This is a genomic window from Candidatus Poriferisodalis sp., from assembly GCF_965208895.1.
Lineage (GTDB): Bacteria > Actinomycetota > Acidimicrobiia > Acidimicrobiales > Poriferisodalaceae > Poriferisodalis.
This window is the reverse complement of sequence record NZ_OZ242363.1, coordinates 3,318,670-3,549,355: the sequence shown is the minus strand read 5'-3', so window position 1 is coordinate 3,549,355 and position 230,686 is coordinate 3,318,670. Positions and strand designations below refer to the sequence as shown.

199 protein-coding genes and 3 pseudogenes are annotated in these 230,686 nt (G+C 66.3%); 83 read left to right on the top strand and 119 right to left on the bottom strand.

Annotated elements, in window-relative coordinates; all coding sequences use genetic code 11:
• Nucleotides 1–29 precede the first annotated feature (29 nt).
• Both ACOGJB_RS15895 and ACOGJB_RS15890 read right to left on the bottom strand, forming a co-directional pair.
• Complete coding sequence (locus tag ACOGJB_RS15895; protein WP_419838069.1) at nucleotides 30–452, bottom strand: type II toxin-antitoxin system VapC family toxin; 423 nt, start codon at nucleotides 450–452, stop codon at nucleotides 30–32.
• The gene (locus tag ACOGJB_RS15890) at nucleotides 442–858 is read right to left on the bottom strand and encodes a type II toxin-antitoxin system VapB family antitoxin (RefSeq protein WP_419838068.1); all 417 of its coding nucleotides are present in this window, start codon (nucleotides 856–858) and stop codon (nucleotides 442–444) included. Before ACOGJB_RS15890 ends, ACOGJB_RS15895 begins: the two co-directional genes overlap by 11 nt.
• A gap of 156 nt (nucleotides 859–1,014) precedes the next feature.
• On the opposite strand from ACOGJB_RS15890, the gene ACOGJB_RS15885 reads away from it, so the two are divergent.
• The 3 genes from ACOGJB_RS15885 (at nucleotide 1,015) to ACOGJB_RS15875 (ending at nucleotide 2,657) form a co-directional block, all read left to right on the top strand.
• Nucleotides 1,015–1,314, top strand: coding sequence for a hypothetical protein (locus tag ACOGJB_RS15885; protein ID WP_419838067.1), 300 nt, complete (start codon nucleotides 1,015–1,017; stop codon nucleotides 1,312–1,314).
• A gap of 73 nt (nucleotides 1,315–1,387) precedes the next feature.
• Nucleotides 1,388–1,549, top strand: a complete 162-nt coding sequence (locus ACOGJB_RS15880; protein WP_419838066.1) for a hypothetical protein — start codon at nucleotides 1,388–1,390, stop codon at nucleotides 1,547–1,549.
• A 91-nt stretch (nucleotides 1,550–1,640) separates the two neighbouring features.
• Nucleotides 1,641–2,657, top strand: a complete 1,017-nt coding sequence (locus tag ACOGJB_RS15875) for a molybdopterin-dependent oxidoreductase (RefSeq protein WP_419838065.1) — start codon at nucleotides 1,641–1,643, stop codon at nucleotides 2,655–2,657.
• Between the two features lie 121 nt (nucleotides 2,658–2,778).
• On the opposite strand, the gene ACOGJB_RS15870 is transcribed toward ACOGJB_RS15875, so the two are convergent.
• Both ACOGJB_RS15870 and ACOGJB_RS15865 read right to left on the bottom strand, forming a co-directional pair.
• Nucleotides 2,779–3,201, bottom strand: a complete 423-nt coding sequence (locus tag ACOGJB_RS15870; RefSeq protein WP_419838064.1) for a PIN domain-containing protein — start codon at nucleotides 3,199–3,201, stop codon at nucleotides 2,779–2,781.
• Between the two features lie 5 nt (nucleotides 3,202–3,206).
• A complete protein-coding gene (locus tag ACOGJB_RS15865) occupies nucleotides 3,207–3,449 on the bottom strand; it encodes a FitA-like ribbon-helix-helix domain-containing protein (protein ID WP_419838063.1) in 243 nt (80 codons plus the stop codon).
• A gap of 242 nt (nucleotides 3,450–3,691) precedes the next feature.
• Between ACOGJB_RS15865 and ACOGJB_RS15860 the strand changes: the two genes are divergently transcribed.
• A complete protein-coding gene (locus ACOGJB_RS15860) occupies nucleotides 3,692–4,657 on the top strand; it encodes a crotonase/enoyl-CoA hydratase family protein (protein WP_419838062.1) in 966 nt (321 codons plus the stop codon).
• Between the two features lie 69 nt (nucleotides 4,658–4,726).
• Nucleotides 4,727–5,530: an alpha/beta fold hydrolase gene (locus ACOGJB_RS15855; protein WP_419838061.1), complete on the top strand. Its 804-nt coding sequence runs from the start codon at nucleotides 4,727–4,729 to the stop codon at nucleotides 5,528–5,530.
• 80 nt (nucleotides 5,531–5,610) lie between these two features.
• Here the strand turns inward: ACOGJB_RS15855 and ACOGJB_RS15850 are convergent, their stop codons facing one another.
• The 3 genes from ACOGJB_RS15850 to ACOGJB_RS15840 form a co-directional block, all read right to left on the bottom strand.
• Nucleotides 5,611–6,381: an SDR family oxidoreductase gene (locus ACOGJB_RS15850; protein WP_419838060.1), complete on the bottom strand. Its 771-nt coding sequence runs from the start codon at nucleotides 6,379–6,381 to the stop codon at nucleotides 5,611–5,613.
• Nucleotides 6,382–6,576: 195 nt separating this feature from the next.
• On the bottom strand, nucleotides 6,577–7,827 hold the full coding sequence (locus ACOGJB_RS15845) for an acyl-CoA dehydrogenase family protein (RefSeq protein WP_419838059.1): 1,251 nt from the start codon (nucleotides 7,825–7,827) through the stop codon (nucleotides 6,577–6,579).
• A 103-nt stretch (nucleotides 7,828–7,930) separates the two neighbouring features.
• Nucleotides 7,931–9,481 carry an acyl-CoA carboxylase subunit beta gene (locus ACOGJB_RS15840; protein WP_419838058.1) on the bottom strand — a complete coding sequence of 517 codons (1,551 nt, stop codon included), beginning with the start codon at nucleotides 9,479–9,481 and terminating at the stop codon, nucleotides 7,931–7,933.
• 327 nt (nucleotides 9,482–9,808) lie between these two features.
• Between ACOGJB_RS15840 and ACOGJB_RS15835 the strand changes: the two genes are divergently transcribed.
• Both ACOGJB_RS15835 and ACOGJB_RS15830 read left to right on the top strand, forming a co-directional pair.
• Entirely contained in the window at nucleotides 9,809–10,024 is a 216-nt protein-coding gene (locus tag ACOGJB_RS15835) for a hypothetical protein (RefSeq protein WP_419838057.1), read from the top strand.
• Nucleotides 10,017–10,361, top strand: a complete 345-nt coding sequence (locus ACOGJB_RS15830) for a hypothetical protein (protein WP_419838056.1) — start codon at nucleotides 10,017–10,019, stop codon at nucleotides 10,359–10,361. Before ACOGJB_RS15835 ends, ACOGJB_RS15830 begins: the two co-directional genes overlap by 8 nt.
• Before the next feature lie 95 nt (nucleotides 10,362–10,456).
• Here the strand turns inward: ACOGJB_RS15830 and ACOGJB_RS15825 are convergent, their stop codons facing one another.
• The gene (locus ACOGJB_RS15825) at nucleotides 10,457–11,488 is read right to left on the bottom strand and encodes a zinc-dependent alcohol dehydrogenase (protein ID WP_419838055.1); all 1,032 of its coding nucleotides are present in this window, start codon (nucleotides 11,486–11,488) and stop codon (nucleotides 10,457–10,459) included.
• 205 nt (nucleotides 11,489–11,693) lie between these two features.
• On the opposite strand from ACOGJB_RS15825, the gene ACOGJB_RS15820 reads away from it, so the two are divergent.
• Entirely contained in the window at nucleotides 11,694–12,479 is a 786-nt protein-coding gene (locus tag ACOGJB_RS15820; RefSeq protein WP_419838054.1) for an SDR family NAD(P)-dependent oxidoreductase, read from the top strand.
• Between the two features lie 141 nt (nucleotides 12,480–12,620).
• Here the strand turns inward: ACOGJB_RS15820 and ACOGJB_RS15815 are convergent, their stop codons facing one another.
• Complete coding sequence (locus tag ACOGJB_RS15815) at nucleotides 12,621–13,031, bottom strand: acyl-CoA thioesterase (RefSeq protein ID WP_419838053.1); 411 nt, start codon at nucleotides 13,029–13,031, stop codon at nucleotides 12,621–12,623.
• A gap of 198 nt (nucleotides 13,032–13,229) precedes the next feature.
• On the opposite strand from ACOGJB_RS15815, the gene ACOGJB_RS15810 reads away from it, so the two are divergent.
• Both ACOGJB_RS15810 and ACOGJB_RS15805 read left to right on the top strand, forming a co-directional pair.
• On the top strand, nucleotides 13,230–14,873 hold the full coding sequence (locus tag ACOGJB_RS15810) for a Ppx/GppA phosphatase family protein (protein WP_419838052.1): 1,644 nt from the start codon (nucleotides 13,230–13,232) through the stop codon (nucleotides 14,871–14,873).
• 178 nt (nucleotides 14,874–15,051) lie between these two features.
• Nucleotides 15,052–17,424: an MMPL family transporter gene (locus ACOGJB_RS15805; RefSeq protein WP_419838051.1), complete on the top strand. Its 2,373-nt coding sequence runs from the start codon at nucleotides 15,052–15,054 to the stop codon at nucleotides 17,422–17,424.
• Between the two features lie 185 nt (nucleotides 17,425–17,609).
• Here the strand turns inward: ACOGJB_RS15805 and ACOGJB_RS15800 are convergent, their stop codons facing one another.
• Together ACOGJB_RS15800 and ACOGJB_RS15795 are read right to left on the bottom strand one after the other, a co-directional pair.
• Nucleotides 17,610–18,095, bottom strand: coding sequence for a YbaK/EbsC family protein (locus tag ACOGJB_RS15800; protein ID WP_419838050.1), 486 nt, complete (start codon nucleotides 18,093–18,095; stop codon nucleotides 17,610–17,612).
• A gap of 91 nt (nucleotides 18,096–18,186) precedes the next feature.
• The gene (locus tag ACOGJB_RS15795; RefSeq protein ID WP_419838049.1) at nucleotides 18,187–19,656 is read right to left on the bottom strand and encodes a DNA methyltransferase; all 1,470 of its coding nucleotides are present in this window, start codon (nucleotides 19,654–19,656) and stop codon (nucleotides 18,187–18,189) included.
• 83 nt (nucleotides 19,657–19,739) lie between these two features.
• On the opposite strand from ACOGJB_RS15795, the gene ACOGJB_RS15790 reads away from it, so the two are divergent.
• Nucleotides 19,740–19,946: a hypothetical protein gene (locus ACOGJB_RS15790; protein ID WP_419838048.1), complete on the top strand. Its 207-nt coding sequence runs from the start codon at nucleotides 19,740–19,742 to the stop codon at nucleotides 19,944–19,946.
• A gap of 69 nt (nucleotides 19,947–20,015) precedes the next feature.
• Here the strand turns inward: ACOGJB_RS15790 and ACOGJB_RS15785 are convergent, their stop codons facing one another.
• Complete coding sequence (locus ACOGJB_RS15785; protein WP_419838047.1) at nucleotides 20,016–21,059, bottom strand: LLM class F420-dependent oxidoreductase; 1,044 nt, start codon at nucleotides 21,057–21,059, stop codon at nucleotides 20,016–20,018.
• A 103-nt stretch (nucleotides 21,060–21,162) separates the two neighbouring features.
• Between ACOGJB_RS15785 and ACOGJB_RS15780 the strand changes: the two genes are divergently transcribed.
• On the top strand, nucleotides 21,163–22,392 hold the full coding sequence (locus ACOGJB_RS15780; protein ID WP_419840754.1) for an acyl-CoA dehydrogenase family protein: 1,230 nt from the start codon (nucleotides 21,163–21,165) through the stop codon (nucleotides 22,390–22,392).
• A 51-nt stretch (nucleotides 22,393–22,443) separates the two neighbouring features.
• Here the strand turns inward: ACOGJB_RS15780 and ACOGJB_RS15775 are convergent, their stop codons facing one another.
• The gene (locus ACOGJB_RS15775) at nucleotides 22,444–22,683 is read right to left on the bottom strand and encodes a hypothetical protein (RefSeq protein ID WP_419838046.1); all 240 of its coding nucleotides are present in this window, start codon (nucleotides 22,681–22,683) and stop codon (nucleotides 22,444–22,446) included.
• 236 nt (nucleotides 22,684–22,919) lie between these two features.
• On the opposite strand from ACOGJB_RS15775, the gene ACOGJB_RS15770 reads away from it, so the two are divergent.
• Complete coding sequence (locus ACOGJB_RS15770) at nucleotides 22,920–24,521, top strand: FAD-binding oxidoreductase (RefSeq protein ID WP_419838045.1); 1,602 nt, start codon at nucleotides 22,920–22,922, stop codon at nucleotides 24,519–24,521.
• Between the two features lie 74 nt (nucleotides 24,522–24,595).
• Here the strand turns inward: ACOGJB_RS15770 and ACOGJB_RS15765 are convergent, their stop codons facing one another.
• From ACOGJB_RS15765 to ACOGJB_RS15750, 4 genes are all read right to left on the bottom strand, one after another.
• A complete protein-coding gene (locus ACOGJB_RS15765) occupies nucleotides 24,596–26,302 on the bottom strand; it encodes an ABC transporter substrate-binding protein (protein WP_419838044.1) in 1,707 nt (568 codons plus the stop codon).
• Between the two features lie 227 nt (nucleotides 26,303–26,529).
• Nucleotides 26,530–26,754, bottom strand: coding sequence for a hypothetical protein (locus ACOGJB_RS15760; protein WP_419838043.1), 225 nt, complete (start codon nucleotides 26,752–26,754; stop codon nucleotides 26,530–26,532).
• A gap of 23 nt (nucleotides 26,755–26,777) precedes the next feature.
• The gene (locus ACOGJB_RS15755; RefSeq protein ID WP_419838042.1) at nucleotides 26,778–27,182 is read right to left on the bottom strand and encodes a hypothetical protein; all 405 of its coding nucleotides are present in this window, start codon (nucleotides 27,180–27,182) and stop codon (nucleotides 26,778–26,780) included.
• Nucleotides 27,183–28,731: 1,549 nt separating this feature from the next.
• Complete coding sequence (locus tag ACOGJB_RS15750; protein ID WP_419838041.1) at nucleotides 28,732–30,027, bottom strand: hypothetical protein; 1,296 nt, start codon at nucleotides 30,025–30,027, stop codon at nucleotides 28,732–28,734.
• A 312-nt stretch (nucleotides 30,028–30,339) separates the two neighbouring features.
• On the opposite strand from ACOGJB_RS15750, the gene ACOGJB_RS15745 reads away from it, so the two are divergent.
• Nucleotides 30,340–31,080, top strand: coding sequence for a recombinase family protein (locus ACOGJB_RS15745; RefSeq protein WP_419838040.1), 741 nt, complete (start codon nucleotides 30,340–30,342; stop codon nucleotides 31,078–31,080).
• Nucleotides 31,081–31,223: 143 nt separating this feature from the next.
• On the opposite strand, the gene ACOGJB_RS15740 is transcribed toward ACOGJB_RS15745, so the two are convergent.
• Nucleotides 31,224–32,906, bottom strand: coding sequence for an ABC transporter substrate-binding protein (locus ACOGJB_RS15740; RefSeq protein ID WP_419838039.1), 1,683 nt, complete (start codon nucleotides 32,904–32,906; stop codon nucleotides 31,224–31,226).
• Between the two features lie 218 nt (nucleotides 32,907–33,124).
• On the opposite strand from ACOGJB_RS15740, the gene ACOGJB_RS15735 reads away from it, so the two are divergent.
• Nucleotides 33,125–34,042: an LLM class F420-dependent oxidoreductase gene (locus ACOGJB_RS15735; protein ID WP_419838038.1), complete on the top strand. Its 918-nt coding sequence runs from the start codon at nucleotides 33,125–33,127 to the stop codon at nucleotides 34,040–34,042.
• 65 nt (nucleotides 34,043–34,107) lie between these two features.
• Nucleotides 34,108–36,135: an ABC-F family ATP-binding cassette domain-containing protein gene (locus tag ACOGJB_RS15730; RefSeq protein WP_419838037.1), complete on the top strand. Its 2,028-nt coding sequence runs from the start codon at nucleotides 34,108–34,110 to the stop codon at nucleotides 36,133–36,135.
• A 46-nt stretch (nucleotides 36,136–36,181) separates the two neighbouring features.
• Here ACOGJB_RS15730 and ACOGJB_RS15725 read toward each other — a convergent pair whose 3' ends face one another.
• Entirely contained in the window at nucleotides 36,182–36,988 is an 807-nt protein-coding gene (locus tag ACOGJB_RS15725; RefSeq protein WP_419838036.1) for a metallophosphoesterase family protein, read from the bottom strand.
• A 162-nt stretch (nucleotides 36,989–37,150) separates the two neighbouring features.
• Between ACOGJB_RS15725 and surE the strand changes: the two genes are divergently transcribed.
• Nucleotides 37,151–37,966 (top strand): 5'/3'-nucleotidase SurE, encoded by an 816-nt coding sequence (surE, locus tag ACOGJB_RS15720; protein WP_419838035.1) that lies wholly within the window; start codon nucleotides 37,151–37,153, stop codon nucleotides 37,964–37,966.
• A gap of 40 nt (nucleotides 37,967–38,006) precedes the next feature.
• Here surE and ACOGJB_RS15715 read toward each other — a convergent pair whose 3' ends face one another.
• Nucleotides 38,007–39,305 carry an MFS transporter gene (locus ACOGJB_RS15715; protein ID WP_419838034.1) on the bottom strand — a complete coding sequence of 433 codons (1,299 nt, stop codon included), beginning with the start codon at nucleotides 39,303–39,305 and terminating at the stop codon, nucleotides 38,007–38,009.
• Nucleotides 39,306–39,424: 119 nt separating this feature from the next.
• Between ACOGJB_RS15715 and ACOGJB_RS15710 the strand changes: the two genes are divergently transcribed.
• The gene (locus ACOGJB_RS15710; protein WP_419838033.1) at nucleotides 39,425–40,201 is read left to right on the top strand and encodes an SDR family NAD(P)-dependent oxidoreductase; all 777 of its coding nucleotides are present in this window, start codon (nucleotides 39,425–39,427) and stop codon (nucleotides 40,199–40,201) included.
• Nucleotides 40,202–40,392: 191 nt separating this feature from the next.
• Here the strand turns inward: ACOGJB_RS15710 and ACOGJB_RS15705 are convergent, their stop codons facing one another.
• The gene (locus tag ACOGJB_RS15705) at nucleotides 40,393–40,578 is read right to left on the bottom strand and encodes a hypothetical protein (protein ID WP_419838032.1); all 186 of its coding nucleotides are present in this window, start codon (nucleotides 40,576–40,578) and stop codon (nucleotides 40,393–40,395) included.
• 64 nt (nucleotides 40,579–40,642) lie between these two features.
• Between ACOGJB_RS15705 and ACOGJB_RS15700 the strand changes: the two genes are divergently transcribed.
• The 3 genes from ACOGJB_RS15700 to ACOGJB_RS15690 all read left to right on the top strand — a co-directional run bounded on the left by ACOGJB_RS15700 (nucleotide 40,643) and on the right by ACOGJB_RS15690 (nucleotide 43,495).
• Entirely contained in the window at nucleotides 40,643–41,260 is a 618-nt protein-coding gene (locus ACOGJB_RS15700) for a 5-formyltetrahydrofolate cyclo-ligase (protein ID WP_419838031.1), read from the top strand.
• Nucleotides 41,261–41,322: 62 nt separating this feature from the next.
• Complete coding sequence (locus ACOGJB_RS15695; protein WP_419838030.1) at nucleotides 41,323–41,622, top strand: hypothetical protein; 300 nt, start codon at nucleotides 41,323–41,325, stop codon at nucleotides 41,620–41,622.
• A 466-nt stretch (nucleotides 41,623–42,088) separates the two neighbouring features.
• Nucleotides 42,089–43,495, top strand: a complete 1,407-nt coding sequence (locus tag ACOGJB_RS15690; protein WP_419838029.1) for a hypothetical protein — start codon at nucleotides 42,089–42,091, stop codon at nucleotides 43,493–43,495.
• Between the two features lie 158 nt (nucleotides 43,496–43,653).
• On the opposite strand, the gene ACOGJB_RS15685 is transcribed toward ACOGJB_RS15690, so the two are convergent.
• From ACOGJB_RS15685 to ACOGJB_RS15670, 4 genes are all read right to left on the bottom strand, one after another.
• The gene (locus tag ACOGJB_RS15685; protein ID WP_419838028.1) at nucleotides 43,654–44,313 is read right to left on the bottom strand and encodes a DNA-3-methyladenine glycosylase I; all 660 of its coding nucleotides are present in this window, start codon (nucleotides 44,311–44,313) and stop codon (nucleotides 43,654–43,656) included.
• A gap of 72 nt (nucleotides 44,314–44,385) precedes the next feature.
• Nucleotides 44,386–44,541 carry a hypothetical protein gene (locus ACOGJB_RS15680; protein WP_419838027.1) on the bottom strand — a complete coding sequence of 52 codons (156 nt, stop codon included), beginning with the start codon at nucleotides 44,539–44,541 and terminating at the stop codon, nucleotides 44,386–44,388.
• Between the two features lie 133 nt (nucleotides 44,542–44,674).
• The gene (locus ACOGJB_RS15675; protein WP_419838026.1) at nucleotides 44,675–46,216 is read right to left on the bottom strand and encodes a hypothetical protein; all 1,542 of its coding nucleotides are present in this window, start codon (nucleotides 46,214–46,216) and stop codon (nucleotides 44,675–44,677) included.
• Between the two features lie 68 nt (nucleotides 46,217–46,284).
• On the bottom strand, nucleotides 46,285–47,316 hold the full coding sequence (locus ACOGJB_RS15670; RefSeq protein WP_419838025.1) for a TIGR03617 family F420-dependent LLM class oxidoreductase: 1,032 nt from the start codon (nucleotides 47,314–47,316) through the stop codon (nucleotides 46,285–46,287).
• Nucleotides 47,317–47,385: 69 nt separating this feature from the next.
• Between ACOGJB_RS15670 and ACOGJB_RS15665 the strand changes: the two genes are divergently transcribed.
• Nucleotides 47,386–47,577, top strand: coding sequence for a hypothetical protein (locus ACOGJB_RS15665; protein ID WP_419838024.1), 192 nt, complete (start codon nucleotides 47,386–47,388; stop codon nucleotides 47,575–47,577).
• Nucleotides 47,578–47,627: 50 nt separating this feature from the next.
• Here ACOGJB_RS15665 and ACOGJB_RS15660 read toward each other — a convergent pair whose 3' ends face one another.
• The 3 genes from ACOGJB_RS15660 to ACOGJB_RS15650 form a co-directional block, all read right to left on the bottom strand.
• Complete coding sequence (locus ACOGJB_RS15660) at nucleotides 47,628–49,406, bottom strand: UvrD-helicase domain-containing protein (RefSeq protein WP_419838023.1); 1,779 nt, start codon at nucleotides 49,404–49,406, stop codon at nucleotides 47,628–47,630.
• 67 nt (nucleotides 49,407–49,473) lie between these two features.
• Nucleotides 49,474–54,846 carry a RecQ family ATP-dependent DNA helicase gene (locus tag ACOGJB_RS15655; RefSeq protein ID WP_419838022.1) on the bottom strand — a complete coding sequence of 1,791 codons (5,373 nt, stop codon included), beginning with the start codon at nucleotides 54,844–54,846 and terminating at the stop codon, nucleotides 49,474–49,476.
• Nucleotides 54,847–54,882: 36 nt separating this feature from the next.
• Nucleotides 54,883–55,110, bottom strand: coding sequence for a CopG family transcriptional regulator (locus ACOGJB_RS15650; protein ID WP_419838021.1), 228 nt, complete (start codon nucleotides 55,108–55,110; stop codon nucleotides 54,883–54,885).
• A 126-nt stretch (nucleotides 55,111–55,236) separates the two neighbouring features.
• Between ACOGJB_RS15650 and ACOGJB_RS15645 the strand changes: the two genes are divergently transcribed.
• Nucleotides 55,237–56,691 carry a hypothetical protein gene (locus ACOGJB_RS15645; RefSeq protein ID WP_419838020.1) on the top strand — a complete coding sequence of 485 codons (1,455 nt, stop codon included), beginning with the start codon at nucleotides 55,237–55,239 and terminating at the stop codon, nucleotides 56,689–56,691.
• Nucleotides 56,692–56,789: 98 nt separating this feature from the next.
• Here the strand turns inward: ACOGJB_RS15645 and ACOGJB_RS15640 are convergent, their stop codons facing one another.
• The 7 genes from ACOGJB_RS15640 to ACOGJB_RS15610 form a co-directional block, all read right to left on the bottom strand.
• Nucleotides 56,790–57,257 carry a VOC family protein gene (locus ACOGJB_RS15640; RefSeq protein WP_419838019.1) on the bottom strand — a complete coding sequence of 156 codons (468 nt, stop codon included), beginning with the start codon at nucleotides 57,255–57,257 and terminating at the stop codon, nucleotides 56,790–56,792.
• A gap of 169 nt (nucleotides 57,258–57,426) precedes the next feature.
• Nucleotides 57,427–57,942 carry a UGSC family (seleno)protein gene (locus tag ACOGJB_RS15635; protein WP_419838018.1) on the bottom strand — a complete coding sequence of 172 codons (516 nt, stop codon included), beginning with the start codon at nucleotides 57,940–57,942 and terminating at the stop codon, nucleotides 57,427–57,429.
• A gap of 250 nt (nucleotides 57,943–58,192) precedes the next feature.
• On the bottom strand, nucleotides 58,193–58,984 hold the full coding sequence (locus tag ACOGJB_RS15630) for a hypothetical protein (RefSeq protein ID WP_419838017.1): 792 nt from the start codon (nucleotides 58,982–58,984) through the stop codon (nucleotides 58,193–58,195).
• Nucleotides 58,985–59,125: 141 nt separating this feature from the next.
• Complete coding sequence (locus ACOGJB_RS15625; RefSeq protein ID WP_419838016.1) at nucleotides 59,126–60,193, bottom strand: hypothetical protein; 1,068 nt, start codon at nucleotides 60,191–60,193, stop codon at nucleotides 59,126–59,128.
• Nucleotides 60,194–60,298: 105 nt separating this feature from the next.
• On the bottom strand, nucleotides 60,299–61,324 hold the full coding sequence (locus ACOGJB_RS15620; RefSeq protein WP_419838015.1) for a TIGR00266 family protein: 1,026 nt from the start codon (nucleotides 61,322–61,324) through the stop codon (nucleotides 60,299–60,301).
• A gap of 19 nt (nucleotides 61,325–61,343) precedes the next feature.
• On the bottom strand, nucleotides 61,344–62,489 hold the full coding sequence (locus tag ACOGJB_RS15615; protein ID WP_419838014.1) for an amidohydrolase family protein: 1,146 nt from the start codon (nucleotides 62,487–62,489) through the stop codon (nucleotides 61,344–61,346).
• Between the two features lie 117 nt (nucleotides 62,490–62,606).
• Nucleotides 62,607–63,431 carry a vWA domain-containing protein gene (locus tag ACOGJB_RS15610; RefSeq protein ID WP_419838013.1) on the bottom strand — a complete coding sequence of 275 codons (825 nt, stop codon included), beginning with the start codon at nucleotides 63,429–63,431 and terminating at the stop codon, nucleotides 62,607–62,609.
• Between the two features lie 281 nt (nucleotides 63,432–63,712).
• On the opposite strand from ACOGJB_RS15610, the gene ACOGJB_RS15605 reads away from it, so the two are divergent.
• Entirely contained in the window at nucleotides 63,713–65,173 is a 1,461-nt protein-coding gene (locus tag ACOGJB_RS15605; protein WP_419838012.1) for a hypothetical protein, read from the top strand.
• A gap of 166 nt (nucleotides 65,174–65,339) precedes the next feature.
• On the opposite strand, the gene ACOGJB_RS15600 is transcribed toward ACOGJB_RS15605, so the two are convergent.
• From ACOGJB_RS15600 to ACOGJB_RS15565, 8 genes and pseudogenes are all read right to left on the bottom strand, one after another.
• Nucleotides 65,340–68,471 carry a choice-of-anchor R domain-containing protein gene (locus ACOGJB_RS15600; protein ID WP_419838011.1) on the bottom strand — a complete coding sequence of 1,044 codons (3,132 nt, stop codon included), beginning with the start codon at nucleotides 68,469–68,471 and terminating at the stop codon, nucleotides 65,340–65,342.
• Between the two features lie 283 nt (nucleotides 68,472–68,754).
• A pseudogene (locus tag ACOGJB_RS15595) lies at nucleotides 68,755–69,228 on the bottom strand (aldolase/citrate lyase family protein); the annotation flags it as partial.
• A 94-nt stretch (nucleotides 69,229–69,322) separates the two neighbouring features.
• On the bottom strand, nucleotides 69,323–69,679 hold the full coding sequence (locus tag ACOGJB_RS15590) for a type II toxin-antitoxin system PemK/MazF family toxin (protein ID WP_419838010.1): 357 nt from the start codon (nucleotides 69,677–69,679) through the stop codon (nucleotides 69,323–69,325).
• A complete protein-coding gene (locus ACOGJB_RS15585) occupies nucleotides 69,669–69,920 on the bottom strand; it encodes a hypothetical protein (protein ID WP_419838009.1) in 252 nt (83 codons plus the stop codon). The genes ACOGJB_RS15590 and ACOGJB_RS15585 overlap by 11 nt, the downstream gene beginning before the upstream one ends.
• 83 nt (nucleotides 69,921–70,003) lie before the next feature.
• Entirely contained in the window at nucleotides 70,004–70,189 is a 186-nt protein-coding gene (locus ACOGJB_RS15580) for a hypothetical protein (RefSeq protein WP_419838008.1), read from the bottom strand.
• A gap of 77 nt (nucleotides 70,190–70,266) precedes the next feature.
• Nucleotides 70,267–73,371 (bottom strand): choice-of-anchor R domain-containing protein, encoded by a 3,105-nt coding sequence (locus ACOGJB_RS15575; protein ID WP_419838007.1) that lies wholly within the window; start codon nucleotides 73,369–73,371, stop codon nucleotides 70,267–70,269.
• 283 nt (nucleotides 73,372–73,654) lie between these two features.
• A complete protein-coding gene (locus ACOGJB_RS15570) occupies nucleotides 73,655–74,458 on the bottom strand; it encodes an HpcH/HpaI aldolase family protein (protein ID WP_419838006.1) in 804 nt (267 codons plus the stop codon).
• Nucleotides 74,459–74,677: 219 nt separating this feature from the next.
• Complete coding sequence (locus ACOGJB_RS15565) at nucleotides 74,678–74,986, bottom strand: NIPSNAP family protein (protein ID WP_419838005.1); 309 nt, start codon at nucleotides 74,984–74,986, stop codon at nucleotides 74,678–74,680.
• Between the two features lie 389 nt (nucleotides 74,987–75,375).
• Between ACOGJB_RS15565 and ACOGJB_RS15560 the strand changes: the two genes are divergently transcribed.
• The gene (locus ACOGJB_RS15560; protein ID WP_419838004.1) at nucleotides 75,376–76,542 is read left to right on the top strand and encodes a Fic family protein; all 1,167 of its coding nucleotides are present in this window, start codon (nucleotides 75,376–75,378) and stop codon (nucleotides 76,540–76,542) included.
• 78 nt (nucleotides 76,543–76,620) lie between these two features.
• On the opposite strand, the gene paaK is transcribed toward ACOGJB_RS15560, so the two are convergent.
• Entirely contained in the window at nucleotides 76,621–77,919 is a 1,299-nt protein-coding gene (gene paaK / locus ACOGJB_RS15555) for a phenylacetate--CoA ligase PaaK (RefSeq protein WP_419838003.1), read from the bottom strand.
• Nucleotides 77,920–78,095: 176 nt separating this feature from the next.
• On the opposite strand from paaK, the gene ACOGJB_RS15550 reads away from it, so the two are divergent.
• The 4 genes from ACOGJB_RS15550 to ACOGJB_RS15535 all read left to right on the top strand — a co-directional run bounded on the left by ACOGJB_RS15550 (nucleotide 78,096) and on the right by ACOGJB_RS15535 (nucleotide 80,537).
• Nucleotides 78,096–79,238: an LLM class flavin-dependent oxidoreductase gene (locus ACOGJB_RS15550; protein WP_419838002.1), complete on the top strand. Its 1,143-nt coding sequence runs from the start codon at nucleotides 78,096–78,098 to the stop codon at nucleotides 79,236–79,238.
• Between the two features lie 16 nt (nucleotides 79,239–79,254).
• Entirely contained in the window at nucleotides 79,255–79,899 is a 645-nt protein-coding gene (locus ACOGJB_RS15545; protein ID WP_419838001.1) for a hypothetical protein, read from the top strand.
• A 117-nt stretch (nucleotides 79,900–80,016) separates the two neighbouring features.
• Nucleotides 80,017–80,259, top strand: a complete 243-nt coding sequence (locus ACOGJB_RS15540; protein ID WP_419838000.1) for a hypothetical protein — start codon at nucleotides 80,017–80,019, stop codon at nucleotides 80,257–80,259.
• On the top strand, nucleotides 80,256–80,537 hold the full coding sequence (locus ACOGJB_RS15535; RefSeq protein WP_419837999.1) for a hypothetical protein: 282 nt from the start codon (nucleotides 80,256–80,258) through the stop codon (nucleotides 80,535–80,537). The genes ACOGJB_RS15540 and ACOGJB_RS15535 overlap by 4 nt, the downstream gene beginning before the upstream one ends.
• Nucleotides 80,538–80,634: 97 nt before the next feature.
• On the opposite strand, the gene ACOGJB_RS15530 is transcribed toward ACOGJB_RS15535, so the two are convergent.
• A complete protein-coding gene (locus ACOGJB_RS15530; protein WP_419837998.1) occupies nucleotides 80,635–81,795 on the bottom strand; it encodes a pyridoxal phosphate-dependent aminotransferase in 1,161 nt (386 codons plus the stop codon).
• A 97-nt stretch (nucleotides 81,796–81,892) separates the two neighbouring features.
• Entirely contained in the window at nucleotides 81,893–83,458 is a 1,566-nt protein-coding gene (locus ACOGJB_RS15525; RefSeq protein WP_419837997.1) for a hypothetical protein, read from the bottom strand.
• 203 nt (nucleotides 83,459–83,661) lie between these two features.
• Between ACOGJB_RS15525 and ACOGJB_RS15520 the strand changes: the two genes are divergently transcribed.
• Nucleotides 83,662–84,873: a nitroreductase family protein gene (locus ACOGJB_RS15520; RefSeq protein WP_419837996.1), complete on the top strand. Its 1,212-nt coding sequence runs from the start codon at nucleotides 83,662–83,664 to the stop codon at nucleotides 84,871–84,873.
• Nucleotides 84,874–84,918: 45 nt separating this feature from the next.
• Nucleotides 84,919–85,947 (top strand): tRNA glutamyl-Q(34) synthetase GluQRS, encoded by a 1,029-nt coding sequence (gene gluQRS, locus ACOGJB_RS15515; RefSeq protein ID WP_419837995.1) that lies wholly within the window; start codon nucleotides 84,919–84,921, stop codon nucleotides 85,945–85,947.
• A gap of 21 nt (nucleotides 85,948–85,968) precedes the next feature.
• Here gluQRS and ACOGJB_RS15510 read toward each other — a convergent pair whose 3' ends face one another.
• The 4 genes from ACOGJB_RS15510 to ACOGJB_RS15495 form a co-directional block, all read right to left on the bottom strand.
• Nucleotides 85,969–88,413: an ABC transporter permease gene (locus tag ACOGJB_RS15510; RefSeq protein ID WP_419840753.1), complete on the bottom strand. Its 2,445-nt coding sequence runs from the start codon at nucleotides 88,411–88,413 to the stop codon at nucleotides 85,969–85,971.
• A 15-nt stretch (nucleotides 88,414–88,428) separates the two neighbouring features.
• Nucleotides 88,429–89,130: an ABC transporter ATP-binding protein gene (locus tag ACOGJB_RS15505; RefSeq protein WP_419837994.1), complete on the bottom strand. Its 702-nt coding sequence runs from the start codon at nucleotides 89,128–89,130 to the stop codon at nucleotides 88,429–88,431.
• A gap of 166 nt (nucleotides 89,131–89,296) precedes the next feature.
• Nucleotides 89,297–90,877: an acyl-CoA carboxylase subunit beta gene (locus ACOGJB_RS15500; RefSeq protein ID WP_419837993.1), complete on the bottom strand. Its 1,581-nt coding sequence runs from the start codon at nucleotides 90,875–90,877 to the stop codon at nucleotides 89,297–89,299.
• A 111-nt stretch (nucleotides 90,878–90,988) separates the two neighbouring features.
• On the bottom strand, nucleotides 90,989–91,840 hold the full coding sequence (locus ACOGJB_RS15495) for an LLM class F420-dependent oxidoreductase (protein ID WP_419837992.1): 852 nt from the start codon (nucleotides 91,838–91,840) through the stop codon (nucleotides 90,989–90,991).
• A gap of 218 nt (nucleotides 91,841–92,058) precedes the next feature.
• Between ACOGJB_RS15495 and ACOGJB_RS15490 the strand changes: the two genes are divergently transcribed.
• Nucleotides 92,059–92,286, top strand: coding sequence for a DUF433 domain-containing protein (locus ACOGJB_RS15490; RefSeq protein ID WP_419837991.1), 228 nt, complete (start codon nucleotides 92,059–92,061; stop codon nucleotides 92,284–92,286).
• A gap of 63 nt (nucleotides 92,287–92,349) precedes the next feature.
• Here ACOGJB_RS15490 and ACOGJB_RS15485 read toward each other — a convergent pair whose 3' ends face one another.
• On the bottom strand, nucleotides 92,350–92,757 hold the full coding sequence (locus tag ACOGJB_RS15485; protein WP_419837990.1) for a PPOX class F420-dependent oxidoreductase: 408 nt from the start codon (nucleotides 92,755–92,757) through the stop codon (nucleotides 92,350–92,352).
• 82 nt (nucleotides 92,758–92,839) lie between these two features.
• Here ACOGJB_RS15485 and ACOGJB_RS15480 point away from each other — a divergent pair, with 82 nt between their 5' ends.
• Nucleotides 92,840–93,826, top strand: coding sequence for an LLM class flavin-dependent oxidoreductase (locus ACOGJB_RS15480; RefSeq protein ID WP_419837989.1), 987 nt, complete (start codon nucleotides 92,840–92,842; stop codon nucleotides 93,824–93,826).
• Between the two features lie 72 nt (nucleotides 93,827–93,898).
• A complete protein-coding gene (locus tag ACOGJB_RS15475; RefSeq protein WP_419837988.1) occupies nucleotides 93,899–94,609 on the top strand; it encodes a helix-turn-helix domain-containing protein in 711 nt (236 codons plus the stop codon).
• A 262-nt stretch (nucleotides 94,610–94,871) separates the two neighbouring features.
• On the opposite strand, the gene ACOGJB_RS15470 is transcribed toward ACOGJB_RS15475, so the two are convergent.
• The 3 genes from ACOGJB_RS15470 to ACOGJB_RS15460 are packed head-to-tail and all read right to left on the bottom strand — an operon-like array spanning nucleotide 94,872 to nucleotide 98,580.
• Nucleotides 94,872–97,049 (bottom strand): xanthine dehydrogenase family protein molybdopterin-binding subunit, encoded by a 2,178-nt coding sequence (locus ACOGJB_RS15470; RefSeq protein ID WP_419837987.1) that lies wholly within the window; start codon nucleotides 97,047–97,049, stop codon nucleotides 94,872–94,874.
• On the bottom strand, nucleotides 97,046–98,041 hold the full coding sequence (locus tag ACOGJB_RS15465; RefSeq protein WP_419837986.1) for an FAD binding domain-containing protein: 996 nt from the start codon (nucleotides 98,039–98,041) through the stop codon (nucleotides 97,046–97,048). The genes ACOGJB_RS15470 and ACOGJB_RS15465 overlap by 4 nt, the downstream gene beginning before the upstream one ends.
• The gene (locus ACOGJB_RS15460; protein WP_419837985.1) at nucleotides 98,038–98,580 is read right to left on the bottom strand and encodes a 2Fe-2S iron-sulfur cluster-binding protein; all 543 of its coding nucleotides are present in this window, start codon (nucleotides 98,578–98,580) and stop codon (nucleotides 98,038–98,040) included. The genes ACOGJB_RS15465 and ACOGJB_RS15460 overlap by 4 nt, the downstream gene beginning before the upstream one ends.
• A gap of 349 nt (nucleotides 98,581–98,929) precedes the next feature.
• Between ACOGJB_RS15460 and ACOGJB_RS15455 the strand changes: the two genes are divergently transcribed.
• Entirely contained in the window at nucleotides 98,930–102,763 is a 3,834-nt protein-coding gene (locus ACOGJB_RS15455; protein WP_419837984.1) for a hypothetical protein, read from the top strand.
• Between the two features lie 67 nt (nucleotides 102,764–102,830).
• On the opposite strand, the pseudogene ACOGJB_RS15450 reads toward ACOGJB_RS15455, so the two are convergent.
• Nucleotides 102,831–103,352: pseudogene (locus ACOGJB_RS15450) on the bottom strand (phytanoyl-CoA dioxygenase family protein); the annotation flags it as partial.
• A gap of 33 nt (nucleotides 103,353–103,385) precedes the next feature.
• Nucleotides 103,386–104,906 carry an FMN-binding glutamate synthase family protein gene (locus tag ACOGJB_RS15445; protein ID WP_419837983.1) on the bottom strand — a complete coding sequence of 507 codons (1,521 nt, stop codon included), beginning with the start codon at nucleotides 104,904–104,906 and terminating at the stop codon, nucleotides 103,386–103,388.
• Between the two features lie 258 nt (nucleotides 104,907–105,164).
• Here ACOGJB_RS15445 and ACOGJB_RS15440 point away from each other — a divergent pair, with 258 nt between their 5' ends.
• Together ACOGJB_RS15440 and ACOGJB_RS15435 are read left to right on the top strand one after the other, a co-directional pair.
• Entirely contained in the window at nucleotides 105,165–106,247 is a 1,083-nt protein-coding gene (locus ACOGJB_RS15440; protein WP_419837982.1) for a sucrase ferredoxin, read from the top strand.
• A gap of 113 nt (nucleotides 106,248–106,360) precedes the next feature.
• Nucleotides 106,361–107,584: a CaiB/BaiF CoA transferase family protein gene (locus ACOGJB_RS15435; protein WP_419837981.1), complete on the top strand. Its 1,224-nt coding sequence runs from the start codon at nucleotides 106,361–106,363 to the stop codon at nucleotides 107,582–107,584.
• A gap of 28 nt (nucleotides 107,585–107,612) precedes the next feature.
• On the opposite strand, the gene ACOGJB_RS15430 is transcribed toward ACOGJB_RS15435, so the two are convergent.
• From ACOGJB_RS15430 to ACOGJB_RS15410, 5 genes are all read right to left on the bottom strand, one after another.
• A complete protein-coding gene (locus ACOGJB_RS15430) occupies nucleotides 107,613–108,134 on the bottom strand; it encodes a shikimate kinase (RefSeq protein WP_419837980.1) in 522 nt (173 codons plus the stop codon).
• 157 nt (nucleotides 108,135–108,291) lie between these two features.
• Entirely contained in the window at nucleotides 108,292–109,890 is a 1,599-nt protein-coding gene (locus ACOGJB_RS15425; RefSeq protein WP_419837979.1) for a trimethylamine methyltransferase family protein, read from the bottom strand.
• 95 nt (nucleotides 109,891–109,985) lie between these two features.
• Entirely contained in the window at nucleotides 109,986–112,484 is a 2,499-nt protein-coding gene (locus ACOGJB_RS15420; protein WP_419837978.1) for a GcvT family protein, read from the bottom strand.
• A gap of 149 nt (nucleotides 112,485–112,633) precedes the next feature.
• A complete protein-coding gene (locus tag ACOGJB_RS15415; protein ID WP_419837977.1) occupies nucleotides 112,634–114,322 on the bottom strand; it encodes an ATP-binding protein in 1,689 nt (562 codons plus the stop codon).
• A 119-nt stretch (nucleotides 114,323–114,441) separates the two neighbouring features.
• Complete coding sequence (locus tag ACOGJB_RS15410; protein ID WP_419837976.1) at nucleotides 114,442–115,446, bottom strand: nucleotidyltransferase domain-containing protein; 1,005 nt, start codon at nucleotides 115,444–115,446, stop codon at nucleotides 114,442–114,444.
• 365 nt (nucleotides 115,447–115,811) lie between these two features.
• On the opposite strand from ACOGJB_RS15410, the gene ACOGJB_RS15405 reads away from it, so the two are divergent.
• Nucleotides 115,812–119,204, top strand: a complete 3,393-nt coding sequence (locus ACOGJB_RS15405) for an Eco57I restriction-modification methylase domain-containing protein (RefSeq protein ID WP_419837975.1) — start codon at nucleotides 115,812–115,814, stop codon at nucleotides 119,202–119,204.
• Nucleotides 119,205–119,208: 4 nt separating this feature from the next.
• Nucleotides 119,209–122,595, top strand: a complete 3,387-nt coding sequence (locus ACOGJB_RS15400) for a helicase-related protein (protein WP_419837974.1) — start codon at nucleotides 119,209–119,211, stop codon at nucleotides 122,593–122,595.
• Between the two features lie 64 nt (nucleotides 122,596–122,659).
• Here ACOGJB_RS15400 and ACOGJB_RS15395 read toward each other — a convergent pair whose 3' ends face one another.
• The 6 genes and pseudogenes from ACOGJB_RS15395 to ACOGJB_RS15370 all read right to left on the bottom strand — a co-directional run bounded on the left by ACOGJB_RS15395 (nucleotide 122,660) and on the right by ACOGJB_RS15370 (nucleotide 128,894).
• Nucleotides 122,660–123,475, bottom strand: coding sequence for a nucleotidyl transferase AbiEii/AbiGii toxin family protein (locus tag ACOGJB_RS15395; protein ID WP_419837973.1), 816 nt, complete (start codon nucleotides 123,473–123,475; stop codon nucleotides 122,660–122,662).
• A complete protein-coding gene (locus ACOGJB_RS15390; RefSeq protein ID WP_419837972.1) occupies nucleotides 123,472–124,281 on the bottom strand; it encodes a type IV toxin-antitoxin system AbiEi family antitoxin in 810 nt (269 codons plus the stop codon). Before ACOGJB_RS15390 ends, ACOGJB_RS15395 begins: the two co-directional genes overlap by 4 nt.
• Nucleotides 124,282–124,321: 40 nt before the next feature.
• On the bottom strand, nucleotides 124,322–125,524 hold the full coding sequence (locus ACOGJB_RS15385) for an ATP-binding protein (protein WP_419837971.1): 1,203 nt from the start codon (nucleotides 125,522–125,524) through the stop codon (nucleotides 124,322–124,324).
• An 880-nt stretch (nucleotides 125,525–126,404) separates the two neighbouring features.
• Nucleotides 126,405–126,650 (bottom strand): hypothetical protein, encoded by a 246-nt coding sequence (locus ACOGJB_RS15380; RefSeq protein ID WP_419837970.1) that lies wholly within the window; start codon nucleotides 126,648–126,650, stop codon nucleotides 126,405–126,407.
• 624 nt (nucleotides 126,651–127,274) lie between these two features.
• Entirely contained in the window at nucleotides 127,275–127,616 is a 342-nt protein-coding gene (locus ACOGJB_RS15375; RefSeq protein WP_419837969.1) for a hypothetical protein, read from the bottom strand.
• Nucleotides 127,613–128,894, bottom strand: a pseudogene (locus ACOGJB_RS15370) (IS256 family transposase). Before ACOGJB_RS15370 ends, ACOGJB_RS15375 begins: the two are co-directional and overlap by 4 nt.
• 304 nt (nucleotides 128,895–129,198) lie before the next feature.
• Between ACOGJB_RS15370 and ACOGJB_RS15365 the strand changes: the two are divergent.
• On the top strand, nucleotides 129,199–130,284 hold the full coding sequence (locus ACOGJB_RS15365; protein WP_419837968.1) for an IS110 family transposase: 1,086 nt from the start codon (nucleotides 129,199–129,201) through the stop codon (nucleotides 130,282–130,284).
• 44 nt (nucleotides 130,285–130,328) lie between these two features.
• On the opposite strand, the gene ACOGJB_RS15360 is transcribed toward ACOGJB_RS15365, so the two are convergent.
• Complete coding sequence (locus tag ACOGJB_RS15360; RefSeq protein WP_419837967.1) at nucleotides 130,329–130,568, bottom strand: hypothetical protein; 240 nt, start codon at nucleotides 130,566–130,568, stop codon at nucleotides 130,329–130,331.
• A gap of 54 nt (nucleotides 130,569–130,622) precedes the next feature.
• Entirely contained in the window at nucleotides 130,623–130,814 is a 192-nt protein-coding gene (locus ACOGJB_RS15355) for a hypothetical protein (protein ID WP_419837966.1), read from the bottom strand.
• Here ACOGJB_RS15355 and ACOGJB_RS15350 point away from each other — a divergent pair, their 5' ends adjacent.
• On the top strand, nucleotides 130,815–131,081 hold the full coding sequence (locus tag ACOGJB_RS15350) for a hypothetical protein (protein WP_419837965.1): 267 nt from the start codon (nucleotides 130,815–130,817) through the stop codon (nucleotides 131,079–131,081).
• Here ACOGJB_RS15350 and ACOGJB_RS15345 read toward each other — a convergent pair.
• Genes ACOGJB_RS15345 through ACOGJB_RS15335 form a run of 3 tightly spaced genes read right to left on the bottom strand, consistent with a single transcriptional unit; the run spans nucleotide 131,078 to nucleotide 132,156 of the window.
• Entirely contained in the window at nucleotides 131,078–131,311 is a 234-nt protein-coding gene (locus ACOGJB_RS15345; RefSeq protein WP_419837964.1) for a hypothetical protein, read from the bottom strand. The two genes, ACOGJB_RS15350 and ACOGJB_RS15345, sit on opposite strands and share 4 nt — an antisense overlap.
• 54 nt (nucleotides 131,312–131,365) lie before the next feature.
• A complete protein-coding gene (locus tag ACOGJB_RS15340; protein ID WP_419837963.1) occupies nucleotides 131,366–131,737 on the bottom strand; it encodes a hypothetical protein in 372 nt (123 codons plus the stop codon).
• On the bottom strand, nucleotides 131,719–132,156 hold the full coding sequence (locus tag ACOGJB_RS15335; RefSeq protein WP_419837962.1) for a hypothetical protein: 438 nt from the start codon (nucleotides 132,154–132,156) through the stop codon (nucleotides 131,719–131,721). Before ACOGJB_RS15335 ends, ACOGJB_RS15340 begins: the two co-directional genes overlap by 19 nt.
• A gap of 120 nt (nucleotides 132,157–132,276) precedes the next feature.
• Here ACOGJB_RS15335 and ACOGJB_RS15330 point away from each other — a divergent pair, with 120 nt between their 5' ends.
• Nucleotides 132,277–132,477 carry a hypothetical protein gene (locus tag ACOGJB_RS15330; RefSeq protein ID WP_419837961.1) on the top strand — a complete coding sequence of 67 codons (201 nt, stop codon included), beginning with the start codon at nucleotides 132,277–132,279 and terminating at the stop codon, nucleotides 132,475–132,477.
• Nucleotides 132,478–133,067: 590 nt separating this feature from the next.
• Here ACOGJB_RS15330 and ACOGJB_RS15325 read toward each other — a convergent pair.
• The 8 genes from ACOGJB_RS15325 to ACOGJB_RS15290 all read right to left on the bottom strand — a co-directional run bounded on the left by ACOGJB_RS15325 (nucleotide 133,068) and on the right by ACOGJB_RS15290 (nucleotide 142,360).
• Nucleotides 133,068–133,304 carry a hypothetical protein gene (locus ACOGJB_RS15325; protein ID WP_419837960.1) on the bottom strand — a complete coding sequence of 79 codons (237 nt, stop codon included), beginning with the start codon at nucleotides 133,302–133,304 and terminating at the stop codon, nucleotides 133,068–133,070.
• A gap of 53 nt (nucleotides 133,305–133,357) precedes the next feature.
• Nucleotides 133,358–134,818: a hypothetical protein gene (locus ACOGJB_RS15320; protein WP_419837959.1), complete on the bottom strand. Its 1,461-nt coding sequence runs from the start codon at nucleotides 134,816–134,818 to the stop codon at nucleotides 133,358–133,360.
• Nucleotides 134,819–135,221: 403 nt separating this feature from the next.
• Nucleotides 135,222–136,172, bottom strand: coding sequence for a tyrosine-type recombinase/integrase (locus ACOGJB_RS15315; RefSeq protein ID WP_419837958.1), 951 nt, complete (start codon nucleotides 136,170–136,172; stop codon nucleotides 135,222–135,224).
• Nucleotides 136,173–136,326: 154 nt separating this feature from the next.
• Nucleotides 136,327–136,482: a hypothetical protein gene (locus ACOGJB_RS15310; protein WP_419837957.1), complete on the bottom strand. Its 156-nt coding sequence runs from the start codon at nucleotides 136,480–136,482 to the stop codon at nucleotides 136,327–136,329.
• A gap of 112 nt (nucleotides 136,483–136,594) precedes the next feature.
• Entirely contained in the window at nucleotides 136,595–137,908 is a 1,314-nt protein-coding gene (locus ACOGJB_RS15305) for a HipA domain-containing protein (protein ID WP_419837956.1), read from the bottom strand.
• On the bottom strand, nucleotides 137,905–138,114 hold the full coding sequence (locus tag ACOGJB_RS15300; RefSeq protein WP_419840752.1) for a helix-turn-helix domain-containing protein: 210 nt from the start codon (nucleotides 138,112–138,114) through the stop codon (nucleotides 137,905–137,907). The genes ACOGJB_RS15305 and ACOGJB_RS15300 overlap by 4 nt, the downstream gene beginning before the upstream one ends.
• Before the next feature lie 232 nt (nucleotides 138,115–138,346).
• Nucleotides 138,347–140,983, bottom strand: coding sequence for a GcvT family protein (locus ACOGJB_RS15295; protein ID WP_419837955.1), 2,637 nt, complete (start codon nucleotides 140,981–140,983; stop codon nucleotides 138,347–138,349).
• A 138-nt stretch (nucleotides 140,984–141,121) separates the two neighbouring features.
• Nucleotides 141,122–142,360 carry an alpha-hydroxy acid oxidase gene (locus ACOGJB_RS15290; protein WP_419837954.1) on the bottom strand — a complete coding sequence of 413 codons (1,239 nt, stop codon included), beginning with the start codon at nucleotides 142,358–142,360 and terminating at the stop codon, nucleotides 141,122–141,124.
• Between the two features lie 108 nt (nucleotides 142,361–142,468).
• Between ACOGJB_RS15290 and ACOGJB_RS15285 the strand changes: the two genes are divergently transcribed.
• The gene (locus ACOGJB_RS15285) at nucleotides 142,469–143,758 is read left to right on the top strand and encodes an aspartate aminotransferase family protein (RefSeq protein ID WP_419837953.1); all 1,290 of its coding nucleotides are present in this window, start codon (nucleotides 142,469–142,471) and stop codon (nucleotides 143,756–143,758) included.
• A gap of 12 nt (nucleotides 143,759–143,770) precedes the next feature.
• Here the strand turns inward: ACOGJB_RS15285 and ACOGJB_RS15280 are convergent, their stop codons facing one another.
• Both ACOGJB_RS15280 and ACOGJB_RS15275 read right to left on the bottom strand, forming a co-directional pair.
• Nucleotides 143,771–144,835, bottom strand: a complete 1,065-nt coding sequence (locus tag ACOGJB_RS15280) for a zinc-dependent alcohol dehydrogenase (protein WP_419837952.1) — start codon at nucleotides 144,833–144,835, stop codon at nucleotides 143,771–143,773.
• Nucleotides 144,836–144,878: 43 nt separating this feature from the next.
• Nucleotides 144,879–146,006, bottom strand: a complete 1,128-nt coding sequence (locus ACOGJB_RS15275; RefSeq protein ID WP_419837951.1) for an alpha/beta hydrolase family esterase — start codon at nucleotides 146,004–146,006, stop codon at nucleotides 144,879–144,881.
• 31 nt (nucleotides 146,007–146,037) lie between these two features.
• Between ACOGJB_RS15275 and ACOGJB_RS15270 the strand changes: the two genes are divergently transcribed.
• Nucleotides 146,038–147,516 carry an MFS transporter gene (locus tag ACOGJB_RS15270; protein WP_419837950.1) on the top strand — a complete coding sequence of 493 codons (1,479 nt, stop codon included), beginning with the start codon at nucleotides 146,038–146,040 and terminating at the stop codon, nucleotides 147,514–147,516.
• A gap of 66 nt (nucleotides 147,517–147,582) precedes the next feature.
• Here the strand turns inward: ACOGJB_RS15270 and ACOGJB_RS15265 are convergent, their stop codons facing one another.
• Nucleotides 147,583–151,068, bottom strand: coding sequence for a carboxyl transferase domain-containing protein (locus ACOGJB_RS15265; protein ID WP_419837949.1), 3,486 nt, complete (start codon nucleotides 151,066–151,068; stop codon nucleotides 147,583–147,585).
• Between the two features lie 101 nt (nucleotides 151,069–151,169).
• Here ACOGJB_RS15265 and ACOGJB_RS15260 point away from each other — a divergent pair, with 101 nt between their 5' ends.
• From ACOGJB_RS15260 to ACOGJB_RS15240, 5 genes are all read left to right on the top strand, one after another.
• On the top strand, nucleotides 151,170–151,844 hold the full coding sequence (locus ACOGJB_RS15260) for a nitroreductase family protein (RefSeq protein ID WP_419837948.1): 675 nt from the start codon (nucleotides 151,170–151,172) through the stop codon (nucleotides 151,842–151,844).
• A gap of 34 nt (nucleotides 151,845–151,878) precedes the next feature.
• Nucleotides 151,879–153,129 (top strand): acyl-CoA dehydrogenase family protein, encoded by a 1,251-nt coding sequence (locus ACOGJB_RS15255; RefSeq protein ID WP_419837947.1) that lies wholly within the window; start codon nucleotides 151,879–151,881, stop codon nucleotides 153,127–153,129.
• 250 nt (nucleotides 153,130–153,379) lie between these two features.
• The gene (locus ACOGJB_RS15250; RefSeq protein ID WP_419837946.1) at nucleotides 153,380–154,102 is read left to right on the top strand and encodes a TSUP family transporter; all 723 of its coding nucleotides are present in this window, start codon (nucleotides 153,380–153,382) and stop codon (nucleotides 154,100–154,102) included.
• A gap of 190 nt (nucleotides 154,103–154,292) precedes the next feature.
• Nucleotides 154,293–154,511: a hypothetical protein gene (locus ACOGJB_RS15245; protein WP_419837945.1), complete on the top strand. Its 219-nt coding sequence runs from the start codon at nucleotides 154,293–154,295 to the stop codon at nucleotides 154,509–154,511.
• Nucleotides 154,508–155,059 (top strand): hypothetical protein, encoded by a 552-nt coding sequence (locus ACOGJB_RS15240; protein ID WP_419837944.1) that lies wholly within the window; start codon nucleotides 154,508–154,510, stop codon nucleotides 155,057–155,059. The genes ACOGJB_RS15245 and ACOGJB_RS15240 overlap by 4 nt, the downstream gene beginning before the upstream one ends.
• 77 nt (nucleotides 155,060–155,136) lie before the next feature.
• Here ACOGJB_RS15240 and ACOGJB_RS15235 read toward each other — a convergent pair whose 3' ends face one another.
• The 4 genes from ACOGJB_RS15235 to ACOGJB_RS15220 all read right to left on the bottom strand — a co-directional run bounded on the left by ACOGJB_RS15235 (nucleotide 155,137) and on the right by ACOGJB_RS15220 (nucleotide 164,437).
• On the bottom strand, nucleotides 155,137–158,058 hold the full coding sequence (locus tag ACOGJB_RS15235; protein ID WP_419837943.1) for a DUF499 domain-containing protein: 2,922 nt from the start codon (nucleotides 158,056–158,058) through the stop codon (nucleotides 155,137–155,139).
• A gap of 148 nt (nucleotides 158,059–158,206) precedes the next feature.
• On the bottom strand, nucleotides 158,207–161,035 hold the full coding sequence (locus tag ACOGJB_RS15230) for a DUF1156 domain-containing protein (protein ID WP_419837942.1): 2,829 nt from the start codon (nucleotides 161,033–161,035) through the stop codon (nucleotides 158,207–158,209).
• Nucleotides 161,032–161,595: a DUF3883 domain-containing protein gene (locus ACOGJB_RS15225; protein ID WP_419837941.1), complete on the bottom strand. Its 564-nt coding sequence runs from the start codon at nucleotides 161,593–161,595 to the stop codon at nucleotides 161,032–161,034. The genes ACOGJB_RS15230 and ACOGJB_RS15225 overlap by 4 nt, the downstream gene beginning before the upstream one ends.
• A 250-nt stretch (nucleotides 161,596–161,845) precedes the next feature.
• The gene (locus tag ACOGJB_RS15220; RefSeq protein WP_419837940.1) at nucleotides 161,846–164,437 is read right to left on the bottom strand and encodes a DEAD/DEAH box helicase; all 2,592 of its coding nucleotides are present in this window, start codon (nucleotides 164,435–164,437) and stop codon (nucleotides 161,846–161,848) included.
• Between the two features lie 220 nt (nucleotides 164,438–164,657).
• On the opposite strand from ACOGJB_RS15220, the gene ACOGJB_RS15215 reads away from it, so the two are divergent.
• A complete protein-coding gene (locus ACOGJB_RS15215) occupies nucleotides 164,658–165,206 on the top strand; it encodes a hypothetical protein (RefSeq protein ID WP_419837939.1) in 549 nt (182 codons plus the stop codon).
• 231 nt (nucleotides 165,207–165,437) lie between these two features.
• Nucleotides 165,438–166,805, top strand: a complete 1,368-nt coding sequence (locus ACOGJB_RS15210; RefSeq protein ID WP_419837938.1) for an ATP-binding protein — start codon at nucleotides 165,438–165,440, stop codon at nucleotides 166,803–166,805.
• 149 nt (nucleotides 166,806–166,954) lie between these two features.
• On the opposite strand, the gene ACOGJB_RS15205 is transcribed toward ACOGJB_RS15210, so the two are convergent.
• Entirely contained in the window at nucleotides 166,955–168,181 is a 1,227-nt protein-coding gene (locus ACOGJB_RS15205; RefSeq protein WP_419837937.1) for a pyridoxal-phosphate-dependent aminotransferase family protein, read from the bottom strand.
• A gap of 220 nt (nucleotides 168,182–168,401) precedes the next feature.
• Here ACOGJB_RS15205 and ACOGJB_RS15200 point away from each other — a divergent pair, with 220 nt between their 5' ends.
• The 9 genes from ACOGJB_RS15200 to ACOGJB_RS15160 all read left to right on the top strand — a co-directional run bounded on the left by ACOGJB_RS15200 (nucleotide 168,402) and on the right by ACOGJB_RS15160 (nucleotide 175,446).
• Nucleotides 168,402–169,622, top strand: coding sequence for an aspartate aminotransferase family protein (locus tag ACOGJB_RS15200; protein ID WP_419837936.1), 1,221 nt, complete (start codon nucleotides 168,402–168,404; stop codon nucleotides 169,620–169,622).
• A 28-nt stretch (nucleotides 169,623–169,650) separates the two neighbouring features.
• Nucleotides 169,651–170,082: a nuclear transport factor 2 family protein gene (locus ACOGJB_RS15195; protein WP_419837935.1), complete on the top strand. Its 432-nt coding sequence runs from the start codon at nucleotides 169,651–169,653 to the stop codon at nucleotides 170,080–170,082.
• A gap of 110 nt (nucleotides 170,083–170,192) precedes the next feature.
• The gene (locus ACOGJB_RS15190) at nucleotides 170,193–171,890 is read left to right on the top strand and encodes an N-acyl-D-amino-acid deacylase family protein (RefSeq protein WP_419837934.1); all 1,698 of its coding nucleotides are present in this window, start codon (nucleotides 170,193–170,195) and stop codon (nucleotides 171,888–171,890) included.
• A gap of 2 nt (nucleotides 171,891–171,892) precedes the next feature.
• A complete protein-coding gene (locus ACOGJB_RS15185) occupies nucleotides 171,893–172,120 on the top strand; it encodes a hypothetical protein (RefSeq protein ID WP_419837933.1) in 228 nt (75 codons plus the stop codon).
• A gap of 26 nt (nucleotides 172,121–172,146) precedes the next feature.
• On the top strand, nucleotides 172,147–172,743 hold the full coding sequence (locus tag ACOGJB_RS15180) for a hypothetical protein (protein ID WP_419837932.1): 597 nt from the start codon (nucleotides 172,147–172,149) through the stop codon (nucleotides 172,741–172,743).
• Between the two features lie 120 nt (nucleotides 172,744–172,863).
• On the top strand, nucleotides 172,864–173,091 hold the full coding sequence (locus tag ACOGJB_RS15175; RefSeq protein ID WP_419837931.1) for a type II toxin-antitoxin system CcdA family antitoxin: 228 nt from the start codon (nucleotides 172,864–172,866) through the stop codon (nucleotides 173,089–173,091).
• Entirely contained in the window at nucleotides 173,084–173,494 is a 411-nt protein-coding gene (locus tag ACOGJB_RS15170; protein ID WP_419837930.1) for a type II toxin-antitoxin system VapC family toxin, read from the top strand. The genes ACOGJB_RS15175 and ACOGJB_RS15170 overlap by 8 nt, the downstream gene beginning before the upstream one ends.
• Before the next feature lie 88 nt (nucleotides 173,495–173,582).
• The gene (locus ACOGJB_RS15165) at nucleotides 173,583–174,743 is read left to right on the top strand and encodes an amidohydrolase family protein (protein WP_419837929.1); all 1,161 of its coding nucleotides are present in this window, start codon (nucleotides 173,583–173,585) and stop codon (nucleotides 174,741–174,743) included.
• A 94-nt stretch (nucleotides 174,744–174,837) separates the two neighbouring features.
• On the top strand, nucleotides 174,838–175,446 hold the full coding sequence (locus ACOGJB_RS15160; RefSeq protein WP_419837928.1) for an isochorismatase family protein: 609 nt from the start codon (nucleotides 174,838–174,840) through the stop codon (nucleotides 175,444–175,446).
• A gap of 34 nt (nucleotides 175,447–175,480) precedes the next feature.
• Here ACOGJB_RS15160 and ACOGJB_RS15155 read toward each other — a convergent pair whose 3' ends face one another.
• Nucleotides 175,481–175,795, bottom strand: coding sequence for a chorismate mutase (locus ACOGJB_RS15155; protein WP_419837927.1), 315 nt, complete (start codon nucleotides 175,793–175,795; stop codon nucleotides 175,481–175,483).
• Nucleotides 175,796–175,914: 119 nt separating this feature from the next.
• Here ACOGJB_RS15155 and ACOGJB_RS15150 point away from each other — a divergent pair, with 119 nt between their 5' ends.
• The 4 genes from ACOGJB_RS15150 (at nucleotide 175,915) to ACOGJB_RS15135 (ending at nucleotide 179,283) form a co-directional block, all read left to right on the top strand.
• Nucleotides 175,915–177,105 carry a thiolase C-terminal domain-containing protein gene (locus ACOGJB_RS15150; RefSeq protein ID WP_419837926.1) on the top strand — a complete coding sequence of 397 codons (1,191 nt, stop codon included), beginning with the start codon at nucleotides 175,915–175,917 and terminating at the stop codon, nucleotides 177,103–177,105.
• Nucleotides 177,102–177,563 carry a Zn-ribbon domain-containing OB-fold protein gene (locus ACOGJB_RS15145; protein ID WP_419837925.1) on the top strand — a complete coding sequence of 154 codons (462 nt, stop codon included), beginning with the start codon at nucleotides 177,102–177,104 and terminating at the stop codon, nucleotides 177,561–177,563. The genes ACOGJB_RS15150 and ACOGJB_RS15145 overlap by 4 nt, the downstream gene beginning before the upstream one ends.
• Before the next feature lie 883 nt (nucleotides 177,564–178,446).
• Nucleotides 178,447–179,073 carry a hypothetical protein gene (locus ACOGJB_RS15140; RefSeq protein ID WP_419837924.1) on the top strand — a complete coding sequence of 209 codons (627 nt, stop codon included), beginning with the start codon at nucleotides 178,447–178,449 and terminating at the stop codon, nucleotides 179,071–179,073.
• Nucleotides 179,074–179,082: 9 nt separating this feature from the next.
• Nucleotides 179,083–179,283, top strand: coding sequence for a hypothetical protein (locus ACOGJB_RS15135; RefSeq protein ID WP_419837923.1), 201 nt, complete (start codon nucleotides 179,083–179,085; stop codon nucleotides 179,281–179,283).
• A 101-nt stretch (nucleotides 179,284–179,384) separates the two neighbouring features.
• Here the strand turns inward: ACOGJB_RS15135 and ACOGJB_RS15130 are convergent, their stop codons facing one another.
• Both ACOGJB_RS15130 and ACOGJB_RS15125 read right to left on the bottom strand, forming a co-directional pair.
• Entirely contained in the window at nucleotides 179,385–179,594 is a 210-nt protein-coding gene (locus tag ACOGJB_RS15130; protein ID WP_419837922.1) for a type II toxin-antitoxin system VapB family antitoxin, read from the bottom strand.
• Between the two features lie 111 nt (nucleotides 179,595–179,705).
• A complete protein-coding gene (locus tag ACOGJB_RS15125) occupies nucleotides 179,706–180,239 on the bottom strand; it encodes a plasmid pRiA4b ORF-3 family protein (RefSeq protein WP_419837921.1) in 534 nt (177 codons plus the stop codon).
• Between the two features lie 216 nt (nucleotides 180,240–180,455).
• Between ACOGJB_RS15125 and ACOGJB_RS15120 the strand changes: the two genes are divergently transcribed.
• Nucleotides 180,456–180,662, top strand: a complete 207-nt coding sequence (locus ACOGJB_RS15120; RefSeq protein ID WP_419837920.1) for a type II toxin-antitoxin system HicA family toxin — start codon at nucleotides 180,456–180,458, stop codon at nucleotides 180,660–180,662.
• 3 nt (nucleotides 180,663–180,665) lie between these two features.
• On the top strand, nucleotides 180,666–181,154 hold the full coding sequence (locus tag ACOGJB_RS15115; protein WP_419837919.1) for a type II toxin-antitoxin system HicB family antitoxin: 489 nt from the start codon (nucleotides 180,666–180,668) through the stop codon (nucleotides 181,152–181,154).
• Between the two features lie 72 nt (nucleotides 181,155–181,226).
• Here ACOGJB_RS15115 and ACOGJB_RS15110 read toward each other — a convergent pair whose 3' ends face one another.
• From ACOGJB_RS15110 to ACOGJB_RS15095, 4 genes are all read right to left on the bottom strand, one after another.
• Complete coding sequence (locus ACOGJB_RS15110; protein ID WP_419837918.1) at nucleotides 181,227–182,102, bottom strand: hypothetical protein; 876 nt, start codon at nucleotides 182,100–182,102, stop codon at nucleotides 181,227–181,229.
• 35 nt (nucleotides 182,103–182,137) lie between these two features.
• Entirely contained in the window at nucleotides 182,138–182,722 is a 585-nt protein-coding gene (locus ACOGJB_RS15105) for a hypothetical protein (RefSeq protein ID WP_419837917.1), read from the bottom strand.
• A 65-nt stretch (nucleotides 182,723–182,787) separates the two neighbouring features.
• Entirely contained in the window at nucleotides 182,788–184,080 is a 1,293-nt protein-coding gene (locus ACOGJB_RS15100) for an ISL3 family transposase (RefSeq protein WP_419837916.1), read from the bottom strand.
• A gap of 421 nt (nucleotides 184,081–184,501) precedes the next feature.
• On the bottom strand, nucleotides 184,502–185,614 hold the full coding sequence (locus tag ACOGJB_RS15095) for an LLM class flavin-dependent oxidoreductase (RefSeq protein WP_419837915.1): 1,113 nt from the start codon (nucleotides 185,612–185,614) through the stop codon (nucleotides 184,502–184,504).
• A gap of 191 nt (nucleotides 185,615–185,805) precedes the next feature.
• Here ACOGJB_RS15095 and ACOGJB_RS15090 point away from each other — a divergent pair, with 191 nt between their 5' ends.
• Complete coding sequence (locus ACOGJB_RS15090) at nucleotides 185,806–186,549, top strand: helix-turn-helix domain-containing protein (protein WP_419837914.1); 744 nt, start codon at nucleotides 185,806–185,808, stop codon at nucleotides 186,547–186,549.
• Nucleotides 186,550–186,560: 11 nt separating this feature from the next.
• Here the strand turns inward: ACOGJB_RS15090 and ACOGJB_RS15085 are convergent, their stop codons facing one another.
• From ACOGJB_RS15085 to ACOGJB_RS15075, 3 genes are read right to left on the bottom strand one after another with little or no spacing between them, the layout of a single operon-like run.
• Complete coding sequence (locus tag ACOGJB_RS15085; RefSeq protein WP_419837913.1) at nucleotides 186,561–187,931, bottom strand: CoA transferase; 1,371 nt, start codon at nucleotides 187,929–187,931, stop codon at nucleotides 186,561–186,563.
• Nucleotides 187,931–189,181, bottom strand: a complete 1,251-nt coding sequence (locus ACOGJB_RS15080; protein ID WP_419837912.1) for a CaiB/BaiF CoA transferase family protein — start codon at nucleotides 189,179–189,181, stop codon at nucleotides 187,931–187,933. The genes ACOGJB_RS15085 and ACOGJB_RS15080 overlap by 1 nt, the downstream gene beginning before the upstream one ends.
• 23 nt (nucleotides 189,182–189,204) lie before the next feature.
• Complete coding sequence (locus tag ACOGJB_RS15075; RefSeq protein WP_419837911.1) at nucleotides 189,205–189,951, bottom strand: lysophospholipid acyltransferase family protein; 747 nt, start codon at nucleotides 189,949–189,951, stop codon at nucleotides 189,205–189,207.
• Nucleotides 189,952–190,077: 126 nt separating this feature from the next.
• On the opposite strand from ACOGJB_RS15075, the gene ACOGJB_RS15070 reads away from it, so the two are divergent.
• Complete coding sequence (locus ACOGJB_RS15070) at nucleotides 190,078–190,971, top strand: MaoC/PaaZ C-terminal domain-containing protein (protein ID WP_419837910.1); 894 nt, start codon at nucleotides 190,078–190,080, stop codon at nucleotides 190,969–190,971.
• Here ACOGJB_RS15070 and ACOGJB_RS15065 read toward each other — a convergent pair.
• The 3 genes from ACOGJB_RS15065 to ACOGJB_RS15055 form a co-directional block, all read right to left on the bottom strand.
• Nucleotides 190,952–192,553 carry a M1 family metallopeptidase gene (locus ACOGJB_RS15065; protein ID WP_419837909.1) on the bottom strand — a complete coding sequence of 534 codons (1,602 nt, stop codon included), beginning with the start codon at nucleotides 192,551–192,553 and terminating at the stop codon, nucleotides 190,952–190,954. The two genes, ACOGJB_RS15070 and ACOGJB_RS15065, sit on opposite strands and share 20 nt — an antisense overlap.
• A gap of 183 nt (nucleotides 192,554–192,736) precedes the next feature.
• The gene (locus tag ACOGJB_RS15060) at nucleotides 192,737–193,417 is read right to left on the bottom strand and encodes a dienelactone hydrolase family protein (protein WP_419837908.1); all 681 of its coding nucleotides are present in this window, start codon (nucleotides 193,415–193,417) and stop codon (nucleotides 192,737–192,739) included.
• 138 nt (nucleotides 193,418–193,555) lie between these two features.
• Nucleotides 193,556–193,798 carry a hypothetical protein gene (locus ACOGJB_RS15055; protein ID WP_419837907.1) on the bottom strand — a complete coding sequence of 81 codons (243 nt, stop codon included), beginning with the start codon at nucleotides 193,796–193,798 and terminating at the stop codon, nucleotides 193,556–193,558.
• Between the two features lie 141 nt (nucleotides 193,799–193,939).
• On the opposite strand from ACOGJB_RS15055, the gene ACOGJB_RS15050 reads away from it, so the two are divergent.
• Together ACOGJB_RS15050 and ACOGJB_RS15045 are read left to right on the top strand one after the other, a co-directional pair.
• Nucleotides 193,940–194,212 carry a hypothetical protein gene (locus ACOGJB_RS15050; protein ID WP_419837906.1) on the top strand — a complete coding sequence of 91 codons (273 nt, stop codon included), beginning with the start codon at nucleotides 193,940–193,942 and terminating at the stop codon, nucleotides 194,210–194,212.
• Entirely contained in the window at nucleotides 194,203–194,625 is a 423-nt protein-coding gene (locus tag ACOGJB_RS15045) for a PIN domain nuclease (RefSeq protein WP_419837905.1), read from the top strand. The genes ACOGJB_RS15050 and ACOGJB_RS15045 overlap by 10 nt, the downstream gene beginning before the upstream one ends.
• 2 nt (nucleotides 194,626–194,627) lie before the next feature.
• Here ACOGJB_RS15045 and ACOGJB_RS15040 read toward each other — a convergent pair whose 3' ends face one another.
• From ACOGJB_RS15040 to ACOGJB_RS15015, 6 genes are all read right to left on the bottom strand, one after another.
• On the bottom strand, nucleotides 194,628–195,698 hold the full coding sequence (locus ACOGJB_RS15040; protein ID WP_419837904.1) for a hypothetical protein: 1,071 nt from the start codon (nucleotides 195,696–195,698) through the stop codon (nucleotides 194,628–194,630).
• Between the two features lie 523 nt (nucleotides 195,699–196,221).
• On the bottom strand, nucleotides 196,222–197,373 hold the full coding sequence (locus tag ACOGJB_RS15035) for an amidohydrolase family protein (protein WP_419837903.1): 1,152 nt from the start codon (nucleotides 197,371–197,373) through the stop codon (nucleotides 196,222–196,224).
• Between the two features lie 119 nt (nucleotides 197,374–197,492).
• Complete coding sequence (locus ACOGJB_RS15030) at nucleotides 197,493–198,275, bottom strand: alpha/beta hydrolase (RefSeq protein WP_419837902.1); 783 nt, start codon at nucleotides 198,273–198,275, stop codon at nucleotides 197,493–197,495.
• Between the two features lie 92 nt (nucleotides 198,276–198,367).
• Nucleotides 198,368–199,156, bottom strand: coding sequence for a hypothetical protein (locus tag ACOGJB_RS15025; protein WP_419837901.1), 789 nt, complete (start codon nucleotides 199,154–199,156; stop codon nucleotides 198,368–198,370).
• 15 nt (nucleotides 199,157–199,171) lie between these two features.
• The gene (locus ACOGJB_RS15020) at nucleotides 199,172–199,882 is read right to left on the bottom strand and encodes a hypothetical protein (protein WP_419837900.1); all 711 of its coding nucleotides are present in this window, start codon (nucleotides 199,880–199,882) and stop codon (nucleotides 199,172–199,174) included.
• A 114-nt stretch (nucleotides 199,883–199,996) separates the two neighbouring features.
• A complete protein-coding gene (locus ACOGJB_RS15015; protein ID WP_419837899.1) occupies nucleotides 199,997–200,653 on the bottom strand; it encodes an O-methyltransferase in 657 nt (218 codons plus the stop codon).
• Nucleotides 200,654–200,676: 23 nt separating this feature from the next.
• Between ACOGJB_RS15015 and ACOGJB_RS15010 the strand changes: the two genes are divergently transcribed.
• Entirely contained in the window at nucleotides 200,677–200,898 is a 222-nt protein-coding gene (locus ACOGJB_RS15010) for a hypothetical protein (RefSeq protein ID WP_419837898.1), read from the top strand.
• A gap of 55 nt (nucleotides 200,899–200,953) precedes the next feature.
• Nucleotides 200,954–201,193 carry a hypothetical protein gene (locus tag ACOGJB_RS15005; RefSeq protein WP_419837897.1) on the top strand — a complete coding sequence of 80 codons (240 nt, stop codon included), beginning with the start codon at nucleotides 200,954–200,956 and terminating at the stop codon, nucleotides 201,191–201,193.
• A gap of 197 nt (nucleotides 201,194–201,390) precedes the next feature.
• On the opposite strand, the gene ACOGJB_RS15000 is transcribed toward ACOGJB_RS15005, so the two are convergent.
• Nucleotides 201,391–206,613, bottom strand: coding sequence for a RecQ family ATP-dependent DNA helicase (locus ACOGJB_RS15000; RefSeq protein WP_419837896.1), 5,223 nt, complete (start codon nucleotides 206,611–206,613; stop codon nucleotides 201,391–201,393).
• A 203-nt stretch (nucleotides 206,614–206,816) separates the two neighbouring features.
• Here ACOGJB_RS15000 and ACOGJB_RS14995 point away from each other — a divergent pair, with 203 nt between their 5' ends.
• The 5 genes from ACOGJB_RS14995 (at nucleotide 206,817) to ACOGJB_RS14975 (ending at nucleotide 214,541) form a co-directional block, all read left to right on the top strand.
• On the top strand, nucleotides 206,817–208,442 hold the full coding sequence (locus ACOGJB_RS14995; protein WP_419837895.1) for an acyl-CoA carboxylase subunit beta: 1,626 nt from the start codon (nucleotides 206,817–206,819) through the stop codon (nucleotides 208,440–208,442).
• A 78-nt stretch (nucleotides 208,443–208,520) separates the two neighbouring features.
• Entirely contained in the window at nucleotides 208,521–210,776 is a 2,256-nt protein-coding gene (locus ACOGJB_RS14990; RefSeq protein WP_419837894.1) for an acetyl/propionyl/methylcrotonyl-CoA carboxylase subunit alpha, read from the top strand.
• Between the two features lie 72 nt (nucleotides 210,777–210,848).
• On the top strand, nucleotides 210,849–212,162 hold the full coding sequence (locus ACOGJB_RS14985) for a SulP family inorganic anion transporter (RefSeq protein ID WP_419837893.1): 1,314 nt from the start codon (nucleotides 210,849–210,851) through the stop codon (nucleotides 212,160–212,162).
• Between the two features lie 187 nt (nucleotides 212,163–212,349).
• A complete protein-coding gene (locus tag ACOGJB_RS14980) occupies nucleotides 212,350–213,171 on the top strand; it encodes an SRPBCC family protein (RefSeq protein ID WP_419837892.1) in 822 nt (273 codons plus the stop codon).
• A gap of 296 nt (nucleotides 213,172–213,467) precedes the next feature.
• Nucleotides 213,468–214,541: an alpha/beta hydrolase fold domain-containing protein gene (locus tag ACOGJB_RS14975; protein WP_419837891.1), complete on the top strand. Its 1,074-nt coding sequence runs from the start codon at nucleotides 213,468–213,470 to the stop codon at nucleotides 214,539–214,541.
• 267 nt (nucleotides 214,542–214,808) lie between these two features.
• On the opposite strand, the gene ACOGJB_RS14970 is transcribed toward ACOGJB_RS14975, so the two are convergent.
• The 7 genes from ACOGJB_RS14970 to ACOGJB_RS14940 all read right to left on the bottom strand — a co-directional run bounded on the left by ACOGJB_RS14970 (nucleotide 214,809) and on the right by ACOGJB_RS14940 (nucleotide 219,685).
• Nucleotides 214,809–215,381 (bottom strand): zeta toxin family protein, encoded by a 573-nt coding sequence (locus tag ACOGJB_RS14970; protein ID WP_419837890.1) that lies wholly within the window; start codon nucleotides 215,379–215,381, stop codon nucleotides 214,809–214,811.
• A 6-nt stretch (nucleotides 215,382–215,387) separates the two neighbouring features.
• A complete protein-coding gene (locus ACOGJB_RS14965; RefSeq protein WP_419837889.1) occupies nucleotides 215,388–215,768 on the bottom strand; it encodes a TA system antitoxin ParD family protein in 381 nt (126 codons plus the stop codon).
• A 26-nt stretch (nucleotides 215,769–215,794) separates the two neighbouring features.
• Nucleotides 215,795–216,328, bottom strand: coding sequence for a DUF6036 family nucleotidyltransferase (locus ACOGJB_RS14960; RefSeq protein ID WP_419837888.1), 534 nt, complete (start codon nucleotides 216,326–216,328; stop codon nucleotides 215,795–215,797).
• A 2-nt stretch (nucleotides 216,329–216,330) separates the two neighbouring features.
• On the bottom strand, nucleotides 216,331–216,777 hold the full coding sequence (locus ACOGJB_RS14955) for a hypothetical protein (RefSeq protein WP_419837887.1): 447 nt from the start codon (nucleotides 216,775–216,777) through the stop codon (nucleotides 216,331–216,333).
• Nucleotides 216,778–216,896: 119 nt separating this feature from the next.
• The gene (locus ACOGJB_RS14950; RefSeq protein WP_419837886.1) at nucleotides 216,897–217,778 is read right to left on the bottom strand and encodes an amidohydrolase family protein; all 882 of its coding nucleotides are present in this window, start codon (nucleotides 217,776–217,778) and stop codon (nucleotides 216,897–216,899) included.
• A gap of 11 nt (nucleotides 217,779–217,789) precedes the next feature.
• Nucleotides 217,790–218,809, bottom strand: a complete 1,020-nt coding sequence (locus ACOGJB_RS14945; RefSeq protein ID WP_419837885.1) for a zinc-binding dehydrogenase — start codon at nucleotides 218,807–218,809, stop codon at nucleotides 217,790–217,792.
• Nucleotides 218,810–218,950: 141 nt separating this feature from the next.
• Nucleotides 218,951–219,685, bottom strand: a complete 735-nt coding sequence (locus tag ACOGJB_RS14940) for a crotonase/enoyl-CoA hydratase family protein (protein ID WP_419837884.1) — start codon at nucleotides 219,683–219,685, stop codon at nucleotides 218,951–218,953.
• A 187-nt stretch (nucleotides 219,686–219,872) separates the two neighbouring features.
• Between ACOGJB_RS14940 and ACOGJB_RS14935 the strand changes: the two genes are divergently transcribed.
• Together ACOGJB_RS14935 and ACOGJB_RS14930 are read left to right on the top strand one after the other, a co-directional pair.
• A complete protein-coding gene (locus ACOGJB_RS14935) occupies nucleotides 219,873–221,090 on the top strand; it encodes a cytochrome P450 (RefSeq protein ID WP_419837883.1) in 1,218 nt (405 codons plus the stop codon).
• Nucleotides 221,021–222,412: an MFS transporter gene (locus ACOGJB_RS14930; RefSeq protein ID WP_419837882.1), complete on the top strand. Its 1,392-nt coding sequence runs from the start codon at nucleotides 221,021–221,023 to the stop codon at nucleotides 222,410–222,412. Before ACOGJB_RS14935 ends, ACOGJB_RS14930 begins: the two co-directional genes overlap by 70 nt.
• Before the next feature lie 8 nt (nucleotides 222,413–222,420).
• Here the strand turns inward: ACOGJB_RS14930 and ACOGJB_RS14925 are convergent, their stop codons facing one another.
• The 4 genes from ACOGJB_RS14925 to ACOGJB_RS14910 form a co-directional block, all read right to left on the bottom strand.
• Complete coding sequence (locus ACOGJB_RS14925) at nucleotides 222,421–222,699, bottom strand: HU family DNA-binding protein (RefSeq protein WP_419837881.1); 279 nt, start codon at nucleotides 222,697–222,699, stop codon at nucleotides 222,421–222,423.
• 82 nt (nucleotides 222,700–222,781) lie between these two features.
• Nucleotides 222,782–223,708, bottom strand: a complete 927-nt coding sequence (locus ACOGJB_RS14920; protein ID WP_419837880.1) for an ABC transporter permease — start codon at nucleotides 223,706–223,708, stop codon at nucleotides 222,782–222,784.
• Nucleotides 223,695–224,681, bottom strand: a complete 987-nt coding sequence (locus tag ACOGJB_RS14915) for an ABC transporter permease (protein WP_419837879.1) — start codon at nucleotides 224,679–224,681, stop codon at nucleotides 223,695–223,697. The genes ACOGJB_RS14920 and ACOGJB_RS14915 overlap by 14 nt, the downstream gene beginning before the upstream one ends.
• 67 nt (nucleotides 224,682–224,748) lie before the next feature.
• A complete protein-coding gene (locus tag ACOGJB_RS14910) occupies nucleotides 224,749–226,539 on the bottom strand; it encodes an ABC transporter substrate-binding protein (protein ID WP_419837878.1) in 1,791 nt (596 codons plus the stop codon).
• Nucleotides 226,540–226,840: 301 nt separating this feature from the next.
• Here ACOGJB_RS14910 and ACOGJB_RS14905 point away from each other — a divergent pair, with 301 nt between their 5' ends.
• The 4 genes from ACOGJB_RS14905 to ACOGJB_RS14890 all read left to right on the top strand — a co-directional run bounded on the left by ACOGJB_RS14905 (nucleotide 226,841) and on the right by ACOGJB_RS14890 (nucleotide 230,560).
• A complete protein-coding gene (locus ACOGJB_RS14905) occupies nucleotides 226,841–229,318 on the top strand; it encodes a CaiB/BaiF CoA transferase family protein (RefSeq protein WP_419837877.1) in 2,478 nt (825 codons plus the stop codon).
• Between the two features lie 51 nt (nucleotides 229,319–229,369).
• The gene (locus ACOGJB_RS14900; RefSeq protein WP_419837876.1) at nucleotides 229,370–229,780 is read left to right on the top strand and encodes a RidA family protein; all 411 of its coding nucleotides are present in this window, start codon (nucleotides 229,370–229,372) and stop codon (nucleotides 229,778–229,780) included.
• A 33-nt stretch (nucleotides 229,781–229,813) separates the two neighbouring features.
• Complete coding sequence (gene dtd, locus ACOGJB_RS14895; protein ID WP_419837875.1) at nucleotides 229,814–230,251, top strand: D-aminoacyl-tRNA deacylase; 438 nt, start codon at nucleotides 229,814–229,816, stop codon at nucleotides 230,249–230,251.
• Between the two features lie 147 nt (nucleotides 230,252–230,398).
• Nucleotides 230,399–230,560 carry a DUF3800 domain-containing protein gene (locus ACOGJB_RS14890; RefSeq protein ID WP_419837874.1) on the top strand — a complete coding sequence of 54 codons (162 nt, stop codon included), beginning with the start codon at nucleotides 230,399–230,401 and terminating at the stop codon, nucleotides 230,558–230,560.
• Nucleotides 230,561–230,686 lie beyond the last annotated feature (126 nt).

Below are 230,686 nucleotides of genomic sequence, written 5' to 3'. Positions count from 1 at the left end.
GGACTGGTCGAAGCGGTCCCGAGCGGACGTCACGGACTCCTGAATGCTGGGAGCAGGTTGTCGAACGGCTCGGCGGTGCCCCAGCGATAGATGCCGAAGTCGCGCTCGTCGGTCGAGAGAATGCGGCCGTCTCTCAGCTCGGACGCTGCGACGACCAACGAGGCATCGGCGAGATCCATCGGGAGGTCCCGGTACTTGGCGATCAATTCGCTGATCGACGACAGATGGCCGATGCCCTGCGCACGGATCTCCACACTGTCACGCAGCAGGTCGAGGAAGACCGTCTGCGCGTTCGTCCCGCCGTAACGACCGAGGAGGTGGCAGGTCTCGGTGACGACCGGCCATGTCACCACCAGCGGCTCGGCGAGCTGGCGCGTGGCGGCCACCGCAGCGCGGTGCCAATCATCACGCGGATTGGCCAAGGCGAGCCAGTAGCCGGTGTCAGCCAGCATCGCCCGGTGCGCCGAACGAAGCCTCCAAGTACCGGCGGTGGCTCTGGGCGAGATCGGACGGGGCCGCATTCAGGCTGCCGACGAACCCGCTCGCGAGGACAGCGTCGAGTCGTTCCCGGCAATGCTCGGCGTGCCACCGCTCCACCATCTCGATGCCCCATCCGATGATCTCGCTCGCGGTCATCCTCGCCGTGGTCTGGAGCCTCTCCAGCTTGGCGACGCATTCGTCGCCGAGATCGAGGTGCTCGCCGGCGTCCTGTGCCAAGTGAGTCTCGTTGAGGCACATCGGCTCGATGTCGAGGTTGCGCAGCGCCAGGTTCACCGCCTCGCGCTTGGTCCGAAGACCGTATCGACGCATCACCCGACCGCAGGCCTCGTCGTCGATGTCGATGTTCGTCCTCGCCATACACCAATCGTACACCAACAGCCGATGGCCCGGCACGGGCGACTTGCTGGCCAGACCGCACCGCGGCAATTCGCTTGGGCTGTACCGCTTGTTCGCGTACGTTCGTAGCCCCGGCGCTCAGTGCTGCCTGCCTTCGGCGGCCGTCAGAAGCGGCCCATGGACCACATCTACACTGCGCAGGAACACTCGATGGCAATCGACGAGATCGAACGGACCGAGATGGTGCAGAAGCTCATCGACACACTCGGCGAAACACCGGCCGCCACCCTCATGAAGTGCGTCTACCCCGACGGCACCGACTTCTTGGCCACCAAGGACGACCTGGCCGCCTCCGAGGCGCGAATGCGCAGTTACGTCGACTCCGCGCTGGCGCGCCAAACTCGGATGCTCATGGTCACCATGGCCGGCTTCATGCTGACGATCTGGGTACCGCTCACCATCACAGCGCTCACCTGAACTGCCGGCTTGGCGAAGGACGGCCGTCTGTTCGCTTCATCCACGGCAGAGTGTCTGATTCACCGACGGCAGAATGAACGACAACGAGTCGGCAGAAGGCAAATTTCGCTGGCTCGAGTGGAGGCTGTGGGGGGTCGGCATGGCTGCGGATCTGCCATGTGTCGAACGTCATGCCCGTCAGGCCGTCCTGAACGCGCTCGACACCTCCCGTGCGGTGATGCTCCACGGAGCGTGACAGTCCGGCAAGCCGACGCTCGCCAAGCAGGTCGCAGCCGATCGGCAGGGTTCCTGTGTGTCGCTCGACGACAACGTGCTCTGATGGCGTTGTGCCCGCAGTTCGCCCAGAGTTGAGAATCGGCACATGGCTCACTGCTCGGCGCGTGGACCTGCTGCTGGGCATCGCGGCGACGGTGGCCGCGGGGACCGGGCTGGCATCGTGGGCAGTGGGCACCGACTGGGGGCGCTGGTTGACGATCGCCCACGCCCTCGCCGGCCTCAGCCTGCTGGCACTGGCACCGGCCAAGCTCCGGGGCTCGGTGCGCACCGGATTGAAGCGCCGCCGAGCGACCCGGTGGCTGTCGATGTTGCTCGGCGCTTTGGTCACCGCCACGGTCGTCCTCGGCGTGCTGCACGCGACCGGGCTGTGGCACGGGGTGGGCTACTGGTCGGCGCTGTGGACCCACGTTCTGCTGGTCGCGTTCGTGGCTCCGCTGCTGGTGTGGCACATCGTCAGCCGACCGGGTCGCCCCACCGTCGCCGACCTCGACCGCAGGGCGTTCGTCGGCGGAGGCATTGCATTGGCAGCCGCAGGCGCTGCCTACTGGATCCAGCAGTTCGCGGTAGGCGATAACCGGCGCTTCACCGGCTCACACGAGGTCGCTTCGTTCAAGCCCGCTGAGATGCCGACGACCATGTGGCTCAACGATTCATCGCCCCGGGTGGTCGCGTCGGACTGGGAGCTGACGGTTGCAGGCGAACCGGTGGCGATCGAGAGCCTGCGTGACCGAGCCGCGCCGGTGACGGCCGACCTCGACTGCACCGGCGGGTGGTGGAGCCGACAGGCGTGGGACGCAGTACCGCTGGCCGAACTGCTGCCACCGTCAGATGAGCCCACGCTGGAAGTCACATCACTGACCGGCTACAGCCGCCTGTTCCCCGCTCGCGACGCGGCCAACCTGTACTTGGCCGTCGGCTACGGCGGCGAACCGTTGCGCCGCGGTCACGGTGCCCCGGTGCGGTTGGTGGCACCTGGCCGGCGGGGCTTCTGGTGGGTCAAGTGGGTGAGCAGCATCCAAGCCGTCAACCGTCCATGGTGGCTCCAGCTCCCCTTCCCGGCGGAATGACAGGCGTCACTCAATGAATGGCGGATACTGAGGATCGGTACACCATGGCAATTGACGAGATCGAACGGACCGAGATGGTGCAGAAGCGCATCGACACGCTCGGCGCGTCACCGGGACCGTCTTAGCCAGCTGGCCAAGGATTCACGATGTCGACGCCCGTTTCCACGAAGTCGGCTGTGTTCCGCGTGACGACAGCCATGGCGTTGACTGCCGCGATCGCAGCGATCTGGGCGTCTGCCTGGGCGACGGGACGACCAGCGGCCCGACGTCTCGCAGCAAGCGTGGCGTAGGCAACTGCAGCGTCGCTGTCGAAGGGAAGAATCCGACCAGCGAAGTCCTCTCGCAGCAGCGCGTCTATCGCCGCGCTCACTGCTTCGCGGCGCGCACCCGTCGTCATGATGGCGACACCGAAACGAAGCTCCGCCTCGTTCACGGCGGTCAGGAACAGCGAAGACGCCGCTTGGCCTGCCACCCAGGCTGTCACCGACGGTTCTGGCGTGGGGCGAATCAGCTCTGAGACGACGTTGGTGTCCAGGACGAACATGCCGCCTAGCCGAGCCGGGGAGGTTCGCGCACCGGCTCACGTGATGGCAACGTCAGCTCCACGCCACCGAACGGCTCGACACGTGCCCGAATCGACGCGACGAGATCCGCCGGCGCGGCGTCATCCTCCACCGCGACGCGGAGAATCCGCCGGACTTCCTCCTCCATCGAGCAGCCGTGCACCGCCGCTCGCACGCGCAGTCCGGTCTTGACTCGCTCGTCGAGGTTCCGAATCGTGATGCTCGCCAATGGTCCAACCCCAAGTTCTTGTGCAGCTCTCGCGGGTGATTGCATCGCAATCATACTGAGTTCGGCAGCAGGGCGGAATAGAGACGCACACACGAGCGAGCCGCGCCATTTCTGGTCGAGCCGAGGCGTCCAGGAAGGCGGGAAGATCGGCGAGGAATCTGGCGCCGCCAGACCGAACTCAGGCAGCATCCGACGCACCCCGCTGGAGTAGGTGGAGCACGTGCGCAGCTAGCGTCCGCGCGATGAATTCCGACACGGGAGCGGCTGGGGGCGCCGGGGGCACCAACGAGCCAGAGCCGGTGGTGCTGTACGACGAGATCGACACGGTGGCGTTCATCACGCTGAATCGGCCCGAGCGCATGAACACGCTGACCGAGAGCGTCATCGCCGGCGTTGCAGACGGCATCGATCGGGCGACAGCATCGAGGCAGGTTCGCTCGATCGTGCTCCGCGGCAACGGTCCCACGCTCACCGCCGGCTACGACCTCAACCCCGGCGGGGGCACCACCCGTGGCGGCAGCCACGGCAATGCCACAGGCAGCTCGCAGGACCTGTACGACTCGTGGGGCAGCCCCTACAGCGCGCCCGGCCCCAAGCCCCGTGAAGGCGCGTGGGACCCGGTGCGCGACTGGCAGTTCATGGGCCACAACGTGAAGCGGTTCATGAAGATCTGGGAGTGCCCCAAGCCCGTGCTCGGGCAGATTCACGGCTGGGCAATCGGCGGTGCCACCGACATGGTCTTGTGCTGCGACCTGCTGTTCATGGCCTCTGACGCGCACATCGGCTACGCCCCGTCCCGCATATACGGCACGCCCACGACGATGATGTGGGTGTACCGGCTGGGCCTCGAGCACGCCAAGCAGTTCCTGCTGTCGGGTGACGCCATCGATGCCGATACCGCCCATCGCATCGGACTGGTCGCCTACGTACACCCGCCCGACGAACTCAGCGATCAGGTGGCAGCGTTTGCCCGCCGGCTCGCGCACATCCCAGCAAACCAGCTCGCTCTCAACAAGCTGCTCGTCAACCAGGCATTCGAGAACATGGGCCTGCGCACGAGCCAGCTGCTCGGCACATTCTTTGACGGCGTCACCCGGCACACCGAGGAGGCCTACCGCTGGGTGGAGGACTTCGAGACGAAAGGCTTCCGCCAAGTCATCGCCGAGCGCGACGCACCCCACAGCGACTACGGGGAGCGGCCCCGATGAGCGCCCGGGGCCGGCACGGCACTGCCCGCAGCGGCCGCCCGCAGCGCCGGCCGGACCGGAGGTGCACCGATGACTGAACCGCCTGTCGTGGTCCTGCTGCACGGCCTCGGCGCCAATCGCCATGTGTGGGACGTCGTGGCCGAGCTGCTCAGCGCTCGGGGCATTTCAGTGCTGGCGCCAGACTTCCGAGGGCACGGGCGAGCCCCGTGGACCGGCCACTACTCGTTCGGGGCCATGGCTGCCGACGTCGCAGAGGTGCTGCACCGTGACTACAACGGGGCGCCCTACGCCGTTGCCGGGCACTCCATGGGTGGCGCCGTTGCGCTCGCACTGGCGTCAGGCTGGTTCGGTCCGGTCCCGGCGTCGGTCGCCGCGATCGGCGTCAAGATCCGCTGGTCCGACGAAGAGCTGGCTCGCATCGACGGTCTCGCTGCCCGGCCGCCGCGAAGATTCGATGACCGCCAAGCAGCCGCTGAGTGGTTCTTGAAGCTGTCGGGCCTGTTCGGCGTCATCCCGGCCGACGATCCGCGCCTGGAGGCGGCCATCGACGCCGGCGTGGCCAGCGACTCGGGCCAGGAACTGCCCTGGCGCACCGCTCAGGACCCGGCCACCGTGGGAGTCGGCCCGCCCGACCTTGCTGCATTGCTGCCCGCGGCGAAATGCGCCGTCGTGATGGCGCTCGGCGAACACGATCCGCTGGTGGCGCCAGCGCATCACATGGATCTGTCCTCAGCCGCAGCAACCAATCCTCACGCAGCAGCAGTCACAGCGCCTCACGTCTTCGTCGGGCTCGGCCACAACGCCATGACCGAAAACCCCCGAGCCGTCGCCGACTGGCTGACAACCCTGCCTGGATTCGCCGGAACCAGATGAGGCCCAAGCTGAGCCGAGCATCGGCAAAGTCGTGGACGGCATCTGACTGGCGGCCTGAGGCTGGGTCAAGGCAGGCCGGCTCAGCCGTCTTCGAGCGGCAGCTCTCCGGCGATCTTGACGCATTCGCCGCCGTCGATGTCCATGACGTGGCCGGTCAGCCAGGTCGCGGCCGCCGACAGGAACAGTGCTGCCTCGCCGATGTCAGACGGCTCGCCGAGACGCTTCATCGGCAGCTGGTCGGCGATCATCTTGCCGCGCGGCCCATCCCAGAGCACCCGCGCAAAGTCGGTGCGGATCAGCCCCGGAGCGATGCAATTGACGCGAACCTTCGGCCCCAGCTCGGCCGCGAGCTGGCGGGTCATGTGCATGAGCGCGTCTTTGAACATGCAGTACACGCCGAGCGCCTCAGAGGTGTGATGGCCGCCCACCGAGGCGATGTTGATGACAGAGCCGCCGTGCTCGGCCATCCACATCTGCCACGCCGTCTGGGTCCACTGCAGCGGCGCTCGCAGGTTCACCTCGTAGGTCTTGTCGAGCCGCGGCACGTCGCAGTCGATCATGGGGCCAGCCCACGGGTTGGTTGCCGCGTTGTTCACCAGGATGTCCAGCGAGCCGTAGCGCTCGATGGTCCCGCCCAGCACCCGCTCGGCCTGGTCGAGATGGCCGATGTGCGCAGCGATGAAGTCGCACTCGCCGCCGATGTCGGCAACGGCGGCCTCGCACTTGTCGGCCTTGCGGCTCGTGATCATCACGTTCGCGCCCGCATCGGCGAACGCCTTCGCAATGCCCTTGCCGATGCCGGCCGAGCCGCCGGTCACCAGCGCAGTCTTGCCATCCAGTCGCAGTTCCATGCCCAGACCCCTTCAGTCGTAGGTGTGTGCGCGTGCGCGCCTCGCTCGTGCAGGTCAAATTCTGACCCATCGGCGCTAGCTCAGCCTGTCAAACCTTCTCGCTGCCGAACCCATTGTTCTCCGCTCTTGTTCCCCGTGCTCATGCGATTGGGCTCACGGGCCGCTCGGGCCACGGCTTCGCCTGCCGGCTCAGCCTCAGTTCTTGCCGATCTCGTTCCACGGACCGCCGTCGGCGCGTGGCTCGCGCGGCAGCCCGAGCACCCGGTCGCCGACAATGTTGCGCTGCACCTCCGAGGTGCCCGCATAGATCGTCCCGGGCCGCGCGCCCATGAACGTCTGCACCCACGACAGCGAGGAGAACTCCGCCCCCACCGCGTCGGTGTTGATGCCATTCACGGAAGGATGGCCGCTGGGCGCCGTCGCCTCCATGCCCAGCAGGTCCATCGAGAACTCGGTGATCCAGTGGTGGTACTCGCTCCACAGCAGCTTGTGCAACGACGACTCCGGACCGGGGGGTTCGCCGGCCAGCACGTTGGTCACGTTGCGCTGGCCCATCCACTTCATGATCTCGACCTTGGCGTGCGCCCGGGCGAGGTCCTGACGCACGAGCGGATCGGCGGTGGCGCCTCGCTCGACAGCGACGGCGGTGATGCGGTTGAGCTCGTCGCGGAAGCGGAGTGCGTCGGTGGTGGCACCGTGGCCACGCTCGAAGCCGAGCAGCACATTCGCCACCCGCCAGCCGTCGTTCACATCGCCGACCACGTTCTCCTTGGCCGTCTTGGCATCGGTGAAGAACACTTCATTGAAGTCGTGGCGATTGTTGATATTGATGATCGGGCGCATCTCGACGCCGGGCTGATCGACGGGAACCAGCAGGAATGAGATGCCGCGGTGCTTGGCCTCGCCGGGGTTGGTGCGGCACAGCACGAAAATCCAGTTGGCAGTGTGGCCGCTGGACGTCCAGATCTTCTGGCCGTTGATCACCCACTCGTCGCCGTCGAGGACGGCACGGGTGCCCAAGTTGGCGAGATCCGAGCCGCTGTCGGGCTCGCTGTAGCCCTGGCACCAGCGGTGCTCGCCCGAGATGATCTTGGGCAGGAAGTGGCGCTTCTGCTCCTCGGTGCCGCACTCGATGATGGCGTTGCCGACCATCGTGATGCTGAAGCCGTCGTTGTCGCCGCCGACCGGAACGCCTGCCTTCGCGAACTCCTCGGCCATGACGATGCGCTCGACTTCGCTGAGCCCGGCGCCGCCGTATTCGACCGGCCACGACACGGCCAGCAGCTGATTCTCCGACAGCAGGGCTCGCCATTCGGTCACGAACTGGTCGCGGGCGTCTTCGTCGAGAGATCCCATGCCGCCCCAGTTGGCCGGCAGGTGCTCGGCGAGGAACGCCTCGATCTTCTCGCGGTAGTCCTCGGCCTCTTCGGTGTAGGTGGGATCCATCGTTGCGCTCCCCTGCTTGAGATACGGCTCAGCTCGCTGCTGAGTCTGCCACGCGACCGGTGGGAAGGCTCAGGGCCGGTAGCCGCCGCGCCCAATGGTTCGGCTACGGCCGGTAGCCGAACGTACTGGGGCCGGGCTTCAGGGAACGGCGGGCCAGGTCGACCCACTCGCACAGCACCGGACGGGTATCGCGGGGGTCGATGATCTCCTCGATCTCGAAGAACTCCGCTGAGCGGTGCGGCGAGCGGACGCTGTTGAGCCGATCTCTGATCTCCGACAGCAATTCGTCGGGGGTGTCGCTGTCCGCAAGATCCTGCTTGTAGGCCACCTCGAGGCCACCCTCGATGGGCAGCGAACCCCAGTCACCCGACGGCCAGGCAACCCGGTAGCTGCGGGCGCCCGGCTTGTTGTTGGCGGCGCCCGCGACCCCGAAGGCCTTGCGGATGACCACACAGGCGAACGGCGCGGTGAGCTGCCCGAGCGCAGCCAGCGCGGCAGATCCGAACCGGATCGTCCCGCTCTCCTCGGATTCCTTGCCGATCAAGAAGCCCGGGCAGTCGGCAAGGTGCACCACAGGCAGGTGAAACGTGGAAGCCGTGTCGAGCAGGCGGATCAGCTTGCGGCAGCTGTCAGCAGTCCAGCCGCCGCCGTATACGTAGGGATCTTCGCCGAAGATCGCCACCGGCCACCCGTCGAGGCGCGCCAGCCCGGTGATGACCGAACGTCCCCAGCGGCTGCCGATCTCGAAGAAGCTGCCCTGGTCGCACACCGATTCGATGATCGAGCGCATCTTGTAGACCCGGCGCGGCTCGCGGGGCACGATCGAGATCAGCTCGTCGTCGCGGCGCTGCGGGCTGTCGCCGCTGCGCACCCGCTCAGGCAGCTCGTCGATGTTCGAAGGGAGGTACGACAGGAACTGCCGTGCGCGTTCGAAAGCCTCGGCTTCGCTGTCGACCACGTCGTCGATGGCGCCGTTGGCCGTGTGAATGTCGGCGTGGCCCAGTTCTTCCTTGCCGTGATCGCCCAGCGATGCCTGCTCGACGAGCGCCGGCCCGGCAATCATCATCTGCGCGGTGTCGCGCACGATGACCGAGTAGTGCGCCGTGGCCACTCGGGCGGCGCCGATGCCGGCCACCGAGCCCAGCGCCAGCGACACCGACGGCGCTACCGAGAGGTGGTTCACAATGACGTCCCAGCCGCGCAGCTCGGGGATGTAGGTGCGGCCTGCCATCTCGATGGACTTGACCGACCCGCCGCCGCCCATGCCGTCCACCAGCCGGATGTGCGGCAGGCGCATCTCGTAGGCCATGGATTCGGCAGCGTTGCGCTTCTCGGGAATAGTGGCGTCCGACGAGCCGCCTCGCACGGTGAAGTCGTCACCCGACAAGATGACGGGGCGGTCGTCGATGCGGGCGAGGCCGAAGATGAAGTTCGACGGCGTCAGATTGACGAGCTTGCCGTGGTCGTCGTACTCGGCGACGCCGGCGGTCTTGCCGATCTCGTGGAACGAACCCTTGTCGGCCACGGCGTCGACGCGCTCGCGCACGGTCATCTTGCCGAAGAAGTGCTGCCGCTCGACCTTGTCGGGCCCGCCGAGCGCTTCGGCGAATGCCTCGCGACGCCTCAGCTCGGCAATCTCAGGCTCCCAGCTCATCTCAACCCCCGCCGCCACCCGATTCGGCCCGATGGCGGTCGTTCGCCTTCATAACGCCGACCGCCGAAGAGCGTACGTGCCCAGTTCCAACACTGCCTCAGGGCGCCGGGCAGCACGCCTGGGAGTGCTGCGAATGGCTATGCGCGACCCGCTGCGCCACTCGTTCAGCCAGCGGTGGGATCTACCAGCAACTTGATCTCCGTATTGCGCCGAGCGGCGAAATCGTCGATCGCCTGAGGCAGGTTGTCGGGCGCAACTGTGCCCTGCGCCCGTTGCACCCTCATAATCCATTTCATTCAATCGTACATTTCAGTATATTTCAATCTCATGATTCCGCCGGGTACTCTCGCAGTCCTTCCCGAAGGCATCTGGCTGACGCGTCACGAGACGAAATGGGTGCTCGAGGCGTTGGACATCGCTGCGGACGCAGCTCAGGGCAGGAATCAGCAAGCTCTCGTCGAGCGGGCGATCACCCTGGTCACGCGTAAGCTCTGGGAAGAGCTCGCCGACATATTGGAGATGAACGGGGATCAGCATGGCTAGGCCGCCCACGATGCGCCATCTGACGGGCGATGACCGCCCGATCCGTGCTCGGCAAGCCGCGGATCGACTCGGGGTCGAACTGTTCGACATCTACTGCATGATCGAGTGGGGAGAGATCGTGGGCGGTCCCGATCCCGACGGCCGCGTCGCCGTTCCCGCTGCTGAGATCGACCGGGTGCTCGCCGCGGGGGGCGCGCCGAACTATGCCGAGGTCTACGGCAAGTACGACAGGAACAAGGACATTCCTGAACACGAGCGGCGACGGTTGACGACATTGCACGAGACGCTGGCGGCCTGCGCTCCGACCACGCCATCGCGCGAGCAGACGTCGAGCTGACTGTCTCGACGGGCCGCTCGGGCCGCTGCTCCGCCCTGTGCTTCCCACTCTGACTCGCTTCGCTTGCGGGCCGCTCGGGCCCGGGGCTCAACCTGCTAGCCGGCGGTGGGGTTCACCAGCAGCTTGATGGCCGTATTGCGCCGAGCGGCGAGATCGTCGATCGTCTGAGGCAGGTCGTCGAGGGTGAGCGTGCCGTTCACGAGCGGCGCCACGCTGATCCGGCCGTCAGCGATGAAGCCGGCCGCTGCGCGCATCTCGTCGATGGTGAATGCCAGCGAGGTGTCCACCGAGACCTCCTTGAACAGCCAGCGGTTCGGCCGGATCGTGGCGTCGCTGCCCGTGACGCCGACGATGCAGACCGAGCCGCCGTACCGCACCATGTCCACCGACTGCTGGATGGTCTGCGGGATGCCGGCGCAGTCGAAGGCGATGTCGGCACGCAGACCGGCCGTGGCTTCGTTCACTGCCTCTCGCATCGGCGCGCCCGGTTCGACCGCGATGTCGGCACCGAGGCTGAGCGCGAGGTCACGCCGCTGAGCGTCTGGCTCTATCGCGATCACCGTCCCTGCGCCTGCAAGGCGAGCACACTGCGCGACCAGCAGGCCGATCGGGCCGCAGCCGACGATGCACGCCACGTCACCGGCCCGCAAGCGGCTGCGACGCACTGCGTGCAAGGCCACTGAGGCGGGCTCGATCACCGCCGCGTCGTCGTCGGTGAGCTCGTCGGGCACACGCACCAGCCGATCTGCGCTTGCCGCCATGAACGGCGCGAAGCCGCCCGAAACCGGCGCTTTGTCGCCGATGTAGTACGAGCGCGCCGTCGCGCAGTAGGCAGGGTGATCGGCCCGGCACTCGGGGCACCGACCGCAGCCCGGCGCCAGCCCGCCCGTGACGCGGTCGCCGACGTCCACCACCCGAACGTCGGCATCGGTGGCGACGATGTTGCCGACCCATTCGTGGCCGCAGATGCCGGGCGCGTACTGCCAGCCCTCGGCATAGGCATGCACATCGCTGCCGCAGATCCCGCAGAGCGAGATCTCGATCAATGCCTCGCCCGGCCCGGGCGTCGGCTCATCGACCTCCCGCAGCTCGAATTGTTCCTTGCCGGTCACCAATCCCGTCCGCATGGGCACATCGTCGCGCACGACTGGTCCAATTGCGCCGGGCCACCGTGGTCGGCAATTCTCCACACAGCGCCAGACAGCGCCCGCAAATGTGGGCTCGGACCAGTAGGCACAGATGCCACAGCGGGCACACCCACCCGCGCGGCTCCTCAGCGCGACACCGCGCACCGACACAGCGCAGGGCAGCGCCCGCAAATATGGTGCGCGTATGGAATTGAGACTTGATGGCCGCACAGCACTCATCACCGGCGGCAGCCGCGGCTTGGGCCGCGCCATGGCCGAGACGTTTGCAACCGCTGGGGCTTCGGTGGCCGTGGTTGCCCGCGACAGATCCGCGCTGGGCGAGACCCTGTCCGCCATGCAGGCGGCGAACCCTGACGCTCCGCACGCAGCCATCTCCGCCGACGTGAGGGACGCCGGCGAGATCGCTCGGGCTCACGGCGAGGCAGTCGCCGAATGCGGACCCATCGACGTGCTCGTCAACAACTCCGGCACCTCCAACGCACAACCGTTCCTGGAGATCACCGATGAGAGCTGGCAGGACGATTTCGACCTGAAGCTGTTCTCGGCGATCCGGCTGTGCCGGTTGTGCCTGCCCCACATGCGCGACCAACGCTGGGGCCGCATCCTCAACACGCTCAACGCCGAAGCGAAGGCGCCCAGCGCACGCTCATGCCCCACATCGGTCAGCCGTGCAGCGGGCATGGCCATGACCAAGGCCCTGGCATCGGAGTACGCCGGCGACGGCGTGCTGGTGAACGCGCTCAACACCGGCCTGCTGGTCAGCCACCAGTGGTTCACTCGCTGGCAGCGCGACGTTCGCGACAAGACCTTCGAGGAATTCACGAGAGCCGTCGGCGATCGCATCCCCGCAGGGCGCATGGGCGACGCCCAGGAATTCGCCAACCTGGCCCTGTTCCTCGCCAGCGACGCCGCCAGCTACGTCACCGGCACCGCGATCAACATCGACGGCGGCCTGTCGCCGGTGGTCTGAAACCCTTGGGACTCGAACTTCTCGACACAGATGCCATAGCTGCGGAGGCGGCAGGAAACTCTGCGACGTTGCGACCTGCTGGATCGCTGGAGCAGAGGGGCCTGCCGCCTCCGTAGCGGGCGCACCAAACCGCGCTGCTCGTCAGCCGGGGGTCAGCGCGCCGAGCTTGTCCATCAGATCAGGAGGCGGGCGGCGAGGCTTGCCGTCGTTGTCGCAGATGGCCGCCTTCAAGAAGCCCTCCACCAGCACTGCATCGTCGGATTCGCGGATGATCCGCTGCTGCCAGCGGGTGCTCGCGCGGCGACGCTCCGCCAACTCGGTCTCCACCCGCAGCGTGTCCCTCGCCGTGGCGGGTTCCCGGAACCTGACCTCCAGGTTGGTCACCACGATCTGGACGTTCTGATCCGACAGGTCCGGCAGAGCCAGGTCGGCAGATTCCAGGGCCAGGCAGCGGGCCGCTTCGAAATACGCCACATAGACCGCGTGGTTCACATGGTTGTAGGGGTCCAGTTCGCCGAAGCGCGGCACGATCATGGTCGTGTGGGTCGCCATCGTCGGAACGCTACGGCACGATGGCCGCCGCCGATGTCAACGCAGAACCGCACGACGAGCCCTGACCGCCTCCGGTGCCACGCACTGGCCTCGCCGGCGTTCGTTCTTGGCACAATAATGTTCGCATAGCGACGAAATTTGTGCCAAGAACGGACGCAACAGCAGAGGCGCCGAGGCTCAGGGCTAGCGTTGCCATACGTGAGCGTCATCGCAGCGATCGACGTGGGAACGAATTCGTTCCACCTCGTCGTCGCATCGGTCGACCCCGATGGCCGCTTCGAGGTCCTGACCCGCGAGCGCGAGCCAGTGCGGCTCGGCTCGGGCGGCGAGGACATGAAGCGCCTCACCTCCGATGCCATGGACCGGGGCATTGCGGCACTCGACCGCATGCGGCGCATCGCCGATCACACCGGCGCAGCATCCGTCACGGCGGTCGCTACAAGCGCGGTACGCGAGGCCGACAACCGGGGCGAGTTCGTGGCGAGGGCTGTTGCCGAGGCCGGCGTCGACATCGAGGTCGTCTCGGGTGTCGAGGAGGCCAGGCTGATCCACCTTGGTGTGCTGGGGGCCATCCCGCTGCTCGACAAGCGCCACCTGGTCATCGACATCGGCGGCGGGTCCACCGAGTTCATCCTCGGCGACGGCGCAGAACCGCTGCTGCTGCGCAGCCTCAAGCTGGGTTCGATCCGGCTGACCGACCGGTTCTTCCCCGAAGGCCGTACGCGCAAGCGCACAGTGCGGGAGTGCCGCGGCTATATCGACTCGTTCCTCGGTCACCTCCCCGCGGAAATCGCCAGGCTCGGGTACGAGACCGCAGTCGGCTCGTCAGGAACCATCACCGCCCTCGCGCGTATATGCGCGATCCGGCGCGGCGACCGCGACAGCCGCACCGGCCGGCTGTCGTTCACCGCAAAGGAACTCAAGGCGCTGACAGCCGATCTTGTGGCTGCGTCCACGCCGGACCGCCGCATGGACATCGAGGGCCTCGAGGAGCGTCGGGCCGACATCATCGTGGGCGGCGCCCTGCTCCTGTCCGAGACATTCGAGCTGCTGGGCATCGAGCGCATGGAGGTATCCGACTTCGCATTGCGCGAGGGCATCTTGTTCGAACAGATCCGGCGCGCTGCGACACCCGAGCTCGACCCGTTCCACCGGCTTGAGGACCTGCGGCGGTCGAGCGTGATGTACGTGGCGAACAGCTACCACGAGGACCTGCGCCACGCCGAGCACATCACCGACCTGGCACTCGAGTTGTTCGACGGGCTGGGTCCGCGCCATGGGCTCGGCCCCGAGGATCGAGAGCTCTTCGAAGCAGCCTCGCTGCTGCACAACGTGGGAATCTTCATCTCGCACAGCGCCCACCACCGCCACAGCTACTACATCATCCGCAACAGCGAGCATCTGACCGGCTTCACAGAGCGCGAGATCGAGATCATCGCCCAAGTGGCCCGGTACCACCGCAAGAGCGCACCCAAGTCCAAGCACGCCGACTTCGCCTCGCTCAGCTCCGCTGACAAGAACAAGGTGCGATGGATGGCGGCAATGCTGCGCGTCGCCATCGGCCTGGACCGCTCCAACCGACAAGTCGTGACACGGGTACGCGTCGCAAGCAATCCCGGTCTGTCCGGCGGTCAGCTCAATGGCGAACTGCGGTTGGTTGCTCGCGTCGCGCCCGACGTCGACACCTCGGTCGAACTCTTCACCGCCGGCGCCCGCAGCGAACTGCTCGAAGCAGTCGCCGGGCGCTCGGTGGTGATCGACGTCGAAGTGGCCGAGTCTGGCAGGGCAACTCACCCGACGAATGGTGCGACCGGAACCGCAGACACGATGATTCGGCTGTAGCCATCCGCGAGGGCGGTAGCTTGCCCGGCTGACCCCTTCGAGCGCTGGAATCAGACGTTCGGCCGACAGGGCCGGTCAGTTGCCGCACAGACCCGTCGCCGAGTCGGCCTCGGGCCGCGCGGACCTCGACAAACCCACTCAGCACGCGCAGCACTCCCCCTACGCAAGGACATGACTCATGTACAAGGCACTCGGCAAGTGGTGCTTCGGACATCCGTGGCGCGTCCTGTCGGCCTGGCTGCTGACCGCCGTCGCCGTCGGCATCGTCGCCGGCGGACTGGGCCCGTCGTTCGGCGCCGAGCTGTCGACCCCCGACTCCGAGAGCGGTCGGGCCGCGGACATCCTCGGAGAGCACTTCGGCAACGTGGGCTCGCGCGTCAGCGGCACGATCGTCCTCGATGCCACGGGCGCCGACGCCGGTGTCGACGACCCCGAGATACGTGTCGCGATGACGTCGCTGCTCGCCGAGGTGGACGCGATCGCCGACGTCTCCGTCGGGTCGCCCTACGAGCCCGGGGGCGCGCATCGCATCGCCCCGGCCGGGCCGGCAGCGGGGCGCATCGCCTACGCCGACGTCGAGACCGCGCCCGGATTCAACGTCGACGAATCACTCGCACTGCGCGCCGACATCGACCACGTCATCGATTCCAGCGGGCTGCGGGATCTGCCCGGCGTAAACGTGCACATCGGCGGAGCGTGGCTCTCCGAGCAGGAGCCCCCCGAGACAGAAGCGATTGGCCTCGCCTTTGCCATCTTCGTGCTGATAGCGGCAGTCGGCTCGGTGGTTGCGATGGGCGTGACCGTCGGCACCGCGCTGCTCGGCGTGGGCATCGGCGCGATGGGCATCGTCATCATCAGCAACATCGCAACGGTTCCCGACTTCGCATCGACGATCGGCGTCATGATCGGCATCGGCGTCGGCATCGACTACGCGCTGTTCATCATCAACCGCTTCCGCGAGTGGGTGCGAGACGGGCTTGACCTTGCCGATGCCGCCGCAGCGGCGCTGGACTCGGCCGGACGCTCGGTGGTGTTCGCCGGCGCCACGGTGGTGCTGTCGCTGCTGGGCCTGCTGCTGGTGGGCCTGCCGTTCGTGTCCGGCCTAGGCATCTCCGCAGCGGTGACGGTCGCCATCGTGATGGCGGGGTCGATCACGCTGCTGCCTGCGGTGCTGGGGCTCGTCGGCGGGCGCTTAGGCACCATCAAGGTGCGCGGCATTGCCGCGTCGGCGCTGGTCGCGCTAGCCCTGCTGGGGTTCGGCCTCGGCATCATGCCGCTGCTGGCCGGCATCCCTGCTGCGGTGGCAGTGATCATCGCCGGATCGTTCGTCAAGAACCGCAATCCGCTGCGCCGGGTCATACAGCAGCGGCCCCCCAAGGCACTACGCGAGACCTCGTGGTACCGGCTCAGCCGCATGGTGCAGGCACGGCCGTGGACAGGCGCTCTCGGCGGCGTCGCCCTGCTGTTGCTGCTGGCGGCGCCAGTTCTGGGCCTGCGCCTAGGGTTCTCCGACGAGGGCAATTTTCCGCCCGAGAGCTCGACACGGCAGGCCTACGACCTGCTCGCGGAGGGCTTCGGCCCCGGCGCCAACGGCCCGCTGCTCATCGTCGCCGAGACACCGCAGCCGGACGACACAGCGTCGATGGGAGCGCTCGCCGATGCCGTGCGCGGCACCGACGGAGTGGCCATGGTGTCGCCGCCGATTCCGAGTCCAGACGGCGGTGCCGTGTTGATCCGGGTGCAGCCGACCACCGGCCCGCAGGACGTCGCCACCGAAGATCTCGTCGAGCGGCTGCGCGGCGACGTGCTCCCGACTGCGCTCGCCGGGACGACTGTCTCAGCGAATGTCGGCGGCGGCGTGGCATTCGGGATCGACTTCAGCGACTACTTGGCGCAGCGGATGCTGATCTTCTTTGCCGCGGTGCTCGGTGCCTCGTTCCTGCTGCTGATGGCGGTGTTCAGGTCGCTGGTGGTGCCGCTCAAGGCCGTCGTGATGAACATGCTGTCGATCGGTGCTGCCTATGGCGTCGTCGTCGCCATCTTCCAGTGGGGATGGCTGGGCAGCCTGTTCGGCATCGAAGGGGCGCCCATCGAGCCCTTCATCCCGATGATGCTGTTCGCAATCCTGTTCGGCCTTTCGATGGATTACGAGGTCTTCCTGCTGTCGCGCATGAAAGAGGAATACGAGCGCACCGGCGACCCGGTCAACTCGGTTGCCGACGGGCTGGCTGCGACCGCCCGGGTCATCACCGCCGCGGCCGCCATCATGGTCGTGGTGTTCGGCAGCTTCGTGCTGGAGGACAACCGGGTCATCAAGCTCTTCGGCTTCGGACTGGCAGCCGCCATCGCGTTTGACGCAACCGTGGTGCGCATGCTGATCGTGCCCTCCACCATGGAGCTGCTCGGCACCCGCAACTGGTGGCTACCCGCTTGGCTCGACCGCATCATCCCCAACCTGCGCGTCGAGGGCGAGCTGCCCGAGCGAGCGTCCGAACCGGCGACGAGCGGCGACCCGGACCGGGCTGGCGCATCGCTCGGCAAGGGGGCCTGAGCGACCACGGACAGCACGAGGAGCACTGTGACCGGCAGCGCCGATACACCGGCAATGAAGCGCCAGAAGCGACCGCGCAGCGGCCAACGGGTCGCCAACCGCGCGATGCGACCCTCCCCCCTAGTGATCGCAGCCCGTGTTGCAGGGTCGCCTTCGCCGAACGGTCCCAGATTCTCACCGAATGTTCAGCCAGCGGCGAAGTCGCCGACCTCGGCGCCGCTGGCGCGCACTAGCTCGTCGGGCGCCAGCTCGAACACGGTGTCCGGCGTGCCGGCCGCCGCCCACACGGTCTCGAAGGCCAGCAGCGCAGGGTCCACCACGGCCCGCATCTGTCGCGCATGGCCGAACGGTGGCGTGCCGCCGATCGCATAACCCGTGGCTTCCCGCACACCGTCAGCGTCAGCGCGGCTGATGGTGCCGCCGAGCAGCTCTCCGAGCCGCTTGGTGTCGACTCGGTTGGCACCCGAGGTCAACGCCAAAACCGCATCGCCGTCGCACAGAAACACGAGCGATTTGACGATCTGCCCGAGTTCGCAGCCGACCGCAGCAGCCGCCTGCTCGGCGGTACGGGTGCCCTCGGGAAATCGCAGGATCTCCGGTGCCATTCCCGCTTCCTCCGCGCCCGCAAGGAACCGCTCACGAGCGCCCATTCTGCGCCCGGCCTCAGTCATGCGCCGCAAGATATCGGGGCACGTTTCGATTTCAAGCTGACGCCGACAACGGCACCGTTACCGGCTGCGACACCGATCCCGTGTCCATCCGCTATGCCAGCCCCCATGAGGCGCGCAACTCGCTCATCGTGAGCCGGTTGCCCTTGCGGCCATTGCATGCCCCACACAGCAGATGCAGGTTCTCGTCTGTGTCGGGACCGTTCTTGCTTCGAGGAACGATGTGATCAAGATGGAAATCGTCGTAATACTTGGCTCGGTCGCAGCCGGGACAGGCACGGCGGTCGCCGGTGCCGAGACGCTGCCAGCAGATCGCCCGTATGTTGCGCGACCGGCGTGGGGCATCGGGGTCTGTGCGCTGCGGCGGGTTCTTGGGAAGATTGACAGTCTGTGTGGACAGGTCCAAGAACGCTGTCCCGTCGGAATGCTGCTGCAGCCGCTTGAGGGTGATGCCGGTCGCGACTTCATCGACGTCAACCCCGGCCCAGCGCCGACCGAGTCGTTCGGCGGCCACCATCGTCGTAGCGCATCCAGCGAACGGATCAAACACCAGATCGTCAGGGTCGGACGACGCAGCGATGAAGTGCTCATAGAGCGCAAGCGGCTTCTGCGTCGGCCACCCTGTCGCCTCATTGCCGGAGACAGCGGGTATGTGGGCGATGATGTCGCTGGCAGGGATTCCCTGCTTCGTCGACAAGTAGCTCTTGTAGCGGGGAACGCCGTTCCTGGTCCAATACAGCAGCCCAGCGTCGTCCAGAGCGGCACACTTCGCGAGGACGTCGAGGTCCTCATAATTGTCAGGCAGCTTGTCGGCGGCCTCTGATGGGAACTTGTCTCGGCGCGGCGGCGCCCATGCACGCCCCTTCGACGGCAGGGCACCCTTGAACGCTTCGTACGCCAGCGCCCCGCCGGCCTTCCCGCCAGTCAGTTGCTCTGTGGCATAGGCGCCGAGTCCGTCGCCGTCGTTGTGACGGTAATTTCCCTCCACGTAGTCAGGATCGTGAGGTCGGTACTGCTGGTTCCAAGTGAATGTCGAAGACTTCGAGTAGAAGAGGATCCGGTCGCTGTCTCGTGCATATCGCCTGGTTCCCAGCGACTTGGTGCTGGTGCGCTTCCAAACGATCTCATTGAGGTAACGCGAGCCGAAGATGCAATCGAGGAGCTGCTTGAGGTAGTGGCTGGCGTGCGCGTCGCAGTGCAGATAGAGACTGCCAGCCGGCTTGAGAATGCGGTGAAGCTCAATGAGCCGAGGCGCTATGAACGACAAATAGGCCTGCATTGGCTCACCGGCTGACAGCCCAGCTCCAACGACAGTATGGAAGAGAGCCGGATCCGCCGCCTCTTGGAGGTCGGCCCAATCATCTTTCTGGCTGTCCATCGTCCATGTGTCGTCGAACTGGGCACCGGCGGCCTCCGAACCCAAGGGTGCGTTGTAGAAACGCTTGGAGTTGAACGGCGGGTCGGTCACGATCAGGTCGATGCACGCGCTGTTGATGCCGCGCAGCACCCGGAGGTTGTCATCGATCCACAGGGTGCGATTGGCAAAGTTCGGATCGGGCATCATGCTTGCGGACTGGGGCAACGGAGAGGTTGCGGAGCTCCCCAGGGGTCAGGGGAGATGCAGTCGCCCGTGAGTGCTGTGTTGACATGACTCCCCAAGAGAGTCGGGGCGGCAACAAGCAAGTTCTCAAGCTCGAGACTGGCCATTCGGCCCGAGAGGAGCACGTTGCGCCCTTGGCCAAGGTGGTCGCGCCCAAGGACGTGCTGCATGGCCGTCAGTATGACAGCCGGGTGTCACAGGCAACCCCCGACCTGGTCTTCGAGTGGCTGCGAGATGGCGTCACAAGCCCATGAGCGTGCGGACCCAAGACCGGCCCGCCGCCCCGCGAGAACCAGCTCGCTATCTACCGTCACGGGCGGCGGCTACTCGGCCCAGGCCTTGACCTGGGAGATGACCTCGAGGGGGTTCTCGGTCTCGGGCGGAACGGTGATGTCCAGGTAGTCCACGCCGACCGAGCGGTACACCTCGACGCGCTCGCGCACCCGCTCGGGATCGCCGGTCAGGCTGGCCCGGTCGACATAGTCGTCAGGCACTGCGGCGAAGGCCTCGTCGCGCTTGCCGGTCAGGAAGAGGTCCTGGATCTTCTCGGCCTCGTCCACGTAGCCGTACCGCTTGAACAGGTCGTTGTAGAAGTTCTTGTCGCGGGCACCCATGCCGCCGACGTAGAAGCCCACGTTGTCGCGCACGCCCTTGCGGACCGCATCGACCATCGGGCCCGAGCCGAGCGCGACGGTGCCGCCGGCCACAATCTGCAGATCGCCCAAGCCGTCGGCCCGGCGGGCGCCGCCCGCTGCCAGCGAATCGCCCCACACATCATTGAACTTCTCGGGCAGGAAGTGGATCGGCTGCCACACGTTGGCCAGCTCGGCGGTCAGCTCGACATTGCGCGGCCCGATTGAGGCCACTGCAATCGGGATGTCGGTGCGATATGGCTTGCCCATCCGCTTGAGCGGCTTGCCCAGGCCAGTTCCGCCGTCGTAGGGAAGGCTGATGGCACTGCCGTCGTGGACGACCCGGTCGCCCGACCACACCTTGCGGCAGATCTCGATGACGTCGCGGGTGCGGCCGAGCGGCTTCGAGAACGGCACGCCGTGCCAGCCCTCGATCACCTGCGGCCCCGAGGTGCCCAGGCCCAAGATGAAGCGGCCCTCCGACAGCGTGTCGATGGTCATGCCGGTCTGGGCCAAGATCGTTGGGCTGCGGGAGTAGATCGGCAGGATTCCCGTCATGATCTCCATGCGCTCGGTCTTGCCGGCCACGAATGCCAGGGTCGACACCAAGTCGAAGCCGTACACCTCTCCGCCCCACACCATGTCGACACCGGCCGCTTCGAGGTCGGCAACATGCTGGCTGAGCCGCTTGGGGTCCAAGCTCGCACCGGCGCCGATTGCCATGGATATCTTCATCGTCTAACTCCGTCTGCTTCGAGGTCGGTTGCATGGTAATAGCAAGGCCACAACATCGTGAGGCCCAGGTGTGAGTGACAATCCACCCGCGGATGCGGGAGCTATGTCCGATGCCGGATCCGTCGGCGAGGCCAACGAGGTCGCTGACGAGATCATCAACACGCTGCGGCGCTGGGTGGACGAGGTGGTCGTGCCCGGGTCGTCAGCGCTGGAACTGGCCGACGAATACCCGACCGAGATGGCCGCCCAGATGGAGGCGTTCGGTCTGTTCGGCGCGACGATCCCCGAATCGCACGGCGGGCTCGATCTCGACCATGTGACCTACGCCCGGGTGATCGAGGAGCTGTCGCGAGGGTGGATGTCGCTGGCGGGCATCGTCAACAGCCATCTCATCTGCGCCAAGCTCATCGAGCGCTTCGGCACCCAGGCCCAACAAGACCGATCCCTCCCCCAGATGGCCACCGGCAAGCTGCGGGGCTGCTTCTCGCTGTCGGAGCCCGACAGCGGTTCTGATGCCGGCGCGCTGCGGTGCCGTGCGGTACGCGACGGCGACGAATTCGTCATCAACGGCACGAAGATGTGGGTCACCAACGGGGAGCGTGCGGGCATCGTGGCGCTGCTGGCACGGGTGCCCGAGGGCGACCCGTCGGGAAGCTCGGGCATCACCTGCTTCCTGGTGGACAAGACGCCGGGCACGCACTCGGGCGGCATCACGGTCAGCCGCAAGATCGACAAGATCGGCTACCGCGGCTTGGAGACCGTCGAGATGTCGTATGTGGATCACCGCGTCCCGGCCGACCGGGTGCTCGGTGGCGCTGGACTCGACGGAGACAGGCTCAATGGAGACGGTCTCGACAGACCCGGAGGCATCGGCAACGGCCTGCGCTGGGCACTCACGGCGCTCGAACTCGGCCGCATCAACGTGGCTGCCCGGGGCGTCGGCGTCGCCCAAGCTGCCTACGACGCAGCGGTGGCATATGCGAAGCAGCGCGAGGCATTCGGCAAGCCCATCGCCAAGCACCAGGCCATCGCATTCAAGATCGCCGAGATGGCCACCAAGCTGCACGCTGCGCGGCTGATGACCTACGACGCCGCCCGCAAGGCCGATGCCGGCGAGCGGGTCGACCTGGCCGCGGGCATGGCCAAGCTGTTCGCCTCCGAGACAGCGGCAGAGCTGTCGCTCGACGCCATGCGTATCCACGGCGGCAACGGCTTCTCCACCGAGTACCCGGTGGAGCGCTACTACCGCGACGCCCCGCTGATGATCATCGGCGAGGGCACGAGCGAGATTCAGAAACTGGTCATCAGCAGGGCACTGCTCGCCGACGACTGAACCGCCTCGCGCCACCGACCCGGCTCGGGACGTGCTTGGTGTGACGCCGATTCAGCCGAGGCGCTGATTGATGCGAGCCACTTCGTCGATCAGAGTGCCGTTCACCGCGGCGGCCTCGTCGATACGGGTTTCGAGACGGTCGAAGCGCACATCGACATGTGCGAAGCGCTCATCGACAGCATCGAAACGCTCGCCGATCTGGGCGAAGCGCTCATCGACAGCATCGAAACGCTCGCCAAGCTGGGCGAACATCTCACCCAGCCAGTCCCGCATGGAGTCGGCCTCGCTCACGATCGTGACTGTACTGGACACGCTGGCACATTCGAAGCATGACGCTCGACAAGTGCATCGCGTCGGCCGCAGCGCCGAATTCGGTCTCGTGGATGCACTGCGGCAACTCAGCCCGGACGTTGCGCCAATGATTCACCCTGGGCTTGGAGGCTGGTCCGCCATTGCCCGGCATGCTCGCTGGGCCGCTCGCTTGCAGGCCCTCTAGGTTGACTGGCACGCACGTGGAGGCATGAGCAATGGCAGACCGCAAGTCGTTCTGGGCATGGTGCCTGGAATCCGAGGAACCGACCGACGCCGAGCGGGCCGAGCTGGCCAAGAAGCTCTCGGCCCAGTACGGCACCGAGATCGTGGCCAAGCCGGTCCCATCGGTGGACGACGCCGACCTTCGCCCCCCGCGCATCTCCATTCCCGACTCGGTCGCCGGCTGGTGCTCGGTGAGCACCTACGACCGGGCTCGCTACGCCTACGGCGCCCACTTCACCGAGCGCGTCCGGGCGTTCAACCTCGACTTCCCCAACCCTCCCGACGTCGTGGCGCACCCTCGCGACGAGACCGAGGTGGAGGCCACGCTCGACTGGTGCGACGCCAACGGCTACATCGCCGTGCCCTACGGCGGCGGCTCGTCGGTGGTGTGGGGCCTCACGCCTCCCGAAGACCGCGGACCCACCGTGGTGATCTCACTGGACCGGCTCGACCAAGTGCTCGAGATCGACGACGTGTCACGCGCGGCCCGCATCCAGGCCGGCGTGTTCGGCCCCCACCTCGAAGACCAGCTTCGGCCCAGCGGGCACACGCTGCGCCACTTCCCGCAGTCGTTCCGCTTCTCGACGCTGGGCGGCTGGATCGCCACACGCTCGGGCGGCCACTACGCCACCAACCACACCCACATCGACGAGTTCGTCGAGTCGACTCGGATGATCACGCCCTCGGGCTGGTGGGAGTCGCGCCGGCTGCCCGGCTCGGGGGCCGGACCCAGCCCCGACCGCATGGTGATCGGCTCGGAAGGCATCTACGGGATCATCACCGAAGCGTGGATGCGCATCCAGAAGCGGCCCACGTTCCGCGCCACCGCCGGCATCACCTTCCCGTCGTGGGAAGCCGGCTACGACGCCGTGCGGCACCTCGTCCAGGCGAAGATGTGGCCGGCCAACCTGCGGATCCTGGACCCGGCCGAAGCCGGACGGGCAGCAGGCATGGACGGCGAGCATGCGCTGGTGATCGTGTCGTTCGAATCGGCCGAACTCACACAGCGCCACAACATCGCCCAGGCCGTCGAGATCGCCCGAGGCTGCAACGGCCACGTGCCTGACGACGAGATCCAGATCGACGACGGAACGGGCACCCCGACCGGGCGCGGCGGTGCCGTCGGCGCTTGGCGCAGCGCGTTCATCGGCGTCGGCAATGGCGTGGAGACTTCGCTGGGCCTCATCAACGACACCTTCGAAACCGCGATCACCTGGGACCAGTGGCCCGAATTCGATGCCGTGGTGCGCGAAAAAGTCGGTGCGGTGCTGGCCGAGGTGTTCGGCGAGCACCACTCGCTGTCATGCCGGTTCACCCACGTGTACACCGACGGCCCGGCGCCGTACTACACGTGGTCGGGCATGGGCACCCCAGGCGGCGAGCTCGAGCAGTGGCAAGCCGTCAAGGACGCAGCCAACGAAGCGCTCGAATCGGCAGGCGGTACCGCCACCCACCACCACGCCGTCGGGCGCATGCACCGCCCCAACGCCTACGACCGCCAGCGCCCCGAGCTGTTCGCCGAAGCCGTCCGGGCCGCCAAGAAGCGACTCGACCCCAACGGCATCCTCAACCCCGGCGTCCTCATCGACCCCTAGAACGCGACAAGCGGCCGCCGCTGCCGAGATTGATCCCGGCGGCGGCGGCCGCTATGTCGCTCAGTGAGGAAGGATCAGCGGCAGCCGCCGTTGTCCTTGTCCCAGGCGCAGTTCGGCGAGCCGCCGTTCACGTCAACGATATCGCCGACGATGTCCCACGTCTGCCCGTCGGCGTCGTACTGGCTGAAGTCCGAGCCCTCGATGTAGTAGCCGTCCACCGCGCCGTCGGCTGCGAAGTTGATGCCGTCGAGCAGCAGCGGGTGGTAAATGTCGAGCGACCGTGCGGCCAGGATGAAGTTCGTCCTGGTCAGCCCGCCCGGCAGCTCCACGGCCACCCGGATCGCCTCGGTGTGCGGGTACGCGAAGTAGTAGCCGGTGCCCAGCAGCGAGATCTCAGGATCGAGGCCCCGGTCTGCGAGCTCGCCGCGCAAGAACGCGATGAATGGCTCGTCGACATGCTGGGGATCGGTGGAGTCCTTCACGCCGCCGCCCACGTTCCACCAGCCGTCCGCGGAGTCGCCTGCGGGCGCCATGTACGCCGCCACTGCCCTGCAGACCGACGGCGTGAACGCCACCGACAGGTCGTCGAGCAGGCCCGAGGCATCGACCTCTTGGATGGCGAGCAGGCACGGGTTGCCCGCCGTCATCGAGATGAACACGTCAGGGCTTGCTGCGGCGATCGTGGTGACCTCGTTGGTCAGCGTCGGCGCCGCCGGGTCGTGACGCACCGGGACGAACTCCGACACCACATCGGGGTTGGCGTGGGCGTATGCCTCGAAGCCCAGCTCGTACGCCAGGCCGAAGTCGTTGTCCATCACCAGGCCGGCCACCTTGACGGGCAGCTCATCGGCCAGGTTCTGCCTGATCCAGTTGCCCCACAGGATCGCCTCGGTCGAGTACGACATCTGCATGCCGGTGGTCCACGGGTGGTTCACCGGGTCGCCCCAAGCCGGGTGACCGGTTGCCACCATGACCTGCGGGATGCACTCGTCGTTGATCTGGTCGTACACAGCCAGCGTGTTCGGCGAACCCAGCGTGTGGAGCGCGAAGACGTTCTCAGACTCGATCAGCTCATCGATGAACTCGATGGTCTGAGCAGCCACGTAACCGTCATCACGGGAGATCAGCACCATGTCCTTGCCGTCCACACCGCCGGTCGCATTCACGTACTCGTAGTAGTTCTCCCAGCCGACGGTGATATCGCCATAGGCGGCCAGATTGCCCGACTTCACGGTCGTCTGGCCGATGCGGATCGTGTCGTCGGTGATGCCCGTCGTGTCCGACCAGTCGGCCGGGCACTCATTCATGTCGATCTCGAATCCCGACGGACCCCGCAAGATGCCGTCGTCGCCCACGCCGTACTCGCCGGCCTCCATGCCCGCGGTCAGATTGGCCACGATGGCCCCACGCTGCGCAGCGGCCAACTCCCAGATCCCGTCGATGGTGGACAGATCGAAATCGTCGATGTTGACCGACACCATGCCGTCATCAGCCATGTCCTCATCGGCCATGTCACCCTCACCTTCGGCGGCGTCTTCCTCCAACGCCTCCTGGGTGATGCCGCCGCCGATCGAGCCCTCATCCTCCGGCTCAGCCTCGTCAGACATGTCCTCGTCCGCCATGTCCTCGTCAGACATGTCGTCGTCGGCCGTCTGCGTGCCCGCGTCGGTCGAGCCGCCGTCTGCATCGTCGTCGTCACCGCCACCGCACGCGGCTGCAATGAGCGAGAACGCGAACAGCAGCGCCAGCAAGCGCCACAGCCCTCGGCGTGATCCTGTCATGGGAATCCCCTTGCGTTGTCGTGCCGCACCGACGACCGAGAAGATCTCAGACGCCAGACGGTTCGGCTGACCCTAATGGCCCACGCAGGGTCGATTTGCCCTGAACGTGTTCAGACAAGCGCGACAAGCGTCCGCCGCTGCCGAGATTGATCTCGGCGGCGACGGCCGCCTGTGTGGCTGAATCAGATGTTCAACGCCTGCCCAGCGGCAGCCGCTGCAGCCTCGCCTCAGTCCAACCGCCTAGCAGCCATAACCGCTTCGTGCGCCGCCTCGCGTCGGCGCTCGGCCCACTTATCAAGAGCTTCGGTTATGCCGATGCCGCACACGACGGCTAGGGCATGCCACCCCGAAAACCGGTCGGCGACATAGAGCAAGAGAAAGATGCTTGCACACGCCCAGAATGTCGAACGGCTGCATTGCGGCTGGAGCAGTGACTCGGCGTCGGTGCTCATGGGTTCAGGGTAGTGCGGGGCGCTCATTGGCAGTGCCCCGGCGGGAAGTCGTCGTACTTCTGGCACATATAGCGCTTGTAGAGAGCCCGCTGCTCATCGTTGGTCACGGGCGCGTGCCGCTCCACCACGTCACGCCACGATCCCTCTAACGACGGATCGTCGCCCTCGCCGCTGCTGTCGTCGTCACCGTCGCCGCTGGGGCTGTCGCCGCTGTCAGAGTCCGCGTCAGGGTCGCTGTCGTCGATTTCGAAATGTTCAATGACCTTCTCGCAACCCAATCCGGCCACCGCTGCCTTGATGCCGGTTACCTGGGCGGCTTTGCCCTTGGCCTTTCCAAAAGCCATGACGAAGGCAAAGCATTTTGCCCACGTAGCGGCGTCGTCTATGTGTTCCTGCCCGGGGAGGTCGTAGTTCCAAGCCTTCGTCATCTCCTTGCGAAGTGCTTCGTACGCCTGTCGCTCGCCCTCGGCTGCCTCGGCGCGGCTCTCCCCGTAAGACTCGAGGAGCTTCGCAAGCGCGGCAAGTACAGCCGGAGCCGCTTGCTTGCACGCTGTCGGTGCTGGGCTGATTGGGAGCCGATTTCGGGCCTCGGAGGCCCATATCGGCGCTGTTTCGTGTCGGTGATTGGTTCTAGTGGGCGCTCTATAGGCCTGTTCGGGCCGTCTGTCGGCCGGCACGGCGGCGTTCTAATGGCAGCGCAGCGCCGAAATCGTGTTCCCGCCAGCTATGCGGGTTCTCGGCTGCGCGGCCGTGTGACCTGGCGTCAGCTCGGCGGCGATCGGCGCGCCGGCGACTAGACGCATTGTCGGCGGCTGCTATTGAGCACGTCGAGCGCGTGGGGCGGCGGCTGATTGTGCGCTGTCGGTTCCGGAACTCTTCGGCCTCCGGTTCGGCGGGATCTTGAAGACGACGGCTCGGCGGCCGTGCGCCGCCTGGCCGACGCTGCGATGCATGGCCACACATCGCCCGGCGTCGAGCTGGGCCGCTGCCGGCGGCTGGGGTCGTGCTGAGCCATCGGGGATGGCCACGACCTCGGGCGTTACGCGAGGGCCGCCCGGTCGCAGTGTTCGCGCGGTCCGGCACGCTGCAGCGCTCCCGCCTGGCGGGCGCTGCTGGCCACATCGGCGGCGGCAGGGATGATGCGCCGGTCTGGTGTTCCGTGCTGTACCGGCACGGTCGAGGCCGCGGCTGCGCTGTGGGTGCTCGCAGCCGGCTGTGTTCGGCGGCGGCTATTCAGCACGTCGAGCACGTGGGGCGGCGGGTGATTGCGCGCTGTCGGTTCCGGAACTCTTCGGCCTCTGGTTCGGCGGGATCGCGAACACGATGGATTCGGCGCCGGCTCATCACGTTCGGCGGCGATGTATGGCCACACATCCCCTGGGGCCGTGCTGTCGCCTGGGGCCGTTCGGCGGGCGCCCGTCACGCTCGGCGCTCCTGGGCATCGCCTCGGGCCGTTCGTCGCCTGCAGGCGTGCGCTCGGCGGTCGGGGATGGCCACGACGTCGAGCACGCCTCATGGCCACGGGCGGCCGGCGAGTGCTGCTGCGGCCTGGGCCAGCATCGCCCACGCGGCCTCTACAGGCCGCTAACGAGCCGCAGCCTCCCTCGCCGCCTCACGACGGCGCTTCCTCACGAAACGCGTATACGACACGACGCAGTAGCACAACACTGCGGCGAACACTACGGCGACTAAAGGCAGCCCCGGAACGCCCCATTCGACCAAGTAATCCATCGCCAGCGACGACGCGAAGGCCGAGAAGAAAACTCTCGCGTGCACGCGGCGGGACCACGGCCAAGTCGTCGTGGTGCCACTGCGCGCCGTGGTCATGGTGTCAGGGTAGTTCGGGTCGCTCATTTGCAGAACCGGTCGATCCTGGCGCAGGTCATTGGCCGAGGCCGGCGAGGGCCGCTTGGCATTGCTCGATGGCCCAATCTCGGTTGTCGTAGCTGCTTTGGTACTGGCTGTATCCGGCACCGTTCACGAACAGAGTGACCCCGCCGCGACCAGGGCGCGCCACGCGAACGCTGTCCACGGGCCGCAGTAGCTGCCCGCCGAGTTCTCCTCGGCGTTCTCGCCGTCGGGCGGGTCGCTGTCGCCGGAGTCCGAGTCGTCGGTGCTGTCGTCGGGCGCGTCGTCGGTGCTGTCGTCGGCCGCGTCGTCGGTGCTGTCGTCGCCGTCCGGGTCGCTGTCGTCGCCGCTGAATATCTCGACGATGATTACAGCCGCTTCGACGAGAGCGGGGCAGGTGATGCCGACGGTCCCAGGATGGGCTGCGAGCCATGCGATCCACGCCGGGGCCGCCGCGCCCCCCGTGCCCACAGTGGTCGTGGCTATGGCCTTTGTCAGTGCGACGCAGGCGGCGCCGCTTGCGGTGGCCCTGATGATCCGTTTTGCTTCATCGGGCGTTGCGTCCCAGAGCTTCAGTATCTCTAGGCCGAGTTGCCTGTGCAGCTCGGCCTCATTGATCGCGGCCTCCCCTTGGTATTCGAATACTTTCCTCCACGCATTCGCGACCGTTGTTCCGTAGAGGGCGGCGACTTTGTCCACCCATGTCTGTATCTCCGCGGTCGTCATGCCTTTGCAGGCCGCCGGCCGGGTGGGCAGCGTGGGCGGGGTGTTGGTGCCGTCGTTGACCCTGTTGAGCGCGTCGATCAGGTTTTCTGCGTAGTCGCCGCAAGGATCAGCCGTCGTGGTGGTGGTGGGCGGCGGCGGCGTGTCCGTGCTCTCGGCGTCTTTCTTCTTTTTGGCTTCCTCGCGCTTGCGCTCGGCCTCTTTCTCTCGTTCGTCGTCGTCGTCGCCGTCGTTGTCGGGCGGCGGGGGGTAGCAGTTGTTGGGGGGTGTGCCGGTCGTGCCTGCGGGGCACTCCGCGCGCTTGCGCTCAGCCTCGGCCGCCTTGCGCTTGCGCTCAGCCTCCTCGCGTTTGCGTTCGGCCTCTGCTTGTTCGCGTTTGCGCTCGTCCTCGGCGGCTTGCTCGCGTTTGCGTTCGGCCTCTGCTTGTTCGCGTTTGCGCTCGTCCTCGGCGGCTTGCTCGCTCGTTCTGGTATCGCGCGGCTTGTCCCAGAGATCTTCTTCGGTCGGCGGGTCGTGGCTGTGGCTGACGTTGACGGTCTCGGTCCAGCACTGGTTTCCGGCGAATGGGTCGTAGGAGCAGCGCTGCACGGTCTTGGTGCGGGTGTGCGCATCGGCGGGCTCGGCGGTTGCGAGCGGCACGACGACGAGCGCTGCAGCGAAGGTGAGCAGCGCGAGCAGTGCTGTGGTGAGTCTGGTGGGCATGGGCGGGTGCCTCCGGTGAGTCGCGGCGTATATGGGTGATCCGCGGCTGCGCCGTCCGTCCGGGGGACCCATGCAACTGATGCCGCCCGTGAGGGCCGGCGCTGCCGCGAATCCTTCGTTTTCCACGCGCCGCGACGGCCGTCACGGCCGACGCCATGCCGTGTCAAACCTGCACTGCGTGCAGGCCGCTATCTCTCAGCAGATATGCGGGATATCGGCTGCGGGCGCCTCCGCGCGGCCTAGCGCCCGAGACGGCTTGACAGCCTCGCGCCAGCGTGTTAGAAAACGAAGGAATACCGGTACGCTTCGGGCATGGCCGACAAGAACCCAGCCTCCGGGACTGCGACACCGGCCGTGTGCTACGGCCGAGTCAGCACCGGCCAGCAGGCCGAAGCCGGGCACGGCCTCTCAGCGCAGCGAGAACGCGCCGAAGCGCACTGCTGGCTCGCCGGGATCGCCCCCACCGTCTGGATCGCCGACGAGAGCGTGCCCGGCAACGTCGCGCCCGACCGGCGGCCCGGCCTCGCCCGCGCTCTGACGATGCTCGCCGACGGCACCGCCAAAGCCCTGGTAGTGCCCGCCCTGGACCGACTCGGGCGCAACACCCGAGACATTCTCGACATAGCCGACCGCGCCCAAACCCAGCGCTGGCGGCTCGCGATCGTGGGCCTGGTCGACAGCGGCACCCCCGAAGGACGCGCCGTGCTCACCGTCATCGCCGCCATGGCCGAACTCGAACGCGGTCTCACCCGCCGCCGCACCACCGAAGGCCTCCAAGCAGCCAAACGCGCCGGCAAACGCCTCGGCCGTCCCCCGTCCCCCCACACACGCGCCGCCGGCGCCCGCGTCGCCGCACTTCGCGCCGACGGCGTCGCCTGGCGAGCCATCCCCGCCGCGCTCGACGCCGAAAGGCTCCCCCGCGCCGACGGAACACTGCGCCCATGGAACGTACGCGCCGCCCGAGACGCCCTCACCACCGTCACGCTCGACGCTCAAGCCGAAGCGGCACGCCGACACCACACCGACACCACAACCAGCGACACACCGGACTGACCCGCCCGACGACAACGAACCACAGACACGACAAACGGCCGCCGCTGCCGGGAACGACCCCGGCGGCGACGGCCGCCCGTGTTGCTGAGCCAGATGTTCGGCGCCTGCCTAGCTGCAGCCGCTGACTGCGATGCGGCGCCTGCCTAGCTGCAGCCGCCGTTGTCCTTGTCCCAGACGCAGTTGCCCGAAGCGCCGTTCACGTCAATGACGTTCGAGACGATCCAGGAGTGCGTGGACGAGTCGTACTGGCTGAAATCGGTGCCCTCGATCGGGAACGCATCGGCGTTGCCGTTCATGGCGAACGTGATGCCGTCCAGGAAGATCGGGTGATGGATGTCGATCGCCCGCACCGCCAAGATGAAGTTCGCCCGGTTCAGGCCCGCCGGGTTGTTCGCACTCGCAGGCAGCTCCGCAGCAATGCGCAGCGCCTCCACGTACGGGTAGCCCAGCATGTAGCCGTTGCCGAACATCGAGATCGTCGGATCGAGGTCATTGGCCTCGAGGCTCTCGATGATGAAGTCGATGAACGCATCGCTGCCGATGAGCGCCGGGTCGGTGGTGTCCTTGAGACCGCCGCCCACGATCAGCCAGCCGTCGCCGTCATCGCCAGCCGGAGAGATCCAGCTTGCCGGCGCCTTGCACACCGACGACGTGAACGCTGCCGAAATCTCTTCCTTCAGACCCGACGCTGCGACCTCCTGGATGGCCAGCAGGCACGCGTTGCCCGCGGTCATCGAGATGTAGACGTCGGGGTCGTTGGCAGCGATCGTTGTGATCTCGTTCGTGATCGTCGGCGAGGCCGGGTCGTGACGCACCGGCACGAACTCAGACACCACGTCTGGGTTGTTGTGGGCGTATTCCTCGAAGCCCAGCTCGTAGGCCAGACCGAAGTCGTTGTCCATCACCAGGCCGGCCACCACGACGGGCAGCTCGTCGGCGAGGTTCTCCTTGATCCAGTTGCCCCACAGCACGGATTCAGTTGAGTACGACAGGATGCTGCCGGTGGTCCACGGGTGTACCTCGGGATCGCCCCATGCCGGGTGGCCCGTCCACACGAACGGCTGCGGGATGCACTCGGCGTTCAGCGTGTCGTACACCGCCAGCGTGTTCGGCGAGCCCAGCGTGTGAATCGCGAAGACGTTGTCGTTCTCGATCAGCTCGTCGACGAACTCGATGGTCTGTGCAGCCACGTACGCATCGTCGTACGACTTCATGACCACGTTGCGACCGGCAACGCCGCCGTCGGCGTTCACGTGCTCGAGGTAGGTCTGCCAGCCGAGACGGGCGTTGCCGTACAGAGCGAGCGTGCCCGACTGCGGGCCCGTCTGGCCGATGCGGATCTCATTGTCTGTGATGCCCTCGGTGTTCGACCAGTCCTCAGGGCACTCGTTGAGGTCGATCATGAAGCCTTCGGGCCCGCGCAGGACGTTGTCGTCTCCGACACCCCATTCACCAGACTCGATATGGGCGGTAATCCGTTCGACAATCTGCGCACGACGGAACGTGGCCTCTTCGAAGATGCCCTCGATGGTGGAGCGGTCAAACTCCATCATCTCCTCATCTTCTTCCATCTCCTCCTCTTCGGAGGCCTGCTCGATGACGTCCTGGCTGAGGCCGCCGGCTTCTTCCTCAGGCTCGCCCTCGGCCATGTCCTCCTCGGCCATGTCCTCTTCGGCCATGTCCTCGCCGTCGGCCATGTCCTCGGTGGTCTCAGTCTCGGTTTCGGCGACGTCGTCGTCGTCCCCCCCCCCGCAGGCAGCCGCGACGAGTGAGAATGCGAACAGCAGCGCGAGCAAGCGCAGCAAGCGGTTCTTGGATAGTTGCATGGGTCCCCTCCTGGGTGGAACAGCAGCCACCGCGGCCCCGGATAGTGGCCACCCGGAGGTCATAGCCCCCCGGCTGTCCCCGTTGCCGCTGCGGCGGTGCGCGCGAGAGTAATCGCGCCGAGTCAGGCGTTCCCGTTCAAGGTGCGACGATTGCGTGACAATCGCCGTGCGAGCCAGATTCGACACAGCCAGGGCAGTCCGGCGTAGCGTGTCGGCCCATGGAATGGGGAGTCACTCTGCCGCACTTGGGCCGCGTCGGAAGCCGGGACGGGCTCATGACGTTCGCCTCGGAAGTCGATCGGCTCGGATTCGATTCGGGCTGGGCCTCGGACCACGTCTGCTGGCCGGCCGATCTGGTGTCGAAGTATCCGTACTCCGACGACGGCTCGTTCCCAGCGCCGCCCAAGACGGGCTGGCTCGATCCGATCGGCACGCTGCTGTTCGTGGCCGCGGTCACCGAGAACCTGCGGTTGGGCTTCAGCGTGCTGATCCTGCCCTACCGACCGCCCGTCGAAACGGCAAAGCGATTGGCGACCATCGACGTGCTGTCGAACGGCCGGCTGATCCTGGGCGTGGGCGTGGGCTGGATGCGCGAGGAAGCCGAGGTGCTCGGCATGCCGTGGGACCGCCGGGGCAAGCGTTCCGACGAGCAGCTCGAGGTGTTCCGCACGCTGTTCACGCAGGACAATCCGAGCTTCGACGGCGAATTCTATTCGTTTCCCGCCGTCGGCTTCGAGCCCAAGCCGGTACAAGACCCGGTACCGGTGTGGGTGGGCGGCAACACCGCTGCTGCCTACCGGCGTGTGGCGCGCCACGGGCACGGCTTCCATGCGGCGTTCGAGACGCTCGACGAGGTTGCGTCAGGCTGGCGCCAGGTGGGCGAGGCGTGCGACGCGGCGGGGCGCGACCGCAGCGAGATCACCCTGTCGTTGCGCTACTACCTCGACCCGGCGTCGGCGATGAAGCCAGCAGTGTCGATTGCGGGCAGCACCGAGCAGATGATCGACAGCGTGGGGCAGGTCGCAGATGCCGGCGTGACGCACTTCGTGGTCGACCCGGTGGCGCGTGGCGGCATCGAAGGCCGCCTCGACGCTCTGCGGGCCTTCATGGCCGACGTGGCGCCTCACTTCGCCTAGCGCCAGCCTTCCCTGCCGAGGAAATCGAGCGCGCCCCGCTGGCTGCGGGGCGGCAGACTCGGTGCGTGCTGTGGGGATCCTCGCTTGGGAAGTCGTACCCGCCGCGGCGGCTGTTCGCTGATGTCAGCGTGCAGCTCTCCGCCGGCCGGCGGGTCGCGCTGGTGGGCGGCAACGGCATCGGCAAGACGACCCTGCTGGAGATACTGGCCGGCCTCAACGAGCCCGATGAGGGCGAGGTCCACCGCCAGAACGGACTGACGCTCGGGTATCTGCCCCAGGAGCTCGACGAGATCACCGAGGGCACCGTGCTCGAGGCGACGCTGGCGGGCGCGAGCGACATCACCGCCATGACGGCCGAGCTGCGCTCACTGGAGGCACGGCTGGCTGACGTGGACGCCACAAACCACGACGACGTGCTGGCACGCTACGGCGAGCTGGAGGCCCGTTTTCGCCAGATCGGCGGCTACGGTTTCGAAGCGGAGGCTCACCGGGTGCTCGCCGGGCTGGGTTTCGCCCCTGACGACGCGCAGCGTCCGGTAGCGCAGCTGTCAGGTGGCTGGCGGATGCGGGTTGCGCTGGCACAGCTCCTGCTGTCGAAGCCCGATGTGCTGCTGGCCGACGAGCCCACGAACCATCTCGATGTCGACTCGGTGGCCTGGCTGGAGGATCAGCTCGCCTCCTGGGAAGGCGGGCTGCTGTTCGTCAGCCACGACCGCGACTTCATCGACGCCGTCGCCAACCGGGTCATCGAGATGGACGGCAAGAGCGCGTACGAACACGTCGGCGGCTTCGCCGAGTTCGTCGTGGCCCGTGAGGAGCGGATTGTCGCAGCCGAGGCGGCAGCGGCACAGCAGGCCCGGCGGCGGGCGCATACCGAACGCTTCATCGAGCGCTTCCGCTACAAGGCCACCAAGGCCCGCCAGGTGCAGAGCCGGATCAAGGCGTTGGAGAAGATCGAGCCGGTGGAGGTGCCCACCCGCAAGGAGCTGGCGGCACGCTTCGGATTCGGCACGCCTCGACGGTCGTCACGGGTGGTCACCGAGCTGGTCGATGCATCGCTGGGCTACGCCGACGGCGACGCACCCGTGCTGGAAGGCGTCGGCCTGGTCATCGAACGCGGCACCAAGGTGGGCGTGGTCGGGCCCAACGGCGCCGGCAAGACGACGCTGCTGCGGGTGCTGCGGGGCGAGCTGGGCGTGCTCGGCGGCGAGCTTCACCGGGGCCGCAACGTCGACATGGCCACCTTCGAGCAGCATCTCGCCGAGGTCATGGACCCTCGCCGCACGGTGGTGGAGGAATTCACGGCGTCGGTGGGCGATCAGCCGGGCCGCAACGTGCGCACCATGCTGGGCGGGTTCGGCTTTGCGGGCGATGCGGCCGACCGCAAGGTGGCCGACCTGTCTGGCGGCGAGCGGACGCGGCTGGCGCTCGGGATGACTATGGCCAACCCGGTCAACCTGCTGGTGCTCGACGAGCCCACCAACCATCTCGACCTGCCGAGCTGCGACCTGCTGGAGGATGCGCTGTCGGTGTACCCGGGCACGGTGCTGCTGGTGACCCACGATCGCCACCTCATCCGCAGCGTGGCCGACTCGCTGATCGTGGTGCGCGACGGCACTGCCACCCTCCACCCAGGCGTCGACGAGGATCTGCTGCGCCCCCCAGGACTCAGCACCCGCCGGACTGCCGGAGGCAGCACCGCGGGCAACACTCGCAGCCGGCGATCCGGCAGTGCGAGCAGCGACGATTCGGGCAGCGGGAGCGCCACCGGCAGCCGGAGCGCAGGCTCACAGACATCGCGCGCAGCCGCAGCCGAGCGACGCCGACAGGGCGCCACCAAACGTCAAGCCGCCCACGACGCGACAGCAGATCTGCGCCGAGCGCTGGTCGCGGCCGAGCGAGCATGGGAAGCCGCCGAACACCGGGTAGCCGAGTTGCAGGCGCTCCTCGGCGAGCCGGCTACCTACGACGATCCCGAGCTGGCGCGGCAGACGGCTGAGGACTACGGCCTCGCCAAGTCTGAAGCCATGACACACATGAGCGAATGCGAGTCGCTGCAACGACGCATCGAGCGGGCGGCGGCAAGCGTCTGACGCGCTGACGCCGACCGGCTGGGGCCCGTGCGCCGACCCGATGTCGCTAGCCGCAACCGGCGGGAGGCGGGGTGACAGCCACGTGGTCGACGGCGACGGTTCCGGTGCTGCCGTCGGCGTGCTGGTGGAAAGTGACCAGGCACGCCGTTCCGTTCGACGGTGTTCCCATGGGGGCGCCGGGGTACCAGGCGATGACCTCGCCGACGGACACGTCTGTGGTGACGTGCCAATGGCCGAGCGCCACGTAGTCGGCGGCGGTGGCCTCGATCTCTTCGGCGGCGATCGGCGAGGACCGGTGCGCGTCGTCCGCGGTGCGCTGGAAGTGCCCGTGCCCAGCGGCGATGAACCAGCCGTCGTCGGGTCGGGCAGGGACGCCGGCGAGAGGGCGGTAGTCGGCATCGTGGGAGTCCATGGCCCGGCCCCACAGGGTCAGGTCGTGCTCGCCGAAGTGCAGGGTCGCGCCCAGCGGATCATCGAGGAAGATCACTCCGGCGCCGGTGACTTCGAGGCGGTGCTCGTGGTCGGCGTGGGTGCCCCACAGGGTCCGTTCGTCGTGGACGTCGTGGTTGCCGGGGATGATGACCACCGAGGCGTCGACGTCGCCGAGCAGCTCCATGGTGTGCGCGACGTCGGGGCGGCGCAGCCGAGCGTGGTCGAACAGGTCGCCGGCGATCAGCAGCACGTCAGCCTGGTGGGCGGCTGCGGTGTCGGCGAGGGCGTGGATGGGGCACTGGCACACGTCGCGGTGCGCTCCGTGCGGCCCGCGCACGTGGCCGATGTGGACATCGGAGGTGTGCAGGACGCGCAGCGTGTGCCCTGCCCCCGGCATCTCGGTCTCAGCCAGTCCAATCACCGCGAGACAGCTTGCCACGGCATGCTGGCCGACACTCCGGGCCGACCCCCGGGGCCCTGACACTGGGCGTCAGACAACTTTCGGCTGGATGTCAACGCTGCGGCACCGCCGGTTCACAAGGGGTACATCCCCGCTTCACCTTCGGGCGGTACCTTCGACACGGTGCGGATTCTGGTGACCAACGACGACGGCATCTCCTCGGAGGGCCTGTACGTCCTTGCCAGCGCCATGACCGCTCACGGCGACGTCGTGGTGGTCGCACCAGACTCCGAGTACTCCGGCGCCGGCGCAGCGATCGGACCCCTGCACCTGATGGATCCCCAAGTACACAAGGTGCACTTCGAGGGCATCGAAGACGCTTGGACCGTGTCGGGCGCACCGGCGCTGTGCGTCATGTTCGCCCGCCTCGGCGCCTTCGGTCCGGTCGATCTGGTCGTCTCGGGAATCAACCCGGGCGCGAACGTCGGCAGATCGGTGTATCACTCCGGCACCGTCGGAGCGGTGTTGACAGGCCGCAACGGCAAGATCCCGGGGCTGGCCGTCAGCCAGACCGTCGAGGGGTTCGGCGTGGAGGGCCAGGGCTGGGAAGACGCCATCGCCGATCAGAAATGGCACTCTGCGGCCGAGGTCGCGAGCACGGTGCTGCAGGGTCTGCTCGCCGATGAGCATTCCGAAGCGTGGGCGGTGAATCTGAACGTTCCCAACTGCGAAGTCGCGGACATGAAGGGCTGGCGATTCACCGAAGTGGGCACCGTGCCGCCGCGTTCGATCACTTCGGTCAGCCTTGAGCCGCATCCCGACAACACCGAGGCATTCCGGGTGGCCATGCAGTGGGGCGATGCGGTCGACATGCCGGTGGAAGTCGACACCGGTGCGGTCATGCACGACTTCGTCTCGGTGTCGTTTCTGTCACGCATCACCGCGCAAGCGCCGACGGTCGAGACCAAGCTGACCGCCTGCCTCGACGGCCTGTTCTGAGCACGGCTGGGGAGCGCCGCTGCGCTGCGATCGTGTGCGATCAGGCGGTGAGGCGGCGGGTGACCCGGAAGTTCCGCACGAGCATCACGACGGCCGCGATGCCGAGCGCCACTGCTACCCACGCTCCCCAGGTTGCCAAGTCGGCGTAGGAACGGTGCTCGACTGCCAAGCCCGAGCTCACGCCGGCGGCGGCGCCGAGGGCTGTCATCAGCACGTCGGCGGTGGCTTGCACGCTCACGCGACGCTCGACGGGGAACGATGCTGTCAGCAGCGAGCTGGCCGACACGACGCAACAGCTCCAGCCGATGCCGATGAGGAACAGCCCCCACAGCAGACCGGTGGCGTGCTGGGCTTCGGTGTTGGCGGCCATGACGGCGCCGACGGTGAGCACGAGCGCGCCGAGCACGATGACGAGCTGACCGCCGATGCGGTCGACCAGCCAGCCCACATAGGGCGAGAACGCGAACATGCCGGAAATGTGCAGCGACAGCATGATGCCGATGATCAGCGGGTTCTGGTCGCCTTGAGCCATGTGAATCGGCGACACCGTCATGACGCCCACCATCACGGCTTGGGACAGCATCATCCCGATCAGGGCGATCGACGCCACGGGATGGGCCAGAATGCGGCCCGCCTCGGCGAGGCTCGGCAGCTTGACGCTGGTTGAGCCCGCATCGGAAGCCACCACTTGCAGCGGGTCGGGGCGCAAGCGGCGCCAGATGTTGAGGGCGCCGAGGCCGAACAAGCCGAGCGCCAAGGCGTACGGCAGCGCGAAACCGCTCAGCCCCTCGGTGTCGGCGAAGAGACTCTTGAGGCCGAGCGCCACCGTGGGCCCTAGCACCGAACCGACCGTGCTGGCCCACAGCACCAGGCTGATCGAGCGGGCCCGATTCTCATCGGTGGCCAGGTCAGCGCCGGCGTAACGGGCGGCCAGGTTGGCGGCCTGACCGGTGCCGATCAGCACCATGCCCACCACGAGAACCGAGTAGCGGCCCACGAACGCCGACAGCAAGGCGAGCGTGGCGCCGATGGCGCCGACGAAATAGCCGGCGGAGAGCCCGGCGCGGCGGCCGTGGCGGGCCATCAGCGCAGCGAGCGGGATGCCTGCAAGCGTGCCGCCGATGCTGAGGCACACGGCGGCCAGCGAGGCCTTGGTCTCGCTGCCCGTCATCTGGTCGGCCAGCAAAGTGGATGCCGAGAACGACGCCGTCATGGCCAGCCCGCCGGGGATCACCCCGAGCTGCAGCACCCGGATGGTGCGGCGGGCCAGTTCGTCGCGTTCGGGTGAACCGGGGAGGTAGGCGGCTCCCCCGTCGCCCGCCGACAAACTCTGCACCATCGCTCTAGCCTCCCGGCCCAGTCCCCGCGTCGTCATGCGGGTTCCCCGCGGGTCCGACTGAGCACGCTACAGCGGGCCGCTGCGGCGTGTCGGGATGAACCGTCGAAAGGGGGGGCGACATGCGCGACATCACAGGATGCGTGGCAATGATCAGCGGGGCGAACCGCGGCATCGGCGAGGCCATCGCCGAGGCGCTGCACGCCGACGGGTGGGCGCTCTCGCTGGGTGCGCGCGATCTGGCGTCCCTTGAAGCCTCAGCGGCCCGATACCGCACCGACGTCTCGGGTGATGAAGGTCGCGTGGAGCGCGGCGGCGCTGCCGGCCGCGAGGGTCAGGGGCCAGCCGTGACGCTGCACCGCTACGACGCCACCGACGGCGGTGCCGCCGAGCGCTGGACTGCGGAGACAGTGGCGGCGCATGGCCGGATCGACTGCCTCGTGAACAACGCGGGCGTCGCCTATCCCGACGGATTCGACGTTCTCACCGAGCAGATGCTCGACGAGATGTGGGAGGTGAACGCGAAGGGGCCGTTCCGCATGATTCGCGCCACGCTCGACCACCTGCGCAGCAGCGGCGAGGGCCGCATCGTGAACGTGATCTCGATGTCGGGCAAGCGGGTGCGGGGCACCTTCGCCCCCGGCTACGCCATGAGCAAGCACGCCGCGATGGCCCTGCACCACTCCGTGCGGCACTTGACCTTTCCCGACGGGATCCGGTGCACGGCCGTGTGCCCGGGCTATGTGCAGACCGACATGACGTCGGAATTCGGCGTGGACCCCTCGATCATGATTCAAGCCGACGATCTGGCCCACACCCTGGCCACCATCCTGCGGCTGCCGAACACCGCATCGGTGGCCGAACTGCTGGTCACCACAGAACCCGAAACCATCGCCTGATGCGCAGAAGCCGTCGAATTGAGCGGCAGACTTCGTGCCGGAGCGTGGTACCGTGACGCTGCGGATCCGATCCGTGAGGCGGGTCGCTGCGCTGGCCTTTCAATGTCGTGACAGCAACCCGCCTCACGGATCGCACTACGAACAAGCTCCACCGCACGGCGTACGAATTTCGCCGTAGCTGCGGCAAGCATTTAGCGGGCGGCGAGGCGGCGCTGGCGTTCCTTGACCATTTCGGTGGCGGCTTCGCTGCCGTCGTGCCAGGTGCCGAACCACCTGTCCATCGGCACCAGCAACGTGCCATAGTTGCGGTCGAAGTAGCGGTGGTGGAGCGTGTGGAAGCGGTCGCCGCCAGCCGCGGTGCGCCCGCCTGCAATCACATGACGATCGAAACCCGAGCGCGACGGCAGCCTCGGCTGGCGAGAAGCACATAGCGTCGGTTCAATGAGCGGCGCGCCCGGTCCTGAGTCGTCGAAGGCAATCTGGCGCCAGTGGATTCGCGAACATCGGCAGCCGGTTGCCGATGCGACGACCGCCGCTGTTGTCGAAGGGCTGCGTGCGTTTATCGAGGCATTCGATGAGCGCTCACGCTCCGCTGCCAGCCGTCCCGCGGCTCTGGGTGCCGATCTGATTCTCTTCTACCGGGCGATGCCCGGCGAGCTGTCGCTGGACGGGCTGGCCGACGCCCTCGGATGGCAGCACTTCGCCGTCACGCGCACTCCCCCGGACGGCCCGCTGACGCTGCACCCGGCAATCGGCGCGATGGAGCAGCACCGCTACGGCTTCCCGCAGCCCATAGCCGATGCGTTCGAGCTTCAGCCCCGCCATATCTCGCTCGCGCTCGTGCCCGGCGTGGCGTTCGATCGGCGCGGCACCCGGCTCGGTCATGGCGTGGGCTACTACGACGAGCTGCTCGCCCGGCTGCCCGACGACTGCCCCCGCGTCGGGTTGGCCCCCTATGAACTCGTCTTCGATCGGCTGCCGACGGAGCCCCACGACGTGCCGATGACCCATCTGGCCACCGAGGACGGCGTCGTCGCTGTGGCCCCCGACGGCAGCTGATGGTGCGCATCTGCGAACCGCGCTAGCAATAGCGGCGACACATGACAAGCAAAGGAGCCGGCATGGCGACACAACTGCGGCGTTACGACGTCATCGAGGGCCAGATGGACTCGTTGCTCGAGTGGTTTCCCAACATCATCGCTGTGCGGGAGCAGTACGGCTTCAAGGTCGAGTTCATGTACGTCGACCGTGAGAACAACCAGCTCGTCTGGGCCGTGAGCCACGACGGCGATTACGAAGCCGCGCACGACAAGTACGCGGCGTCGCCTGAACGTGCGGCCGTCTTCGCCGGCCAGCCGGAACGCGTCAGCGGCATGAACGTGTCGATGGTGGACACCATCATCGCTCCCGGCTCGAACTGACCGAGAGCCCGACCGGACGGTCCGGTGCCTGATTCGAGTTGCGCCGGGGCCAGGCGGCACTTCGCGTGCCGCCTTGCGCGCCACCAGCCGGCTCAGCAGCTCATCGGCGTTCACGGGTCGCAAGGGTACGTGCCGCCTGACAGCGAGTACCTGACCGTCCATGATCCTCCAAGCGCGCGGATTCGCGCTCGCGGGCACGGAGGGAAGTGCTGAACGGCAACCTATGCACTCCCGAGTCAGCGGCCAAGCCAATTCCGGCACTGGGGCGACGGCCGCACTCGATGAGAGCACCGTCGTCGCTCTCCAGACACTGGTCGTTGGATCGCCGGGCTTCGGACGGCCGAGCGCTGGCCGCTGCCGTCAGCAGTCAGCAGTTAGGCAGTGCCGCCACATCCAGATTCCGCGAAGTCCAATCTGCCCGCCCCGGATCGTCTCCGCCACAATGCGGGGCTGGCAGGATGGCGCGGTGACGCAATCAGAGGCACAGCCCCGTGACAATCTCCGACGGCCTGCCGACATCAGCGCGAGCCAGGTGGAAGCGGTGCTGCGACGCATCGAGGCCGATGATCCCGGTGGCGGCACCGATGCCCGGGAGGTCTATGAGATGCTCACTTGGGGCGAGGGGCCTGCCGCGCTGCGGCAAGCCGGCTTGCAGACGTGGCTGTGGTACGAGCTTCCCTGCAAGTACATCACCGACGAGGTCGGCTACATGGGCCGTCTGGCGGGTGTCGCTGCCACGCTGCTGGACGAGCTCGACCTGCATCGGTACGCCGCGATCTGCCGCAGTGAGGCCACGGCGACCGTGCACGCTGCCTTCGACGAGGGCGACAGCGAGGGCTTCGCAGCACTGCGCGCAGCAATTCGCGACTCGGGAATTTCACCCCCTGATCTCGACGACTTCGAGTGGAACAGACACATGGGTCTCGACGAGGCGAACGCACGCGCCGCTGTTGAAGACGCCCTCGAGACAGCGATTGCCGCCGGCGAACTGGCCGTCGGAGCGCGAGGCTGGCGGGCGGCGCAGAAGCGGATAGCGGCCTCGGCCCTTGACAGCGACCACGACGACCAGCCGGGCCAGTCGTGGCGCACTGTGCTGGTCACCGAGCGGCTCGCTCGCTGGGTCAGCCGGGGCGACACCCGGAGCGAGTCGTTGGGCGCCGCCCGGGCTCAGGTCGCGAACCGGCTGCTGCACCCGATCGACCCCCCGCTATCCGATATCGCCGCTGCCATGCATCTGCCGATGTGGCTGCTCGCCCGCTTCGGCGACGAACAGCCGCTGACTCAGGCCGGGAACCTGCGAGTCGCGTTCATACGTGCCGTGCATGAGGACTGCCCGTGGCGGATGCTGACGCCGCCGCCGCCGTACCAGCAGCGCCACGTCGAGGACGACGACTTGATCCTGTCGGCACTGCGTCGCTGGCTGCAGCGAGCCAACGCCCTGCGCAAGCGCCACAACAAGCTGCACCGGACCCAGGCAGGAAACAAGATGGCCCAGGACGCGTCGTCGGCGTGGCAGCGGCTGACCCAGCATCTGTTCCCAAGCGGGTGGGACGGTTTCGTTGTCGAACATGCCGCGCTGGCCTTGCTGTGCAGCGGCGGCGAGATGGCCGATGCAGACCTCGACGCCCAGGTCGGCACGATGGCGACGGAATGCGGCTGGCGCACCTCGCACGACGGCGAACAGCGCGCGCCCTCAGCGCATGATGCGTCATGGGCGTTTTCCGAGACTCTGCATCTGTGGAAAGCCTGTGGATTGCTCACCTCGCATGGCACTTGGCCCGACGAGCGGCTGGAGTTGACCGAGGCAGGCACAGCAGCCGCGCTCACCCGCCTCCGACACTCGGCTGTGGGACCTGACGACAAGCCGTTCTGATTTCGACTGGCGCTGACAGGTGTCGGGGCTCCCGCCAGTGGCGTGTCGCGGTCTTGCCCTGGACGGCTCGCAGCCCCTTGGCCAGCGAGAATGAGTATGCGACGGCCCCGCGTCAGTCCACGGCGAACCGCCCGCCATTGGGCGAGAACATTCTCAGGTCACGGTCGGGTCAGTGCCGTGCGGGCTGCCTCGACGATCGGGCGCCGGTGGCAGCCCTCGATGTGGTCGTTGACAATGCCTGACGCCTGCATGAGCGCGTAGCAGGTGGTGGGGCCGACGAAGCGCCAGCCCAGCTTGCGCAGTGCCTTGCTGAGCGCCGTCGACTCTGGCGTCGTGGGCATCGAGGTCAGCGCGCCGTAGTCGATGACTGCGGGCCGATCGGCAGGATCTGGCTCGAACGACCAGAAGAAGGCTGCCAGGCTGCCGTGCGCCTCGATGGTGTCGAGCGCGGCGCGGGCGTTGTTGATGGTCGCCTCGATCTTGCCGCGGTGCCGCACGATGCCCGCGTCGCCAAGCAATCGCTCGACGTCCGCGTCACCAAACCTGGTCACAGCCTCGAAGTCAAACCCGCTGAACGCCGCGCGGAAGTTGTCGCGCTTGCGCAGAATCGTCAGCCACGACAGGCCCGACTGGAAGCCCTCGAGGCACATCTTCTCGTACAGGCCCAGATCGTCGGTGACTGGCAGGCCCCACTCGGTGTCGTGGTACGCCTCGTAGTCGTCGTGGCCCTCGCCCCACCAGCACGCCAGCGAGCCGTCCGTCCGCCGCCGCAGCCCCTCGGGCAGTCCCGATTCGTCAGCAGCCACAATCTGAGGCATCAGCCAATGCTGGAGGGCGACCAAGAACCTGTTGGCTGCCGTCGGGCGAACGCACTCGGCGCAGGCGTTCGCTCAGCGCTCGCGGCGAATCCCCTTGAACGAGCCGCCGTTCGCCTTCTCTTCGACAAAGCGACCGCTGGACAAGTCGCGTTCGATCCAAAGATCAGTTCTTGACCCGCGTTCGCTCTGTTCGCCGCCTCTCGGCTGGTGCCGGTCCTTCTCGGTCATGCCTGCCCCTCCGGAATGTCCACAAGACTCGGGCCGAGCCGTGCCAGTCGGACCTCGCCGCGCAGCATCGGTGGCCAACATCAGCCTCGTCTCAAAGAATGTCTACTTGATTACCAGCTGCAACAGCCACAAACTAGGCACCCGATGTGACACCGCTCTGCCGCGGCGCACTCGTCGGCGTCGGATTGGCTCGCGCTGGTTGGTCGTCTGATCCATTTGCCTGTTTTGTTGGCCCCCGCGCTGCAGCGAGGACCGCCAGTGCTACGACGACCAAGAGCAGCACACGAAGCCGATGCTGCAATCGCTGGGCCGCTCCGGTGGCTGGGCGCGCAAGCAGAATGGCACCAGCCAGAGGCAACACCAGCAGGGCTGCACTCTGGCGTATCGAGCCGGAGCTGTCGGCCACGGCCAGAAAGGGCAACGAGGCAGCGGTCGCGACGATCAGTAACCACAAGAACAAATGTGTCGGCCCGTGCAGGCCGAGCCGCAACCGAATATCGGCGAAGGCCGGCGAGTTTCCACCCGACACGTAGATCGATGCCTTGTCCGGCGTCCAACGAAATGCACTCAGACTCGGCACACCAATCGCGCTGCCCTCGGGGTCAACCACGCTCGGCCGGGATTTCACCCGTACCTCATGATCGGCAAGATGAATTTCTGCATGTCCAGACTGCGCATCACCCACCATGACGCGCTGCGTGATCATTCCAGTGCGGGACCAGGGCCACCGCTTTGGGACCGCTCCATCGTGCCAAGGTCGAGCGGTTCGCAGCTGAACTTTCGTCGGCACATCGACGGGGACAACAGTGTCGACGATCACATCCCAGCGCTGCCCGTATCCAGCGATACGAGTGCGGGTTGCTTCGTCGCAATCGTTGGCGAACCGTACGAACCGCTCCAGCCAGGCTGTCACAGCTTCGATGTGCTGAGGTCTGGTCTCGCAGAACGGCAAGCAGCGCAGCAAATCCTCCGAGGCCGATCGCGGGTCTGCGGTCTCCTTGAGTGACTCTCCAAGCATTTGCTGCGTCGGGCCGACAAGTTCAGACCACTCGCGCACTTGGTCCTCGTTGACCTGGAGTGCAAGGCCGCTTGACAGATAGTCGGCGAGCAGGCGCTGCTTGCGGCCACGCCTCTGCGCCAGTCCACGATTCCCTGACGCCGAGCGAAACGCGCCTGCTGCATAACCGAGCACTTCCGCACGATTGAGGTCTTCGGCCAGAAAGTGATCCCAAATGGCGGGGCTGTAGGCGCTGATCGCGTAGAGCATTTCGTCGGCGTCGGGGAGATCAAGAAGCCCGTCGCGACGCGGTCGAGCTGCCCATGTCATGTAGTTCGTTTGAAGACGCGCTAGCTGGTGCTTGAGCAGCAGCGCACAATGATGTCCGGGGCTCACCACAAGGTCGACGTCGAGCAGCACCGCCTTGTGTCGGGTTGTCAGCGGAAGCAACAGGCGAATGAGCGTGCCGGTTTCCACGTCCGGGTACCAGCGGCGGATCAACCGCGACGGCAACCGGATCTGATACGAGGACGATACGGAGACGTAGTCAGCGTCTTCGACGACGACCTTTTCGACGACCCGCTCTCTCCACGATGTGGGATCGTCCAGCAGGGTGAATGCCAGTTCATGCTCATTGTGGAGGTGCTTGACGAGTGCGGTGTCGGGCATGAACGTCATGAACTCCTCAGCATTTCAGATGTCGCATCAGACTGAAGAGGAATTTCTTCAACGCTCGGCGGGCTGGTTCACGCGCTGGTAGCTGCGGCGACGGCCTCGGCGATGGCGTCGTTGGTGGGGGGCGGGCCGTAGAACATCATCGTCGTGCGGTCGGCAAAGGCGTTGCGCTGGGCGACCTGGGCGCCCACCTGCGACGGCGTGCCAGACACGACGATGAGGTCGAGCAGATCGTCGTCGATGAGATCGGTCATCTCTCGCCAGTTGCCCTGCTTGGACAGCGTGTTCAGGCGCGGCTGCAGTTCGCCGTAGCCGTGGTGATCGAGCGCACCCGCGTACGCCGGCGTCGAGCCGTAGAAGGCAAGCTGGCCCGCCGCAGAGCGACGCGCCTTGTCAACCTGCTCGTCGTTCTCGCCCATAGCGACGATGGTCAGGCATGCAACGGTGACATCGCCGACGTCACGCTCTGCTGACTCCGCTCCCGCAGCCAGCGCCGGCAGCGTCACATCGGTCATGAACTGCGCCGTGTGGAAGGGGTGGACGAAGAACCCGTCGGCGGCGGCGCCGATCACCTCGACCATGCGCGGGCCGACGCCTGCCACGTAGATCGCCGGCGGTGCCATGCCGAGCGGGCCCGGATTGAAGAATGGGGTCATCAGGGTGTGGGTGTAGAACTCGCCGCGGTGGTTGAGCCGCTCACCGGTCTCGAAGGTGTGCCAGATGGCCCGCACCGCCTCGATGTACTCGCGCATGCGCTCTGCGGGGCGCGACCACTGCTCGCTGAAGCGCTTGGTGATGTGCGGCCGGATCTGCGTGCCGAGCCCCAGGATGAACCGGCCGCCGCTCATGCGATGCAAGTCCCACGACGTGACGGCGCACGTCATCGGGTTGCGGGCGAAGGCGACTGCGATCGCGGTGCCGAGCTCGATGCTCTCGGTGCGCTCCGATGCCAGTGCCAGCGGCAGGAACGGGTCGTGGGAAGCCTCGAACGTCCACGCCGCCGAGAGGCCCATCTCCTCGAACTGCGCTGCTTCATCTGCGCAGCCGCCTGGCGTCGAGGCCGTCGTGGCCCCGTCGATGCGGTGCTGTGTGGTGCTGTTCATTGGTGCGATCTCCGTCGTGCATGGCGCTCTCGGGCGGCAGTGCCCAGATTGCTCGATGCATATTGCCCGATGGAGAGTCCGCAGGCTGACGGTGTTCTGCCGGTGATCTGGCGACTGCGTGAGAACTTCACGGCGTATGACGCGTCATTCGCAGCGCTGGCGGTGATGCTCGACGCCCCGTTGGTGACGCTCGATGCCCGCACCGCACGCGCGCCGTGGCCAGCCGATCTGCTGCCGCTGCGCGTCGACCTGATCGCCTAGCAGAATGCCGAAACACGCCGTTATGGCCAACGGCTCAGGTGCACAGATGCTCAACGCGCAGCAGATGCCTGCAGTTCGGGCAGCTGACTGATTGCGTCCATGATTCCCTCGCCGGAGAACGTGACCGTCAGCGTCTCGCTGGCCCGGGTCATTGCGACGTAGAGCAATCGGCGCCGTTGACGGTCCTGCTCTGCTGCATCGTCATCAGCGACCCAGATGTTGTTGGCGCCCCCGATGATGACGTGCCGATACTCGAGGCCCTTGAGCATCTGCAGGGTTGCGACCGGCACGTTGCCGACGGCGCCGGCGATCTTGTCGCGCTGGGAACCCTTGACTTCCACGGCATTGGTGAGGCGACGCAGCACTTCATCGCGCAGTTCACGCCAGCCGGCCAGCACCGCTATGTGTTCGGGGGCTGCACCGCCGCCCCTCAGCAGCGCCACCTGCTTCACGATGGCCTCGGCTTCAGCGCGCAGCGAGCCGCACGCGAGCATGACCGGCGCCCGACCGCGGCGGGCTGCCTGATCAGGCGTCACGAACACATCGAGATCGTCTCCCGATTCGTTCGGGTTCCCGCGGCGCACAGCGTCTCCCAGCGCCAGCAGTGCCGCCTCGAGGACCTCGCCGGTGTTTCGGTAGTTGAGATCGAAAATCTTGGTGCGCCCCTGTGCCGTCAACCCGGGCGGGTTCCAGCGGCGCTTGCCCCGGTAGATGCGTTGCGCACCATCGAGCGCCATGACGAAGTGGTCACGGCGCGGCTTGAGCATGGCCCACGCCAAGTCGAGACCGTCGGCACCGAGATCTTGGGCCTCATCGACAAGGACCATGTCGTACCGGTCGTCGCTGCCCATTGCTTGCGCGAGCGCTGTGGCGTCGCGTCGACGCTGATCGAAGTCGGGAGCGCCGGGGGAATTGTCGACTCGGCCAGCAGCCTTGAGCAACCGATACGCCAGCTGATCAAGAGTCTCCACATCGATGTTGGGTGCCTCGGTCACCTGCGCCCGAAGCGCAGCCGCCAACGGCCGGTTGAAGCACAGCAGCAAGAACCGCCATTCCGGGAAATGGCGCGCCATATGCAAGGCCCGATGCGTCAGCACCAGCGTCTTGCCGCTGCCGGCCACACCGCGGAGCACTCGGTAACCCGTCCCCATGTGATGCGCCGTGCGCTCCTGTTCACGGTCAAGCGCTCGCACGACCTCAGTGCCGTTCGAGTCGGCGGCACCGAACATGGCCCCGGTCCTGCCTCGGATGACGATCTCGGGTCGCACCGCCGCACGGACGTGTGCCTGCTCAGCCATGCCGAGCGGCAGCACCTGACCGCCGAGCAGTCGCTGCAGAGCAATTCGAAGTGCGCCCGGCTCGAAGTCTTCCCGAACCAGCAAATGCGAGTCCGACTTGATGTCCCGCGCGTGTGCGCTGGATGTCTGCGGCAACGCCAAGATGTGCGCAACCGGCAGCGTGTCCACCGGGCAGGCGGCCACGCTGCTGGCCAACCGTGTCACCCGATCAGCCACCAAGCGGCGGGCCGCGTCCTCGTCGAGGCGTGCGCGCCGCCGGCGGGTTGCCTTGAGGTGCCGTCGCGACGGCGCCTGCAGCACAGCAAGACCCGCTTGAGGGTCGAGCACCACCAAGTAGCTGTCGCTGTCATCGTCAGCAGCCGCGCTGTGGCCAAACTCGCGCCGCAGAGCCGCCCCTTCGCCGTCCCCGGTGCGCTCCAACCACACAGTCACTTCGTCGGGCAGTTGGTCGCGGAGGTGGCGAGCTACCTCATGCAGCCGTTCAGGAACATCGCTGCGACTGGCGAGGTTCTCCGGCTGCAAGTGGGCCATGCACACTCCATTTGACTCGACGCGAGACATTACTGACGCGCTCGGCCTCACATCATCGACGATTGGATCAGCTCGATTCGCCGACGCCGATCGCTTCGCGTCCGTCGTCGGTGAGCTCGAGGCGTTCGAAGCGGGCGCCGGTGCCATCGAAGTCGTCCTCGATTACGTCGATGAGACCTTCAACGATGAGTTCATCGACAGACGCACGCAGATTCCGCGCGCCGACGAAGGCCAGGCGGCCAGCGCTTGGGTGTCGCGCCAGATGCTGCGGAACTGCTGGACGCCGACTCGTCTCGACGTCTTCGCGGCCCGGCTGCCCACGCCCGGGCGTCGGCCGGTGCCCGTGGAGATCGCCCACCAGACAGCGTTCAATGTTGGTGCGCGAGTATCTCGCTCCCTCGATGTCCGCGAGCAGGGTCAGGATGATCCGTGCCACCGGCAGTGCTGCGCGCAGGCCTGCTGAGGTCAGATGGCTGGTTGCCCACGGCCGAGGCAGGTCGACACATGCATCGCATCTGCCGCAGCCTTCTCCGGCACTCTGCCCCGGCGCAGCGGGTGCGTCGAGGTAGCCCAGCAGGGCTGCGACTCGACACGAGCGCCGATCGCGGGCGAAAGCCTTGGCACGGTCGGACTTCTCAGCCACTTCGCTGCGGCGCTGTTCGCACTGTCGTTCGACGTCTGCCCAGTCCGGTTCACCCGGCGAACGCTCAAGCACCCATCCGTACTTCCAGACGGTGAACCCGATGACGTCTCGGTGGTGAAGCTCAAGCAGGTCCTGTGCGACCTCCACCTCTGACCGGCCGAGATCTCTCGACCACCGCCGTGCGTTGTAGCGGCCGTCATGTTGCTCCGCCAGTTCAATGAGCCGTTGAGCGCGTGCGACGAATTCCGGTTCGACCGCCGCATCTCCCTGTAGGCCCACGACCCGGTCGGCGCCCGGCGTGTCAACATCGCTCGAGGCGCTGCCCGAGTGCAACTCGCTGAGCCGCTTGCGGGTGTCGCCGATGATCGTGACGCGGCCCTCCCACGGCGTGTCGGGGTGCCGCTTCAGCATGCCCGCGAGCGCCAAGTAGTGGACGGCGAGCGAAGTCGCTACCGATTCCGCATCGCTCTCGCGAGTCGCGTCGTCGGGGTCGGCGACGAGATCCTCGGGGACGTATGAGCCCACGCCAGGGATCAGCTTCGCCCAGATGCTTCGCACCTGCTCGACAGACGGCGCAGCGCTGCGAACGAAGATTTGATGAATGGAGCAGTCCTCCGGCATCCTCAGCAGTACTGCTGTGCCGTCGGTCGGCATGCCGGGCTGACCGGCACCGCGGGCGGCCCTGCCGGTCTCTTGGACGTACTCCTCGATGGTGGCAGGCATCTCGGAATGCACGATCAGAGCGATGTCAGGCTTGTCGATGCCCATGCCGAAGGCCTTGGTGGCAACGACCACGTCGATCTCACCATGACGAAATGCGTCCTCGACATGCGACCTTGCCGCTGTCTCCATGCCTGCGTGGTAGGCGCGCACCGCGTGGCCGGCAATGCGCAGCAACCCGCTGACGCGCTCGGCGTCGCGTCGGGTCGGCACATACACCACGCTCGCTTGGCGGCGAAACGCCTCCACCACCTGAGCTATGCGGACATCGCGGTCGCTGCGGTTCGCACAGTCTTCGGTGTGGTAGCTGATCTCGGGCCGGTCGGGTGACAGCACGGTCGGCTCACGAATCCGCAGATTCAGCGAAGCCATGATGTCAGCGCGAACTCGGGCATTGGCGGTGGCCGTCACCGCCAACAACACCGGGCGCTCGCCGGCCGGCGAGGCCCTGCCTCGAAGGACGCGGCGGCGATTCGTCGGAGTCCCTCCGAGCAGTTCGATTGCCTCGGGAATCCTGGCGTACTCGGGCCGGAATGTGTGGCCCCACTGCGAGATGCAGTGCGCTTCGTCGATAGCAATCCGGGCAACGTCGACGTTGGAGAGCAGACTGATGAACTCCTGCGACCACAGCCGTTCGGGGCTGATGTACAGCAGCCTGTAGTCGCCCCGGCGTGCTCCTCGCAAGATGTCGCGCCATTCGCTCTGCCCCACGCCGCTGTGTATGGCGGCCACCTCGGTGATGCCGCGGCGCCGCAGGTTCTCGACTTGGTCGTTCATCAACGAGATCAACGGCGACAGCACGAGCGTCACGCCAGGCATCAGCAGCGCCGGGATCTGGTAGGTGATCGATTTGCCCGATCCTGTCGGCAGCACCGAGAGAGCGTCTTCGCCTGCCATGAAGCGCCGCATGGTCTCGAGCTGGCCGGGTCGCCAGTGTTCGAAGCCGAAGATCTCACGCACGCGGTTCAGCCGCTGCTCGACGGTGCGAGCGTCTCGGGCCTGATCCTCGTCGAGCGCGAGTGCTCGAATCTTCGCGAGGGTGTCATCGACCGGAACTGCATCCATGGCGTTCAGCAGCTCATCGGTCAGCTCGATGCCGTGCAAATGACCGCAGATGAGTTCGTATGCGTCCCTGGGGTCACGGACGCGATGCTGAGCGGGCGGGCCGGGCAGCGTGGAGAGGATCTGATCGGCATACGAGGTGGCCCTGCACAGGCGGTTGTCGAGCATCACGGTCACGCCGCGATCGTCTGCCGCACGGATCAGCCGTCCTGCTCCCTGGGCCATCCTCAGTGCGGCGCGTGGCACGGCATAGTCGGCGAAGCCATCCTTGCCCTGATCTTCCAACGCATCCATGCGAGCGCCCGAGATCGGGTCTGCGGGAGAGTCGAAGGGGATCTTCTCCAAGAGAAGCAAGCTCAGGGCCTCGCCGGGAATATCGACGCCTTCCCAGAACGAGCGCAGGGCGAGCAGGCTGGTGGCCATCTCGGTTCTCATCCGGGCGACAAGCGCGGGGGCAGGCTCGTCGCCTTGTGCCAGCAACGGAACTCCGTGCTCATCGAGGTAGCCGCGGAGCTTGTCTCGGGCCGATGCCATGCGGGATCGAGCGGTGAACAGCGCCATCGCCCGGCCTCCGGCCAGCAGCATCAGCCGTCCGGTCTCGCGGCCTGCCGCCTCGGTGAACTCGTCGATCAGGCGTGCTCTGGGGGCTGGCAGCCAGTCGGCCAATATCAGCAGGTGCTGTTCGCTCAGCGCTTCGAACGGTGTCGGCAAAGCCGTCGCTTGGGCAGCGCCGAGTCCCAGTGAGTTCAGGATGTGACTGAAGCTGCCGCCTACTTGCAGTGTCGCCGATGTTGCGACGGTGGCCTCGAGTCCGTTCCACAATTGCCGCAGCTGCGGCGCTACCGAGAGCGGCACATGGCGCAACAGCCATATCCAGCGTCCGTCGACATGCTCGATCTGACCGACGGCTATGCGCTGTTGCTCTGCCAGACTTGCAACGAGACTGGCGCTGTGCATCGCGTCGCCGCCGGTCGTCCCTGAAGCCTGCGGGCCAGACAGACCAGCGGCGCCTGCGTCGGCGTGGATGACGCGGCGGAGCGTCTTGGCGGCATTTCGAGCAAAGCGCCCAAGGTGTCGCATCTCGGCTTCGAGGCGGTCGCGCTGGTAGCGGCCTTCGAGTTGTTCCGGCAGATTGATTTCGTTCAGCTCGCCGGCGATGCCCTCCAGGGCCTCCGCCAGAGACCGCCCTTCGCGTAGCACTGCGTAGTAGTCCGAGTGCGCGGTGTCGAATCCGCGTCGAATTCGATACGACGAGGGGTAACGATCGTCAGCGCTTGCTGCTGTGCGCACCCGCAGGTAGGCCGACAGCGCCGAGCCGAATCGCGGCAGCTGATCCCGTACGGCGGAGACACAGCGGCGCAGGTCGGTCAACGGCGCGGCGCGTACCGACCAGCGGGCGGCGCGGGCGAGCCGACCAACCGTTCCGCCCCCTCTGCCGCTCGGAGCGATTGCGTCGCAGAGCTGGTCGACCTCGTTCTCTCCGATCTCCGCCGTCAGCGCGTCGGTTGCCGAGTCTTCGAGATTGTGCGCCTCGTCGAGCACCAAGTGCTTGGCGTGATCGAGCCACTCGTCATCGTTGATGACCAGTGCATGATTCAGCACGGCCACATCTGCATGCCGCAGCCCGTCACGAGCACGGCGATAGAAGCACCGCTCGTCCAAGTCAGTCTTTGCCGGACCCGGCCGCTCGCTGACAGATAGCACGAATCGAAGACTTGACATGACGCTTCGAAAGCCGCTGCCCAGTGCCCACGTGTTCAGGTCGTCCCAGTCACCCGTCGGAGTTTGCGAGACCCAACCGCTCAGGACCGCGAGCGCGAGGCCGCGAACTGCCCGAGGCGAGCCTGCACCGTGATCGGAATCATGCCCCGACGGCGAGGTTCCGACCGCGACCGCATCCTGTGCATCGCCGAAATGGTCGTCTTGCATGTCCAATTCGAGAAGCTTGCTCTCCAGCGCAGCCACATCGATGTAGTTGCTCCTGCCCTTGAGCAGGACCGAATTGAACGGAGCCAGGTGCTCGGACAGTTCCTCGAGCGATTGGGCGATCTGGTCTTGGAGCACTTTCGAGTGCGGGGCCAACGCGACCGTGACACCGCTGGCGCGGGCGTATTCGATCGCGGGAAGCAGATAGGCGAAAGTCTTGCCCGTGCCTGTCGGCGCCTCAATGAGACGACGCCCGCCATTCGCAAGCGCCATCGCAACAATGCGAGCCATCTCGACCTGCTGCGCTCGTGGTGAGCGGCCGTGCGACATCAGCGCGCCGCCGCTGTCGAGCATCCCCGCAACCGCGTCCGTGTCGAACGTGCCTGTCGGTGCTGGACGTCGTCGAGGAACCGATACGGGGATCGTTGATGCCAATGACGGTGGGTCGAGTTCGGCATGCACGAACGCGGACCACGGATGGGCAGTCGCGTGCAGCACCCAGCGTTGAAGCCGACGAGGCGGGGTTGATTCGTTCAAGATCGCGATGAGCGGGGGCAACACGTCGGCCAGCAAACGAGCATCTCCAAGCGCCCGGTGTGCGGGCCGGGCGCTGCGCCCCAAGAGCCGTTCCGCCAGATCATCGAGACTTCGTCCCACCAGAGGTCTACTGCCGTCACTGCCGCGGGCCATCTCCCGACCGGCCCTCGGGAACGCGAGGTGTGCCAACTCCAACGTGTCGAGACGCCGGCCACCAATCGCTGGTAGCTCCGACTGCGCTGACGCCGCATCCATCAGCGGGAAGTCGTAGCCGAAGCCGTTGTGAGCCATCAGTGGCCGGTCGCCGGTGAACGTGGCAAAGCGCTGCAGCGCCTCGATGAGCGTCGGTGCCTGCGTCAGATCCTCGTCTGTCAAACCCGTCAGTTCCCGAGTCTGGGAGCGCAACGGCCGGGTTGATCGCACCAACGTTGCGAACTCGCCAGATTCGACACCGTCGACAACGAGCACGGCCCCGATCTCAATGATCTCATGGGCAGGCGGGTCCGAGCGATCCGCATTCGCCTCGAGGTCGAACACCACGTATTCGCGCAAAGCTCACACTCGGCAGGCCGATATCCGAGAAGCAAGCTAGACGAGACGGCCGGTTCGCGCCAGGTGCTCGTCGACATTCTGTGCAATGTCGCGATCGCCCCAGCCCTCGCTGAACAACGGGGTCGTCGGCCTCGCCTCACGCCGTGCGAGCGCTTCGACCAGGGCCTCGCGCAGCAGTGCGGCCTCGGAACAATGGGCTTTCGCCGCGGCGCGTTCAAGTCGTTCCTTGAGCTCATCGGGCAGATAGATCGTCGTCTGCTTCATGCTGTGCATTGTGCTATGTGTTGCACAATCGGTTGCATACCACAATCGCCTGACTACCGAATCGCCCAGCCGGGATCATCGCATTCGGCTCTACGGAACCGGAAGTCGTTTCTAGGCTGCGGCGTCATGCGGCATCGGCCGGATCGGCTGTTCCTGCTGACAGGGTTCGTGCAGGGTCTGGCCTTCGCGTGGGGTCTGCCCGCCATGGTGTGGTGGGTGGTCGATCTTCGGCTGTCGCCATTCCGGCTCGCCGTGCTGGGCACCGCGCTGGTGCTGTCAATACTCGTCGCCGAGACGCCGACCGGCGTGATCGCCGACCTCTACAGCCGCAAGTACTCCGTCGTGGCCGCGTATGTCGTGATGGGCACGGCAATGGCGCTGGGCCCGGTGACCGAGCTGTTCGGCGTGCTGTTGGTGTGGCAGGTGCTGTGGGGCGTCGGCTGGACGCTGCAAAGCGGTGCCGCCACGGCGTGGATGACCGATGAGTTGGCGTTTGCAGCCCGCTCCCACCGCATCGGTTCGCTGCCTCCTGTGGGTGGCGGGGCCGCGCAGCCGACCCCAGCAACGGCCGACCGCCACCCCATCACCCACAACGGCAACATCGCAACGCCGTCACCAACTCCGCCAGACCCCGCAGCTACCGACGGCGACAGCACCCAGGGCGGGAACGTGATCGGCGCGCCGGGCCGCGACATTGATCAGCTCATCGTGCGCCATGCCATGTGGCGCTCCATAGGTGTGATGATCGGGCTCGCTGCAGCCACTGCCATGGGTGCGTGGTCGATTCGAGGATCGATGGCTGCGATGGGAGTTCTGGCGATCGCGGCGGCCGGGTACCTCGCGATCGCGATGCCCGAAGCCGGCTTCGAGCCGCCGCGCGGACGTCGTCACGGGGCCGCAGTGTCCCCGGTTCAGCGCACGAGTGCCTGGAGGGACGCCGTCGCGTTGTGGGAGCGGGGCGCACGTCTCGTCCGGCGAAGTCCTTCGCTGCTTGCCGTCACCGTCTCTGCGGCGATCTCAGCTGGGGCATGGGAGGCCAATGATCGGCTCTCCGCTCTGCGGCTGTTCGATCTCGGCCTCACCCAGTTCGACGGTCGGGGGGCGGTGCTGTTCTTCGGCGCGGCTTGGTTCGTGATGTCTGCGCTGGCGATCCCGATGATGATGTGGCTCCACCGCCATCTCGAGCGCTCAGAAGCCGACGAAGCAAGCGCCCGACGTGACGCATTCCTGCTCGCTCGGTTCTTGGTCGTTGCCAGTGCCGGCGCTTTCGCCCTGGCGCTGAGCCCGTGGTTCGCTGTGGCCCTCATCGGCTGGGCAGTGCTCGATGTGGCCGGCGAGACGGCGTACTCGCTGGCAGAGGCGATGGCGAACCGTCATGCCTCCTCGTCGGTGCGTGCCACCGTCATGTCGTTCTTCGGCCAGTCCCAAGCCGTCGGGGAGGTCTCCATCGGCCTGGGGTTGGGCGTTGTGGCGCAGCTGGTGTCGCTGCCGGTGGCGCTCGCTATCGCTGCGGTGCTGTTCGCCGCCTCGGCCGCTCCCGCAGCGCTCATCGCCAGACGCGCTACGGCCGCTGCGGAGTGAATCCGGGCGCTTCGCCCTCCCCGGGGGCCGACGGCCCACGGCTCGAAGGCATGAGGCACCCAGCGAGCGCGGCGCCGAGCGAGTTCAGAACCGACCGCTCAGCCGTCTCCCATCTCGGACATTGCGGCTTCGGAGCGGCGTGCCATCTCGTCGGGATCGACATCTTCGATGTGAGTCGAGAGGTTCCAGCGGTGGCCCCACGGGTCCTCGATCATGCCTGAGCGGTCGCCGTAGAACTGGTCCTCAATGGGCCGCACCTCGGTGGCCCCGGCCTCCAGCGCTGCTGCGAAGACGGCGTCTACGTCTTCCACATACACGCTGAGCTGCATGGCCGAGCCGCCGTAGTGCTTGGGCGAGTGGAAGTCCATCTCCGGAAACTCGTCGGCCACCATGAGGAGCGAGTCGCCCAGTGCCAGCTCGGAATGGCCGATCCTGCCGCCCATGTCGACGCGCATCCGCTCTGACATGCCGAGAATGCTCGTGTAGAAGTCGATGGCGTCGGCGGCGCCGTCGACGCTCATCGCCACCGATATGCGCGGGTAATCGTCGGGGATGGGTTGAACCATTGTCGGGAACTCCTTGGTAGGTGCAGCCCGACGGTCGCAGCGAAGCGCCCGACCGCGCGACCCACTGGCCAGCGGCTGCACCACGATGCTACGAGGCTCGCTCACCAGCCGACACCGCGGCCCGAACAGCACATGAGCGCCCGCGTCGACCACGGCTTCGCTCGACGGCTCAGACGAGCAGCACCTCGACGGCCTGTGCTAGCGCCGCTTCGCCGCGGGCCTCCAGACCGGCACTGTCGGCGCTGGCGATGGGGTGCTCGATGACGGCAAATGGGTGCTCGGGCACGCCTTGGACACGGGCCATCAGCTCGGCCGCGTCCACGAAGGCGCTGGTCATGACGCTGACCGCGGGCACGCCGACCCGTTCGACTGCGACGGCGTCGTGCAGACTGCACGACGAGCAGCTGCCTCAGTCGCCGACACCGGCCAGGACGGCATCCCATCCCATCGCTTCGGCCAGCAGCTCGTGCTGCGCTGGCGCGCTGTAGTTGAGCTTGATGCGCCGGATCACCTTGGCGACCCCGTGTCGGTCGCGCAGCACGCGCTCGACATGGTCAAAGAACGGCTTGGTGTTCTCCTTGCCGTTGGAGATGACACCGATGGTGGTGCCCTTGAGGGTGGCGAGCCGCGCCGGTGCTGCGAATCCCTTGGGATCTTGCTCGTGGGTCGGGTTCAGTACTTCCACGTCAACCGTCCTTGGGCGGCAAGGTGCGGTGCCGGGCCCGCTCGGTTACATGCTGCCACGAACGTGCGACAAACCCCATGTTGGGCATGGGGCAGCACACGTCGGTCGGTCGCTCTGCCGTCGACGCTGCATGATCGCCCGATGCACACGAGCCGGGAGCCGCGGGGTGCACGCCGGTCGTGCGCTCAGCCGTCGACGCTGCCGAAGCCAGCCAACGGGGACTCGTAATGCCAACTCGGTCCAGACACCATCACGGCTCTGTATTGATGCTGTCGAAGCCCGCGAACAGGAACTCGAATGCGGCGTCGGCTGGATTCGCCGCGATGAGCATCTCGGCATAGGTCAGCGAAGCGCCGCCGAACGCAGGGTCGTTCCAGAACGGATCGGAGCGGTCGACCTCGCCCCACGGCCCGACGTAGGCATAGGGGAACGGGTGGGTTTCGTCGCCGGGCGACAGTCCGTACGTGGCGCGTTTGCCGCTCTCGGCGTCGCCTATCGCCGTTGCGATGTCGAAGTGCCCTGGCCACAGCTGGATTTCGTCGGCATTGGCGGCGCCGGGCAGAGCACTCAATTGCTCCAGTACATTTGCGCCAAGCCGATACCACGCCACAAGGTGCTCACCCACCTCAGTACTGACCCGCAGCCAGCGATCGGTGTCGCCGAGCTCGGGGCTGTCATGCTCCCGAGCCTGCGTGCCCGGCGAGACCCCGACGAATTCGGCGGCAGCGTTGAGTGTCGTGATATGGGTGCTGCGCTGCACTCCGCCCTCGGTGGCGAACAACTCGTCGCCCGCGACCCACACTTGGCACTCCATCTCGCCCGCACGTCCCATCGCAACGTCGAAAACGGGCGTGCCGAACCCCCGCTCCAGGCTGCGCAGCCCGAAGCGTCCCGTGGCGACGCGGCGCGCCTCGCCGACGACTGCGTACGCCAGCCGGTGATAGTCCTCGACCGAAGCGAGATAGTCGTCGGGCAGCTCGGCCAGCAAGCCGCTGCGGATGTACTTGGGCTGAGGCTGGTGGGCGCCAGAATTGCCTTCCATGGTGGGAGTCTGGCGTGACACGGCCGGCCCGCGCAGCCGCGAGCAGGACAGCCATTAGCACGGGAACTCAGCACACCTCATCGTCGACGCACGCAACGACGCCAACCCCGGGCCAATTCACGCCCTTTGAGCCTTCGGTGCTCAGAGAACCTCGCAGTCGACGCACGCACCGACTGCGACCGTGGCCGCGTGACTGCGTGTGCCCAGCCACGGCGGGATGACGGCAGCGAAGCCGCCTGCGGGTCCGCCGGCCGCGACGATCAACAGGTCTTGCGGTGCTTCGAGACCGGGGTACTCGCGCTCGGCGCGGTCCTTGACGACAGCGCGCTTGCCGACGGAAGCCCAGTCTCCCCGGCGCACCCGCGCGCGCTCGAAGACACAGTTCGCGATGTCGTCCTTCGTCCAGCCGGCAGCATCGAAATGGGTCCGCAGCTGCGGCGGCAGAACCACCGCATAGTTGCCTGGCCAGATGGAGTAGTTGAGCTGGTTGGCACGGATCTCGGCCGCGAGGGTCTCGCACAGATCGACAGGATCGGTCGTCCACTCGTTCATCACCTGCCGGGGCGCCATCGAGGCAACTGCCGTCACCGACGACACCTGACCGCGTTCGGCGGGCGTGGTGGCCAGCCGCTGGTCGCCCAGCGACACCCAACCGGTCGCTTCCTCGTCTTCTGCGATGCAGTAGCCGAGTTTGCCCGGGTGACCCAGCGTCGAACGATCGATGCCGCCGGGCCGCACATCGAGCACGTTCGCCAGCACGAGCCGCACAGCCCGGGCAATGACAGCCCGTGACCGATCAGCTCCCCCCCCGAGCACGCTGAAGGTGGCGTCCATGGCCAGCTCGCGCCGGATAGGTCCGTTGACGACCAGCAGCACGGCGCAGCCGCCGGTCGACGCCGTCGGTCCGTGCAGGCCAAATTCGGGCTGCAGCATGGCGGTGAGCGCAGTGACGACGACCGGGAAGTGAGGGGGCAGGCAACCGGCCATCACGGCGTTGACTGCGGCCTTCTCTGCGGTGATGGCTCGGGCTCTGACGGGCTCGACGCCGATGAGATGGTCCGGCGGCAGCATCACCCATTCCAGGCAGGCCGCAACGGCTTCGGCCGTCGGCGGCACCACGGGCAGGCCGTCGGTCCAGCCGCGCGAGTGATAGGCCTCTTGTGCGTCGGCGAGATCTTCGACGTCGATGCGGCCCGAGGTCAGCTGCACGGCCGTGACTGTACGGCCGGGATCGACCGCAGGGCCGAAGTCAACCGAGCGAGGGGCACCGGCGGCGACGCCCGGTGACGCTGCAGTCGCTCGAGGATGTCACCGCTAGCTGCGCTCGAGCAGTCCTCCGAGCAGGCCGCGAGAATCGTCCGACTGGGGGCCCACTGCATTGGCCAGCACCCGCGAGGCCAGCCGTGAGAACGGCAACGACTGCAACCACACCCAGCCGGTGCCCGACACCGTCGCCAAGAACAAGCCCTCCCCGCCGAAGAACATCGACTTGAGGTTGCCCGCCCGCTCGATGGAGTACTGCAGCGACGGCTGCATCGCCACCAGGCAGCCTGTGTCGAGCCGCACCGTCTGGTTGTTCAGCTGAATGGCCTGGATCGATCCGCCGGCGTGAAGGAACGCCATGCCGTCGCCCGTCAGTCGCTGCAAGATGAAGCCTTCGCCTCCGAAGATGCCCGTGCCGATGCCGCGCTGGAAGGCGATGTCGAGCTTGGTGCCCATCGCCGCGCACAGAAATGCGTCGCGTTGCGCGATGAGCTCACCGCCGTAGCGCGCCAAGTCGACCGGGATGATCTTGCCGGGGTAGCCGGCGGCGAAAGCGGCCTTGGCCTTGCCTGGGGCACCTGTGTTCGTGAAGTGCGTCAGGAACAGCCCCTCGCCGGTGATCGCACGCTTGCCTGCGGACTTCAGCTTGCCCCACAGGCCGGCATCGGGCTCAGAGCCGTCGCCCATCACCGACTCGAACGTGATGCCGTCTTCCATGAACATCATGGTTCCGGCTTCGCCGACGACGGTCTCGCCTGGGTCCAGCTCGATCTCGACGAATTGCATGTCGTCGCCGAACACCTCGTAGTCGACCTCGTGGCTTTGCATGGCAGGAATCTCCGGGGGTTGGGGACAGGTGCACCAACTGGCTGCGGTGCCTCGTTGAGGCCAACCGTACCGGGCAGCCGGCGCCACGAAGGGCCGCTGCGCGACATGCGGCACGCGGCACGCGGCAGCGAGCGGATCCGGCCCGCCCGCACGTCGGCGGGCGTCGGCAGCGACCTCGACAGCGCCGGTGTTGTCGGAGGTGTCAGCAGCGACGAGCAGGTCGACAGCAATCAACCCGCCGACCAGCAACAACTCACCGAACCGGCTCTCAGGCTGCTGCCGCTAGCCGATCGCCGCCGACCGGGAGCTTCGACAGGTCGATGTCGTAGAGCTCTGCACTGTTGTTGCAGAGAATGTCCCGGGTCTGTTCGGCCGTGAGGCTCGCGGAGTGCTCATCAAGCAGCTCCTGGCTCCACGGCCATGTGCTGTCGGAATGCGGGAAGTCGTTGGCCCACAGCAGCCGGCGGTGGTTGACGTCGTTGACCATCTTGAACGCCACCCAGTCGTCTTGGAACGTGGTGTAAATGTGCTCGCTGAAGTACTCGCTGGGCAGCTTGGACAGCTCTTGGCCCGGTGGCAGCCAATACCGGTGGCGCTTGTAGGCATGGTCCATCCGGTACATGTAGTGCGGCACCCAGCCGGCGTCGGCCTCGACGCACACGACCTTCAGCCCGGGGTTGCGCTCGAACACGCCGCCGAATACGAGCGTGCCCATGATGTCCTGATTCGCACGGATGATGGTCATGAAGGCGTTGGCCTTCGGACCGCGGGCTCGGCCTTGGCCGCGGCTGGTGAGGATGTGCCACGAGACGGGAAGGTTCAGGTCGACGGCGGCTTGCCAGAACGGGTCCCAGCGGGGATCGTCGAAGTCGAAGTCGGTGTGGGGGTTGCCAGACATCATCACGCCCCGCATGCCCGCCTCGGACATCGCGGCGATGTCGTCGATGGCCTCTTCCACCGAGCGCAGCGGCGTCTGCCCCACTGCGAGCAGCCGGTCGGTGTCCACCGAGCAGTAGTCGGCGATCCACCGGTTGTAGGCGTCCATGGCCGCCTTCTTGTAGTCGGCGTCGGAGTGGTTGCACAGCACCATGCCCACCGACGGGTAGATCACCTCGGCCGAGACGCCGTCCCGGTCTTGGTCAGCGGTCCGAGTGGCGGAGTCGTAGCTGCTGAGCGGCAGCTCCTCGTAGGCCGCGCTGCGCTTCAGCTCCTCGGGCTTCTGGCCTGCGGCGGCGATGAGTCCCATGTCGATGGTGCGCTTCATGCCGTCGATCACGTAGACGTCGCCACGCTCCTCGGTCCACTCGACCCGTGGCGCGACGTCCCTCCACTTCGGATCGATGTAGTCGACGTAGGTATTGCGAGCCTCCGCAATGTGCGAGTCGGCCGAGATGATCGGATAGTCGACGTCCACGTTCCCCTCCCAGGGTCGGGCTGGCTAGGTCGGGCCCCGCCGCGGATCGTAGTGTCCGGGCTCGGGGCACCGCCGGGCTGACACCGGGCACCGTGGCATCAGCTTCGGCGGCCAAGATCAGTCGCCTCGCGAGCGACGCCGCATTCCTTCCTCGGCCTCACGCACGCCTCCGAAGAAGTCGTCGTCGGCCGAAGTGCCCACCGTGGAGGACATTGCTCGCCGCTGGCTGTAGGCCCGGCTCACCGACGCGAACGCCTCACCGACACCTTCGTCAGAGGCCTCGTAGTTCTGCACGTTTCGCTGATCGACCCCCAGGCGGGCGCTCTCCGCGTAGGAATCCTGGTTGGCGCCCATGAACACAAACGCCCAGCCCTGCTCGCGTCGCTTGCCGATGAGTTCGTGGATGTCGGCCGCTGAGTAGTCGGTGCTGGCGTTCTCGTACCCGTCGGTCCAGATCACGACGGTCTGATCTTCGGGCTTCTTGCCCGCCTTGCGCCGTTGCTTGACTCGCCGGTCGGCGCATCCGATCAACCTCCCCACGGCATCGAACAGCGGCGTCAGTCCACGCGGTTCGTACTGCTCCAGCACATGCGGATCAGCCTTGTGCACCGACACGTCGTCGACGAGCACCTCGAACGGCGCTTCCGAGTCGAACTGGGCCACTGTGAGCCGGCACGAGCCCGGCTCAGCCGCCTGCTCGGCAATGAAGCGGTTCACACCCTTGACGACGGCAGCTTCCAGCCCCGACATCGAGCCGGATCGATCCAGCAGGATCCACACCTTCGACCGGTCAGACACCGATCCCCCGCCGGTCCGCTTGCCGCTCTTCGCCTGCACGGCGTCTGTCGCCGATGCTGCTCCGCCGCCACCGCTTGCCCAAGGTGCCGTGTCGCTCCGCTCGAACTCCCCGTTCGTCATCTCGTTTGTTGATGTTGATCCCATGTCTGTTCCTTTCGTCCAGAGCCCAGCGCCTCCGCCGCAGCGGCCAGATTCGCTGGTCGCAGCGCCGCACTTCGGCCGCCGCCTCTCCCCGATTCCAAAGTAGAGAGGGGGTGTCACATCTCTCCTGGCGGGAGCGTGCGGCACGACCGGATTGAGGTCGGCCGACAAGAGTCCGGCTGCGAGACTGACAAGACCAATCGGAGACACAGAGTGGAACTGCGTGCCGAGACATGCCGTGACGCAAGATGCCGCCCGATGCGGCGAAGAGATAACTTCGCCCGATGCAGCTACGAGACAGCGGCGACGTGCCGGAAGAATCGGTTCCCGCGCCTCGCCCGGTCACCGGCGTCCACCGCGAGGTTGAAGACGCGCTGGCCGCGGCAATGGCATTGGTCCAGCCCGCTGATGCCGAACCCGCCGCGGCGCCCGACGACGAGCCCGGCATCGCAGACCGATGCCTTGAGGTTGCCCGCGCAGCAGCGTCGAAGGCCGCAGACACCGTTCTCGCTGGGGGCCGCGCGACCGCAACAGGCGTCACATCAGCAGGCGCGGCTGCCGGCGCAGCGCTGGGCAGCGTCGGCTCAGCGACGGCCCAAGCGGTCAGCACTGGCACGCAGCGCGCGACCGATGCAACAACCAAGTGGGCGGCATCGGTACTCAGCGCTGCGCAGGGACTGCTCGCCAGCGACCTGTCGGACGCGTTCAACGATCTCACTCAGGCAGCCGTCAAGGGTCAGGCCACCATCTACGACAAGGCCATGGACGCCGAATACCTCGCAACCCACATCGGCGGCGGCAGCCACCGGCTCTTCGACGGCGGGCACACCATTAACGGCGCTTGGCGAGCAGCGAGAGACGCCTCACCGGACGACACGCTGGCAGAGGAAATGTTCGGCGCCCTTGGGGGACTGCTTCGCGACGTCTCCACGCCAAAGGGTCTGCCGCTCGCCACTTGGGACAAGGACACATTCGATTCGGTCGCTGAGTCGCTGCAATCGACGTTCGGCATCCCGAAGAGCTGGTTTTCTGACCTTGTCACCTACGACGCTGCGGAGTTGCTCGGCGGCACCGTCGGCGTGGTCTCGACGATCTTCAACTGGAACAGAGCCGATGCGGAGACCTTCGCCCAACTCGCCGCGAGCATGGGTCTGTCCGCCGCCCTCAGCGCCAATCCATTGCTGATGCCAGTCTCCGTGGTGGCGCTCGCGAGGGCATTCCACAAGGCGAAGTCCGGCGGCAGCTACGCAGATGTCGCCGACGGGGCATTCAAGGGCACTCTCGCGTCCGGTGCCAGCATGGGTGCCGTGGCACTGGTCGGCGTCGCCGGCGGCCCCGGTGGCCTGGCCTTGCTGGCGGGCATCAGCGCGGCCGCTCTCGCCCATGCTGCAACCCGAAACATCGAATTGACGGAAGTGAACGAATTCATCAAGGGCGACGCAGCAAGCATCATCAGGCAGTTCGCCCAGCAGGCCGGTGACACAGGCCGGGCGGTCGGGGCACTGGCCGCCGACGCGCAAGGCGCCGTCGCACATCAGACGCGCAGCGCGACCGGCGCTGTGGCGCAGGGAACCACGACTGCAGCCCGAGCCGCGGCCGACGCCACGACCGATGCCGTCGGCGCGACAGCGCGCCGTGTCCGCGCTGCGTGGCCTCGTTCGCAGGGCTGTTCCGAGCACGATTCCGAACCTTCAGCCGCCGGATCGGCACACGACGACGCGAACGACGCAGACTCAGACGACTGAGCGCACCACACAGACCAGGTTGGATCAGTTGGTGATGGTGCCGTGTGCTTGAACTCTCCAGGGGTTGGTGACGCCGGTGACCCAGGAGAGGCAGAGGCCAATGTCGGCGGCGTTGCCGGTGGCGGGCACGGTCAGCGTCGCCGGCGGGCTGTTGTGGTTGTTGGGGTTATGAGGCGGCTGCTTGGGCGGTGAGCGCTGCCTGCACTTTGGGGAGCGTGTCGATGCCGTCGGCCCAGCCGTGACGGCGTGACCGGTCGAGCCATGCTGCGATGCGGTCGTCGCTCATGGCGCCGCTGCGGCCTTCGAGCCGGTCGAGCACCGCTGTCCAGTCGCGTACCCCTGCGTGGTGGCTGCGCGCCCTGAACGACGCGATATGCGCTTGGACCTCCGCGATCAGCGCCGGGTCCATCACATACGCCGCCGGCGGCGGGTCGTCGTCGTCGGACACAGTGACCGTCGCCGCGGCTGCGGCGCCCACGGTGTAGCCGTCGCCGTCGGCCACCGCAGCGGTGACCGTCCCGTCGGGCTCGTCTGCCGTGTCGCCGACGGTGTCCACGGTCAGCGTCGCCGACGACGAACCGGCGGGGATCGTGACCGTGCGCGTGCCTGCGGTGACGCCGTAGTCGCCTGCCGCCGCGATCGTGACCGACACAGCCAAGTCGCCTGCGGGCGCAGGCGACGCTGCCACCGTGAAGCTCACCGCGGATCCCTCAGTCGCTCCTGACGCGGACGCAACAGTCACCTCAGGCACAACGACAGGCTGGTGCTGCGGCTGCTGCTGTGGCTGGCCGTCGCCGACAGGCTGCTGCTGTTGCTGTTGCTGTTGCTGTTGCTGTTGTTGTTGTGCTGTGTCGTGGGCTTGCTTGGCTTCGATCTCGGCCACTACCTGGTCCCACACCGGGCTGCTGTACCTGCTGGCGTTGCGGCGGGCCTCGGCCAAGCTCAACGCGCCGCCCGTCACGCCGGCGGGGTCCAGCGCGCCGATCGCGGCGAGTGCGCGCTGCCAGCGGTTCACGTGCGCGAAGCCGTGATGGGTCTGCGACGCCAGATACTGCACCGCGGAGACGACCTGGGGGTCCGCCGCATACGGCGCCGGGTCCGCGCCGCCGCTGTCCGCGTCGGGGACGGCCTGCTGCTGATCGGCCTGCTCTTGGTCCTGGCCGTGGGGGGGTGCTTGCTGGCCGTCGGGCACCGGATCGCCGTCGGACACCGGAACGCTGTTGTCGTCGACGCTGGGAGAGGTCTCCAGGTTCGGCCCGTAGCTGACCATCACCCGCCGATGCGCGGACGGCTCGCCGTTGTCGCGCTCCAAGCTCATCGAGATGACATAGCTGCCCGCGGAACCGTACAGCGCCGGGTCCAGCGTCAAATCGACCCGCAACAGCCTGTCCCAGTGCTCGGGCCTGATATGCATCGCGTACCAGTGCCTGGGCCCCGCGACCTTCGAGTACGACGACGGACTCGCACCCGCCTGATCGGCGCGATGCACCGTCGCGGCCACCGGCGCGTTGTCCCACGACCCGTCAGGGCGGCCGCTGCGCAGCCGGATGCGCAACGTGTCCCAGCACAACCCCGCAGACCGGCCGTAGCCCGTCGTGCAGTCAGGCGGCCCGTCGACCCTCACCCAGAACCGTCCGGCCCCCGAACGGCTCTCGCCCGCACGGCTCAACACGCTGACCCGGTCGATCACGGCCCCGTCGGCGCCCACAGCATCGAAGCTCTTCAGATCGTCGTCGACCACCCGCACCGCCATGTTGAAGTCGGACTCCGCCTCAGCCTTGGACTCGCTTCGCCGCAGGATCTTCGACAGCGAACCCGAAGTGTCCCAGTTCTCGCTGAACGCATGACGAATGATCCGAGTATCAGACCTCACGTCGTCGTCGTGGCCAGCGGTCACCGTCACCGTCCGCGGCTCGTCGTGATCGCGGTGAGTCCACGAGATCACCGCCGGGTCGAACGACAGCCCGTCGCCCGTCGGGGTGATCGTCAACGGCGACCCCGGCGCCGGAACGTTGAAGTTCCGCACCGTGTACTGCACCGTGCCGCCCTCATCGACACGCAGACACTCCCGCTCACGGCACCCGAAACCAGACTTCGGATCCGGGTCGAACACCGGATCGAGCCCCCGAGAACGCTTCACCACCACCGTGATCGGCGCGAACGCCACCGACGCATCGCTCGACGACAACGACAACTGGAACTTCGCGTCAGGCCCATTCGCAGGCAGCCCATCCGCGCCTGTAGGCACACCAGTCACCTCCACCACCCGATAACCCTTATGCGGCGAAGGCTCGTCATAGGACGTCCAGCCCGCCCAGTCCCGAGCAGTGAAATCGAAACTGATCGACCCAGACGGCTGAAGCCTGACCGAATGCGACCAAAAACGGTTCGTACCGAAGTTGTCCCTAACAAGACGACCACTGCCGGGAATAAGACTGGTCTGCACCTGAACGCCCTCAACACCGAAGCTGCCCTCTGCCGTGTGGCCTAGGTGCGTGCGGCCCATGAGCAACTGATCCGGATGATTCACCCTGACCCGCGACGGATCAGACGACACCACCGTCACCGGCACCCGGCCAGTCACCTCCTTAGCCAAGTCCAGACGCACAGACACCGTCTGGCCCTCACGCACGTTCACCACCGAAGGCGCCGACACCAACAGATCCGACGCCGCATTCGCCGTGCCGTTCACCGCGATCTTCACGATCTCCGTGCGGGGGGCGGACCACGAGCCGCTGCTCACATTGGAGCTACGCGCAAAGCTGCTGTCAGCGATACTGAAGCCGGGCGTCCCGCCCGAGTCCTCGTCGTCCGAAGCCGCGCTGTCGACACGGTTGATGCCCGAAAGACTGCCATGGTTGTCGAGCACAACGAAATACTCGGTGTCCGCCGCGAGGCTGATGCCGCTCCCCGGCGCCGCGAAACGCAGCCTCTGAACACTGCTGAACGGCGAGAAAGCCGGCCACGCCAACGTCCCGACAACACCGCCGGGGCGGCCGTCCGACTCAGCATGCACCGACACCGACAGCTTCGAAGCCGTAGCAGCATCAGTCAACTGAGCAAACTGCACATCGACACTGCCCAACGTGTAACCCAACGCGTTGCCGCCCGTCGAGAACGCCTGCGCAGCATCAAACAAATGCAACTCGTAGTCGTTTCCCTCGCTCTGGCCCAGATTGCTCACCAACACCGGGTCAGGCGTCTGCGCCCCCGCCGACGACAACGGCGCCAACGCCAACAACGCCGGCAACAAAAACGCCGCCAGCAACGCGCGCGGCACGCGGCCGCCGGCCCTCACACGCACCGACCCCCCCCCCGGGAATCGCGCCGCTCACACCGACACCACCAGCAACTCTCGAACCCGACAACCGACCACTCATCCGAACAAGCCTTCCATTCCCCACTGCACCCAGACCGGGCCCAGGCCGCCTACAGATTTTATCCGCCGGCAAGTGTGCACCGCTCCACACCCAAAGTCAACAACGCGTACGGCACCAGCCGCCCCAGCCCCAACATGGGGTCGGCGAGCACGAACGGCGTGCCCGACACCACGAGACGCAGCCGCGCCGCAGGCGTGTGGCTCAGTAGATCTTGGCGTCGGCTCCGCTGGCGGCCTCGGCGACGCCGGACTCTCGGGCGGTGCGCAGGTCGCGGGCCATGCCGCGGCCGAGCGCCATGGCGTCGCCCGACACGGTCTGCATGCGAAAGCCCTTGCCACGACGGTCCGCCGAGAGTTCCGCCGTGGAATGGATGCCGGCCACCACGCCGTGCGCAGCGCACCGCTCGGCGATGTGCTCCAGTGCCGCCTTGTAATCGGCGTGGTCGTCGGTGTAGCCGGGCCCGTAGCCGTAGCTGATCGACAGATCGGCAGGCCCGACATAGATCGCATCCACGCCCTCGATCGCCAAGATCTCATCGAGCGCCTCGACCGCTTGGCGGGTCTCGATCATGGGAATGCAGGCCGTGGTGTCGTTCGCCGCTTCGAAGTAGTCCTCCCCCGCTGCCGCCCGTGCAGCCACGAGCACCGGGCCGAAGCTGCGGGCGCCGAGCGGGGGGTACTTGCACGCCGCTCGCTGTAGGCCCGGCTCACCGACGCGAACGCCTCACCGACACCGCCATCCTCGGCCCAGTTCGCTCCACCGAATCTGGTCAGAGGTCGAAGGCGCTCCGCAGTGTCTCGTCAATCGTCCGTAACTCCAGCGCGTGCAAACGGCCGACCCGACGGATGAGACGCTCGGTCGAGAGCGCTCGCACCTGCTCGATCTGAAACGCCGTCTCCGTCGACAATCCGTTGGCGCGGTCAGGCTGGCAGACGACGTGCAAGGGGATTCCCCGAATCGTGGATGTACCGGGAACGACGATGACCATCTTCAGATTCGGATGATGCAGCCGGTTCTCCGACACGATCACCGCCGGGCGCACGAGCGCCTGTTCGGGATCGCGCGGTTCGGCACCAAAATCGACGAGCCAGATGTCGCCGCGGAACAGCTGCTCCTCAACCGCCATCGAGGCCGTCCGCAGCCGCGGCATCAAGACGGCGGCTCTCGGCCTGATACAAGGCCGCCTGTTCCGAATCGAGATCGTCGAGCGCATCCCGAACCGAGGTCCACCATTCATCACGGCTGAGCCGATGCACGGCTTCGGTCACAACCTGCAGCATCGAAGTGCTCCGCTGCTCAGCGAGGCGAGCGATCTCGTCACGCAACTCGGTGGTAACCCGCAGTGTAGTCGTCTGAGTTAGCGCCATATTCATAGCCTAACGCAGCGACCAATTTGGCCTCGTCTGCGAACGCCGTCCGCGGGAGCCGCACCGCGCCAATGCCGGCGGCGTCAGTAGATCTTGGAGTCGGCTCCGCTGGCGGCTGTGGAGGACATTGCTCGCCGCTGGCTGTAGGCCCGGCTCACCGACGCGAACGCCTCACCGACACCTTCGTCAGAGGCCTCGTAGTTCTGCACGTTTCGCTGATCGACCCCAAGGCGGGCGCTCTCCGCGTAGGAATCCTGGTTGGCGCCCATGAACACAAACGCCCAGCCCTGCTCGCGTCGCTTGCCGATGAGTTCGTGGATGTCGGCCGCTGTTGTGGTTGTTGGGGTTATGAGGCGGCTGCTTGGGCGGCGAGCGCTGCTTGCACTTTGGGCAGCGTGTCGATGCCGTCGGCCCAGCCGTGACGGCGTGACCGGGCGAGCCATGCTGCGATGTGGTCGTCGCTCATGGCGCCGCTGCGGCCTTCGAGCCGGTCGAGCACCGCTGTCCAGTCGCGTATCCCTGCGTGGTGGCTGCGCGCCCTGAACGACGCGATGTGCGCTTGGACCTCCGCGATCAGCGCCGGGTCCATCACGTACGCCGCCGGCGGGTCGTCGTCGTCGGACACGGCGGCCGTCGCCGCGGCTGCGGCGCCCACGGTGTAGCCGCCGCCGTCGGCCACCGCAGCGGTGATGGTCCCGTCGGGCTCGTCTGTCGTGTCGCCGACGGTAGCCACGGTCAGCGTCGCCGACGACGAACCGGCGGGGATCGTGACCGTGCGCGTGCCTGCGGTGACGCCGTAATCGCCAGCCGCCGCGATCGTGACCGACACAGCCAAGTCCGCTGCGGGCGCAGGCGACGCTGCCACCGTGAACGTCACCGCGGATCCCTCGGTCGCTCCTGACGCGGACACGACAGTCACCTCAGGCACGACGACAGGCTGGTGCTGCGGCTGCTGCTGTGGCTGGCCGTCGCCGACAGGCTGCTGCTGCTGTGGCTGCTGTTGTTGTTGTGCTGTGTCGTGGGCTTGCTTGGCTTCGATCTCGGCGACTACCTGGTCCCACACCGGGCTGCTGTACCTGCTGGCGTTGCGGCGGGCCTCGGCCAGGCTCAGCGCGCCGCCCGTCACGTCGGCGGGGTCCAGCGCGCCGATCGCGGCGAGCGCCCGCTGCCAGCGGTTCACGTGCGCGAAGCCGTGATGGGTCTGCGACGCCAAGTACTGCACCGCGGAGACGACCTGGGGATCCGCCGCATACGGCACCGGGTCCGCGCCGCCGCTGTCCGCGTCGGGGACGGCCTGCTGCTGGTCGGCCCCGTCCTGGTCGTGGGGGGGTGCTTGCTGGCCGTCGGGCACCGGAACGCCGTCGGACACCGGAACGTTGTCGTCGACGCTGGGAGAGGTCTCCAGGTTCGGCCCGTAGCTGACCGTGACCCGCCGATGCGCCGACGGCTCGCCGTTCGCCCGCTCCAGGCTCATCGAGATGACATAGCTGCCGCTGGAACCGTACAACGCCGGGTCCAGCGTCAAATCGACCCGCAACAGCCTGTCCCAGTGCTCCGGCCTGATATGCATCGCGTACCAGTGCCTGGGCCCCGCGACCTTCGAGTACGACAACGCACCCGCACCCGCCTGATCGGCGCGATGCACCGTCGCGGCCACCGGCGCGTTGTCCCACGACCCGTCCGGGCGGCCGGTGCGCAGCCGGATCCGCAACGTATCCCAGCACAACCCCGCAGAACGGCGCTCGCAGTCAGGCGGCCCGTCGACCCGGAGCCAGAAACGTCCCAGCCCCGAACGGCTCTCGCCCGCACGGCTCAACACGCTGACCTGACTGATCACGGCCCCGTCGGCGCCCACAGCATCGAAGCTCCTCAGATCGTCGTCGACCACCCGCACCGCCATGTTGAAGTCGGACTCCGCCTCAGCCTTGGACTCGCTTCGCCGCAGGATCTTCGACAGCGACCCCGACGTGTCCCAGTTCTCGCTGAACACGTGACGGATGATCCGAGTATCAGACCTCACGTCACTGTCGTGAGCAGCGGTCACCGTCACCGTGCGCGGCTCGTCGTGATCGCGATGCGTCCACGACACCACCGGCGGATCGAACGACAAGCCCTCGCCCGTCGGGGTGATCGTCAACGGCGACCCCGGCGCCGGAACATTGAAATTCCGCACCGTGTAGGAAACCGAGCCGCCCTCATCGACACGCAGGCACTCCCGCTCACGGCACCCGAAACTGAAACGCGGGTCCGGGTCGAACACCGGATCGAGCCCCCGAGAACGCTTCACCACCACCGTGATCGGCGCGAACGCCACCGACGCATCGCTCGACGACAACAACAACTGGAACTTCGCGTCAGGCCCATTAGCGGGCAGCCCATCCGCACCAGAAGCCACACCAGTCACCTCCACCACCCGAAAGCCCTTGTGCAGCACAGGCTCCTCAATAGACGTATAACCCGCCCAGTCCGCAGCAGTGAAATCGAAACCGATCGACCCAGACGGCTCATACCTGTCCTGATCCGACCAACCATAGCTAGGGTCAAAATGTGTACCACGGTTGCCAACCAAGCGACCGCTGCCGGGAATAAGACTGGTCTGCACCTGAACGCCCACGACGCCGTTACGTCCGTTATGGCCATTCACGTACTTGCGGCCCATGAACAACTGATCCGGATGATTCACCCTGACCCGCGACGGATCAGACGACACCACCGTCACCGGCACCCGGCCAGTCACCTCCTTAGCCAAGTCCAGACGCACAGACACCGTCTGGCCCTCACGCACGTTCACCACCGAAGGCGCCGACACCAACAGATCCGACGCCGCATTCGCCGTGCCGTTCACCGCGATCTTCACGATCTCCGTGCGGGGGGCGGACCACGAGCCGCTGCTCACATTGGAGCTACGCGCAAAGCTGCTGTCAGCGATACTGAAGCCGGGCGTCCCGCCCGAGTCCTCGTCGTCCGAAGCCGCGCTGTCGACACGGTTGATGCCCGAAAGACTGCCATGGTTGTCGAGCACAACGAAATACTCGGTGTCCGCCGCGAGGCTGATGCCGCTCCCCGGCGCCGCGAAACGCAGCCTCTGAACACTGCTGAACGGCGAGAAAGCCGGCCACGCCAACGTCCCGACAACACCGCCGGGGCGGCCGTCCGACTCAGCATGCACCGACACCGACAGCTTCGAAGCCGTAGCAGCATCAGTCAACTGAGCAAACTGCACATCGACACTGCCCAACGTGTAACCCAACGCGTTGCCGCCCGTCGAGAACGCCTGCGCAGCATCAAACAAATGCAACTCGTAGTCGTTTCCCTCGCTCTGGCCCAGATTGCTCACCAACACCGGGTCAGGCGTCTGCGCCCCCGCCGACGACAACGGCGCCAACGCCAACAACGCCGGCAACAAAAACGCCGCCAGCAACGCGCGCGGCACGCGGCCGCCGGCCCTCACACGCACCGACCCCCCCCCCCGGAATCGCGCCGCTCACACCGACACCACCAGCAACTCTCGAACCCGACAACCGACCACTCATCCGAACAAGCCTTCCATTCCCCACTGCACCCAGACCGGGCCCAGGCCGCCTACAGATTTTATCCGCCGGCAAGTGTGCACCGCTCCACACCCAAAGTCAACAACGCGTACGGCACCAGCCGCCCCAGCCCCAACATGGGGTCGGCGAGCACGAACGGCGTGCCCGACACCACGAGACGCAGCCGCGCCGCAGGCGTGTGGCTCAGTAGATCTTGGCGTCGGCTCCGCTGGCGGCCTCGGCGACGCCGGACTCTCGGGCGGTGCGCAGGTCGCGGGCCATGCCGCGGCCGAGCGCCATGGCGTCGCCCGACACGGTCTGCATGCGAAAGCCCTTGCCACGACGGTCCGCCGACAGCGACGCCGTCGAATGGATGCCGGCCACCACGCCGTGCGCAGCGCACCGCTCGGCGATGTGCTCAAGTGCCGCCTTGTAATCGGCGTGGTCGTCGGTGTAGCCGGGCCCGTAGCCGTAGCTGATCGACAGATCGGCCGGCCCGACATAGATCGCATCCACGCCCTCGATCGCCAAGATCTCATCGAGCGCCTCGACCGCCTGGCGGGTCTCGATCATGGGAACGCAAGCCGTGGTGGCGTTCGCCACCTCGAAGTAGTTCTCCCCCGCTGCTGCCCGAGCCGCCACGAGCACCGGGCCGAAGCTGCGGGCGCCGAGCGGGGGGTACTTGCACGCCGTCACGGCAGCCTGCGCCTCCTCGACCGAGTTCACCATCGGCACCACCACGCCCCGAGCCCCCGCGTCGAGCACTCGTCCGATGATGCCGGGCTCGTTCCACGGCACCCGCACGATCGGCGTGCCGCCGCTCATCTCGATGGCCTGCATCATCTCCACTGCAGCCTGGTAGTCGGCGACGCCGTGCTGCATGTCCACGCAGACGTAGTCGAAGCCAGCGCGCCCGGCGATCTCGGCTGAATGGCTGGACGCCATCGACAGCCATGTGCCCAAGGTCTCGCCCCCGGACGCCCAGGTGTCCATCATCGTGTTCGGCATGACGCTGTCTCCTCAGGTGTGCTGCGTGCGGGCGCCAACGGTAGGCGCTCGAGCCTCGGTTGCCGTCGGGGAACGAACAACGAATGAGACGGGACGAGTCACGGCCCTCAACGGGGCCGTTTGGTCCGGTGCCCGTCAGCGGCGGCGGCCGAGCGCGCCCGAAACCGTGAGCGCTGATCCGTTGGGCACAGGACAGCGTGGATGGGAACGGCCAGTGTCTCAGGTCTCGAAGATGTCGCGCAGCAGCGTGTTCTCCTGCGTCTCGACCAGCGGTGCGATCTCCTTCACGAACTCCAGCCACTGGGCGTCTTCGAAGAGCGCCTTGCGCTTCTGGGCGCGCTCGTCGAGCGTGTCGTAGCGCCACATGTGGATGATCTCGTTGATGCCGCCGAACTCGGTCGTGTAGTAGCCGACCGGCTCGCCGAGATGCTTGCGCTGTGCCTCGTAGCCCTTCTCGAAGTACTCCTTCACCCAGCGGTCAGGTGCGCCCACCTTCAGCCGGTAGCGCCGCATCTCCACAAAGCTCATGGCTCTCCCCTTCGGTTGCCCTGCTGCTGCCACGTCCACGGGCGACAGACCGAACCGTAGTGCCGATGCGGCGCTCACGCAGATTGCAGAGCACTGCACGACCAAGCTCCGACCGTCGGCCGCGCCGTCAGTTTCATTTCAGGTCGAATCTGGAACAACTGGATTTCCTATTCCACTTCACTGAAATAGGCAGTAACGTTAGTTTTGTTTCGGCCACAAAATGGAATAAAAACGCCAGACCTCGGCACCCCGCTCTGCGGATCGCGGTCTGTCGGCCTCGATTTGCGCACTGCGTTACAATTTCGTGATGTTACAGTGTATTTATATGATTTATGGCTTTACCTGTATAATTACAATGTCGTACGCCTGCCCCAAACCTTGGAGTTCCTGTGAAGGCACCGACCGGCCGCTATGAGACCATCCGCACCGGCGACGAGGAATATCGGGCGTTCGTACCGGACCCGCTGCCGCCACCTGCCGCGCTCATCACCAGCAGAGAACTGAGCGCAGCGACTGAGCGCGCAGCCCTGGCACTGGGACGGCTCGATGGGGCAGCGCACGTATTGCCCAACACCGACCTGCTCTTGTATTCGTGCGTCCGCAAGGAGGCGGTGCTTTCCTCCCAGATTGAGGGCACCCAGTCGACGCTGTCAGATCTGTTGCGCCACGAACTCGGCGCGGCGCCAGCCGTGCCCTTAGACGACATTGCCGAGACATCCAACTACGTCGCAGCCGTGAACATGGCATTCGAGCAGATCGCGAGTCCTACGGGTTTGCCGCTGTGCAACCGTCTGCTGCGCGACGCCCACGCCATCGTGCTGCGGAGCGGACGCGGCGCGGAGAAGCTGCCGGGAGAGTTCCGTACATCGCAGAACTGGATTGGCGGCTCACGTCCAGGCACCGCGCGATTCGTGCCACCGCCGCCGCACCTTCTCGGCGAATCGATGTCACACCTCGAGTCATTCCTGCACGACAGCGCTGATGGGTTTCCTGCGCTGGTTCGCTCGGGACTCGCTCACGTGCAGTTCGAGACCATCCATCCCTTCCTCGACGGCAACGGACGCGTGGGACGCATGCTCATCGTGTTGGCGCTGCACAACGCAGAGGTTCTGCGCACGCCGCTGCTCTACGTCAGCTTGCACTTCAAGCGAAATCGTCATGAGTACTACGAGCTTCTTGATCGAGTTCGGCAGCGCGGCGACTGGGAGCAGTGGCTGCTGTTCTTCATGGATGCAGTCACCGTGGCAGCAGATGACGCCACGAACGCATCACGGCGACTGCGAGCCGCATTCGATGCCGACCGCGCCCGCCTCCACGACCTCGGTCGGGTCAGCGGTTCAACAGCCCGCGTCCACGATGCCCTCACGGCGCGGCCGGTGCTGGACATTGCCACCGCAGCTGAACTCGCCGGCTTCGCCGTCACGACCGCGACGCACGCTCTCGAACGTCTGTGCGGCATGGGAATCGCTCACGAACTGACCGGTCAGCGACGCAACCGGCTCTTTGCATACACCGAGTATCTGGACATTCTTGGCGAGGGGACTGAACCGTTGTAGGTCGGGAGCCGGCGGCCCGAAGGGGTGGGTGGGCGGCGAAGGGATTGCCGGGGTTTGCCGGGCCGCCTTGCCGGGCGCTCAGCCTCGGAGGTCGCGGACTCGCTGGGCCTTGCCTTGCGAGCGCGGAATGCCGTCGGGCTCGACCGTGCGAACCTCCACGGCGATGCCGATGCGCTGGCGAACGGTGCCGGCGAACTCCTGGGCAATCGTCTCGTGATCGCCGGCATCGGGTCTCGGCTCGAGCACTGCCGTGATGCCCTCCATGCGCCCCCGCTCATGCACCTCGAGGAAGAAGTGCCCGGTGAGCCGCGGATCGGCCGACACCAGTTCTTCGAACTGGCTCGGAAACACGTTGACGCCGCGGATGATGAGCATGTCATCGCTGCGTGCGGCGACGCGGCCCATGCGTCGCATCGAACGTGCTGTCCCTGGCTGCAGCGAGCAGATGTCGCGGGTGCGGTACCGGATGACCGGCATCGCCTCCTTGGTGAGCGACGTGAACACCAGCTCGCCCGTCTCGCCCTCGGGCAGCACCTCGCCCGAATCGGGGTCGATGATCTCGGGGTAGAAGTGGTCTTCCCAGATCGTCGGCCCGTCCTTGGTCTCGACGCATTCGTTCGCCACGCCGCCGCCGATGACCTCGGAGAGGCCGTAGATGTCCACGGCATCGATCCCGAACGCCTCCTCCAGCTCTGCCCGCATGGCCTCCGACCACGGCTCGGCCCCGAAGATCCCCACTCGCAGCGATGTCGATGTCGGGTCGATGCCCTGGTTGCGGAACTCGTCGGCGATCACCAGCGCATACGACGGCGTCGCGCACAGCACATCGGCGTCGAAGTCCACCAGCAGTTGCACTTGACGGGCGGTCTGGCCGACCGATGCGGGAACCACCGTGCAGCCGAACTGCTCAGCGCCATAGTGCGCGCCCAGCCCGCCGGTGAACAGGCCGTAGCCGTAGGCGACATGGACGACATCGCCGGGCCGCGCACCAGCCGCCGTCAACGAACGTTGGAAGACGTGGGACCACATGTCGAGGTCGGCCTGGGTGTAGCCCACGACCGTCGGCTTGCCGGTGGTGCCCGACGAGGCATGCACCCGCAGCACCTGTTCGCGGGGCACGGCGAACATCCCGAAGGGATAGTTGTCGCGCAGCTCCTTCTTCGACGTGAACGGGAACCGCTGCAAGTCCTTGAGACAGTGAAGATCTGATGGATGCACGCCCGCTTGGTCGAACAGCTGCTGGTACGCGGGCACATGCGCGTAGGCATGCGCCAGGCTCCACTTCAGCCGCTCGAGCTGGAGGGCTCGAATTTCGCGGATCGGGGCGTTCTCGATGGGATGAAGCCCCCGCCCCTCAACGGGTTCGAACTTGGGCATATGGCGGTTCCTTCCGCGATCGGGCGATGCCGGGTTGACTCAGTCGACACGCTGGGCGGTTGCTGAGCCGGTCTGCTGCTGAACCAGTCAGCTATCGAGCCGGTCAGTTTCATAGTGTTGCAGTCTGCGCGGTCACTCCCCCAGAGCACTGCGCGTCGAAGGGACTCCCGAATCCGATGACCGACTTCCGCTTCACCATTCTCGTGGTGCCTTACATGCGCCGCCGGGGCGAGCAGATCGGCCTCGCTGGTTCGATGCCCGAGCGCTGGCAGACCCTGATGGATCACATACGAACACAGATGCAGTTCGCCGAGTCGGTGGGCTACGACGGCTTCGCCATGACCGAGCAGCACCTGCAGGTCGAGGGCATCGAGACCACCACCAACCCGCTGTTCTGGGACTACTTCGTGGCCCAGCACACCGAGCGGATGCGGGTTGGCCAGCTCGGGATGAACCTCACCGCCGTGAACCCGATCCAGCTCGCTGAGAACATCGCCATGCTCGACCACTTCACCGGCGGGCGGACCTTCGTGGGGTTCTCACGGGGCAACACGCCGCGCTGGACGGGCACGTTCGGCCAGCACCTGGGCATCACCTCCACCGAGTCCGACAAGTCGGACGCCGACCAGCGCAACCGCCGGGCGCTGTATGAGAACTGGCACCTGGTGAAGTCGCTGTGGACCCAGGACAAGGTGTCGATCCAGGGCGAGTTCTGGCAGGCACCTCCGGAGATGGAATGGCACTTCCCGCCCACTGACGACTTCGACCCGACTGCCGTCGACGAGAACAAGACACTGCGCGAGATCGGCATCGTGCCCCGGCCCCTGCAGCAGCCGCACCCGCCGGTGTACGCGCCGTTCAGCTACAGCATGGAGACGTCGAAGTTCTGGGCGCGCGAGGGCGGCAAGATGGTCAGCTTCGTCGCCCCCGAGCGGCAGAGCTTCATCGGCACCGCGCTCGATATCTATCTCGAAGAGGCGCACAGCTCAGGCCGTGACACCACGGCGGCCGATGCGCTGGCGATCGGCGGCCACCTCACGATGGGCCGAACGCCGGCCGAGGCCGCCGACCTGTACGACGGTTTCGAGGAGCTCTTCAACTGGGCATACAACGCGCCCCCCTACGTGGTGCCGATGGGGCGTGTGTGGCGAGGCAGCCGGGAGGAGGAACTCGACCACGTCGCCTCATTGCACGAGGAGTTCGGCGTCACCGAGTTCTTCTTATGGCATCACGTCGGCTACTTCACCCAGGACCAAGAGCTGGCCATGCTCAACGAGTTCGCCGAGGGCGTGATCGCCCCCCTGCGAGCCGGCTCCTGAAACGGGCTTCCCTCCAGTGACGGCACCCGCCTCGTCAGGCTCGCCCAACGGGGTCGCCGCACTCGACCGCCGCCGTCGGGTGGTGGCCGTGGCCATGGCGTTCAAGATTGCGCTGGCACTGTGCTTCGTCGTGGCGATCGCGATCCCGCTCGACCACCTCGAAGGCAAGGGGATGGCCTTCCGCTTCCCGCTGTTCATGCTCTCAGCGGTGGTGGTGCCGCTGGCGTGGGGGGTGCGTGGGCGGTTCCGGCCCTACCCCGCAACGGCCGACATGCTGATCGTGGCCCCGTTCCTGATCGACACGCTCGGCAACCTGGCGTACGTCTATGACACGTTCGACGCCACCGACGACGTGCTCCACACGCTCAACTGGATCCTGCTCGTCGGTGCATTCCACGCGTGGCGCTACCGCCGCGGCGGGGCCGCGGCCCGCCTGTCCCGCGGAGACGCCTGGCTGCTCGGTGCCGGCCTGGGAGCGCTGGCCATCGTGGGCTGGGAAGCGGCCGAGTGGATCGTGGCCGAAACCGGCGCCGGCGGCGGACTCGATCTCACCTACGACGACACCGTCGCCGACCTCGTCCTGTCGACCAGCGGCGGCATGATCGGCTCCGCCCTCGCAGTCACCCTCTTCCCATCCTTGCCGGATCAGACGGTTAATTGAAAAGGCATAAAATAAATTGAAAAATATTTTCAAGCTATATAGAAACCACGGGTGTTCACGTCCACGAAGACCCGCTGGCGACTGGCAGAGCGGGCACCAACCTCCCGGTAGGGTGAGGTGGATCCCTTCATTCGGCCCAGCGCGCGCAAGCACGGCGTCAGCGACGACGACATCCTCCACGCCTATCGAAATGCATTCGACGCATACGAGTCCGACGACATGGTCATGATCGTCGGCGGAGACCGCTCAGGGCGACCATTGGAACTCACTGTTCGCTTTCGCGGATCGACGCCCGAGATCTTCCACGCCATGCCGGCACGCCCGAGGTTCATGCGGCGCAAATGGAACGGCGCACCATGACCGAGCCAACCATTGACGAACTCATAGAACGCGGCGACTGGGACGAAGTCGGTCGACGGTGTGAGAATTTCGACTTCGATCAGGCCATCCGCCACCCAATCTCCGACTGGTGGCTCCGCTGCGCCGCAAACGACCCCAAGAGCCCAGGCGAGCTGATTCACGCCAAGGTGACAGCAGCTCGCGTTGACGGCGTCTCGTGGCAGCGCATCGGCGAGTTGCTTGGCCTGCCGGAAGCAGAAGCCCAACAGCGCTACGACACACCTGCCGAACCTTCCTGACAGCTCTGAGCCATGCAGCGATTGTCCGTTCGCCGAGACTCGACATGGTCACGGCTGGCGTGCAGTGCCCCACGCGGACACCCAGCGCGCAGATCCGTCAGAGCGAACCGAGGCGGTCTATGGCTGCGTCGAGGACGTCGTGCTGCTTGCAGAAGGCAAAGCGGACGAGGTAGCGGCCCTCATCGACGTTGTCGTACATGACCACGTTGGGCACTGCGGCCACGCCGATCCGCTCAGGCAAGTTCCAGCAGAATTCGATGCCGTCGTCGTGGCCGATCGAGCGGATGTCGGCGGTGATGAAATAGGTCCCCGACGGCTCGAAGACTTCCAGGCCGGTCGATCGCAGTCCCGCCGACAGCCGATCCCGCTTGGCGCGCAGGTCCTCGGCCTGAGTTGTGAAGTAGTCGTCGCCGAGGTCCAGCCCGGCCGCGATCGCGTGCTGGAACGGACCGCCGCTGACGTAGGTCAGCCATTGCTTGGCCGTGCGCACCGCCGCCACCAGCTCTGGTCGTGCGCACACCCAGCCGATCTTCCAGCCGGTCACGGCGAAGGTCTTGCCGCCGCTCGAGATGGTGACCGTGCGGTCAGCCATGCCCGGCAGCGTCGCGATGGGGATGTGCTCACCGTCGAATACCAGGTGCTCATATACCTCGTCGGTGACCACGATGAGGTCCCGCTCGATGGCCACTTCCGCAATGGCCTCGAGCTCCGCCCGGGCGAATACCTTGCCGGTCGGGTTGTGCGGGCTGTTGAGCACCAGCAGCCGGGTGCGCGGCGTCACTGCCGCCGCCAGCTCGTCAGGGTCGAATCCGTAATCGGGCGGTCGCAAGGTCACCACCTTGCGCACTGCTCCGGCCATGGAGATCACGGCGCCGTACAGGTCGTACCAGGGCTCGAAGGTGAGCACGTCGTCACCCACCTCGGTCAACGCCAGGATGCTCGCCGCCAGCGCCTCGCTCGCACCGGCCGTGATGAGCACCTCGCTGTCGGGGTCGACGTCCATGCCCCAGAAGCGCTTCTGATGCCGGGCCACCGCATGGCGCAGCTCACCAATGCCGATGCCCGGCGGGTACTGGTTCGCAGTGGCGCTGCGGATCGCTGCGACCGCCGCTTCGAGCACTTCGGTCGGCCCGTCGGTGTCGGGGAAGCCCTGTCCCAGGTTGATGGCGCCGGTCCGCACCGCCAGCGCCGACATCTCCGCGAAAATCGTCGACTGATAGCCCTGCAAACGCGAGTTCAGGTACGGCAGCCGTGCCACGAGCCAGAGGGTACGACGCGTTCGTCGGGTCCTCTCAGCGCAGCGTGCATGCCGCTGCGCGCCACGAAGGCTGAGACCGTCGAACCCGGCCGACGTCCTACTGGTACGAGACGAACAGCGGCGACGGGGTCAGGGCCAGCACCTGTTCCGCTGTCGGAGTCGGAAAATCTTCGTCGTAGAAGTTCTTCCAGCCCCAATAGAAGCGATGGGCGTCCGGCTCGCCGGTCAACGCCGCCCATGTGCTGTATTTGGTGGCGATCGGGCCTTGCCCGTCCATGTGGACCAGCACGGCCAGCTCCGCGGGGGTCTCGACCAGATCACGGTTGGTGATCATCGAAAAGCGGAACTGGTGCAGGATCAGCAGCTTCTGGGGCAGCGCCTCCTCGCGTACGAGCCCGGCCAGCCACCGCACGACCTGATTGATCTCGGCGGCGTCGACCGTGCCGACCTGGCGCAGATGCACCTGGTCGGGCCGCAGTCGCCACTCGGGGTCGATCGCCAACCCGACATGGGGCAGCCGTAGGAACTCCGCATACAGCTTGGCCTGCGTGAGGAAATCGGTCCGTCCCGACTGCAAGTCCAGCACGACGTACATGTCGTTGGCCGCAGCCTCCTCGATCCACGGCCTGATGTCGTCGAGGGCAGTCTCATTGGAGTAGTCGCCGTCTCGGCCGGCCCTGGCTGAGGCGACGGTGGCGATGATCTCGAACGCGAGCACCACCTCGGAACCGTCAGCCTCGTAGCCCTGCGCGATGGACGCCAAGCGCGCTACCCCCTGCGATGGGTCCTGCTCCCCCAGCACACCAAGCTGCGACGTCGATGGGTGGCCGTACATGGCAACCAGACGGCGGGCGCGGCCCGGCTCGTACATGAGCAGGCCACCGCCAGGCACCTCGTCACCCCGACGGACGACTTCGAGTTGCCACGCTGCATCCGGGCCGAAATCCGCATGCATCTCCACGTGCGCAGCGTCGCGGAGCATCCCTCGCTCCTCCGCTGGCATGGCTCGCAAGTCGTCACCCACCGCCACGCTCACCGCGGCCGCGTCGATCTGTCTCACGACGGCATCGAGCACCGCAGCCTGCTCGGCGCTGCCGAAGATCCACACACGCTGAGGGGGGGTGTCCTGGGGCGGTAGCACCGCGGTCGGATTGACGGGCACCCACTCGACTTCGGCACCGGCGAGACCGAGACCGGCGAGACGTTGCCTGATGCGTTGGCGGTTGAAGCCAGCTGCCACGATCCGCTCCGGGGCCAGGCGCCGCAGCTCGGTCATCGGTTCGGGCGCCGTCCACGACTCGACCAGCAGCAGGGGGCCGCGAACCCCGCGTGCGGCCAGCGTGCGGATGGCCTCGGAATCGTCGGCGAACGCCAGTCCGACCTCGTCGGCGCAGCCGTAGAGCGCGCTCGAAATCCGGACGCTCGCGAGCACGGCGGCGTCGATGTCGATCACGAGGTCGTCGGGCGCGGCCCGCGGCGAGCAGTCGCGCACCGTCACGGCAGGCTCGTCCGATGCGGAAGAGTCCGCCGCCTCCGATTCCGTCGTCTCGGCGGCGCTGGCGGTGTCGACTGAGACTCCTGCTACCGGCTCGGGGCCGTCTTGGGTCTGCCAACGACTGGGGATGCAGGCGCACGCGAAGGCGGCCACGACGAGCGCCAGCACAGCTCCGATCTTGGCGGGTCGAAGCGTCGACGACCCTGCGGTGGGTCCGCGAACGTCTGGGCGGGTCGGTGCGTGCAAGGGCGTCGTGACTCAGCTGCGACGTCGCGGCGCGAGAGCGTCGGTGAACGCCCGCAAGGCGCCGGCGGACGAGAATTTCGTCACGGCAGGCGAAACTAGTGAGCGGGGCGGCAATACTGGCGGACATGCCGACACCGCAACTGAACCCCCACGTCCCCGCCCGTTACGACACCGCCGGGGTCGACCTGGCTTCAGTGGACGGCGTGCTGTCCACCACGCGTTCGGTGCGGCTGCGGCTGGACCTCGAACGCGAGGTGCCCCATGACGTCGTGCTCGACTGCATCGACGTCGCCGAGCAGGGGCCCGGAGGCGGCAACCAGGCCAGCCGGCGCTGGCTGCTGATCCGCGACCCCGCCCAACGGCAGGCCATCGGCGACATGTACAACTCGATCGTCGGCAGCTTCATGCAGCGCGGCCGAGACGCCACTGCGGGCACGGGCCATCCGATGGAACAGGTGATGAAGTCGGCGTTCCACCTCGCGGAACACCTTGCCGAGGTGCCGGTCATCGTCATCCCCTGCGTGTGGGGCGTCCACGACAACAGCGGCAAACCGGGCCTGTTCGACTCGGTCCTGCAGTCAGCGTGGAGCTTCTGCCTCGCTGCTCGCGCCCGGGGCCTCGCCACCGCGTGGACCACAGCAATTCTCAACAAGGAAGCCGAACTGCGCGACACACTCGGCATCCCTGAAGGTGTCACGCCGGTCGCGCTGCTGCCGCTGGCGTATGCGACGGGCACCGAGTTCGGCGCGGTGCCGCGGCGGCGCGCCAACGAGATTGCCTACGTGGACAACTGGGGGCGCACCTGGGAGGCACGGGGCGACGAAACAGCCGCCCGCACGCTCGGCGAGGGTCCAGGCGCCACCGTGGAGGTCGACATCGACGCGCCCGCCGAACGCGTGTGGGAGATCGTGAGCGACATCAACGCGGGCGCCGATTTCTCCGAGGAGTTCGTGCGTGCCGAGTGGGCCCCCGGCTACGACGGTCCGGCCGTCGGCGCCAAGTTCATCGGCCACAACCAGCATCCAGCCATCGGCGAATGGAACATCGATCTCACCGTCACCGAGTACGAGCCCGGCGTGCTGTTCGGCTGGGCAACCGGCGAGACCGAAGACGTCGCCGGTGCCCGGTGGCGCTACGAAATCGACGTGCTGCATGGCCAGCGCTGCCGGCTGCGTCACACCGTGCGCATCGGCCCCGGGCCCTCGGGCCTCAGCGCAGCCATCGAGGCGATGCCCGACAAGGAGCCTCGCATCCTGTCCCGTCGCCAGAGCGAGCACATGGCAAACATGGCGCGCTGCGTCGAGGGCATCAAGACGCTCGCAGAAAGCAGCGTTTGAGCACAGAGGCTGAGCCGATAGGCGAAGCCGTGGCCCGAGCGGCCCGTGAGCGCAGCGAACAAGAGCGGGAACGAACGAGTGCCGCAGCGAGAGGGTTCCACTGTCGGTCGCTGGGCCCCGAGCCCGACCGGCGATCTGCACTTGGGGAACCTGCGCACCGCACTGCTGGCATGGCTGTTCGCCCGCTCTGCAAGCGGACGATTCCTGTGGCGCTTCGAAGACCTCGACGGTGCCGTGCGACCCCAGTTCTACGACTCCCAGCTGCGCGACATGGCGGCATTGGGGCTCGATTGGGACGGCGAGCCAATCCGCCAGAGCGACCGCGCGAACCTGTACCGCGACGCCATCGCAGACCTGCGCCGACGCGAGCTCACCTACGAGTGCTACTGCTCACGTCGTGAGATTGCCGAAGCGGCGGCAGCTCCCCATGGACCGTCGCCCGAAGGCGCCTACCCCGGAACCTGCCGGCGTCTTGCGCACGGTGATCGAGAACGGCGTCGCCGCGACGGCCGCCCGCCCGCCTTGCGCTTGCGCGTCGACACAACCGAGGCCGGCGGACCAGATGGCGCAAGCACGCGCCGGGAACACGCCGAGTTGACCGTCACCGACCGCCAGATCGGCAGCTACACCAGCGTCGTCGACGATTTCGTGCTCCAGCGCGCCGACGGCACCCCCGCCTACAACCTCGCTGTTGTCGTCGACGATGCTGCCCAAGGCGTTACCGAGGTCGTGCGAGGCGATGATCTGCTGCAATCCACTCCCCGCCAGGTGCACCTCGCGCGGCTGCTCGGCGTCGAACCGCCCACATATGCCCACGTCCCCCTGGTGCTCGGCCCGCAAGGTCGCCGCCTCGCCAAGCGCGACGGCGCGGTGACGCTGACCGACCGGCTAGCGCTTGGCGAGACTCCGATCGAGGTTCTCAACCTGCTGCTGTCAAGCCTCGAACTCGAACCCGTGTCCTCAGCAGCCGACTTGCCGGCCGTCGCGGAGGCCTTCGATCCTGTGGCACTGCCAAGAGAGCCGTGGATCTGCACGCCTCCCGCAGGCCCAAGCCTGAGCGGCACCGCTGATTGAGTTCGCAGCAGCGGCTCGGGCCTACTCCATCACCCGCAGTTGGCCGGGGATGAACATCTTCTTCAGCTTGCGACCGGGGAACACCGGCGCCACCGCGATCGCCGCCAAGGCCAAGACGAACGACACGGCCATCTCCCACCAGCGGACCGACACGATCATGCCGATCTCGGGGATCGCGGTCGGCATCAGGAACAACGCCATCCACAGCAGCAGCGCGTAGCCGAACAAGCCGCCGAGCACCACCGCTGCCATGCCCAACAGCAGCCCTTCTGCCGACAGGTTGGCAATCACTCTTCGCACGGGAACGCCATAGGCGAACATCGTGGCGTGGTCGCGAGACCGTTCGTCCACGTTGATGTTGGCGGTATTGAATGCGATCAGCATCACCAGGAAGATCACGAAGATCCGCGTGATGAGGAAAACGCTTTGAGATTGGTCGAGGGAGTCTTCCACTGACCGGAACGAATCGCCGAGCCCCTGCACCAGTGCCACGCCCTTGCCGCTGCCGAAGAGCGACCGCTTCACCTCGTTGAGGCTGCTGCCGTCTGCCGGAACACCAGTGACAATGTTGGCGAGGCCGCCGAAGCCCCACGTCGATGCCTGCGAGAGATCCATGTAGGCGTTGAGCCGCAACGGATGGGGGTGTATCGCGGTGACCGGCAACGTGCGCGTGTCGTATGTGAACGCCCCGTCGACCAGCGCCGGGTGGGTGACGATCACGTCGTCGCCGACTTCCACGCCGAAGTCGCTCGCTGCCTTGTCAGCCAGCACGATGCCCTGCGCTCCCCGAGACAACGTTCCTTGCGTTGCGGTGGGGGTCCACACATTGCTACCGAAGTCCACAAAGCGAACTACGAGATCGAGTCGGGTCGGGTCGTCGACGTCTTCGCTGGCTTCGGCGGCGGTCACATTGGCCCCAAGCACCATTGCCGTCTCGCCGAGTTGCACCGTCGGATCGGTGAGCACATCTTGCACCTGCGGTGAATCGACCGGGTAGAAGGAATCCATCTGCACCGAGAAGCGGTCGGACTCGCCGCCGAGCAACTCCTTGTTGCCCTCGTCGAAGGTGGTTGTGAATGTGCTGGACATGCCCAGCATGGCGAACATGATCGCCAGGCTCATGGTGAAGGTCAGCAGCGTCAAGAATGTCCGGCGGGGCGCCCTCATCAAGTTCCGGATCGGCATCCGCTCAAGGCTGCGTCCGGGCAAAGGGATGCGGCTGATGATCGGTCCCAGGCTGCCGCCCCGCGAGGCCAGATGGCTCGACCGGATTGCGTCGACCGGCCGCACACGCACGGCGCGGAACACCGGCCAGAACACGGCCAGCATCGGCACCGCGAAACCGATCGCGAGGGCTCGGCCGTAAATCGCTCCCTGGAACGGTTGCTCGAAGATCGGCAGCCGCACGATCTCCTGGACCACGCTCACTGTCTGAAACGAGATCGCGTAACCGACGACGACGCCCAGGATCATGCCAAGGATCCCGATCTGCAAGCCGATCAGCAGCGGCCTGACGGTGATTGATCGGGGGGTCTCCCCGATTGCCATCGCCGCGCCGATTTCACGCCGTTGCGCTTCGACCATCCGCGCCGAGAAATTCAACGCGGCGAACGCCGCCCCCGCGAAGAGCAAGAGCGAGATGGCATCGTAAATTCCCTGGTCGATTTCGGGCGAACCGGTCAACCCGATGTACGACGGCGTCTCGTCCCTAGCGATGACATCGAGCAGCGCACCGTCCAGCGACGCTGCCGCATCGATCAGCTGGGCCCTCACCACTTCGGCTTCAACATCCGGTTCGAGCGTCAGCACCAAGTCATTGACGGAACCGGCCTTGCCGGACATGTCCTGCGCGGTGGCCAGCGGTGCGAACAGCACGGCGAGATTGGACTTGCCGAGCGAACCGTTCCCCTCGACGATCAGGAAGTACTCAGGCGATACGGCATGGCCGATGTAGTTGACATCGATGTCCCCTCCCACCGTTACAACGCCACTCGTCGGCAGGTCCAAGAACGCGGCGAAGTTCCGGTCGATCAGCGCTTGCGGGGTGGGTGTCCCAGCCGTCGGCAGCACATCGCCCTCAATCAGGTAGACGTCGTTGACGACGGAACCGCTCGGGGACATCTCCATGCCGACGACGCGCCCGTGTACGAGCACTTCCTCGCCGTCAACGACGGCGTCGATCTGGGTATCGAAAACGAGGCGTTCGTTGTACTCAGCGACGCCGTCGATCTCGCTCGCAATACGCGCGAGCGCCCCCGCTGGCACCTCGGTGCCCCCGGTGACCGTCGCGCGCAGGTCGTACATGTTGGTGACTTCGAGGCTCTTGTCGATGGAGGTGAGCCTCCATTCGGTGACGCTGGAAAGTCCTGCGAACAGCCCGATGCCGATGGCGAGGGTGAACGAGATACCGACAATCTGGAGCCATCGCCTGCGGGCGTCCCTCAACGTCCACCGCAGGCGCAACATCCACACGTTCGAGACCTACCAGCGCAATTCGGACAGCGGCATCTTGCCGCCTTCCGGCGGTCCGTCGCTGACGATGTTCCCACTGCTCATCTCGACGACCCGGTCGGCCATCCGGGATATCTCGCGATTGTGGGTCACCACGAGCACTGCGCGGTCTCGGCTGGCCTGCTCGGCCAGCAGTTCGAGAATCTGGGCACCTGTCTTGAAATCCAGCTCGCCAGTCGGCTCATCGGCGAGCAGCACCGGGTTGCCGGTGGCAAGCGCCCGGGCGATGGCGACCCGCTGCTGCTCGCCGCCCGAGAGCTCATGGGGAAAGTGGCCAAGCCGATGACCGAGCCCGACCGAATCCAGAATCTCGGCTGGGTCCGCGGAGCCGCTGCGGCCCGAGACATCCATGCCGAACTCCACGTTCTCGGTTGCGGTCAGCCCCGGGAACAGGTTGAAGCTCTGAAAGATGAAGCTGACGGTTTCGCGCCGCAACGCGAAGAGCTCGCTCCTGCTGGATGACGTGAGATCACGGCCTCCGACGGTCACTTTGCCCGACGACGGCGTGTCCAGCGCCCCGATGATGTTGAGCGTCGTGGTCTTGCCGCTGCCGGACGCGCCGAGCACCACCACGAATTCACCAGCGTCGACATGCAGATCGATGCCGGCAAGCGCCGTCACCAACACGGGGCCGACTTCGTAATGCTTGGTGACTCCCTGAAGGTCAATCACGTCGCGGAACTCCCCAATCGCCCGCGTCTCTCGGTAGTTGCCTGCATCATCGAACCCTTTGAGCGACCTCGGAACCATCTGGTCTGCAGCGAGACACTACTTCGGCCTCGCTCGCGGCTGGGTTACGTCTGTGCCCGCTCTCGAGGAATGCTCGCGAGGATCTGCGTCAGCAGCTCGGCCAGTAGCTGAGCGGTCGCTGCTCGGGCGGGGGTACCGGCCTGTTGGCCAGCATTCGCAGGTCGGAAATGAGCACGCGGCGCGTATCGGCCGGGTCGATCATCTCGTCGATGCGCATGGTGCCGGCTGCGTCGTAGGGATTGGTGGCCTCGGCAACCTCGGCAACCAGCTTCAGCCGCTCGGCTTCGCGCTCGTCGGGGTCATCGATCCGTCCCAGCTTCGAGCCGAACGCCACATTCACGCCGACTTCAGGATCCATGAACCCGATCTCTGCACCCGGCCAGCAGTAGATGCCGTGGCTTGGCATCCGCGAGCCGTTCATGGCCTGCCACGCCAGGCCGAAGGCCTTGCGGATGCACACGGTGAGGGTGGGCGTCGACGCGTTCTGCAGCGCGTGCATCATGCGCATGCCCCAGTGCAGCATCAGGTCGTGCTCGACCCGCTTGCCGACCATGAAGCCCGGCACATCGACCAGGAAGATCATCGGGATGTTGAAGGAGTCGCAGACGGTGGCCAGCCGGATGATCTTGTGGCAGGCCTGCGGGTCGAGCGTGCCGGCGCCGAACATCGGGTTGTTGGCGATGACGCCGACTGCGAAACCGTCGATCCGCGCCATCGCGCACACGACGTTGCGGGCGTAGTTGGGCTGCATCTCGAGGACTGACTCGGGATCGCAGATGCGAGCCACCACGCGCCGCATGTCGTAGCCGCGGGTGCGGCGGGCCGGCACCATGCGGGCGAGCTCGGGATCGGGTCCGTCGCCGCCGCGAGGTTCCGCTCGGGGGGCTGGCTCCCAAGCGTTCGACGGCATGAACGACAGCCACCGCTTGATGGCGGCGTAGCCCTCTTCGTCGGTGTCGACGCCGAGGTCGATCTGGCCCGTCTTGCGGGAGTGCACGTCCACTCCGCCCACGTCCTCGAACGAGATGACCTCACCGGTGGCGATCTCAAAGACCTTCGGCGAAGTCACGGCGAGGCACGAGCCGCGCACCATCACCACGTAGTCGCTCAGCGCAGACACGAACGACGAGCCGCCGAACGACTGGCCGCAGATCATGGTGGCCATCGGCACCCGGTGGCGCCGGCGCGCCATTTCGAACATGGCGCCTGGCTCGGAGATGCCCTCCGAGCCCATCAGGTCGGGAATCCGACCGCCACCGGTCTCGCCGAAGTGGACGATCGGAATGCCCATCGCGAGCGCTCGATCGAACAAGCGGCTCTCCTTGCGAGTGCCGACTATGGAGCTCGAGCCCCGCAGCACGGTGATGTCGTCGCCGAAGACGGCGACGGGGCGACCGTCGACTTCGCAATGGCCGCCGATCTTTCCGTCACCGGGCGTGACGTCACGCACCTCGGGACGCAAGGAACGCGTGAACGTGCCGATCTCGCGAAAGGTGCCCTCGTCACTGAATGCGTCGATGTGCTCGCGGATCGTGCGATCGCCTTCGGCCGCCATCGCCCGGACCTTCGAGGCACCACCCATGTCGCGCCGGATCACCTCGGCGTGGGCCGCCATATCGGCAACCCGCTGCTCGTGCGTGATCGCGTCACCGTCGCCGTACTCAGCCATTGCTCGCCTCCTGCATTCTGAGCTGCCCCTTCGTTGCCCGCTCTTGTTCCTGATCCCCATGCGACAGGGCTCACGGGCCGCTGGGGCCCGGTTTCGCCTTGTGGCTCAGACTCAGGCGTCCGCGTAGTCGGCGAGGATCTGCCCGTAGGTCTCGCCGAGCTGGGGCGGACGCCGCCCCGGCACCATCACCTGACTGACACCGAGCTCGACCAGCTGGTCGAGGTGGGCCCGGTCGGTCCCGCCGGTCGTCCACATCTCGATCTCAGCCGGATCGCGCCCCGCGGCCTCGGCGTACCGGCGGGCCGAGTCGAACAGATCCGTTAGCACCTCGGCCGGCCGTTCGGCCGGGAAGAACACATCGCCGAGCTCGCCGGCGCGCCGGGCCGCGCGGTCGCTGTGACCGCCGACCAGGATCGGCACCGGCTGCTGGATCGGCTTGGGCTGTGAGTAGACCGGATCGAAGTCCACGAACTCGCCGTGGAATTCGGCTTCCTCTTCGGACCACAGCACCCGCAGCGCCGCTACGTACTCGTCGGTGCGGGCACCCCGGCGATCGAACGGCACGCCGAGCGCCTCGAACTCCTCACGCAGCCATCCCACGCCGATGCCGAAATCGAACCGGCCGCCGCACAGGCGGTCCAGCGAAGCGATCTCCTTCGCCAGAATCAGCGGGTTGCGCTGCGGCAGGATGAGAATGCCCGTTGCCAACCGGATGCGCGAGGTCACGGCGGCGGCGTACGCCAGCCAGATGAGCGGGTCGGAGTGGTCGATCTGGCTTGCGCCCTTGAACAGGCGGCCGCCGTCGTCATAGGGATAGGTCGAGCTGTAGGACTTGGGCACCACCACGTGTTCGATCGCCCACAGCGAATCGAAGCCGACTTCCTCGGCGGTCTGGGCAGTCTCACGTGCGGCAGCGCCGTCGACGTTGCCCATCAGGTTTGCGGAAATCAGGCCGAATCTCATCTGGGAACCCCTCTCCGCCGCGCTCGGACGTCGCGGCGGCGAACATCATGGCCGATCAGCAACCAGGGTGCCCGTTCAGAAAATCAATAAGATCCCGCAGGGAGAATTCTGAGCAATGCGATACGTCGGCAAGCTCTATCGGTGGTTGCGACTGAGTTGAGTGTAGATGTCGGCCAGCAGCGACTGGTGATCGAACCATGCGCAGTTACCCTGCGGACATGGCGGCGATCTGGCGACCAGCCGCCGGCGTGTGGGTGAATCCTGCGGTGCAAGCTGGGGCACCTTGCATCGACGGGACACGGGTCCCGACCCGTCTCGTGGCCAGCTTGGCACGGACTGCTGAAGATGAGGAATCGAAACATCTCGCTGACATGTGCGACGACTACCGCCTGACCCCCAAGCAAGTGCAGCAGGCTGTCGACTACGAACTACTGCTTGCCGCTTGAAGGCACTGCGGGTCGGTGCCAGACGCTCGACTGGAGCGAAGCAACGCGCTGAGCCGTCCAGGTTCAGCCGTGCTTGTCGGGGCCGGCCTTGGTGATGTGGAAGCGAACCAGGCAGCGCTTGTCTTCGGTCATTGCGCGGCGGTAGTCGTCCCAGTCGGGATGCTCGCCTTGCAGCGTCCGGTAGTACTCGACGAGCGGGTCGAGCGCGGCCTCGCCTGAGATGATCTCGGCCTCGCACTCGAGCTGAACCCAGCGTCCCAGCCACTTCTCAGGGAACACGCACAGCCACGACTGCGGGTCGCGATGCAGGTTCTTGACCTTGAAAGCCGTGTCCCGCGTGCTCATGACGACCGTGTCGTCCACGACCGCCAATGTCACCGGCGACAGCTGCGGTGTTCCGTCGCGCGCCTTGGTGGCCAGCACTGCACGGTCGTTCTTGCGGACATAGTCGAGCGCCTTGGCAATTTCCATCGGCGCAGCCTCGCACACATGGCCCAATCCGATCAGCCCAACCGATCCTGATGGACTTCGCACAGTCCGCGAGACTGCCGCCATGAAAATTTCTGCCGCGTTCCCGCCCGTTCCCGAGACTCCCGACCACATCGCGCTTGCCGAGGAGCTGGGCTATGAAACCGCCTGGGTGTACGACACGCCGGCACTGCAGCTCGACGTCTGGATGACGCTCGCGCTAGCCGGGGTGCGCACGGACCGCATCCGGCTCGGCACCGGCGTGCTCATTCCTTCGCTGCGACACCCGATGACAACCGCTGCGGCCATCGCGACGCTCGTCGGTCTTGTCGGGCCCGAACGGGTCATCATCGGTGCCGGCACCGGCTTCACCGGGCGTCGAGCCATGGGACAGAAGCCACTGCGCTGGGCCGACTTCCCAGGCATGGTCGCCGACATCCAGGCACTGCTTCGAGGCGAGATCGTCGAGGTCGACGGGCGCGCGGCGCGCATGCTGCACTGGCCGGGCCAGGCGATCGAGCGACCCATCGAGGTGCCGTGGATCGTGGCGGTGAACGGCCCTCGGGGCCTCGCCGCAGCGGCTGAGATGGGCTGCGGCGTGTTCACCTCACGGCCTCGGCCCGATGCGGACTACAGCGGGATCGACGATGTGATCCTTCTCGGCTTCGGCACGATCATGGACGACGACGAGTCGATCGAATCGCCCCGGGTGCTCGACACCGCGGGCCCTGGTGTCAGCGTGGCCTACCACGCCTTCCTGGAGCAGCGAGATGTCCGGCTCGACACATTCCCCAATGCCGATCGCTTCGCTGACATCACCGGCGACATGGACCCCGCGACCCTGCACCTGTCGCTGCACGAAGGCCACCTCACCCAGCTGAACGCCATCGACCGCCAAGTGCTGACCCCCGAGTCTCTGCGCATCGCCCCCTTCGTGTGCCATGCCCGCGAGGTGCCCGAACGCATGGAACGACTCGCCGCGGCGGGCATAACCGAGGTGTCGTTCCAGCCCATGGGCGACGTCGAGCGCGAGCTGCGCGCCTTCGCTGCAGCCGCCGACCTCCCAAACTGAACGGCAAAGAACGCGAGCCGCCTCCGCAGCGGTCGTACCGGTTTGCGACCGCTATCTGGCACTATCAGGGCGATGACGGACGGCGGGGCGACGAACCCTGACCTTGACGAGGGCACCGACGACGGGGCCGACGAAGATGTGCCTGAGTCACTGAGCTTCGCAGAAGCAGCCATTGAATCGCCGCTCGCCACTGCCGAGCTGTGCCGGGTCGTCGGCAGCCGCGTACGTGAGCTGCGCCAAGCACTGAACATGACGATGTCGGCCTTCGCCACGGACGCGGGCATCTCGCTGGGGATGCTCTCCAAGATCGAACACGGCCAGAGCGCGCCCAGCCTGTCGACGCTGGCGCGCCTGGCCGGAACGGCAAAGGTTCCGGTGACCGCCTTGTTCCGCGGCCTCGACGAGGAGCACGATCTGGTCATCGTCCGGGCCGGCGAGGGCCATGAGATCCACCACGATCGGGGCGGACCGGACCGGCTGTACCAGGATCTCGGCACCTTGCGAGGACCCAACCGGATCATCGAGCCGATGATCACCACCATCACCGAGCCGGGCGGCGTGTTCCCCCTCTACCAGCATCCGGGCGTCGAGTTTCTCCATGTGCTGGAGGGATCGATGCACTACGGCTACGGCGGCAAGGCCTACCTGCTGAACACGGGCGACACCATGCAGATCCACGGCGAGGTTGCCCACGGACCCGTCGAGCTCGTCGAGCTGCCGGTCCGGTTCATCTCCATCAAGGTGTACCCCGCCAGCGAGTCACGCGGCGCGGGGGGAGGGTGAAGCAATGGTCTTGATGATCATCTTCACGGCGTTCTACGCGTTCTACGCGGCGTGTCTGGCGGTCACGGCCGACACCACGCCGGGCTGGGCGAACATCTAATTCAGCCCGGCAACGCTGTCGGCGATTACCTACACCATCACGATGGGCCTCGCAGGCAGATTCGCCGGGGGCTACATCTTCGCCAAAGCCGCGCTGCGTCAGGCGACCGCTTCGCAGTGACCACCCACGACCACACCGCCGACGCCACATCGCGGCGGTGGCCTACCCGCCCGAGATGCCCGCGGTCGTCGCCGCAGCCCGGTTCTCCAGCTCGACGATCACTTTGTCGGGCGTAAAGGGGATGTCGCGCAGCCGCACACCCGCAGCGTTGTAGATGGCGTTGCCGATGGCGGCGGGCACGCCGACGATGCCGATCTCGCCGATGCCCTTGGCCCCGCTGGGGCCGAACCACTCGTCGAACTCGTCGATCCACACTGCTTCGATGTCGTTGATGTCCGCGTGCGCGGCGATGTGATAGCCCGCGAGGTCGCCGTTCGCGACGTGGCCGAATCGCGTATCGAAGTACGTCTCTTCGTGCAGCGCGCTCGACACGCCCATCGTCATGCCGCCGATGAGCTGGCTTCGGGCAGTTCGCGCGTTGACGATCCGACCGGCGCCGTACACGCCCAGCATGCGGTCGACTCGAACCTCTCCGGTTGCCCGGGAGACCCGCACTTGGGCGAAGTGCGCCCCGAACGCATGGCGCGATCGCCGACGGCTGCCTCGAGGGGCGAAACCGAACGCCGCCGCCGAGCTTCCTGAGGGCGCGTCGGCGCCATGACGGCGGCGGAGCTTCGCTGCCGCGGCGGCGATGGCATTGCCCCACTCGTAGGTTCCGGCGCTGCCGCCGGCCAGCATTGCCAGCGGCAGTCCGGTTTCTCCGAGCACGACGTCCACGGCAGCCTCAGGCACCCCGAGGGCTTCCGCCGCCAGCTGGGTGAGGACTGTGCGGGCGCCGGTGCCGGGGTCGGCGCCTTGCAGCGCAACCGAATAGCGGTCGCCGCTGCAGGTGATGCGCGCTCGGGACGGCATGAAGTGCTGGTTGGGATACGTGGCGCTCGCAACCCCGAGGCCGATCAGCCATTCGCCGTCGCGATGCTCACCGGGCGGGGTCCGGCTGGACCAGCCGAACTGCTGCGCACCCTCGCGCAGGCATCGAACGAGATTGCGCGTGCTGAACGGCTTGCCGGTCTCGGGATCGAAATCGGGCTCGTTGCGGACACGCAGCTCGATCGGGTCGAGGCCGATCCGTTCCGCCAGCTCGTCCATCGCTGTCTCCAGTGCGAACATGCCTCCGAATTCGCCCGGTGCCCGCATAAAGGTGGCGGGTGCGATGTCGAGGTCGACGGCATGATGGACCGTTCGTCGCGTGGTCGCGGCGTACATCATGCGCGTCGCGTCGACGGTCTGCTCGATGAATCGCCTCGTCTTGGAGTTCGGCGCCCAGCTCTGGTGATCCACGGCCGTCAGCCTGCCGTCGGCATCGGCGCCGAGACGGACCGTCTGGTGACTCTGCGGCCTGTAGCCGACCGTTCGGAACATCTGGCGGCGTGTCAACTCGCACTTGACCGGACGGTCCTTCAGCTGCTTGGCGGCGAGGGCTGCCAGCACCAGGTGCGGGTGCGGGAACAGCTTGGAGCCGAACGAGCCGCCCACGTAGGGCGAGACGATGCGAAGCTGGCCGGGCAGCATGCCCAGCAGCGGCGGCAGCAGCGAGAGGTGGTAGGGAAACGCCCCTTGGTTGGCCTCGAAGAGCGTCAGCCGTGTGGCTGAGGGCGCCCAGCGTCGGCCCGAATGCCAGACCGCAATGACCGGGTGCGGCTCGATCGGATTGTGATAGTGGGCCGACGTCTCATAGGTGCCGGCGACTTGATGGGCACTGGCAGCGAACGCGGCATCGACGTCGCCGTGACTCGAACGCCCGCGCAGCATGCCGTTCACGCGGCGGGGCACATAGACGTCGGGCCGGTCGAACGAGAAGTCGAGATCGGCAGCTTCCTCCCGGTACTCGACCTCGACTGATTCGGCCGCGCATCGAGCCGCCTGCGGGGTCTGCGCGACGACTGCGCCGATGAACTGGCCGCGGTGGCGAACCTTCGCAGACTGCAGCACCCACAGATCGCCGCTGGTCTTGACTCGCAGCCGCGGAGCGTTCTCGTGGGTCATGACGAGCAGCACGCCGTGGGTCTGCTCGGCCCGTGAGGTGTCGAACCCGGTGATGGTTCCCTTGGCGACGGCGGACACGATCGGGTGCAGATACACCGGATCGTCGACCGGCTGCTCATATGCGTACCGGGCCGTTCCCGCCGCCTTGGCGGGCGCGTCGATGCGTTCGGTGTCGGCGCTGGCGGCGCTGCCGACGAGCTCGGCGTGGGGCGGGCGGGGCCTGCGAACGCTCATGACGTCGGCTGTGCCGCCTGCGCGGCCAGTCTGCTCAGGACCTCGACGATCGTGTTGCGCAGCTGCGGGACCTTGAAGGCATTGTCCCGGCCGGGTTTCGCTGCTTCGAGTTCGGCATCGGCGGCCGCACGGTACGACTCCGCCGTTGCCGACTGGCCCCGCAGCGCCTCCTCGGCGGCGCGCGCCCGGTACGGGCGATGCGACACTCCGCCGAGCGCCAGGCGCACATCGCGCACCATTCCGTCGGCGAGATCGACTGCCGCCGCCACCGACACCAGAGCGAACGCGTAGGACACCCGTTCGCGCACCTTGCGGTACAGCGACGACGCAGCGAAGCCCAGCGCCGGGATCTCGACAGCGACGACCAGCTCGGAGGGATCGAGGTTGGTGTCGATGTGCGGTGTGTCTCCCGGCAGCCGGTGAAACTCCCCGAACGGCATGCGCCGCGTGCCCCCAGGCCCCACTGCCACCACGATGGCATCGAGCGCTGCCAGCGGGATGCACAAATCCGAGGGATGCACAGCCAGGCAGTGCGGAGAGGCCCCGATCAATGCGTTGTAGCGCCCGAAGCCCTCCTTCGCCGAACAGCCGCTGCCGGGCTCGCGCTTGTTGCACGGCGTGGTGAGGTCCCCGAAGTAGACGCACCGCGTGCGCTGCAGCAGGTTGCCCCCTGTCGTTGCCATGTTGCGCAGCTGCGCCGAGGCACCCGCCACGACGGCCTGGGCCACAAAGGGGCAGCGGGTGCGTATGAGCTCGTGTGCGGCGAGGTCGCTGTTGCGGACCAAGGCGCCCACGCTGATCGTGCCGTCAGCCAACTCGGTGATCTCGTCGAGGCCGACGCCGTTGATGTCAATCAGGCGCTGAGGAGAGCACACGCCCAGACGCATCAAGTCGACGAGGTTGGTCCCGCCTGCAAGAAAGGCTGTGTCGGCGTCGAACAGCCCGAGCGCCTCGGTCACTGACGCTGCACGCTCGAAGGCGAAGGGCTTCAACGCCTCAGTCCTTCGGCCGCGGCTGCGTCGGCGATCGCTGCGACGATGTTGACATAGGCGCCGCAGCGGCACAGGTTCCCGCTCATCCGCTCACGGATCTCGACATCGTCGAGGTCGAAGTCCGACATCGAGACATCGGCGCTGGCGGCGCTCGGCACACAGCGGCGGGTTTCTTCGAACATGCCCATCGTCGAGCAGACCTGCCCCGGCGTGCAATAGCCGCATTGCAGCGCGTCGCGGTCGACGAAGGCCTGCTGGAGCGCCGACAGCGACGACACATCGCCGAACGCCTCCGAAGTGCTTACCGAGACGCCGTCGTACGACGCGGCCAGCGCCAAGCACGACACGATCCGGCGCCCGTCAACCAGCACCGTGCAGGCGCCGCACTGGCCGTGGTCGCATCCCTTCTTGGCCGACGTCACGCCCAGGACGTCACGCAGCGCATCGAGGATGGTGGTTCTGGAGTCCAGCGTGAGCTGATGGGTTGTGCCGTTCACCACCAGCGTGGCCGCAACGGTCTCAGATGCCTGTGCTGACACTGAAGGCCATTCCTTCGCGAGACCGCCCCAAGAGGCTGAGCCGATAGGCGAAGCCGTGGCCCGAGCGGCCCGTGAGCGACAGCGAACAAGAGCGGGCAACGACCGATGAGACAACGGAGACGTTCACCTGTTGGCGCTTCCTCTCGGCCGGAACGGCGACATGTGCACGGCGCAGGCTACGCCGCCGCGGCGCGGGCGCGTCCAGTTCCGCTTCGGCAAACGCTCGCGCAATCGCCGATGCTGCGTGTCGCAGACACCGGTGTTTGTTCGTTTAGTGTTCGGTGATCGGGACGGGATCGCGGTTCGGTCCGGTCCGATGCCACACAGCAAACGCCAAAGGACGGTGGTCATGGTGGCAGGAGCGATTGATCGGGGCCGGGGCAGCTATTCGGGTTCTGACGGGGATGGTCGTCGGGCGGTGCCGCGCAGGTCGAGGGCTTGGCGGCGTTGGGCGGCGGCTGGGGTGGTTGCGGTGTTGGCGGCTGGGCTGGTGGTGCCGGTGTCGGCGGGTCCGGCGTGGGCGCAGATTCCCCCTCCGGCGGTGGATTACGACGTCGATGATGACGGGCTGATCGAGGTGTCGAGCTTGGCGCAGTTGAACGCGATCCGGTGGGATCTCGACGGCGACGGCACCGCTGATGTGTATCCGCCCGACAAGAACGGCATAACCGGCCATGATCCCGACGGCGCCACCAAGCTCGCGGCGGCATTCCCTGATGCGGCCGCGGCGATGGGCTGCCCGTCTGACGGGTGTTCGGGCTATGAGCTCGTCGCCGACTTGGACTTCGACACCAACGCGAACGGCCAAGCTGACTCGGGCGACGCATATTGGAACGCCGGCAAGGGCTGGTTCCCGCTGATGGGCGGCGAGGCGGTCCGCGGCTATTGGGCCTCGGACCGTTTCAAGGACCATGTGGGGACCAGCTATTTTGGGGACAGGCCGAATCCGCGTGCCCGCATGTTCACCGCGGTCTTTGAGGGCAACGGCCGCACGATCGCGAACCTGTTCATCGACGACCTTGATCGTCGGTATGTGGGGCTGTTTGGCTACGTCGGCCCGGGGGCGCATGTGCGCAATGTGGGGCTGTCGGCCCCCAACCCTGACAGCAGGGTGCGAGGCAACCAGCGTGTGGGGGCGCTGGCAGGCGTGGTGGAGCGGGCACGTGTCAGCGGCGCCTGGTCCGATGTCGACGTGACCGGCGCCGGGACCAATGTCGGGGGCTTGGTCGGTTCGAACTGGCGTTACGGCTTCGTGGTCGAGAGCTACGCCACCGGCGACGTGTCGGGCGAGAAGCTGGTGGGCGGCCTGATCGGGATGCTGAACTGGTCGGGGGTTGCTGCGAGCTATGCCACCGGCGACGTGACCACTTGGAATGGTGCTGCGGGGGGCTTGGCGGGCTATTGGGTCGACGGGCGGATCAGGGCGACCTATGCCACCGGGTCGGTGACGCTGAACGGCGCCCTGCGGAAGTCCAACGGGCTCGTGCGGTCGCGCGGCGGCGGCCTGGTCGGATTGGCCTCCCTTTGCGGCAGGCAACCTTGGCCGCGGATGCGCGCGAATTACTCCGTGGGCCGCGTGTCGGGGCCGCAGGGCGGGCGATATGAAGGACTGACCGGCGGATGCGCCGGTACCCCCCTTCGGGCTGTCGCCGCGAGCTACTGGGACACTGACACCTCCGGCGCCACCCACAGCCCCGCCGACGTGGGCGCGGGATACACGACGGCGCAGCTGCAAGCGCCGACGGGCTATGCGGGCATCTACGCGGACTGGAACGTCGATGTGGGTGCTGACGGCGATTTCGGCGGCCCCGGTGATGATCCGTGGGATTTCGGCACGTCGTCGCAGTACCCGGTGCTGAAGTACTGCGCGGACAAGCCGGGGGTCGACACTGCCGACGGTGAGCCGTACTGTCCGCTGGACCCGGTGCGGCAGCGGTCGGGGACGGTCCTGATCGAGGTCGTGCCCGACGCCGACGACGCCGACGACGCGGAAACGCCCGAGCCGGCGGTGTCGGTGACTGCGGCGTCGGGCGGAACTGAGGGCTCTGATGCGGTGTTCATGCTGTCGGCTGTGCCGGCGCCTCAGGCTGATCTTGATGTGATTATCGAGGTGACCGCGTCGGGCGATTTCGGCGCTGCGCCTGGATCGCGGACGGTCACGATCGGCACCGGCGGTTCTGCGACGGTGACGGTGCCCACGGTCGATGACAGCGTCGACGAGGCGGACGGGTCGGTCACGGTGAGCGTGCAGCCCGCCGCCGGGTACACGGTGGGCGCTGTGTCGTCGTTGAGCGCGGATGTCGTCGACGACGACGAACCGACCGGGTCCCTCGACGACAGCAGCGACGGCGACAGCGAGGTTGACGCGGCGCCGCAGGGTTCCACGGTCGATGCCGGTGTGGTGGCGAAGGTGGAGTATCTGGCGTCGCAGGTTCATCACGGCTCGGCGCATGTGAATCGTTGGCAGCGGGTGCTGGTCGCGTTCGGGGCGCTCGACGCTGCGGGCGTTGCGGGCGGCGCGATGACTGTTGTGCAGGCTCAGTACATGGCCGACACGCACAGCAGCCCGGTGTGGGACGAGGTGGTGGCCGAGCTGACCGCGCTCGAAGCCGCGGAGGCGGCGCAGGACGCCCCGACATCGCAGGACGCTCCGTCACCGGGTGACACTTCCACGCCGCAGGACGCCCCGGTGACCCAGGACGCTCCGGTGCCCGACGGCGACGCGGTGCCGGCAGTGGTCCCCGAGGTGAGCATCGTGGCGGGCAGCGATGTGACTGAGAGCGGCGACGCGGTGTTCACGCTGACCGCTGACCCGGCGCCGACGATCGCTGTCGATGTGAGCGTGACGGTTTCCGCAGTGGGCGAGTGGGGCGCGGCTGGGGGCACCCAGACGGTGACGTTCGCGGCGGACGCTGCGTCGGCGACGCTCACCATCCCCACCGTCGATGACGGCACAGACGAGGCTGACGGGTCGGTGTCGGTCGCGTTGGACGCGCCCGCCGCGGATGCGGGCTACACGGTTTCCGCCGCGCAGGGCACTGCGTCGGTGCGGGTGTCCGATGATGATGTGGATCCGTTGACGGTGTACATGATCTTCTTTGCGACCTCGATCGACGAGAACGGTGCCGGCTATGACAATCAGGCACAGTTCGCCATTGCCCCCACGCGTGCGTTGCGGTCGTGGGAGACGCTGACGGTGCCGTTGAGCGTGACCGGCGGCGATGAGGGCACGCATTGGACGATGCGCGACCGCAACGATCCCGATGCGGTGTTCGCGAACGAGTTCGAGGTGACGTTCGGGCCCGGCGACGACGGTGTTGTGCTGGCCCCGGGTGATCAGCGTGTCGAGTTGGTGTTGACCGCTGTGGCCGACAGCGACTGGGTCGATCAGGCGATCACTGTGTCCTATGGGACCGGCAGCCGGGCGCCGACGCTGAACGGCAGCACCGAAGGGGTGACGTTGGGGATCTCGTGGGGCCCCGACGGCGTCGAGCGCGCTGACGGCTCGACCACGGTGGTGATCGTCGACAGCGACGACCCGCCGCCGCAAGTGAGCATCACCGCAGCGGCGGGCGGCACCGAAGGAACCGCTGCGACGTTCACGATCACCGCGTCCGCGCCGGTCGCGGCCGACCTCGACGTCGACGTGACGGTCAGCGCAATCGGCGACTGGCGCGCCACGACAGGCACCCAGACCGTGACGATCCCCCAAGGCGCCGCCGTAGCGAACCTCACCGTCGCGACCGCCGACGACAGCACCGACGAGCCCGACGGGACGATCACCGCGACGCTCGCTGCAGGCAGCGGCTATGTGATCGGCCAGCAGCCGACGCAGACCGCGCACATCACCGACGACGACGACCCGCCCCCCGAACCCGCCGTCGCGGCCTGCACCGGCAAGCCGAGGGTGTCCGTCGCCGACGCCGCAGCGCAGCGAGGCGACGATCTGGAGTTCGTGATCAGCCTCAGCTGCCGCTCCAGCGGCGCGGTGACCGTCTACTACTTCGTCGCCTACGGTGCCGACTTCGACAGCGTCCGTACCGTCGACATCGCCAGCGGCGACACCGACGCGACCGTCAACGTTCCCACCACCGGCGTCAACACATCGATCACGTTCCACGTCGTGTACACCATCGGCGCCGCAAACTACTCAGCCACAGCCACATCCACCATCACCGGCTGACACCGCATCGCTCCCGGGGTGCTCGACCGCGCGGGGCGGTGCCGCGCCACAGCCCGGCGGCCGAGCTTCATCCCGATCGCGACGTGGCGATGAGGGGGAACCGTTCGTCGTCGGCGGGATACTCACCGGCAACAGCGACCGTGTCGCCGTCGGAGACGATCGGATCACAGCCCGCATGTGGATACCAGACAGCGTCGTCGCCCAGCCATCGGGTGGACAGCGCCACCCGCCGGTGGTCGCCGGCATTGCCCGGCGAGCCGTGAATGATCCACGAGGAAAAGAACAGCCCATCGCCGGGCTCGACGTCGAACCCCACAATGTCGTAGGCGTCGCGGTCGGCTTCGACATCGGGCATCTTCTCGCCGTCGAAATCGGCCATGAAGCCCTCGTTTCCGTCGAAGGATTCGGGCGCGTAGTAGGCGTCCCAGCTGTGCGAACCGCGCACGAACTCAAGCGAGCTCTCCGCCACCGTCACCGGAGTCATCGCCACCCACGCCGAGCAGATCTGCTTGCCCAGGAAGGGCCAGTAGGGAATGTCCTGATGCCACGGTGTGGGATTGTCAGTGTGCGGCTCCTTGATGAGCAGGTGATCGAAGTAGAACCGGGGCGCCGAGCGGCCCTATCAGGCGATCGTGTCGTCCGCGGCCACTGCCCGCCGGAGCCCAGCGATGCGTGCGGGACTGTGGGTGCGCTCCTGGCGGACGCCGAACGCGTGGTGCGCAGGGACCAGATCGCCGAAGGCGCTCACGACGTTGACATTGTCTGCACCCATCAGACCCGGATGCTCGACGCCGCACGCATCGGCAAGGCGGAAGAGCTCCTTGCGCAGCCCGATGACGTAGTTGGCGAGGCGCACGCTCTTGAGGGTCGGATCGAGACCCCGTACGAGCCACTTGTTCTGAGTCGCCACGCCGGTGGGGCAGTGATCGGTGTGACAGCGCTGGGCTTGAATGCAGCCGATCGCCATCATCGGCTCACGGGCCACGCCGATCATGTCGACGCCGATGTTGAACGCAAGCGCCGCCGGCGCAGGAAACCCGAGCTTGGCCGAGCCGATCATCACGATGTCGTCGGTGAGGCCCGCCTCGCCGAACGCGCTGTGCACGACGCCGAAGGCCCGCCAGAACGGCAGTGCCACGTGGTCGGTGAACACCAGCGGTCCCGCGCCGGTGCCGCCTTCTGCGCCGTCGACGGTGACGAAGTCTGGCCCTCGGCGGGTCTCAGCCATGTGCTGCGCGAGCTCGGTCCAGAATGATTCTTGGCCCACGGCCGATTTGATGCCCACCGGCAGGCCGGTAACGGCGGCCACCTCTTCCACGAAGCTCACGAGCCCGGGAACCGAGTCGAAGGCCGAATGGCGGCTCGGGCTCGCCACGTCCTTGCCGACGGGGACGCCTCGCGCCTCGGCGATCTCGGGGCTCACCTTTGCCGCGGGCAGCAGCCCGCCGACGCCCGGCTTCGCTCCCTGGGACAGCTTGATCTCGATGGCCTTCACGGGTGCCCCCTCGACCGTTTCCGCCAGGCGGTCCATCGAGAAGGTGCCGTCGGGGTTGCGGCATCCGAAATAGCCGGTGCCCACCTGATAGATCAGGTCGCCGCCATGTCGGTGGTACTTCGAAATGCCGCCTTCGCCGGTGTTGTGAGTGCAGCCGGCCAGCTTCGCCCCGCGATTGAGCGCCTCGATGGCGGTGCCCGACAGCGATCCGAAGCTCATGGCGGAGACGTTCACGATCGACGCCGGACGGTACGCACGGGGGCGATCCCGCCACGCACCCATGACCTTGCCGCACGGCAGCGGGGCATCGGGCGGCACGGCCCGCCCGAGTGGGAATGGGCTGTGGCGGAACGTGATGTGGCCTGGCTTGTCGATCTCGTCGTCGGTGCCGAAGCCGAAGTACGTGTTCTGCTGCTTGGCGGTCGAATACACCCAGCGGCGCTGATCGCGGTGGAAGGGCCGCTCCTCTTCGTTGTGGGCGACGATGTACTGGCGCAGCTCAGGACCGATTTTCTCCAGAAGGAATCGCAGATGGCCGATCACGGGATAGGTGCGCAGGATCGAGTGGCGCTTCTGGATGCTGTCGTGGATGAACACGAACACCAGAAATGCCCCGACGATGATCAACCCCCACAGCCACCACGGCACGTTCGCGAACCTACCGCGGGCCGGTGCAATGCCGCAGCCGCGGACAAGTGACCGGTCATGAACGACTCCGTGCGCCTGCGGATGAGGTGTCGCGTCGCTGGTCTGCAGCACCGTGCGCGACACCGCGTCAGTGCATCCCCAAGACCGCTCACGGGACCCATCGGGCCCAGCCGGCAGGGGCGACCGACGGCCTCGGCGTCGGCACGCGTCAGACAGCACCATCGGGCCCAGTCGGGAGGGGCTACCTATGCTGGCCCGATGGCATCGGTGCGCCACGGCAATATGCCCCCACAGGCCCCGCCGGCAGGAACTCCGGCGCTTGCGCCCGAGGTGCTCACGCTGATGCCAGCCGCCCACGAGGCGCCCCGCTGCTCGGCCTACGCGTCTGTGCTCGGCACTGACCCCGGTGGCACCGCCATCGCCGCTGACGCCGTAGCGCTGGTGGAAGTGCCGCTGCCGTGGTCGAAGCCCGTCTTTGCTAGCGGTCTGCTCGAGGGCTTCAGGCCGATGATGGAGCTGAAGGTGGGATTCGCACGGGTGCTCGCCGTGGTGCCACCAGATGAGCGTGGTCGAACCGGCAGGATCCCGGTGGTGCTGCACTGGCGCGTCGGCGCCGACACGCAATCGGCGTACTTCGAGGCTGACAGAGCGGAAGGATTGCACCGGCTGTTCGCCCACCTCGAGCATCAGTCGCCCGCAGATCCGGTACCGGCGGGGTCAGGGTTTGCTTCGGTCGGATTCGCAGAGAACGAGTGTGCCGTGCTCATCTGCACCCAAGGCAGCCACGACGTGTGCTGTGGCAGCGAGGGCACACGCCTCGCGGCCGACTTCGAGGCGGTGATGCGCGCGTACCGGGCTGCAGACGTCAACGAGCCATATGCCGGTGCGCCGACAGCGAGCGGTCGAGTCACCGTGTATCGCGTCAGCCACACCGGAGGCCACCGCTTCGCTCCGACTGCCATGACGCTGCCCGACGGCCGGATGTGGGCCGGCATCGAAGCCGGCGAAATCGCCACGATCTTGGATCAGACGGCCAATGCGGCGGCAATGGCGCCGCGCTGCCGGGGATGGTGGGGGGCGCCGACCGGGCCGGCACAGGTCGCCGAACGCGCGGTGTTCGCACAGGTCGGCTGGCCGCTCGAAAGCCTCGCACGCAAGGTGAGCGTTCGGCCGTCCGAAGCGGGCTGGGACGTCGAGGTTGTGGCGACCGAGGCGGGCCGGGCATGGACGGTGGCGGTGGCGGAAGGACGAACCGTGCCGACGATCAGCTGCCGTGCTCTCGGCGGACTTCCGGCGAAGCCCGCCAGCGAATTCGACGTCGTCGAAATCCGGGAGCGCTAGCGCAGTTCATCGTCACCGGCGGGGCGGGGCGGCCGTCAAGACACGCATCGACCGAGCGATCTAGCCTTGCCGCGTCGCGCTGCACATCGCGGAGCAAGGACGGAGCGAAGACGATGACATCACCGCTGGAGGGCATCCGCGTCGTTGAGTTCGCCAATTTCGCCGCGGCGCCGTCTGCTGCTGCGATCATGGCCGACCTCGGGGCCGAAGTCATCAAGGTCGAGGCCATCGGAGGCGATCCGATTCGCGGGCTGATGAAGCAGGCGAAGCTGCCAGAAGATGCGCACAACCCCGACGTGGCATTCCAGTTCATCAACCGGGGCAAGCAGTCGATCCAGCTCAACCTGGAGGACCCCGACGGCTCGGCCATCGCCCAGCGGCTGGTCGCAGCTTCCGATGTCGTGGTGATGAATCTGCTCCCCGAGCGTCGTGAACGCTTCGGTCTGAGCACCGACGAGCTGCTGGCGCTGAAGCCTGACCTGGTGATCGGCGTGCTGTCGGGCTACGGCGAAGTGGGCGACGAGATCGACCGGCCCGGTTACGACGTCACCGCGTTCTTCTCCCGCTCTGGGCTGTACGGGGCATCCACCCCGCCCGGCGGGCTGCCTCCTCATGCCCGACCAGGCCAAGGCGATCACACCACGAGCCTGGCCTTCTTCGGCGCGATCATGGCGGGGCTGCGGGCACGAGACGTCACGGGCGAAGGCCAAGTCGTGGAGTCGTCACTGTTGCGCACGGCAGCATGGACGATTGCCATCGACCTGTCGACCTCGCTGGTCGACGGACGCCCCAACACCGAACGCCCCCGCGACCGGGGGCTCTCCCCGATGCTCGAGGCGTTCGAATGCGCTGACGGCCGGTGGATCCATTTCACCATGCCCGATACGGGCAACGCGTGGGAGCGATTCTGCAAGGCCATCGAACGCCAGGACTTGCTGGAGAATCCCGACTACGAGACCGGCCGACAGCGATTCCGGGCGATGGGCGCCCTCGTGGCCGACATTGAGGACACGTTGAAGTCGAAGCCGTCTGATTACTGGATGCCCCGGCTGGATGAGCACCGGTGCATCTGGGCGCCGATCAACGACACCGCGTCGGCAGTGCAAGACCCGCAGGTGCGTGCAACCGGCGCGTTCGAGACCATTGATCATCCCGAAGCCGGGGAATTCGAGACCATCGCGGCGCCGTTCCGCATGCACAACTCCCCCGATGTGGGCGTGCGAGGTCCCGCACCTCGTGCCGGCGAACACACGGCCGCAGTGTTGTCGGACCTGCTCGGTCTCGACGCAGACGAGATCGCCGACCTGACCGAACGCGGGGTCGTCGCCGGCGACTGAGCAGATACCGGCGTCGTGTCGACGCCGATCAGACGTCAAGCCGGCTGATGATGTCCGCTGCGATGTCCCCCGGTAAGCGGCCTGCGGTGCGGACTTGCTCGAACTGCGCGTAACCGGCTGCCCTGTCGTCCAAGAGGCGTGCCACAGCGGCAGCCGGATCCTCGCCTGCGAGCAGCGGCCGGACCGGGCCGTCGACGTCAGCCCGCAATCTGCGGATGATCTCGTCAGCATCTGCGACGAGGCAGAACACCCGGCCCGTGGCGGTCAGCACATCGGCATTCACCGGATCGAGCAGCATCCCGCCGCCGGTAGCGATCACCTGGTGCTGGCCTGCGGCTGCTTCGACTGCCACTTCCCGCTCAAGGGCCCGGAACGCGTCCTCGCCGTGTTCCGCAAAGATCGCCTCGATCGGCCCGTGACGGGCCACGATCACGTCGTCGGTGTCCACGAATGTCCAGCCAAGCTCGTGCGCGACGAGCTTCCCCACGGTCGTCTTGCCCGAGCCCATGAAGCCCGTGAGCACGACATTGCGGACAGAGGCTCGCGTCACGGGTTCACGCTAGGGACGGTCGGCCCCGAGGCGGTGACGCCCGGATGGCCAAAGCGAATAACGCGACGACATCGGCCGACGCGTCGGCGGGCTGCTCGCGACGCTGAAGATTCCGGCCGCGGCGTAAACGAGAATCGCAGCAGCGCCGTCGCCGCCTCTAGGACGCGACGGCTTCGGCGCCGGGGCCTTGGGGCGGCAGTCCGATGGGGAAGGCATCGCGGATCGCGGCGTCCACGGCAGGGCTGATGTGTGACGGCCAGTGGTTCGCCAAGGTGGCCGTCACGTGGTCGTGGGCCACGTCATGTGCGGGCCGGCTGCCCGCCTCGGTCCAGTCCTCGGGAGTATCCCGGTTGGACACCAGCGGGTACAGGTATTCGGTTTCCATGAGCTCGAGCGTCTGCGGCGAGCCCAAGAAGTGACCCGGACCTGCAATGACCTCGGCGATGAGCTCGGCCGACAGGGTGTCGGCATTCACCTCGATGCCTCGCACGGTGCGGTTGATGGCACCCAGCATGTCGTTGTCGATCACCAGTGCTTCATGCGAGCACGCCAGCAGGCTCGCCAGCATTCCGGCCGACTCGTAGACGATGTTCGCTCCCGCGTGCCCGGCCAGCCCCACGTTCAGGCCCTTCTCGTAACCGGCCTGGGCATCGTTCACCTTGGAGTCGGTCATGCCTGCCGCTACGCCGGTGGGCAGTCCGAGCCAATGGCCAATCTCTGCGGCGGCGGCGTTGAGGATGCCTTCCTCGCCTGATCCCCCGCTCATGGCTCCGGTGCGCAGGTCCGACACGAACGGCCACAAGCCCAGCAGGCACGGGTGCCCAGGCGACAGCAGGTTCACCACGGTCAATCCGCCGAGGCACTCCGCCACCGCCTGCGCGAGCGCGCCTGCGAGCGCTGCGGGCGCGGTAGCACCCGCTTGGAGGGCCGACAGCAGATTGATCGGCATGCCCGTGCGCACCTGTGCGACTAAGCACCTCGCCGAGTCGTAAGCGAAACGCAGCGGTGGCACGACGAAGGTGTTGTTGGCTGCGATGAACGGGCGCTTCGCGAACTCGCCCTCGCCGCCAAGCACCAGGTCGAACATCTCGACCGACTCGTACACCCACTCTGGCTCGAACCACGAGGATCCGCCCGGCTTGGTGGTGCTGCACATCACGGCGTATGCCGTGGTCATGTCGAGATCACGGGTTTCGACCATGTCGCGGGCCACCACCGTGCGCACGTAGAAGTGCAGGTTGTCGAGCGTGTCGACCAGGCGGCCGCAGTCGTACACGTCCTGTGCCAGCGAGTCGCGGAACGTGCCGGTGACGTGGTCGTACATCATCACCGCCGCGCCGGAGGTGCCGAAGTAGACGTGCTCGCCGCCCACCTGCACCGACTGGTGGTCGTCGAAGCCGTGCCACGTCCACTCCTTGGCAGCGGTCTCGATGGCACGCTCGACGACGCCGCGAGGCAGGCGGAGGCGACCGTTGTCGTCCACCCACCCGCCGACTGGCGTTGCTGCTTCGATGAACTCGTCGAGCGGGTCGCCCATGCCCACGTCGGAGAGCAGCCCGAGCGCCGTGTCGTACACCTGCTGCATGTCGCTCTCGGTGAGCGGTTTGAAGCGGCCCGCAGGCAGGCCTGGGCGGACCGGTCGCCGGTCACGTTCGGGGACCGCTTCGCGGACGGCAATACGGCCAGCTCGGCCGCCGCCGCGACGTCGCCTGGGCGCCTCAGCAGTCTCGGGGGACGGTGCAGCGGTGTCAGACATGAGCACCTCGGTTGGCAATCTCTGTGGTGGGCGGCGGTGTGCGCTGGGGATTTGAGGTTCAGGGGCTGAGATGCGGGTGCGCAGCCATGAGTCGTTCAGGCGCGCAGCGCTGCATTGCGTGGGTCGTAGACGGCTTCGGCGAGCACGGTGGCGGTGCGGCGCTCGCCGAGCAGGTCCAGCTCGAAGGTGCTGCCGGGGGCCTCGAATTGAGGATCGACGTACACGAACGCCAGGCTGCGACCCACGGTGTGGCCCCAGGCGCCGCTCGTGCCGATGCCCATGGGCTCGTTGCTGCCGGGGGCGAAGGCCGGTTCGTTGCCGCGCACGTCGTTGTCGGTGGTGTCCACCTCGCAGTACACGAGCACCATCGAGAGCGGTTCGCCGCGCTCCTCAGACTCTCGGCGGGCCAGCGCGGCGTCGCGGCCGATGAAGGGGCGGTTGTAGTCCACGAAGCGCCCTAAGCGGGCTTCGACCGGCGTGATTTCCGTCGTGAGCTCGCTGCCCCAGGCCTTGTACGCCTTCTCGATGCGCATGACGTTCATGGCGTAGCTGCCGAAGTGCACCAGGCCGTGCGGCTCGCCGGCTTCTGCGACCCCGTCATACACCCGGGCCAACTCAGACATCGGGCAGTGCAGCTCCCAGCCCAGCTCGCCCACGTAGGAGACCCGCAGCGCGATCACGGGCACACCCGCCACCGTGATCTCCTGTGCAGTCAGCCAGCTGAACGCGTCATTGCCCAGATCGGCGTCTGTCAGCGGCGACAGCACGTCGCGTGCACGCGGCCCGGTCACGCCCAAGATGGCAGTGGTGTCGGTGGCGTCGCGCACCTCGACCTGCTCACCGGGCGCGATGTGGTCACAAAGCCAGTCCAAGTCGTGGCTCTGGCCCATGACCGCAGAGGCCAGCCAGAACCGGTCCTGCGCGAGGCGCGCAATGGTCATCTCGCACTCGATGCCGCCGAGGGTGGTCAGCATGTGCGTTAGGCGGATGCCGCCGTCGCGGCCGGGCAGCCGGTTGGCAGACAGCCGGTCCAGCAGGGCGCCAGCGTCAGCGCCGGTGACCTCAAATTTGGCGAATGCGCTGAGATCGGCCACGCCGACCCGCTCGCGCACGCCCCGCACCTCGGCGCCAACCACGTCATGAGCATTGGAACGACGAAATGAATGAGCCTCCGGGCTGCCGTCAGGCGAGAAGTACTGCGGGCGTTCCCACCCGTAGATCTCCTGCCATTGCGCGCCCATCGCGTCGAAGCGGCCCCACAACGGCGTGGTCTTGACCGGTCTGCCTGCCGCGCGCTGCTCCCCCGGCAGCCGCACTTGGTACATCTCGTGGTACTCGTCGATGGCCTTGTCGAAAGCGAACTGCGACTTCGGGCCCGTGTGGTCACCGAACCGGCGGGGATCCATGCCGCGCACGTTGATCTCGGTCTGGCCGTGGACCATCCACTGCGCCAGGTACTTCCCCGCTCCAGGGCCTTGGGTGATGCCGATGGAGGCCCCGTTGCAATGCCAGTAGTTGCGCACGCCCGGCGCCGGCCCCATGAGATAGCCCGAATCGGGAGTGTGGGTGATCGGCCCCGACACCACCTGCTTGATGCCGGCCTCGGACAGCACGCCGATGCGCTGCTGCGCGAAGTCGAGACACTCCTCGAGGACGTCGAGATCCTGCCCGGGCAGGTGGAAGTGCAGGTCCCAGTCGATGCCGTCGATGCCGTAGGACCGGGCGCCAGACATCTCATAGGGCCCGATGAGCAGCCCGTCGATCTCCTGGCGGTAGTAGCAGGAGGCCCGCGGGTCGCGCACCACCGGCAATTCGAAATCGAGCGCCTCGACAGCGGGCACCGTCTCGGTCACCAGGTACTGGTGGATGACCGACACGATCGGCACGTCGAGCCCGATCATGGCACCGAGCTGCGGGGCGTAGTGCCCTGCGGCGTTCACGACATGCTCGCAGTGGATGGAGTCCTGCTCGTCGTCGCCGTGCGATCCGTTGCGGCGCCGCCCCGGTTCGGCGCCGCCCCGCACGATGGTCACGTCCCAGCTGCCGTCGGCACGTTGGGACATGCCCGTCACCAGCGTGTGACGCATGATGCGGCATCCGAGATCGCGCGCACCCTTCGCCATGGTGTTGGTGCAGCTCGACGGGTCGGTCCAGCCGTCGTGGGGTGTGTAGAAGCCGAGCCGGACATCGTCGAGATCGGTCAGCAGCGGGTGCCGCTCGGCGATCTCGTCAGGCCCGATGAGGTACGACTCCACGCCGATCTGAGTGAGCATGGCGTGGACGTACCGGTGCCAGTTGACCTCTTCGGGCGTCCGGGCCAGCCGGATCGCACCGCAGCCATGCCATCCGGCCGACAGCCCGGTCTCAGCCTCGATGCGGGGGTAGAGCGCAATGGCCTCCTGGTGGACCTTGGCCATATTGAGGTCGCCGATGAAGTTCGGGATGAGGCCCGCCGCGTGCCAGGTGGAGCCCGAGGTCAGCTCCCCTTTCTCGACCAGGATCGTGTCGGTCCAGCCCTCGTGCGCGAGGGCATACAGCAAGCCGGCGCCCATAGCCCCGCCGCCGACAATCACACAGCGCGCTTGTTCAGGCATGCTCAGCGATGCCGAGCCTGTTCAGCCATAGACAGGTCCCCATTTGTCCAGACCAGACGCGAGCCGAACCCCCCGGTTCGGACCCCGTGGCATGCCGATGTGATGCGCGCAAATTACCACCTCACCGCGCACCACTGCGCGCATCTTCGTCAGGCAGGTTCAGAAGGCGAGTGATACTCCAACAACGAGGACTGACCACGCATGGCAACAATCCTCAGGTTGCGCTCATTGCCGTGGGCATCAACAAGGTTGAGTACGTCGTCGCCCACGGTGAAGCGAACCGGCTGTTGTTGGCCGCCGTTGACAGCGACGTTGGTCGTATAGAGGGATGTTCGATCAAGGTTGTCGAGAATCGGGTTGAGACGGCCTTCGATCCCCGGCAGGTATCCGGTCTGATCTTCGAAGACGACCGAGCCGCCGTCGATGAGCGGCGTCAACTCGACACCCAGCTCACCCTCTGCGGGAACCCAGCCCGTCGAGACATGGGCGCTCACGCTCGGGCCGGCGACAAACACCGTCATCGGCAGGTCCGCAGTGTGCAGGTCCAAGCGGGCGACACCTCTGGCGTCGGTCGTCGCGGCGCGCCGTGTGCCGTTGGGAAAAAGCGCCAAGACATGTGCAGCGACGACCGGGTCACCCGCACAACCGACGAGGACAGCGGTCTCAGTGTCGAATCGCTCGAGTGCTGATGGAAACTCCCCGAGCGGCACTACGTCGACACCGAGCCGTGACTGTGCCTCATCGCCGCCGAAGACGATCATTTGGGCCGTGATGCCTGGAACCGTTTGTGCGACACGCTCCAGCGGTCGGAACCAATCCTGGGCGACGGTTGCCCCCGACTTGACCTCAATGGCGCTGATGCCGCGACCCGTCTCATAGAGCAGGTCACACTCCAGGCCGCCCGACTCTCGGTAGAAGCTGAGCCGGGGATGATGTCCGCGGTTGTAGCCGTACTTGAGGGCTTCAGCAACGACGATGTTCTCGACGAGCTGGCCACGCAGGGGATGCGTCGCCACCTGACTGGCATCTCGAATTCCCAGCAGGTGGCTGGCGAGGCCGACATCGTAGAAATAGATCTTCGGCGATTTCACGAGCCGCTTTCGAATGTTGGCGAAGTGGGGCTCGAGGCGGAACGCGATGTAACTCCGCTCCAGAACGGTGAGCCAGTGCCGCACGGTCGTGTGTGTCACTCCGAGGTCTCCCCCGAGCGATGACAGGTTCACGAGCTGCCCGATCCGTCCCGCGCACAACGCTGCGAACTGACGGAACGTCGAGAGATCGCCGACGCCGCCCATCCGGCGTACATCCCGCTCGACGTAGGTATCGAAGTAGTCGGCCAGCACCTGTCGGGGCTCGAGACCCTGGTCGATGATGCGCGGGTAGAAACCGCTGTACACGAGTTCGTCGAGCGAATCGTTGCCGCCCGCCCGGCGACGCTCCTCGAAGGAGAACGGCAGCAGGCGCAGCTGCGCTATCCGGCCGGCCAGAGATTCGCTGACGGCCTCGTTGAGTTTGAAATTCTCGCTGCCGGTGAGCACGTACTGGCCGTTCGCCCCGCTGGCATCCGCCAGCTCTTTGAGATACGAGAACAGAGACGGCACATGCTGGACCTCGTCGATCACGGCAGGCCTGCCAAGTTCGCGGAGAAACCCTCGCGGATCGCGCTCGGCCCGTCCACGGACATCCAGCGCATCCAAGCTGATGTACTTGACCTCCGAAGGATCGAACACCGATTGACAAAGCGTCGTCTTGCCGGATTGACGCGGCCCGGTCACCGACACGAACGGGAACTGCCCGAACAGGCGCAGCAGACGATCAGCGATTTCTCGGCGAATCATGGCTGCATGCTACCTGCAATATAGTGCAATCTGAAAGTAGAACTTTCAGATTGCACTAACGCCGCCACTGGAAATCTGGTTCGTGCTGCCGATCACCTGGTGATGAACGGGGCTGGCGGCTACGGGGCTGTGACGGACGGTTCGCCGGTGACGGGGTCTGCGGCTGCGAGTTCAGCCTGGGCGTCGCGCAGCAGTTCTGCGCAGGTTGCGAATCGTTCGTCGGCGGGATCAACGCCGTCATCGAGCAGACGCTGGAGGGTGACATCGACGCAGATGACAGCTGCGGCGGTGAGCAGCCTGGCGAGCCGTTCGGTCTTTCCCAACGTGGCTTGCGGCAGAGCGGCCGGGTATGTGCCGCCGATGCGCCAGCTCGACACGTCGTCGTAGGGTTCGCGGCTCGGACGCATCGTGTTGGCCTGCAGCGGAGCGAGCGCATCCTCGAGCGCCGACGGCAGCGGCGCTGCTTGCTGCACCAGCCGCGCGACGCTGTGAGTGCGTTCCGACTCGGCGCCGTTGGCGGCGCACCAGGTCTTGAGCGCGGTCTCGATCGTCATCGACGCATCCGCGCACAAACCGCGCAGCCGCAGCTCCCTGACCCATGCGACAACATCCTCGACGCCGGCGACGGTCCGTGCCTCGTTCTTGCGCTGTCCGCAGGCCACGGTCATTTCTCCCAGCGCTTGGCGCACAGCAGCGAGCCGTTCCACGGCTTCGTCAAGGTTGCTGTCGGGCATGCCGATCTCCTTGCCCCACCTGATTGCTCCCGGCAGCGGTACCCGCTCGAAAAGCGTCTGCTGCTCGCCGGCGATGCTCGCCTCGAACGACGAGCTCACCTTGGCGGTGCGCAGTCGCCATTCGGGCCAGTCGGTGACATGCACTTCGACCGGCACGCCTGCCGCAGCGCCACACTTCGCTTCCAGCCTCCACCGGCGCGGATACCGCTCGGCGTAGTCGATGTCGTCGAACACAGCCATCAGGTCGATGTCGCTGCCCGCGCGTGCGGTGCCTGCAGCCACCGACCCGAACAGCAGCACAGCCGAGGCGCCTTCCTCGGCCAGCACGTCCGCAGCGGCCTGAGCGTGCTCGATCGTCGGGACCACCGGCGCGTCGTCGCGCACAGCCATCACCACAGGGTAACTCGCACGGCCCCGCGCCTGGAACAGCAGTGCATAATGCTCGAAGGCCCGCCGAAGCGGGCCTTCGCCCAGCCACCGGAAGCGACTGGGGGGATATGCCGGAAAGATGCACCACTCCTGTGACACTGACTATCACGCGAACGCAGGAACAGAGCTGAGCGCCGACATTCCTGCAATTTGAAGCCTGGACTTTCAAATTGCGCGGCTAGCTCTGCAGTCACACGCGGATGCGTTGGTTGGTGAGGTCGCAGAAGCTGCGGCTGAGAGAGCAACGGCGATGCGTCGGTGGACGACCTCGGTGTCGAACGATCCGGCGCCGGGCCAGCACTTGGCGACGAACTACGGTGCCGACGGTGACTGAGCAGGAGTTGGCGGCGCTGCTGCGGCGCGGGGACTTCGGTGCGCTGTTCCGCAGGATGGGGTGGGGCAACCCCGGGGCGATCGAGACCGTGCAGGTGGACGGCAGCGACCTGAGGCCGGTGCCGGTCGCTGACAAGCGGGGCGTGACCGCCTGGCTTGTGGAGTGCCCCGCTGGGATGCCGGAGCGTTCGGAGCAGCATCGCGTCGTGCGGCGGCTCAAGCGGTTCAGCCGCGACCAGCTCGTCGTGTTCGCGTCACCGGGTGAGCACCTGTGGCTGTGGCCCGAGCAGCGACCCAGCGGTGTCGGGCATCGCCTTGTGGACTACGGGTACGACCCCACGGCACCTACCAAGGCGCTGCTGCAGCGGCTCGTTCAAGCGAGTTTCAGCCTCGACGAGGAGGACGGGCTGACCGCCACGTCGGTGCTCGCCCGGATCCGGCGTTCGTTCAACGCAGACAAGGTGACCAAGTCGTTCTACCGGGAATTCCAGAAGCACCACAAGAACTTCGCTGCGACGGTGCAGGGAATCGATGTGGATGAGCACCGCCGGTGGTACGCGTCGGTCCTGCTGAACCGGATCATGTTCATCTATTTCATCCAGCACAAGAGGTTCCTTGACCGCGATCGGGGCTATCTGCGCAACCGTCTGGCGATGGTGCGGCAGCACTGCGGCGCCGACCAGTTCTTCGCGTTCTACAAGCAGTTCCTCGTGCCGCTCTTCCATGTAGGTCTCGGAAGCCCGCGGGGCTCACGTTCAGGCATTGACCCCGGGATCGAACGCATCATCGGTGATGTGCCCTACGTCAACGGCGGGATCTTCGAGCCTCACGAACTCGAGCAGACCTACGACATCGATATCGCCGACGAGGCGTTCGAGTCATTGTTCGACTTCCTCGGCAAGTGGCGCTGGCACTTGGACGAATCCCCCACCGGCGCGACGAACGAGATCAACCCGGACATCCTCGGGTTCATCTTCGAGCAGTACATCAACTTCACCGACGCAGGCCAGAAGGAGAACGGGGCGTACTACACCAAGCCGGACGTGACCGGCTACATGGCAACATCGACGATCCTGCCCGCGGTCGCTGACCGTCTTGTCGCCGCCGGGCTGGACAGCCCGGCGCTGCTGCTGGCCGGCTCCGGCAGCTCCTATCTCCATAGCAGCAACGCTCACGGCATAGAATTGCCAACCTCCGGACGGACGGACGGACGGACGGACGGACGGACGGACGGACGGACGGACGGACGGACGGACGGACGGACGGACGGACGGACGGACGGACGGACGGACGGACGGACGGACGGACGGACGGACGGACGGACGGCACGCGGCGAAGGCGACCTGCCACCTGTCGGGGATGCGTGGCCGTGGCAGTGGCACAGCGGCGACCCGGCCGAGTACGTGGAGTTGCCGCCCCCGGGCGAGCACCTTGCGTTGCCCGGCGAACGCTGGTGCGATGTGGTGCATCGGCGGGAGCGCTACCGGCGCCAAGCCGACATGCTGTCCGACCCGTCGCGGACGTGGACCGTCGATGACGCGATCACCGAGAATCTTGACCTCCCGGAGCTGCTGCGCGACTACCTGAGCCAGCTGCCGAACGCTGCCGAGTGCGACACCGCGTTCGAGGTGCTGCGCTCGCTGACCGTCTGCGATCCGACGGTGGGCTCCGGGGCGTTCCTGTTCGCAGCGCTCGACGTGCTCGAACCGCTGTACAGCGAAGTGCTGGCACGAGCCGTCGAACTCGAAGCTCGCAATGAACCAGTGCCGTCGTTCCTCGCCGAGGCCCGAACGCATCCCAGCAGCCGGTACTGGCTGCTGAAGACGATCTGCCTACGCAACTTGTTCGGCGTCGACCTGATGCGCGACGCGCCGGAGATCGCCAAGCTCCGGCTGTTCTTGAAGCTCGCCGCCCAGATCGACGACGTGGAGCACCTCGAACCGCTGCCCGACCTGGATTTCAACATCAAGTGCGGCAATCTGCTCGTGGGCATCGCCGACGCCGAGGACGCCAAGGGGCGCCTGTTCAGCCACAGGCTCGACCAAGTGACCCAGCTCGAGCAGGTCGAGGGCACGGCTCAGCACATCGCCGACGCCTTCGACGCCTACATCGCTGCGGAGACCGACGACACCGGCCAGCTCGACCACTCGGACGCGAAACAACAACTCCAAGCGCAGCTCCGAGCCGCCCGCAGCCTGGCCGACACACTGCTGCACGACATGCGAGACGAAGACGGCGACCTCGACGACTGGGTGAGTTCGCACCAGCCGTTCCACTGGTTCGTGGAGTTCCCCAGCGTGTGGCGCCAAGGCGGTTTCGACGTCATCACCGGCAACCCGCCGTATATCAAGACGTCGAAGGTCACGAGCTACCGCTGGCTCGGGTACGCGACCCAGAAGTGCCCCGACCTCTACGCCGTCTGCATGGAGCGAGCAGCCACCCTGCTCAACGCAAGAGGCCGCTTCGCCATGATCGTCATGCACAACCTTGGCTTTCGAGCGGGGTTTGCGAATCTCAGATTCTTCCTGCAACAATTCTTGGCCTGTGTTTGGGCTTCGGCATTCGCGAAGCGCCCGGATTTGCTCTTTGCGGGCTCCGCTGATGTTCGCAACATCATCCTGGTGGGGTCGCGGCGCGGAGACGAACGGTTTGCCATCACCAAGTGCAATCGGTGGCTCTCAGAGGCACGCGACCGACTCTTCGACTCGCTTGAGTACGGGCAGCCAGATTCGAGTCTCTTCGCTCGCGGGAGCGACGCACAATGGCCGTTGGCCGACCCACGTGTCATGGCTCGTGCCTTCACCGCGTTGAGGGAACGCCGACCTGTTGGTGACGTCTTGCATTCCTCATCGCCTTACCCGCTGTACTTCAAGAAGGTGGCTCAGTACTTCCTCAGTGCGTATGTCGATCGGCCACCGATAGTCGACAAGAGCGGCAGAGAAACGTGCTCACCGCATGACGGTGTGCTCTATTTCCGAGATGAGCACCAACGAGACATCGCACTCGTGACGCTGGCGGGACGCTGGGCCTATCTCTGGTGGATGATGTACGGGGACGAGTTCAATGTCACCCGGACCACGCTTGCAGCGTTTCCGGGTGACATTGAAGGACTTGCGCGCGACGCCGTTGATGCGGGCAACCCTGCCCCGGGTGACATGGAACTCGAGAGCCTACTGAGCTTGTCAAGATCGCTTCAAAGCGAGATGCCCAGGCACTTGGCATGGCAATTGAATGCCGGAATCAGGGTCAGCCGGTACAACATGGCGAAGCTCCGGCACATCACCGACCGGGCGGACTGGCTGCTGGCGCAGGCATGGGGCATCGAGGACGCGTTCGACGCTGCGGGGAATCTGCGCGACCGCATGGTGTTCGGCAACAAGGAATAGCAGCGTGCCGAAGATCGTTGACAACATCGCTCTGGATGCCGAGAGCGAATTGCTGGACTCTCTGTCGTCGTCGTACCAGTTGGACACGGCGATCGGTTACTTCAACCTGCGTGGCTGGGGGTTGTTGGCCGATGCGGTGGATGCGCTGCCGAAGCGGGCTGACGGTCCGAAGGCGCGGATTCTTGTCGGCATGCACGAAGCGCCGGCCGATGAGATGGCGCGGTTGGCGCGTCTTGAGCGGGCCGCTCCAATGGACAATGAGGGCGCTGCTCGCCTGAGGAACGAGACGGTCGGCGAGTACCGAGAGCAGTTGCAGGTCGGTTTGCCGACGTATGGCGACGAGACAGCATTGCGGACTCTGCTGCACCAGATCGAATCGGGCGCCGTCAAGGTCAAGGTGCACTTGGCTCATCGGCTGCACGCCAAGCTGTATCTCTGTCATCGCGGCGACACCGCGGCGCCTCGCGTGGCCTACGTCGGATCGTCGAACTTGACCAGCTCGGGGCTGCGAGATCAGGGCGAGCTGAACGTGGACGTGGTGGATGGCGATGCCACCGAGAAGCTCGCTCGTTGGTTCGATGATCGCTGGAACGATCCTCTCAGCGCTGACGCAGCACCTCAACTCGCGGAGATTCTGAAGGAGTCGTGGGTCTCGGAGGAGCCGCTCGACCCGTACTTGGTCTATCTGAAGATGGCGTACCACCTCTCGCAGGAGGCACGCGAAGGGCTTGTGGAGTACGGCTTGCCGGCGTCGATGCAGAACGAGCTTCTGGACTTCCAGGCGGCCGCGGTGAAGATCGCCGCTCGGATCGTGATGGGCAAGGGCGGGGCGATGATCGGCGATGTGGTCGGGCTCGGTAAGACGCTTGTGGGCACCGCGATCGCCCGGCTGCTCCAAGAGGAGCAGGGCTTCGAGACCTTGGTGATCTGCCCGAAGAACCTGACCGAGATGTGGGAGTCGTACCTGCATCGCTATGAGGTGCGCGGCAAGGTGGAGTCGCTGTCGATGGTTCACAGGAACCTGCCCGACGCCCGCCGCTACCGGCTGGTCATCATCGACGAGGCGCACAACCTGCGCAGCGACAAGCGGCGGGACCATCGGGCCATCAAGGACTACATCGCCGACAACGACTCGCGGACGTTGCTGCTGACGGCGACCCCCTACAACAAGCAGCTCGGCGATCTCGCGTCGCAGCTGTCGCTGTTCATCCGACCTGACGCCGATCTGGGCGTGCGGCCCGAGCGGGCGATCGCCGAGACCGGCGAAGGCGACTTCTCGTATCTGTGCAACGGTCAGACGTCGTCGCTGGCAGCGTTCGCACGGTCGGAGCACCTGGAGGACTGGCAGGCGCTCATGTCGCAGTACATGGTGCGCCGCACGCGCCGCTTCGTGGAGGACAACTACGCGCTCACCGATGAGCAAGGCCGGCGCTACCTGGAGTTCGGCACGGGCAAGCCGTTCTATTTCCCCGAGCGGATACCTCTGCCGGTCGACTGGGACCTCACCCCCGACGACCCAGCGCACGAGATGACCTCGGATCGCACTCTCGACGCGATCCGCGACCTGCGGCTGCCCCGCTACCAGCTCGGCTACTACATCGACGACGACTTCGCGCCCGGCGACAAGACCGAGCGGCAGCTGGTCGAAGACCTCGAGAACTCAGTGCAGGGCAACCTGGCGGGCTTCACGAGGATCACGATGTTCAAGCGGCTGTCGTCGTCGGGGCCGGCGTTCGTGGCGACCCTTCGCCGTCACCGGCTGCGCAACCTGGTGGCGGCATATGCGCTCGAGAACGGCTTTCCGATGCCGGTCGGCTCGGTGGACAACGCGCTGTGGGCAGCCGAGACCGACCAGGAACCCGAGGACACCGGCGAAGACGACGACAGCGACGGCGCTGCGCTGTTCGGCGCTGACGCCGGCACTGCGGCAAGTGCGTACGACAAGCTGCGCGCCAAGAGCCCCAAAGCGATCCGCTGGGCGCCGCCGCACATGTTCAGCGCCGATCTTGTCAACGAGCTGCGCGCCGATGCGGACATCATCAGCGGCCTGCTGGACCGCTTCGGAGACTGGGACGCAGATCGCGACGGCAAGATCGCAGCGCTGATGGACGCGGTCACCGCGCAGCACCCCGACGCCAAAGTGCTGATCTTCACCGAGGCTGCCGACACTGCCCGCTATGTGTCGGCAGAGCTGGGGCGGCGCGGGGTCCGCGATGCAGGGCTCGTTACCGGCGACACCGACGATCCCACCGCCGTCGCGCAGCGATTCTCGCCGGTGTCCAACGGCTTCGGCCGCGACGGCGAGCCGGTGCGCGACGAGCTGCGAGTGCTGGTGTCGACCGATGTGCTGTCGGAAGGCCAGAACCTCCAGGACGCCCACATCGTGGTCAACTACGACCTGCCGTGGGCGATCGTCAAGCTGGTGCAGCGCGCCGGACGAGTCGATCGCATCGGGCAGCGCTCCGCTGAGGTGCTGGTGGTGTCGCTCATGCCCGACGCCTCGGTGGAGAAAGAGATCGAACTGCGCGGGCGCGTGCTGCGCCGACTCGGCGAGAACGCCCAGCTGCTCGGCTCCGATGAGGCCTTCTTCGGCCACCACTCCGAACGGCAGATGATCTCCGGAGTCTTCGACGAATCGTCAGGCTTCGGGCTCGGTGCCGGCGTCGACGATGTGGACCCCGTGTCGATGGCATACGAGATCTGGCGCCACGCAGAGAGCGCCGACCCTGACCTGGCAGCGAGAGTGGCGGCGCTGCCCAATGCGGTGTACGCGACCAAGGCGCTCGACGACAGCCCGGCCGATGCAGTGCCCGGCGTGGTGATCCACACACAGACACACGCCGGCGCCGACGCATTCGCGTTCATTGAGGCCGACCGCAGCAGCCGGCGGGTCACCCCCCAAGAAGCGCTTCGGCTCGCTGAGTCGGCGCCGTCCACGCCGTCGGTGCCACGCCTCGACGGCCACCACGACCTCGTTGCCGAGGCGCTGCGAGGCGCGCTGCGTACCCCCACAGGCCGCACGAGCGGCGCCCTGCAAGGCGTGCGCGGAAAAGTGTGGAACCGCTTCGACGGCCAGCTCGACAATTTCGCCGACACCCTGTGGGTCACCAAAGCCGACCTCGAAGCCGCACTCGACGCGATCAACGCACGCCCGCTCTACGAGTCGGCAACCCAGCGACTTGCCCGCGCCCTGCGAGAACGCAGCGACGACGACCTCGCCGCCCTCATCGTCGACCTCCACAAAGACGACCGGCTCTGCGTACCCCCCGTCCCCCAAGGCGACCACGCCGAACCCAGCATCGTCTGCAGCATGGGCCGCCAGCCGATCACCTGGGCGCTGAACGCGGCTGGCGGCTACGAGGCTGTGACGGACAGTTCAAGCGGCGAGTGATACTGGCGCTTCGCATCTGCGCGTGGAGTAGCTCAGTGAGGGAACGCCGTGCGGTGCGCGACGTTCAGGTGGCGGAGCGTCGCTTGGCGATGCTGTTGTCGATCTGGGCAGCCGCAGCAAGCACTGAGTCGTCAGTGAGCGGTGTCGGCTGGTAATCGGTGCCGCCGGCCAATCCGGCGCGGTAGGTCTCGTCGGCCAGCAGCAGGTCGACTCGTGATTTCAGTGTCGTCGGGTGCGACGGACGGCGGTAGTGCTCGTGGTAGGCGGCGACTGCGCTGTCGACGTCGGAGAGGCCGGCGGCGAAGCCGGTGCACAGGTCTGCAAGGTCGCGTGGTTTGGCTCGGGTCATGATGGCGGCGATTTTGGACGCCAAGATGTCGGTGGGCGACGCGCACGGGATCAGTGTCGTCTGGCCTCGGTACCAGTCAGTGTCGACGGTGAGACTGCCGCGAGACGACCGGTTCCTGAATGCTCGTCTTGCTGCTTCGAGTGTCGGGTTGAAATCCACCTTCAGGTCCACAGCGCGTCCGTCGACCTCAGAAGCCGCAATCGACGGATAGCCCCAGAAGCTGTATCGAGCGTCCGACAATCCGGCATGACGCATGATCTGTTTCACCCGGCGCATCACGAACGGCAGATGCCGCGGTTTCGTGCACAAGAAATCCAGGTCTTCGGAGTAACGCAGGGGCGTGTTGTGCCAGATCTTGTGCAGACAGGTTCCGCCGTGCAGCACGAGACGTCGCCGCAGACGCTTGTCGTTCGCGATTTCCACGATCAGCCGACTGAGAACCAAGTCTTGGACCACATGCTCAGGTTCGTCCCACGGTGCTGTGGCACGCCAGTCTTCGATGATGGCGTCCCATCGGGGGGAGACGTTCATGCGTCGGGGTCCAGTGGTGTCCCGCAGGTGACACCCCATCGGTCCTGTTTGCGGCCGTGATCGGGTGTCGTGTCTCGCAGAGCGACTGGAGCGTCGAGCGGTCGGCGACGCACACGCTGTCGCAGCGGTCCCAGACGGAGCCTGTGCTGCGGGTCTCTGAGCCGCTGCAGCATCGACCCTGCACGTCGAGCGACGGACGCTTCGTAGTGGTCCGATACGGCCGCGAACTCGACAGGATGCAGCAGCCGCCAGAACAGCATCTTGCGGGCGATCGTCGCGACGTGATCCATGCCGCCGCAACGGTCGGGCCGTTCCACCATGTCCAGCAACGCGGTCTCCGCGGTCGCTGCCCGCAGCGTGCGTCGTTCGGAACGCCCAGGCGCGCCGTCAGTAGGCCACGGCAGGCACAGAACTCGCAACAGCGACGCAGGGCGTCCATGCTCTGGGTCGATCCGGTGGAACGACACAGCCAGATCGGCAGGTCCGTCGGCTTCCCTCAGCCCAAGCCGGCACATTTCGTCGGTCTCGACAAGGACCCGCTGCCTCATCACTCCATGATGCGACGCCCCTCGCCGCTCAGCCGCCGCCGCATAGCTCAGGTAATAGCCGACCCCGAGATGAATCATCATGTCATGCAGATACTCAGCGAGCACTGGGACACGCCGTTCGTGCCCACGCTGCAGCGTCGGAACCCAGCCACCGTCGCAGACTCGCACCACTCGGGACGCATCCTCAAGTTCGGCGAGCAAACACTCAGCGTTGAAGCGAGCCATGTCGAACCGTTCCGCTGCCTGCGCGGATGTCACGAACGTCGCCCCTGCACACCTGAGACGCCCCATGGCTTCGTCAAGGCTTGGGGGCACGGGGATGCGCTCCTGTGTCGAATCCGGCGAGAGCGTCGGCGAGTTCGTCGAGCGGGACGATGCCGACGTCTCGCCAGGTCATGGCCTTGTCGCCGCCGTAGGCGATGGTCTGCTCGGTGATGGCCGGCACGGTGGCAGCGACGCGGCCCATCCGCGTGATCCACTCGCTCGCGACCGTCGCGCCGGACTTGGCTTCGATCGCGTTGATCCCGTGGCCTCGTCCGTACAGCAGGTCGCACTCGAGCCCGCGTGAGTCGCGAAAGAAGGACAGCCTCGGCTCGCGGCCCCGGTTGTAGCAGTGCTTGAGTGCTTCAGCGATCACGATGTTCTCGAACAGCGGCCCGCGCAGCGGATGGGTCACCAGTTGCCGTGGATGCTCGATGCCCAGCAAGTAGCTCGCGAGACCCACGTCGTAGAAATAGAGCTTCGGAGATTTCACCAGCCGTTTTCGGATGTTGGCGAAGTACGGCGGCAACAAGAAAGCGATATAGCTGCGTTCGAGCACCGTGAGCCACTTGCGGATCGTGCTGCGCGCGACACCGACATCGTCGCTGAGCGACGTCAGGTCCAGCAGCGTGCCGACCCGGCCCGCGCACAGAGCGACGAACTGCCGGAAGGCCGACAGATCGCCGACGCCGCCCATACGTCCGACATCGCGTTCTACGTACATCTCGAAATAGTCGGTCAGCACCTCGCGAGGTTCGAGCCGCTCGGCGACAATGCGGGGGTAGAAGCCGCTGTAGGCGATGTCGCCGAACGACGTCGTGGCGCCCGCTGAGCGCACTTCGGCCAGGGAAAGCGGCAAGAGCCGAAGCTGCGACGCCCGTCCCGCAAGCGACTCTCGCACCTTGTCCGACAGCTTGAGATTCTCGCTGCCCGTCAAGACGTACTGGCCGTTGCGGCCATCGAGGTCGGCAAGCTCCTTGAGGTAGGAGAACAGGTCGGGTACATGCTGGACTTCGTCGATGATCGCCGGGGTGCCCAGCGATGCCAGGAAACCCCGCGGATCGGCCTGCGCATGCGCCCGCCTGTCCAAAGCGTCGAGGCTCACATACCCGCATCCGGGCTGCTCGAACACGCTGCGACACAGGGTGGTCTTGCCCGACTGCCGCGGACCGGTGACGATGACGAACGGGTAACGGTCAAACCGCTCGCGAAGTTCCGCCGCCATCTCGCGCTCGATCACAGCCGAAATATACATGCTTGCGGTTCGGCAATCTCGCGTAATTCGACGATTACATCGCCGATTTGCGCGAACATGGCAACCTCAACAAGACATACCCGAGTGTCACTGTTGATGTTGCCGGGGCTCCCAGCCAGGGGGTTACGGTCAGGCCTAGACCGGCGTTTTTCGGCGGGGCGTAGGTCCAGCGAACCGCCGAAATCGGCGGCTGGGCGTGTTTGGCGGCCGTTTTCGGGCCTCGGTGGCAGATATCGAGGCTGTTTCGGCTCGCGGGGTTGCGTCTAGTCGACGCTCGATGCGCCTGTTCGGGGCCTCTATCGACACCGACGGCGACGCTTTGACGGCAGCGCAGCGCCGAAGTCGTGCTGTCAGTAGCTATGCAGGTTCTGCGGTTGAGGCTGTGTTGCCTGGCGTCCAGCTCGACACAGATCGGCGGGTCAACCCGGCGGCGACTAAACCCATTGGCGGCCTCGGCCATTCAGCACATCGAGCACCTCGGCGGGCGCTCGATTGAGGTCTATTCTGTTCTGGAGACCTTCGGCTTCATTCTGCGGCCGTCGGCAGGCTTGGCCGTCGGGGATCGCCAGCGGGTCGAGCACGCCTCGCCGGTGCTGATATGCGACCGTGCATCGCCTGGGGACGTGCATCGCCTGGGGACGTGCATCGCCTGGGCCGTGATGGCGTGCTGGGTGCGCTGCTTGCCCTGGGGTCGACGGATCGTGAAGCGCGATGCAAACGCGCGGGGCGCGCATCACCTTTCACGGCCACGGCGCCGAGCACGCCTCAGCGGGCGCTGATGTGCGGCCATACATCGCCTGAGGGCGTGCCGAGGCCCGCAGGCGCTCCTGACGGCAGACCCGACATCGAGCGCCCGCAAGGTCCGCTAACGGCCGGCCGCCTCGGCGTCGCGCCGCCGCGTTTTGGCTCGGTCGTAGACGATGGCGACAACGGCGACAACGGCGAGGATCAACCCGATCTGCCACCCTGAGAGCGACAGCCAAGGGGTATCGAACCGGCCGAAGGAATAGTAAACCAGCACCCCGACGCACGACAGATAACTCCAAAAACTCCGCCGCCAGAAGCTCCTACACGGCTTCGGCGTAGTCGTCGTCTCAGCGTCGGCGCTCATGGGTTCAGGGTAGTGCGGGTCGCTCATTGGCAGTGCCCCGGCGGGAAGTCACCGTGCCCAGCATCGCCCAGGCGGCCTCTACAGGCCGCTAACGAGCCGCAGCCGCCCTCGCCGCCCCACGGCGGCGCTTGGCCCATGCGTAAACCAGGATGCAGCCCGCAACGGCCGCAGCAGGGGCGGTCAATATCCACCGAGACCAATTGAGCCATTCCATGAGATTGGGCAGCGCGACGAGCAAGACAATGGTCGGTGCCCAAGCCCAAATGTGGCCTTTCTTATTTGGGGTGGGCAGCGTGCCGGTGCTCATGGGTCCACTACGACCGCTAACCCTTGGACCCGATCATCTCGGCAGCCTCGATACCCAGTCGCGTCGTTGCCGAAGCCACCGAATGACCATGACCCATAGAATGCAGATTGCCAGCCAATGTACGAGATGAGCGATCCAGCCGCCGGGCCAAACGTCTAGCCAGTCGGATACCGAATATGAAAGAATCGATGCCGCGATGGCACCGATTCCAGCCAACACTCCGAGTATGACGCTGCGGCGGTCAAACGTCCAGAAGTCGCGCTGGTTCGGCGCCGATGTCGTGTCTTGGTCCATGGGTTCAGAGTAGCGAGCGGCGCTCATTCGCAGGTTCCTGATGTCGGGGTGCCGTCGCCGTGGTGGCAGACCCATTGGTTGAGGAAGTCTGTCAGCGCGTCGATGTCTCCGGTCTTGTCGAATTCGTCCAGTGCTTGGCGGTAGTCGTCGTCTGTGGGTCCGTCTGAGTCGCCGTCGCCAGGTGAGTCCTGGGCGTCATCGCTGTCGTCACTGTCGTCACTGTCGTCGCTGTCGTCAGTCTCGTCACTGTCGTCAGTCTCGCCGCTGTCGTCGCTGTCGTCGGTGTCGTCGCCGTCGTTGTCGGCGTCGTCGTCCGGCGGCGGGCCTGTCGGAATTTCTGTGTATCCGGTCGTGGTGGTGTTCATCGGATGTGGTCGGCGATCCGGTCGCCGTAGTGCACGGTGAGCGCGTTGAGGATTGCTTTCCAGCCGTTGGTCTTGCCGGTGAGGTTGGTTCGGTTCTTTCGTCGAGCCGTGGCGACAAGATAGAGAACTTTCATGGCGGCTTGTTCGTTTGGGAAGTGCCCTCGATGCCTGACGGCCCGTCGGAAGCGGGCGTTGAGGCTTTCTATGGCGTTTGTGGTGTACACGACTCGGCGCAGCTCGGGCGGGAACTCCAGGAACGGCACGAACTCGTCCCAGGAGTTGCGCCACGACCGGATCATGGCGGGGTAGGTGTCCTCCCAGTCGCCGGCGAACGCCTCGAAGCGGGCTTCGGCGGCCTCGACGGTCGCAGACGTGTAGATCTCTCGCATCGCTCGGGTGATCTGGCTCCAGTGCTTGCGGGACGCGTACCGCAGGCTGTTGCGGACCATGTGAACGACGCAAGTCTGAACCGTCGCTTCGGGCCAAGTCGCCCGGATCGACTCGGGCAGGCCCCGCAGGCCGTCGCAGCACACGATCAACGCGTCGGCGAGGCCGCGGTTTCTCAGCTCGGTCAGCATCGTCGCCCACTGGGTGGCGCCCTCGCCGCCCGATGGGCCCAGCCACATGCCCAAGACGTCGCGTTCTCCTTGAAGATCCACGCCTATGGCGACATACACGGGCCTGTTCGCGACCTGGGAGTCGCAGGCGTTGACGACGATCGCGTCGAACCCAGCACCGCATAGACCGGATCGAGGGGCCGGTTCTGCCACGCCGCCATGTCAGCCACGATCCCGGCGGTGATCTTCGAGATCGTCTCCCGGCTCACCGAGGTGTCATAGATCTCAGCCAGGTGGTCCTGGATCTCGCCGGTGGTGAGCCCCTACCCATAGAGACTGATCACATTGCCCGACAGCCCGTCGAGACGGCGCCGGTGCTTGGGCACCGTCACCGGCTCGAACGTGCCCGCACGATCACGCGGCACCGCCAGCTCGACCTCGCCGATCTCGGTCTTGACAGTCTTGGGAGTCGATCCGTTGCGCGAGTTGCCCGACCCGCGGCCCTCAACAGCGTGACGCTCATAGCCCAGATGCTCGCTCATCTCGACCTCGAGACCGGTCCGGGGGCACCTGGCGCACCAGCCCGGTCAACAAGCCGCCGTCGCCGGTCAGCACCCGCGCCGTCCGCGCGTGCCTGGGCCACCAAGAACTCGGCCCAGTCCTTCATCGCCGTCTCGCCGACGGCATCGCTCGCCGGCATATTCTGATCAGCCGCAGACATGATCCTTCCCGGCCCCCAGCACCCAGCCAGGGACCCTCAGACCACGCCATTTACACAAACTTTCCGAGTGTCACTGTTGATGTCGCCGGGGCCTCCAGCCAGGGGGTTACGGTCCGGTCCTGCGCTCGGCGATGACTCCACAAACCTTTGGCCTTGTGCCTGTTGTCAGACCTGTCGCGTCGAGCGTGGGACCGGCAGGAGCGCTCCTGTCTTGAAGGGAGCCTGACTGTCTCGACTCGGTTGTGACGAAGCGCCCCTGCCGTTCCCGGACCCACCGGAACATCACTTCCAGCAGGAGCACAGCATGACACCGCCAGTCGGGGGAATCGACCCCCACCAAGACACCTTCACCGTGGGGATCGTCGACCCTCACGGCGTCGAGCTCGTCCACGAGACGTTCTCGAACACCGCCGTCGGCTACGGCGCCGCGATCGACCTGCTCGACGCTCACGACGTCGGCCAGGTCGGCGTGGAGGGATCCGCCAAGTGGGGGGCGCACGTCGCGATCGCGTTGTGCGCGGCCGGGTTCGACGCCCGCGAGGTGCCAGCGTCGCGCTCGGCGGCGCAGCGCCGCAGCCGGCGGCTGGGCAAGACCGACGCCGTCGACGCCGTCGCCTCGGCACGGGCGCTGCTGGCCGAGCCGACGCTGGGACCGGTGCAGGCTCTGGAGGCCTACGACCCGCTCGTGGCCGAGATCGAGGCGGTGCTCGAACACCGCAGAACCCTTGTGGCTGCTCGCACTTTGATGCTCCACCACGTCGGCGACCAGATCTCCAAGCTGCCCACCGAGATACGCGACCAGCTCACCACCAGCGGCAAGATCGAAGCCCGGCTGCGCCGCCTCGAAGGGATCGACCCCGACACATGCACGACCCCAGCGGGCCGGCACCGGCTCGCCTGGATGCAGGCATTCATCGACCAAGACCGTGCCGCCCGCAGCGAGATCCGCCGACTGGAACGTCTCATCGACGAGCTGCTCGACAACCACGGCACCACTTTGCGCGACGAGCCAGGCATCGGCCCGATCTCAGCCGCGACGCTGCTGTGCGAGGTCGGCGACCCGACCCGATTCGACCGCGAGTCCAAGTTCGCCCGCTGGTGCGGCACCGGCGCCGTCGCTCTCTCCTCGGGCGAAGGCGCCGGCGATCCCGTCAAGCACCGGCTCGACTTCCGAGGCAACCGGCGCATCAACTCAGTGCTGCACATCGCGTCGGTCACCCAGCAGCGCAGCCAGCCCGAAGCGATCGCCTACCTCGCCAGAAAAGCCGGCGAAGGCAAAACCCGACGTGAGGCCAGACGAGCCCACAAACGCCAACTCGCCAACCGCGTCATCCGACGAATGTGGCGCGACGAAACCGCCCGAAAACAACCATTCGCGCTCGCCGCTTGACAAGGGAGCGTCCGACAGGCCCGGGTTCGTTCGTGGGCATGGTGTCAGCCTTGGGCCGCTGCCTCTCTCGCGGCCTCACGACGGCGCTTGGCCCACCGAAAGTAGGTGATGCACCAGAAGAGCAGCAGTACGCCGACTCCGACAAAGTTGCCAAACAGCAACCCCGGCAGCTGGACTATGAGGAAGACAAACCCAAGGACGGCGAGAAATCCAAAAATGATATGTGCGATCTTGAAGCGCTCGGGGATTGGGTTTCTGATGTAACGGCTGCGTGTCTGGCTCATGGTCTCAAGATTCTACGTGGCGCTCATTTGCGGAACCGGTCGGTCTTGCGCAGGTCATTGACCGAGGCCGGCGAGGGCCGCTTGGCATTGTTCCGCCGCCCATGCTCGGTTGTCGTAGCTGCCTTGGTACTGGCTGTATCCGGCACCGTTCACGAACAGCGTGACCCCGCCGCGTTCCGGGCGCCCCCGGAACGCAAACGATGTCCACGGGCCGCGGTAGTTACCCGCCGAGTTCTCGTCGGCCACGTGGGGCGGCGGGTGATTGTGCGCTACCAGGTTCTGGAACTATTCGTCGAGCACGCCTCATGGCCACGGGCGGCCGGCGAGTGCTGCTGCGGCCTGGACGAGGTCGCCGCCGCTCATGCCGGCGACGCGGTCAAGCAGCTCAGCGCTGGCGAGCGCGTGAAAGACCGCGCTATTTCGCTGGCGGCACCGGCGGCGATGCGGGCAGCAGTGTCCCGGCGGGAAGTCACCGTGCCCAGCATCGCCCAGGCGGCCTCTACAGGCCGCTAACGAGCCGCAGCCGCCCTCGCCGCCCCACGGCGGCGCTTGGCCCATGCGTAAACGAGGATGCAGCCCGAGATGGCCGCCGCGGGTGCCCAGAGCACCCACCAAGACCAATCCGTGAGCCATTGCACGAGGTTGGCCAGCACGACCACCGCTACAAAACCGGGCGTCCAAACCCGACTGTCGCTTTTCTCTTTCGGGTTCGGCGTAGTCGTCGTCTCAGCGCCGGCGCTCATGGTGTCAGGGTAGTTCGGGTCGCTCATTGGCAGAACGGTCGATCCTGGCGCAGGTCATTGGCCGAGGCCGGCGAGGGCCGCTTGGCATTGCTCGATGGCCCATGCTCGGTTGTCGCAGCTGCTTTGGTACTGGCTGTGTCCGGCACCGTTCACGAACAAAGTGACCCCGCCGCGATCCGGGTGCCACGCGAACGCTGTCCACGGGCCGCAGTAGCTGCCCGCCGAGTTCTCGTCGGCCGCGTCGTCGCCGCCGTCTTTACCGTCGTCCGTAGGCTCGGTCGTGTCGAGGTTCCAGTAGGTGTCCTCCCCCCATTTGGTGAGGTCGTCCCAAATGTCATCGCAGGGGTGCTCGATGGTCTGCTCGAAGGCGAGTGTGGCGATTCGTTTCGCTGCTTCGCTGACGCCCCTCAGGATGGCGTTCGCCACCCTGGTCGGGGCTCCCCCAGCCCTTGCGCGAGCGTCGCCGAGCATCCCGCCGCGTCGATGCGCACCACCAACGGGCGTTCCGCCAGGTCACTGTCGTCGCCTTCGCGGTGGCCTGCCGCGTCGGGCTCGGGCAGCATCGACACAGCGGCGTCGAGGACTTCGAGATGATCGGCTATGTCGTTCGCGGCGGCGTTGCCGGGCCGCTGCGGGCGTCTGGGGTCGTGCTGAGCCACCGGTAATGGCCACGACCTCGGGCGTTCCTCGATAGCCGCCTGGCCGACGGGTTCGCGCGCTCCGGCACACTGCAGCACGCCCGCCTGGCGGGCGCTCACGCTCGACCTTCGGCGGCGGCGGGCGCCGCAGGGCAGCTCATCGCCACGGGCCGCATGGTCTGCGATGGCCGCCCGGCGGGCGCTCACGGTCGACCTTCGTCGGCGGCTGATCGCGCGCTGTCGGTTCCGGAACTCCTCGGCCTCTGGTCCGGCGGGATCGCCAAGACCATGGATTCGGCGCCGGCTCATCACGTTCGGCGGCGATGCATGGCCACACATCGCCTGGTGCTGTGCCGGCACGACAGCTACCTGTTGTCGGCGTTGCGCGCGGTCGAGCACGCGGGCGGCGTCCAGCTGCGGCGGGATCGTGAGCACGACGGTTTCGGCGGGCGCCCGTCACGCTCGGCGCTGATGCGGCAGCGCCTCGGGGCAGCGCCCAAGCGGGCGGCGTTCATCTCGCGGGCGTGAGGTACCGGGGCGCTGACGAGCACGCATCGGGCGTGCTGGGGCGCTGCTGTCGAGGCTCAGCTAGCTGTCGCCGCGGCCTCGCAAGGTCCGCCGTCAGAACGGCCTCCGCACAGCACAGCAGCCGGCCGCAGCCCACACCAACGACAACGGCCCGGCGCTGCCACGCTTGGCGGCACGGGGCGTACGAGCAGCCGTACAAGCCAGCCCGCGACAATCATGCCGGGGTAGATCCATGCAGCGGCCGAGTCCGTAGCTCGAAATAGCAGCCAGCCGGTAACGCCGAAGATGACGGATGCCGTGTATTCGGCCTTTGTCAGGCGTCGGGTGAGTTTGCCCCGCAGGCTCGGCCGAACCGGCGGCTGCGCGGCAGGTGCGCTCGTAGGCATGGTGTCAGGGTAGTTCGGGTCGCTCATCGGCAGTGCGCCGGCGGGAGGTCATCGTACTTTTGGCATGTCCAGCGCCTAAAGAGCTCCAGCTGCTCATCGTTGTCCTGGGGCGCGTGCCGCTCTCGTCGTCGGCCGCGTCGTCGGTGCTGTCGTCGGCCGCGAAGTCACCGTGCCCACCAGCGCCCACGCGGCCACTACAGGCCGCTAACGAGCCGCATCCGCCCTCGCCGCCTCACGACGGCGCAGCTCCTGTCTCGTGCCGACGGTGCCCCACACAATCAGGATGCACGGGCCCCCGACCAATATGGCCAACGGCGGAACACCGAGAGTGTCCATCGCGTAACGGGCCGCCATGGCCGCCATGCAACAATACGCCGACAACCTCAAGAACGCCCAGACGGGCGACCGGGTCGGCGGAGCGTCGGCCTGCGTCGTGGTCATGGTGTCAGGGTAGTTCGGGGCGCTCATTGGCGGAACCGGTCGATATTGAGCGGTCATTGGCCGAGGCCGGCGAGGGCCGCTTCGCATTGCTCGATGGCCCATGCTCGGTTGTCGTAGCTGCTTTGGTACTGGCTGTATCCGGCACCGTTCACGAACAGAGTGACCCCGCCGCGACCCGGGCGCCACGCGAACGCTGTCCACGGGCCGCAGTAGCTGCCCGCCGAGTTCTCGTCGGCCGCGTCGTCGGTGCTGTCGTCGGCCGCGTCGTCGGTGCTGTCGTCGCCGGTCACGCGGGCGACGAAGGCGATGGCCGCGTCGACAACAGCGGTGCATGCGATTCCCGCGCCTGTCTTGTGCGCGGCGATCCATGCGATCCATGCCGGTGCTGCTGTGCCTCCTGAGGCGACGGTGGTGTTGACAATCGCCGCGACCAGAGCGGCGCATCCCACGCCCGATGCCACGGTCACGATGGCCGCTTGGGCCTCGGCGGGCGTTGCGTCCCAGAGCTTCTCGATCTCTTGGCGCAATGCCGTGGCCACTTCGTCGCTGACTTCGCTCGTGTCTCGCTCCAAGTCGTACAGCTGGCGCAGAACGTCCTTGGTGAGACCCTTGAGCTTGTTCTTGAGCGCCTGAATCCAATCGGCGCCCTTGCACTGCTCCGGCCGGGTGGGCAGCGTGGGCGGGGTGTTGGTGCCGTCGTCGACCCTGGTGAGCGCGTCGATCAGGTTTTCTGCGTAGTCGCCGCAGATGTCGGCTGTCGTGGTGGTCGTCGTCTCTTCCTCTTGCAGCGGGCAGGGGGTTTGCTGCCTGGGTGTGTGTCCAGCGTGGGGTGCCCATGTGCCGGCGCCGCAGGGCATGTTGCTGTAGTCGTGGTTCGCGTGGCAGCCGTTCCCGTAGCGGTGATAGCCCGTGGAGCATCGCTGAATGTCGCGCACGGTCTGACAGTTCGGCCAAGTGCCGGTCGTGCCTGCGGGGCACTCGGGCAGCGGCGTGTCGGTGCCGCCGTCGGGATCGGTGCCGCCGCCGTCGGGATCGGTGCCCCCGTCAGGATCGGTGCCCCCGTCAGGATCGGTGCCGCCGCCGTCGGGATCGGTGCCCCCGTCAGGATCGGTGCCGCCGTCGTCGGGATCGGTGCGCTTGCGCTCAGCCTCCTCGCGTTTGCGTTCGGCCTCTGCTTGTTCGCGTTTGCGCTCGTCCTCGGCGGCTTGCTCGCTCGTTCGGGTGTCGCGCGGCTTGCCCCAGAGATCTTCTTCGGTCGGCGGGTCGTGGGTGTGGCTGACGTTGACGGTCTCGGTCCAGCACTGATTGCCGGCGAAGGGGTCATAGGCGCAGCGCTGCACGGTCTTGGTCTGGCTGTGCGCTGCTGCGGGTTGGGCGACCACGGCGAGCGTGGACGCGGCGACGAGCAGCGCGCACAGCGCCGCGAGAGCGCGTCTGGCGGCGGACTGGCGTCCTCGTAGTGCGGCCCGCGGCGTCGGGCCGGGTGCCGCGCCGACCGCGGGGAGGGGACCCATGCTGTTGTCGCCGCCCGTGCGGCCGGCGCGGCTCGATTCAACGGAGTTAGAAGTCACTACCGGAACCAAGAGAGCGCCCAGAGCGCTTGGCGAGGACCGCGCAGCCGGGGACTCCGTGATATCTCGGCAGTTTTCGGTACCGAGCAGCCGCGCCGTCGGGGGCGCGCGAGGCCGTGATGACTGCCTCGGCGGGTGTGCGTCGCCCCGGACGGTGTCCGCGGATGCTGAAACAGGCTGTTATTATTCCGAGAATGACTTTTCTCGGAATCAAAACTCCTTGATCCCGAAGCTGCGGCACGCGGAAGAGTCGTGCGCTGCCTCGCCCCAGCGGGTTCTTGGCGGCCTCGGAATCAGGCCGGTCTTCCAGTTCCCCTCAGCCGCGGACGCCTGCTGGCGGTTCGGCTCAGCTTTGCGGGGTGGGGTTGTCAGGTCGGAGTCGCGCGACGGCGCTATGCGCTGCAAGCTCGGCTTCGGCGTAGCGGCTGAGCATTGCGGGGGTGGTCCATCGGCCGGCCAGCATGGCTTCGGGCAGTTGCGCGCCAGCGCGTACGAGCGACTGGGCGGATCCGATGCGCAGCGAGTGGCCTGACGCGCCGTCGATGCCGACCGCTGAGGCGCTGTGGGTGATGACGGCGCGCACGGCGCGAGCGGTGAGCCGGTCGGCAGTGACATGCCCGCCTTTGCGGACGCGCCGGAACAGCGGCCCGCCGTCGATGGAAGCCGCGCGCAGCCATGCGTCGACGCGCTCGATGGTCGCGCGACGCAGGAACAGCGACGCGCCGACGCCTTCTTGATCTGTCTTGGAACGTCTGACGCGGACATGTCCAGCACCGTCATCCGCTCGTGCGATGTCGGCGACGTCGAGCGCTGATGTCTCGCTGACACGCAGCAAGGCGTCGCTCATGACAGCGACGATGGCCGCGTTGCGCAGCCCGATGGCGTCCCCGCGCCGAGCGGCGATGTCAGCCGCGTCGTCTGCTGCTGCCCAGTCGACCCCTGCTACTTGCCTTGAGGGTCCCGCGGCACGGCGATGAGCCCGCAGCGCGATGCCGCACTGCGGGCCGACCGGATCAGGCTCGCCGAGGCGGCGGGCAGCGCAGCGCACCGCCGCCACGGTCTGCGCGAGCGTCGAAGGCGACCGTCCTCGGGCTGCCATGGCAGCCAACACCTCCGCGAGCGACGAGTCGGCCAACGGCACGCCGTCCAACGCAGTCTCGACAAGACGCAGACGCGTCGCGTAGGCGCGACGCGTCGCCGCTGCCAAGTCTCCCGACACGGCCTCGAAAGCGTCAGCCGAGACCCGGCACTTCGCCTCGGCACCGCGTCGGAGGTGCTGCGGGGGCTTCGACTCCATCAGCCATGAACTCTAGATAGTTGGCCCTTCGTCCTCTTGTGGGGTGAGGGTCCACAGGCAGGGGCGATTCGCACATCGAGCTGTGCCCGATTGCGCTGGCTCTGGAAGTCTGGTTCGTGGTGCCGATCAATTGGGCGCTGAACGCGGCTGCCGGCTACGGGGCTGTGATGTCGCTGCCCGCGCATGCGGTGCCAGCAGCCACAGACCCGAACAGCAGCACCGCCGAAGCGCCCTCGTCGGCCAGCACGTCCGCAGCGGCCTGAGCGTGCTCGATCGTCGGAACCACCGGCGCGTCGTCGCGCACAGCCATCAGCACAGCGTAACTCGCACAGCCAGACCCAGCCGCAAGCCGCACTCGACGCGATCAACGCACGCCCCCTCTACGAATCAGCAACCCGACGACTCGCGTGGGCCAGCGCATGTCACGCATGGATTCGCGTGTACTTGCGCGCCGCTGCTACGGATTGCAAGCAGTCTTCGGTTCGCGACCGCATCCTGTTGGCGAATTCGCCGATCTCGTCCGCCGACTGCAGTTCGCGTGGAAGCACGTTGATCGCTGCTTCCATAGTGCCGGGCAGCGCTGTCGCGAGGTCTTCTGCCCGCTCAATCAGTTCGTGCGCTGGGAGTCGCAGCCTCTTCGCCATATCGGGCAGAGCGTGTTTCGAGCCGGCCGAGTAGACCGTGAAGGCGCTGCCATAGCGCATCGCCATGCTCGCCTCGCCGATGCCTCTGCGTTTGAACATGAGTGACGAGTTGATGTCGTACAGCGGGGCCAGCTGCACGCCATGGCGCGGATACAGCAGGCTGTAGTTCCTGGCGTGAGCGTCGCGGTTGATGACGAGCCATGAGTAGATCAACGCCTCGGCGAAGCTGCGCAGGTCCTCGGTCGGCTGGGTGGATTGCTGCGCGATCAGGTCCCCAATGTGGGACATGCCGGGTCCGCCGCTGTGCTCATACTTGCGGTCACCGTCGAAGCCAAGCGCCTGGCACATGTCCTCTTGATGGATGCGCGTCCATCCCTTCGTCGCATGGGCGCGGTCGTAGCGCTCCACGACGAGCACCGTGTTGTCGCCATGCTGTTCGATGCTCGACGAAGCGGCATTCAGTCCGAGGCTTCTTGCGGCGCTCAGGCACAAGTGTTCTCCGACTGCGACGAACTTGCTCGCCTTCGCACGCGGCTTGAGGATGTGAGTCGTGGGCACGTTGCCGTACGGGCGCCCCCAGCCATTGTCGATGCGGTGCAGGGCGATCTTTGATTGGAAGCCGCCGAGGCTGAAGTACGGCTCGATGTCTTCGGGAAGCCACGCGTTGGGATCACCGGCCGTCGTGTCGAGCTCGCGCTTGAGCTCACTCGGTGTCAGCCTCGTGATACCGCTCGCTCGCTCACTCAGCCGCTCTTCCTCGCCGAGGGGACAAAATTGCACAGCACCGGCGCAGTCGAGGCCGATCCTCGTCGACAGCAAGCCGAACAGAGACTGTTCGAGGACTTCTTCCCTCGCGTACCAATGCCTGAGAACGTCGTTGTTGTCGGGCAGGAGGGAACGAATCCAACGGGTCGTCGCGGCGTCCTTGTGCGGGCGTTCCGACAACGGCAACGACAACGACAGCGGGGCTGAGGATGGGTCGTCCATGTGCTGCTCGTCGTAGAGAAGCGAGAGCGCCCCATGGCGGTCACGCATCAGGCGTGCGGACGGCACTCCGTTCATCAAGACCGACAACTCCCGCAAGCCGGTCATGGCTGGATGCTCTCGAACCTGAGCGCGACTCCGAGAGCTCTCGTGAGGCGCATGACGTTGCCGAGTTCCGCGCCTGTATGGCCGCGTTCGAGCCGCCCAAGCCATCGTCTCGAGATGCCTGCTTGGTCGGCGAGCTGCGCCTGTGACAGTCCGGCGGACTCTCGGAGTCTGCGGACCTCCGCGCCGAATTGGCCGACGGTCCTCATGTTCCTGAAGTGGCCGGGCCGCACGGGCATCAGCCTAGCGTATGGCACAGTGCTGTTCCATACACTCATATAGAACAGCACTGTGCCAACAGTGTGTGTGGAACAGCATTGTTCCACACACAGACCCTGCGGCCATCACCGATGAGGGCAGGGCGGCACCGCTCCCGCACGCCGAGCCGATCCTCAAGCAAGCCAAGAACCCGTGCTTCAGACTGCAGGGTCCGTTGTGCGCTTACATGCGGACGCGTCGGTTGGTGGGGTCGTAGAAGCTGCGGATCGAGGGCGCGGCGGCAATGCGTCGGCCGGCGATCTCGATGTCGAAGGATCCGGCATCGAGCCAGGACTTGGTGACCGCCTGCGGTTCCGGATCGGCAACTGACGGGTGGGTCACGTAGCCCATCGCCAGGCAGCGTTCCTCGGTGTAGCTCCACATGGCCGAGGTGACCCGGCCCACGAGTTCGCCGTCACGGCGGATCGGCTCATCGTGGTAGGCCAGCACGTCGGGATCCTCGAGTCGGAACTGGATAAGCCGGCGGGTGCGAGGCTCGTGGCGCTGTGCTTCCAGCGCGGCTCGGCCGATGAAGCCGCGTGGCTTGTCCCAAGCGATCGCAAAGCCGAGCCCCGATTCGAGGGGCGAGTCCTCGTCGCTGATGTCGTGGCCCCAGTGGCGGTAACCGCATTCGAGGCGCAGCGTGTTCATGGCGTGGTAGCCGGCGTGCACCAATCCAACGCGGCGCTCCGCATCGGCAGCCTGACCAGCGTCGGCAACGCGATCCTCCGTCGTGCCCGATGCCCGGCCATCCAGCCCCACAGCATCTTGCGCCGCCGCGTCTTTCAGCGCCGTGTACACAGCGACTGCCTGCGCATTGGGGACGTACAGCTCCCAGCCGAGCTCGCCCACGTAGCTCATGCGCACTGCCAGGACCGGAATCGGGCCGACCACTGTTGCGACATCGACGTGTCGGGCAGCGCCGAAGCCGAATGACTCGTTGTCGAGCGCGGTGTCGGTGACGCTGCCGAGCAGGTCTCGCGAGCGCGGACCCATCAGGCCGAGCACCGCCCACTCGTCGGTGATGTCGGCGATCTCCACGTCGCGACCCCGACAGTGACGCCGCAGCCAAGCCCAGTCGCGCGTCTGGCTCGCAGCCGACGTGACCACCCAGAAGTCGTCGTCGCCCAGCCGGGTCACCGTCAGGTCGGCTTCGATGCCGCCTCGCTCGTTGCACCATTGGGTATAGACAGCGCGGCCGGCAGGCACATCGATCGACGCCACGCTGAGGGTGTCGAGCACGTCGAGCGCATCGGGACCGCTCACCGTGAACTTGGCGAACGATGACTGGTCGAACAGCGCAACTCCGTTGCGCACCGCATCGCATTCCCGGCCGGAATTCTCGAACCAGTTCTGCTTGCCGTAGCTGTAGCGGTACTCGCGCTCCTGGCCGGGCTCGGCGAACCAGTTGGCCCGCTCCCAGCCGGCTGTCTCGCCGAAGACCGCACCCGCCGCATCCATCGCGTCATGCAGAGCCGAGCGACGCTGGTCGCGGGCGCTCGTGTACTGGAAGAACGGCCAGTGCATCGCGTACAGCAGCCCCAGGCTCTCGCTGATGCGCTCGGCCAGGTAGCCGTTATCGGCCTGGAACGGCATGGCACGCCGGATGTCGACCGCAGAGAGGTCCATTGGCGGGTGCCGATCGGCGATCCAGTCGGCCAGCACCCAGCCAGCCCCGCCGGCGGACTGGATGCCGACGGAATTGAAGCCGGCGGCGACGAAGCAGCCGTCGACCTCAGGTGCCTCGCCGAGGTAATAGGTGCCATCTGGCGTGAACGACTCGGGACCGTTGAAGAACAATTGCACGCCGCAGTCAGCCAGTGCCGGCACCCGGTGGCAGGAGCGCTCGAAGACCGGGCCGACGTGGTCCCAGTCTTCGTCGAGCGTGCCAAAGCTGAAGTCCCGCGGGATGCCGTCGAGGCGCCACACCTTGGCCTCGGGCTCGAAGAAGCCGACCATGAGCTTGCCGGTCTCTTCCTTGAAGTACGTGTAGTTGGTGGGGTCGCGAAGTATGGGCGTTGAGGTGTCGAGCCCCTCAAGCGGTTCGGTGACCACGTAGAAGTGCTCGCAGGCTTGCAGCGGGACGTTCACCCCGACCTGCGCTGCAAGATGGCGTGTCCACATGCCGGTCGCGAGCACGACGGTCTCGGTCTCGATGAGGTGGCCCTCGCCTTCAGCCGCATCGCCGCCACCGCTCCCGCTGGCGGGCCTCGATTCGGTACGGACCCCGCTGATGGCGCCATTGAGCGTCTCGAGGCCGGTGACAGCGACGCCCTCGATGATGCGGCACCCGCGGGCTCGCGCCCCCTTTGCCAACGCCATGGTGGCGTCCACCGGCGAGACCAAACCGTCGTCTGGCAGGTACAGCGCGCCCACGAGATCGTCGGTGCGGACCAGCGGCCACATCTCGGAGAGCTCGTCCATGTCGATCTGGCGGGACTCGACGCCGACAGTGGCCCCCATCGACGCGCCGCGCAGGATTTCCTCCCAACGCTGTGCATCCGACGCCACCGAGACCGAGCCTGGTGCCCGGAAGCCGGTCGCTTGTCCTGTCTCGTCCTCCAGCGCTTCGAACAGGCGCACCGAGTACGTGGCGAGCTTGGTGAGGCTGTACGTCGCCTTGAGCTGTGCCGCCAACCCGGCCGCGTGCCAAGTGGTGCCGGCGGTGAGCTGGTTCTGCTCGAGCAGCAGCACGTCGCGGATGCCGCGACGCACGAGGTGGTAGGCGATGGCGCACCCCACGATGCCGCCGCCTACGACGACGACTTCCGCCCGGTCGGGAATGCTGCGATCGGTTGGTACGCCGGTTCGGTCCGCCATCTTCTACCCCTTGAATGAAGCGCTGATGTCACGATCTTGCGATCGCATCACCCGTCATGTTCTGCTGCTGCTCCCGAATCCCATGGACGGCGGGCTCACGGGCCGATGAGGCACCGACTTCGCCATCGGCTCGGCCCTTCAAATCCGCTCGAGCAGGTCGGGCGTCAGATCTGCAGTCGATCGGACGCCGTTCAGACGCATCGTGCGGGTCATGCCCTCGACGAAGTAGTTGAGCACCCAGTCCACCCCCGTCTCTCCCGCTGCACCGAGGGCATACAGGTACGCACGGCCGATCATGGCCGAGTCGGCTCCCAGCGCCAACGCCTTCACGATGTCGCTGCCGCGCCGAATGCCGCCGTCGCAGATGACCTCACAGCGGTCGCCGACCGCTTCGCGAATGGCCGGTACGCACTCCACGGGAGCGGGCGCCCCGTCAAGTTGGCGGCCGCCGTGGTTCGACACGATCACGGCGTCGAGCTCCATGTCGGCAGCGATCTTCGCGTCGTCCGGAGACAGCACGCCCTTGAGCATCACTGGGCCGTCCCAGCGGTCACGGAACCACTCGATGTCGTCCCACGACAGCGACGGGTCGAACTGGCTGTTGATGTACTCGGCCAATGCAACGGCATCGCCACCGTCGCCACCGGTGGCCCCCTCGCAGTTCGAGAACTTGATCGGCTCGTTGCTGAGGAAGTCCAGCAGCCAACGCGGGTGCAGCAGGCCGTCGACGATGGTGTCGGGTCCCAGCTTGGGCGGCAGGCTGAAACCGTGGCGCACGTCGCGCTCGCGGCGACCCAGCACTGCTGTGTCGACCGTGATCATGATCGCTTCGTAGCCCGCCGCCGCCGAACGCTTCAGCAGGTCGGCCATCAGCTCGCGGTCACGCCAGACATACACCTGGAAGAACTTCCTGCCGTCGCAGACGTCGGCAACCTCCTCGACAGAGCGTGTGCCCATCGTCGACAGCGAGTAGGGGATGCCGGCACGCTCGGCCGCTCGGGCCACGGCCAGCTCGCCCTGGGAATGGGCAATGCGGTCGAAGCCCGTCGGAGCGATCACCAGCGGGATCGGCACAGACTCGCCCAGGACTTTGCCCGAGATGTCCACCTCGCTCACGTCGCGCAGCACGCGCGGCCGGAATTGCCAGCGGTGATACGCGGAGACGCTGCGCTCGGCGCTGACCTCGTCCTCAGCCGCCCCGTCGATGTAGTCGAAACAACCGCGGGGCATTCGACGCTTCGCCATGCGGCGCAAGTCGGATACGTCGGCTGCGCGGATCAAGTGCCGCTTGTCGGCATCGTGCTCGAACTCGCCGAATTGCATGACGCTGCGGGCCGTTCCGTAGGCCTGCGATACCCATTTCGTCAACCCCGCCATGAACGCGAACTCTACGATGTGCCCGAACTTCCCCATGCCCGTTCCGCATGAATCGGAGACTGCGGTTCGGGCATCCGATTTCTTCAAGCAATGCGAAAGTGAGCCGACATGGCTGCTACCGCCGAACTCGCGGAGCGCTACCGCGCGATCCTGCCCAGCTTCATCAGCCCCTTGTACGACCGGCCGATCTCGATCGACCGCGGCGAGGGCAGTTACGTCTTCGACAATGAGGGCAACCGCTACCTGGACTTCTTCGGCGGGATTCTCACCACGATGATCGGGCACGCCAACCCCGTCGTGGTCGAGGCCGTGCAGGCCCAGGCTGCCAAGGTGATGCACACCTCCACGCTGTACCTGAATGAGGAAATGATCTCGTTCGCCGAAGAGGTCGCCGCTGTATCGGGCATCCCCGACCCCCGCGTGCTGTTCACCACCTCGGGCAGCGAGGCCAACGACACCGCGATCCTGCTGGCCACCAACTACCGCAACAGCAACCAGGTGCTGGCGATGCGCAACAGCTACCACGGTCGCTCGCTCACGGCCCAGGCCATCACCAGCCACCGCGCCTGGTCGACGAGCAGCTTCAGCGGGCTCGACGTGCAGTTCGTGCAAGGCGGCTACCGGCTGCGCAGCCCGTTCAGGAACCTCGACGACGACGCCTTCACCAACGCCTGCGTGGAGGATCTCGTCCAGCTCATCGACATGACCGATTCGGGTGGCTTCTCGGCGCTCATCGCCGAGCCCATCCAGGGCGTCGGCGGATTTGCAACCCCGCCCGACGGGTTCTTCGGGGCGATGGGCAAGGTGCTGGCCTCGGAAGGGATCCTGTTCATTTCCGACGAGGTGCAGTCGGGCTGGGGGCGAACCGGCGAGCACTTCTGGGGCTACGAGGCGCACGGCATAACACCCGACGCAATCACATTCGCCAAGGGCGTCGGCAACGGCATCACCCTGGCGGGAATCGTTGCTCGGGCCGACTTGATGAACTGCCTGACGCGCAATTCGATCACCACCTTCGGCGGGAACCCACTCTCCACCGCCGCGGGCCGGGCCACCCTGCGCTACCTGCTCGAGAACGACCTGCAGGGAAATGCCGCTGCCCGGGGCGCCCAGATGCACGAACGACTGGCGCCCGTGTGCGATGCCTCGCCTCATGTCGCCGAGTTGCGCGGCAAGGGTCTCATGCAGGGCCTCGAGTTCTGCCACCCCAACAGCATCGAGCCCGACGCCGCGACCACGGCCGCGGTACTGGAGTCCACCAAGGACCGCGGCCTGCTCGTGGGCAAGGGTGGCCTCTACGGCAACGTCATCCGCATCACACCGATGATGAACGTGACCGAAGCCGAGTTGAACGAGGGCCTCGACATCCTCGTCGCCGCCATCGAAGCGCTCGCCTGAGCCAGCGTCGCGTCAGTCGAAGCTGACTGAGACCTTCAGCGCTCCGGCGTCGTGCGGCTCGTGGGCGAGTCGGAAGGCATCGCCAATGTCGCTCACGTCGAACACATGGCTGAGCAGCGGTGACACGTCGATGTCGCCGGAGGCGATGAGGCGCAGCGCCTGGCGGAATGACATCGAGCCGGGTTCGTCCTGGGCGCCGTAGGTACTCGCCGCGGACAGCCGCTTGCGGAAAAACTTCTGGAAGCGCACGTGAATGTTGTCGTCAGTGGATGGCAGCCCGAACCACAGCAATTGACCGTCCATGCGTACGAGCTCGACCGAGTCCAAGAACGTGTCGGAGCGGCCGACCGCCTCCACGACGTAGTCCGCGCCGCGGCCATTGGTCATGTCCTTGATTGCCTCGATGACGCCGACGTTTCCGAGCTCGGCGGCGTTCAAGCACTCGTCTGCGCCGTAGGCCTCCGCGACCGCCAAGCGCGTCGGCGAGAGGTCCGAGACGATGACCCGCTCAGCCCCGGCTCGCTTCAGCAGGTACGTGAAGAACAGCCCTGCGGAGCCTTGGCCCATCACGACGACGGTCTCTCCGGCGACGTCGCGGGGATGCTGGCGCATGGCGTAGATGACCGTGCCGAGCTGCTGGCCCATGAGCAGGTGCGAGCGAGGCACACCGCTCGCCGGCAGCGGCACGCAGTAGGCGGAGTTGACGCGCTGGAAGGCGTTGAAACACTCCCCGACCGGCGGATTCGGGAAGGTCAGCACGTGCGTGCCTTCGGAGATGCCCGGCGTTCGGCTCTCGACCACCATGCCGATGCCTTCGTGTCCCGGAAAACCATGCGCACACGGCGGACGATGAGAGAGGCCGGCGCCCATCATCACCATGTGCAAGTCGCTGCCGCAGATCGACGCCATCTCGGAGCGGATGAGCACATCGTAGTTCACCGCCGTCATGCCCAGCGCTGCGTCGGGCCGAGACGACGGAGCGGCATCCGAAGAGGCCTCGTGCAGCGAGGGCACGGGGATCTCTTCGCACTCCATGCGTCCGACGTCGACCATCCGGCCGGCCTTCATCATGTCCATCGGCTCGCTCGCTCCTCACCCGCCGCCCGGGGGCGGAACTTCCCTACTGGTTCAGCGAATACTTGCTCATGAACGCCCAGCCGTCAGCGGTTGCGCTGATGCCTGCCCCCGAGCCTGCACCGTTCTTGCCGCCGCCCTTGTCCCACGAAGAGCCCGGCCAGATGTGGCCGGCGCCTTCGATTGCATAGAAGCGCAACTCGACGCCGCCATCACAGCCGGTGTAGCGCGTGAGCGATGTCGCGGCGTCGAACTCGCTCTCGGTCACGACGGTGCAGTCGAACGCAGCAGCGAACTCGGCCAGCTCGTCGGGAATAATCTCAGCGAAGAACGCTTCGAGCTCTTCGGCCTTTCGGTCGTCGATCTGCCGACCCTTCACCAACACCGATTCCCGGCCGTCGTCGAAGGGCACGACCTCGTCCTCGGTGCCGTGCATGGCTCCCATGGCCACGGGGCGAGACGGCTGGCACTCCTCAGGATGGCTGATGCCGCCAACCGAGAACGTGGCAGCAATCCGGTCCGCCAGCTCGCACACGAGGTAGGCACTGAAGTATCCGCCGTTGGAGAATCCGGTGGCGTAGACACGTGAGCGGTCGATGCAGGCCTGAGCGGCAATCCGGTCGATGAGGTCGCTGACGAACTGCATGTCGTCTCGTGCGGAGGTGTCGGCACCGATCCCCTCCCAGCTGCGAACCGCTCCCCATGTGCTCGCCTGATCGGGGCTCTGCGCGACGAGCCCCGATGGGTGAACGGTGACGAAGCCTTCTGCGTCGGCCAGATCGCTGTATCCGCTGTATGCCGCCTGGCCAGCGCCATCCCCGCCCAGTCCGTGGAAGTTCATGACCAGCGGTGCCAGCGCTGAGGCGGACCCTGGTACGTACAGCAAGTACTCGTACTCGTTGCCCCCCGAGGCGAGACGGTGGCGACTGTGCTGTGAAACAACATCGGCATCTGGTACGCAGCCCTCCGGGGCATCGGTGCTCGTCGCCGGTGCACCCCCCACCGTCGTCTCGGTTGCCTGCCCTGATTCGACGCCTGGCGTCGATGTCGGGCGCTCCGTCGTGTCGGCGGTGCCAGCCGTCGACGTGCACGCCGCAGCGATGAGCGCAACCAGCGCGGCCGCACGCCCGACCCGCCACGAACCGCTGAGGATGCAGTGCCGCAGCAGACGCATCGGGGCAAGTTAGCTGGCAGGCTGTGCGGCGATGAATGTGCCGGTGGCGACTGCTGAGCGCAGCCAGCGGTTCGTTCGCGGCTGGGTTGTCCTGACCGGCGTGTTCCTCATCATGACGATCACGTCGGGCTTTGCGTTCTATTCCCAGGGCGTCTTCCTCAAGGCCTTGGTGGACGAACAGGGCTTCAGCACCGGAATGGCCGGCGCGGGAACCGGCGTCTTCTTCGGCGCGTCTGGCCTGTGCGGCTACTACACCGGCGGGCTCATCAATCGCTTCGACGTGCGCTGGGTGATGACCTTCGGCACCGTCGTCAGCACGGTCGGGCTTGCACTGCTCGGGCAGGTGCGCAGCGAATGGCAAATGTTCGCCGTCATGATCATCTTTGGCGCCGGCTTCGGCCTGACGGGGCTCGTCCCGACCACCACGGTGGTCACCCGTTGGTTCCAAAACCGTCGTTCGGTCGCGTTGGCCATCGCGTCGACTGGGCTCTCGCTGGGAGGTGCGCTCATTGCCCCGCAGATCGGCCGCCTCATCAACGCGGATTCGCTAGTGCGATGGGCATTTCCGTTTGCCGTGATGTTCTTCGTCTCGGTGCTGCTGTCGACGTGGCTGCTGGTGAAGGCGTCGCCGCAATCGGTGGGTCTTGAGGCCGACGGTGCCGCTCCCCACGACGACTCCGATGGAACACCCCGGCCTCCGCCGATGGGGACTCCGTTCGCGGAAGCAATCCGTTCTCGATTCTTCATCCTGTTGTCGATCGGCTTCGTGCTGGTCATGGGAAGCCAGGTCGGCGCCATCCAGCACATGTACAAGCTGACCAGCGATCGCCTCGGCATCGCGGCCGCCGGCAGCGCTCTCGCTGTGCTCGCGATCACGAGCATCGTCGCTCGCCTCTGCGGCGGTCTCGCTGCGGTGAAAGTCCCGCTGCGCTACCTCGCGATGATCCTGATCGGGGTGCAGGTGTGCGGGCTGTGCATCTTGGCAGTCGCCGACAGCGGACTGGAAATCCTGATCGGCGTGATCGTGCTCGGCAGTGCCATGGGCAACCTGCTCATGCTGCACCCGCTGATACTCGCCGACGCCTTTGGCGTGCGGGACTATTCCCGCATCTACGGGCTCGGTTCCCTGCTGATGATCACTGGGGTCGGAACCGGGCCATTCCTCGTCGGCGTCCTGCACGACCTCTACGACTATCGAACGGGCTTCTTCGCCATCGCGGCGATCGCGATCGTCGGGCTGGCGGTGTACAGCTTCGGCGGCGCGCCCGCCCGCGACTACCTCAAGCCACCGCCCGAGTCGCAGTGGGCGGCGCCCGTGCGGCCCTTGGCCGCGCAGCCAACTCCGACGCCGGTGCTAGCCGTCACGCGCGAGATTCCGAAGGGTGTGAGCCAAACCGTACCCGTCGACAACGGCGTCAATGGCAACGTTGACGAGATGGTTGAACTCGACCAGATCGAACAGATTCGCGACCGGACCGCTCCCGCCGTCTGGGTCGTGGAGTCTGCGTGATCAACACCGGACTCGAGGTGGCGTGCGGCTCGCCACGGCCGCCGAGGAGCGGGGCGCAGACGAGTGTCAGGGTCGGAACGCGATGGGTCGCGGCACGAGCTGAGCCGGCCGGCTAGCGACTCGATAGGCGCCCTGGATCCACTCGCAGATCAGGCGGCGGGTGTCACGAGGGTCGATCATCTCCTCGATCTGGAAACGGTTGAGCGGCCCGATCGGTCCACGCGCCGCCTCGATGCGTGCTTCGAGCTCTGCACGCAGCGCCACCGGATCGTCGGCTTCGGCGAGCTGTCGCTTGTAGGCGGCCTCGATGCCTCCCTCAGGCGGGATGCCTCCCACGTCGGCGGCCGGCCAGACCACCCGGGCGTTATTCTGCCGCCGCGGTGTGGCGTAGTTGTTGCCGGCCACACCGAAGCTGCGCCGCATGAGCACCGTGAAGATCGGCACCGCGGCTTGAGCGAATGCCGTCATCCACGTTGCACCCTTGCGGATCGTGCCGGCGATCTCGTGCTCGAGCCCGACTGCGAAGCCGGGGTTGTCGCACAGGTTCAGGATCGGGATGTGGAAGAGGTCGCACAGGTCGATGTGGCGGGTCAGCTTGTCGCAGCCGTCGGCGGTGAGCGCCCCGCCGTTGGGATGACGGCTGTCCGACGCGAGCACGCCGACGGGGTGACCGTTCATGCGTGCGAACCCGACGACCTGGTCGGTGCCCCACAGCGATCCGATCTCGAAGAACGAACCCCGGTCGCAGATCAGCTCGATGCCGCGGCGAATGTCGAAGGTTGTCGTTCGCTTGCGGGGGATCAGCGTCAGCAACTCTTCGTCCCGCCGGTCGGGCGGGTCGTCGGGGTCGGGCGTCAGCACGGGCGGTGTCTCGTACACCGACGGGGGCAGGTACGACAGGAATCGACGCACCTGCTCGGCTGCCTCCTCCTCGGTCTCGGCCAGGTTGTCGACTGAACCGTTGGTGCAGTGGATTCGCCAGTCGCCGAGGTCTTCCTTGGTGATGTCGTACCCCATCGCGTGGCTCACAACGGGCGGCCCTGCCACGAACAGCTGCGAGATGTCGCGCACCATCACCGCAAAGTGGCCCAGCACCGCCTTCGCCGCTCCGATGCCCACCACGCTGCCGAGCAGCATGTTGATCACCGGCACCGTCGCAAGCTGAGACGCGTATTCGGTGCTGCCCAGGTGTGACGGCAGGAACGAGCCGCCGCCGCCACTCACCCGTGGGCGCCCGGCCTTGATCGCACCGGAACTTTCTTTGGCGGAGCTCTCGCCTTCGGTGCGCTGCTCGGGCACCATCGAAGCGACGCTGCCGCCTCCGGAGGATCCATCGAGCAGGCGGATAGACGGCACGCCCAGCTCGGTCGACAGCAAGTCCAGGTAGAAGCTCTTGGCGCCAATTGCGCCGTCGGCGTGGCCGCCGCGTGAGGTGAAGTCGTCGGCGCAGACCACGACGTCACGGCTGTTGATCTTGCCGGTCCCGCCGACGTGATTGGCGGGCGTGAACGCGGCGATCTCGCCCTCGTTGTCGTAAGAGGCGAAGCCGGCGAGACTTCCGACCTCCCGGAAACTGCCCTCGTCGAGCAGCAGGCGAATCCGGTCCCGGCAATGCAGCTTTCCCCGGTTGCGCTGGCGCACGACGCCCGGCTCGACGGACTCTGGACCTAGGCGCTCTTCAGCCAAACGCTGCAACGTCGCCACCTCATCCAGCAGCGGCTCCCAGCCGCTGAGGAGCGCGCCCGCAGACTCAGCGCCAGTAGTCGCCCCAGAAATTACGACCGCCAGCACGTCGCCTGCCGCCAGCTGATCTCCGGGCTGCACTTCCCGCACTGCCGAGACCGTCCCAGCGATGGGTGCGGTGACCTCGGTTTCCATCTTCATCGCCGACAGGACCACGATCGTTTGCCCTGCCGCCACCGCGTCGCCTGCGCTGACCCGCACCTCGACGACGCTGGCGGGCAGCGGGCTGCGCACGGCGGTCTCGCCGTCGCCGAGTTCGCGATCGGGCCAGGTCGACGCCGGCGCCGTGGCAGTCGACACCGCGCCGGGCGGCACAGGCGGCAGCCCGGACGCTGACTCCAACATCGCAGCGCGGCGCGATGTACTGCCTCTCATGTCGCCTGAAATCCCGTTGGTGCTCGTGACGCTCGTCGCCCCGTCACCGGGCGACAGTGCCATCTCCGCCAGCAACGAGGTGCGTGCATCACCGCTGGCCACGGCCGGGTGGCTCAGGATCCTGCGCAGCTGGTCGATGTTCGTGGGCAGCTGGCCGATGTGGAAATCGGCCAATGCCGCAGAGGTACGCGCCACAGCGGCCTCGAGAGTGCCCCCGGTGCCGATGACCTTGGCGAGCAGTGGGTCAAAGTGCGGTGGCGGCGTATAGCCGGCATACCCAGCGGCGTCGACCCTCACGCCCGCGCCCGACGGTTCGTGGTAGGCGGAGATCGCGCCAGAACCAGTCGCCACCACTCGCGCTTGCACGGCATAGCCGCGCGGGGCACCAGCAACCAGCCGAAAGGCAGCGCCCACCTCCTCTGCCGTGCTCCGATCTTCGTTGGCAGCGACGACGCCGATGTCGGCGAGGCGTGCTCCCGCGGCGATCCTGAACTGGGCTTCGACCAGATCGACACCGGTGACCTGCTCGGTGACCGTGTGCTCCACCTGGATGCGCGGGTTGCATTCGATGAAGAAGTGATCCCCGGTCTCGGGGGACACCAAGAACTCCACCGTGGCTGCGTTGGCCAAGCCGGCCTGTGCTGCGAGCTGCACGGCGTCGGCATGCAGCTGACGCTGCAGACTGAAGTGCAGGCCCGGCGCAGGGGCGATCTCGATGACTTTCTGATTGCGCTGCTGGACCGAGCAGTCCCGCTCCCACAGATGAGCGACGCTCCCGTGCTGATCGGCCAGCACCTGCACTTCGATGTGGCGCGGCCGGTCCACGAGGCGCTCCACGAACACGGTGCCGTCGCCGAAGGCCGCGGCCGCCTCGCTCGAGCATCGTTCGAACGCCTCAGCGATGTCCTCGATTCGCTCCACGGCACGCATGCCCCGTCCGCCGCCGCCGGCTGCCGCTTTCAGCATCACCGGCAGCCCGATCGCTGCCGCCGCCTCGGCCGCTGCGGCGACGTCGGCGACTGCGCCGGGCGAACCCTCGACGACGGGAACATCGAGCGAGACGGCCAAAGCGCGGGCACGGACCTTGTCGCCGAACAGTTCCAGCGTGTCTGCGGTGGGACCGATGAAAGTGAGCCCCGCCTCCGCGCACGCATGGGCGAACGCAGCGTTCTCTGCCAAGAAGCCATAGCCAGGGTGGACGCAATCGCAGCCGTGCTCATCCGCGATTCGCAGCAGTGCATCGATGTCCAGATACGCGGCCAGCGGATCGCCGCCTGGCAGCGTTGCAGCCCTGTCGGCGGCCACGAGGTGCAGGGAGCGCTCGTCGACCGGCGCGTGCACTGCGACCGTTTCGATGCCCAGCGCATCGGCAGCCTTGGCGATCCGGATGGCGATCTCTCCGCGATTGGCGATCAAGACACGGGTGAAGCTCACGATTCCCCTTCGGTATGGCCGCATCGGGGCCGGGTACCGGCGATTCTGGCGCGAAAACCGTCGGCAGCGCGGAGTTGACCAGCCGATGCGAGACTGGCGAGATGGAGATTTACGACGTCATGCGCACCACGTTCGCCGCTCGGGACTTCACCGAAGACGAAGTCACCGACGAGGTGCTGTACCGCATCTTTGACAATGCCCGGTTCGCCGCCAGCGGCGGCAATCGCCAAGGCCACAAGGTCATCGTGGTGCGTGATCCCGCCCGCAAGAAGCGTCTCGGCGAGCTGTGCTTCCCGGCCATGCGCGTCGCCGCGGCGCAGGTCGCCGCCGGCGAGGTCTACTGGCAGAGCTACAACCCCTCGTCGGTGAACATCGAAGAGGCCATGGCCGACGAGTCATTGAAGTTCCCGCTGCCGATGTTCTCGCGCATGGATGAGGTGCCAGTCGTGCTCGTGGTCACCGTCGATCTGCGCGTGGTCGCCTCGATCGACAAGGAGCAAGACCGTGTCGGCGTGGTCAGCGGCGCCTCGGTGTACCCGTTCGCTTGGAACATCCTGCTGGGCGCCCGCAACGAGGGCTTGGGCGGTGCGATGACCACGCTGCTGTCGGCCAACGAGCCCGCAGCCAAGGAATTCCTCGGGCTCGAGGACTGGGAGGCAGTCTGCGCTCTGCTGCCGATTGGCAAGCCGACCAAGCAGCTCACCAGGCTGAACCGCAAGCCAGTGGAGGAAATAGCGGTTCGCGAGCGGGGCGACGGGGAACCCTTCACGATCTAGACCCCACGGGACATCTTCTCGGGAGGAGGCAGCCATGGCCATCGACTTCAGCTTGACCCCGGAACTCGAAGAGTTTCGCAAGCGCATTGCTGCGTTCATCGACGCTGAGGTGCGACCAGTCGAGGGCCGCATCGATGCGGAGCAGCTCGAGGAGACCGACCGCGACGCGTATGTGACGGCGCTGCTGGGGATGCGCAAGCGGGCACGTGAAGAGCAATTGTGGCTGCCACACATGCCCGCCGAGTGGGGCGGCATGGGACTCGGCCACGTCGAGATGGCCATGGTGCAAGCCGAAGCTGCAAAGACCAGGTTCGGACCGTGGGTGCTCAACTGCCAAGCCCCCAATGAGGGCAACATGCACACGCTGTTGCACTGGGGCACCGACTCCCAGAAGCAGCGCTACCTGGCACCGCTATGCGAGGGCCGTGCCGAGTCGTGCTTCGCCATGACCGAGCCGGAAGTGGCGGGCTCAGACCCGACGCTCATCCAGACCCGCGGATATCCCGACGGCGACGAGTGGGTGCTGAACGGCCACAAGTGGTTCATCTCGAACGCGCACCGGTCCAAGTTCGCCATCCTCATCGCCCGAACCGAGGACAATCCGGACATCCCCCAGGCCGGCAACTCAGCGTTCATCGTGGACTTGCCGGCCGACGGCTGGACCGAGGTCCGCCAGATCGAGACCATGCATGGCTCCACCGGCCACAGCGAGATCCTCATCGAGGATCTGCGGGTCGGCGCAGGCCAGATGCTGGGCGGGCGCGGCCAAGGCCACTTGCTGGGCCAGTACCGGCTGGGCCCCGCCCGGCTCGCGCACTGCATGCGCTGGATCGCCCAAGCCCAAACGGCGCTCGACATGATGGTCGACCGGTCGCTCAACCGGTACGCCCACGGCTCGCTGCTCGCCGAGAAGCAGGGCATCCAGTGGATGATCGCCGACAGCACGATGGAGCTGTACCAGGCGAAGCTGATGGTGCTGCATGCGGCCTACAAGGTCGACCGGGCCCAAGCCGGCACCGGTGAGGACTTCAAGGCCGAGGTGTCGATGGCCAAGCACTTCGTGGCGAACATGCTCGGCCGGATCATCGACCGGTCCATCCAGGTGCACGGAGCGCTCGGCTACTCCACCGACACGCCGCTGGCGCACATGTACCAGCACGCCCGCTGGGCCCGTTTCGCCGACGGCGCGGATGAGGTGCACCAGATGCGGATTGCGCAGCGCACCATCGCCGCCTACACCGACACCGGCGACACCGGCGCGGCGACCGGCAACCTGCCCATCTGAGCATGGCCCGACTCGACGGCTTCCCGGCCGAACCGCAACACTTGAACCGCACAGGCCGCGCTCGAAGTGCTCGCACGGTGCAGGGACTGGCGATCCCACCCGCTGGGGCGGCCATTGTTTCCCGCTCTCGTTCGATGCGCGTGCGAGCTGCCCAGACCACGGCTCCGGCGATCGGCAGCAGGTGAGTCGAACGAGCTACGCACAGTGAGCGGCGCGGTGAGCGCTCAATGAGCCGCGCGAGGAGCGCTTCGTGAGCATCGCCGAGTACGTGATCGCAGCCCTCTTCATCGCTGTGGGCGCCGGCACTCAGGCCTGCATCGGCATCGGCATGGGCCTCATCGCCGGGCCGGTCCTGGTGGTCATGGAGCCCACGTTCGTGCCGGGCCCGATGCTGATGGTGGCGGGAGGCATCAATGTGCGCAACGCGATCGCCGACCGGGCGTCGCTGAACGCACCGGCCATGCGGCGACAACTGATGGCTGCACCGCTGGGTCTGGTAGGGGGCGTGGCACTGCTCACCGCCTTGAGCGATCGCTCCCTGGCGATCGCTGTGAGCCTGTTCGTGCTGCTGGCAGTCGCGGTGCAAGCGGTCGGCACGCGGCCACCCGAGGGTCGCGTGGCCGACTACGCCGCCGGCGCCGGAACGGCCTTCTCGTCGTCGGTGGCGGCCGTGCCCGGTCCGGTGTACGCCGTATTCGCCAGCCACTGGCCACCCGCGGCGCTGCGAGCCACCATGGCGACCTACATGCTGGTCGTCGGCACTGCGATCATCGTGGCCCTCGCCATGCTCGGCGAGTTCGGACTGCGCCAACTGTGGCTCGGGCTGGGCCTGCTGCCGGCGGTATTGCTCGGCCTGCCGATCGGCCGATGGCTGCGACCGCGCCTCGCCGGCCCGCGCTTTCGGCTAATCGTGCTCGGCGTCGCGGCCACCAGTGCGACCGTGGTGCTGATCCGCCAGCTGGTCAGCGCCTGAGCCGCTGGCCGTTAGGCCATCGAGCCCTGCCGTGTTGGGATCTGGCACCGTGGCGGACACGCCGCCGGCCACGACGGCGCTTGCGGCTCGATGAGAAGCGGGCGCATGAGTGACGGCGACGCGCCACTGGCGACAGCGACGCGTGCTGATCAGCGGCAAAGCGGCTCGCGGCGAGTGGCAGACTGGCGATATGGCCGAAGAGGGGTCGAGTGTTGCAAAACGAAAGCGCTGGATACGGCGCATGGTCGCCGCCTGCGCAGAGGACGACAGGCGGCTGATCGAGTCGCTGCAAGGCACCGACTGGCAGGCGCGCCGTGGGCCAGAGGTCGCGTCGATCCTTGCCCTCGCGGACGCGTTCCCGCCCCGCAAGAAAACAGAACTGAGCTACCCCCTGTTCCCCCGCCGATGAATTCTTCGTTGCTCTTCATCGAGCGCATCCACCGCTTGCACAAATCGCTCGCTGCAGCCGACATCCTGCATGCATTCGGCGGTGCCATCGCGCTGGGCTGGTGCACCCCCCAGGCTCGCGTCACCAACGACATCGACATCAATATCTTCGTGGACCCTGAACTGGGCGAATCTGTGCTCATCGGGCTACCGGACGGAGTCGAAGTCACCGATGAGGCTTGCGAGCGACTGATGCGCGACGGTCAAGCCAGGTTCTGGTGGGAAACCGTGCCCGTTGACATCTTCCTGAATACGACAGAGTTCCATATCGGCGCCGCGGCCCGTGTCCAGCACAGAGAATTCGAAGGAGTCATGCTGCCGTGCCTCGCGTGCGGCGACCTCGCGGTGTTCAAGGCGTTCTTCGACCGCGGCAAGGACTGGCTCGACATCGAAGCGATGGTTTCCATCGACAGTTTCGACATCGATGCGGCGACAACCGAGATCGAGCGATTGCTCGGCCCCGACGATTACCGCATCGCCAAACTGCAAGCTCTGCGAGAACTCGGCTGAGTTCGAGCATCAGCCCGACTTCGCAACCGCCGCAGGTCCGATACGCCGCGGCTGTCGGCTCGGCCAGAACTCCGCAATCAGCTTTCAGCGGCATCGAAGTGGATGCCGGCGGCTTGCGCAGCGTCGATCAGCTTGTCCTTGGTCACCGTGCCCGCGGTGATCTTGAGGCTCGCCTGAATGTGGACGGCGTCGTCATCCACGGCGTTCGCCACCGCCAGAAGGAACTGCCGGACGGCGTCACGGGGACTGCCGTCGTCGCGCAGCGATTGCGTGACCGAGGCGCTCACCCGGAACTCGGTGCGCCTTGGCGCAGGCGGATCGTCCGGAAGGTCTGGGACAATCGGCGGGTCAATGACTGATGGCGGGTCGTCGGCATCGGGATCATCGGTTGATTCCTGCGCCGGGCGACGGATCCGCAGATCGGTCGACCCAAGGTTGAGGTGCCCCTCGTTGGCCACCTGCCGCACCTGGTCGTCGGAATCGACAATCTCGATGTCGCCGCCCGATACTGCCTCGAACAGGGCGCGGCGCAGGTCGCCCTCGCCCCCCGGCAGCAACGGCAGCCGAGGCGCCTTCCAGAAGTCGTCCCGAATCTCGCACAGCGGGCGGTTCCAATCGTTGGTCCGCAGGTTGTGCATCAACGCCTGCCGATCGAGGTCGCCGGCTGTAAACGTCTTGCCGGCTTCCTGTAGTGCCGACCACACCACCGAACCGTCGAGCGCCGATTGGTTCTCCGACTGGAATCGGATATCGCGCATGACACGCCCATCGGGCCCCTCAGCCAGATACAGCACGTGCGAGTACGCCTTCTTGACAAGGCTCTCGAACCGGCGCTGTGTCTCACGTGATTGGCCGCCAGCGCTCTTGGACATCTCCACGTCTTGTTGGACCGCCGCCAACGCCCAGGTGCGTTCCCACGCGATCACGTCGGCGGCAAGGTTGCGAGCCTGCCGCCGGCTCTGGGTGTTGATGACCGCGAACACCGCGGACGACGCCCACGTCATGGGCAGTGCTTCGGTGCCGAGACCCATCGCCGATTCGGCGGCCAGGCGCGTGGGCACGTCGGCGCCGTTGAGCAGGCTGAACCAGCGGGAATCCAGCACCACGAGCCGGCACTTGCGCGCCTGATCGATGCCTGCGCCGCCCAGCAGTTCACGAAGCTCGGCGAGCTCTGGGACGGCGTCGAAGTCGCCTTCCACTGGCAACACGGCGTCGAATGGCCCGCTGTTCGCCCCCTCGAATGCCGCACGGCTGACTCGTTCGTCCCGCTCGGCGTCAGTGACCGCCTCGCGTTCTCGCCGCACGAGCATGTTCAGCGTTTGACGGGTCTCGATGTGCCACCGCTTCGGCTGCTTGCCGGACCCTGCAGTCGAGTCGATCGCGGCGAGGCCGTCGGTGGGGTGGCACAGTTCCTGCCAAACGACCTCGGCGTCGCCGTGACCGAAGGCTTTCGACGGCACGAATGATGCCGCCATCAGTTCCGCCTCGGTGGCACCACGGCGGCCTTGGGAGCGCGGGCTCAGCGAGTAGACGAACAGCGCCGTGGCCATGCGCTCGGCTGCGCGAGGGTTGAGCTGCTCCCAACCGGTTCCCGAGCGCCGTAGATCGGCCAGCCGCGCAGTGCCGCGGTCGACGTGGTCGGGGTCGACGATGTCACCGGCGCAGATCTCGCGCAGGCTCGACTGGGTGCGCTGGTCGCTGACGAGCCCCGAGTCGAGCAGCGCATCGCGTACGGCTCGAGACGACATCGGCAGGTCGCCGGGCCCGATCAGCGTGGGCGCCCAGTCGCCCGAGTGGCCGCGCCGGTGCTGCTCGTAGACCGTCGCAGCGAAGACTTGCAGCGTCGAGCGGACCCGCTGGAACCCGGCCTGCTGGGACCATTCGTTCTCTGCGAGTTCGATCAGCGACGGATGGAACGGGTAGCAGCGTCCGACCGCCTCGGCGAAGTCTGCCCCTGAGCCGGCTGAGGCCCAGGACAGCTTGTCGAAGGCGTGCTCGGACCATCGGCCCCGCATCTCCGACGCGATCCACTCGGCGCAGCGGTCGGTGACTTCGCGCGGCGGGGGCCCGTCGAGCAGCCGCCGCCGGATGATGTCGGCGAAGTCGCCCCCGCTGGTCACCGTGGTTGCTTCGCCGTTGCGGATCAGCAGATCCTCCAGTTCTGCACGGCACTTGGCGCCGGTCTCATTCAGCGCAATGCGATCTTTCTCCGAGGCGATCATCACCAGCACCGCCGCGCAGTTGTCGACGTCGTTCACTGCGTCGAGCAGCGCTCGCAGGAACGCCATGTCGTCGAGCGCTCGTTGTTCGGACTGGTTCGACACCCAGCGGATGTAGTCCATGATCTCGTCGATCAGGATCAGCACTGGGCGCCCGGTGTCGGCGAGCGCGGCTTCGATGGCCTCCTTGTTGGGAAGCTGCGTCTTGTAGTGCTCGTACTTTTTGTACGCACCCTCGAACAGTCTCCACAGGAAGCGCTCGCCCAGCGTCCGGGCAGGGCCGTCGTGCGCTTCGCGCGGTGCGGGGTTGTCGCAGTCCAGCACGATGCATCTGGGATTGCTGAGGTCCGATGCCAAGGCCTCGCTTCCGGCGACCTCCTTGGCTTGCACCAGCACTGCCGCGCCCAGGTCGGTCGTCGCGAAGTCGGCGGGATTGCTCGCCAGGTGCCAGAGCCCGATGAGCCCGTGCGACTTGCCGCCGCCCATCGCCTGGTCGAGCCGCCACAGCGCCCGTGCGCGTTTCGCCGGCTCGCCTTGCGCGCCGAGCCTGACCGCGATCTTGGCCATGAGGCCGACCAGACTGCCCGTGGGGTAGGTGATCTGCCCGTAGTAGGTCGGGTCGGCATAGTGCGATCTGCCCGATGAGCCGCCGAAGACGGCGTCGTGCAGCGACGCTTGGACGTCGTCGATGTTGCCGTGGGCGGCCTCGACCTCGGGCCGCAGCTTGACCGTCTGCCACCAGGGCGTCGACGCCGCGGTGGTCGAAGCGGGACTGGTCACGACGGTTGCTCTCCGGCGCTCGGCGGTGCACTCGCCGTTGCCGCTGAGACCGGCGCAAATGTGATCACGACGGTTCTCCCTCCGCAGCCGCGGCCGTCGTGACCGGTGCGGTCGGGTGCGGATGCCACTGAGATCGTTATGAACGTGTTCACAATGGTTCTCCTCCTGTGTGCAAGGTGAGCTGCTCGCCTTCGTCTTGTTGTTGTCGTTGCGCCTTGCGCTCGTCCTCGGCGATCACTGCGGTGCCGGTGAGAATCGCGATGCGATGGCGGGTCACCCAGGTCCACACGTCACCGTCTGCGTCGGTGTCGCCGAGGTCGGCAGCGAGCTGCGCCATGACCGCCCACAGCAGTTCGTCGCTGGCGCTGTCGGCCGAAGCGAGCACGTCAGCAACGGCGCTGACCGATTTGCCCGCCTGCGCTACGGCAAAGGCGACGTCGATGACCGCCAGCCCGGGCGCGAGTTCGGACGTGCCGATGCCGCTTTGGGCCGCGGTGGCGAACTTGTACGTCGACGTGACCTTGTGGAGCAGACCACGGGTGTCGCTCTCGTCCACGTCGTGGGTGAGCCGTTCCCACCTGGGCTCGGACCCGGCGGCGGCGTTGCGCTGGTATTGGCGCGTCCAGGAGAGCGCGAACTGTGTGCGCTTGTCGAATGCCTCCAGCGGAAACGAGCCGATCCGCAAGTCGGCAATCTCACCGACAAGGCGCCGCGCAAGCGTGAGGAAATGATCGGCCTCGACGGGCCGTCCGCGGTGATCCAGCACGGCGCTGTACCGACCGACCGCCTCCATCGCCGGCCCATAGGCCGCCATGCGCTGATCGCGCAGCGCCGAAAGCCCGGCATCTGACCACAGCGGCATCCGCTCGGCGATCTCCCGGCGGATGTCTGCTTCGACATCGGCCAGACGGCCCTCACTGCGGTCAGATTCCGCTGGCCTGCAAGCCAGCGTGAGTGTGGTTTCGATGTTGGCCTTGCCCATCTGAGTGCCGTACTCAGTCCGTGCTGGCCACGATCCCGTCAAGATGAGCCCTGCGGCAGAAATCGCCGCCAAGAGTCGTTGCCAGACGTCAAGGTCGTCGTGACCGAACATGATCGTCACGACGCCGGACTGCTCGACGACCCGACAGGCCTCGCCGAACGCCGCTGTGATGCACCGGTCGTAGTGCTCCGGAGTCCTGTGGTCCCCGCTGCGCACATGGGTCATCTTGACGACGGCCTCGTCGAACTTTTCCTGAACCCCAGCCGGGTTTGCGGTAACCCTCAACTCTGGGTGGGTAGTCGCCAAAGCACGCTTGAGCCACACGTAGAAGAGATCTGACGAATCGGAGTACTCGATCATCGAGTCGTACGGAGGGTCGGTTACGACGGCTTTCAGTGCGGCCAATCCGAAGGTCAACGAAGTGGCATTCCCGCGCTCGACACATGCCGCTAGACCGCTTGCTCGCGAACTCTGCTTGTGGAGACAATTCAGGGTCAGATTCGCCACGGACCGCCATGTACCGGGCCCGTCCGAGCAACCCGATTCCAAGTAATCGTTTCCAAATGGGACCGACGCTCCAGTGGCCAAGATGTGGTGCGCCTTTTGTGACGGCATCTGCAGGTGACAACCTCGAGTTCGGTAATTCAGAGCACGTACGAGGACTGACGAGCAGTAGCCGACGAGCGCGCGTGCGTATTCGGCGCAGGTGGCGTGTGCCGAGCCTCGCTCTGCGCCAGATGTCGGCCTCGGGCAGGCGTTGGGAGCCGGCGTTGAGCTGACGGCACTTGCTGGGGCTCGTTCGGCGTCCGACAGCACTCGTGTGAGGTCGCAAACGAGGCGCGCGAGGCTCACAAGTGCGAGCGTTTGGCGCGCGTTGCAAAAGTCACCAAAGGTTCGATAGCCGTACCGTTCGTACCGTCGTGGCCCGGTTGACCCAAGCGCGCGCTCGTCAGGAACTGCTGGCAGGTCAGCGGCGAAAGGCTCACTGGCCGCAAGCGCTGCTTCTGCCGCAGTTGCGGCAGCGCGTTCGGGCAACGTCGGCTCTCGGTAACGCTTGCCGACATCAGCGTCGATGTCGGCGACCACCAGCATCACATCGCCAGCGTGCCCATTCTCGCGGATGCGGGTGTGCTCAGCGTGCGAGTGGGTATAGCTGCAGAACGGGCAGACGGCAGCTCGGCCGCGACCGCTTCCCGCCGACTTGACGAGGGTCCCCGGCGACCTCGGTTCCCCGTCGTGAACAGATACTTCAATCATTCCACTTGCCAGATCGGCAATGAGCTCATAGGACTGGCCGGGGTCGCCTTTCTTCGGATTCGGTCGCCGCAGCTGCAAGTCGGCGGTGAGCGGGAACTCCCGACTGCATTCGTTGCACGGGATCGTCACCGCCCACAGGTAGGCCCACGGGCGTTTGCCGTCGACTTTGGGATAGAACTCATCCATCTCCTCCTCGTGGCGGTCGCCGATCCACTTGACCAAGAACTCGACATCGCACAGCAGGCGCAGATGCGGCTCGGGGTAGCGCATCGCGTGCTCTTCGTATCCCTCGAACGGCAGGGGCGGCTCGTTGGACCAGTCACGCAGCGGATAGTCGGCCAGCAGCTTTCCTGCCAGCGTCGCCACCGGCGAGTAGTCGATGCCGTATGCCTTGACGCCAAGCCGGGCCGCCTCCAGCGGGATCATCGCCCGGCCCGAGAACGGGTCCAGAATCGAGGCGCCGTCGGGATAGTGCTTGGCCAACTCGGCGACGAGCTCGTCGTGCATGGCGTCGTAGCCGGTCATGGAGTCGCGCACCAATTGGCACAGGCGATCCTGCTCTGCTTCGTCTTCGGGCCACGGCAGCAGCGAGCAGATCACCGCTGCCTTGGCCTGTGCCAGCGGGCGCGCCGCGAACCAGGTGAACAACGCCTTCTCGGTGTTGCCCGAGCCCCAGCCCTTCCTGGAGTTGGCGGTGACCTCCGCGCACGGGAACCAGCGCTCGATCATGCGGGTCATGGCGCCCCTCCCGCGCGCATGCCGACACCTGACCTGCCGGCGCCGCAGCCGCCATCCGCCGCATCACCGCCCGCGGACCTGTGGCCCGAGGCGAGCGTGCGGTAATCCGCTCGGTCGTCAGCAGGGTGTGCGGTGCGGGCTGCCCACAAGTCCGAGCCGCGGATCCGCACGGTCGTGACCTCTGTCGCAGCACTCGCGAACAGCGCAGCCGGGTCGCGATACTCGCCGAAGAGACGCCCGCCGTTGTCGCAATCGTCGACGACGTACAGCCAGTACGCATCACCCTGGAGCGCCGCTCGTACCCATTCGCCGCCGGTCAGGCGGATGCCGGTGCTCGCCGCTCTGCCGGCGATGCCCTTGACCTCGACGAGCCGCAGTTCGCTGCCCCGCCGGGCATGCAGGTCGTAACCCTGACCCTCGGTCTGCACGTCGGTGACGGCGAAACCCTCGCTGCCGAGACGGTTGACGACGTAAGCAACGGCGATCGATTCGCTGTCCTTGAGATCAGTCGCTGGGTCGGGTCCGCAACCGACCACCCGAGCCCAGCCCAGGCGCCGCATGTCGCCCGGCGCGCTGACTCTGCTCGCCGAGCGCAGGGCCGCGATCCGCCGAACGGTGACGTCTTCGAGGCGACCTCGCAGAATACGACGCTCGTCCCGGTCGACGATCTCGTCGGTGAGCTGGTTGGGAAGATCGCGTAGCTGCTGCGCCGCGCCAGCAAGCCACTCGTCGAGCAGTTGCTGGCGACGGCTCAGTTCCCGGTTGCGCTCGAGACTCGCGGCGTGGGCCGCGCCGGCTTCGACCTCAGGTTCAAGCAGCCTCGGGGCAGGCTCGGAAGGCTGAGACCCCCCCCCCCCCGCAACTCTGTGGTGCTTCAGCCGTCAGGTTGGCCAGCACCGCCCACGGGACCGGACGCGCTCCCGCCGAGGTCGTCTTGACCGCGAAGCAGCGCCGACGCCTAGCCGCTCGTCCTTCCGCCACATCGCCCTCATAGATGTGCAGTTCGTAGTCGTCGGCCTCGTTCGGGTCGTACAGCACGCCGCCTCGCAGCAATTCCGGCGCCGCATGCTGCCCGACGGCCCCGGCCAAGTCTGTGAACGCTTCCTCACCAGGGCCGAGCACCACCGCATCGCCGGCCGAGGTCACTCCGGCCTGCTCCGCTTGCTGCTTTGCGGCACTGCTCGTGGCCACCAGTCGCAGCTTCTCCCCAGTGTGCGGCACAAGCGATTCGGGCAGCTCCATGTTCCTGCCGCCGAGCAGCCAGAAGCCCGAGTCCGCTGCGGCAGACCGCTCGAACGTGATTGCCTCCGCCGCGGCGGCGACGATCGCGAAGCGCTCGACGACATGCGGGTTGATGCGCTGCAACCGGTCGTCGTGCAGTACCTGATGCGCCGCTCCCAGTTCGACGGGACTGCGCAGATGCGCCTCTGCGCTGCGCTGGCGCTCGTGTGCTTGGCGAAGCCGCTCGGCAGTGATCCGGCCGACCGCCTCCAGCGCAGCCGACCGCGAAGTCTCTCCCTCGAAGCACCGACTGAGCAGCTGCGCCAGATCGGGCACGCTCGCTTCGTCGAACGTCTGCTCGGCGATCAGGCGCAGGCTGTCGAACATCTTGCCGTCGAGCTCATTGGCCGCCGCAACCAAGTTGTCGAGCAGCCGGGCCAAGGCGTCGCCCTCCCGCGTGTCGGTGGCGACGAGGTTGTACAGGCGGACGTCGCGACCCTGGCCGATGCGGTGGATCCGGCCCATGCGCTGTTCCAAGCGCACGAGCGACCATGGGATGTCCCAGTTCACCAGCACATGGGCGCTTTGCAAGTCGATGCCTTCATTGCCGGCGTCGGTGGAGATCAGCACCTCGAACTTGCCGGCTGCGAACTGCGCTCGGATCTCGTCGCGAACGGCGTGGGAGTCGCGGCCCGAATACGTCCGCGCCGTGAACTCGGCTGACGCGAACCGGTCGCGCAGCCACTCCGCTGTGTCGGCGTACTCGGTGAATACCACGACCTGCTCGCCCGAACCGGCCGTGATGCCGTTCGGCACCAGGCATTCCTCGATCATGCGCTGCCACTTGGACGCCCTGACTCCGCCGAACTGGGCGAGGTCCGCGTCCAACCGCTGCAGCACCGAGGCGATCTCCCGACGCTCCGCCCGTGTGTCGGTCGAGTCCTCGTTGACTACCCGCGCTTCGGACGCCGCTTCGTCGTCCTCGCCGTTCGGGTCTGCTTCGCGGGCGGCATCGGCGGGACTCTGGGTGCCGATGCGATCCCTGCGGCGACGCAGCGTTTCCGCCAACGCATACAGCGACGATGCCGCACGTTTGCCGTACACCATGCGCGCCAAGCTCTGCGCGGAGGGCGGCAAGTAGCGATCAACCAGCGAGAGCGCTTCGTCGTAGTACGCCCGCTCGGCTGCGTTCAGGGGGACCCTCACGTTGTCGGCACGTCGGGCCAAGAAGAGCCGCTCGCCGTCGAAGCCGACCAGTTCTTCCTTCATGCGCCGCAAGAAATGCATGGCGCCGGGCGTCAGCTTGCTCGCCGGCTGCTCGTCGTTCACGTCGTCCACAGCCGGGAAGACATCGGGATCGACGAGGTGCATGAGCGAGCGGAACAGCCACTCATTGCCGCGATGCGGTGTGGCTGTCATGAGCACGGCGCGCGGCGTGCCGCGGCACAGCATCTGCCCGACACGCCAAAGGGTCTGCGCGGTGGGAGTGAGCCGATGCGCTTCGTCGATGACGACGGCGTCCCAGCCTGCGTCATCGGGATGGATCGCTTCATAGACCGCAGGGTTGATCGCTGCCAGCTCCAGCGAAACCACCCACAGTTCGTGCGGGCCGGAGAGCGCACCCTCACGCGCCGTCGCAGCGGTGATGCGACGCAGGCCGCCGCCCAGAAAACGCTCGAAGTCGAGCTGCCACTTGCTGACGAGGTGCGCTGGGCACACGACGAGCGCCCGCCGGACGTGGCCGAGCCGCTGAGCCTCCCGCAGCCACAGTCCCCCCATGATCGTCTTGCCAGTGCCCGGCTCGTCTGCCAGCAGGAATCGCAGCATGGGCTGGCGCAGCATGTTCCCGTACACCGCTTCGCTCTGGTGGGCATAGGGCCGCAGCGGGCTGCTCGCCAGCGCAGAGGGATACGGCGAGCCGCTGGTGTGGCGCATCCATGCCGCCCACATTCCGGCGAGCGCCGCAGCAGGGCGTGCGCCGGCGTCGGGGACGAGCACCTCGACCTGCTCGGCCTCGGCCGGGGTCAAGTCGATCTGTCGCAGCCCGCCGTCGGGATCGGTCACGAACAGGCGCGTGCCGCTGCTGTCGCTGGCAGCACCGGGCAGCGGCAGCGCTCCACTCACGGTCATGAATTCGGGCTCGCCTCGCAATCTGATGCGTTGGCCAGCCTCGAACGTCACGCAGGACAGGTTATGACCAAGGGTTCCTCGGGACCGGGCAACAGCTTGGGAGCGGCCGTCGGGCCCCGTGCGATGAAGTCGGCGCCGAGCATCGTCCGGATCTTCGGCACCGCTGCGGCCACACCGCAGCAGGGGCATGTGAAAGATTGAAATATATTGAATCTGGTTGATAATGCTTTATATGGTCACGTCCCTCAGCCTGCCATTCGAGGGAGCATCCATGTCCGAACAACATCGAAGCCGCATCTATGCTTGGATTCGCGAACTGCACGACGAACCCACGGCGGAGTATCTGATGGCCTGCTTGGCACCAGCACCGGTGTCTGAACTTGTCACCAAGGAATTCTTGACGGCCGAACTGTCGCGTTTCGCCACCAAAGAAGACATGTACGCCGGCTTTGCCGAGATGCGCAAAGAGCACGCGACTCAACGAGAAGAGGACCGTCGCGCACATGCGGCCCAGCGAGCAGAGGACCTTCGCGAACTCGCAGAGCAGCGCACAGACGACCGCCGCGAACGCGCGCAACAACGCGCGGAGGATCTTAGCGCGCACGCGCAACAACGCGCAGAGGACCTTCGCGAACTCGCAGAGCAGCGATCAGAAGACCGCCGCGAACACGCAGAACAACGCACAGAAGACCGCCGCGAACACGCAGAACAGCGATCAGAAGACCGTCGCGCCGCGCAGCACCGCCACTACTGGCAGATGGGCGTGATACTCGCGGCGACCACGCCAATCTGGCTCGACACCTTCGGCATCATCGGCTGAGTTCTCAGGCGACGGGCCGACCGGCTCGGCGTGATTCCAACGCCTCGGTCCGGCAAGCGGACTCGGCTGCTGCACTCATGGGTGCGCTCGGGGCCGTGTTGCGGCTGTACATTTTTCACCTGCATGCTGCCAAATTATGATTTGGCAGCATGCAGAATTGTGATGAGCTGATCCGCCAGATTGCGATTAGTAGCTTCCGCGTGTTCGGATGAGGCAGTAGCTTAGGTAGTCATGGCCGCTGACGTGCTGATTCCGCGCCAGCAGCAGCCGCACGCGGAGCGACTGCTCGACTCATTTCGCGTGGTCGTGATTCACGGACCTCGGCAGTGCGGCAAATCCACATTGGCGCGCCTCATCGCCGATGCACGGGGTGGCACGTTCGCACCGCTCGATGACGAAGCGACGTTCGAAGCGGCAATGTCCGACCCCACGACGTTCGTGAATGAGCAGCGTTTCCCGCTCGTCATCGACGAAGTCCAGCTCGGCGGCGACCGCATCGTGCGCGCGGTCAAGCGGTCGGTCGATGCAACTCAGCAGACGGGGCGATACCTGCTGACCGGCTCAACGAACTTCCTCACCGTGCCCACGATCAGCGAATCGCTGGCCGGTCGGGCGGCCATTGTGCAGCTCTGGCCGCTGTCGCAAGCGGAGATGTCGGCTGCTGCGGTCGCGGGGGGCCGCGCGTCGCACGACGGCGGCATGGGTCCCTCGTCCCCCGACACGATGGACCGGGGAACCGCTGACGTCATGTCGTCGTGGCCGGGCGCCGGAGTGATCCACAACTGGTTCGACGGCGCACCCGACCTCGGACACCAATCGACGACAGAGCGCGCCGACTACTTGGAGCTGATCTGCCGAGGCGGATTCCCCGAGGCCCTCCGATTGGATCCGGCGAGCCGTGGCGTGTGGTTCCGAAGCTACGCCGAGACGGTCATCCGTCGCGATGTAGTCGCGCTCGGCGACATCCGTCGAGCCGCAGCGTTGCCTCGCCTGCTGGCACTGGCCGCTGCTTCCACCTCGGGTGTGGTCAACATCGCCAACTGGTCGCGCCTTCTCGGCATCGACCGCGCCACCGTCGAGTCGTATCTGGAATGGATGCGACGTGTCTTCCTCATCCACGAACTGCCCTCGTGGGGGCGCGACCGCATCGGCCAAGTGGTGCGCCGGGCTCGACTGCATGTGACCGACAGCGGCCTCGCCGCCGCGCTGTGCGGGACAGACCCTGCTGCCTTGCGCCCGCTCACCTCGACGATGACCGGCGCGCTCACCGAGACGTTCGTGGTCAACGAAATCGCACGCCTGCTGTCAGCGAGCGACATTGCCACCGATATCCAGCACTACCGGAACAAGGATGGCAAGGAAGTCGACATCGTGCTCGAACGTCCCGACGGCGCAACCGTCGCAATCGAGGTCAAAGCCAGTGCTTCCCCGCGTCGGCGCGACCTCGGGCACGTCGGCTGGCTGCGCGACAGGCTCGACGGCGTGGCGCCAGGCGCCTTTCGCTGCGGCCTGTTGCTTCATACCGGAACGGCTGCCCATCGGATAGGCGATCGCCTGTATTGGATGCCGATCGACTCTCTCTGGTCGCACAGGTCTTGATCGGCGAACTGTTGCTGCGTTGCCGACGAATGCCAGAGCGGTTGGCGAGTCCCGAGGCGAGGGCCGCACAGGAGCAGTGCCCGTGGGCGAAGCCATCGCCCGCGCGGCCATGAGCCAGCGCTAACAGCCTCACCGGTTCGCGGAGCCGTTCAGGACCAAGGGTCCTCGGGGCCGGGGGCAGGTTTGGGCGCGGGCGTGGTCGCTTCTGCGATGACCTGCGCCGCAGCGGCTACGCCGGAGGCGCCCATCGGCGCGTCAACAGCCGCCAGCGTGGCTTCAATGGTGCCGAGGGTGCCGAGCAGCATCGGCGGGTTCAGATGTCCCATGTGGCCGATACGAAACTCCGCGTCCGCGTTGCCGGTGATGCTGAGCCCCAGGGTGAGGCCCGCTTCGCTCTCGCAGGTGGCGCGCAGTTGCTGCGCCGACACCTCGCCGGTGCGGATCATCGTGACCGAGTTCGAGCGATGTGCTGGGTTCAACACGTTCAGCTCGAGACCGCCTGGAACGGACCATGCCTCGACGGCCGCGTGAATGGCGCTTGCCATCACACGATGGCGCTCCCAGACATTCTCCAAGCCTTCCTCGTCGATCATGTCGAGAGCCTCAGCGAGGCCCCACAAGTGCTGGACCGGAGGTGTGCCGCAGAAGATCCAATAGTGCGCGTCAGGGTCGGTCCGGCGAGTCCAGTCCCAATATGCGGTGCGCAGGTCGGCACGCTGGTGTGCCTCCCACGCCCTCGGCCCGACCCACACCATGCCGAGGCCGGGGGGCACCATCAGGCCCTTCTGGCTGCCCGCCACGGTGACGTCAACGTTCCACGCGTCCATCTCGAACGGCTCGCACCCCAGCGAGGCCACGCAGTCCGCCATCAACAGTGCCGGATGATCGGCTTGATCCATGGCGCGACGCACTGCGGCGATGTCGTTGCGAACTGACGACGCCGTGTCGGTCTGCGCGACGAGTACTGCGGCGAACTCCCGGCCGACATCGGCCCGCAGACGTTCCATGACAGCATCGGGCTCGATGGCCGCTCGATCCGCAGCGTGCAGCACTTCGAACTTGACGCCGCTCATCGCGGCCATCTCGGCCCAATTCGTGGCGAAGTGCCCGACTTCGAGCACGAGCACCTTGTCGCCGCGAGAGAGCGTGTTGGTGATCGCCATCTCCCAAGCGCCGTGTCCGTTCGAGATAGCGATGTAGGCCCGGTGCTCGGTGCGCGCAACAGCGGGAAGCCGTTCGAGCAGTGAGTAGGTGAGGTCCACCACCTCGCCCTCGTAGATGTTGGGAATCGGTCGACGCATCGCGTTCAGGACGCGATCGGGAATGACCGAGGGGCCAGGAATCATGACCAACGGCCGGCCGTGTCGCAATGACATCGAAACTCCCTCCGGCGATCACGCCTGCCAGCGCACCGCCAAACGCCATCAGCTTACGAACAGCCCGCGTGCACGGCTGCATGGTTTGAGAGCCTCGAGTTGCCGCGCACAAGCCCCGGTCTTCCCTCCCATGGCAGCGCAGCGCACGCGTAGGCTGCGCTCAAGCCTGTGCTCATGGGGTGCCCATGGGTTCGGGCGCGCACACACGGGGGTGTCCACGATGGGCAGCAACGCACTCATCCATCCGTTCGCGGTCGCCAGCCGCGATGAGAACGAGTTCATCGAGATTGTTTCCGGCGAAGGCGTCATGCTGCGCGACTCCGCCGGCAATGAGTACATCGATGCGCTCGCCAGCCTCTGGCTGTGCCAGATCGGCCACGGCAATCGCACCGTCATCAATGCGATCAATGCGCAACTCGAGAAGTTGCAGACCTACAACACCTTCGATCCGTTCACCAACGGGCCCGCCGTCGAAGTTGCAGAGATGATCCGTGCGCGCTCTCAGCACCCTGACGGTCGGGTGTTCTTGGGCTGCTCGGGCTCCGAGGCCATCGACACCGTCTTGAAGTTCGCCCGGCGGGTCCACCGGCTGCGCGGCGACGAAGACCGGCAGATCATCGTGCGCCGCACCGGCGGCTACCACGGCGTGAACGTCGGCGGCACAAGCGTGCAGGGACTCGAACCGATCCGGGACGGCTGGGGCGACCTGCTGCCGCATGTGGTCGAGATTCCCAACGACGACGTCGAGCCGGCCGCGCAATTGTTCGCCGAACAGGGCGAGCGCATCGCAGCCGTCATCTCCGAGCCGATCCAGGGTGCCGGCGGCGTCATCCCGCCCCCGCCCGGGTACTTCGAGGGCTTGCGCCGGCTCTGCGACGAGCACGGCGCTCTATTCATCTTGGACGAGGTGATCTGCGGCTTCGGGCGTACCGGCAGCTGGTTCGGCGGCCAGACGTTCGGCGTGGTCCCCGACATGTTCACCTTCGCCAAGGGCGTGACCTCGGGCTACATCCCGCTGTCTGGCGTAGTGGTGTCACGCGAGATCGCAGACACCCTCGAGACCGACCAGAACAAGTTCATGCACGGCTACACCTATTCGGGTCACCCCACGGCGTGCGCAGCCGGCGTCGCCAACATCGGCGTCATCGAGTCCGAAGGGCTGGTGGAACGGGCGAACGACATCGGCGAACGGATGGAAGAAGGCTTCTTGGCGTTGCAAGGCGACGGCATGATCGACAACTACCGGGGCCATGGCGGCATCTGGGCCTGCGACATCGGCCGGGACGCCACCGAGGCTCGCGAGGCGTTCCTCAAGCGCGGCGTGATCTCGCGGCCCATCGGCAACGCACTCGGGTTCTGCCCTCCGCTCATCATCACCGATGACGAGATCGGGTTGATGTTCGACCGGCTCGACGACGCACTGCGAGCCACAGCGCCCTAGAGCGACAATCTCCAAAGGAGAGACGACCATGGAATCTGCAGAAACGCGGGCATTGATGGAGCGCTACTACGCGGCGCTGACAACGGCCGACAGGGACACGATGCTGGAGTGCCTCGACCCGGAGGTCACCTGGGTGCTGCCCGAAACGGCCGCTCAGGGCAATGCCGTCGACACGATGACGGGGGCGAAGGAAGTCGTAGAAGCCTTGGGCGGCCGCGTGGTGCGGCAGACCTTCGACATCTCCCAGCCGATCAGCCTCGAGGTCCGCAGGATGATCGTCGACGGCGGTACCGCCGTGGTGCAGCAGCGGCTGACGGCCACCGCCAAGGCCACTGGTCGCGAGTACGACAACCAGTACTGCTGGGTGTACGACTGCCGCGACGGCTTGATCGCCCACATGGAGGAGTACACCGACACGCTGTACGCGGCACAGCGGATGGGCTGGGACCTCGGCGTCTGACGGCGCCGCATCGCCGGCGAGCACGACCGATGACTCGCGGGGCACAATCAATCACAATCAATACAGCGCAATCGGGCTCACCGAACGCGGGAGCTCCAGGAGAAATCGCCATGAGCACCTACGACATCGTCATCAAAGACGGAATGATCTTCGACGGCACCGGAGCGCCACGAGTGCGCGGTGACCTCGGCATCGCCGGCGGCAGGATCGCCGCCGTCGGACGTGTGGATGCCCGCGAGGGCGCCAAGGTCATCGACGCCTCGGGCATGCACATCGCCCCGGGCTTCGTCGATCTGCACACCCACTACGACGCCCAGGTGTTCTGGGACCCCTACTGCACGCTGTCGGGCTGGCACGGCATCACGTCGGTAGCCATCGGCAACTGCGGGTTCGGATTCGCCCCGGTCGACCCCGACATGCGTGAGTACGCCATGCGCTCGATGACCCGGGTGGAGGCCATCCCCTATGAGTCCATGCGCCAGGGCATGCCGTGGGACTGGGTGACGTTCCCCGAGTACCTCGACAGCCTTGAGCGCACGCCCAAGGCGCTGAACATCCTCCCCTACGTGCCGATCGGCCCGATGCTGGTGATGGTGCTCGGCCTCGACGACGCCAAGGACGGCCGCATGCCGACCGTGGGCGAGCACGAGATGCTGGCCAAGCTGGTGCACGAGGCGATGGATGCCGGCGGCTGCGGCTGGTCGGCCCAGCGGCTGCCTCCCACCGGCCCCGCTGCGGTGCAGCGCGACTGGGACGGCACGCCGATGCCCACCGACATGATGAACGACGAGACGGCGCTCGTTCTCGCCCGGGTGCTGGCAGAGCGCAACGAAGGTGTCGTGCAGATGACGCTGACCAGCGGCAACGTGACCCACGACCTCGCTCACCTCGAGGAGATCGCGTCGATCAGCGGCCGCCCGCTGCTGCACAACGTGGTGCAGGCCTTCGAGGACAAGCCCACCATCCACCAGCGCCAGATCGAATGGCTGGAGCGCTGCCGCGAGCAGGGCGTGCCGGTCTACGGCCAAGGCGTCACCAGCGATGCAGGGTTCACCTTCACGCTCGAAGACTGGAACCTCTACGACGACTCCGAAGCGTGGATGGAAGCCTGCATGGGTGACAAGGCCGAACGGCTGGCGAAGATGTCCGATCCCAGCCGCCGGCAGGCCCTCAAGGACACCCTTCCTCGCACCGCGACGGCGCCGCTCGAGACGGTGACGATCCTGTCGCCGCGCAGCCCCTCGACCGAGCAGTACCGGGAGATGTCCGTCGGGCAGGCAGCCGAGATCGCCGGCAAGGACCCAGTGGACCTGATGCTCGACGTCGCGGTCACCGACGGGCTCGACACGCTGTTCTTCGTGGCGCCGCCGCAGGGCAATTCAGACTTGCTGCGCGACGTGGTGCAGTACCCGCACATGCTGTTCGGTGTGTCCGACGGCGGTGCGCACACCAAGTTCCTCACGGCCGGGCGCTACCCAACTGAGACGCTGACCGAACACGTACGCGAGAACCAGTGGGTGACCTACGAGGAAGCCCACCGTCGCCTGTCGGCGCTGCCCGCACAGCTCGCCGGCTTCCGTGACCGCGGGCTGATCCGCCACGGCGGACCCGCCGACGTGCTGGTGTACGACCCCGAGAATCTGGAAATCGGCCCCAACGAGGTCGTCCATGACCTGCCGGGCGGCGAGTGGCGCCGCATCCAGCGGGCCAGCGGCTACCGCAGCGTCATCGTGAACGGCCAAGAAACCATTTCCGAAGACACCCAAACCGAGACCTACAGCGGCCACCTCCTCCGCCACGGCGGCTGACAGTGACTTGCTGCGGCACCGAGTACGACGACATCGAGGTCATCGTGCTGAACGACGACGAGATGCGCGTCATGATCGACAACGCTCTTGCCGAGGCTGGCTGCACCTGGGAAGAACTTCAGCGCCAAGCCGCCGAGGGTCGATTCGAAAGCCACATTGCCCACGACACATGGTATGTCGTCTCATCGTTCGAGCCATTGCCGGGGAGACCAGCTGTCTCGAACCCGTAGCCATCATGAACTCAGAGGGCTACTCCATGAGCGAGGGTTATCTGGCTGAAGTCAGCGGCCGTCGGCGAATTATGGTCGACGGCAAACCCCGGCGCCCCTGTGGCACGCACGCAGGCTTCCAATACCACCGGAGCCATGGCGAGGACCCCTGTGCCGCATGCACCGAAGCAGAGCAGCGATGGGGGCGATTCGACCGGGCGAAGCGGAAACTCCGCCGCCGACGGGCATCCGGAGCAACATCAGATGAACTGCGAGAACTGGATCAGGACCTGCAGAAGCTCCAGAGGGCATACCGATCGTTGGAACAGCTGACCGGCACTCCATTGCCACCGAGCCATCGTTACTTGGTCTACAGATACCGCTTCGAGACTGGCGAAGGCTATGTAGGCCTTACAGAGCGAACGCTGGAGGCTCGCCATGCCGAACATGCCTCCGGCAACGCGAGACAAACAGGAGGCTCAGCTGAGGTCTACGCACGAATCGCGGAAGGCATCCCGTACGTGCTGGAAGTCATCGAGCACGGCTTGAATGAGGGCCAAGCACGTGAACTTGAGGCCGCAGAGATCGCCAAGCTCGACAAGCCGCTCAACATCCAAGGGCCTGTCAAGAGCCAACGAATCTAGTCGCACGCAGGCGTGTCGGCGGCGTGCCGAAATGCGTTTGCCCGTCGCTCAACGATGAGTCCATGCTGGCGGTACTCGTCTGCGGCGGACCAACTGAGAGCGAGTGTGTACCCTATGCGCATGGCACGCGTGAACGTCTACTTGCCGGACGATCTGGCTGCGAAAGCGCGAGAAGCCGATCTGAACGTGTCTGGCCTCACGCAGGCGGCCATCCAGCGGGAGCTCGATCGCCAATCACTTGACGCTTGGCTCGACGAAGTGGCGGCTTTGCCTCCCACGGGCATCGACGACGAGACGGCTCAAGCAGTCATCACGGCCGTCAGGGACGAATTCGAGTTCGATGAGTAAGTCGCTGATCGTGGATGCGTCGGCCGTCGTCGACGTGCTCATCGACGCTCCGGCGGCCAGCGCGATCAGATCCCGCTTGAGTCACAACGAGTTACACGCGCCGGCTCACCTCGATGCCGAAGTCCTGTCAGCAATCGGCCGACACCATCGCGCCGGTGCTCTCAGTGCCGACGCGGTCTCGTTACGACTGGGGATCCTGCAGCGAATGCCCATACAGCGGCACCAACTGGCTCCATTGCTCTCCGACGCATGGAACTATCGCGAGAACCTGCGGCTGGCAGATGCACTGTACGCCGCGCTCGCCGACCGGCTCCACATACCCATACTGTCCACTGATCGAAGGCTGGTCGCCGCGATTCCAGCGGCAGAGGCGCCGAACACGCCCGAGACGACGGGCGACTAAGCGAAACGTCGCGAGACTTCCGAATCCTCGGCTGCGAGACTGGGCACTCCGGATCAACAATCCGGCAACTCAAGCTGTGGGGACAATCATGACGACGTATGCAGGTGAGCGGCTTGTTCACGACACCGACAGCCACCTGATGGAGCCAGTGGACTGGCTCGCGAGCTATGCCGACAGTTCGGTGGCCGCCAAGCTCCGGGACCTGAGCCTGGCGGGCGGTGGCGATGCCGCGACATTCGAACTCGTGGAGAAGTGCTGGGCGCGCCGCGACAATCCTGAGGAGACGGCGAAGCTGGCAGCCGACGTCGTGGGCGGTCCGAAGGGCTATTTCGCCTACGGCTCCATGGATGCCAACGAACGTGTGGGCGCCCTCGACCAGCTGGGCTTCGCCAGCCAACTCGTCTTCACCACCTTTGCGCACACGCAGTTTCACGCACGCGGCGATGTCGATCTGGCCTATGGGGGCGCGGCGGCGCACAACCGCGGCATTGCCGACTTCTGTTCGGTGGATCCGCGCCTGCTGGGCGTGGCGTTCGTGCCGCTCGAAGACCCGCAGCGCACCGTCGAGTGCGCCCGCGAAGCCATCGAGGCCGGCTGCCGGGCTGCGTGGATCCCCCACGGCATTCCGACAGAGGTGAGCCCCACTCATCCCGACTTCGATCCGCTGTGGGCGCTGCTGTCCGAAGCCAGCGTGCCGGTGCTCTTGCACCTCGGGCCGAACGGCGGCAACCAGCTGCCGATGACGTACCACAACAACGGTCGGAACCCCGGCAAGGACTTCGTGGGCGGCGGCGAGAACATGCGCTCGAAGGACTTCTTGAACCTCTACCACGACGCCGAGAACCTGCTGGCGTGCATGGTGCTCGACGGCATTTTCGAGAAGTTCCCCGAGCTGCGGTGCGGGCTGATCGAGTTGGGTGCCGGCTGGGTGCCGAACCTGCTGCGCTCGTTGGACAACGCCGTCTTGGCGTTCGGCCGTCACGAGCCCGAGCTGTCGAACCTGACCATGGCCCCCTCGGATTACGTCCGCCGGCAGGTGCGATTCACGCCGTGGCACTTCGAGGACGTGGGCTGGCTGGTGTCGAACGCCGGTCCGGAGCTGTTTTTGTTCTCGTCCGACTGGCCGCACCCAGAGGGCGGCCGCGACCCGATCGCCGAGTTCCAAGCGTCGTTCAGCGCGGCCGGGCTCAGCGAGGGCACCACGGCACCCTTCTGGGCGGGCAACGCCTCATTCCTGCTCGGCGTCTAGCGCCGCTGGCCCTCCTGGGCTGACAGTAGATTTGTCGCTGCAGCGCTGCGGGAGCCGCGCCCTGCGGCACGATCCGCGGCGCAGGAGAGCAGACATGGCTGAGAATCTCGATCAGCAGCCCCAGCGCAGCGGAGCCCGCTCGGCACTGCTCGTGGTGGACGTGCAACCGACCTTCTGCGAGGGCGGCGCACTGCCCGTCGAAGGTGGCAATGCCGTGGCCGCAGGCGTGGCGGCCCTACTCGCCGATGACCACGGTTACGACCTGGTGGTGACCACGCAGGACTGGCACATCGACCCGGGCGACCACTTCAGCGACGAGCCCGATTTCGTCAGCACGTGGCCACCGCACGGTGTGGCCGGCACTGCCGAGGCCGAGTTGCATCCGGCACTCGATCCCGTCGCGGACAGGATCGACGCCAAGGTGCGCAAGGGCATGGGGGAGGCGGCGTATTCGGGTTTCGAAGGTGTGGACGACGACGGTCGAACGTTGGACGAGGTGCTAGCGGCTGCCGGTGTGGCCGAAGTCGACGTCGTGGGACTCGCGTTCGACCACTGCGTGCGAGCAACCGCGGTGGATGCTGCTGCCAACGGCTACGCGACCAAGGTGATCGAAAGACTCTCGGCCTCTGTAGCGCCCGAGACCACCGCAGCGGCCCGAACCGAGCTCGCCGCCGCTGGCATCGACGTCATCGGCTCACGCTGAGGGGCACTCTCGACCGCCCGGCGGTTGCGACCCGCTAGAGGGTCTCGTGCTCGACGGTGAACTCGCTGGCCGATTCGGCGATGTGGCGGTGGTTGCGGACGACTTCGTCCATGACGAAGTGCACGAACCGCTCACAGAAATCAGGATCGAGACCTTCCGCCGAGGCGAGCCGGCGCAACCCGTCCACTTGCTGCTGCTGGCGAACCAGATCGACCGGCGGCATGTAGTTTGCCGCCTTGTAGATGCCGATGTCGTGAGTGATCCGGAAGCGTTCCGCCAGCAGGCGCACCAATTCCGCGTCGACCTTGTCGATGCTGCGGCGGAGTGCAGCGAGTTCTTCGTCGGACATCGGCTCTGTTTCTAGCCCGTCGAGCAGCGACCGGCACCGGCTCGGCGACCGCGAAGCCCCACGGCCGTGTCCGGCAGTTCTAGGCGAAAGCGGGCGATGCTTGGCTACGGTTTGCGGCCGTGAGCGAATCAGGGCGAGGGCTGCGCGGCCGAACGGCCATCGCCGGTGTGGGCGAGACCACCTACTTCAAGCGGGGCCAGTCGCCCGATCCGGAGTTCGTACTCGTCTTGAAGGCGATCCTGGCGGCCTGCGAAGACGCCGGCATCAACCCCCGCGAGATCGACGGCTTCTGCTCCTATAGCAACGACCGCAACACGCCCGCCCGGCTTGCCAACGCCCTCGGCCTGTCGGAGCTGCGGTACTCGAACATGCAGTGGGGTGGTGGTGGCGGCGGGGCGGCCGGAGTCGTGCAGAATGCCGCCGGCGCTGTCCTCGCCGGCTCGGCAGACGTCGTGGTCGCCTACCGAGGCCTCGCCCAGGGGCAGTACGGACGGTTCGGCCAAGGCGGCCGGCGGCCGGCAATCAGCGGCGAGTACGCCTACACCATTCCCTACGGCGTCATGAGCCCGGCCCAGGTGTACGCAATGCGCACCACCCGGCTCATGCACGAGCACGACATCGACCGGTCGACGATGCGAGCCGTGGCGTTGGCCGCATATCACCACGCGCAGAACAACCCGCGGGCGGTCATGCACGGCCGGCCGCTCGACGCAGCGACGTACGACTCGGCGCGCTGGATCACCGAGCCGTTCCGTCTCTATGACTGCTGCCTGGAGAACGACGGCGCCGCCGCCATGATCGTCACCTCCGCTGAGCGGGCCGCTGATCTGAGCGACACACCCGTGCTGGTACTGGCGGCTCAGCAGAGCGGCGGGCATCGCTCGGGCGCATGGGTCCACAACCCGACCGACTACGCGACGTCGAGCTTCAAGCTTGCGGCACAGCACCTCTACGAACAGGCGGGCGTGACACCCGACGACGTCGATGTGATGCAGAGCTACGAGAACTTCACCGGTGCCGTGGTGATGAGTCTCATCGAGCACGGCCTGTGCACCTACGAGAACGCCAATGATGTGCTCACCTTCGAGAACTTGCGAGCGGACGGCGGCTCGCTCCCGCTGAACACCAGCGGCGGCAACCTCGCCGAGTGCTACATGCACGGCCTCGGCATGCAGATCGAAGCAGTGCGCCAGGTGCGTGGCGACTCGACCAACCAAGTGCCCGACGTGAAGGTGTCGCTGTCGAATGCCGGCCCGATGGTCGAGATCGCCTCAACCGCCATCTACGGCACCGCCGAGGTACTCGGATGAACGCGCTTGCCGAGGGCACCTACCTGCCGAAAGGCTTGACGCAGCCGGCGCCGATGCGCGACGGCCTCGACCTGCCGTATTGGGAGGGCACACGCGAACACCAACTTCGGGTGCAGCGATGCGCCGATTGCGGCACCCACCAGTGGGGTCCCGACTGGATGTGCCACGCCTGCCAGTCGTTCGAGGTCGAATGGGTCACGGTCGAGCCCAGGGCCCGCATCTATTCCTGGCAGCGCGTGCACCACCCCGTGCATCCGGCACTGGCCGACCACGGCCCCTACATCGTCGTGCTCGTCGAGTTGCCCCACGCCGACAACCTGCGGATGCTCGGCAACCTGCTCGGCGACCCGCTGCAAGACATCGTCATCGGCAGCGACGTCGAAGCCGTCTTCGAAGACCACGACGACGGCAGCCCGCCGTTCACCCTCGTCCAATGGCAGGTCTCCAGCACCGTCTGACTTGGTTTGCCAGCGTGGCTGTGCTCGCTCGTCGAAGGGCTGTGAAACAGCGTGAGATTGCGGTGGCCGTCGACACGCGTACACGGGCATTGCGCTGGGCCGACAACCGTGTTCAGGCATTCACCAACTGGCTTGATCGGCGATGAGGCGGTGTGTTGCGTCTGATTTCGCCGCGGAGTAGCTCTGGGGCACGCCCGCGAATTCTAGTTCTCGCTGCCGTTCTGCGGCTTGTCGGGCTTGGGACGCGGCCGGAAAGCGTTCGTGGGCACATCCGCAGGCCCAACGCCAGCCTTGGGGGTATAGACGCCCAACGGGATTCGGCGCGTCTCCTCTGCTGGCGGGCTGACTTGCCGCTCATCCTCGGACATCTCGTACGCCCTCTCGACTTGAAGCAGCTAACGGCCCGCTCCCCGCACACATCTTCACTGTTTCGCGCAGGCTGAATGTTGTGGTTTTCTGTTTGGTGGTGGTCGGTGTTCCCGGCAGCGTACGCGGCTGTCGCGGCTGCAGTGAGCCTGTTCCTCATTGCTTGCGCTGTCGTGTCACTCATCTTGCTGATCTGGTGCCTGCTCGCGGACGATGACGACGACAGCAACACCTATCGGGCTGAAGCACGGAGGCGCCGAAGAAGCCGGCGGCGTCCCTACCGATCTCGATACTGACACCGAAGGATCGGAGCCACTCGACCTCCCGTAGCCGCCGCGGTTCTGTAGTAGATCGGGTCTGGTGGCCGAGTCGTCAGGCCGTGCCGCACTGGTGGAGACTGGTCCTACACGCTCGTCCACCGGCAACCTTCACCCAAGTGGCCCCCGGGCGGGCCCTACTTGGGCCACAGTGGAAATCGACCGCGGAGATCGACCACCGACCATGTAGAAGTACCCGCGTGTTTCGACGATCGTCGAAGAGAGCCGAGGCTCCAGCTAACGCGACCGAGTCCGCGACATTTCCCGTCAGTTCGGATCTGCCGGCCGAAGAAGTGCTCGCCAACCGTCACGAGACGATTGACCTGATCTTAACGGAGGTGTTGCGACAACGCAGAGAACAAGATGAGCGTCTCGAATATGTGCGCCGTGTCGCCGCCCTATTCCTTGGCATCTCACTACCGGCGACAGCCCTAGCACTGACGAGACTCGAAGGGAGCCTGCCGCTGACACGAGCGATCGTCGCCGGTCTTCTGCTCCTCGGTGGCCTTTGGACGACGTTCGACGTGCTGCGACCGCGCGATTGGCAGGCAGGACCAAGCATCGAAGAACTCATCAACCGCCCGTATCGGCTCGGGGCCGATGCACATGACTTCCGGTGGGTGCTAGTTCGCTCACACCAGGAGGTCTTCGCAGCCAACGAGACGCAAGTCCGCCGCGCGCAGCGCGGCTTCGTCTCAGCCCTCGTACTGCTTACCTTGAGCGCCGTCGTCTTGTGGTCGGCATTCGTTGGGCAGGGTGATCCCATGCCCCACGGAACTTGCGAACGCCGCGCCGCCGTTTGCGCCGGTGCAAACGGCGGCGTGTAGGGTGAATCCATGTCCCGCGGAACTTCCGACGAAGGCGGCAGCACAGCTCCCGCACCGCAGAACGACCCTGCGCCGTCGACTCAACCGGCAGAACCGCCGCCGCTGCCTGATCTTCCGCCGGTCGCCCCGACGCTCGTTGAGCGAGGCGATGCACAGCACTACCGAGAGGTCGCGCAACGTCAACGAGACCGTGATGAGCGCCGTGCCTGACGAAGAAGCCCCGCCCAATCTCCTGCCCCGGCATCGGAGAGCACACCTCCGCTCAATGAGCACCGATTCCGCCGGATCGGCCGACACTGCCAGCGGGTTCGTCACAAGTGTTCGACCCGGCCCCCGCGCATCGATTCGAGGTCGCCTTCCCATCCGGTGCCCCGCATAGCGAGCGCTTCATCGAGAGACATCGGCTCCTCGGCTGCGAGTTCGAGGGCAAAATTCACCGCGGCTCGCTTGCTGTCAAGTCCGTAGCGCTCGATGACCCTCGCGCACATGGCCTCGTCAGTGTCGATGTTTGTGCGTGCCATACACCAATAATACACCAACACATCGGATGCCAGCTCAGCAGCGGCGCTCAGCGGTTGAGGCCGGGACGTGCATGATGCCCGTCCCCGCCACAGCAATGAGGCTCTTCGCACTCATACTGGTGGTTGTGCCCCCGACGGGTGCTGGTGTGACTCGGCTCTTCGCTGGTTTTGTGCCTTGAAAACGATCTGTCGGCCTGTGTCGTGTCGGGGGCGCGCACCAGCCGGTCGGAAGGAATGTGACTTGATAGGAGCGTCGGTTCGAGCGCCTTGAGTGCACTGTCCGTCGTCGGGTCGGATCTGCACCAGTTCGATTCGGTGGTGCCATGAGTCGCCGAAGTCGTATTCGTACTCGATCTCGTCGCCTGGTTCCGCAAGTACCTCCGACACACGGAACGTCGACTGTTCGGAAAAGTCCAACCCGCTCATGGTGCTATCGCCGTAGGTGGTCCCGTTGCGATCTGTGAACGCATGCAGGTGGCAGTCCTGCCAGCCCATCGCGAGCTGAATGACGACATGGAGATCCCCCAACGTGGCCTGTCCGGGCACCAGCACGCGACGGTCTATCTGTACATGAGCACCGTCAAGGGTGATGAGCAGCTCGTAGAGCAGCACTTCCTCGGACTTTGAGGCACGCGCGGCGCTCAACGCTGCGCTCCGCGTCGCGGCCGGCTGGCTAAGGGTTCTGCGTGAGCGATGTCATCGCCCATCAAGCGCGCGCACGTCGGGCCGATTCTCATCAGGGAGCCTCCATCCGCTGCGCTCGGTCGGCGCGGCGGCGACCATCACGGCCGATCAGCGTTCGAGGTGCCCGCTCAGAAAATCAGTTGACGCGAGACGGTTGCGACAGTGGTCTCGCGGCGCATGACGGACCGGGAGTTCCTGCGCCGCCTTCGCCGCTACGCTCGCAAGCGTGGGCTGCAGGTTGACTACCGGCCCGACCGCGGCAAGGGCAGCCACGCCAGAGTTCGGCTCGGCGACCGGGAAACAACATTGTCCATGGGTGAACTGCAGCCCGGCAGGCTGCGGGCGATGCTCCGGCAGCTTGACATCGACAAGGCGGAATTCTGATCAATGAGGTACTCCTACCCATGTGAGATAGCGCTGGACGACGAGGAGGCCGAGACCACGGGTCGCGAGGCCTACGTCGCGATTTTTCCTGATGTGCCACCTGCCATCACCGGCGGTTGGTCGGTTCAGGAAGTGAACAGTCACCTGCGGGACTGCCTCGAGACGGCGCTGAGCTTCAGCATCGACAGCAATGAGCCCCTGCCGGAGCCAAGCGATCCCGAGCCTGGCCAGGTGCTCGTCGCAGTGTCGGCGCCGGTCGCAGCACAGCTCGCCCTCTATGAGGCCATGCGAGCCGAGGGAATCAAGCCAACTGAAGTGGCGCGCCGCATCGGCATGCGCCCGGCGCACGCCAGGCGACTCACCGACATCTACCGCCCTGCCAAGCCCGATGAGGTCGAACGAGCCCTGGCCGCCCTCGGCCTGCAAATCGTCACCGAAGCCACCCCGCTCGAACAGTGGGCACCCAGCCGCGAACCCGCGCCAGTCCTCTGAATCAGCCCAGCACGCGAGGATCACCCGCGCCAAGCCCTCCGCCTGATGGGTGCGACCGAGATGTGCACGGTGTCACCATGCCCACTGATGGGGCCCGGGCAGGTCGTTGCCGTAGGTCCAGATCATTGTCTCGGCGGTGTGCCAGGTGACGCCGTCCGGCAGTTCGGGCCAGCAGGTGACGCCGCCGTCGCTGCGGATTCCGCAGCGTGAGTTGAAATCTATGGAAGTCCACTCGAGGAACTTGCCCGATTCGTCGAGGCCAAGCTGAGACAGATGAGGCGGCCTCACCCCGGAACCGGCCGGTCCGAAGCAGCCAGTAGATCCTCCGGGCCCGACGTAGCAGCCGCCTCCTGGGCCCAAGCTGATCAATGCGAACCGCTGCTCGGGGCTGAATCCGATCCAGTTGGCCCAGCCGCCACCCCAATTGTGGTCGCCCCAGCTGACTGCTGAGCCGTCGGGGCGAACGCCGAACGTCAGATCTCCGCCGCTGCTGATTGACGTGAATCTGCCGCCTGGAGCATCGAGTTGGCCCGCTCCGTTGTGGCCCCAGCACGTCACGGACTGATTGCTTCGGATGGCGCAGAAATGCAGGAAACTGGCGCTGATCTGGGTGAACGTGCCCGAGGGGGCGTCGAGCATTCCGAATTGGCGTGCATTTTCTTCGCCCCAGCAACTAATCGTCGAGTCGGTTCTCAGCGCACATGCGGCACCGGGTCCTACGACCACAGATTGGTAGCTGCCTTCGATGCGCTGGCCCTGCGGCAGCGCCCGGCCAGTCGCCAAGTCCAGCCCAAAGCAGTTGATCGCGGCGCCAGCGTCGACTCCGCACACGTATGAGTCCCCGGAGTTGCTCGGCCCTGAACTCATTGCCGAGTACGTGCCTGGAAAGACCACGACACCGTTGCGGAAGGGATGTCCGAAGCCGGAGCTGGGAAGATCTGCGGCCACGAAACTCTTCCAACAAGCGATGGCGCCGTCCTGCCTCAGGCCGCAGCCGCTTGACAATGCCTGATAGGCGCCTGGGGGGCATGGAGGTTCGCGACTCCCTGCCCCCAACACGCAATCGACCCGTCGGGACGTATACCGCAACCTGACCGAGAGCCCACGCTGGCTGATGAGAATGGTCCTTTCGGCACGGATACGTCGAACGATGATCCGTCAGCTTCGATAATTTCGTTGCCGACGACACTGGCACGTTGCGCATGCTTGCAAGCCAAGTGCGAATTCGTGTCCAAGGCGCATACCGTGCTGTTGCCGCCTGCGATGCTCGCAATCAGTTGGCTGCCGTTGCCGCCGAAGTCGAATTGCTGCTGCCCGCTGAATGTCGGACCCCAGCAGTGTGCAGCCCCGTCGGCTCGAACCGCACACGGCCCGCCATCGGCAGCCAAGGCCGTGAACGTACCGCTTGGAGCGTCCGTGAGTCCTGCTCGTTCGTCCCCCCAGCATCGAATCGCTCCATCGGTCCTCAGCGCACAGGCATGACGGTTACCTGGGCTGACGGCCGCATAGGTGCCTGCGGGCGTATCGAGAACTCCGGACGCATCAGCACGCTCCCAATCCTTGCCCATGCCCCAGCATGCGATCGTTCGATCCTCTCGCAGAGCACACGCGTAATTTGATGGCTCTTCGTGTTTTAGCGTGGAGTGAGGGTGTCGAGCAGGGTCCAGTCGGGTTTGCCGGCATACAGCAGCACTCGGATGCGGTAGTGGTCGAAGTTGGCGTTCCCGAACGACACGCGCTTGATCAGTTTCGCCAAATTGTTGGCTGCCTCGGTTGGCCCGTTGGTGACCTGTGAGCGGTGCCAGTTCGTGATCTGGGTGCGCCAGGCGTGCAGGGTGCGGCCGAGCCGGTTCAGCTCCGGGGAGTACGTGTTGTCTCGCAGGTCGCGTGACAGCTCGTCGAGGGCTTCGAGGGCGATTTCATGGTCGCCGATGCGGTAGGTCATGCGAAGGGTTTCTTTGGCGTGCCATGCGTCGCGGACTTCGCCGTGTGGGTCGCCGGCGGCGAGCAGGCCGCGCAGTTTCGCCTCGCCGCGTTCGGTGACGCGTTCGTGGGCTCGGTGCAGCAGCCGCCGTATCCGATACAGCGGGTCGCCTTTGGTGCCGCGTCCGCCGGTGGTCTCGTTCTGGACGCGTCGGCGCACGTCGTCGACGGCCGAGTTGGCGAGCTTGACGACATGGAACGGATCGGCGACCTGGATCGCTTTGGGCAAGGCGTCGGTGAACGTTTTGCGATAGGGCCCCGACAGGTCCATCACACCCCAGCGCACCTGCTGTCGCCACCGCGAGGTGCGCCCGCGGATCCAGCGGGTCGCTCCGTTAGCCCTTTTGCCTGGGACTATGTCGAGCAGTTTGCCTTTTCGGGCGTCCACGATCGTGGTGCCCCACTGCTGTTCGCGGTATCGGCCGCGGCGGAACATCAAGATCTCGTCGAGCCCCAAAGCGGTGACGCCGTCGACGCGGCCGGCGTCGGCGTCGAGCAGCGCCTGGCCCCACCGGTGCACCGCTGCCATCGCGGTGTGCCAGTTGCATCCCAGCTCGGCTGCGATCTCTTTGATCGCCCGTCCATCGCCCACCCGGCGAGTCGCCCAGCGAGCAGCCCGAGCGGTCATGCGCCCCCTCGGCGGCGCGATCTGAGAGTCCTGATCGGTGAACGTGCCCACCGCACACGACCCATGGGGGCACCGCCAGCGGTGCTTGTTCCACACCAGCCGCACCGGCCGGCCGAACGCGGCCAGATCAGCCATCTTCACCTTGCTGGTCCCGTGCACCCACACCGGCCCACCGCAACCCCCGCAGCACGGCCGGCGGGTCAACTCGATCTCCACCTCGAGCGGGCCGCCACGTCGGGCACGAACATCGAGCACAGCCACACCCGGACCCAAACCGACAATCAACGACAACGCACGCGTAAGGTCAACAGCCACAGGGATCCTCCCGAATCAGGGCAACAAAGCACCTCCGATTCTGGGGGATCCCTCCCTATCCAACCCGGACCCGTCGAGGACACAACCACCATCATGAGTGCGAAGCGCCGCTTATGACATACATGTAGAGCGTGACACGGCAGAAAAGATGTATGTCATAACTGTGCGCCGGAACCGTGCGCTTCGACTCTCGGTGCTCCGTGCACGCGAGGACAGGACCGGCCGTGTCGTCTAGCGGTCATCGCAGCGAGGCGACTGCCTGCTCGATCAGGGCGGGGTGTTCTGCCCGACGTCCATTTATGACATACATGTTGAGCACCCGACAGCCGAAGAGATATATGTCATATCTTCTTCCAGCCTCGAAGCACAGCCCCGTTCGCGCCGACGGTGCTGGACGCGCGCGCGACGCAGGCAGCAGTTGCTACGCGGCTGCAGCTGCTGTCTGGGTGGCGGCGAGGCCGACCGGCGGGGCGCCCCACTCCTTGAGCACGGGCAGGATCTCGGTGGCGAACAGGTCGCGGTTGCGACGCGCCTCGGTCCAATTCATGCCGGCGAAGCAGAGGTTCGGGAAGAACGCCGCCATGCCGATCTTCTCCCTGATGACCTGGAGCTTCTCGAGCACCTGGTCGGGCGTGCCGTAGGGCATGAGGCGAGTGAAGTCCTCGGCCGCACCGCGGGCGCCGTGACGGTCGATGTACTTGGAGATGCCCTCGTAGAACTCGTAGCCCTTGACGCCTTCGTGCGGCCGCTTTGGGCCGAATTCGTAGTGCTTCATGACCGTGCCGTAGTAGTTGCCGATGTGCTCCATCGCCTTTTCTTCGGCGCGATCGGCGTTGGTGTCCACCCAGCAGAAGCCGCCTGACAGCGGAGGCGGCGGCGGCGCAGTGTGGTGCTTGACCCACTCGCCGTGGTAGGCGGCAAAGTCGGATTCCACGATCTCCCACGGCTTCTGGGGGATCACCAGCAGGCCGATGCCAAGTTGCGCCATGAGCGGCATGCCCTCAGGCGACACTGCGGCGGCATACGTGCGGCCTTTGAAGGAGTGCTCGGGCCGTGGGCGGATCTCGCGGCGGGGCTGGCTCACGAATTCGCCGTCGTGCTCCACGTAGCCCTGCTCGAGGCCCTCGATGAGCATCTTGGCGTACTCCAGGAAGCGCTCTCGGCTGGAGTTCATGTCGACCCGGAAGCCCTCGTACTCGATGCGGGCGAGACCCCGGCCGATGCCCAGGATGAGCCGACCATCGGAGAGGTTGTCGAGCATGGTCACCTGCTCGGCGACGCGCATCGGGTCGTGCCATGGCAGAACGATGACTGCGGTGCCGAGTTGCAGGTTGGTCTTGCCGGCGACCCACGTCAGGAACTGCACCGGATCGGGGCACATCGTGTAGTCGGTGAAGTGGTGCTCCACCGTCCAGATCGAGTCGAAGCCGAGATCCTCGGCCTCCTCGACCATACGGATCTCCTGGTCCCAGACCTCTCGGTCTGAGAGCGCATTCTCCGGATTCTGGAAAACGGCCGAATAACCGACGTGCATGACGTGCCCCCTGGTCTGACCGCCCCTGGCGCGGCCAAAATCTAATGTTAGGCAGATTCTCGACCCGCCGTGGCCGTGCGGTCGCGGCGGACGACACGAGCCATCTCCCAGCCACACGGCGATAGCGACCAATGCACGATGACGGGGCAGGCGGTTAGCGTCAGGCCGAGTCGAATCAGGAGAGTTCGGTCATGGAGACGACGGCAGTTGCGCGCAGCATGCGCGGCTCAGTGGGAATGCTGGCAATGGACTGGCTGATGGACCCGTCCACGCTGGAAAAGGCAGCCCAACGCGGCATGGCAGAGGGTTTCGGGGCGTACGCCACCGGACGGTTGGGCGTGCTGGGCGAATGCCCGGTCGACAACGTCGTCGGTGCCGCCTTCTTCTGGGCTCCGGACAAGATGCGCTCGATGGTCGAAGAAGGCCGTGCGGTCATGAATCCATCGCAGGGAGCGCTGATCTGGGCTGACATCTGCGCCGAGTACGGCGAAAAACGACTCGCTGGCATGGACGGTGCTGAGCGACTGGGCGAACTGCTGGAGCGCGTCGTGGACTCCGCTGCCCCGCAGGGTGCGCCGACATTCGTCGGCTGGCGAGACCTGCCACGGCCCAGCGAACCCGGACCGGCGCACGCCTTCTTCATGGCTCAGATCATGCGGGAGCTGCGCTTCGGCCGGCATGCCGTCGCCGTGCAGGCACTGGGCATGGGACCGCTCGAGGCGATCCTGTCGGGGCCCGCCGGTGAGTGGAACGCCGAATTCTTCGGCTGGAAGAAGCCCTACCCCGACGTCATCCATCTCGCTGATGCTCGCGAGGAGATCGAAGCGCTCACCGACAAACTGCATGCGCCCGACTTCGAGTGCCTGACACCGGACGAGCGCGCCGAGGTGCGCGAGCTAGCCAAAGCGGGCCGCTTCCACAATCCCGACGAATAGCGGCACAGCACTCAGTCGGCGAGCAGGTCTTGGTGCTCGCCCAGCCGAGGCGCTCTGGTGGCGTGCCACGGTGTGGCAGAGAACTTGTAGGGCGCCCCCGGGTAGGTCACCGGGGTGCCATCGTGGTCGATCTCAACGGGGAAGCCGCGGGCCTCAAAATGCTGGTCGGCCGGCATCTCCTCGGGTGAATACACGATGCCGCAGGCAAGCCCGATCGACTGCAGCCCCACAAAGAGCTCGTGCGCGCCGAGCCGTTCGGCCAGGAAGTTGACGGTGTCTCGCCCGGCGCCAAACACCTCGGCACCGAGCGGGTCGGCGTCGAGGTGAAGGATGTCGATCTGCTCGTAACTCTCGCCCAGCTTCAGCAACTCGGTGTAGGGACACTCGCTCATGAGCCCGAGTTCTGCCACCCAGCCGGCCAGCGCCGCGAATTCCGGTCCGCGGCGGGGCGGCACCCCGGTGTTGAGCCAGCGGCCGTCCGCGCAGCGCACCTGGGTGGGATCGGAGATCTGCGGAAGAGCGTGGCGGCCAGTCTGGCGCTGCACATCGACCTGCTGGTTCAGCCAGAAGTAGGTCGCGAACTCACAGGTCAGGTTCGCGGCGGCAAGCATCGAGACATCGATGAGCTGCCCTCGGCCCGAGTCTTCCCGCCACCACAGCGCCGCCATCAGCGTCGCCGCGGCGTAATGGCAGGCCATCTGCAGGCCCTGGTTCCCGCCGCCTCGGACCGGCGGGACAGTGTGATCGTCGTACCCGCACGACCACACGGGACCACCCTCGGCCAGGACGGTGAGATCGGTCGCCGGCGGATCGGGGCGCTCGCGCCCGTTGTGCGTGATCGACACCCAGATGAGGCGTTCGTTGCGTCCCGATGCCGCCGGTCCGTCCGGGCTCGATGCGTTCGGTGCAGTCCGGCCATCGCTGGGACTCATCGCATCGGCAGCCGTTCGCGGCCCGGTGTGAGCAACGGCTTCCCCCTCAGCGGACGCTTCGGCCGGTCGTGCAGCGCCGAGCTGTGGCCAGTCGAGTTCGAGAGCATCGAGTCGGCCCAAGGGCTCAGCTTCGATGACGACGTCTGCTGTGCTGATGAGACGGCGGAGATCCTCGGCACCCTCGGCGGTGTCGAGGTCTGCCACCACCGAGCGCTTCGAGGTGTTGTAGTGCCACCACCACAGGGCGCCCTCGGGATCTGGCAGGTCGGCGGCGAACGGCTCGTAGGCCCGCATCGGGGATCCGCCGGGCGGTTCCACGACGATCACGTCGGCACCCATATCGGCGAGCAGCTTTCCCGCCAGAGCGCATCGTTCCGACGTCAGCTCGATAACCCGGATTCCGTCGAGGGGTCGGGCGTTCAATGGCGACGGGGCGTCCTGGGGGGACATCAGATGACCCCCTCAGCAGCAAGTGCAGCGATCTCATCGTCGCTGCGGCCCAACACCTCGCCGAACACGTACTGGTTGTCCTCGCCGAGGCACGGTGCGGCGCGGCCGATCGCCCAGTCAGTCTCCGACAGCCGGACCGGCAGTCCCTCGACGCGGGTGTCGCCGACCTCGCTGTGCGGCACGGTGACCCACATCCCCCAGTCCTCGGTTCGCGGATCGCCATCGATGCGCTCGCTCGGGCGCAGTACCGGCGCAGCGGGCACGCCAGCGACGACGAGCTGGCGTGAGACAGCATGCTTGGTGCGCGTCGCCGTCCACCCCCCGACCAGCTGCTCCAGCTCGTCTTCGTGCGCCAAGCGACCCGCGAGACGCTGCCAGCGCTCGTCGCCGATCCACGGCTCGCCGATCTTGTCCGCGAAGCGCTGCCAGTCTTCGTCGTCACGGACGGCGATCGCCACCCATTCGTCGTCGCCGTCGCACGCGAAGATGCCGTGCGGCGCCATCGCCGGAGATTGGGACCGGTTGCTGTTGGGCATGCCGCTGCGCCGGGCCGGGCGGCCGTTCACGGTGAAGTCGAGCGAGGCTGCGCCGTGCAGCGTGCCCGCCGCCTCGATGCACGCCAGGTCCACCCACTGGCCTTGGCCGGTGCGACGGCGATGAAACAGTGCCATGCCGATCGCGATCGCCATGTAGTAGGCGCCGGTGTGGTCCATGAACGAGTAGCCCCACCCTGCGGGCGGCAGATCGGGCAGCCCCGACTGGAACGTGAGACCCGACACGGCTTGTGCGATCGGGCCCCACGAGCGAAAGCTGGCATAGGGGCCATCAGCGCCGAAGCCGCAGTTCGACACGTACACGATGTCGGGCTTGATCTGCCGTTGCGCCTCGTAGCCGAAGCCCAAACGCTCCATCACGCCAGCTGCGAAGTTCTCGGTGACTGCGTCGCTGGCGGCGATCAGGTCGCGGAGCAGATCCTTCGCCCGGTCGTCCCGCAGGTTGAGCGTGATCCCCAGCTTGCCCGCGTTGTGATTGTTGAACGAGCCACCGGCTTCGATGCCGCGGTGCTCACCCACGAACGGCTGGGTGCCCCGCAGGATGTCCCAGCGGCCCTGCCTGACCGGGTCTTCAATGCGGATCACCTCCGCGCCGAGCGCCGCCAGGATCTTGGTGGCGCCAGCGCCCGCAAGCTGTCCGGTGAAATCACAGACGCGGATTCCGGCGAGCGCGCCCGGCTCGGGCTTCGGCCACACCGGCGAACGGTGATCCGGCCCGATCACGGCACCAGGTCGCGCATGGGCGTGCGCGCACGGCCGGGCTGGTCTGCCAGCGCTCGTGCGCGCCGCTGGCAGTCCTCGAGCGCGGCTCGCAGCGTTGCCGTCCACGCCGTCATGTCCGGCCGCCTGGCACGGCTGCCGTCCGGTCCGGTCGGCGCAGCGAGCGGCGCCCCCACCACGATCGCGACCTGCGTCCGCTTCGGGAACTTCGCGCCGCTGGGCATCGCCTCGCGTGTACCGGCGATGCCCACCGGCAGCACCGGTGCTCCCGACTTCGCGGACAGCCATGCCGTGCCGTCGAAGACGGTGCCGATCTCATCGGAGGGCTGGCGAGTCCCTTCCGGGAAGACCAACATTGCCGCTCCGCCCTGCAGCAATCCCAGCGCCGCGCGCATCGCGTCGAGGTCGGCCTCGCCGCGTCGCACCGGAAATGTGCCGATCGAGCGCATGAACCAGCCGAGCGGCTTGGGCTGAAAGAGTTCCTCTTTGCCGAGGTAGCGAACGCGGCGCTGGGTGAGGCCCCCGATGAGCGGGCCGTCGAGGTGGCTGCGGTGAACGGGCGCATAGATCAACGGGCCGCTCTCGCGCAGGCGCTCCTGATCGGTGGCGCGCAGTCGGTAGACACGAAACAGCAGGATGCGTATGAGCCCGCGTGTCGCCCGCCACGCCGTCAATCCGGCCAGGCCGTCGTCGGCCAGCAATCCTCCCGGACCGCGCAGCTGCCATCTGCTTACCCGCTTTGCCACACGGTGATTCTGGCGTTCCGCGATGACATCGCGACGACTTACTTGGGAAATCGGACTCCTGGGGACAAACCGCAGAGCGCGCTGTCGTCATCGAACGTGATCGGGCAGTGTCACTACGCTTCGGCCATGCCAGTACCGACAGACATGGTGGGCGAGACGATCGGGCCCATTGCCCACGACGTGGACGAGCGCTGGACGATGGCGTACGCAGCCTCGCTCGGCGACACACACGACTGCTACTTCGACACGCTCGCCGATGACGGTGTGGTGGCGCACCCCATGTTTGCGGTGTGCCCGGAGTGGCCCGTGATCGTCGCCGGTCGAGACATCTCTGATCGCTGGGGCATCACACCCGATGAGGTCCGGCGGTCGGTGCACGCGACGCACGACCTGACGGTGCACCGGCTCGTGCGCCCGGGCGACCACCTGTCGACCAAGGTGACCTACACCGGTGTGGAGAAGCGCAAGCCCGGCACGTTCCAAACGATGCGGATCGACACCGTCGACGCAGACGGCAATCCGGTCGCCACGACCTACCAAGGCGGGTTGTTTCTCGACGTCGAGACGGCAGGCGAGAACCGGCCCGATCCCGATGCGCCAGCCGAACCGGATTTCGGCGAACTGCCCGTTGAGCCGATGGCCGAGATTCCGGTGCCTGTCGCGCACGGTGCAGCGCACACCTACACCGAGTGCGCTCGCATCTGGAATCCGATCCACACCGACGCGGCTGTTGCCGAGAAAGCAGGGCTGCCCGGCATCATCCTGCACGGAACCGCCACCTTGGCGCTCGGCGTTTCAGCCGTCGTCGACGCCGTAGCCGGCGGCGATCCAGCGAGAGTCCGCCGCATCGCCTGCCGATTCCGAGCCATGGTGCTCATGCCGTCGACGATCACGGTGCGCGTCTGGGACACGATCCCGGTGAACGATCACGACGACGTCACCGAAGCGGTGCGCTTCGACGTGCTCAATGCCGAAGGCGGCCCAGCAGTGGACCGCGGGGTCATCCTGCTGAGTCGCTGACAGCGAGGTCGTCGAGGGTCGACGGCATCTCGGGGCTGTAGAGCCACGAGGCGAGCAGGGCCACAGCCTCGGGCCCGCCGAGCTGAGCCACGATCGCCATGAACTCGGGCGTGGTCGCGCTGCCCCCGGCTGACTGCTGGTAGTGGCGCCGCACGACCTCGAAGAACGTCTCGTCGCCGAGGTGGCGGTGCAGAGCGTGCAAGCTCAGCGTGGACCGCCGGTACACCGAGTTGAAGTCGAACAGTTGCTCCAGCGTGACGCTGGCGGGGGGCACGGCATTTGCATCGCGCGCTGCCTGCAGCTCCTGGGCCATCAGCGCGCCGATGTCGCTGCCCTCGTAGTCGGCGAGATACAGGAAGGCCAGGTAGTGCGCGAATCCCTCGTTGAGCCAGATGTCGCTCCAGTCCCCCGGCGACACCGAATTGCCGAACCACGCGTGCGCCAGCTCGTGACCGATGATCAGCGGGTTCAGCGTCTGGTTGCCGTGCAGCGAGAGCGTCTGGTTCTCCATGGCGAAGCCGGTGCGAAACGGCAGCACGAGCGTGCCGTACGCATCGAACGGATACGGGCCCAGCAGCTCTTCGAAGAACTCGATGGCGCCCGGGGTGACAGACAGGGCTTCGAGAGTGGCCTGGCGCTCCTCGCCGGTCAATGAGCTGGGGATGTAGTCGCGGATCAGCAGGCCCTCGCGAGTCTCCTGTTCATGGCGCTCGAACTCGCCGATATAAACCGCTGCCAGGTAGGTGGCCATGGGGTCGTTCATCTGCCATGTCGCCGTTCGGCGGCCGTCGGCAACGGTCTCGCTCGTGAGCAGGCCGTTCGAGGCTGCCGTCAGGCGTTCGGGCACGGTGATGGCGATGGTGTAGGTGGCCTTGTCGGTCGGGTGGTTGTTGGCCGGGAACCACGACATCGAGCCCGACGGCTCGTTGGCGGTGAAGATCACGCCGCCCTCGTTGAACCAGCCGATCTCGACGAACGGCACGCCCGGATCGTCGATGCGCTCGGGCGTGCCCGAGTAGGCCACTTCGAGTGTGAAGCTGACTCCGGCGGGAACCGGTGCGGATGGCTGGACGATCAGTTCGGCGTCCTGGCGCGAGAACTCGGCTGCGGTGCCGTCCACCTTCACGGTGCTGACTTCGAGGCCGGACAGGTCCAGGTAGATCGCTTCGAGCTCACTGGTGGAAACCGCGTGGACGGTCGTGACGCCGTCGATGGCGTTGGCGTCCGGGTCGACATCGAGCGCGAGGTCGTAGTGGGTGACGTCGTAGCCGCTGTTGCCGAGCCACGGGTAGAAGCTGTCGCCGGCACCAGCGCCTGGTGGCGGCACTGCGTGCTCTTGCGCTTCAGCAGCAGGTGGCGGCGGCGCGGTCGTGAAGGTGGTGGGTGGCTCGGTGACTGGTGGCACCGCTGTGGTCGGTGCGGGGGCCGCTGTCGTCGATGGAGACGGCGCCGCGGCGGATGTGTCGGTCGCTGGCTCTGCGGTCGTCGGCGCCGGCAGCGTTACACCGCTGCGCCCGTCATCGGAATTGGTGCACGCCGACAGCGCCAACGCGAGCGCCAGCGCGGGCACTGTTGCCCTCATCCACGTATGCATCAGTTGCACTCTTGCAGAAGAGCGCGACGGAGCCTGATCACCTTGGCGCTCGTCCCACAGGCGCTCAGCGACGCCCAACCGGAGAACCGACGATTCAGCTGAGGTGCTGAGGTGCTGAGGTGCTCAGGTGCTCAGGTGCTCAGGTGCTCAGGTGCTCAGGTGCTGAGGTGCTCAGGTGCTGAGGTGCTCAGCAAAATGATCGAGTGTGCGCTGGCGGGCCAGTGCCGCGGCATCAGGGTTGAAGCTGGCACGGGCATCGCAGTTGAAGCCGTGGTCTGCACCGTCGTAGATGTGAACGCCGATGTGGTCCCAGCGCTCGGCAATGGCGTGCACGTTCTCCAGCGGGATGCCGTGGTCCTCGGTGCCGAAGTGCAGCAGCAGCGGCGCTTGCGGGCGCTCATCGAGATGCGGCATGATCTGCCCGCCGTAGTAGCCAGATGCCGCAGCGATCCTGTCGGCAAGGCGTGCCGAGGCCACATAGCACATCGAGCCTCCCCAGCAATAGCCGACGATGCCGACCTTGCCGCCCTCGGATGCACAGTCGGCCGCCGCGGAGATGTCGGCCATGACCTGATCGGACGTGAGGTCTTCGAAGGCGATCTTGCGCCCGATATCGATGCCCTCGGCGTCGTAGCCGAGCTCGACCCCGCCTCGGACGCGATCGAACAGCGCAGGTGCCACCGCCAGATAGCCGTCGGCCGCATAGCCGTCAGCGACGCTGCGGATGTGGTCGTTGACCCCAAAGATCTCCTGCACGACGACCACACCGCCCTTCGGAGCCCCATCGGGATCGGCCCGGTAGGCGCTGATCGTCGCGCCATCAGAAGCTGTCAGTTCGATCGTCTGTCCCATGGCGCCAATGTCTACCGCACCGACTCGCAATCATCAGCGCTGCGGCCGTTGAGGGGTCGCAATACCGCTCGTGCTCACCACAGTGCGATGAGACCCTCGGCATAGCGCTCGACGAGCGCGGATGATCGAGAAACACTGTCACCGAATGGCGCGAACCAGTTCCGACAAGGGAGTCCCTCGGCCTGCTCGTTGACGGGCAGCAGCAACCGCGTCTTCGTCGGGTCGCGCCACGTCGCAAGCGTCAAAGTCGGAGAGATAGCCAGCGAGCCTGAGGCGCGCTCTGACACCTTCGGCTTCGTTCGAAGCGAGCGAAGGGTCGGTTGCTGCCTGAGCGATGTGGGTGAGGTACTCGTTCATCGGGGCCTCCTGACCTGCGGCCACCGACCCTGTCTGGCACCGCCCGGAGGGCTCAGGATCTGTTGCGCGAGACCTAACACGACATGGCCCCGCCGCGAGAAAACAGGTTCTCCGCTGGCACGGATGGAGATACCGTGGGATAGCCGACACGGAAGGAGGTTCGTGGTGGCCGACCTCGTGGTAAGAGACGTTCCTGAAGAAGTCATGGCGATCATCGACTCGAATGCGGCGTTTCGCGGGGTCTCGCGTGCCGAGTACCTGCGTGACTTGCTGTCGCACCAGCGAGATATGCGTCCGCTGTCGGCAAGAGCAACTGAATTCGACGAGCAATCCGAGGAAGCACCGACGCTTGAGGAAGCCTTGGACGGCTTTCGCAGGCTTGCCGAGACGTTCGCCGATGCGAGAGATCCCGAGATCATGGCCAATGCGTGGCGGTGACCGAGTGGCTCATCGATACATCTGCACTGGTTCGGCTCGAAGCTGCTCGCGACGCAACTGAGTGGTCCACACGAATACAGCGCGGACTCGTGCGAATATCAACCGTCACGAGACTGGAACTCGGCTATTCCGCACGCTCCGCCGCAGAGTATCAGCGTCAATTCGCACGATTTCCCCTCAACAAGATGCTCGCGCAAGACTTGACCGCAGCAGCCGAGGAACGAGCCGTGGAGGTCCAGACGCTGCTGGTCGGGCAGGGACACCACCGGGCTCCCTCGGTTGCCGACTTGTTGCTCGCCGCGATTGCCGAACTCGAGGGCCTGACCATCTTGCACGTCGACAAGGACTTCGAACTCATCGCCGAGTTAACCGGCCAACCCGTCGAACGGCTCGCCATCGAGCCATCCCTGTGAACTCAGCTCGCCACGGACGACTCGCTCTCGTCGTCTGCCGCCTCGTCGAATGCGTCAGCTAGCCATCGCAATCGCTGCGCAACTTCGTGTCCAGGAGCGGCCGGAACGTACCGCGCAGACCCGTTCCCATCGCTGACTGGAGCGATAGCACTGAGCCACGGTGTCGCAAGCAGTTCGAGTGCCTCAGCGATCAGTGCCTCCGAGATCTGCTGCCCAGAATTCTCTCGACTCAAGTTGTAGTGGACGAGGCCAGCGTCTGGCGGCTTGAACGAGGGCGCAATGGACTCCACCGCCTCAAATGCCTGCACCATCAGTTGTCGACGCAGAACCATCTCCGCCCGCGCGGACTCAACCACGCTCGTATCGATGAGGCCGCCACGGGCATTGCCGTCGCTGTCAGCGAACAACGCGAAGTAGGCGCTGGTGGCGAGAGGTGCCGATGCGTGGGCCTCGCAGAGTGCTGAAAGCGCTGAGGCGTCAAGTACGCCCACAGCTTGATCCGCCGCAAACTGCAGCAGTTGGCCTGCTGGACCGGGTCCTACCAGCAGCGAGAATTGGGCGTCGTGTTGCTTGCGGTGCTTCTCGAGCGCCGGCCAATTGACTTGGTTGCTTATGAGCCTGCCTCCCGTCGCAGCCTTCGAGTCGACCGTCACGCGATACCGCCAGTTCGGAGACGGATTCTTGCCGTCGAGGCCATCCGCGTGGGTGGCGGTCAGCAAGACGTCTGTCTGACCGGGACCGCTGAGGTGCTCGGCCTCGAAACCGAGAAACTCAAATGCGTCGCGCACAGCGACCTCGAAATCCTGGTGTTTGGAGCCATCGCAGGACAGCGACACCAGCCGTTCACCGATCTCGGAAGCAAGATCTCGGGCAGAACGAAGCAACTTGGTGCCAGGCACGCTGGGCTTCGGCCCTCGGCCATCATCTGCGTCGAACTCGCCAGCCTCTCCTGCGTCTTCCTGCGCCGTCTCGGCGACTGACTCGGGAGGGGGTTCATCAGGTAGGGGAACGGACACCGTCGTCGGGCGCTGCAGTACGACTAGTTCGAGAAACGCAAGCCCAGCCTCCGTCACCCGATAATTCCCACCAGCAAAACGTTCGGCAAGGCCCCCGGACCTAAGCCAATTCAGCCGGAAGCCAATCGGATTGACGCCTTGCCAGCGGAAGCCAAAGGCGTCGTTGGCGACGAGTCGTAGCTGCTCACGCGATTGCGGGTGTCGCAACTCTTGGAGAAGTTCGCCAATGAATCGGATATTGGCGTGGATGGTTCCGATGACAATTTCCGAACGCCCGGATTCCATCCAACGAACGGCTTCATTGGAAGGAGTGCACCGCTTCACACCGACATCCACGAGCCCGAATTTTCGGAGCATCTCGACCTGTTGCGTCGCAACGCGCTCATTGAGCCCGTATTGCTGTCGATATAGATGTGCGACGGACGTGATGCTCCGATTGCCCGCCGAACACTGCCTAAGGATCCATCCCAGCGTGTCGAGGTAATGCTCGGCACCGCCAGCAAGGGGCCACACCGATTTCCGGCGGTCTTCCCATGGTTTGACCGGGGGCAGCTCCAGCGGCGGATCGTTCGGCAAGGAGCTATGACAAGCCCATGAAGCGGCGGGCGTTGGTGTAGACGACCTCGTTGCGCAGGCTGGCTACCTCGTCGTCGAAGCCTTCGAACGTCTCGTCCAGCTCAGCCAGGGCGCCGGGGAAGGTGCAGTCGTAGTGCGGGTAGTCCGAGCCCCACACGACTGTGTGAGCCAGTCCCATCGCAGCGACCTGCTCGAACGCCTCGCCCTCGCCGGCCTCCATGGTCACGAAGCACTGCTCGGAGAAGATCTCGGTGGGATCGCGCTTGAGCCGCGGCACAAGGTGACCCATGGCCTCCTTGTGCTCGTCGAGGCGGTCCAGCCAGTACGGCAGCCAGCCCAGCCCCGACTCGAAGAAGCCCACCCGCAGCATGGGATGGTCGTCGAGCACGCCGGAGGACACCATCTCCATCACCGATGCCATCTGCTCGAAGGGGTGGCAGACCATGTGGACGTAGAACTGGTTCTCGTATCGGGTCTTCGCGAAGCTCGGCATGCCAGAGCCGAAGCTGCCGTGGATGCCCACGGTGAGGTCGTGGTGCTCGGCCGCGGACCAGACGCGATCCATTTCGTCGGAGAACAACTCGAGACCGTGATATCGCTCCGGTCGGAACGTGATGCCGGTCAACCCGGCATTGGCGACCTCTTCGATAACCTCGACTGCCCCGTCGATGGACTGCAGCGGGCATACGCCCATGCCGAACAACCGGTTCGGGTTCTCGGAGCAGAAGTCGGTCATCCAGCGGTTGTACGCACGGGCATTCTCGACTGCGATCTCGGGATCGTTAATGTCGCCCGAGATCAGCATCAGCGACGGGAACATCAGCGCCGCGTCGAGGCCCTCGTCGTCCATCACCGACAAGCGAGCGGCCGGGTCGTAGCTGCCGGGCACGATGTCATTCCAGGTGACGTCGGTGCCATAGGCGTCCGGGATGCAGGCCGGCGCGATGCCGTTGCGCAGCCTCTTGCCCTCGACGAACATGGCGTCGCTGCCGTCACCCATAATCCGGCACTGCGCGATCAGATCCCGGTACTTGGGATCGGCGTACTCCTCCCACACCGACGTCGGCTCGGCGATGTGCGCGTCCGCGTCGTACACCGGCACTGTCCCGTTCGTTGCCAGCGGTCCCGCGCTCTTGCGTGTCTGCGTCATGGCCATGTCACAGCCTCCCCGTTGCCCCGGTGCGACCATTCTGCCCCATCCCCAGCAGCGGCGCAGCCGGAGAAGGTGCTCCCGAGCGTCCGTCTAAGGGTCGATGTGTCCTGGGATGACCGGGATCAGTCGGCGTAGAGGACGCGCAGGCCGCGACTGACAGCCGGGCCGACGACCGTGTTGTGGTTCTCGTTGGGGAAGACGTGCCAGGTCGAGTCGATGTTGCGGTAGCCGCGGGCCGAGAACTGATCCCAGAATTTGGCTTGGGGCGAGTACTCGTCGGTCTCGTTCTCCCCCATCGACATGAAGACCTTGACCTTGGGGTCGCCGCCGGCTTTGGCGTGCTCTTCCTCGAGGCGGAACATGACCTCGTAGTCCCACCACACCGACGGGCTCGCCAGCAGGTACCGGGCAAACATGTCGGGCGCATTGAACAGCACGTGTAGGCCGAACAGCGCAGTGAACGAATGGCCCACGTAGGTGGGTTCGCCGACGTGGTAGCGGCTGTACAGCAGCGGCAGCACGTCTCCGGCGAGCCATTGTCGGAACGGCTCGGCCTGACCCGTCTCGGCAGGCGGCACCCGGATGCCGGTCATCGGCGGGGCCTCCGCAGGCGTCACCGTGTAGTCGACGGCACGCAGGTCGAGCATCTCGCGCATGTCGGCTGTGTCGTGTGCGATGCCGGCAACGACACATCGCGGCGTCTCCCGAGACATCGACAGGATCCGGGTGGTGTCCACGGCGGTGCCGAACGTCCAGGGCGCATCGCAGCAGACCACGAGCGGGTACGGGTTGGTCGCATCGGGCCGGTAGCCCATCGGCAGCGCCACCCAGAGCTGGTAGGACCGACCGGCGTCGCTCCGATGGAGGATGTGTGTCTCGATGGGCCACGCGCCTGAGTCAGCCACGGCGGGGATGTTATTGGCGACGGCTGATCATCGTCAGGCCGTCGCCGATCGGCAGCATCACGCTGCTGACCCGGTTGTCAGCGGCACCGGTATCAGACTCGTACCCGCACATAGGTCCGGTCGTCGAAGCTCAGGCTTCCGGGACGCACCCCCTTCGTGCCTGGCGGCGGGCCAAGCCGCAAGGGGTCGGACCGAATGCATTGCGCATGTGCTTCCTCGGCCTGGTCCAAACAGGGTTGTACGTCGAGGTACCCATCGGTCGCCAGAATGACCTCTGCGCCAGCTGGAACGTCATAGACATCAACCATTGATGCCGGAGTTGCCGTGCCGTCGAGCGCAGCAAAGCCGAGCAAGGTATCTACGACGTTTCGCCAGGCGGCGGCGGCGCGCAGCAGCGGCAGGATCATCTCACGCCCAGGATCCTGGGCGCGTAGGAGATCGGCATCGGCGCCGGATCGGAGCATTGAGTGGAGCAGCGCGGCCCGCGCGTTCCCGGCGATGTCATCAAGCTGCTTGTGGGCCCGATGGAGAACACCCGCGACGCAAACCGACACGTCGCCGACGCGAATCACTCGTCGACCTCGCAAGTCCAGCACGGCACCGACAGCGACAGGCGTGCAATCGGGGTCAGGCACTGATCGAATCGCGCTGTGCAGGAACTCCAAGACTTCCGCCGAACTCGCCGAGACAGGAAAGCAACTCATTGCCTTCGTGAGGGCCTGTACCCCCAAACGGCCAGGTGTCGGATGATCGCTGCCGGACTTGTCGGTCTCCCCGTCGAAGATCGCCACGACGTCGTCGGCCACGACGAACGCGTCTTCATTCAATCGATCGTCCCCGCACTTGGACTGCGTCCAAGCGTCAAGGATCTCAGCAGCCATGCCAAGCCCCCGTCTTCAGGCACCTTTAGCATCGCCCATGGATGCGTCCCAGACAACTTCTGGGGTCAGCGCGTGCCCTCTTCGGATGCGTGACCTGACCACGACGACCAGATCGCCGCTGCGGCGTGCCTCAGGAGACTCAACCAGGAACCGAGCCGCAGCGACCGTTCCGTAGGTATGGGAGCCCGACAGGATGATGATCCGATGCGTGGGCGAGAACGGGTTGGAGGTGCGAATGACCAGCCCATAGTCGCTCTCGATGGAGTTCGAGTCTGACGACCCCTCGAACCTCTGACCACCCGCGACAATCACTGAGCCATCCTGCGTGACGTCCAGGCGAGCGCTGAGTTCATGGAGTGCCGAACGCGTCTGGTCATTGGTCTTCGGTCCACCCAGCAGGATCAGGTCGGATTCCAGATCTCTGCCGGGCAGATCCTGGGGGAAATACACACTTTGGATGTCGATATCGCGCCAGCCCCGGGCAATTGACGGCGCTATGAGTGCCAGCGCTACCGCCTGTCCGATCCCCGTTGACGGACGCCGATACTCCCCCGTCTCGACATCAGGAGATGCTGCGATACAGATGCGCAAGCGTTCCGGTGCTGCGAGCGCCCAGCGGCGCCGGCTAGCAGTGCGCACGGCGAGGCGGCGAACTGCCCAGACGATGGCGCTGGTCAACAAGCCCGGCAGAAATCCGAGAAGCAACCAGTTGAGGACCAATCCCACCGGCACGAACCTACTGCCGGGACTCCCAAGCGGCCGTTGGATTATTTTCGATACATCTCAGCCGCTGGCTGCAGCCACACATTGTGATGTCGCGGCAATACCGCGCCGGCGGAGCTAGCGGCGGCTGATCATCGTCAGGCCGTCACCGATCGGCAGCATCACGCTGCTGGCCCGGCTGTCGGCTGCGACATAGTCGTTGAACGCGCGCATCGCCTCGGTGGCTTCGTCGTCGTGTTGCGGATCGGCAACCGTGCCGCCCCGCAGCACGTTGTCCACGAGGATCACGCCGACCGGCGACAGCCGGCTGAAGATCGCCTCGTAGTAGTCCGGGTAGCTGGACTTGTCGGCATCGATGAACGCCAAGTCGATCCGGGGTTCGCTTGGGAGCGCGCGCAGCGTGTCGAGCGCTGGCCCGATGCGCAGGTCGATGCGGTCGGCCACGCCGGCTCGTTCCCAGTGGCGGCGGGCGATCGAGGTCCACTCCTCGGAGACATCGCAGCAGATAAGCCGGGCCCCCGGTTCGAGTGCGCTGGCCACGCAGAGCGCCGAATAACCCGTGAAGGTGCCGACCTCGACGGCCAGCCGGGGCTGCAGCGCCGTCGTCAGCACCGTCATGAACGCGCCCTGCAGCGGGCCGATCTGCATGCCCGCAATCCGTCCGAGCTTCGCAGTCTCAGCAATCAGCTCGCGCTGGACGGCTGTGGGCTGCAGCGAATGCGCCGCCGCGTAGAGCGCAGCCCGTTCCTCCACGAACGCCGAATCCCGAGACACGCAGGCGAGGTTATGTTGCACAGATGGACCGTCGGCGTGTTCAACCGCTCAACACATCACCGCGAGACCGCGTCCAGGCGCGAGACGGCCAGCCGGAACCCGGCGACCTTGGCCTTGGCGGCGCACAGTTGTTGACGCTCGGCAGTGTCGAATGGCTCCGGGCACATCTGCTCGCCGCAATTACCGACGACGTCTGGGCCGAGGCAGCCACCGGCTTCGGCGACTCCGACCTCGCCAGCGAGTGAACCGGCATACGATGCGCGACATCGTCAGGTTCGTCGAGTGCATCGAGGCTGATTGATGCTCGAATACAAGGGATACATCGGCGAGGTCTCCTTGGACGACGAGGCGGGTGTGCTGCACGCGCGCGTGATCAATAGCGGCATCTACCCCATCGCCAATGCCGAAGCCGTCGATGCCACCAGCCTCGAGCGAGAATTCCGGTGCTCGATCGACAGCTATCTCGAAGGGTGCAAGGAACTCCAGATCGAGCCGATCGCACCGGTGCCGAGCGCTGTGTCGCCTTCTCACTCGGCATAGAGGACTCGCAGGCCCCGCTGGGCCACACTCGGCCGCGGGCATCCGGATGCCGGTGATCAACGGCATTTCGACCGGATGCTATTGACGTCTGATCATCGCTCATCCGCCACGCAGCGGCAGCGTCCGGACGGTACGCACTCGGTTGCCGGTCGAAACTGGCACGGACGCTATCGCCGTCAACCGACCGATCGCCTAGATCAACCAGCAGGCTCGAAAACGAGATCGGGTATGACGACCTCCCACTGGTCGCACTTCAGCTCGCTCGTGTACTGCGGGTCGGATTGGATCTTGCCCCAAGTCGCTATGGCCGAAACGCTGGCCTGGACACAGTGCATGCCCTTCGGCGCCTCGAAGCTGCCAGCCAGCACGCCGACGACCGACCCGCGACGATCGAGGATCTCCCATCGCTCGTTGCGCTGACGCGTCTGCAGGGGATCACCCGGTGACAGCGCCGCAATGCTGCGGTGGATGCGGTCCTCGGCTGGCTTGAGGCCGGCGTAGCTGAGATACACGTCTCGAAGGGTGCAGCTGCGATAGCTGCGGCTCAGTGCCGCCGTTGGCGGCGGAAGTCTGGCGGGAGGGCGCCACAGCGCTGATTCCCTGCCTTGGAGTGGCGCGTGGAAAGGATGGGCGCCGCCCATCCGCGACAGGGTCAGCGTCTGTATGGCCCGCGTCATGGCCACGTAGTACAGGCGACGAGGTGCGTCGACGTCCTCGTCGCGGCTTCGCCTGTCCCAGCCTCCATCGAGAATCGCCACGTGGTCGAATTCGAGACCCTTGGCCCGATGCGCCGTCAACAGCAGCAGCCCGCGTTGACGCCGTCGGATGTCACGGCACCATTCCGCCAGCCACTCAATGACCGAGACCGCTGGAATCTCGGTGCCGCAAGTTTCGATGGCGAGTTCCTCGATGGCTTGGGACAGGACTTCCGTCCATGGGCTCGACTGTTGACCGTCCAGCCACAACCTGAGTTCACCGCTTCGAACCAGAGCAGCGCCGTGTTGTTGGATCTTGTGCCTCAGCGCTTGGGTCTCACGCAGGTGCCACAGGCTCATTTCGTGCTCATTGGCAAGCTGCACCCCGATGTTGTCCCGGATGCAGATACTGCGAACCGGCTCAAGCTGGCTCCATTCGCGTGCAATAACTGCGCAGCGCGACCAATCCCAATCGCGCGTGAGGCCGGACAGCCGGTGAAGCTCGGCCATCACGGCTTGCGCTTGGGAGATCCAGTTGCTCCCTGACGGCAGAACCTGAACTCTTCCTGCCGCAACTGGGTCCAGTTCGCTCCACGCTCCTCCGACCGGGTCGCCCCGACGGGCTCTGTCGCGGCTGATCGTGTGCCTGGCCTTCATGCGTGAGGACGCCGGCGCAATGACCGCATTGGCGGCGTCGATGATGTGGCCGCTCGAGCGGTAGTTCTCGATCAAGTACTCAGGCTTAGCGTCGTAGTCATGCTCGAAGCGCCGGATGAATTCCGGCGATGTCCCGTTGAACGAGTAGATGTTCTGGTCATCATCGCCCACGGCGAACAGGGTCAGCCGAGCGTCGACATCGGCTGCGGTTCTGCCTGCCAGCGCTGAGATCAGGCGGTACTCGGCCTCGCCGATGTCCTGATACTCGTCGACGAGTATCCACCGGAAGCCCGCCAGCAGGCGTGTCCGTGACTCTTCCGCTTCTTCGGCCTCTTCAGGATCGAACTCGTCTCCCCGCAGCAGCGCGGTGGCCTGCGCCATGACTTCGTCGAGCCTCTCGGAGAACTTGCTGTCACTGGATTGGCTGGCGCTTCCCGAGAAGCTGGCCCCGACGAGCCGCATGGCGAGCGCGTGGCATGTCAAGACCATCACGCCATTGGCGTCATCGCCGATCAGGTCGCGCAGACGCCGTCGAACGTCGGCCGCTGCATGCCGGTTGTAGGCGAGCGCCAAGATTCCCCGCGGGTTCTGCCGCCTTGCCCGAATGAGATACGCGATGCGGTGAACCAACACTCTCGTCTTGCCCGAGCCTGGCCCGGCGAGCACGAGCACGTTCGTGCTCTCGCGGTCGTCGGCCACGATTGCTCGCTGCGCACTGGACAGGTCCCCGACAATCGCCTTCCACGACGACGCCGTGGTCTGTCGATCGATCTCGCTGCGGCGCCCCTGCAGCCAGCGACGCACGAACTCGTCCTCGCCCAGTTCGAAGTAGTCCAGCGACAAGCGCAGGGCGTCGGCGATCTTGGCAAGGCCCTGCTCGGCGAATTCGGCCATCACGTGGATCTGCCGCACTGTGCGGCCGTAGTGCTCGTCGAGTTCTTTGAAATCCGCTTGCCTGAAGCCTCGCGAACCCGGCTCGAGCGAGATGGTCATCGCTGGGCGGAACACGGTAAGACCCTTGTTCAGCCTCACGACCTCCTGTTCGTGGAGCCACATCAGCGCCCGCTCCATGAGCCTGCGGGAGTCCCGGGTGCCGGCGCTCAACATCGGGTCAGCGTCGATTGCCCCGTCGACGGCCTTCTGCAGTTCGCCGAGGGTCGTCTCGACGAGCAAGTCGTTGCCCCGGCTGTTCGGCGGCAGTCTGGACAAGAGATGCTCCAGGAGGGCCTTCGCCGCGCTACGGCGACGCTGCGCGATGCCCACAAGAGATGACCATTCACGTCGGAGCGTCACCAAGACGCTCTCGGCAGCGTGCTTGCGCACGGAGGCGCTGCCTCTGTCACCGCCATCGCCGCGACCATCCTGGGCAATGCCTTCCAAGGCTCGAGCGATGTGCTCAGGCCGGGCGTAATCGAAGCCCGCGTCATGAAGATGCTGCGCAGTCACACGCAGGTTCAGCGGTGCCGAGCAGCCGGGCGCCAGATCAGGCGCCGACTCTTGCATCAGTCCGATCAGGGCCTCTTCCATGCCCGAAGCCTCGGTGAGTCTGCGGTGGGAAGGGCGGCGCACGCCGACATGCAGGAATGCCGTCACGACGGTGTCGTTGGTGGCGAGCCCCCGGTACTCAAGATCGTGCAAGGCGGCCCGCAGCCTGTCCGAGCCGAGACCGGCGACACCCATCAGATCATCAGTCGAGATTCCGTCATCAGGATCCGCATCGATCAGCGCCTTCACGATTGCCAGCAGCGCCTTGCGCTGACCGTCATCGAGGTCACCGGTGTCGAGCGTCGCCCGGGCCTCTTCCACGGTGCTCACGCGCAGCGACGACGGGTACACGCTCACCCGGTTCTCTTCACGGGTCAGCAGCTCTGCTTCCTCCAGCCACGCCACCGCTGTTCGCACACGGGTGTCGTCGGTCGCCGAGTCTCGGGTGAAGTCATCCGACTCGTCCTCGCTGAGAATCTCGCCCGACGTGGCAATGACTTCGCCGGTCCGCCGGTTTCGACGGTTGATCGCGCGCAACGAGCGCAGCACCCCATGTATCTCGCGCCGTGTGAGCCGCGACCTCGCAGACAGCCCGAATTGGCGCTCCACGTCTTCGGGGATGTAGAGCAGCACACAGTGCGCCTGCTGCTGGTCGCGGCCAGCCCGACCTGCCTCTTGCAAGTAATTCTCCAACGACGACGGGATGTCGGCGTGAATGACCAGACGCACGTCCGGCTTGTCGATGCCCATTCCGAACGCATTGGTGGCGGCGATCACCCGCAGCTCGCTGTCGATGAAGCGCTGCTGGACGGTCTTCTTCTCCTCCGGCTGCAAGCCGGCGTGGAAGCGGTCAGCGTCGAGTCCTTGCGCCTGGAGAAACTCGGCGACCTCGCCGGTGCGCCTGCGTGTCGCGCAGTAGACGATCGCCCCGCCGGGCACATCAAGGGGCAAATGGTGCTCGACGGTCATTTTGATGTCGTGGAGCTTCATCGCAGTGGTCGTTTGTTGCACGACGAAGTCGAGATTCGTTCTGCGGCTTCCGCCGTCGAATAGCTCCATCTCGGTCCCGAGGTGCTTGGTGAAGTACTCGCAGATTTCTTCTTTGACCTCCGGTTTGGCGGTTGCGGTCAGGCACAGCACCGGAGGCACCCGTTCACTGTCGGACTTCTCGCGGATGAAGCGGCCCACATAGCGGTAGTCGGGGCGGAAGTCATGCCCCCACTTGGACAGGCAATGAGCTTCATCGAGCACCCACGAGCCGATCTCGCGCTGAGCCAAGGCACCGCGGACCGATGGGCTTCGCAGCTGCTCAGGAGAGATCAGCACAATTGCGGCGTCACCCAACCGGATCCTGTCGAGCGCCTCAGCGCGCTCAGGCACCGACAGCAGTCCGTTGACGGTGACGCACGAGGTGACGCCTTGACGTTCGAGACCGGCTACTTGATCCGCCATGAGCGCTACCAACGGCGAGATCACCACTGTCAAAGCGCCGGTCTTGTCGTAGCGGGACAGCGCAGGCAACTGGTAGCACAGCGATTTGCCGGTACCGGTGGGCAGAATTGCCAGTGCATCGTGACCCGCCATCGCCGTCTCGACGATCCTCTGCTGGAGCGGTTCATCGGTCTCGAGATCTGCGGGCTCGGCTCGGAACGAATCGAAGCCGAACCACCGCTTGAGTTCACGCAGAGAGTTGTGGCGGGAGCGACACCATTCACAGCGCTTGTCATTGCAGGCGTCGTCGCGCAGGCGCCGAACCAGCCCGCTCGTGCCCGGGAACTGGTGGCGCACCCACGGCGGCATCACGGACTTCCCGCCTGACACGGAGATCCAAGCCATCGCGAACGCGAGCACCCAGCCGTGCTCCGGCGCCTCAGCAATCGCCTGCCGAAGTTCTGATCGGCATGCATGGCCGTCGAGGCATTTGCGGATCGCCTCCCTCGCCATGGACACACTCGGCGCCTGGGCCCCTCGCAATGCACCGAAGAACAGATCAAAGCCGACTGACTGGCGGGCGCGGGTGGTCAGCCAGTGCCAGGCCTCCTGCATCTCCGGCGGCACCTCGCGCAACGCCAGCCACTGATCCGAAAAGAGTTGGAACGCCAGCCGTGCGTCGAGGTACGGATCGTTACGTTCGCTTCGCGTCAGCGGGGCGTCCTTGTAGTGCTTGACGAGGCGGTGATACGGGTGTCGAGGAAACGCCAGCGGGTTGAGCCACAGCGTGTCCACCGCTGGTAACTGCAGCAGATTCAACCTAGGGGCTGCGGCCTGCAGGATCGGCAGATCGAATTCGATGAGATTGTGGCCGAGGACGAATTCGGCACCTTCGGCGAGGGCGTCAAGTTCCCCGAGCGCTGCGATTGCCGTACCGACTTGCTGCGACGAGACGATGTGCTCACCCGTCTTGGCGATGAGATTCGCCCCGCCGGCGGCGGCCGATTTCGACCTCTTGGACCACACGACACTCCGGCCCGTGTCGGCCCGCACGCCCGCCAGAGCCAGGATGCGCCGGTCATGCGGTGAGACCTCGAGGTCTAACGCGAGACATCGGGACAGCTCGTCCAGAATGGTGTGCTGGTCAATCACGTTGGTACCGATTTAGCAGAAATCGGCCTCAACAAGAGATGAAGTCAGCGCACGGCCCACCCATCTCGCTACCACGGGACAGCGCGGCCAATGCGGACAGGTAGGCAAAGGCGGGCTGCGTCATGCAGAATTCGGCAGTTCGTGTCCGTAGCCCACCTCGACTCGGGCTGCGGGCGGGCGCACCGATAGTCCGCTGGAGTCATATGCCGGTACTGCGATCCCACATCGACACCTCCGCTGAGTGGTTCACGAAGAACTGCGACGACATGCGCGAACAGCTCGCCGAGCTGGACGAGCTGCAGCGCCAAGCGGCGGCGGGCGGCGGGCCGCGGGCGATGGCGCGCATGCGCAGCCGCGACAAGATGCCGGTCCGCGAGCGCATCTCGATGCTGGTGGATCGCGACTCGCCGTTCTACGAGATCAGTTCGCTGGCCGGCTACTGCTCGAACTACGCAGTCGGCGGCGGGCTGGTGATGGGCATCGGCGTCGTGAACGGCGTCGAGTGCATGATCGAGGGCAACGACCCGACCGTGCTCGGCGGCGCCATCACAGTGTTCGCCGGCCGCAAGATCATGCGGGCGATCGAGATCTCCCGCGACAACCGGTTGCCGTACATCCAATTCGTCGAATCAGCCGGCGGCGACCTGCGCGGCGACGACGATCCCGAACGGCAGATGCGTGAGCAGGAGAGTCACTTCGCCGAGTCGGGACGCTTGTTCTACGACGTGACCGAACTGTCGAAGCTGAAGATCCCCTCCATCTCGGTGGTCTTCGGCAGCTCCACCGCCGGGGGCGCCTACCAGCCGGGCATGAGTGACTACAACATCTTCATCCGCAACCAGTCGAAGGTCTTCCTAGGCGGACCGCCGCTGGTGAAGATGGCGACGGGTGAGGATTCCGACGACGAGACGCTGGGCGGCGCGCAGATGCACGCCGAGATCTCAGGGCTCGCCGACTACCTGGCCGAGGACGAGGCGGACGCGCTCCGTATCTGCCGGGAGGTCGTTGCGCACCTCAACTGGCGCAAGCTCGGTCCCGGCCCGTCGATGCCGGCCGACCCGCCCGTTCATGATCCCGAGGAGCTGCTCGGGCTGATGCCGCGGGATCTCCAAGCGCTCATCGACTGCCGCGAGGTCATTGCCCGTATCACCGACGGCTCCCGCTTCGAGGAGTTCAAGGCCCGCTACGGCACCACGCTCATCTGCGGCTGGGCCTCCGTCCACGGCTTCCCGGTGGGGTTCCTGGGCAACAACGGCCCGCTGTTCAGCGACAGCTCCGAGAAGGCCACCCAGTTCATCCAGCTGTGCAACCAGCAGGACATCCCGCTGGTGTTCCTGCAGAACATCACCGGCTACATGGTCGGCAAGGACTTCGAGCAGGGCGGCATCGTCAAGAACGGCTCGAAGATGATCAACGCCGTGTCGAACTCGATGGTGCCCCACATCACGGTCATCCTGGGCAACAGCTACGGCGCCGGGAACTACGGCATGTCGGGCCGGGCCTTCAACACCCGTTTCACCTATCTGTGGCCTACCGCCAAGATCGCCATCATGGGGCCCAAGCAGATCGCCGGCGTGATGTCGATCGTGCGCCGAGGCCAGGCGATGCGCCGCGGCATCGAGTTCGACGAGGAAGCCGACCGCAAGATCACCGAGCAGGTCGAGCATTATCACGAGCTGAAATCGCTCTCCGCCTACGCCAGCGGGCGCGTGACCGACGACGGCGTGATCGACCCCCGCGACACCCGCGACGTGATCGCCATGTCGCTGTCTGCCTGCCACAACAACGAGATCAAAGGCGCCGACGGGTTCGGCGTCTTCCGGATGTAAAGGCGGCACGATGATCAAACGCAGTATCAACGCAAGACGCCGCAGCAGCACCGGTCTTCCCGATGTAGGGCGGCTGCCGTGAGCGAGAACACTCCAACCCCGCACCGCCCGATCCGGCGCTTGCTCGTTGCCAACCGCGGCGAAATTGCCCGTCGCGTCTTCCGCACTGCGCAGTCGATGGGCATCTCTACCGTTGCGGTCTATTCCGAAGGCGACGCCGAAGCACCTTTTGTTACCGACGCCGACCTGTCGGTGCCGCTCGGCGGCCGTTCAGCAGCCGAGTCGTACCTTTCCATCGAGAAGGTGACCGCCGCGGCGGTCAACAGCGAGGCCGACGCGATCCATCCCGGATACGGCTTCCTGTCCGAGAACGCCGATTTTGCCCGAGCCGTGATCGAAGCCGGGCTCACCTGGGTCGGTCCGCCGCCGTCGGCCATCGCGGCCATGGGTGACAAGCTCGCTGCCAAGGAAACGATGGTCGCTGCCGGCGTACCGACGCTGCCGTCGGTACCGGTGACTGACGCGATGTCGAATGACGAGTTGGGAACTGCCGCATCAGACGTCGGCTACCCGCTGCTGGTCAAGGCCTCGGCCGGCGGCGGCGGCAAGGGCATGCGCATCGTGGACGGCCCGGACACGCTCGCCGACTCGATCGCCGCCGCGCGGCGGGAGGCGGCCGGCGCGTTCGGCGACGACACGGTCTTCCTGGAGCGCTACTTGCCAGCGCCCCGCCATGTCGAGATCCAAGTACTCGGCGACACCCACGGGAACGTCCTGCACTGCTTCGAGCGGGAATGCTCGATCCAGCGGCGCCACCAGAAGGTGATCGAGGAAGCGCCGTCGCCGGCGGTCACCCCAGCCCTGCGTGAGCGCATGGGCGCAGCAGCGGTCGCCGCAGTCAGCACCATCGGCTACCACTCCGCCGGGACCGTGGAGTTCCTGCTCGAAGGCAGCGGCGACGATGCCGAGTTCTGGTTTCTCGAGGTCAACACGCGCTTGCAGGTCGAGCATCCAGTCACCGAGGAGATCACGGGCCTCGACCTCGTGCGCGAGCAGATCCGCATTGCGGCGGGGGAACCGCTGGGCTACGGCCAGGACGACCTGGCGATCAACGGCCACGCGGTAGAGGCCCGCCTCTACGCGGAGGACCCCGCCAGCGGATTCCTGCCTGCCACCGGCACCGTTGAGCTGTGGGCGCCGGTGGCCGGGTCGCAGGCGCGTTTCGACTCGGGCATCGAGGTGGGATCGGTGGTCGGCACCGAGTTCGACCCGATGCTGGCCAAGGTCGTCGTGGCAGCGCCGACACGGACCGAAGCTGCGCTCGGCTTGGCATCGGCGCTCGATCGCACCCGCTTGGGCGGCGTTGTGACCAACCGCGACTTCCTTTCCGCCGTGCTGCGCAGCGACGAGTTTCTCGCCGGCAACACCACCACCGACTTCATCGACCGGGTGTACTTCGGGAACGCTGAAGCAAGCATGTCGGATCAGCCGAACGGCGGCCTCGCCGCCCAGGAACCTGCGCGTCATCCGCTGTTCATCCACACGGCCGCTGCCGCGGTCGCGCTGGTCTCGCAGGAGTGCAACCGGCGTGACGCCACCCGACTGGACTTCATGACATCGGGATATCGCAACAGCGCCATGCCCGACGAGGTGCTGCCGCTCACCGCAACGATCGGGAGCGCGCTTGTGGAGGCCAGCGTGCAGTACCGCCGCCAGCGCGACGGGAGCTGGAAGATGCGCGTCGGGCAATTGCCACCGACTGGACCGTACGCGGGCATCGGCAGCGACAGCGGCGACACCTCCGACGCAGCCGCGTCCGCTAACGACGATTCGCCGTACACCGACTGGTCGGTACGCACCCACGGAATCAGCCTCCGCCCCCTCGCCGATGCCGGAGCGAACTCACGCGAAGCCGTGAACGCCGACGCTGTCTACGCAAACGATGTGGACGCAACCGTCGACGTGGAGGTTCCGGTCCCGGGGCTCGCAGGATTTCGCGGCGCGTGGGAGGTGAGCCGCCGCGGCAGCCGCTGGTACGCGACGGGGCCCGTCGGCGGGTCGGTCGCCTTGGTGCAACGGTCCCGCTTCCCCGATCCCGATGCCGAGACCGTCGAAGGCGGCCTCGTTGCGCCGATGCCCGGCAAAGTGCTGATGGTCGACGTGGAAACCGGCGACCGGGTGAGCGCCGGTCAGGTGCTCGTGGTGATGGAAGCCATGAAGATGGAGCACCAGATCACCGCACCCGCAGATGGCGAGGTGAGCGAAGTGCGAGCCAGCGTCGGCGATCAGGTCGACAACGGCGAATTGCTCGTCGTCATTACCGCTGACACCTAGCCCAGCCGACGAGGCCGGCGATCGGGCAATCTGGACGGCACCGCAGTCGAATAGCGTCGTCTCGTTCGCCTTGTGAGGGGTTCGACCACCTCCGACATGCCCTACGACCGACAGACATTGCGAGGGGACATCGCAGGCGGTGTGATGTCAGCGCTTGTCGTGCTGACGCCGTCGGTCGCGTTCGGGGTCGCCGCCGGTCTGGACGCGGCCAGCGGCATCTACGCGGCGGTCGCTGTGGGGATCTTCGTGGGGGTCTTCGAACGCGAGCGCCCGCAGTTCGGAGACGTCTCCAGCGTCACCGCCATTCCGATGGCCGTCGTCGTCGCGACGTACGCGGACAGCCTGGGCAAGGCGCTCACCATCGTGATGCTGGCAGGGCTCATGCAAGTCGTGTTGGGCCTGTTGCGGCTGGCCAGGTTCGTCGCCTACACGCCGTACTCGGTCATCGCAGGTTTCACATCGGGAGTCGGCGTCCTGATCATCGTCTCGATGGTCCGCTCGTTCCTCGGACAAACCGTCTGGATCACGAAGCCTGCGACAGCGGTACGGGACTGGCCCGAGGCATTCGCCGACGTCGACTTCGCTGCACTCGCGATCGGAGCGCTCACCTTGGCGGTCGCCCTCACGTGGCCCAAGCGGCTTCGAACGAAGGTGCCGCCGATGCTGGCGGGTCTGGCCGCAGGCACCTTGCTGAGCGTCTTGTGGCTCAGAGACGTCGCAACGCTCGACGACTTGCCGACCGGCCTGCCTGAACTCGCGGCACCGGTGCTGTCGCCAGGCTTTCTCGCCGAAGCGGTAACCCCGGCGCTCACCATCGCTCTGCTGAGCACCGTCAGGGCGCTGCTCTCGATACTCGCCGCCGACGCGCAGACGCGCACGCAGCTGGATCCCGATCGGAGTCTCGTGAGCCTCGGGGCCGGCAACATCGCCGCCGGCATGGTCGGCGCCCGCCAGTTCGAGCGCCTCCAACTCGACAGCGTCGTGTCCGTGCCGCTGCTGGATCAGGTCTTCTTGACCGAACAGAGCGTCGCGTCGAACGAGATCGCCCCCTACTCGGCCCGCACCGGCATCGTGAAGCTGCGCGGCAGCTTCACCGTCGCTTCTTCGAGCAAGCTCATCCGCACGATCGGGGACGACATTGTCGGCCATGAGGTCGTGATCCTCGACTTCTCCGAGACCGAGTACATGGACGACAGCGCCGCCCTCGTCATCGAGCAGCTCATTGACGCTGCATCGGCAGAAGACGTGCACTGCATCGTCATGGCGCTCGGCGGTGAACCCGCTGCCACGCTCGAGTCGCTGAACGTGCTGCGGCGAATCCCGCCTGAGCACAAGGTCTCCACGCTGGACGAGGCCCGGGAAGCGACTCGCCGCTTGCTCGGCTGAACGCCGCGCGCACTGGCGAGCAGCCGGTCAGCAGATCAGCGGTCGGCTGAGTGGTGATTGCCGCTGGCAGCGATGTTGACGCGGCGGCTCGCCTGCGTATGCTCCGCGTCTGTCGCGTGCTTCACGCACACTCGCCGTTGCTGCTCGTCTGTCGAACTCCATCTTGAACTCCACGAGGTTTTCTGACATGAACCTGTCCTTGCTGAGCCGCCGCGCGCGGCTGCTTGCCGTGTCCGTCGCCGCTGTTGCACTGCTGCTGGCCGCTTCATGCAGCAACGGCGACGACGACTCGAGTGCGTCGTCGGCCACCACACAGGCCACCGAAACGATTCAGCCCGCCGAGACATCGCCTACAACCACCACGGCCGACGACGGCGACATGGCCGACAGCGACATGGACGACGGCGACATGGACGACGACGCCATGGCCGACGGTGACATGGCCGACGACGCCATGATCGAAGGCGACATGGCCGACGACGAGATGTCCGACGCCATGACCGAATCGGACGACATGGCGATGTTGGACCCGATCGGGGCACTGGCCGAGGTGCGCACCCAAGACGACGGATCGCTGCAGGTGTACTCCGAGATCGTCATCTCAGCCACACCCGAACAGATCTGGGAAGTGCTCACCGACTTCGCAACCATGCCCGAATGGAGCGACACCTTCCAAGGCCTCACCGGCGACCTCACCGACGGCGGCGAAGCCGTCGCCACCTTCCTCGCCGAAGGCCAAGCATTCCCGTTCCCCCACGTGCTCACCTGGGAAGAAGGCCGCTCATTCGGCTGGTCAGACCCGCTGGCGTTCGCCCCCGGCATCGTCGACGACCACCACTACATCATCGACCGCACCGACGGCACCAACACGCTGTTCATCCAGATCGACACCCTCACCGGCGACGACGCCGGCTACCCCGCCGCAGTCCTCGCCGACCAACTCGTGCAGGGCTACGCCTGGTTCAACCAACAACTCAAAACCGAAGTCGAACGCCGCATCGCCGAGTAAGAGGCTGAGCCGATGGGCGAAGCCGTGGCCCGAGCGGCCCGTGAGCGACAGCGAACAAGAGCGGGAAGCAACTGGTGCGACAGCGGGAAGGATCACCAATCCGCGCATCTTCTCAGGACGCGAACCGGTAGGGCCGATCTTTCGGCACTCTGCCGACGGAAGCCAACGCGGAGAACCGCTCTCAGCCGGTCAGAGGCGAGGGCGATCCTGACGCCGGAATACGGGGTCGACTCGGGGAACTACTGTCAGCGGCGCGCCCGGGCACAATGCCCGCGCCACAGGACAGGAGCGTTCCCATGAGCACCGTCGAAGTACACCGCCCCGGACGGCTCGGCGACCCCGACATGACGCTGGGCACCGACCCCCGCGCTGATCCGCGCATGATCGCTGTGCTGGCGGCGATGGGCCTCGACGGGCACGGCGAGCCGAGCCCGGTCAACGACACCTCGGCGCCCGACGACCTGTACGCCTGGGTGGACGAAGCCGAGCCCGGCTTCGAGATGCTCTTCGATGCGCTGTTCGCAGACCTGACACCGCCCGAGGGTGTGGTGTCGAGCACCGAGGTGATCAGCGGCGTCGACGACAACGATGTCACGCTGTTCATCCACCGCCCAGCAGATGCAGAGGGCCCGCTGCCGTGCGTGTACCACATCCACGGCGGCGGCATGGTGCTGCTGTCCGCCGCAGGCCTGTCCTATGTCCACTGGCGCAACGAGCTGGCATCACGCGGGCTCGTCGTGGTCGGCGTGGAGTTCCGCAACGGCGGCGGCAAGCTGGGCAATCACCCGTTCCCCGCCGGGCTGAACGACTGCGCCTCGGGCCTGCAATGGGTGGCCGCCAACAAGGCAACTCTGGGCATCTCTACGATCACGGTGTCGGGCGAGTCGGGCGGCGGGAATCTGACGCTGGCCACCACGCTGAAAGCCAAGCGCGACGGGTATCTCGACATCATCGACGGCGTGTTCGCGCAGTGCCCGTACATCTCGCGGGCCTATTCCGACCCGCCCGCCGATCTGCCGTCGCTGACCGAGAACGACCAGTACTTCTTGGGCTGCGAGAACATGGGCGGCATCGCCAAGCTGTACGACCTCGGCGGCGCCGACGCCGCCAACCCGCTGGCGTGGCCCAGCTACGCCAGCGTCGAAGACCTCGCCGGTCTGCCGCCGCATGTCATCTCGGTGAACGAACTCGATCCGCTGCGCGACGAAGGCCTCGCCTACTTCCGCAAGTTGCTGGCGGCAGGCAACAGCGCTGCTTCACGGACCGTGAACGGCACCTGTCATGCCGGCGATGTGATCTTCCGCACCGCCATGCCCGAGGTGTACGCCGCCTCCGCCGCAGCGCTGCGCGACTTCGCCTACTCCGTGTAGCGACATCTCGGCGCCTGTTTCCCGGAGCACCTCGTGCGGCTGCGAGCCGCGGCACGCTTGGGCCCCGTCGGCGGCGGCGGCGAAACCGCCACGCCGGCGTCTCGGTTGGCGACCTTGCCGGTCGCTCGACGTTTGCAGGTGCCGCGCACGGAAGCTGCCTCCACGCTGCCGAGCAGCACCGCCACTGCTGCCTGCGCTGGGCGCCGCCGACACTGGGACAGTGCGAAGACGCCATGTGCCCGAAAATGTCAGGTGGCCGAGACGGGACTACAGGTGCGCCAGGCCGGCAGGCGCCCATACCGGCCATTCGGGCGTACCGATTGGCCTGCCGTTCTGGAAGAGCGCGACACGACGGAGTGGCTTGTCCGGCGAGGAATTGTCGTAGACGCAGGTTTCAGTGGCGAGCGTGACGGCCTCGGCGATGTGTCTCCAGAGACGTCTGTGGCGCTCTCGAATCTTGTTCTCAGGCACGTCATGCCCGCCATCGCGGACCCGGTCAGCGACGCGCTGGACCGCCAAGTCCTCCGGCAAGATGATCACATGCAGGGTCACGTCATAGCCGGCAGCCAGCGCCTGATGCACCAGATCGATCTTGGACTCGTGAGAGAACACTGTCTCGGCAGCAAACGAGATCTTGCCCTCGATCAGCGAGTCACGATGATCTTGAGCGGCTTGTGCCGCCTCATACGCATGCGATTGCGGATGGTCGGGCCATCGCTCAGCAGCAATGCGGTCTGCGTTCACGAACGGGACAGCTAGGTGGTCGAGCACGCGCTCATACAGCGTCGTCTTCCCGGATCCGTTCGGTCCGGCGATGATGTGTAGGACTGGTGTTGGCACGGGCGCCTATGGCGATGCGAGAGCGCCTGCTTCTCGTGATGGGAACACCACTACGTTGCCGTCGTCGTCAAGCCCGCTGTACTGCCGCCCGGACGCGCGAAATTCTTCCGCGAGATTGAGAGAGCGTCGGCGATTCTCTGCGATTTCATCCCATCGTGCCCGCACGAGGGCTTGTTCCTGTTCGTTGAGGTCGTCGTAGGACGCGTTGCCGTCGAGCACTCGCTGTATGTCAGCGAGCGAAATCTGCGGAGCCATCTCGAGCGCTCGTCCGATCCTTGCCCAGTGGCTGACCTGTTGTGGGATGCTGCGATCGCACAGCCGGGCCGCCACCTTGGCAGAGTTGTAGATCTCCTCGTCAATCCTGATGGGCGAGCTGCTCGTCGTCATCGAAAAAATTGTAGCAGATTGCTGCATCAGGGATCGTCGCTGCGTGAGCCGATCATCTCCTCGACCCATCGAAGCTGTCTTGGACCAAGCGGTTCGCCCGGGAACACCTGCAAGACGATGTTCTTGACGGTCTCGTGAGAGTCGATGTCACTGAGCGCCAGCAAGCGGCGGAAGTCTGACTGATCGGTTCGACGGGCGGAGCGCGCCTTCATGGCGATCATGTGCTGCGGGGACGCTGCGACCACGGACAAACAGGGATGCTCGTACACGGTGGAACCATGTCGCTCATGCTCTGGGGGCATGTACGCCGTCGCCTGTTCATTTATCCACGTTGTCGGCCAGCCGCGTTCCCGGGCGATCTCCCCCGCCGCACGCATGATCTCGTCATAACCAGCAACGATTGCGGCATCCACATCGCGAGTGAGCCGACTCTCGTCATACACCAATGCCATTGCTGCCCCGCCAACCACGTAGATGCGCGCACTCACATTCCTCTTCGCCAGCCGTCCAGCGAGGTCATCGAAGGCATCACGTATGTCGGAAGCGCTGAGCGGTTCCATGCCTACACGACGATGAGTTCTTCTCGTGGGAACCAGATGCCATGCGCCTCGAACACGGTCGGCGTCGTCACAATCGTTCGGACTCGGTCGTAGCCGTGGCAGCCTCCGGCATACCAGAAGGTGCGCAGAAAGCGATCCGGCCGGTGCACCCAAGTCGGTGGTTCGATGCCATCTTCTAGGCATCGGTTTTCGACATACGCTGCGAGGAACGCATCCCAGTGCGGATCGATGCAAAGCGGTTCTTGAATGACGAGCTCGATGCGCCGCCCAATCGGCGTGTCCTCCCAGACCAGACCGAAATCGTGCAGCACTAGCCGCAGTCGCCACTCCTCGCTCTCCCTGCACAACGCCGGCACATAGCGCCACAGAGCATTCGGCGGCTGATCGATTCCCGCTGGCGTGCTCGAGGAATTGCCGATGACGGTGACCACGTCGCCAGTGCCAGCCATGACAGCCAGCGTAACGGTGCGACCTTCAGCCGATCTTCCTCATCCCGAAGTGGTCGCGGACCTCGCCCGAGCCGTCATGCACCACGTACTGATGCCAACTGCCTTCCTCAGCAGCACAGTTAGCGATCGAGGATTCGTGCAGCGTTGTCGCGCAGGTATTTGCGCTCGATGTGGCGAGGCAGCTCCCAGCCGGCCACGATGCGGCGCAGGTCGGTGAGCGGGCCGCAATTCGGGTAGACGCTCCCGAACAGGATCTGATCCGGAAGCTGGCGCGCCAGCGCGGTCACGTAGTCCTGGGAGCCGGGGAACCCGTAGTGGACGTACTGGCCGGGCACGATCACCACGTTGGGCTGCTTGTAGGCGACGCCGAGCGCCTCGCGCACGTACGGCCAGCCGCCGTGCTGCATGGACACCGTGAGGCCGGGAAAGTCGGTGGCGACGTGGTCGACGTACTCGGGGCGGCAGTCGTCTTGGTACGGGCCGAGCAAACAGCTCATCGTGGTCGACACGATGAGGCCGAGACGCTGCGCTTCCTCGTAGATCGGATAGAGCTCCCGGTCGTTGAAACGGCGGCTGATCTCGGCGGTGGACGGGTCGACCGTGACGCCACGCATTCCGTGGGATGCGAGCTCGCCGATAGCCGCGACAGCAGCGCTGACATCACTGGATTCGACAGAGCCGAACCCCACGAAGCGGTCCGGATGCTCATCGACGATGGCCCTGATCTCGGCCGAGCCGGTCGGGTCGAGCCCGCGGATGCCCGTGGGGCCCGGCACGCCGATGACGCCCAGCGAGATCCCAGCCTCGTCCATCTCGGCGAACATCAGCTCGCGTGATTGGGACACGAAGCTGGGACACGGTTCGAGGCCCATCCGCTCGAGGTAGTGGTAGGTGGTCTCGGGTGTCCAGCTGCGCGCTCCGATGGGCCGGAACCGGAAGTCGATGACAGCTATGTCGTCGCCGTCGCTGCCGTCCGCCGAGGCGTTCGGGTCGTGGGCCACGGCAGCGATGCTCAGACGGGAGCGTCAGCGGTGATGACGATCTTGCCAAAGAAGCGGCGCTCCTCCATGGCCCGGTGCGCCTCCACGCCGTCGGGCAACGGCACCAGCGAGTCGATGACCGGCACCAGTTCGCGGGTCTGCACCATCCTCAGCAGCTCATCGAGGTCGTCTCGCTTCCAGCCGTTGGATCCGCGGATGTCCATCTCGGCGGTCCAGATGAACCGCAGGTCGGTCGGCGGGTCGTAGCCGGCCGTCGCACCGCACGTCAGGACGCGCCCACCCTGGCGGACGCAGCGCAGCGAGCGGGCCCACGTGTCACCACCCGTGAAGTTCACCACCACGTCGTAGCCGCCCCCGCCGAACAGACCGCCGGTCTGTTCACGGCAGTAGCGGGCGATGTCGACCTCGGAGTAGTTGATCGTTTCGTCGGCGCCGAGGTCGGCAAGGCGCTGGCATTTTTCGTCGGTGCCGGCTGCGGCGATCACCCGTGCACCTCGCATCTTCGAGATCAGCAGCGCGCTGGTGCCCACGCCCCCGCTGGCGCCCAGGATCAGCACGGTGTCGTCGGGGCCGACTTCGCCACGGGTGATCATCATCCGGTGTGCCGTGCCGTAGGCCACGGGCAGGCATGAAGCATCCTCGTAGGAGACATCATCGGCCAGCGCGATCAGCTGGCTCGCAGCCACCACGACGTACTCCGCGTAGGCGCCCCAGAGCGTGTCGCCGATCATGGAAAACGTGCCGGTCCCGCGGTTCCACCGGACCGGGTCCACCAGCACCCGGTCGCCCAACGACCATCCCTCGACATCGGACCCGAGTTCGGCAACCTGCCCGGCGGCGTCGCAGCCGGGAATGCCCGGCAGCGGCACCTTGATGCCAGGCATTCCCTTGCGGGTGAACACATCGTGATAATTGAGCGAGCAGGCTCGCACCGCAATCCGAACTTCGTCAGGTTGCAACTCGGGCGCGTCGATGTCGCGATACGCCAGAACGTCGATGTCGCCGTGCTCGTCGAAGACGATTGCCTTCATTGCGTCAACCTCCGTGCCCCGACGGCGACGCTAATTCAGCCGCCGACGAATATGACGATGGCGAAGCGGCGAGGCCGCCCACGGATGCGCGCGGCCGTTCCCCGCCACAGCGCGCCATGGCATCACCTGCCGGCGCAGCCGCTACGAGGCCGAGGCTCGATCTCGCTCGATGGTCGCGTCCATGTCGGCCAGCACGTCACCGCGCAAGGCCCGCACGGTGCCGGCGTAGGCGCGGGCGTCGAGCGTGTCCGCGAGCTCCGCGGCGACCTCGAGCGCTCTGTCCACCACTGCATCGGGGCTGACGGCTTCGTCCAAGAACCCAGCCTCGGCCGCTCCCGCGCCGTCCAAGAGACGAGCGTTGGCGACGCATCGCTGGAGGTGACGCTTCGACAATCGCTCCTTGGAGATTGTCAAGGCCCAGTCCGGCAGGGTCAGCGCAATCGCGACCTCGTTCAAGCCGATCTTGACTGGGGCATCGGGCCCGATCCGGTGATCGCAACCGAGCAGCAGCAGGGCCCCGGCTGCGACCGCATGGCCAGTGCAGGCCGCCACCACCGGCACCGACGCGCCGTAGGTCCGTCGCACCATTGCGCCGCCCGCGGACACCAGCTCCATGGTTGCGGCACGGTCGCCGCTGCGGATCACGTTGAGGTCGAATCCCGCGAAGAACGCTCGGTCGTTGCCTGCGATCACCACAGCCCCGACGCCGTCGTCGGCCTCCGCCTCGTCGATCTGGGCATCGAGCGCCGCAAGCATCGGCACCGAGAAGGCATTGGCTTTGCCGTCGTCCACCCGGACCAGCAGCACGCTGCCGTGCCGCTCGGCCGAGACCGTGCCATTGGGGGGTTCGTTACCTGATGCTGGGGTGTCACTCATCGCCCGAATGCTACGGCTGCGCCTGAGAGGCTGAGGCGATAGGCGAAGCCGTGGCCCGAGCGGCCCGTGAGCGACAGCGAACACGAGCGGGGAACAATTGGTGCGACAACGAGGGGGTGCACCTAACCGCGTGTTCGCTGAGGACATGCCGGTGCCGGGGCAGCGCAGCGGTTATTAGGGTGCGCCCATGGCTGTGCCGGTTGCCGAGGTGGAGATGCCCGAAATCGGCCTCGACGCCGACGCCAGCGAAGTGCAGCGGCGGGCTGCGCTGACCGATCTGGCTGCGCGTACCTGGATCGCCCGCACCCCGCTGGGATACGTCATCACCCGGCACGCGGACGTGACCGCCATGCTGCGGGATCGGCGCTGGTTCAGCGCCATCGGCCTCATCGCCCAGATGCAAGGCGTCGACGACCCCGAATGGAACCGTCGCAGCGGGCAGAACATCCTGGGCATGGAAGGTGACGAGCATCAGCGGCTGCGTCGGCTCGTGGGACCGGCATTCACTCCCAAGGCGGCCGAACGGCTGCGCCCGTTCATGGCCGAAGTCATCAATGAGCTGGCAGACCCGCTGTGCGCCCGCGGCCACGGCGATTTCGTCGTCGAAGTCTGCGAGCCGTACCCGATACCGATTGTCTGCGAACTGCTGGGTGCCCCCCGAGACGACTGGGAGCTGTTCAGCCGCCTCGCCACCGACATTTTCCGAGTGTTCAACGGCAACCTGGCGCGCGACCTGCAAACGATCATGACCGCTCAGGACGAGATGGGCGCCTACATGTCCCAGCTCATCGCCGAACGGCGCGCCGAGCCCCGCGATGACCTGCTCTCGGATCTGATCGCTGCGGAGGAAGCAGGTGACCGGCTGACCACCGAGGAGATGCAGTCGCTGGCCAATGCCGTGCTGCTCGCCGGCACCGACACCACGCGAAATCAGCTCGCCTGCGCTGTGGAGCTCTTCGCTCGCAGCCCGGACCAGCTCCGCCTGCTGCGCGACCAGCCGTCGCTCGCACCCCAGGCTGCCGAGGAAGTCATGCGGCACTTCGGCGCCATCCGGGGCACCGCACGTTACGCCAGCGAGAACATCGCCTACCGCGGCGTCGAGTTCCCGCCGAGCACGCTGATCTTCCCCAGCTTCACCGCCGCCAACCATGACGAATCGCAGTTCGATCAGCCGCTGCGCTTCGATATCACTCGCCGGTCGAGTGCGCCGCACATGACCTTCGGCAGCGGCATCCACTACTGCTTGGGTGCGTTCTTGGCCCGAGCCGAACTGCAAGAAGCACTCAAGGTCGTCGCACAGCGCATGCCTGATTTGCGCCTCGACGGCGAGGTGGAATGGAAGCCGGTATCCAACGGCATCTGGGGGCCATCAACGCTGCCGATCAGGTTCACGCCGGGGCACTGACCCCCGCCACCGCACAGATGGGCCGTCTGCCCGAGGTCTTCACGGTCATTGCGGCCCCGCTCGCCAACGCGGTGTCCACGCCGGGAGCCCCGGCAACAGACGCCGCGGCAAGCGGCAAGCCTCCGACCGAACGCGTGCGCTGGGGGCGGGTGGTGCTGGTGGCCCTTTCCGGGGTGGTGTCGCATGTCTTCGGACGGGCCACGGTCGGGGTGCTGGTGCCCGCAATGGCCGACGATCTCGAGCTGAGCGACACGCTGATCGGCGCACTCGGCTCGGCCAACATGGGCGCCTACTTCGCCGGAGTGATCATCGTCACCTTCACCGCCGGGCGCATCGAGCCGTTCATCTTGCTGCGCGCCGGCATCGTCACCTCCACCGTGGGTCTGGCGGTGATCGGCACAGCGTCAAGTGCCGCAGCCGTGGTGATCGGGACGGCGCTGGCCGGCCTTGGCGGCGGCGGCATCTGGCTCACGGCGCCGGTCATTGCCAGCGAGGGTGTGCCTGCGTCTCGTCGCGGTGCTGCGCTCGGCACGCTCACCGCCACTATGGGTGCTGCGCTGATCGGCGTGCCACTCGCGACCACTGCCCTTCGCAGCTTGGCGGCCGACGATGCGCTGTGGCGGCCCATCTGGCTGATCCAGGCTGTGCTCTCAGTCGTGCTGTTAGCGGCGCTGTCAGTCTTTGTGCGGGCTCGACGCACCGAACGCGTTGCCGCTGTGGGCGGGTTCGGGGCCCTGTTCCGAATTCACGGATGGAAGCGGGCTGTGGCGGCGTATGTGGGGTTCGCGTACATGGCGTCGTCGTTCGCCAATTTCTTGGGACGGGCACTGGAGGGCGATCACGACTTCAGCCGGACGGCCGCGACACTCGTGTTCTCATGGATGGGCGCTGGCTCGATCGTGGGCGCGCTGGCTTTCGGCCGTCTCAGCGACCGGATCGGACGGCCCGCAACCATGGCCACGGTCATGGCCCTGATCGCCGGTGCCAGCGCAGTCTTGGCGACACGTGCGCCTGGCGCCTTGATCATTGTCGCCGTAGTGGTCTTCGGCGCAGCGTCCTTCTCGTTCCCGTCGCTCACTGCGACCTTCGTGAGCGATCACGTCTCTGACCGCACCTTTGCCGCAGTCCTCGGCTCGATGACGATGTTCTACGGCCCTGCGTCGGTGATCGGCCCGGCAACGAGCGGCTGGCTCGCCGACCGGACCGGGAACTTCAGCGCGACCTATTGGGCCATCGCGGCGATAGCTGCGGCGTCATGCATCTGCATGTCAACGATGCGTCAAAGAAATGCTGTGGCGCCCCAGCAGGCGCCGCTGGGCTGAGCGTCAGCTCAGCTCATCAGCTGCTTCTTCATGGCAGCAGCGGTTGCCAGCTTCAGCGAGCGGCTCGGACCGATCTCGATGGACTCGCCGGTCTGGGGATTGCGACCCATGCGGGCGCCGCGCTCAGACATCGAAAAGGTGCCGAAGCCCGGCCAGGCGATCTTGCCCCCGGCCTTCGCTTCTGCCGCGACGAGATCGAAGAATGCCGTCAGCGTCTTCTCTGCGTCGCTCGCAGCCACACCGGCTTCAGCGGCTACCGCCTTGATGGTTTCTGCCTTGTTCGCCACAGTCCAGTTCCTCTCGTAAAACGATTCGGTGCATCACCTCAGCACAGAAGTACGCCGAGGTGGTGGAATTGCGGCCCGCTGTCTATCGGCGCGATCCGCCACTTGCACCCCGCAGCGAGCGTCGATGCGGCTGGTCGTCGCGCCCGTCGCTTCGCACATCGAAGGCGTCACGCAGCCCATCGCCGATGAAATTGACGCACAACACGGTGACGGCGATCGCCAGGCCAGGCGCGATCACGAGCCACGGGGCGACGGTCATGAACCCCTCGTTGCCGCCCAGCATGTTGCCCCAGGTAGGCGTGTGAACCGGGCTTACCCCCAGCCCCAAGAAACTCAGCACCGACTCGGCCAGGATCGCAGCAGCCGCCGCCAGCGAAACCGCCACGGAAATCTCACCTACCAGGTTCGGCAACAGATGGCGAAACATGACCCGCCACATGCCCGCACCCATCGCCCGCGCCGCCGCAACGAATTCCAGCTCGCGCAATGCCAGGACCTTTCCCCGGATGATCCGCGCCACCGCCATCCAACCCAGCAGTGACAGCACCAACACCACATCGAAGATGCTGTCGCCCAGCATCCGCGCCGCCATGATCACCACCATCAGGGCGGGGAGCGCCAACAGCGTGTCGGTCAGTCGCATCAGCACGGCGTCGACGGCCCCGCCCACATAACCGGCAACCATGCCGACGAGCGCCCCTCCGAGCGTCGCCAGCAAGGCGACCGATACGCCCACGGCGAGCGTGACGCGACCTGCGAAGAGCAGCTGACTCAACGTGTCCCGGCCCACGGTGTCAGTTCCCAGCAGATAGTCGCGGCCCGGCGCCGCGAGCACATCGGCGGCATGCGTGCGGCCCGCCGGATAGGGCGCCAGCAGTTCGGCGCCGACAGTCGCCACGGCAATGCCGACCAGCACAGCCAGCGACACCAGCGCAAGGCGGCGGCGGGCGAATCGTCGCCATGCAATCACCGCGGGCCGCTGCGTGCGGCGAGCCTCAGCGGCTGTCACGACGGATCCTCGGGTCGAGCACGCCGTACAACAGGTCGGCTGCAAGGTTCATCACGATCACTGCGGCTGCAATGATCATGGTGGTAGCCAGCAGCACGGGGTAATCGCCGCCGAACATGGCGTCAAGGAACAGTCGGCCCATGCCCGGGTACTGGAAGACCTGCTCGGTCACGATGAGCCCGCCGACGAGCTGCCCGACATCGACGGCGGCCTGCGTCGTCACGGGGATCAGCGCGTTGCGGACGCCGTGTCGGACCACCACGGTGCGCTCCGGCAGGCCCCTGCCGCGGGCGGCCCGGATGTGGTCCGAGCTCATCACATCGAGCAGGCTGGCCCGCATGTAACGGCTGTAGACCGCGACGAGCTGCAACGACAGCGCCGTCATGGGCAGCACGAGGTGGCGCATCCGATCCACCAGGTCGAAGCCCTGCTGACCAGGCGAGTACAACCCCGCTGTGGGAAGCAGCGGAGGGTCGAGGCCCAGCCAATTCGCCAGGTACAGCCCGAACAACAGCTGCAGCATGAGACCGAGCCAGAACACCGGGATCGAGATGCCGGCGAACGAGAACGTCGTCATGGCGTTGTCGATGAAGCCGTTGGGGCGCACCGCCGACACGGCGCCGATCGTGATGCCGACAGCGAGCGACAGCACCACCGCCACGGCGATGAGCACGAGCGTATTGGCGAGCGCGGTACGCACGATGGGCCACACATCTGATCCGTTGCGTACGAGCGATATGCCCAAATCGCCCGTCACGAAGTCGCCCAGCCACTGCAGGTAGCGAAGCGGAAGCGGATCGTTGAGCCCCAGCGACTCCAGATAAGCGGCCCGATCCGCTGGGGTGACTCGCGGGTTCACGGCCAAGTCGCGTCCCGGCTTGGCGATCCGGTTCGCTGCCCAGAACACAGCGAACGAGATGGCCCCCAGGATCGGCACCATCGTCGCGATGCGTCGCAGGACGTAGCGCGTCACGCCTGAGAGCCTGCCAGCCCGCTAGCGGGTTATCTGCGCATGGAGGGCACTCTCGCCTCGCGTGCGGTCACTTGGCAAGCACGGTCCAGTCGAAGATGTCGAAGAACCCGCCGTAGGGACTCGACACGTAGGCACCAGGACCCGACACCGCGGTGCTGTCCCAGATGATCATGTTGGGCAGGATGTACAGCGGGATCCACGGCACGTCGTCGGCGAGGATCTTGCTCAGCTGATGAACCATGCCGAGCCGCTTCGCCGGGTCCACCTCAGCATCGATGGCGAATGCCAAGTCGCTGACTTCCTGGTTCCGGTAGGCCGTGAAGTTCTGGCCCGTGTAGCCGTTCTCCTCGGTTGGCACGCCGTCGATGTCGTACAGGCTTGCCACCGACGGGTCCGGATTGGTGCTGTTCGCGAACAGGGCCACCGGGCCGAAGTTCATCACCGGCAGACGGTTCTGGAACAGCTCGCCGGGGTCGTAGTTGTTGATCTCCCAGCCGATTCCCAGTGGAGCAGTCATGTCGACGACGAGAGCCTGCACGTCCTCTCGGCGCTTGTTGCCGGCCACGGTGTTCCACGCCAGAACCAGCTCTTCGCCGTCGGCGTTCACCCACAGGCCGTCGGGGTCGGGCCGCGTCCAGCCATCGGCTTCGAGCAGCTCCGCGACCTTGGCCGCGTCCTGCGTGTAGCGCGCGAAGTCGTCCTGGCACCACGGGCCGAATCCGGGATTCCAGCCCGCGCATTGCAGTACCGGCGGGTCGGCGACGATGGTGCCCAGCGCTACCTCGCCGATCTGGCCGCGATCGAGCGCGTAGGCAACCGCTTGGCGGACGTTGCGCGTCATGTCGAAGCGGCGTTCGGGCGCGTCCTGGTTGATCCAGAGGCCTTCCATGTACGTGCCCTCGGCGACCTCATAGGTCAGATCGCCGGTGATGCGCTCCCGGGCGCCGGGAAACGGCTGCGGAAATGCCGCCATGGCTTCGCCGGTCTGCAGGGCCAGCAGCTGAGAGTCGGTGTGCTCGCGGGGCACCATCACCACCCGGTCCACCAGCGGGATGCGCTCGGCGTCCCAATAGCTGCGATTGGGAACCAGGATGTGCTGCTCTTGGTTCCATTCCTCCTGGATCCACGGTCCGCCCGAGACGGTGATCTCGTCGTTCCACTGGTCGGCGATGTCGGTGTCGGGGCCCAGCTCGTGCGCCGGCAGCAAGCCGCTGAACAGCGTCGGCCACGGCGCATACGGCTCGCTGAACGTGATGACGGCCGTGTGGGGATCGGAATGGTCGACATCGGTGATGAGATCCAGACCGATGGTGCTCAGCGTGCCGGTGGTGTCGAGCCCGGCACGCCATGTGAACCAGACGTCGGTGCTGGTGATGGGCGTGCCGTCGCTCCAGGTCGCCTCGGGATTCAGCCGATACGTGAGCGTGAATGTGCCGTCGTCTGCGGTGACGAGGCCGCCGTTCGCGACGGTCGGCTCCTCGACGAGCAACGACGACGCGACGTACGTATTGGTCTGGTCGAGCTCCATGAGCCTCGGCAAGTAGTGGATCAGCACCGACCAGATCGTCCAGGTGGCATTCGCACACGAGGTGACGGGATTGACACACTCGGGCCACTGCTCGACGGCAAGCACCAGCGTGCCGCCACCCGTTGCATCTTGGCCATCGGGCTCACCCGACTCGGCCGGCTCGGTCACTCGGGGCTCTGAGTCGTCGGCCGATGTGGCGCTGTCGCTGCTGCAGGCCGCCCCCAGCGTCGCCACAACGAGCATGAGGGCACCGAGCCGCCGCAGCGGCCTTCGAGGCCGGCCAGCAACGACGGCGTTGGCTGAGGTTGCATGAAGACGCGCGGAGTCCATAGCGGCACGCTACTTCCGACTGCCGAGGTCTCTGAGGGAACGCGCGGATGGGTGGGCCTTCTCATCGAACCGCCAGTTGTTTCCCGCTCTTGTTCGCTTCGCTCACGGGCCGCTCGGGCCACGGCTTCGCCTATCGGCTCAGCCTCTTGTGAAGAACGGGCTTGTCCCCGAGGCGATACCGACAACGGCTGTCGAGGGCGAAACGCGCTCTTGCCGCGTCATCTGGCAGAGTTGCTCCACCGAGTCGGGCCAGTGAGCTTGACCGGCACGAAATGACGACGACAGACGGGGGCATGCCGACGTGCTGGACGGTTACCGGATTCTGGATCTGACCGACGATCGGGGGCATCTGGCCGGAATGCTGCTCGCGCAGCTCGGCGCCGAAGTGGTGCTCTGCGAGCCGCCGGGCGGACACCGCACCCGTCACCGTGGCCCGTACGTGGACGACGTGACGGACCGCGAGCGGTCGATCGAGTTCGGGGTCTACAACCGGGGCAAGCACTCGGTGGTCATCGAGGACTCGGCGCAGATCGCCCAGCTAGCGGTTCATTGCGACGCAGTCATTTCATGCGGTGCGTTCGATGTCGATCTCGCCGTGCTGCGTGCCGCCAACCCGCAGCTGGTGACGGCCTCGATCACGCCGTTCGGCGAGACAGGTCCCAAGACCGACTGGGCCGCGACCGATCTCACGATCGCCGCCTCGAGCGGCACCATGTCGCTGACCGGCGACCGCGACCGCGCACCGGTCCGCATCGGGTCGCCCCAGACGTGGCACAACGCTGCGGTCGACACCGCTGGGGCAATCCTCATGGCGCTGCACGAGCGACAGGCGTCCGGCTTGGGCCAGCACGTGGACACCTCAGCCCAGCAATCGTTCGTGGATTGCACGCAGTTCCAGATGATGGCCGTGCTGACCGGCGGCGAAGTCCCCGTGCGGCTCCCCGGAGCGGTGAACCTAGGCGGCTTCCTGATCCCGTGGGTGTACGAGTGCGCAGACGGCTACGTAACCGTCACTTTCCTGTTCGGGCCGATGATCGCTCCGTTCACGAGCCGGATCTTGGCGTGGGCGTGCGATGAGGGTTTCTGCGAGCCCGAACTGAGAGACAAGGACTGGGTCGACTTCGGCATGGCCATCGTGGAAGGCCGCGAATCGATGGACACGTTCGATCAAGCCATCAAGGTCTTGACCTCGTTCGTGGCCACCAAGACGAAGGCGGAGCTATTGGAGCGCGCGCTGTCGGACAACCTGCTGATCGCGCCCATCACCACGACCGCCGACGTGCTCGCCCTCGATCACTTGGAGGTGCGCGACTACTGGCAGCACGTCGAGATGCCCCGCGCCGACGGTCCCGCGCCGGTGCGGCTGTGCGGCGCACTGGCCAAGACCACCGGCGAGCCGCTGACCGATCTGGCGGTCGCACCGCGGCTGGGCGAGCACACGGCCCTGTACCTCGACAGCAGCGGCACGCCAGGACCAGCGATCACTACCCGGCCTCGAGCCGGCGTGCCGCCGACGGGCCGGACTTTGGAGCGCCCGCTCGACGACATCAAGATTCTCGACTTCATGTGGGCGCTGGCGGGTCCCGGCGCCACCCGGACGCTGGCCGACTACGGCGCCACCGTCGTCAAAGTCGAGAGCGAGCTGAAGCCCGACGTGCTGCGCGGCGTCCACCCGTTCATCGGCGAGGAAGGCGGGCAGGAGAACGCCCTGCAGTTTCATTCGATCAACGCCGGCAAGCTGGACCTGACGCTCGACCTGTCACTGCCCGAGGCGCGGGACGTGATCTTGGACCTGGTCGCGTGGTGCGACGTGCTCACCGAATCGTTCTCGCCCAAGGCAATGGCGAACTGGGGCCTCACCTACGACGTGCTGCGCGAAGTGAACCCGTCGCTGGTGATGTTCTCGAGCTGCCTGATGGGCCAGACCGGGCCGATGCGCCTGTACGCCGGCTTCGGCACCATGGCCGCTGCAATTGCCGGCTTCTACCCGGTGACCGGCTGGCCTGATCGCATCCCGGCAGGGCCGTTCACCGCCTACACCGATTACATCTCGCCGAAGCTGGGCGTGATGCTGATCCTGTCTGCACTGGCCGAGCGGGACCGAACGGGCCGCGGACAGCACATCGACTTCGCCCAGATGGAGGGCGCGCTGCACTTCCTGGCGACCGAGTTCGCCGACGAAGAAATCAACGGGCGCACCGCCGACCGGGCCGGCAATGCCGACCGCCACATGTGCCCCCACAGCGTGTACCCCGCAGCTGGCGACGACCGCTGGGTGGCCATCGCCTGCGAGACCGACGCACAGTGGAGCGCGCTGGCGGGGCTGCTCGCCGGCGCTGCGGGCGAGAACAGCGAACTGGCTGAGGCCCTGGCTGAACTCGATGCCGGAGCTGAGCTTGCAGCGCTCGGCGTAGCAGACCGCCGGGCACGCAACGACGCCATAGACGCCGCGATCGGTGCTTGGACTGCGGCCCAAGATGCGGCCGACATCGAAGCGACACTGCAAGGCCACGGCGTGCCCGCCCACCGCGTCAACGACGCTGCGGATCTGATGGCCGACCCCCAGATCATCGCCCGGGAGCACTTCGTGTCGGTGCCGCACGCCAAGCACGGCCACACGTGGGTCGAGGACAGCAACTTCGAGTTGTCGCGGACTCCCGGCCGGCCGCTGTGGGGCGGGCCGATGTTCGGCGAGCACAACATGGAGGTGCTCGAACGCATCCTCGGCTACGACACCGACAAGATCGCCGAGTTGGTCATCGCCGGCGCTCTCACCTGAAACTCTCCGCCAGCCATCCATCGAGTCCGACAATGCCAATGTGAGGTCAGCATGAGCACAGACAGCGGCGCCGCAGGCGTCGACAGGCAGAACATCTCAAGCGGCGGGCCGCTGGAGCCAGTGGCCGGCTATTCGCGGGCCGTCCGCGTGGGCGACTGGGTAGCGGTATCGGGCAGTACGTCGCTGGGCCCCGACGGGGTGGCCCACCCCGGCGACTGCTACGGGCAAGCCATCTACACGCTGGGGGTCATCGAGCAGGCACTGGCCGAGGCCGGCGCGCAGATGAGCGATGTCGTGCGGACCCGGTCGTTCGTGACCGACATCGAGATGCTCGACGACTTCATCCGCGCCCACGGCGAGGTGTTCGGCGACATCCGGCCCGCGTCGACGCTCGTCGAGGTGTCCGGGCTGATCCATCCCGACCTCGTCATCGAGATCGAAGTCGACGCAATCATCCCCTGAGCCGATTTCTGCACTGCTGCTTACGCTGAGCGAGTGCGCGCATTGGTTCAGCGGGTCTCAAAAGCCCGAGTTCGGGTTGACGGTCAGGTCATCGGCGAGATCGGTAACGGATTGTGCTGCTTGGTCGGCGCGACGCACGACGACGACCTGGAAGCAGCACGCAAGCTGGCCGGCAAGGTCTGGAACCTGCGCATCTTCGCGGACGAGAACGGCCACATGAACCGGTCGGTGGCGCAGACCAGCGGTGAGGTGCTGGTGATCAGCCAGTTCACGCTCTACGGCGACACGCGCAAGGGTCGGCGACCGTCATTCGTCGCCGCCGCATCGCCCGATCACGCCAACGTGCTGATCGATGAATTCATTGCCGAGTTGCTACGCCTTGGTGCCGCCGTCGCCACCGGCTCGTTCGGAGCCCGCATGGCAGTTGAGCTCACCAATGACGGCCCAGTGACGCTGATGCTCGAGGTCTGAGCGATCCGGCACGACCGGCAGATCGGCCAGAGCCGAGAACGCACAACCTTTCGAGCTCGGGCCGAACTCAACAAGCGACTCAACTTCGATCGGTGCTCATCGCGGCTCGATGGCGGTGCGCTGGATCGTGCATAGCCTCCGGCGGACATGCTCTTCTGCTACCTGGACGAATCGGGCAACACTGGCTCGCGGCTGGACGATCCAGTGCAGCCGTACCACTACCTCGCAGCGGTGATCGTTCGAGAAGACAGGGTCTCGGATCACATCGCAGCGCAACGAGTGACGTGGCGCACGCGGTGGCCAAGCTGAAGTGTCACCTGCATAGCTAGGGCCCGCACACGGCGGGCCCTAGCGGGTTGGACCACTGCACCTCGACAGTTCGAAGTGACGTATGGCCTGCGACCATCGTATTGCGCCGGTGTCACATCGCAAGAG

Bases quoted from the DNA above. Each gene is read 5' to 3' on its own strand.
- ACOGJB_RS15135 (WP_419837923.1), top strand. From the start codon at position 179,083: ATGTCCCGCGGAACTTCCGACGAAGGCGGCAGCACAGCTCCCGCACCG.
- ACOGJB_RS15780 (WP_419840754.1), top strand. From the start codon at position 21,163: ATGTCCGATGCCGGATCCGTCGGCGAGGCCAACGAGGTCGCTGACGAG.
- ACOGJB_RS15870 (WP_419838064.1), bottom strand. From the start codon at position 3,201: ATGTTCGTCCTGGACACCAACGTCGTCTCAGAGCTGATTCGCCCCACG.
- ACOGJB_RS15330 (WP_419837961.1), top strand. From the start codon at position 132,277: ATGGCCACACATCGCCTGGTGCTGTGCCGGCACGACAGCTACCTGTTG.
- ACOGJB_RS14935 (WP_419837883.1), top strand. From the start codon at position 219,873: ATGGCTGTGCCGGTTGCCGAGGTGGAGATGCCCGAAATCGGCCTCGAC.
- ACOGJB_RS15160 (WP_419837928.1), top strand. From the start codon at position 174,838: ATGGCTGAGAATCTCGATCAGCAGCCCCAGCGCAGCGGAGCCCGCTCG.
- ACOGJB_RS15765 (WP_419838044.1), bottom strand. From the start codon at position 26,302: ATGACAGGATCACGCCGAGGGCTGTGGCGCTTGCTGGCGCTGCTGTTC.
- ACOGJB_RS15210 (WP_419837938.1), top strand. From the start codon at position 165,438: ATGGCCGCTGACGTGCTGATTCCGCGCCAGCAGCAGCCGCACGCGGAG.
- ACOGJB_RS15715 (WP_419838034.1), bottom strand. From the start codon at position 39,305: ATGGTGCAGAGTTTGTCGGCGGGCGACGGGGGAGCCGCCTACCTCCCC.
- ACOGJB_RS15665 (WP_419838024.1), top strand. From the start codon at position 47,386: ATGGAGAGTCCGCAGGCTGACGGTGTTCTGCCGGTGATCTGGCGACTG.
- ACOGJB_RS15105 (WP_419837917.1), bottom strand. From the start codon at position 182,722: ATGGGCAAGGATTGGGAGCGTGCTGATGCGTCCGGAGTTCTCGATACG.
- ACOGJB_RS14960 (WP_419837888.1), bottom strand. From the start codon at position 216,328: ATGGAACCGCTCAGCGCTTCCGACATACGTGATGCCTTCGATGACCTC.
- ACOGJB_RS15255 (WP_419837947.1), top strand. From the start codon at position 151,879: ATGGCCATCGACTTCAGCTTGACCCCGGAACTCGAAGAGTTTCGCAAG.
- ACOGJB_RS15410 (WP_419837976.1), bottom strand. From the start codon at position 115,446: ATGGCTGTGCGCGACGACGCGCCGGTGGTCCCGACGATCGAGCACGCT.
- ACOGJB_RS15610 (WP_419838013.1), bottom strand. From the start codon at position 63,431: ATGGGATCAACATCAACAAACGAGATGACGAACGGGGAGTTCGAGCGG.
- ACOGJB_RS15205 (WP_419837937.1), bottom strand. From the start codon at position 168,181: ATGTCATTGCGACACGGCCGGCCGTTGGTCATGATTCCTGGCCCCTCG.
- ACOGJB_RS15750 (WP_419838041.1), bottom strand. From the start codon at position 30,027: ATGCCCACCAGACTCACCACAGCACTGCTCGCGCTGCTCACCTTCGCT.
- ACOGJB_RS15225 (WP_419837941.1), bottom strand. From the start codon at position 161,595: ATGCGGCGCCTGGGCTGGGCTCGGGTGGTCGGTTGCGGACCCGACCCA.
- ACOGJB_RS15085 (WP_419837913.1), bottom strand. From the start codon at position 187,931: ATGTCCCCCCAGGACGCCCCGTCGCCATTGAACGCCCGACCCCTCGAC.
- ACOGJB_RS15270 (WP_419837950.1), top strand. From the start codon at position 146,038: ATGAATGTGCCGGTGGCGACTGCTGAGCGCAGCCAGCGGTTCGTTCGC.
- ACOGJB_RS15770 (WP_419838045.1), top strand. From the start codon at position 22,920: ATGGCAGACCGCAAGTCGTTCTGGGCATGGTGCCTGGAATCCGAGGAA.
- ACOGJB_RS15830 (WP_419838056.1), top strand. From the start codon at position 10,017: ATGGCTAGGCCGCCCACGATGCGCCATCTGACGGGCGATGACCGCCCG.
- ACOGJB_RS15860 (WP_419838062.1), top strand. From the start codon at position 3,692: ATGAATTCCGACACGGGAGCGGCTGGGGGCGCCGGGGGCACCAACGAG.
- ACOGJB_RS15120 (WP_419837920.1), top strand. From the start codon at position 180,456: ATGACGGACCGGGAGTTCCTGCGCCGCCTTCGCCGCTACGCTCGCAAG.
- ACOGJB_RS15740 (WP_419838039.1), bottom strand. From the start codon at position 32,906: ATGCAACTATCCAAGAACCGCTTGCTGCGCTTGCTCGCGCTGCTGTTC.
- ACOGJB_RS15785 (WP_419838047.1), bottom strand. From the start codon at position 21,059: ATGAAGATATCCATGGCAATCGGCGCCGGTGCGAGCTTGGACCCCAAG.
- ACOGJB_RS15500 (WP_419837993.1), bottom strand. From the start codon at position 90,877: ATGGCTGAGTACGGCGACGGTGACGCGATCACGCACGAGCAGCGGGTT.
- ACOGJB_RS14955 (WP_419837887.1), bottom strand. From the start codon at position 216,777: ATGGCTGGCACTGGCGACGTGGTCACCGTCATCGGCAATTCCTCGAGC.
- ACOGJB_RS15285 (WP_419837953.1), top strand. From the start codon at position 142,469: ATGGCTGCTACCGCCGAACTCGCGGAGCGCTACCGCGCGATCCTGCCC.
- ACOGJB_RS14965 (WP_419837889.1), bottom strand. From the start codon at position 215,768: ATGACGACGAGCAGCTCGCCCATCAGGATTGACGAGGAGATCTACAAC.
- ACOGJB_RS15795 (WP_419838049.1), bottom strand. From the start codon at position 19,656: ATGATGCCCGATCCGAACTTTGCCAATCGCACCCTGTGGATCGATGAC.
- ACOGJB_RS14980 (WP_419837892.1), top strand. From the start codon at position 212,350: ATGAACCTGTCCTTGCTGAGCCGCCGCGCGCGGCTGCTTGCCGTGTCC.
- ACOGJB_RS15755 (WP_419838042.1), bottom strand. From the start codon at position 27,182: ATGACGAAGGCTTGGAACTACGACCTCCCCGGGCAGGAACACATAGAC.
- ACOGJB_RS14940 (WP_419837884.1), bottom strand. From the start codon at position 219,685: ATGAGTGACACCCCAGCATCAGGTAACGAACCCCCCAATGGCACGGTC.
- ACOGJB_RS15145 (WP_419837925.1), top strand. From the start codon at position 177,102: ATGAACGCGCTTGCCGAGGGCACCTACCTGCCGAAAGGCTTGACGCAG.
- ACOGJB_RS15320 (WP_419837959.1), bottom strand. From the start codon at position 134,818: ATGGGTCCCCTCCCCGCGGTCGGCGCGGCACCCGGCCCGACGCCGCGG.
- ACOGJB_RS15070 (WP_419837910.1), top strand. From the start codon at position 190,078: ATGCCAGTACCGACAGACATGGTGGGCGAGACGATCGGGCCCATTGCC.
- ACOGJB_RS15060 (WP_419837908.1), bottom strand. From the start codon at position 193,417: ATGGGACAGACGATCGAACTGACAGCTTCTGATGGCGCGACGATCAGC.
- ACOGJB_RS15230 (WP_419837942.1), bottom strand. From the start codon at position 161,035: ATGACCCGCATGATCGAGCGCTGGTTCCCGTGCGCGGAGGTCACCGCC.
- ACOGJB_RS14890 (WP_419837874.1), top strand. From the start codon at position 230,399: ATGCTCTTCTGCTACCTGGACGAATCGGGCAACACTGGCTCGCGGCTG.
- ACOGJB_RS15165 (WP_419837929.1), top strand. From the start codon at position 173,583: ATGACGACGTATGCAGGTGAGCGGCTTGTTCACGACACCGACAGCCAC.
- ACOGJB_RS15535 (WP_419837999.1), top strand. From the start codon at position 80,256: ATGACCGAGCCAACCATTGACGAACTCATAGAACGCGGCGACTGGGAC.
- ACOGJB_RS15095 (WP_419837915.1), bottom strand. From the start codon at position 185,614: ATGCACGTCGGTTATTCGGCCGTTTTCCAGAATCCGGAGAATGCGCTC.
- ACOGJB_RS15490 (WP_419837991.1), top strand. From the start codon at position 92,059: ATGGCGGCGATCTGGCGACCAGCCGCCGGCGTGTGGGTGAATCCTGCG.
- ACOGJB_RS15115 (WP_419837919.1), top strand. From the start codon at position 180,666: ATGAGGTACTCCTACCCATGTGAGATAGCGCTGGACGACGAGGAGGCC.
- ACOGJB_RS15005 (WP_419837897.1), top strand. From the start codon at position 200,954: ATGCTCGAATACAAGGGATACATCGGCGAGGTCTCCTTGGACGACGAG.
- ACOGJB_RS15550 (WP_419838002.1), top strand. From the start codon at position 78,096: ATGACCGACTTCCGCTTCACCATTCTCGTGGTGCCTTACATGCGCCGC.
- ACOGJB_RS15585 (WP_419838009.1), bottom strand. From the start codon at position 69,920: ATGGCGCTAACTCAGACGACTACACTGCGGGTTACCACCGAGTTGCGT.
- ACOGJB_RS15800 (WP_419838050.1), bottom strand. From the start codon at position 18,095: ATGACTGAGGCCGGGCGCAGAATGGGCGCTCGTGAGCGGTTCCTTGCG.
- ACOGJB_RS15670 (WP_419838025.1), bottom strand. From the start codon at position 47,316: ATGAACAGCACCACACAGCACCGCATCGACGGGGCCACGACGGCCTCG.
- ACOGJB_RS15365 (WP_419837968.1), top strand. From the start codon at position 129,199: ATGACACCGCCAGTCGGGGGAATCGACCCCCACCAAGACACCTTCACC.
- ACOGJB_RS15590 (WP_419838010.1), bottom strand. From the start codon at position 69,679: ATGGCGGTTGAGGAGCAGCTGTTCCGCGGCGACATCTGGCTCGTCGAT.
- ACOGJB_RS15175 (WP_419837931.1), top strand. From the start codon at position 172,864: ATGGCACGCGTGAACGTCTACTTGCCGGACGATCTGGCTGCGAAAGCG.
- ACOGJB_RS15180 (WP_419837932.1), top strand. From the start codon at position 172,147: ATGAGCGAGGGTTATCTGGCTGAAGTCAGCGGCCGTCGGCGAATTATG.
- ACOGJB_RS15685 (WP_419838028.1), bottom strand. From the start codon at position 44,313: ATGCCTCAGATTGTGGCTGCTGACGAATCGGGACTGCCCGAGGGGCTG.
- ACOGJB_RS14945 (WP_419837885.1), bottom strand. From the start codon at position 218,809: ATGAAGGCAATCGTCTTCGACGAGCACGGCGACATCGACGTTCTGGCG.
- ACOGJB_RS15480 (WP_419837989.1), top strand. From the start codon at position 92,840: ATGAAAATTTCTGCCGCGTTCCCGCCCGTTCCCGAGACTCCCGACCAC.
- ACOGJB_RS15300 (WP_419840752.1), bottom strand. From the start codon at position 138,114: ATGAGGACCGTCGGCCAATTCGGCGCGGAGGTCCGCAGACTCCGAGAG.
- ACOGJB_RS15475 (WP_419837988.1), top strand. From the start codon at position 93,899: ATGACGGACGGCGGGGCGACGAACCCTGACCTTGACGAGGGCACCGAC.
- ACOGJB_RS15630 (WP_419838017.1), bottom strand. From the start codon at position 58,984: ATGGAAGGCAATTCTGGCGCCCACCAGCCTCAGCCCAAGTACATCCGC.
- ACOGJB_RS15825 (WP_419838055.1), bottom strand. From the start codon at position 11,488: ATGCGGACGGGATTGGTGACCGGCAAGGAACAATTCGAGCTGCGGGAG.
- ACOGJB_RS15190 (WP_419837934.1), top strand. From the start codon at position 170,193: ATGAGCACCTACGACATCGTCATCAAAGACGGAATGATCTTCGACGGC.
- ACOGJB_RS15845 (WP_419838059.1), bottom strand. From the start codon at position 7,827: ATGGATCCCACCTACACCGAAGAGGCCGAGGACTACCGCGAGAAGATC.
- ACOGJB_RS15890 (WP_419838068.1), bottom strand. From the start codon at position 858: ATGGCGAGGACGAACATCGACATCGACGACGAGGCCTGCGGTCGGGTG.
- ACOGJB_RS15380 (WP_419837970.1), bottom strand. From the start codon at position 126,650: ATGAGCGCCGACGCTGAGACGACGACTACGCCGAAGCCGTGTAGGAGC.
- ACOGJB_RS15010 (WP_419837898.1), top strand. From the start codon at position 200,677: ATGGACCGTCGGCGTGTTCAACCGCTCAACACATCACCGCGAGACCGC.
- ACOGJB_RS15435 (WP_419837981.1), top strand. From the start codon at position 106,361: ATGACATCACCGCTGGAGGGCATCCGCGTCGTTGAGTTCGCCAATTTC.
- ACOGJB_RS15315 (WP_419837958.1), bottom strand. From the start codon at position 136,172: ATGGAGTCGAAGCCCCCGCAGCACCTCCGACGCGGTGCCGAGGCGAAG.
- ACOGJB_RS15850 (WP_419838060.1), bottom strand. From the start codon at position 6,381: ATGGAACTGCGACTGGATGGCAAGACTGCGCTGGTGACCGGCGGCTCG.
- ACOGJB_RS15710 (WP_419838033.1), top strand. From the start codon at position 39,425: ATGCGCGACATCACAGGATGCGTGGCAATGATCAGCGGGGCGAACCGC.
- ACOGJB_RS15820 (WP_419838054.1), top strand. From the start codon at position 11,694: ATGGAATTGAGACTTGATGGCCGCACAGCACTCATCACCGGCGGCAGC.
- ACOGJB_RS15660 (WP_419838023.1), bottom strand. From the start codon at position 49,406: ATGGCCCACTTGCAGCCGGAGAACCTCGCCAGTCGCAGCGATGTTCCT.
- ACOGJB_RS15310 (WP_419837957.1), bottom strand. From the start codon at position 136,482: ATGGCTGTGCGCGACGACGCGCCGGTGGTTCCGACGATCGAGCACGCT.
- ACOGJB_RS15580 (WP_419838008.1), bottom strand. From the start codon at position 70,189: ATGGGCGCCAACCAGGATTCCTACGCGGAGAGCGCCCGCCTTGGGGTC.
- ACOGJB_RS15305 (WP_419837956.1), bottom strand. From the start codon at position 137,908: ATGACCGGCTTGCGGGAGTTGTCGGTCTTGATGAACGGAGTGCCGTCC.
- ACOGJB_RS15440 (WP_419837982.1), top strand. From the start codon at position 105,165: ATGGCATCGGTGCGCCACGGCAATATGCCCCCACAGGCCCCGCCGGCA.
- ACOGJB_RS15360 (WP_419837967.1), bottom strand. From the start codon at position 130,568: ATGAGCCAGACACGCAGCCGTTACATCAGAAACCCAATCCCCGAGCGC.
- ACOGJB_RS15840 (WP_419838058.1), bottom strand. From the start codon at position 9,481: ATGAGCTGGGAGCCTGAGATTGCCGAGCTGAGGCGTCGCGAGGCATTC.
- ACOGJB_RS14930 (WP_419837882.1), top strand. From the start codon at position 221,021: ATGGAAGCCGGTATCCAACGGCATCTGGGGGCCATCAACGCTGCCGAT.
- ACOGJB_RS15215 (WP_419837939.1), top strand. From the start codon at position 164,658: ATGTCCGAACAACATCGAAGCCGCATCTATGCTTGGATTCGCGAACTG.
- ACOGJB_RS15065 (WP_419837909.1), bottom strand. From the start codon at position 192,553: ATGAGGGCAACAGTGCCCGCGCTGGCGCTCGCGTTGGCGCTGTCGGCG.
- ACOGJB_RS15645 (WP_419838020.1), top strand. From the start codon at position 55,237: ATGCGGCATCGGCCGGATCGGCTGTTCCTGCTGACAGGGTTCGTGCAG.
- ACOGJB_RS15345 (WP_419837964.1), bottom strand. From the start codon at position 131,311: ATGAGCGCCGGCGCTGAGACGACGACTACGCCGAACCCGAAAGAGAAA.
- ACOGJB_RS15325 (WP_419837960.1), bottom strand. From the start codon at position 133,304: ATGACCACGACGCAGGCCGACGCTCCGCCGACCCGGTCGCCCGTCTGG.
- ACOGJB_RS15520 (WP_419837996.1), top strand. From the start codon at position 83,662: ATGCCGACACCGCAACTGAACCCCCACGTCCCCGCCCGTTACGACACC.
- ACOGJB_RS15790 (WP_419838048.1), top strand. From the start codon at position 19,740: ATGACTCCCCAAGAGAGTCGGGGCGGCAACAAGCAAGTTCTCAAGCTC.
- ACOGJB_RS15495 (WP_419837992.1), bottom strand. From the start codon at position 91,840: ATGAGATTCGGCCTGATTTCCGCAAACCTGATGGGCAACGTCGACGGC.
- ACOGJB_RS15735 (WP_419838038.1), top strand. From the start codon at position 33,125: ATGGAATGGGGAGTCACTCTGCCGCACTTGGGCCGCGTCGGAAGCCGG.
- ACOGJB_RS15195 (WP_419837935.1), top strand. From the start codon at position 169,651: ATGGAATCTGCAGAAACGCGGGCATTGATGGAGCGCTACTACGCGGCG.
- ACOGJB_RS15700 (WP_419838031.1), top strand. From the start codon at position 40,643: ATGAGCGGCGCGCCCGGTCCTGAGTCGTCGAAGGCAATCTGGCGCCAG.
- ACOGJB_RS14910 (WP_419837878.1), bottom strand. From the start codon at position 226,539: ATGGACTCCGCGCGTCTTCATGCAACCTCAGCCAACGCCGTCGTTGCT.
- ACOGJB_RS15295 (WP_419837955.1), bottom strand. From the start codon at position 140,983: ATGGCGGACCGAACCGGCGTACCAACCGATCGCAGCATTCCCGACCGG.
- ACOGJB_RS15880 (WP_419838066.1), top strand. From the start codon at position 1,388: ATGAACGACAACGAGTCGGCAGAAGGCAAATTTCGCTGGCTCGAGTGG.
- ACOGJB_RS15485 (WP_419837990.1), bottom strand. From the start codon at position 92,757: ATGGAAATTGCCAAGGCGCTCGACTATGTCCGCAAGAACGACCGTGCA.
- ACOGJB_RS15395 (WP_419837973.1), bottom strand. From the start codon at position 123,475: ATGAACGTCTCCCCCCGATGGGACGCCATCATCGAAGACTGGCGTGCC.
- ACOGJB_RS14995 (WP_419837895.1), top strand. From the start codon at position 206,817: ATGCCGGTACTGCGATCCCACATCGACACCTCCGCTGAGTGGTTCACG.
- ACOGJB_RS15835 (WP_419838057.1), top strand. From the start codon at position 9,809: ATGATTCCGCCGGGTACTCTCGCAGTCCTTCCCGAAGGCATCTGGCTG.
- ACOGJB_RS15240 (WP_419837944.1), top strand. From the start codon at position 154,508: ATGAATTCTTCGTTGCTCTTCATCGAGCGCATCCACCGCTTGCACAAA.
- ACOGJB_RS15695 (WP_419838030.1), top strand. From the start codon at position 41,323: ATGGCGACACAACTGCGGCGTTACGACGTCATCGAGGGCCAGATGGAC.
- ACOGJB_RS15640 (WP_419838019.1), bottom strand. From the start codon at position 57,257: ATGGTTCAACCCATCCCCGACGATTACCCGCGCATATCGGTGGCGATG.
- ACOGJB_RS15455 (WP_419837984.1), top strand. From the start codon at position 98,930: ATGGTGGCAGGAGCGATTGATCGGGGCCGGGGCAGCTATTCGGGTTCT.
- ACOGJB_RS15425 (WP_419837979.1), bottom strand. From the start codon at position 109,890: ATGTCTGACACCGCTGCACCGTCCCCCGAGACTGCTGAGGCGCCCAGG.
- ACOGJB_RS15420 (WP_419837978.1), bottom strand. From the start codon at position 112,484: ATGCCTGAACAAGCGCGCTGTGTGATTGTCGGCGGCGGGGCTATGGGC.
- ACOGJB_RS15470 (WP_419837987.1), bottom strand. From the start codon at position 97,049: ATGAGCGTTCGCAGGCCCCGCCCGCCCCACGCCGAGCTCGTCGGCAGC.
- ACOGJB_RS15650 (WP_419838021.1), bottom strand. From the start codon at position 55,110: ATGAAGCAGACGACGATCTATCTGCCCGATGAGCTCAAGGAACGACTT.
- ACOGJB_RS15680 (WP_419838027.1), bottom strand. From the start codon at position 44,541: ATGACCGAGAAGGACCGGCACCAGCCGAGAGGCGGCGAACAGAGCGAA.
- ACOGJB_RS15035 (WP_419837903.1), bottom strand. From the start codon at position 197,373: ATGGCCATGACGCAGACACGCAAGAGCGCGGGACCGCTGGCAACGAAC.
- ACOGJB_RS15805 (WP_419838051.1), top strand. From the start codon at position 15,052: ATGTACAAGGCACTCGGCAAGTGGTGCTTCGGACATCCGTGGCGCGTC.
- ACOGJB_RS15565 (WP_419838005.1), bottom strand. From the start codon at position 74,986: ATGAGCTTTGTGGAGATGCGGCGCTACCGGCTGAAGGTGGGCGCACCT.
- ACOGJB_RS15245 (WP_419837945.1), top strand. From the start codon at position 154,293: ATGGCCGAAGAGGGGTCGAGTGTTGCAAAACGAAAGCGCTGGATACGG.
- ACOGJB_RS15605 (WP_419838012.1), top strand. From the start codon at position 63,713: ATGCAGCTACGAGACAGCGGCGACGTGCCGGAAGAATCGGTTCCCGCG.
- ACOGJB_RS15570 (WP_419838006.1), bottom strand. From the start codon at position 74,458: ATGCCGAACACGATGATGGACACCTGGGCGTCCGGGGGCGAGACCTTG.
- ACOGJB_RS15155 (WP_419837927.1), bottom strand. From the start codon at position 175,795: ATGTCCGACGAAGAACTCGCTGCACTCCGCCGCAGCATCGACAAGGTC.
- ACOGJB_RS15855 (WP_419838061.1), top strand. From the start codon at position 4,727: ATGACTGAACCGCCTGTCGTGGTCCTGCTGCACGGCCTCGGCGCCAAT.
- ACOGJB_RS15510 (WP_419840753.1), bottom strand. From the start codon at position 88,413: ATGTTGCGCCTGCGGTGGACGTTGAGGGACGCCCGCAGGCGATGGCTC.
- ACOGJB_RS15200 (WP_419837936.1), top strand. From the start codon at position 168,402: ATGGGCAGCAACGCACTCATCCATCCGTTCGCGGTCGCCAGCCGCGAT.
- ACOGJB_RS15895 (WP_419838069.1), bottom strand. From the start codon at position 452: ATGCTGGCTGACACCGGCTACTGGCTCGCCTTGGCCAATCCGCGTGAT.
- ACOGJB_RS15280 (WP_419837952.1), bottom strand. From the start codon at position 144,835: ATGGACATGATGAAGGCCGGCCGGATGGTCGACGTCGGACGCATGGAG.
- ACOGJB_RS15760 (WP_419838043.1), bottom strand. From the start codon at position 26,754: ATGAGCACCGACGCCGAGTCACTGCTCCAGCCGCAATGCAGCCGTTCG.
- ACOGJB_RS15675 (WP_419838026.1), bottom strand. From the start codon at position 46,216: ATGACGTTCATGCCCGACACCGCACTCGTCAAGCACCTCCACAATGAG.
- ACOGJB_RS14975 (WP_419837891.1), top strand. From the start codon at position 213,468: ATGAGCACCGTCGAAGTACACCGCCCCGGACGGCTCGGCGACCCCGAC.
- ACOGJB_RS15260 (WP_419837948.1), top strand. From the start codon at position 151,170: ATGGAGATTTACGACGTCATGCGCACCACGTTCGCCGCTCGGGACTTC.
- ACOGJB_RS15375 (WP_419837969.1), bottom strand. From the start codon at position 127,616: ATGAACACCACCACGACCGGATACACAGAAATTCCGACAGGCCCGCCG.
- ACOGJB_RS15885 (WP_419838067.1), top strand. From the start codon at position 1,015: ATGGACCACATCTACACTGCGCAGGAACACTCGATGGCAATCGACGAG.
- ACOGJB_RS15815 (WP_419838053.1), bottom strand. From the start codon at position 13,031: ATGGCGACCCACACGACCATGATCGTGCCGCGCTTCGGCGAACTGGAC.
- ACOGJB_RS15745 (WP_419838040.1), top strand. From the start codon at position 30,340: ATGGCCGACAAGAACCCAGCCTCCGGGACTGCGACACCGGCCGTGTGC.
- ACOGJB_RS15275 (WP_419837951.1), bottom strand. From the start codon at position 146,006: ATGCGTCTGCTGCGGCACTGCATCCTCAGCGGTTCGTGGCGGGTCGGG.
- ACOGJB_RS14900 (WP_419837876.1), top strand. From the start codon at position 229,370: ATGAGCACAGACAGCGGCGCCGCAGGCGTCGACAGGCAGAACATCTCA.
- ACOGJB_RS15415 (WP_419837977.1), bottom strand. From the start codon at position 114,322: ATGATTCGCCGAGAAATCGCTGATCGTCTGCTGCGCCTGTTCGGGCAG.
- ACOGJB_RS15090 (WP_419837914.1), top strand. From the start codon at position 185,806: ATGGAGACGACGGCAGTTGCGCGCAGCATGCGCGGCTCAGTGGGAATG.
- ACOGJB_RS15290 (WP_419837954.1), bottom strand. From the start codon at position 142,360: ATGGCGGGGTTGACGAAATGGGTATCGCAGGCCTACGGAACGGCCCGC.
- paaK (WP_419838003.1), bottom strand. From the start codon at position 77,919: ATGCCCAAGTTCGAACCCGTTGAGGGGCGGGGGCTTCATCCCATCGAG.
- ACOGJB_RS15130 (WP_419837922.1), bottom strand. From the start codon at position 179,594: ATGGCACGCACAAACATCGACACTGACGAGGCCATGTGCGCGAGGGTC.
- ACOGJB_RS15025 (WP_419837901.1), bottom strand. From the start codon at position 199,156: ATGGCTGCTGAGATCCTTGACGCTTGGACGCAGTCCAAGTGCGGGGAC.
- ACOGJB_RS15170 (WP_419837930.1), top strand. From the start codon at position 173,084: ATGAGTAAGTCGCTGATCGTGGATGCGTCGGCCGTCGTCGACGTGCTC.